We start from the raw sequence: 230,686 nt of genomic DNA, 5'->3' as shown, positions 1-230,686 counted from the left end.
CTGGTGCATGCGGCCGGCGAACGCGCGCCGGCGGTGGAGGCGCTGTTGCGCTGGCACCGCCCCGGCCACGGCCATTGCAATCCGGCCGAGTTCATCCCCATCGCCGAGGAATGCGGCGAGATCGTGCGCCTGGGCGACTGGGTGATCAACGAGGCCTGCCGCCAGGCCGCGGCCTGGGACGCGGCGGGGCTGAGCTTCGACCGCGTATCGGTGAACGTGTCGGCGATGCAGCTGCGCGACCGCGGCTTCGCCGAGCGGGTGATCGAGCTGTGCCAGCGCAACGGCTGGTCGCCGAAGCGGCTGGAACTGGAGCTGACCGAATCGGCGCTGATCCGCGACAGCGAATCGCTGCGCCGCTGCTTCGAACTGTTCGAGCAGGAAGGCGTGCTGCTGGCGGTGGACGACTTCGGCACCGGCTTCTCCAACCTGCATTACCTCAACCGCTTCCCGGTGCAGCGGCTGAAGATCGACCGCAGCTTCGTGCAGGACATGCTCAACGACAGCGGCACCGCCAAGGTCACCCAGGCGATCGTGCAGCTGGGCCACGCGCTGGGCATGCAGGTGGTGGCCGAGGGCGTGGAGACGCTGCAGGAAGAGGCGCTGCTGCGCGAGCAGGGCTGCGACGAGATCCAGGGCTACCTGCACTCGCGGCCGTTGCCGCCGCGCGAGCTGGCGGCCTGGCTGCGCGCGCGCCACGCCGAGCTGCCGGCGACGCAGCCGCGGCTGGTGCTTGCTGGTCAGTGAACGCGCGGTGCCGCTGCCCGCGAGGCGCTGTTGCGGCGCCGCAGTTGCTGGCTATACTTCGCGCCCATCGTACCCGGCCAGAGGCCACTTCCTTGGACAGTCATCCTAGACCGACGCTGCAGCTGTCGAGCTGACAGGACCGCCAAGGTCTGGGTTCGTCCCGGATGGGTCCCGTCCGCTCAGGACGGGATCGTTCGCCACCGCCGCAGCGGCGCTGGCAAGAGATTCCCCGCAGTACGCAAGCCCGATCCGCGAGGACCTTCGAGCGTAGCCCCTGGCGTTTCCGCATCCGGAGCCGCCCATGCGTCTGTTGCCATCGTTGTCGCCATGCGCCGTGTAGGCGCTGCCGCTCGCCCGTGCGCAGGCCGCGACCAGTGCATGGTCCCTGGCGGCGCACGCTGCCGCACCTCGACCCGGACTGCGCGCCGCCATGCCGCAGTGCCGGCGGCACGCATGCCGGCCTGGGCCGGTGGCACGCCGCCGACGGCGACCGGACCTGGTTGGGGCGGCGATGCCGCGAAGGCGCGTGGAGCGTGGCCGCGGCCGACGCGCATGCGGCGATCCGCAGCACGGCCGGTGGTGGCCGCCTGGCCGCGCGCCGCGGCGCGAACGTGGCGCAGTACCGGCTGACGCCTGGCTTGAATATTTCCTCGCCACACTGAGCGGTCCTCCCGCGCTTCCCGCCATTCCTTGCCACCCCTGCGGCGCGCTCGTTGCCGCCGCCCCGCCGGAACCTTCCCATGGTGCTATCCCCCCGCGAGCGCAACGCGCCCGGCACTGTCGCCGCACGCCCCGGCGTGCTGCCCAATTTCCACGACCTGGCGGTGTTCGCCTTGCTGCTGGCGCTGGGCGTGCTGCTGCTGCACGGCGCCGCCGACATGCGCGCGCCGCTGCCGCCGGCGGGCACCGCGGCGGTCTCGCTGGACCTGCGCCAGTTGCCCGAATACGGCCTGCGCACCACCTTGCGCATGTTCGCGGCGATGGCCGCCTCGCTGCTGTTCACCTTCGTCGTGGCGACGCTGGCGGCCAAGAGCCGCCGCGCCGAGCGGCTGATCGTGCCGGCGCTGGACATCCTGCAGTCGGTGCCGGTGCTGGGTTTTCTGACCTTCACCGTGACCTTCTTCCTGGGCCTGTTTCCCGGCCGCCAGATCGGCGCGGAGCTGGCCTCGATCTTCGCCATCTTCACCAGCCAAGCCTGGAACATGGCGTACTCGTTCTACCAGTCGCTGCGCAACGTGCCGCGCGACCTGGACGAGGTCACCCGCGGCTTCGGCCTGTCCTCGTGGCAGCGCTTCTGGCGGCTGGAAGCGCCGTATGCGACGCCGGCGCTGATCTGGAACATGATGATGTCGATGTCCGGCGGCTGGTTCTTCGTGGTCGCCTCCGAGGCGATCACGGTCGGCGACCACACCCTGGAACTGCCCGGCATCGGCTCCTACCTGGCGCTGGCGATCGCGCAGCGCGACTTCGCCGCGGTCGGCTGGGCGGTGCTGGCGATGGGCGTGCTGATCGTGCTGTACGACCAGTTGCTGTTCCGTCCCATCGTCGCCTGGTCGGACAAGTTCCGCGCCGAACTCACCGCCTCGCAGGACAAGCCGCAGTCGTGGCTCTACGACCTGCTGCGGCGCACCCGCCTGGCCAAGCGCCTGGTCGCGCCGCTGGCCTGGGTCTGGCAGCGCGCGTTGCTGCTGCGCTGGGCGCCGCGGCGCTCGCGTGCGCCGGCAGCGGCGCTGCAGGGCGACGGCGGCAACGTCTGGGGCGACCGGCTGTGGAGCGCGGCGCTGGCGATCGCGGCGCTGGCCGCGGCCTGGTTCGCGTTCGACTACGGGCGCCGGCACCTGGGCCTGCACGACCTGGCCGAGGCGTTCGGCGGCGGCCTGGCCACGCTGGCGCGGGTGGTGGTGCTGATCGCGCTGGCCAGCGTGGTGTGGGTGCCGATCGGCGTGTGGATCGGGCTGCGCCCCAAGGTCGCGCAGCGGGTGCAGCCGCTGGCGCAGTTCCTGGCCGCGTTCCCGGCCAACGTGCTGTTCCCGTTCGCGGTGCTGGCGATCGTCGCCACCGGCGCCAACCCCGACATCTGGCTGTCGCCGCTGATGGTGCTGGGCACGCAGTGGTACATCCTGTTCAACGTGATCGCCGGCGCCAGCGCGTTTCCCACCGACTTGCGCGAGGCGGCCACGGTCTACCGGCTGCGCTCGTGGACCTGGTGGCGGCGGGTGATCCTGCCGGGCATCTTCCCGTACTACATCACCGGCGCGCTGACCGCCTCGGGCGGTTCCTGGAACGCCAGCATCGTCGCCGAACTGGCCAGCTGGGGCGACACCCAGGTGCAGGCCTACGGGCTGGGTTCCTACATCGCCCGCGCCACCGCCGCCGGCGACGGCGCGCGGGTGCTGCTCGGGGTGGCGGTGATGTCGCTGTTCGTGACCTTCTTCAACCGTGCGGTGTGGCGGCGCCTGTACGCCTTCGCCGAACGCCGCCTGCGCTTCGACTGACGACCACTGGAGAGACGAGCATGACCTTTTCCGCAAGCGCGCCCGAGCGCGCCCCGCTGGTCCGCGTGCACGGCGTGCGCAAGAGCTACGACAAGGGCGGTGCGACGCCGCTGGTGGTGCTGGACGATGTCGACCTGACCCTGCATTCGGGCCAGATCGTCGGCCTGCTCGGGCGCTCCGGCTCTGGCAAGTCCACGTTGCTGCGCGCCATCGCCGGGCTGCTGCAGCCCAGCGCCGGCAGCATCGTGTTCCGCGACGCCACGCCGACCCAGGCGATCGACGACATCGCCATGGTGTTCCAGAGCTTCGCCCTGTTCCCGTGGCTGACCGTGCTGCAGAACGTGGAAGTCGGCCTGGAAGCGCGCGGCGTGGCCGCCGACGAACGCCGCCGGCGCGCGCTGGCGGCGATCGACCTGATCGGCCTGGACGGCTACGAAGGTGCCTATCCGAAGGAGCTGTCCGGCGGCATGCGCCAGCGCGTCGGCCTGGCCCGCGCGCTGGTGGTGCGGCCCAAGCTGCTGCTGATGGACGAGCCGTTCTCGGCGCTGGACGTGCTGACCGCCGAGACCCTGCGCACCGACCTGCTCGACCTGTGGTCGGAAGGGCGCATGCCGATCGAGTCGATCCTGATGGTCACCCACAACATCGAGGAAGCGGTGCTGATGTGCGACCGCATCGTGATCTTCGGCGCCAATCCGGGCCGGGTGATCGGCGAGATCCAGGTCACCCTGCCGCAGCCGCGCAACCGCCTGGCGCCGGCGTTCCGCGCCCTGGTCGACGACATCTACGCGCGCATGACCGCCAGCCCGCAGCGGCCGCAGGCGCGCGAGGGCGTGTTCCCCGGCAGCGGCATCGCGATGGTGCTGCCGCGGGTGTCGAGCAACCTGCTGGCCGGCCTGGTCGAGGCGGTGGCGGCCGAGCCCTACCACGGCCGCGCCGACCTGCCGCCGCTGGCCGCCAGCCTGCAGCTGGAGGTGGACGAACTGTTCCCGATCGCCGAAACCCTGCAGTTGCTGCGCTTGGCGGTGTTCGAGCAGGGCGACCTGCAGCTGACCCCGGCCGGCCAGCGTTTCGCCGAACTCGGCACCGACGCGCGCAAGCAGATGTTCGCCCAGCACCTGGCCACCTACGTGCCGCTGGCCGCGCACATCCGCCGCGTGCTCGACGAACGCCCGACCCACCACGCCCCGGCGCGGCGCTTCCGCGACGAGCTGGAAGACCACATGTCCGAGGACTACGCGGCCGAAACCGTGCAGGCGGTGATCAGCTGGGCGCGCTACGCCGAATACTTCGCCTACGACAAGCAGGCGGATCTGTTCTCGCTGGAGAACCCCAGCTAGCGCGTTTTCGGTGCAGATGTTTGCCGTTGACGCAGTACTGTGGGAGCGACTTCAGTCGCTCCCACAACGCTTCGCTGTGATCTCAGTTAGAGGCATGCCGAGGAGCCCGCGGACCAGCAGCCGTGGCGATACCGCGATGCACTGGCGGCAGAGTGCGATCCGCCGGCGCAGACGGCCGCGACCGCGCAGCGCGATTCAGTCGCTGTCGGAAAGCGCCGCGTAGCCGGGCAGCGGTGGCGGCGTGCCGGCCGCGGCGATGGCGGTGCCGTTCAGGCCCATGTCCCAGGCCAGGCCGGCCCAGACCGGATCGGCGATGCTGGCGGACGCCGCCTGTCCAGACCCGCCGAGCAGCTGCCGCAGTTCGTCCTGCGCCAGCATTTCCAGCTGCCGCAGCGCGCTGCCCGGTCGGCGCCGCGCCGCGACGGGCGTGGCGCCAGCGGCCACACCCGCAGCCGGGTGCGCGGGCAGGGCATCGTGCGCGGAGGTCAGGTCGTCGCAGGACATGGCCTCGACTCGGGAGTGGGACTGAAAGGGCATCGACTCGGCCAAACGGGGAAGTGCAGGAACGACAAGCCCCGGACGAGGCCGGGGACTGGTCGTTTCATGATGCGGCAGGGAACATGACGCCGGTCAGAACAGTTCGACGGTGCCGGCGCCCATGCTCTGCTGCGCCACCGGCTTATGCGGCGGACGCTCCCACTCCACGCGCATCTCGCGCAGGCGGTTGCCGACCCGTTGCAGCGCATCGACCAGTTCGCTGTCGAACACGCCGCCGTTGCGATGCAACAGTTCCTGCAGGGCCACGGCCTCGCGGTTGATCGCGGTCAGGCGGTCCAGGTGGGTATGCACGCCGCCCAGGGCCTGGGTCGCGATGTCCTCGAACTGCAGGGCGCGCACCGCTTCGGCGACGCTGCTGTCGATGGCGCGGCCGCATTCGGAGATCTCGCGCATGCCTTCGCCCAGCGAATTGTTGATCGCCGCCACGTTGTCCAGCATCGACGCGGCCTCGGCGCGCGCCTCGCGGGAGCGGTCCATGTCGCGCGAGGCCATGTGCGAGACCGTCTCGCGGACCTTGGCGATGGCGTCCTTGGAGCTGTGCGCCAGCTTGCGGATCTGCTCGTTGAAGGTGGTCGAGCGTTCGGACAGGTTGCGCACCTCGTCGGCCACGACCGCGAAGCCGCGGCCCGCCTCGCCGGCACGCGCCGCTTCGATCGCCGCGTTCAGCGCCAGCAGATTGGTCTGGTCGGCGATCGACTTGACGTCCTCCAGCAGCGCGAAGATGCCGTCCAGGTGCTGCGACATGTCGTCGATGTAGTGCACCGTGGCGCTGCTCTGGCCGCTGACCTGTTCCAGCGCCTCGACCAATTGCTCCATGCGCTGGCTGGCGTGCTGGGCGAAGCGCGCCACGTCGACCCCGGCACCGCCGTCGTCGCCGGCGCGGTCCACGATCCGGGCCAGCGCCACGCTCTGCTGCCGCGACTTGCGGTTCATCGCCTCGAAGCTGCCGCCCAGGCCGCTGACCGCCTGGCGGATCAGTTCGCGGGCCCGTTCGATCTCGCTGCGCGAGCCGTCGATCTCGTTGCCGACGAAGCTGCGCAGCTCGGTCAGCAGCTGATCCTGCTCGCGCATGATCTTGGACTGCTCCGGCGAGCGCCGGCTCTGGCTGTAGGCCGTCCAGGCGGCGAAGCCCAGCCAACTCAGCGTCATCGTGGTGAGGATGGCCCAACGGACCGGGGCCGGCCAGTCGAAACCGGCGGCGATGGGGAACAGCAGCGTCAGGGCGAGCGGGGCGGCCAGACGGATCAGGAGGCGTGAGTACATGGACGTTCTCGGCAGATTCACGATTGCTGTATCGGCCGTACCCCCTCGGTCTTTAGGCGCGAGGTGGCGCCGATCGCATCCATGCGCCGAAACGTGCCCTGCATCGCGGCACGGCGCCAGGCCGCCCCGCCGCCGCCCGGTTCAGCGCAGCGCGCGGTCCACCGCCTCGAGCATGCGCCGCTTGGCCAGCAGGAAATCCCACAGGCTGCCGCCCATCTGCCGCCACAGCACCGCCGAGCGCACCGCCGCCAGCAGCAGCGCGCGGATCTCCGCCACCACCCCGGCCTGGCCCAGGTAGTGCGGGTTGCCCTGCACCATGACCCGCGGGCGCAGGTGGCTGATGGTATCGGCATACAGCTGGCCCAGCGCGCCGATCACCGCCGGGTGCGCGCTGTCGGCGTGTTCGTCCAGCAGCGGGGCGATCCGGGCGATGCCGGCGGTGACCTTGGCGCTGGTCTCGGTGTCGCGCACGAAGCGCCGCTCCAGCTGCAGCACCGCCAGCGCCAGCCGCGGCAGCACCTCGTCCTGGCCCTGGTTGCGGAAATAGTTGTGCAGCAGGCGCAGCCCCGGCGCGACGTCGCCGACCCGGCCGTAGACCGCCTCGGGGGTGTCGGCGTCGGTGCGGAACACGCTGTCGAGCAGGGTCCGCACCAGCGACGCCTCGGACTGCCCGGTCTCGGCGATGCGCCGCACCTGCTGCAGGGCCTGGGCGACGCCGGCCAGCGCCAGCACGCGCGCGTCCATGGAATCGGTCATCGGGTGGTTTCCTCTAGTGAAGCGGGGCGCTGCGCCAGGCGGCGCTGCAGCGGGGCATCGGTGGTGGCGATCACGGCGCCGCCCAGGCACTCGTCGCCCCGGTACAGCACCAGCGACTGGCCGGGGGTGACGGCGCGCTGCGGGCGGGCGAAGCGCACCGCCAGGGTGCCGTCGTCGCCGACCTCGACCGTGCACGGCTCGTCGGCCTGGCGGTAGCGGGTCTGCGCGGTGCAGTCGAAGCGCCGCGCCGGCGCCGACCCGGCGATCCAGTGCGCGGCTTCGGACTGCAGCTGCGTGGACATCAGATGGGGGCTGTCGCGGTCCTGGTCCACGTACAGCACGTTGCGCGCCACGTCCTTGCCGACCACGTACCACGGCGCCGCCGCGCGGCCGCGCACGCCGCCGATGTTCAGGCCCTCGCGCTGGCCCAGGGTGAAGTAGAACACCCCCGGATGTTCGGCCACCACCTGCTCGTGCGGGTCGCGGATCTCGCCGCGCCGCGCCGGCAGGTAGCGGCCGAGGAACTCGCGGAAGTCGCGCTCGCCGATGAAGCAGATGCCGGTCGAGTCCTTCTTGGCGTGGGTGGGCAGGCCGGCCTCGCGGGCGATGCGCCGCACCTGCTCCTTGGGCAGCTCGCCGACCGGGAACAGGGTCGCGGCCAGCTGCGCCTGGCCCAGCTGGTGCAGGAAATAGCTCTGGTCCTTGTTGCGGTCCACCCCGCGCAGCAGCCGCCAGCGGCCGTCGGCGAAGGCCACGCGGGCGTAGTGGCCGGTGGCGATGCGCTCGGCGCCGAGCGCGCGCGCCGCGTCCAGGAAATGCTTGAACTTGACCTCGCGGTTGCACAGCACGTCCGGGTTCGGGGTGCGCCCGGCCGCGTACTCGGCCAGGAAATGGGCGAACACGCCTTGCCAGTATTCCTGCGAGAAATCGCGGAAGTGGAACGGCATGCCGAGCAGGCCGCACACCGCCACCGCGTCGCGGCGGTCGTCCTCGGCGCGGCAATCATTGCTGCCGTCGTCGGCCCAGTTCTGCATGAACAGGCCGGCCACGTCGGCGCCCTGCTGCACCAGCTGCCAAGCCGCCACCGACGAGTCGACCCCGCCGGAGACGCCGACCATGATCCGCGCGCCGTTCATGCCAGCTGCCGCACCAGGTCCAGCGGGTAGCGCTTGCCGGCCAGGAAATCGGCGACCACCTGCCACACCAGCGGGCTGCGCCAGCGCGGCGCGGCGGCCTGCAGCTCGGCCGGTGTCATCCACAGGGCGCGCACGATGCCGTCGTCCAGCGGCCGCTGCGGGTCGTGCGCGAGCGGCTCGGCGGCGAAGGCGAAGCGCAGGTAGTGGCGGCCGTTGTCGGCCTTCCACTGGTAGGCGCCGACGAACGCGGTCAGCCGCACCTGCCAGCCGGTCTCCTCCAGCGTCTCGCGCAGCGCCGCCTGCAGCAGGCTCTCGTCCGGCTCCAGGTGCCCGGCCGGCTGGTTCAGCACCAGCGCGCCGGCGATGGATTCCTCCACCTGCAGCAGGCGGCCGTCGCGCACCACCACCGTGGCCACGGTCACGTCGGGCTGCCAGGGGCCGGGGGGCAGCGCCATCAGAACGCGTCCTTGCCGGCGTTGAGTTCGGCGTCCATCGCATCGGCGCCGCGCGCCGCCGCTTCCAGCGCCTCGCGCAAGGCGGTGTCGTCGGCATCGGCGGCGAGCTTGACCACGAACACCGCGGTGCCGCCCTGGCGCACCCAGCCGCCGAGGATGTCGGCCTGCGCGTCTTCCAGCAGGCGGTTGGCGACCGCGGCGGGCAGGGTGTCGCCCTTGGCCTGGTAGGCCGGCGACCAGATTTCGCGGATGCGGTGGCTGCCGAAGGTCTCCACCGGCGAGCGCACGTAGATCAGCTGCTGGCGCTCGCGGCCCTGCTCGCGCAGCCCGAACAGCAGCTGGTAGTCGCCGTCGGCATCGGCCTGGACGTCGTAGCCCATCGCCTTCAGGCGCGTGCCCAGTGCCTGGTCCGGCGCGGCCATGGCCGGCGCGGCGGCGCCTGCCAGCAGCGCGGCGAGCAGGGCGGCCGTGCGGAAATTCGTCGAATGCATGCGTTGCGCCATCAAAGAAGGGGAATTGTGCGGGCAGGATCGGCGATCGTCCAATCCTGGCCGACAGCCGCCGTATATAATCGGCGCATGCCTCGCAAGAATTCTTCAGACCACGACCACGGCGTAATGGTGGAGACCGGCAAGCCGGAGATCGCCCGCCCGCCGATGTACCAAGTGCTGTTGCTGAACGACGACTACACCCCGATGGACTTCGTGGTGACCGTGCTGCAGCAGTTTTTCTCGCTGGACCTGGAGCGGGCCACGCAGGTGATGCTGCACGTGCATACCCGTGGCCGCGGCGTCTGCGGGGTCTATACCCGCGAGGTGGCTGAATCCAAGGTAGCTCAGGTGAACGAGTTTTCCCGGATGAACCAGCATCCCCTGTTGTGCACGATGGAAAAAGCCTGATATTGGTACGCGTCGGTCACCGGTTTGCCCGGACTAACGCGGTCTGAACACACTGATCCGATAGGGTTGTGGAAATTCGCAACTCCAGCCGCATATTGTTGGCAACAGACGTCGGAGTGAACCATGTTCAGCAAAGATCTCGAGCAAACCATCGGCCAGTGCTACAAGCGCGCCCGGGAAGCCCGTCACGAGTTCATGACGGTCGAACACCTGTTGTTGGCATTGCTCGACAATCCCTCGGCGCAGGCCGTGCTCAAGGCTTGCGGCGCTGATGCCGAGCGCCTGCGCGGCGAGCTGGAGCAGGCGATCGAGGCCTCGGTGTCGCGCCTGGCCGAGGACGACGGCCGCGACACGCAACCCACGCTGGGCTTCCAGCGGGTGCTGCAGCGCGCGGTCTACCACGTGCAGTCCTCGGGCAAGAAGGAAGTCACCGGCGCCAACGTGCTGGTCGCGATCTTCGGCGAAAAGGACTCGCATGCGGTGTATTTCCTGAACCAGCAGGACATCACCCGCCTGGACATCGTCAACTACCTGTCGCACGGCATCGCCAAGCTGGGCGAGGAGGGCGAGAGCCCGGCGCCGTCCGACGGCGACGCCAAGGGCGAGCCCGGCGAGGGCGAGCCCAAGGGCGACGCGCTGGCCGAGTACGCCAGCAATCTGAACGAGCAGGCGCGCAACGGCCGCATCGACCCGCTGGTCGGCCGCGCCGACGAGATCGAGCGCACCATCCAGGTGCTGTGCCGCCGGCGCAAGAACAACCCGCTGTACGTGGGCGAGGCCGGCGTCGGCAAGACCGCGATCGCCGAGGGCCTGGCCAAGCGCATCGTCGAGGGCAGCGTGCCCGAGGTGCTGGCCGACGCGGTCATCTACTCGCTGGACCTGGGCGCGCTGGTCGCCGGCACCAAGTACCGCGGCGACTTCGAGAAGCGCCTGAAGGGCGTGCTGACCTCGCTGAAGAAGGTGCCCAACGCGGTGCTGTTCATCGACGAGATCCACACCATCATCGGCGCCGGCTCGGCGTCCGGCGGCACCATGGACGCCTCCAACCTGATCAAGCCGGCGCTGGCTTCGGGCGAGCTGCGCTGCATCGGCTCGACCACGTTCCAGGAATACCGCGGCATCTTCGAGAAGGACCGCGCGCTGGCGCGGCGTTTCCAGAAGATCGACATCGTCGAGCCGACCGTGGGCGAGACCTTCGAGATCCTGCAGGGGCTCAAGCCCAAGTACGAGGCGCACCACGGCGTGACCTACGCCGACGACGCGCTGCAGGCGGCGGTGGACCTGTCGGTGAAGCACATCGGCGACCGCCTGCTGCCGGACAAGGCGATCGACGTGATGGACGAGGCCGGCGCGCGCCAGCGGCTGTTGCCGGAAGGCGTGCGCAAGGAACTGATCGACATCGAGGAGATCGAGACCATCGTGGCAAAGATGGCGCGGATCCCGGCCAAGCAGGTCAGCGCCACCGACAAGGACGTGCTGCAGCACCTGGAGCGCAACCTGAAGATGGTGATCTTCGGCCAGGATCCGGCGATCGAGACGCTGGCCTCGTCGATCAAGCTGGCGCGCTCGGGCCTGGCCAATCCGGAGAAGCCGATCGGCAACTTCCTGTTCGCCGGCCCCACCGGCGTCGGCAAGACCGAGGTGACCAAGCAGCTGGCGCTGCAGCTGGGCATCGAGCTGGTGCGCTTCGACATGTCCGAGTACATGGAGCCGCATTCGATCAGTCGCCTGATCGGTGCGCCCCCGGGCTACGTCGGCTTCGACCAGGGCGGCCTGCTGACCGAGAAGATCGTCAAGACCCCGCACTGCGTGCTGCTGCTGGACGAGGTCGAGAAGGCGCATCCGGACATCTTCAACATCCTGTTGCAGGTCATGGACCGCGGCGTGCTGACCGACACCAACGGGCGCGAGGCCAATTTCAAGAATGTGATCCTGGTGATGACCACCAATGCCGGCGCCACCCAGGCCTCGCGGCGCTCGATCGGCTTCACCCAGCAGGACCACTCCACCGACGCGATGGAGATCATCCGCCGCAGCTTCACCCCGGAGTTCCGCAACCGCCTGGACGCGGTGGTGCAGTTCCAGCCGCTGGCGTTCAGCCACATCCTGCGCGTGGTCGACAAGTTCATCATCGAACTGGAGATGCTGCTGCAGGAGAAGCACGTGTCGCTGTCGGCCACCCCGACCGCGCGCGACTGGCTGGCCCAGCACGGCTTCGACCCGCTGATGGGCGCGCGGCCGATGGCGCGGGTGATCCAGGACAAGGTCAAGCGCCCGCTGGCCGACGAACTGCTGTTCGGCAAGCTGGTCGGCGGCGGCCGCGTCACCATCGACGTGCGCGACGGCGAGCTGGTGGTGGAGACCCAGGCCGAGCCGGAGCGGCTGCTGCCGGCGACCGTCGAGTAGAACGCCAGGCACGACAAAAGGCGGCTGCAGCACCTGCAGTCGCCTTGCGATGTCACCGATCAGACGAAAAGGCGGCCGATGGCCGCCTTTTTCATCACCGCCGCGTGGCGGTCACTTCATGCGGTAGGTGATGCGACCCTTGGTCAGGTCGTACGGGGTCATTTCGACCTTCACCCGGTCGCCGGTCAGGATGCGGATGTAGTTCTTGCGCATGCGGCCGGAGATGTGAGCGATGATCTCGTGCCCGTTTTCCAGCTTGACCCGGAAGGTGGTATTGGGCAACGTCTCGCTGACGGTGCCTTCGAATTCGATGGAGTCGTCTTTCGACATGTATTCCTGTGCGATTTCGCGTGCGGCCAAAGGCCTTAAGAGCGGGGATTTTACTCGCCTCGGCCGCAGCATGCAAAGTTTGCGTTAATGCCCCGGCGGCGGCGCCAGTTCTGAGGCCGCCAGCTCGCCGAAACGCGGCGTCCACGGGCCGGGCGGGGCGGGGTCGGCGACCAGCGCGGCGATCGCCTCCAGGAACGCGACCCGCGGCCAGCGCTCGGCGCCGAGGCGCAGCAGGTGGTCGTTCTCGACCTGGGCGTCGATCAGCGGCCAGCCCCATTCGCGCAGGCGCCAGGCCAGCGCCGCCAGCGCCACCTTGGAGCCGCCGCTGCGTGCGCTGAACATGCTTTCGCCGAAGAACATGCGCCCGCGCGCCACGCCGTAGATGCCGCCGACCAGGTCCTCGCCGTCGAACACTTCCACCGAGTGCGCGTGTCCGGCGCGGTGCAGGGCGAGGTAGGCGGCCTGCATCTCGGCCGTGATCCAGGTGCCGTCCTGGCCTGGGCGCGGCGTCCGCGCGCAGGCCGCGATCACCTCGGCGAACGCGGTATCGGCGCGGACCCGCCACGGCGAGCGGCGCAGCGAACGGCGGAAACGCGAGGACAACCGCACCCCGTCGCTGCGGAACATGGTGCGCGGGTCCGGGCTCCACCACAGGATCGGCTGGTCGTCCGAATACCAGGGGAAGATGCCGTGCGCGTAGGCGTTGAGCAGCCGCGTGGGCGACAGGTCGCCGCCGACCGCGAGCAGCCCGTCCGGTTCGCGCAAGGCCTGCTCGGCAGGCGGGAACGGCGCATCGGCGGCCGCGGCCAGCCGCCAGGGAAGGCGCAATCCGCTCATCGGTCGGTACAAGGTGGAGCCCGGCGGCCGGGCGTGGCGCTGCGCTCGCGATGCCGGCGGCCGAGATGCTGGGCGTGTGGCATGGCTGGCCGATCCGATCGCGTTCGCACGATCTTACACCGGCGCGGCCGCAGCCGGCCGCGTCGGCTCAGGCCGCGGCCCTGTGCCGGCACCAGTCGGCGTAGTGGTCGAGCAGGGTCTGCTCGACCGGGCGGTAGTGCACGCCGAGTTCCTGGATGGAGCGCCGGTTGTCCAGGGTGAAGCGGATGCCGAGATGGTTGCGGATGTATTTTGGGGTCAGCCCGAACAGGGGGCCGATCAGCCGCAGCACGGGGTCGGGGATCCGCAGCCGCGGCAGCAGGTAGGGGCGCCGGTGCACCTTGCGCAGGGTTCGCGCGATCTCCATGAACGCGACCATGTCCGCCGACGCGACGATGTAGCGGCCGCGGGCCGCCGCCAGCTTGGCCGCGGCGATGTGCGCGCTGGCGACCTCGCGCACGTCCACCGTGGCGAAACTCAGGTCAGGCAGGCCGTAGAAGAACAGGCCGCGCATCAGTTCGTCGAGCAGGAACAGGCTGCCCGAGTCGGACCCCGCGGCCGGCGACGGGCCGAGGACCAGTCCGGGGTTGATGCAGACCAGGTCCCAGCGCTGCTGCGCGCGGCACAGCGCCCAGGCTTCCTGCTCGGCCACCACCTTCGAATAATGGTAAGGATTGTGCTCCAGGCTGCTGGTGGTATTGAAGAATTCCTCCGACAGCATCTGCCCGGGCATGGCCAGCACGTCGCTGTAGTCGCCGAAGATCGCGCCGATGGTGGAGGTGAGCACCACGCGTTGCACGCTCGGCGTGGCGTCGACCGCGGCGAGCACGTTCCGCACCCCCTGCAGCGCCGGCTCCAGCAGCTGGGCGCGGCCATCCTTGATCTTTTCCGGCATCAGGAACGGCGAGGCGACGTGGTGGACCACGCTGCAGCCCTGCATCGCCGCGGCGAAGGAGCCGGGCACCAGCAGGTCGGCCTCGAACAGCGTCAATCGGCCCGGATGTTCCGCCTGCAGTTGCAATAGCGGGCGGATCTTCGGCGAGACGCGCGTGCTGCGCACCGTGGCATGCACGCTGTCGCCGACCTCCAGCAACTGCTTGATCAGTTGGCAGGCGACATAGCCGCTGCCGCCGGTGACCAGGACGGTTTGCTTCATATGGACGGATCCGCGCAGGAAGGCTGTGCGATTAGATAGTCAAAACTATCTTAATTGCAATATGCGCCGGTGACCGCCGATCCGCGCGGGCAGCGCTTGCCCCGGCTGGGCAGGCGCAGGCCACACCGCTGCGCTTTGCGGTGGCGGTGGTGCGGAGACGGGGCAGGGGCTGCACGCCCCCGCGGCGGGTTCACTCCGCGCGGAACGGCGAGTGGGCGAGCAGCGCCTGCGCATGGCGGCGCACCGCCGCGGTCTCCTCGGCGCACCAGTCCGCCAGCGGCGCGCGGAAGCCGGGGTCGGCGATCCAGTGGCGGCTGCGCACCAGCCGCGGCAGGAAGCCGCGGGCGATCTTGTGCTCGCCCTGCGCGCCGGGTTCGAAGCGGGTCAGGCCTTCGCGCAGGCAGTAGTCGATGCCCTGGTAGTAGCAGGTCTCGAAATGCAGGCCGGGCAGGCTGTCGCCGCCCCAGTAGCGGCCGTACAGGGTGTCGCCGCCGCGCAGGCAGAGTGCGCCGGCGATCGGCTGGTCGTCGAGCACAGCAAGGAATATCAGTAAGTTGCGAGGCATTTCTCGTGCAAGATGCGAGAAGAATGCCGCCGTCAGTGCCGGCGAGTTGCCGTAGTCGTCGAAGGTGCGCAGGTAGAAGCCGTACATCGCCTGCAGATCGGCCGCGCTGGCCTCGTCGCCGTGCACGACGCGGAAGCCGATGCCGGCGCGCTGCACCTTGGCCCGCTCCTGGCGGATGTTCTTGCGCCGCTTGTGGTCCATCGCCGCCAGGTAGGCGTCGAAATCGGCCCAGCCGGCGTCGTTGTGCCACTGGTACTGCACGTCGCTGCGCGGCAGCCAATCGTCGCCGAACGCGGCATCTTCGTCGGCGGTGTGGAAGTTCACGTGCGCCGAGGACAGGCCGCTGGCGCCGGTCAGCGCCTGCATCGCCGCCAGCAGCGCCTGGCGCCCGGCGCCGTCGCGCGCCAGCAGCCGCGGCCCGGTCACCGGCGAATACGGCACCGCGCACAGCCATTTCGGGAAGTAGTCCTGGCCGTAGCGCGCGTAGGCGTGCGCCCAGGCGTGGTCGAACACGAACTCGCCGTGCGAGTTGGTCTTCAGGTAGCCCGGCGCGGCGGCGACCAGCGCCTCGCCGTCCCACAGGGTCAGGTGCAGCGGCGTCCAGCCCCAGTCCGGGCGCAGGCAGCCATGCCGTTCCAGGCCGGACAGGAAGGCGTGGGCGACGAACGGGTTGCGGCGGCCGTGCAGGGCATCCCAGTCGTCTGCGGCAACCTCGTCGAGCCGCTGCAGCCAGCGTACCTGGGTCATCGCCGGGCTGGTTCGGGACGGGTCGGCGCGGTGAACGAGAGCGGCAGGACGACCGCGGCGAGTGCCGGGTCGGCGCAGTCGAGTCCGATCCTGGGCAACTGCGCCAGGCGCGCCGTCACCCGGGCCATGCCGGCGGCACGCTGCGGCGGCACCGCAGCCTGCGCTGCGCTCGATTCGAACGAGCCCAGGCAGGGCCGGTAAAGAAAGCGCAACTGGGCGCTGTCGGTCGCGTTGGCGCCGAGTTCGCTGGAGAACGTGCTCATCGCGCCGCGCAACAGCGCCGATGCCAGGGCAATGTGCTGCTGCGCCGCCTCGGGCTGCACGGCGGCCTCGGCCTTCGCGCCTGCCGGCGCCTGCGACGGGCGCGCCGCCAGCAAGCGCTGCACTTCGTCGGCGCCGCCCGGAAGCTCGCCCAGCGCGACCAGGGCCGCAAGCGTGTCGGCGGCATCGGCGGCGCCGCCGTCCGCGTCCTCGCGCAACCAGCCCAGGGCGCGCTCGCGGCGCTGCGGGGCTGTCGGAATGCCAGCCAGCAGGCACTCGCCGAGAAAGCGGGTGAACACGGCCCGCGCGCCGGCATCGCCAGCGATCGCCTCGGCCGTGATGCGGTCGCCGGTATCGCGCACGGACTTGCTCATCGACCTCATCAGCAGCTTGATGCTGTCGTCGGCCCCGGTGCCCAGCAAGCCGCCGGCCATCGTCGCGGCCAGCGCATCGACCTGTTCCGGGGACATGCAGAACGCCATGTGCGCCGCTTCCACCGAACCGATGGTCAGCGGCGGCGCCACGGGCTGGGCATGCAGCGTGCCCGCCGCCGCGAGCAGGCAGGCGAGCGCAACGCCACGTCGGCAGCGCTCGGCGGCCCTGGCGCCGGATTCGGTCAAGCGCCCTTGTCCAGATAGCGTTCGGCGTCCAGCGCGGCCATGCAGCCGAAGCCGGCCGAGGTGATCGCCTGGCGGTAGTGCTGGTCGGCCACGTCGCCGGCGGCGAACACGCCGGCGACCGAGGTCTCGGTGGCCGCGCCGCCGAGGCCGGAGCGGATCTCCAGGTAGCCGTTGTTCATCGCCAGCTGGCCGTCGAACAGCTGCGTGTTCGGGTGGTGGCCGATGGCGACGAAGAAGCCGTGGGCGACGATCTCGCGGGTGCTGCCGTCCTGGGTCGACTTGACCCGCACCCCGGTGACGCCGGCCTCGTTGCCCAGCACCTCGTCGATGGCGTGGTGCCAGACGGTCTCGATCTTGCCGGCTTCGACCTTGGCGAACAGCTTGTCCTGCATGATCTTCTCCGCGCGCAAGGTGTCGCGGCGGTGCACCAGGTAGACCTTGCGGGCGATGTTGGACAGGTACAGCGCCTCTTCCACCGCGGTGTTGCCGCCGCCGACCACGACCACGTCCTGGTCCTTGTAGAAGAAGCCGTCGCAAGTGGCGCAGGCGGACACGCCGCGGCCCTTGAACGCCTCTTCCGAGGGGATGCCCAGGTACTTGGCGGTGGCGCCGGTGGCGATGATCAGCGCGTCGCAGGTGTACTCGGCGCTGTCGCCGCTGAGCCGGAACGGGCGCTGCGACAGGTCGGCGGTGTGGATGTGGTCGAAGATCACCTCGGTGTCGAAGCGCTCGGCATGCGCCTGCATCCGCGCCATCAGGTCCGGCCCCATCAGGCCGTGGGCGTCGCCGGGCCAGTTGTCGACCTCGGTGGTGGTCATCAGCTGGCCGCCCTGCTGCAGGCCGGTGATCACCACCGGCTTGAGATTGGCGCGTGCGGCGTAGACCGCGGCGGTCCAGCCGGCCGGGCCGGAGCCCAGGATCAGCAGGCGGGAATGCTTGGCGGAATTGGCGGCAGAAGAGCTCATGTATACTCGCGAAGAGGTTGAAATGGCGGCGGATTCGCGACATTGCGCGGTCTCCGGCGAAGTCGCATAGAGTGGCGGCCGGCCTGGGATGAATCAAGCCGCGTTGCGAGAACGCTGCGGCCTGCGGCCGACGCGCCGCCTTGCCAACGCCGCGTGTGCATGCCGCCGCGTGGCGCCGGCAGGTCGCGCAAGAGGGGCGGTACGATTCAGGTTCCGACTGCTGAAATGCCAGGCCGATTCGTTTATTATCAATCACTAACGGTGTATTTCTAAGGTCTGGTCATAGCGTGGCGAAGCAGGTTCCGGAACGCGGCAAATCCCAGGGCGCCAATGCGGCCGCACGCAAGCAGGCCGCCGCCGCCAATCCGCGCCGGCAGAAGCTGTGGCGCGACCTGGCGCTGATCGCGATCGCGCCGCTGCTGCTGTACCTGCTGGCCAGCCTGGCCACCTATTCGGCGACCGATCCGGGCTGGTCGCATACCGGCAGCGTGGTCGCGCCGGTGCACAACATGGGCGGCAAGTTCGGCGCCTGGATCGCCGACGTGCTGCTGCAGCTGTTCGGCTACGTGGCGTTCCTGCTGCCGGTGGTGATCGGCGCGGTGTCCTGGATCGCGCTGTTCGGCATGGACAGCGATGGCGACGGCGAGGCCGACCTGGGCCCGGCGCTGCGCCTGGTCGGCATCGTCGGTTTCCTGATCGCCGGCACCGGGCTGCTGCACCTGCGCCTGTTCAGCGGCGACGTGGCCGGTGCCGGCGGCATCCTCGGCAAGCTGGTCGGCAGCTCGCTGACCGCCGGCTTCGGCGCGCTGGGCAGCAACCTGTTCGTGCTGGTGCTGCTGCTGGTGTCGATCACCCTGGCCACCGGCCTGTCCTGGTTCGCGGTGATGGAGCGCATCGGCCGCGCGGTGATGACCCTGCCGACGCTGGCGCGGCGCGGCAGCCAGCAGGCCAACGAATGGCAGCAGACCCGCGCCATGCGCGAGGAACGCGAGGAAGTGCGCAAGGTCGACGCGGTGCAGCGCGCCAAGCGCGAGCCGGTCAAGATCGAGCCGCCGCCGGCGCCGGTGGTGGAGAAGAGCGAGCGCGCCAAGCGCGAGCAGCAGATCCCGCTGTTCCACGGCACCGGCGGCGACCAGTCCGGGGTGCCGCCGCTGGCGCTGCTCGACGATCCCAAGCCGCAGGTCAAGGGCTATTCCGAGGAAACCCTGGAGACCCTGTCGCGGCAGATCGAGTTCAAGCTCAAGGACTTCCGCATCGAGGCGCAGGTGGTCGGCGCCTATCCGGGGCCGGTCATCACCCGCTTCGAGATCGAGCCGGCGCCGGGCATCAAGGTCAGCCAGATCAGTTCGCTGGACAAGGACATCGCGCGCGGGCTGTCGGTGAAGTCGGTGCGCGTGGTCGACGTGATCCCGGGCAAGTCGGTGGTCGGCCTGGAGATCCCCAACGTCAGCCGCGAGATGATCTATCTCAGCGAGCTGCTGCGCTCCAAGGAATACGACAAGTCGCCCAGCCCGCTGACCCTGGCGCTGGGCAAGGACATCGCCGGCCGCCCGACCGTGGCCGACCTGGCGCGCATGCCGCACCTGCTGGTCGCCGGCACCACCGGCTCGGGCAAGTCGGTGGCGGTCAACGCGATGGTGCTGAGCCTGCTGTACAAGGCCTCGGCCAAGGAACTGCGGATGCTGATGATCGACCCGAAGATGCTCGAGCTGAGCGTCTACCAGGGCATCCCGCACCTGCTGGCGCCGGTGGTCACCGACATGAAGGAGGCCGCCAACGGCCTGCGCTGGTGCGTGGCGGAGATGGAGCGCCGCTACAAGCTGATGAGCACGGTCGGGGTGCGCAACCTGGCCGGCTTCAACAAGAAGGTCAAGGACGCGCAGGACGCCGGGCAGCCGATGATGGACCCGCTGTTCAAGCCCAACCCGGACCTGGCCGAGGCGCCGCGGCCGCTGGACACGCTGCCGTTCATCGTCATCTTCATCGACGAATTCGCCGACATGATGATGATCGTCGGCAAGAAGGTCGAAGAACTGATCGCGCGCCTGGCGCAGAAGGCGCGCGCCGCCGGCATCCACCTGATCCTGGCCACCCAGCGCCCGTCGGTGGACGTGATCACCGGCCTGATCAAGGCCAACATCCCGACCCGCATCGCCTTCCAGGTCAGCTCCAAGATCGACTCGCGCACCATCCTCGACCAGTCCGGCGCCGAGACCCTGCTCGGCCACGGCGACATGCTGTACCTGCCGCCGGGCACGGCGATGCCCGACCGCGTGCACGGCGCCTTCGTCAGCGACGAGGAAGTGCACCGCGTGGTCGAGCACCTCAAGGCCAGCGGCCCGGCCGACTACATCGAGGGCGTGCTCGACGAGGTACAGACCATGGGCGACGGCACCGTGGTCGGCGCCACCGGCCTGCCGGAGAGCGGCGGCGGGGGCGGGGACGAGTCCGATCCGCTGTACGACGAGGCCCTGCGCATCGTCACCGAGACCCGCCGCGCGTCGATCTCCGGCGTGCAGCGGCGGCTGAAGATCGGCTACAACCGCGCCGCGCGGCTGATCGAGGCGATGGAAGCGGCCGGCGTGGTCAGTCCGCCCGAACACAACGGCGATCGCAGCGTGCTGGCGCCGCCGCCGCCGAAGTGAGGCGCGCGACGCGGCCCGCATCCCGGTTCCCGGCCCCCGGGACCGCCCGGCGCAGCGCTGCATGCGATGCTGGCGGCCGTTCCCGTCCGCTGCCGTTGCCGATGTCCCCGACCGCCCGCATCCTGCGCCTGCTGCTGTGTACCGTCCTGGCCGCGGCCGGGACCGCCGCGGCGCAGCCGCCGGCTGCCGCTGCAACCACAGCGGCCAGTCCGGCCGCGGCCGCGCCCGAAGTCGCCAATAACTACAGCTACGTGCGCTACCGCGCCGACTACGAGGTGCGCGAGGACGCCAGCAGCGTGGAGACCGACGAGTACGAACTGCTGCTGAAGACCAAGGCCGGCGTGGACAAGTTCAGCCAGGTGCGGCTGAGCTACAGCGAGAAGCTGGAGACGCTGGAGGTGCTGGCCGCCTACGCGATCACCCCGGACGGGCTGCGCCACGACGTGCCGGCCGACAAGATCTACACCCAGGAAAGCTATTCCAGCGCCTCGGCGGCGATGTACGCCGACCGCAAGGTCAAGGTGGTGGTGTTCCCGAACCTGATGCCGGGCACGCGGCTGGTGTACCGGGTGCGCCGCACCCAGACCGTGCCGTACTTCCCCGGCTACTTCAGCCTGTGGGAGACCTTCAGCGTGTTCTCCCAGTACGACGACGCCACGGTGACCCTGGTCGCGCCGCGGCGCATGCCGATGCACCTGTACACGCGCGGCGTGGACGGCGGCAACAAGCCGAAGATCGACGGCGAGCAGGCGCGCTGGGAATGGCGCTACCAGCGCCGCGAGCCGATGAAGAGCCAGAACTGGGCGGCGGCGACCTGGGAATTCAGCCCGACCATCATGGCCAGCAGCTTCCGCCGCTGGTCGCAGATGGGCCAGGCCTACCAGCGCAGCAGCGGCGTCGCCGCGCAGGTCACGCCGAAGGTGCGCGCGCGCGCCGAGCAGATCACCGCCGGCATCGGCGACCGCCGCGCGCAGGCCGCCGCGCTGTACGAGTGGGTGGCGCGCAACATCCGCTACGTCGCGGTGTACCTGGGCAACGGCGGGCTGGAGCCGAACAGCGCCGACAGCATCCTCGACAACCACTACGGCGACTGCAAGGACCACACCGTGGTGCTGGAGGCGCTGCTGGCCGCCAAGGGCATCGCCAGCACGCCGGTGCTGATCGGCGCCGAAGGCGGGCCGACCCTGCCCGAGGTGCCGGTGCTCGGCCGCTTCAACCACGCCATCACCTATCTGCCCGAGTTCAAGCTGTACGTGGACTCGACCAATCCCTACGCGCGCTTCGGCCAACTGCCGGCCGGCGATCTCGGCGTGCCGGTGCTGCATACGCTGGACGGCACCGTGGCCCGCACCCCGCCCAACGACGCGCGGGTCAACCTGTACCAGGCCGAGGCCGACTACCGCTTCGCCGCCGACGGCAGCCTGGGCGGCACGACCAGGCTGGACAGCGGCCAGATCGGCGAGATCGGCCTGCGCACCATGTTCGTGCAGCTCAATACGCAGAACCGCACCCGCATCGAGGAATCGATCCTGGCCGCGTCCGGCTTCGACGGCAGCGGCGAGCTGGAGCTGCAGGGCGCGCCGCAGGACCTGAGCCGGCCGTTCGGCTATGCCTACCGGTTCCGCGCCAGCGACTACGTCGACTTCGGCGTGGTCGGCGGCATGACCCTGCCGCAGATGCCCGGCGCCGATTCGGTGCGCGGGGTCTACGCCACCACTTCGGCCGAGCGCAACCTGACCCCGTTCTACTGCAACGACAACGCGCGCAGCGAGACCTACCGGCTGACCTTCCCGGACAGCGTGCCGATCATCGCGATTCCCGCCGACACCCGCTTCCGCAACGCCGCCGGCGAATACGCCGCGACCTGGGCGCGCGACGGGCAGACCGTGACCGCCACGCACACGCTGCACCGGCGCGCGGTGCACGGGCCCGAGGCGCTGTGCCAGCCGCAGGACTACGCGGCGTTCCGCGAGCTGTACCAGCAGGTGCGGCGCGGCTTCCGCGGGCAGATCCTGTACGGCGACCTCGGCCGCATGCAGACCGGGCAGTGAGCCTGCCCACGTCTGATCGCCTATTCAGCTTCGCCGCGGCACACTTCCCACACTCCATCCGGAACTCCATCCGCATGCTTCGCACACTCCGCTATACCGTCCTCGCCAGCGCGCTGCTGGCCGGCAGCGCCTTCGCCGGCGCGCGCGACGACCTCAACACCTTCACCCGCGGGCTCAAGGGCCTGGACGGCCAGTTCGCGCAGAAGGTCTACGACGGCAAGGGCGCGTTGAAGGAAACCGCCAGCGGCCGCGTCGCGCTGTCGGCGCCGCGCCTGTTCCGCTGGGAATACCGCAAGCCCTACACGCAGCTGATCGTCGCCGACGGCGCCAAGGTCTGGGTCTACGATCCGGACCTGAAGCAGGCCACGGTGCGCACCCAGGGCGCGGAGGAGCAGAACAGCCCGCTGACCGCGCTGATCGACCCGGGCAAGCTGGACCGCCAGTACGACGTCAGCGAAGAGGCGGTGGCGCGAGACGGCCTGCAGTGGCTGTCGATGACGCCGAAGGTGGACACCGAGGCCAGCTTCCAGATCGCCAAGCTCGGCTTCGATGCCGGCGGCCTGGCGCGAATGGAAGTGGTCGACGCGGTCGGCCAGCGCACCGAGATCAGCTTCAGCGGCTGGAAGCGCAATCCGGCCTTCGCCGCGGGCACCTTCCGCTACGTGCCGGACAAGGACGTGGACGTGGTCGGCGACCGCTGAGGCGCGAGCCGAGGCATGCTCGTCGGCATGTGAACACAGGCGGCGAGCAGCGCCACCGAACCCGTCCATCCGCCGGCGGCGGTCTCCACCGGCATCGCCGCCGCGGCCGGCACGACCGCCGCCCAGGTCCGGCATGCGTTGCGCCCATGGCGTTCGCCGAGCAAGCCGTCAGCGCCGGTGACCGCGTCCGGTGCGTTGCGGCGGCGCTCGCAGGGCAGGGCGGCGCCGGCCCGCAACGCGCGGCCTGCGCAGGCCGGCGATAGAATACGCAGGTGGCCAAACGCAGACTCCTCGCCCCCGATACCCCCGACCTGCTCAGCGTCGATCGCGATGCGATGCGGCCGCTGGCCGAGCGCATGCGCCCGCGCACGCTCGACGAGATGGTCGGGCAGAAACGCCTGCTCGCGCCGGCCAGCGCGCTGCGCCGCGCGGTCGAGTCCGGGCGCGTGCACTCGATGATCCTGTGGGGGCCGCCAGGCTGCGGCAAGACCACGCTGGCCTTGTTGCTGGCGCAGTACGCCGAGGCCGAGTTCAAGGCGATCTCGGCGGTGCTGTCCGGCCTGCCGGAGGTGCGGCTGGTGCTGGCCGAGGCCGCGCAGCGCTTCGCCGACGGGCGCCGCACGGTGCTGTTCGTCGACGAGGTGCACCGCTTCAACAAGGCGCAGCAGGACGCGTTCCTGCCGCACATCGAGCGCGGCACCATCCTGTTCGTCGGCGCCACCACCGAGAACCCGTCGTTCGAGCTGAACTCGGCGCTGCTGTCGCGCTGCCGCGTGCACGTGCTGGAATCGGTGTCGCCGCAGGACATCGTCGAGGCCTTGCAGCGCGCGTTGCACGACAGCGAGCGCGGCCTGGGCGAGGAGGCGATCCGGGTCTCGGACGCGGCGCTGCTGGAGATCGCCAGCGCCGCCGACGGCGACGTGCGGCGTGCGCTGACCCTGCTGGAGATCGCCGCGGAGCTGGCCCAGGACGAGGGCGGCGAGATCACCCCGCAGACCCTGCTGCAGGTGCTGGCCGACCGCACCCGCCGTTTCGACAAGGGCGGCGAGCAGTTCTACGACCAGATCTCGGCGCTGCACAAGTCGGTGCGCAGCTCCAATCCGGATGCGGCGCTGTACTGGCTCACGCGCATGCTCGACGGCGGCTGCGACCCGTCCTACCTGGCGCGGCGCCTGACCCGCATGGCGATCGAGGACATCGGCCTGGCCGACCCGCGCGCGCAGCAGATGGCGCTGGAAGCCTGGGACATCTACGAGCGGCTGGGCAGCCCGGAAGGCGAGCTGGCCTTCGCGCAACTGGTGCTGTACCTGGCCAGCACCGCCAAGTCCAACGCCGGCTACGCTGCCTTCAACCAGGCCAAGGCCGAGGTGCGCGAGAGCGGCACCCAGGACGTGCCGCTGCACCTGCGCAACGCGCCGACCAAGCTGATGAAGACCCTCGGCTACGGCGAGCACTACCAGTACGACCACGATGCCGAGGGCGGCATCGCCCTGGACCAGACCGGGTTTCCGGATGCGATGGGCGAACGCGTGTACTACCGACCGGTGGAGCGCGGGCTGGAGATCAAGCTCAAGGACAAGCTCGACCGGCTGCGCGCCGCGCGCGCGCAGGCGCGGGCTGACAAGGCCAAGCCGCCGCGCTCATAATCGGCGGCAAGGAGATGGCATTCCTCCTCGAACCGCCCGCAGCACCTGCGCGCTGATGATGCCTGCCCAACCCCCGCCGGGGCGGCAGGCCTGCGCCCCGGCATCGCCCTTTCAGGAGACCACGATGCCGACATCCGTTTTCGCCTTTTCATGCCGTACCGCCGCCGCGTCCCGGAGCGGCGCATGAACGTCGCCCTGTGGTGGCAGCAGTTGCTGCTGGCGATGGCCGGCGGCGCGCTCGGCTCCGGGTTGCGCTTCGCCGTCGGCAGCGCGCTGCTGCAGCGCTACGGCGCCGGCTTTCCGTGGGGCACGCTGGCGGTGAACCTGGCCGGCGCCTTCGTCGGCGGCTTCCTGATGGTCTGGATCGAAGGCAAGGGCGCCAGCGCGCCGTACTGGCGGGCGCTGCTGATCGTCGGCCTGATCGGCGGGCTGACCACGTTCTCCTCGCTGATGATGGAAAGCCTGGTGTTCCTGCGCGGCGGGCGCGGCGGCATGGTGCCGCTGTACCTGGCGATCACCCTGGCCGCGGGCTTGCTGCTGGTGTTCGCCGGCGCCCGCGTGGCGACGGAACTGCGTGCGCCGGTGGCCAGCGCCGGCGAATGAGCGCACCGGTTCGGCGCGCCGGGGGCCGTCTCAGGACAGCAGCGCGGCGGCCAGGCCCAGCGGCGGTGCGGCCAGCGCCAGCGGCACGATGGCGCGCGGCCGGTACGGCAGCAGTCCGTAGGTCAGCAGCGCGGCGCTGGCGCTGAGCGTGCCCAGCCACAGCACCGGCCCGATGCTCCAGCCCAGCGCGGCCACGCAGCAGGCGAACGCCGCGGCCAGCAGCAGCCAGCCGGCGATGCGCAGCTGGCGCATCCGCGCCGGCGCGGCGCGCTGCGCGCCATACAGCTCCAGCTGATGCTTCTCCATCGCCAGGCACAGCGCGACGAAGCCGGAGAAGGCCAGGCCCAGGCCGAGCAGGTTCATGGCGCCTCCAGTGCCGCAGCCGGGACCGGCTGCGCCGACGCCGCGCGTTCGCGGGCGCGGCGTTCGGCCGCCGACAGCAGCGGCTGCCAGCGCTGCATGCGCCGCGCGGCGACCGCCAGCACGCAGCCCAGCCCGAGGCAGACCAGGTCCACGCCGGCCAGCGCCCAGTCGCCGGCGGGGAGGCTGTTGCCCAGATGCGCGTCGGTGGTCAATGCGTTGAGCAACGGCAGCAGTGCGAACAGGGCCGCGCCCAGGTACAGCTGCCAGGCCCACATCGCACGCCTGGGCCAGACGAAGGCGGCCAGCAGCGCGCTCGCCCAGGCCAGGAAGAACACGGCCGCTTCCTGATCCGGGCGCTCGGCCGCATGCAGCGGCAGCAGCCGGTTGCCCCAGAAATAGGCGGCGAAGGTGATCGGCAACCCGGCCACTGCGCCGATGTTCAGCGCGTCGACCAGGCGCAGGCCGACGCCGATCCTGCCGGCCTTGGCGTGCTTGGGCCGTTCCTTGACCGCCCACAGGATCACCCCGCTGGCCACCATCAGGCAGCCGAGCAGGCCGGAACCGAAGAACAGCCAGCGCAGGCCGGACCCGGCGAAGTGCGCCAGGTGCAGGCCGTACAGCGTGCTGCGGGTCTGCGCGGCGGCGCCGGCGCGGCCGCTGCGCGCCAGGATCTCGCCGCTGCCGGCGTCCAGCAGCAACGACGGCGGGTCGTAGGCCAGGCGCCGGCCCTCGCCCTGGCGGATCTCGATCACCGCGGCGGCGTCGCCCGGGTTGTACAGCGAGAACCCGGCGATCGGCGCCTGCGCGCCCCATTCGGCCCGCGCCACGTCCAGCAGGCGCGCGATCGGCAGGCGTTGGCCCGGCTGGCCGCTGGCCTCGCGGGTGTTTTCCGGCTGCTGGAACGCTTCGGCGTAGAACGCGGCTTCGGCATCCGGATAGGCGACCTTGATGCCCCACGGCAGGTACATCAGCATCAGCGTGACCAGCCCGGTGTAGGTGATCATCGCGTGGTAGGGCAGGGCCAGCACCGCGCTGACGTTGTGGAAGTCCAGCCACGAGCGCTGGCCCTTGGCCGGGCGGAAGGTGAAGAAGTCCTTGAAGATCTTCTTGTGGGTGATGACCCCGCTGATGATCGCCACCAGCATGAACATCGCGCAGAAGCCGACGATGTAGCGCGCCCACATGACCGGGATGTAGTGCAGGTCGAAGTGCAGGCGATAGAAGAAGTCGCCGCCGCGGGTGTCGCGCGCGCTGCTGGCCTGGCCGCTGAGCGGGTCCAGCAAGGCGTCGCCGAACATCTGCTTGCGGCTCTGCTTGCTGCCGTCGGCTGGCGGCGGATTGCGCCAGAACAGCTGGGTGAACGAGGAGCGTGCGCCCGGCAGCGACACCGTCCATTGCGGCGACTGCGGCGCTTGCCGCTCCAGCAACGCGACCGCGCGCGCGGCCACGGCGTCCGTGCCCAGCTGCGCGCGCGGCAGTTCCGGGCGCATCCAGCGGCTGATCTCGTTGCGGAAATAGCTGGCGGTGCCGGCCATGAAGATCAGCAGCAGCACCCAGCCGACCAGCAGGCCGGTCCAGGTATGCAGCCAGGCCATCGATTGGCGGAAGCCCTGCTTCATGGCGCGTGCTGCTGCAGCCAGGCGATGGCCAGGGCCATCGGCATCAGCAAGGCGAGGATGCCGAGCCAGGCGCGGGTGGCGCTGCGCGCGGCGAAGACCCACAACGCGGTGCAGGCGCAGACCAGGATGCCCAGCATCATGCCGCTCAGCACCGCCTGCGCGCGCAGCGACGGCCACAGCAGCGGCAGCAGCGCGGATGTGGCCGCGGCCAGCGCATAGCCGCCGAGGATCGCCGCCAGGCTGCGCGACAGCACGCCCAGCCAGGGCGGCAAGGGCCGGCGCGGTGCGGCGGCGGGCGTGTCTGCGGCGCGGGGATCGCGCAAGGGCGCTGGCGGAACTGGATGCATGGAAGCCCGTCGGGAAAAGGCACCGGCTTGGCATCAGGCTAGGCGGAGCGTGGCGGCAGCGAGGCATGCCGAACGCGTTAATGATACGCATTCCTATCTTTGCCGCGCAACGCCTGGCGTGACTGGCGGTCGCGGGCGCCGCTGCGGGGACACATGGTCTGCAAAGCCTGAGGCGACCGATTTGACGGCGACTCAAGGCGCCGTGGACCTGCCATGCAGGGCGGGACGAAATGGCCGCACCAGGCCCACCGGGCAGAACCTGGCCGCTCGGCTTGCGCCGCATCGGCTTCGCTTCGCGCTTCGGCGGGAGCGCGTGCTTGCGGCGCGTCGCTCCGGATCTCACGGCGCAATCGCGCAGCCTGGGCGCAGGCCCAACGCTCAGTCGATCGCATCCAGCTCACCCCGGCAGTCCAGCCAGTCGCAGGCGCCGCACCAGGCCGATGCCGTCGCTTGTGGCAACATGCGGCGGGCATCCACGTTGCAGTCCCGCGCCGGATGCGCGAGCGGCGGATGCGGCAAGGACTGCGGAGACGCGATAGATGAAGATCCTGATCGTCGATGATTACCGCACGATGCGGCGTGTCATCCAGAACCTGTTGACCCGGCTCGGCTACGACGACGTGGCCGAGGCCGCCGACGGCGCGTCGGCGCTGGCTGCGCTGCGTGCGGACAAAGTCGGCCTGGTCCTGTGCGACTGGAACATGCAACCGATGACCGGCTTGCAGGTGCTGCGCGAAATCCGCAAGGACCGTGCGATCGCCGGCACGCGGTTCATCATGGTCATTGCCGACGACAGGCGCGACGACATCACCGCGCTCAAGGAGGCGGGGGCGGACGGCTACATCGTCAAGCCCTTCAATGCCGAGTCGCTGCAGAACAAGATCAGGGCCGTGCTCTGACCGGTTTTCGGCGAAGCGCCGGCTGAGACCGTCGCGGCTTCGCGTTCAGCGCGTCGCGGCGGGCGCTGGCGCTGCGGCCATCGCCTCGGCGGCGGCGATCTTCTGCGCCACCGCCTCGCGCAGCGGGGATGCGTCGGGCAGCAGGCCCTGCAGGCGCCGCCAGTGCGCCGCGGCGTTGGCGTAACGGTGCTGCTGGAACTCGCCGATCCCCAGCATCCACAGGGCGCGCTGGTTGTCCGGCTGCTGCGCGAGGATGCGTTCGAGCATGCCGTGCGCGGCCGCGCCGACGGCGAAGTCGCGCTGCTGCGCCATGTCCGCCTCGACCCAGCCGAGCATCGCCTCGCTGTCGTCCGGGGCGATCCGCAACGCCTGCGCGTAGGCGTCGCGCGCGTCGGCGCTGCGTTTGGCCTGTGCGGCGGCCACCGCCTGGTCCATCCATCGCTGCAGCGCCCGCTGCGTCGCGTCCGGGTCGGACGCGGGCGCGGCTTGCACGGGGACGCCGGCAAGCGCGGCGGGATCGCCGACCAGCAGATACAGGCCGGCGCTCGCCAGCGGCAGGGTCGCGGCCACCAGTACCGCGGCGGCGCGGCGCAGCATGCGGGCGCCGGGCCGCCGGCGCAGCAGCGGCCGCAGCAAGGCGCCCAAGGCGATGCCGACCATTCCCGTGGCGGCAATGCAGAAGCCGGCCGTCACCATTGTTCTTCCGTCTCCGTCTCCGCGGGCGCGCCAGCCCGGCGCCGCTGCCGCAGCGTGGCCACGACCATGGCCGCACCGCCGAGCAGGAACAGCAGCGGACCGAACCACAGCAGCCAGGTGCCGGGCGCGAGCGGCGGGTCGTAGAGCACGAACCGGGAATAGCGATCGACCATGTACTGCTTGATCTGCGCGTCGCTGCGGCCGGCCTGCAGCTGCGCGAACACCTGATGGCGCAGGTCGCGCGCCAGCGTGGCATTGGAGTCGGCCAGGTTCTCGTTCTGGCAGACCAGGCAGCGCAACTGCGCGGTCAGGCGCTGGAAGCGCAGCTCCTGTTGCCGGTCCTGGAACGGCAGCGGGTCCACCGCCTGCGCCGCCGCCGGCAGCGCGGGAACGAGCAGCAGCCACGCCAGCAGCAGCCACGGCCTGCGCCGCTGCCGGCTGCGCCAGCCACCTGGAGCCGGCCCGCTCATCGCGGCGCTGCGCCCAGCGCGGCGATCGCCGGACGCAGTTCGTCGGCGATCACCGCGGGGGTCAGCACGCCGACGTGCTTGTAGCGGATCACGCCCTGGGCATCGATCAGGAAGGTTTCCGGGGCGCCGTAGACGCCGAAGTCGATCGCGCGCTGTCCATCCTGGTCGACCACCACCAGCGCGTACGGATTGCCGCGCTGCGCCAGCCAGGCGCGGGCGTCGCGCGGGTCGTCCTTGTAGGCGTAGCCGACCAGGGCGACGCCGAGGTCGCCGGCGTGCGCCAGCAGCACCGGGTGTTCCTCGCCGCAGGCCAGGCACCAGCTGCCGAACACGTTGAGCAGGTAGGGGCGGCCGCGCAGCTCGGCGCTGCCGGTGTGCTGTTCGGGCTGGTCCAGGCGCGGCAGCGAGAACGCCGGCGCCGGTTTGCCGATCAGCGGCGAGGGCACCTCGCGCGGGTCATGCGCGCGGCTCCAGTGGATGCCGAAGCCGAACAGCGCGGCCAGCAGCAGGAAGCCGAACAGCGGCAGCAGCCGGCTCATGCCGATGCCACCGATGGGGCGGGCGCGGCAAGGCCTGGGCCGTGCGCGACCGCCGCGTGCGGCGCACGCAGGCGCCGTGCGCAGGCGCTGACGAAGCCGCCGAGCATCATCAACAGGCCGCCCAGCCAGATCCAGCGGATGAAGGGCTTGTAGTACAGGCGCAGGGTCCAGGCGTTCTCGATGTGCTGGTCGTCGAGCGGCTCGCCCAGTGCGACGTACAGGTCGCGGGTCGCACCGGCGTCGATCGCCGCCTCGGTCTGGATCCGTTCGCTGGAGTACAGGCGCTTCTGCGGATGCAGCACCGCCACCGCCGCGCCGTCGCGGCTCACCGTCAGCGTGCCTTGCTCGGCCTTCCAGTTGGGGCCGTCGAGCATGCGCACGCCGTCGAAGCGGAACGCGTAACCGCCGATGGTCGCGCTTTGCCCCGGCGCCAGGCGCACGTCGCGCTCGACCGACAGGCTGTCCGACAGCAGCACCCCGGCCACGAACACCGCCACGCCGGCGTGCGCCAGCAGCATGCCGGCCAGCTCCGCCGGGAAGCGGCGGCCGCGCGGCGCTTCGCGCCAGCGCTTGTACGCGTACAGCGCGGTGCCGACGCCGATCCAGGCCGCGGCGGCGACGCCGGCCACCGCGCGTGCCGTGCCGTCGGTCAGCCCCCATGCGACCAGCGCGCAGGCCAGCGCGGCCAGGCCGGCACGTGCGGCCACCGCCTGCAGCGCGCCGGCGTCGGTGCGGCCCCAGCGCAGATACGGGCCGAACGGCAGCAGCAGCACCACCGGCAACATCAACAGCGGGAACAGCAGGCCGAAGTAGGGCGGACCGACCGAGACCTTGCCCAGCTGCAGTGCATCGCCGAGCAGCGGGAACAGCGTGCCCAGCAGCACCATCGCCGCGGCCACGGTCAGCATCAGGTTGCCGACCAGGATCGCGGTTTCCCGCGACAGGGCGGCGAACGGCTTGCCGGCGGCCAGCCGCGGCGCGCGCAGCGCGTACAGCAGCAGCGCGCCGCCGACCGCCACGATCAGGAAGCCGAGGATGTACAGGCCGCGGCGCGGGTCGGCGGCGAAGGCGTGCACCGAGGTCAGCACGCCCGAGCGCACCAGGAAGGTGCCGAGCAGCGACAGCGAGAACGCCAGGATCGACAGCAGCAAGGTCCAGGCGCCCAGCGCGCCGCGTTTTTCGGTGACCGCCTGGGTGTGGATCAGCGCCGCGCCGACCAGCCAGGGCATGAAGCTGGCGTTCTCCACCGGATCCCAGAACCACCAGCCGCCCCAGCCCAGTTCGGCGTAGGCCCACCAGCTGCCGGCGACGATGCCGGCGGTCAGGAAGCCCCAGGCGACGTTGGTCCATGGCCGTGCCCAGCGTACCCAGGCCTGCTGCTGTTCGCCGCCGAGCAGGGCGGCCACGGCGAAGGCGAAGGCGACCGAGAAGCCGACGTAGCCGGTGTAGAGCACCGGCGGGTGCAACACCATGCCGGGGTCCTGCAGCACCGGGTTGAGTTCGTTGCCGTCCAGCGGCATCGGCGACAGCCGCGCGAACGGGTTGGAGGTGAACAGCACGAAGGCCAGGAACCCGGCCGCGACCAGGCCGAGCACGCCGAGCACGCGCGCGGCGAACGCCTCCGGCAGCTGCGCGCTGGTGCGCGCCAGCAGCACCGTCCACAGGTTGAGGATGGCGATCCACAGCAGCAGCGAGCCTTCGTGCGCGCCCCATACCGCGGCCAGCCGGTAATGCCAGGGCTGCGCCAGGTTGGCGTTGGCGGCCACGTAGCGCACCGAGAAATCCAGGCGCAGCAGCGCATAGGCGAGCAGGGCGAAGGCCAGCCAGGCGAACAGCGCCTGCGCGTAGGCGGCCGGCCGCGCCACCGCCATCAGCGCGCGATCGCCGCGCCAGGCGCCGAGCAGCGGCAGCACGCCCTGCGCCAGCGCCAGCAGCAGGGCCAGGATCAGCGCGAGCTGGGCCAGTTCGGGGATCATCGCGGCGGCAGCGCCGATGGCGGCCGGTGCAGGGCGGCGCGCGGGTACGGCATGCGGCTCACGGCGTCGCCGACCTGGAGACGGTCGCGGCGGCGGCCGTGCGGGCGTGGTGGGCCTGCGCCATCGCGTCCTTCAGCTCCTGCGGCATGTAGGTCTCGTCGTGCTTGGCCAGCACCTCGGTGGCGACGAACTCGGCACCGCGCAGCGAACCGGTGGCGATCACCGCCTGGTTGTCGCGGAACAGGTCGGGCAGGATGCCGCTGTAGGCGACCGCGGTGGCGCCGGCCTTGTCGATCACGGTGAACTCCACCCGCAGCGAATCGGCGCTGCGCCGGATCGAGCCGGCCTTGACCATGCCGCCGAGGCGGAACACGCGGTAGCCGTCGGCCTGGCCGGCCTGCACCTGGCTGGGGGTGAACAGGTAACTGATGTTGTGCTGCAGGGCCAGCACGAACAGGCCGGTGGCGAGCGCGGCGGCGCCCAGCAGCAGCAACACCAGCAGCAGGCGGCGCTTACGGGTGGGGTTCATCGGCGCTACCGGGCAAGCGGGAAGAGGCGCCGCGCTGGCGCCGCGCCTGTTCGCGCAGCAACTGCGCGCGCGTGTCGGCGAGCAGGCGGCGCTGCCGCCAGCGCGGCAGCAGCGTGTCCAGCAGCAACACCAGCAGGAACAGCGCATAGGCGGTCCACACGTAGGCCGCGTAGCCGCCCATCGCCCAGAAGCCGCTCATGCCGCGCGCTCCGCCGCCACGCGCGCATCCGGCAGCGGCGCCGGCGCGTGTGCGGCCAGTGCGATCGCGCGCACCCAGCCCTTGCCGCGCTCCAGCGCCAGCAGGTCGCTGCGCATGCGCCCGAGCAGGCTGGCCAGGTAGTAGCACTTGCTGGCCAGCACCGCGGTCAGCAGCGGCCACAGCATCGCCAGCGGCATCTTCGACGGGCCCAGCACGCGCACCGTGGAGCCCTGGTGCAGGGTGTTCCACCAGACCACGGAGAAATGCACGATCGGCAGGTTGATCAGCCCGACCAGCGCCAGCAGCGCGGCGGCGCGCGCGCCCTGGCGCGGATCCTCGATCGCGCGGTACAGGCCGATCACGCCCAGGTACAGGAACAGCAGCACCAGTTCCGAGGTCAGCCGCGCGTCCCAGGTCCACCAGGTGCCCCACATCGGCTTGCCCCACAGCGAGCCGGTGCACAGGGTGATGAAGGTGAACGCCGCGCCGATCGAGGCGGAGGCCATGCATGCCACTTCCGCCAGCTTCAATCGCCAGACCAGGGCGACGAAGCCGGCCGCGCCCATCGCGGCATAGACGAACAGGCTCATCCAGGCGCTGGGCACGTGGATGAAGATGATCCGGTAGGCGTCGTGTTGCTGGTAGTCCGGTGGCGCCAGCACCAGGCCGCCGTAGAACGCCACCGCGCCGAGCAGCAGCGCCGCGCCCAGCGCCCACGGGCGCACCGCGCCGGCGACGCGGTAGAACGTCGGCGGCGAGCCGAGCCGGTGCAGCCACTGCGGAATCCACTTGCCCATGGCCGCGACGCTCAGCGCGAGGTGGTGGCGGTGCGCGGCAGCGCCTGCACCGCGGCGGCGGCATCGACCTGCAACAGGCCGTCGCGTTGCCGGCTGGTCCGCTGCAGCAGCTCGTGCACGCTGCGCGCGTCCAGCTGCGGCGCCAGCGACAGCAGCAGCGCGACCACGCCGCTGACGTGGGCGGTGGCCATCGACGAGCCGGAGGTGAAGTCGTAGCCGCCGTTGGGCTGGGTGGTGAGGATGTCCTCGCCCGGCGCGCTGAGCACGCCTGGCGGCGACGGCGTGGCGCTGCTGCTCCTGACCACGATCACGCCCGGGGTGCCGTCGGGAAAGCCGTCCAGGCGGCCGTCCGGCGGCATCGCCGCGACCACGATGCGGCCCTGCCGCAGCAACTGCTCGAGCAGCTTGCGCAGCAGCGGATCGGCCGGGCCGCCCAGGCTCAGGTTGACGATGCGCGTGCGGGTGTCGCCGATCGCGACCAGCGCCTTGGCCAGGGTGAAGGAGTTGCAGCCGGCGCCGGCGCCGGCGCGCTGCGGATACCAGCAGGCCTTGTACACGTCGAGCATGGCCTTGGGCGCCATGCCGACGATGCCCAGGTGGTTGTTGCTGCCGGCGGCGATGATGCCGGCGACTTCGGTGCCGTGGTGATCGCGGTTGAACGCGGCCGGGTCGGCGGCGACCAGGTCGCGCACGTCGCGCAGGCGGCCCTGCAGGTCCGGGTGCGCGGTGTCCACGCCGGTATCGACGATCGCCACGCCCACGCCCTGGCCCTGGCTCAGCACCTGCGCGGTGGCCGCGTTGGTCGCCGCGAAGCCACGCTGCATGTCCACGTAGGGATCGTTGTAGCGCAGCGCCTGCGCGGGTTTGGCCGGCGGCGCCGGGTCGGCGTAGGTGGCGAAGTCCTGCAGCGGCTGCGACAGGGCCACGCGCTCGTCCTTGGCCAGCGCCGCGAGCAGCGCGTCGCGCTCCACGCCCGGCGCCGGTTCCAGTACCACGCAGTACAGGCCCAGCGGCTTGATCGGCCAGCCGGTGACCTGGCGCAGGCCGTAGCGGCGGGTCAGCGCGTCCAGCGTGTCCGCGGCCTGGGTGCCGGCGCCGTAGTACCGGGACGAGGCATAGCCGATCAGGTTGGAACCGGCGTGGCGGCCCGGCGCGGCCATCGGGTTGGCCACCGCGAGCACGATCTGGCGCTGGCTGTCCAAGGCCGGCGAGGCGTCGGCGGTCGGCGTCCTCGCGCTTGCCGCGGCCGTGGCGGCAGGCGCATCGACCGCGTTGCGCGCGCCATGGGCGCAGGCGCCGAGCGCCAGGCAGGCCAGGAGCAGGCAGGCGCGAGACAGGCTCATGGTGCGGAAATCGGCTCCGCCAGGCGGATGCCGGGCGTCGCACGCAGCTGCTGCACGCTGCGCTGCGGCTGCCCCGGCGAGCCGGCCTGGACCGGCACCACGGTGTAGGCGCCGGCGCCGTTGGGGCCGCCGACCACGCGCAGCTGCAGCTTGCGCAGCACCGCGTCCCACTCGGCCAGGGTCATGTGCGCATCCGGCACCACGCGGATCGCGTCGGCCGCCAGCGGCTGCGCGGTGTCGCTGAGGGTGCGGTAGGCCACGGCCTGGTCGCTGGCGGACAGCCTGACCCCGAGCACGCCCAGCCCGACCGCCTGCACCAGCGCCGCGGCGACCAGCGCCCGCGTGGTCCAGCTGGCGCGGGCGCGCGCCGGCAGCCGCTGCGGCTCGGGCGCGTCGAGGCGGCCGAGCAGGCGTTGCAGCCCGGCCTCGGCATCCACCGGCACGTCGCTGGGCAGCGACATCGCCAGGCGCAGCCGGCTCTGCTGGGCGAACTCGGCGCTGCAGAAGCTGCACTTGGCCAGGTGCGCGATCAGCCAGTCGTGCTGTTCGTCCGTGGCGCTGGCCTGCAGCACCCACGGCATCAGTTCCCAGGCATGCGAGCACTCGTTGCCCGGCTCGTTGAAGCCTGTCTTCATGACACGCTCTCCGTCAGAGGGGAGGCGCCGCCGGCCAATCCCGGCAGCACGTTGCGCAGCTTGACCCGCGCATGGAACAGCCGCGCCTTGATGGTGCCCACCGGGCACTGCATGATCGCCGCGACTTCTTCCAGCTTGTGGCCCAGGCCGTAGACCAGCTCGACCACCAGGCGCTGGTCGGCCGACAGCCGCTCCAGGCCCTTGCCGAGCCAGTCGCGCAGCTCGCGGTCCTCGTCCGGGTCGGCGGCGGAGGAGAAATGCTCTTCGGCGGTCACCCCGTCCTCGATCGCCTCGTCGCTGTGGTGGCGGATCGCCTTGAGTCCGCAGCGGTAGGCGATGCCCATGATCCAGGTCGAGACCTGCGAGTCGCCGCGGAAATCGCCGGCCTTCTGCCAGGCGATCCAGAAGCAGTCGTTGATCGCCTCCTCGATGATGTCCGGGCGCCGGGTCAGCCGCGACAGGAACCGGCACAGGCGCCCGTGGTAGTTGCGGTACAGGGTCGCCAGCGCGTCGCGGTCGCCGCCGGCCATGCGCCGGAGCAGCATGCGGTCGGTGGCATCGCCGAGTGGATCGGTGTCGGTCATGGTGGGCAGGTCTGGCAACGGGCACCGGTATGTGCCGGGTCGGCACGGAAAGGTTGCGGTCGGGTCAGAAGGCGCGCGACAACGTGACCACCCACGGCCAGATCCCGCCGCCGCGGCTGGCGTAGATGCTGCGCGCGTCGCTGAACACGCGGTCGATCTCCACGTTCCAGGCGCCGGCATTCCACATCAGCCCGGCGTGGCCGTAGCTGTAGTGATCGGCGTAATCGTCCAGGCCGTACAGGGCCGCCGGCGCCTGGCTGATGCCGACCCCGGCCGACAGCGACAGGTGCCCAGGCAGCGGCTGGTGCACGGTGAGGTCGGCGGCGCCGTACCAGCGGCCGCGGTAGCTGTCGGGCAGCTCGAACGCGGCCAGCGACACGCTCAGCCGGTCCCGGTACGACCAGCCGATGCTGGCCTCGTTGCGGTTGAACAGGCGGTTGATGCGGTTGCCGGGGTAGTCGTAGCGCAGCAGCCCGACCTGCATCTGCCAGCTGTCGGACAGGGTCCAACTGCGCGACAGTTCGACCGTGGTCAGCAGTTGCTGGCCCGGCGCGTCCAGCGCCGTGCTGGCGGAGGCGCCCAGCGACCAGCCCGGCGCGGGCAGCCAGTAGCCGGCGACCTGCAGCGACGGGGTGTCGGCGGTGACGGCGATGCCGCGATCGACCAGTTGCGAACTGAGCCCGACCGCGCCGCCGAACTTGGCCGCCAGCGCCGTGCCCGGCAGGCACAGCGCCACGGCCAGCGCCAGCGCGCCGCGTCGGCGTCGCGCGGCGCCCTGCGCCAGGTGACCCGCGGCCGTGGTCATGCCGGTCAGGAGGCCCACGCCTGGCGACGCCAGCGGCCGCCGCCCAGGGCGATCGGGGACAGGGAGCCGGCGGCGGAAGGGCGGTTGTGCACGGTCGCTCGATGGTCGCGGGTCGGATCGCAAGGGGCGCTCGGGGGCTGCACGGCGGCAACGCCGCAGGGCCCGCCCCGTGGCGGGCCGCCATTATCGGCATTGCCGCCTGGCGGCGACACGGCGCACCCCCGGCCCCGGACGCTGGGTTCAGTTTCGACTATGCCGGGGTCGGGTGCCGACTTCAATGCAGGGTATTGAGATAGGCGATGAGGTCCTCGAGCTGCTTGCTGTCGTCGAGCCCGTCGTACTTCATGTTGGCGCCGGGAATGCCCTTGGACGCAGGCTGCGCCAGGTAGCTGCGCAGCTTGTCGTCGCTCCAGGTCCACTGGGTCTTCTTCATCGCGTCGGAATAGCGGTAGTCCGGCACGCTGCCGGCGCTGCGCCCGACCACGCCGAACAGGGTCGGGCCCTTCTTGTTCTTGCCCGGCGCCGCGCTATGGCATTCGGCGCATTCGGTGGCGAACACGCCGGCGCCGGGCAGGCCGCCGCCGGCATGCGCGGCCGGGGCGAGGGCGACGCCGAACGGCAGCAGGCCGGCCATCAGGGTGCACCACAGGGGAAATGGGTTGGCTGGTTTCATGACGATCCGTGCGTGGGGGAAAAGCGGGTTCAGAAGGCGAGGCTCAGCGCCAGCGAGAACTGGTTCAGGTCGTGCGGACGGGTGACCGGCAGCGCGCCGAACACATTGCCGGTGGTGCCGTTGAACTTGCTGAAACGGAACCAGGTCGCGGACAGGCGCAGGTTGGCGATCGAGGTGAACGAGTCGTCCTTGCCGAACGGCGCCCAGGAGGCGCTGATCAGGTTGCTGGTGGTGTCGGGCGTGCCGTACGGGCTGTAGCGGAACGGGTCGGCCGAACCGGTATTGATGAAGTGCGCCAGCAGCAGGCCGTAGCTCTGCTTGTAGGTGTAGCTGAGATTGATCGACTGGTCGCGGATGCTGCCGCGGCGCAGCCCGGCCACGCTGGGGTCGGCCGGGTCGATCGCCGCGCTGCCGTAGCGGCGGCGCTCGTAGATGTTGAGGTAGCCGAGCTTGAGGATGTGCTCGCGGGTGCCGAGGAACTGGTAGTTCAGGTCGTAGCCCAGGTCGGTGAAGTCGTCGCGCGGGCCGGTGCTGCGCGGCAGCTGGCGGCGCGTGCTCAGCGCGACCACGCCGGCGGAGAAGAACTGCTTCTTCATGTCCTTCATGTAGCTCAGGCGCAGGTAGCCGGTGTCGCTGAGCTTGCCCGGGTCGCCGCCGACCGCGTAGCCGAGGTCGTCCTGGGTGGAGACCGGCAGCGCGTTGTAGGTGCCGATCTCGCCGTACCAGTTGCGGTCGTAGACGCCGTAGACGCTGGTGCCGATCACCCGGTTGGACAGCGAGGACTGGTTGAGCAGGGTGGTGGAGCCGGCGTAGGCCGAGGCCGGCCCCAGGCCGGAGGCATTGGGCAGCACCCCGATCGGATCCTGGCTGCCCGGATTGTTGTTGACGCTGACCCCGAGCAGCGCGTCCTTGCCGCCGAGCTTGAAGGTCTTGGCGACGAAGCGCAGGTCCACGTTGTCCAGCTTGGTGGTGAACTTGTCCTTGCCGTTGTTGGTGCTGGAGACCTTGATGTAGCCGCCGACGTTGTCGCTGACCCGGCCGGCCAGGTACAGGTCGGCCTCGCTGAGCTGGTTGTTGGTCTTGCCGCGCACCGGCACGCTGCGGGTGCCGGTGAGCTGCGCCGAGGCGGGGATCTTGGTGCCGTTGCCGTCGCTGTCGGTGTAGCCGTTGAGCTTGAAGCGCATGCCGTACGGGGTCAGCGCCGGGCCGTAGGCGCCGATGTGGCAGTCCGCGCAGGAGGAGCCGGTCTGCCGCGCGAACGCCGGCACCGCCGCGGCGCGCGGACTGGCCAGCAGCAACAGCGAGCCGAGCGTGGACCACAGCAGGACCTGGTCGGCACCACGCAGCCTGCCGGCGCGGAAGAAGGAAGAAGGAGACGGTGCGGTCTGCATGCGGTTGGTCCTTGAACGGGTCGGCGCGATGGCGGACGAGGGAAGGGCGGAGGCGCGGCTCAGCCGCGGCGGAAGCGCAGCATTCGCCGCAGCAGGTCGTCGCGGCGCACGAAGTGGTGCCACAGCGCGGCGCCGATATGCAGCACGATCAATCCGAGCAGCGCCCAGGCGGCATACACGTGCCAGGCGCCGAGCGTGTCGGCGAGATCCGGATCGGGGGCGACCAGCTCCGGCAGCGTGGCGGCGAACAGATGCACCGGCTTGCCCATGGACTGACTCAGCGCCCAGCCCAGCACCGGCAGGGTCAGCAGCAGCGCGTACATCGCCACGTGGGTGAGTCCGGCGAGCGCGCGCAGCAGCGGCGAGGGCGCGTCGGGGTCGTGGCGTTTGCCCAGGCGCAGGCGCAACGCCACGCGCAGGAAGAACAGGCCGAGCACGAACAGGCCGAAGTGCCGATGTCCCTCCAGCAACCACTGGCGCACGGCGCGGCCGTCGACTTCTTCGCGCAGCAGGATCAACCCCGCCGCCAGCACCAGGCACAGCACGGTGAGCCAGTGCAGCCACACCATCGGCCGCGGCAGCGTGGCGTCGGCGGAGCTGCGCGGCGGATGCGCGGGCGCCTCGGAGCGAGTGGTGCCGTCGTCGGCCTGGGTGGAGGAAGTCATGGTGGCGTGCCCTGTCCAGATGGTGGCGATGGAATGCGCGCTGCCGGTCGCGGCGTCGTGCTGCGCCACTGCCGGTCGGCGTAACGCCGGCACAGTGGTGGTCGCAGATGGGTGCCGGGCGCGCGGCAAAAGGTTGCGTGGGGGTTGCGGCGGATCGCGCCGCTGCGCTGCCGGCAACCTGGCGCAACCTTTCCGCGGCCCGGCGGCACTCAGCCTGGTAACTCCGCGTCGGAGTCCGTGTCGGGCACACTCATGGCAATCGAACGAATCCAGTTGCGTACGCACGGCGACGAACGCGGCTTGCTGGTCGCCCTGGAACAGCAGCGCGATGTGCCGTTCGACATCCGCCGCGTCTACTACCTGTTCGCGACCAAGAACGGCGTGCACCGCGGGCAGCACGCGCACCGCCATCTCAACCAGCTGGCCGTGGCCCTGCATGGTTCGGTGTCGTTCCTGCTCGACGACGGCAGCGGGCCGCTGCAGGTGGTGCTGGACGATCCCTGCCAGGGCCTGCTGCTCGGCAGCATGGTGTGGCGCGACCTGTACGATTTCAGCGCCGACTGCGTGCTGATGGTGCTGGCCGACCAGGCCTACGATCCGGCCGACTACATCCTCGACTACGACGAGTTCCTGCGCGAAACGGCCGGCGTGCGCCGGCAGGAGGCGTAGGCGCATGGCACGGCCCCTGGTGATCATCGGCGCGGGCGAACTGGCGCAGATCGCCTGCGAGTACTTCAGCCACGACAGCGACTACGAGGTACTGGCGTTCAGCGCCGAACGCGACTACATCGCCGCGCCGACCCTGGCCGAGCGGCCGGTGGTGGCGTACGAAGACCTGGAACGGCTGTACCCGCCAGGCGAGGTCGAGGCGTTCGTGGCGATTCCCGCCAGCGGCCTCAACCGCCTGCGCACGCGGTTCTTCCTCGACGCCAAGCGCCGCGGCTATCGCCTGGCCAGCTACGTCAGTTCGCGCGCCTTCGTCTGGCGCAATGCGCAGCTGGGCGAGAACTGCTTCGTGTTCGAAGGCAACGTGGTGCAGCCGTTCACCCGCATCGGCGACAACTGCATCCTGTGGAGCGGCAACCACGTCGGCCACCGCACGGTGATCCACGACCACGTGTTCGTCGCCTCGCATGCGGTGATTTCCGGTTACTGCGAGATCGGCCAGGGCAGTTTCATCGGGGTCAATGCCACCTTCAGCGACGGGGTCAAGGTCGCCGCGGACAACGTGATCGGCGCCGGCGCGCTGGTCACCCGCGACACCGAGCCGGGCCGGGTCTACGTCGGTTCCCCGGCGCGGGCGGTGGCGGGCAGGTCCAGCTTCGACGTGACCCTCTGAGACGCGCATGTTCGATTGGCACAAACGCGGCCTGGTGTTCGCGACCGCACGCGACGGGGTCGGCGGCTGGATGCGGCATTCGGCGCTGACGCCGACGCCGCACCGCCTGGATGCCGAGCTGATCCGCGTCTACGCCGGCTTCCGCGACGACGCCGGGGTCAGCCGCATCGGCTACGTCGACGTGCGCGGCGACGATCCGACCCAGGTGCTGCGGGTCAGCGCCGCGCCGGTGCTGGACATCGGCCGCGACGGCTGCTTCGACGACAACGGCATGATCCTCGGCGACGTGGTCGCCGCGGCGGACGGGCTGTACATGTTCTACGTCGGCTTCCAGCGCGTGGCCAAGGCCAAGTTCCTGGCCTTCACCGGACTGGCGGTGTCCCGCGACGGCGGCGAGACGTTCCAGCGGCGCCAGGACACGCCGCTGCTGGATCGCGCGCCCGGCCGCAGCACCATCGCCGCGGTGCATGCGGCGCGCTACGAGCAAGGACGCTGGCGGCTGTGGTACGCGGTGGGCGACGACTGGGAACACATCGACGGCACGCCGTTCCCGCGCTATCACATCCGCTGCGCCGAGACCGGCGACCTGCAGGCGATCCCGCGCCAGGACACGGTCTGCCTGCTGCCGCAGGGCAGCGAATACCGGATCGGCCGCCCGCGCGTCTATCGCCACGACGGCGGCTACCTGATGTATTTCACCCGCGGCAACCGCGACGGCGCGTATTTCCCCGGCGTGGCGCGCAGCGACGACGGCCGCCACTGGCGGCGCTGCGACGATGCCCTCGGCCTGGCGCTGTCGCCCGGCGGCTGGGACGCGCGCACGCTGTGCTATCCGGCGCTGATCCGGCACCGCGACAACCTGCTGATGTTCTACAACGGCAACGACATGGGCCGCGACGGTTTCGGCGTGGCGGTGGCGCCGCTTGCGCAGGGCGCGGGCGAGGGCAGCGGGCATGTTTTCGGTTAGGCCCTACACGGCCGCCGATGCGCCGGCCTGGGACGCGTTGATCGCCGACTCCAGGAACGGCAACCTGCTGCACCGGCGCGGCTACATGGACTACCACGCCGAGCGCTTCGTCGATGCCTCGCTGCTGGTCGAACGCGGCGGCGCACCGGTGGCGGTGTTCCCGGCCAATCGCGAAGGCACGCGCGTGGTCAGCCATGCCGGGCTGAGCTATGCGGGACTGCTGTCCGCACATGGCCTCCGCGCGGCGGCGACGCTGGACGTGTTCGAGCGGATCGCCGCGCACTACCGCGCCGAGGGCGTGCACGAACTGCTGTACAAGGCGGTGCCGCACCTGTTCCATGCCACGCCGGCGGAAGAGGATCTCTACGCGCTGCATCGGCTCGGCGCGCGGCTGCAGCGCCGCGACCTGTCCTCGGCCATCGCCCTGCGCGAGCCGCTGCGCTTCGCCGCCGAGCGGCGGCGCTCGATCGGCAAGGCGCGCAAGGCCGGCCTGCGCGTGCAGCGCAGCGACGATCCGGCGCCCTTGCATGCGTTGCTGGTCGAGGTGCTGCAGCGCCACGGCGCCACCCCGACCCACAGCCTGGACGAACTGCGCCTGCTGCGCGCGCGGTTCCCCGAACAGATCGTGCTGCACGAGGTCCGCGACGGCGACACGCTGCTGGCCGGCACCGTGCTGTACGACTTCGGCCGGGTGGTGCATACCCAGTACCTGGCCTGCTCCGAGCAGGGCCGCCGGGTGGACGCGCTGAGCCTGCTGCTGGCCGAGCTGATCGAACAGGTCTACGCGCAACGCGACTATTTCAGCCTGGGCATCTCCACCGAGCAGCAGGGCCGCGTGCTCAACGACGGCCTGGTCACGCAGAAGGAGCGCTTCGGCGCCCGCGCCGTGGTCCACGACTTCTACGCCTGGGATCTGCGATGAGCGTGCCGTTCCTGGACCTGCGCGCGATCAACGCGCGCTACGCCGACGAACTGAAGGCGGCGGCGGCGCGGGTGATCGACTCGGGCTGGTACGTGCTGGGCGAGGAACTGGCGGCGTTCGAGCGCGAGTTCGCCGCCTATTGCGGCACCGCTCATGCCATCGGCGTGGGCAACGGCATGGACGCGCTGAGCCTGATCCTGCGCGGCTACCGCGAACTCGGCCGGCTGCGCGAGGGCGACGAGGTGATCGTGCCGGGCAACACCTTCATCGCCAGCTTCCTGGCGATCAGCGAGAACCGGCTGCAGCCGGTGCCGGTGGAGCCGGACCCGATCAGCTTCAACCTGGATCCGGCCTGCGTGGAGCGCGCGATCGGGCCGCGCACGCGGGCGATCATGGCGGTGCACCTGTACGGGCAGCTGGCCGACATGGCGGCGCTGCGGGCGCTGGCGCGGCAGTACGGTCTGCTGTTGATCGAGGATGCGGCGCAGGCGCATGGCGCGCGCCTGCACGGGCGCCATGCCGGCAGCTTCGGCGATGCCGCCGGCTTCAGCTTCTTTCCCGGCAAGAACCTGGGCGCGCTGGGCGACGGCGGCGCGGTGACGACCGACGACGCCGAACTGGCGGCGCGTATCCGGATGCTGCGCAACTACGGGTCGGACATCAAGTACCGGCATCTGGTGCAAGGCGTGAACTCGCGCCTGGACGAGATGCAGGCGGCGCTGCTGCGGGTCAAGCTGAACCACCTGGATGCCGACATCGCCCGGCGCCGCGAGGTGGCGCAGCGCTATCGCGCGCGCATCGTGCATCCGCAGATCCGGTTGCCGCAGGTGGCCGACGAAGCGCGCCATGCCTGGCACCTGTTCGTGGTGCGCTGCGCCCGGCGCGACGCGCTGCAGCGCCACCTGCTGGCCAGCGGCATCCACTGCCTGGTGCACTATCCGCTGCCGCCGCACCGGCAGCCGGCCTATGCCGGGCTGAGCGGACTGCGCCTGCCGCTGTGCGAGCAGTTGCACCGCGAGGTGCTGAGCCTGCCGATCGGGCCGACCCTGGACGCGGACGCGGTGGAGCAGGTGATCGCGGCCTGCCTGGAATTCGAGGCGGTGGCGGCATGAGCGTGCTGCGCAGCGGCCTGTACAGCGGCGCGGCCACCGCGGCCAAGCTGCTGGCCGCGCTGCTGGTGCTGAAGCTGGTGGCGGTCTACGCCGGACCGGCCGGGGTCGCGCGGCTCGGCCAGTTCACCAGCCTGATGTCGCTGCTGGCGGTGCTGGCCGGCGGCGGCATCGGCGCGGGCATCGTCAAGTACGTGGCCGAATACCGCGACGATGCGCAGCAGCTGGCGCGGCTGCTGGGCGCGGCGCTGGGCTACGCCTGCTGCGCCGCCTGCGCGATGGGCGTGGTGGCGTTGCTGTTCAGCCGGCAGATCGCGCAGCGCCTGCTCGGCGATCCGCAGTACCAGAGCCTGATCTGCGTGCTGGCCGTGGCCCAGCTCGGCGTCGCCCTGGCCAACTACATCCTGGCCGTGGTCAACGGCTTCATGGACGTGCGCCGGCTGGCCTTCATCCAGGTCGCCGGCTCGGTGCTCAGCGCGATCGTGGTGCTGTGGCTGGCGCGCTGGCTGCAGCTGTACGGCGCGCTGCTGGGCCTGGTCGCCGGGCAGGTGCTGTGGCTGTGCGCCGGCCTGCCGGCGCTGCGGCGCAGCCCGTACTTCCGCCGCGACATGCTGCGCATCCGCTTCGACGCGGAGATGACCCGGCGCCTGGCCGCGTTCTCGGTGATGACGCTGACCTCGGCGCTGCTGCCGCTGCTGGTCAACATCGGCGTGCGCGACCATCTGGCCGCGCGCTTCGGCTGGCAGCAGGTCGGCTACTGGCAGGCGGTGAGCAAGGTCTCCGACGCGTATCTGCTGTTCTTCACCACGGCGATCAACGTCTACTACCTGCCCAAGCTGGCCGCGCTGCGCGGCCGCGCCGGGCTGCTGCTGGAGCTGCGCACCGCCTACCGCTACGTGCTGCCGGCGGTGATCGTGGCCGCCGCGGCGATCTACCTGTGCCGCGACTGGCTCACCCGGCTGCTGTTCGCCGCCGACTTCGCCGCCGCCGCGCCGCTGTACGCGCCGCAGCTGGTCGGCGACGTGATCAAGATCGCCTCGTTCGTGCTGTCCTACCTGATGCTGGCCAAGGCGATGACGCGGCTGTTCGTGGTCTCCGAATGCGTGTTCGCCGCCAGCTATCTGGGGCTGGTGTACCTGTTCACCGCGCGCATGGGCCTGATCGGGGCCGCCTACGCGTTCGCCGTCAACTATGCGCTGTACCTGGCGTTCAACGTCGTGGTGGTGCGGCGCTATCTGGGAGGGTTGCGCTGATGGACGAATGCGGAGTTCGCGAGGACGCGCCGCTGGTATCGGTGCTGGTGCCGGCGTTCAACCACGAGCGCTTCGTGCAGCGCTGCCTGGACAGCGTGCTGGAGGATCCGTATCCGAACAAGGAGATCGTGATCGTCGACGACGGCTCCAGCGACGCCACCGCCGCGCGCATCGCCGAGTGGATCGCGCTGCATGGCCACCGCGTGCCGGTGCGGTTCTGGCAGCGCGAGAACCTCGGCATCGCCGCCACGTTGAACCACCTGGTGGCGATGGCCAGCGGCGAGTTCCTGCGCCTGGGCGCCAGCGACGACTACCTGCTGCCCGGCGGGCTGGGCGCGCAGGTGGCCTACCTGCGCGCATCGCCGGGCAAGACGGCGGTGATCGGCGATGCGATCGTGGTCGATGCGGACGGGCGCCTGCTGCACCAGAGCAGCATGCGCGACCTGCACGGCGTGGACAAACGCCTGTACCTGAGCGATGCCGGCATCCGCCGCGCGGTGATCCGCCACTGGGCGGTGAGCGGGGCGGTGGCCCTGGTCCGGCGCAGCGCGCTGCAGGCGCGCGTGGCCTGGGACGAAGCGCTGCACATCGAGGACTGGGACTTCTTCCTGCGCCTGGTCGCGCGCGATGCGCTCGGCTTCATCGACGTCGGCGTCTGCGCCTACCGGCTGCACGGCGCCAACGCCAGCCGCACCCGGCACCTGCCCAGCCGCCTGGCCAATCTGGCCGAGTCGCGGCGGGTGGCGCTGCGCCGCGCCGCGCTGTTCGATGCGCCGTGCCGTACCTTGCTGTACGCGCAGGCGCACTACATCGCCGCCAAGATCGCCTTCCTGCGGCGGCAACCGCTGGCGCTGGGCGGCCACCTGCTGGCGCACGCCGGGCTGTCGCTGCTGGCGCGGCTGCAGTCCGCGGCGCCAGCGCCGTTGCCGGAGCGCGCATGAACCGCCTGCTGCGCCTGCCGTCGGCCTATTTCGGTTTGCCGCTGCTGTTCAGTTGCGCGCTGACCCTGCTCAGCTTCGACCTGCCGCCCGGTTATGCGGCCGGCATCGCCTGGCTGGCCGCGGCGGCCGCGGCGACCTTGCTGCTGGACGCGCTGCACGGCATCCGCCTGCCGTCGCTGTCCGCGTTTCGCGCGCGCCGCTACGCCGGCACACGCGAGGCCTTCGTCGCGCTGTGCCTGGCTGCGCTGGTCGGCGTGTTCTGCGTGCTGGATCTGGCGCTGTTCCCGATCCCGCTGTTCACCAACCCGTCCGCGTACGCCGACCTGAGCCCGCTGCATGCGCACGTGCGCCACCTGTCCAACATGTGCTGGATCCTGCCGCCGATCGCGCTGCTGTGCGTGCGCGACAGGGCGCTGCGCAACGCCATGATCGTGGCCGGCTTCGTGTTCCCGGTGCTGGTGATCGACCGCAACCGCATCTTCGCCGCGTTGTTCAGTTTCGGCCTGCTCCTGCTGCTGCGCCGCGACCCGGCGCGGCCGCTGCCGTGGAAGGCGGTCGTGGCCTTGCTGTGCGCCGGCGGCGCGGTGTTCTCGCTGCTGGGCAGCCTGCGCTCGGGCTCGCTGGACTCGGTGACGCTGCCTTTCAGCGACCTGTACCGCGCCGCGCCGCAGGGCATCAAGTGGCTGTTGCTGTACATCGGCGCCGGCCCGTACAACTTCGGCGCGATGCTGGCCAAGGACTATGTCAACGCCAGCTTCCTGGTCAACCAGCTGGTGCCGTTGAGCGGCTCGATCGCCACCGCCGGCACCGGCATCCCGCTGGATGCGCCGAACATCAACGTCGGCACCGAGTTCTTCCCGTTCCTGCTCGCCGGCGGCGCCGGTGCCGCGCTGGCGGCGATGCTGGCGCTGTACGCGGCGCTGCTGTGGAGCGTGCGCCTGCTCGGCGGCACGGTGTCGCTGTTCAACCTGCTGGTGTTCCTGCGCATCGCCTACGCCTGCCTGATGTCGCCGTTCGCGCCGCAGGCCTTCACCTGGACCAACGCCGGCTTCATCGCGCTGTGCCTGGTCCTGCACGCCTGCAGCGCGCTGCTGCCGAACCGTCGCGCTGCCATGGCGGCGGCGCCGGGCAGGGCGGGGCAGGCGCTGCCGCCACCCCTTTCCCCGAGAAGCGCCTTGCCATGAAAGAAGACGAAATCTACCTGATCGACCTGTGGCGGATCCTGCGCCGCGAGTGGACCTGGTGCGTGCTGCCGCTGCTCGCCGTGCTCGCGCTGGGGTTCGCCTTCCTGCAGGGCGCCACCCGCCAGTGGCAGGCCACCGCATGGGTGCAGGTCGGCGAGTTCGGCCCGACCCCGGCCGGGCGCGACCCCAAGCTGGAGCCGTTCCAGCGCGTGATCGAGCGGATCAAGACGCGGTTGTTCCAGGACCAGGTGCTGCAGAGCCTGGGCCTGCCGTTGAACGGGCGCGCGGCCGCGCTGTACCGCAGCAGCCTGAAGCTGGACCCGGATCCCTACGCCAACCTGATCGAGTTGAGCCTGCGCGCCGACTCGGCGCAGCAGGCGCGCGCCCTGGCCACGGCGACCACGCTGCAGCTGCAGGCGCTGCATCGCCGGATCCAGGCCGCGCCGATGCAGCAGGCGCGCGAACGCCTGCAGGACATCGGCAGCGAGCTCGCCGCGGCGCAGGCCGAGCGCGCGCAGTTGCTGCAGCAACAGGGCGAGGGCAGGGGCAGCGTCGAGCAGCAACTGCTCGGCAACATGCTGCTGTCGGAGAAGAACGCGACCATCCGCGGGCTGAAGTCCGAGCGCGACGACCTGCTGACCCGGCTGGGCGCGCGCTACACCTACGACACCTCCGCGCCTTGGACCGCCTACGTGCCCGAGCGTCCCGCATTCCCGAATCCGGTGCTGGTGCTGGCGGTGGCGCTGATGCTGGGCACCGGCCTTGGCGTGTTCGCCGCGATCGTGCGCAACGCGCTGCGACGCCGGCGAACCGCGCGCGCGGCGCAGCCCGCGCCGGCCGGCATCGGCGCATAGGCGCAAGCTCGCGCGGCGGCACGCGCGGCGATTCAACCAAATGCGCCCGCGCCCGCACTCACTGTGCGTACCGTGCGATCCGCGCTTGCGGCCGGCACGGCGGTTCCCGACGACGACGGCAGGCGAGTGGAGAGTGGATGTGACTGCGAATGGCAAGCCCGGCGCCGCTGCGCGCGCGGCGACGATCGATCCGGCGCAGCTGCTGGAGACCCAGCGCGCCTTCGATAGCGTCGCCGCCGACTACGACGGCCCGCGCGGCAACAACGAGCTGATCCAGCGCATGCGCGGCACCCTGTGGGACACGGTGGCCGCGCAGTTGCCGGCCGGCGCGCGGCTGATCGACCTGGGCTGCGGCACCGGCCTGGATGCCCACGAATTCGCGCGGCGTGGCTATCGCGTGCTGGCCACCGACTGGTCGCCGCAGATGGTGGCGCGCACCCGGCAGCGGGCGCAGGACCCGGCATTGGAGGGGCGGCTCAGCGCGGCGCATGTCGGCATCCAGCAACTGGATCGCATCGACGGCGAGTTCGACGGCATGTATTCCAACTTCGGCCCGCTCAACTGCGCCCCGGACCTGCCGGCGGTCGCCGCCGAATGCGCGCGCCTGCTGCGCCGCGACGGGCGCCTGGTGTTCTCGGTGATCGGGCGCCTGTGCCCGTGGGAACTGGGCCATTACGCGTTGCGCGGACGCTTCCGCCGCGCCGCGGTGCGTGGCGCGCGCGGGGTCACCGCGGTGGGCATGAACGGGCACACCATCTGGACTTGGTACTACCTGCCGCGCGAGTTCTACCGCGCCTTTTCCGCGCACTTCGAACTGGAATCCTATCGCGCGCTCAGCCTGTGCCTGCCGCCGCCGTATCTGGTCGAGCACTATCGCCGCCACCCGCGCTGGGGCGAGCGCCTGGGCCGGCTGGACGACCGCATCGGCGGCTGGCCGCTGCTGCGCGACATGGGCGATCACTTCCTGATCGTGATGCGCAAGCGCTGACCGATGCGCGCCGCTGCCGCTCCTATCGACACCTACCTGCGCGGCGCACGCATCGCCAGCCCCGCCGGCGCCGTGCGCGCATCGCTGACCTTGCGCGGCGGCCGCATCGCCGCAGCGCCGGCCGCGGCCGCGTACCGGGTCGCGTTGCACGGGCACCTGGTATTTCCGGGACTGATCAATGCGCACGAGCACCTGCAGGTCAATGCGGTGCCGCCGCTGCCGCAGACCGCACCGTTCGCCAACAGCTATGCCTGGATCGAGGCGTTCGCCGCGCATTTCCACGATCCGGCGGTCGCCGCCGCGCTGCAACGGCCCAAGCCGCTGCGCCTGCGCCACGGCGCGCTGAAGAACCTGCTCGCCGGCGTCACCTGCGTGGCGCACCACGATCCATGGCATGCCGCGCTGGATGCGGCCGACTTCCCGGTCGCGCTGCTGCGCGAGTTCGGCTGGAGCTACGCCCTGCACGGACCCGACTACGGCCCGCCGCCGGCGCAGAGCTTCGCCGCGACCGCCGCCGATCGCCCGTGGATGATCCACCTGGCCGAGGGTACCGATGCGCTCGCCGCCGGCGAGCTGGCCGAACTGGAGCGGCGCGGCTGCCTGGCCGGCAACAGCGTGCTGATCCACGGCGTCGGCCTGGGCGATGCCGATATCGAGCGCGTGCTCGCCTGCGGCGCCGCCGTGGTGTGGTGCCCGTCGAGCAACCTGGCCTTGCTCGGGCGCACCCTGGATCCACGCCGGCTGCATGCGGCCGGGCGCCTGGCGCTGGGCAGCGATTCGCGCCTGAGCGGCGCGCGCGACCTGCTCGAGGAACTGCGCGTGGCCGCCGGCAACGGCCTCGACGCCGCGCAGGCGCTGGCGCTGGCGACCACCGCGGCGGCGCGCATCCTGCGCCTGCACGGACGCGGCAGTCTTGCGCCCGGCGCCGCCGCGGACCTGGTGATCGTCGGCGACCGCGGCGGCGATCCGGCGCACAGCCTGGTCGGCCTGGCGCGCAGCGAACTGCGCGCGGTGGTGCGCGATGGGCGCCCGCGGATCGCCGATCCCGACTTCGCCGGCTGGTTCGCCGCGGCCGGCGTGGCCGCGGTGCCGGCGACGCTGGACGGCGTGCCGAAGCTGCTGGCCGCCGAGCTGGCCGACCCGGCGCTGCTCGCGCTCGAACCCGGTCTGCAGCTGCAAGGCGACGCGCCGCGCGCGACCGGGCCGTCCGCCATGCAGGCGCGCCGCGCATGAACGCCGTACCGATCCTGGATCCGTTCGACGCCTATGCGCTGTGGGCGGCGAGCTATCCGGCGCATGCGCACAATCCGGTGATGCAGGCCGAACAGCGCGCCATGCTGGCGCTGCTGCCGCCCACGCTGCGCGGACAGCGTGTGCTCGATGCCGGCTGCGGCAGCGGGCGCTATCTGTTGCATGCGCTGCAGCGTGGCGCCGCGCATGCCACCGGCGTGGACCTGTCGCCGCAGATGCTGCGCCGCGCCGCGCAGGAACTGGACGCGGCCGGCGGCGGCAATCGTTACACGTTGCGCGAGGGCAGCCTGGAGGCGTTGCCGGTGGCCGATGCCGCCGCCGACCTGAGCATCTGCGCGCTGGCGGTCGGGCACCTGCCGCAGTTGCGGCCGGCGCTGGCCGAGCTGCACCGCGCCACCCGTCCGGGCGGCAGCGTGCTGTGCAGCGACGTGCACCCGATCGGCCACGCGCTCGGCTGGCGCCGCGACTTCAAGGCCGATGGCCAGCGCTACGCGGTGCGTCACACCCAGCATCTGTACAGCCACTGGCATGCGGCCTGCGCCGCGCTCGGGCTGGCGATCGAGGCGGTGCACGAACCGATGCTCGATCCCGCCGACATTCCCGCCGGCGCGCACTTCGATCCTGCCGCGCTGCAGGTTCCGGTGGCGCTGGTGTTCCGGCTGCGGCGCCTGCCGTGAGCCTCGCCCTGCAACCTGCCGCCATGTCTTCCACACCGAATACGCTGCTGGTCAACCCGACCATCACCTCGCGCGGCAACGCCCGCTTCCCGCTGGCGCTGCTGAACCTGGCGGCCGCGCTGGACCGCAGCGGCGACAGCCGCATCATCGACGGCAACGTCGACCGCGGCTTCATCGACAGCGCCCTGCAGGCGCTGCAGGAACAGCGCTACGACGCGGTCGGGATCAGCGTCATGGGCGGGCCGCAGATCGCGCCGTCGATCGCGCTGTCCACGGCGATCCGCGAACGCTTCCCGGCGATGCCGATCGTGTGGGGCGGCTATTTCCCCACGCTGTACACCGAGACCGCGCTGAGCGCGCCGTACGTGGACTACGCGATCCGCGCGCAGGGCGAGGACACCCTGCCGGAACTGGTCGCGGCCTTGCGCGGCGAGGGGCCCGGCCTGGCGCAGATCGACGGCCTGTCGTGGAAACAGGACGGCGCGATCGTGCACAACCGCAACCGCGGCTTCAGCCGTGGCGACGCCCTGCCGGCGCTGTCGTACGCCAAGCTCGGCGACCCGCGCCGCTACCTGGGCCGCAGCTTCCTCGGCCGCCGCACCGCCTCGCACCAGGCCGCGCTCGGTTGCCGTTTCCGCTGCACCTTCTGCGGCGTGGCGGCGATGTTCGGCGGCGCCACCGCGCTGCCCACCGCGGCGCGGCTGGAACGCGAACTGCGCTATCTGAAAGAAGAGCTGGGCGCCGATTCGATCCAGTTCTTCGACCACAACTTCTTCGACCGCGAGGCGGAGATGATCCCGCTGCTGGAGGTCATGGCCAAGCTGGAGATGCCGTGGTGGTGCTATGCGCGCGCCGACGCGCTGCTCAACCTGTCCGAGAGCACCTGGAAGCTGGTGCGCAAGAGCCGGCTGCGCATGGCCTACATCGGCGCCGAGTCGCCGAGCGGGGCGATGCTGAAGGAGATCCGCAAGGGCACGCGCCCGGACCAGACCCTGGAAGTGGCCGAGCTGTGCCGGCGCAACGGGGTGATCCCGGAGCTGTCGTTCATGGTCGCGCCGCCGCAGGACACCGTGCACGCGACCGAGCAGACCTTCGAGTTCATCCGCGAACTGAAGCGGATCAATCCGCAGTCGGAAATCATCGTCTACGTGTACACGCCGCTGCCGGAGGCCAGCCGCCACGAGAAGGACCGCGGCAGGCGCGCGTCGATGCCGCTGCTGGACCGGCACGGCGAACCGGTGGTGTTCCCGAACACGCCCGAGGAATGGACCCAGCCGCAGTGGGTGGACTACGCCTGCCATGCCGATGCGCCCTGGCTCGACGACGCGCTGCGCCGGCGCATCCGCGATTTCGTCACCGTGCTGGGCTGCCGCTATCCCACCGCGCAGGACCTGCGCTCGCCGCGCTGGGCCAAGCGCGGCCTCAGTGCGATGGCGGCGTGGCGCTACCGCTACCGGCGCTACGACCGGCCGTGGGAACTGAACCTGGCCAACTGGCTGGTGCGCCTGCGCCGGCCGCAGGTCTCGGGCATCTAGGCGTGTCGCATCCTGGCCGGAAACCCATGCACGTCGCGCAGATCAATTTCGTCCCGACCCCGCCGGGACTGGCGCCGGCGCAGGTGTTCGCGCACTGGCCGACCCTGGCCGACATCTCCGAAGCGGTGGCCGGCAGCGGCACCCGCGTCTCGGTGATCCAGGCCGCGGACACACCGGAGCAGTTGCTGCGCAACGGCGTGGAGTACCACTTCGCCGATCCCGGCAACGCCGGCACCAGCAGCCGCGCGCGGCGCATCGCCGGCATCGTGCATGCGATCGGCGCCGACGTGGTGCACGTACACGGCCTGGAGTTCGCGCGCGAGGCCTGCGCGATGGCGCGGCAGCTGCCGCAGGTGCCGATCCTGCTGCAGGACCACGCCAATCGCCCGCCGCGCTGGTGGCGCCGCTCGCAGTGGCGGCAGTGGTACGCGGCCGCCTCCGGGATCGCCTTCACCTCGCTGGAACTGGCACGCGCGTTCGTGCATGCCGGGCTGTTCGCGCCGTCCACGCGCCTGTTCGCGATCCCCGAGTCCAGCTGCCGTTTCACCCCCGGCGACCGCGCCCAGGCGCGGCGCGAGAGCGGCCTGCACGGCGCGCCCTGCGTGCTGTGGGTCGGCCACCTGAGCGCCGGCAAGGACCCGTTGACCGTGCTCGAGGGCGTGGCCCGCGCCGCCGCGCGGCTGCCCGGGCTGCAGCTGTTCTGCGCGTTCGGCAGCGCGCCGTTGCTGGAGGCGGTGCAGGAGCGGGTGCAGCGCGATCCGCGCCTGCGCGGGCGCGTGCACCTGCTGGGCAAGGTGCCGCATGCGCAGATCCAGACGCTGATGCGCGCGGCGGACCTGTTCGTGTCCGCCAGCCTGGCCGAGAGCTGCGGCTACGCGGCGCTGGAGGCGTTCGCCTGCGGCACGCTGCCGGTGCTGACCGACATCCCGTCGTTCCGTGCGCTCACCGACTGCGGCCGCGTCGGCGAACTGTGGCCGTGCGGCGATGCCGGCCTGCTCGCCGAGGCGCTGGTGCACGCCGCCGCCGAGCGGCCGTCGCCGGCGCTGGTACGCGCCCATTTCGATGCCCAGCTGTCGTTCGCGGCGGTCGGCCGGCGCTGGTCGCGCGCCTATGCGCAACTGCTGGAGCAACCCGCGCGGAGCGGGGCATGAAGCTGGCCCTGGTGGTGCCCGGCGGCGTCGATCGCAGCGGCGAGTACCGGGTGATCCCGGTGCTGCTGACCCTGATCGAACGCCTGGCGCGCACGCACGAGGTGCATGTGTTCGTGCTGCACCAGGAGCCTGCGCCGGCTTGCTGGGAGTTGCTCGGCGCACGCATCCACAACATCGGCGAGCGCCGCACCCGCCTGCGCGCGGTCGCCGCGATCCGCGCCGAGCATCGCCAGGCGCCGTTCGACCTGGTGCAATCGATCTTCTCCGGCCACTGCAGCCTGATCGCGGTGGCCGCCGCGCGCCTGCTGCGGCGGCCGAGCCTGGTGCACATCGCCGGCGGCGAACTGGTCGCGCTGCATGCCATCGGCTACGGCGGGCGGCGCAAATGGCAGGGGCGGCTGCGCGAGGCGCTGGTCCTGCGGCTGGCGGATGCGGTGACCGCGGCCAGCGCGCCGATCGTCGAGGCGCTGCAGGCGCTGGGCATCGGCGCCGAACGCGTTCCGCTGGGCGTGGACCTGCGCGCCTGGCCGCAGCGCGCGCCGCGCCGGCGCGATGGCGGCACGGCGCGCCTGCTGCACGTGGCCAGCCTCAACCGGGTCAAGGACCAGCCGACGCTGCTGCGCGCACTGGCGGCGCTGGCGCGGGCCGGGGTGGCGTTCCGCATCGACATCGTCGGCGTGGACACGCTCGATGGGCAGATGCAGCGCCTGGCCGCCCAGCTCGGCCTCTCGCAGCAGATCCGCTTCCTCGGCTTCAAGACCCAGCGCGAACTGCGCCCGCTGGTGGAAGCCGCCGATCTGCTGGTGCTGTCGTCGCTGCACGAGGCCGGGCCGATGGTGTTGCTGGAAGCGGCGGTGGCCGGCGTGCCCACCGTCGGCACCGGGGTAGGGCACCTGCTGGAATGGGCGCCGTCGGCGGCGCTGGCGGTGCCCACCGGCGACTGGGCCGGCCTGGCCGAGGCCCTGCGCCAGGTCCTGGCCGACGACGAACTGCGCCTGCGCCTGGCCTGGTCCGCGCAATGCCGTGCGGTGCGCGAGGATGCCGAGCACACGGTGCGCAGCTTCGGCGCGATCTACCGACGGCTGTGCGCGGCGCGTGCATGAGCACGCGTTTTCCCTGTAGGAGCGGCTTCAGCCGCGACGGGCATTACCGAGATGCCTGTCGCGGCTGAAGCCGCTCCTACAGGGGATTTGTGCGCGGACCCGTGACCTAACGCGCCGCCGCATACCCATGCAAGGCACTGCGCACCGCATACAGCGTGTCCATCCGCGGCACCGGTCGCAGCAGGCGCAACAACACGCGCCGCCTTTGCGGCAGCGACACCCAGGATTGGCCTTGCAGCCACAGCTGGGTGCGGATCATGTCGGCACGCTCCTGCCGGCTCTCCGGCGAGGGCTGCAAGCGCTGCCGCAGATAGCGCACGACCTCGCCGAACGAGCGCGCCCATTCGATCCCGGGCAGCGCCGGCAGCCACAGCTGCGAGCACGAGGCCCGGGTCAGGTCGAGCCGCCGCGCCACCAGGCGCAGCAGCGGCGGGCAGTGCGCGCGCAGCCGCGCCAGCACCGCCTTCGGGATCGCGGTGCGGTAGTAGCGCAGCACCAGCTGCAGCGGCGGCAGCGCCCACCACGGCGCGCCATCGGCGTCGTCGCACAGCACCTGCCAGTCCTTCACGCTCATCCGCGTGGCCAGCAGCGAGATGTCGTGCAGATGCATCAAGCGCAGGCTGCGGCTGCAGATGCCGCCGGCCGCGTGCAGCAGCAGGTGGCTCATCAGCGCGCCGTTGGACGGATACGGATGCAGCCCTGGGCGACTGTCGCGCGGAAACACCCGCTCGCTGATGTCGACCGTGGCCAGCGGCAGCCGTTCCTGGATGCGCAGGTGCAGTTCGATGTTGATCGGCGTATCGCGATGCTCGCCGAGGCTGGCGACCGGCTGCGCGTGCAGCGTGCGGAAGGTCTGGTGCTTCCATTGCACGAACTCGGCCTCGTAGCCGAGTTCCTGCAGCAATGCACTGGCCCGTTCGGCGTCGTCGGCGCGCACCAGCAGGTCGATGTCGGCCATCGGCCGGTCGCCCGCCAGGTACAGGCCCTGCGCGTGCAGCGCCGCGCCCTTCAGCGGCACGATGGCCACGCCGGCCGCCTGCGCCAGCGCATCGATCCGCTCGAGCAACGCGGCGATGCGCCGATAGCGGTGCGCGACATGCGCGCGTTGCTCGGCCAGGAATCCGCTCCAGTCGCGATCGGGCCACAGCGACAGCCGGCTCAGCAAGGGGCCGATGCCGTGCGCGGCGGTCGCCGCCGCGGCCAGCTGCCATTGCAGCCGGTCCCACTGCGGCATGGCATTGCCCGGCCGCGCCAGCTCCTGCGCCAGGGTTTCGGTCGCCAGGCGCAGGCCGGCGCCGACCCGCTTCAACGGCGGCTGCGGCGCATGCTCGGAGGGGAGATCGGTGGAGCGGGGCGCATGCAGCTGCTGCGTGGCGTGCGGCGTCATTGGCGTTGCACCAGCGGGATGCGGCGGGCGGAGGCGCTGGCGGCGGCCGGCAGCGCGGCGTCGGTGCGGTGCGCGCCTTCGCTGGCGATCAGCGCCTGCCACTGCGCGTCCAGTGCGGCCCAGTCCTGCGCATGCTCGTGCGGCGCACGCGTGGCCTCGCCGCGCTGCAGGTCCACCTGCCGGTGCAGCAGATCGCGCACCCGCCGGTAGAACTCCGAATCGTAGGCGCCATGGAACATCATCGCCAGGTCGTCGCTGTCCTGCCAATGGGTCTTGCGGCCGAGCTGGTTCTTCACCTGCTGGTAGAACTTGGTGCCCGGCAGCGGATACGACACGCTGACGCCGATGTCGTCCGGACGCGCCCGCGCCACCAGCGCGCGGGTGGCGAGGATGTCGTCCAGCTGCTCGTCCAGGTAGCCGAGCTGCAGGAAGAAGCCGACGCGGATGCCGTGCGCGCCCAGCCGCTGGCGTGCGGCGATCACGTCCTCCACCGCGGTGCCCTTGGTCATCTTGTCGAGGATGCGCTGGCTGCCGCTCTCCGCGCCGATCCACGCTTCCGCGCAGCCGGCGCGGGCCAGCGCGGCGGCCATGCGCTCGCTGCCGAGGTCGGCGCGGGTCTGGATGGTGAACGGAATCGAACCATCGGCCGCGGCCAGCACCGCGGCGAATTCTTCCACCCATTCGATATGGAAGCCAAAGATGTCGTCGGCCATCCAGATGTGGTCCGGGGCGAAGGAACGCTTGAGATGGATCATTTCCGCGGCCACCTCCGGCGCGCTGCGGCGCTTGTAGTGGTTGCCCCAGATCGGCTTGGCGCACCAGTTGCAGCGGAACGGGCAGCCGCGCGAGGCCGCCATGTTCAGGCTGAAATAGCCGTGGCGCTGCAGCCACAGGTCGCGGTAGCGCTCGATCTCCACCAGGTCCCACGCGGCCAGGCCGGACAGCCGCGGATCCGGCGGCCGCGCGCCGATCTGCGCGCGCCTGAGCTGCGGCGCGGCGGCGGTGGCGACGTCGGCCACGTCCGCCACCCACGCCGCCGCCTCGATGTCCGGCGATTGCTGCAGCCGCGCGACCAGTTCCAGCAGCGCGGCGATGCCTTCGCCGATCAGCACCGCGTGCGCGCCGGCGGCCAGGAACGCCTCGGGATGGTCGGACGCATCGGAGCCGGCCACGATCACCCGGCTGCCGCAGGCGCGCGCCTCGGCGATCATCCGGCACGCGGCCTCGCGCATCCGGCTCAGGCACATCTTGGTCAGGAAATTGAAGTTGTCCTCGTAGAACACCACCAGGTCCGGCTGCGCCGCGCGGACCGAGGCCTGGTAGTCCTCCACGCCGTCGGCCAGCATCGCGTCGAACAGCACCACCTCGTGCCCGTGCCGGCGCAGCAGCGTGGCCACCTGCAGCGTCGCCAGCGGCGGATACGGCTTGCCGCGTTCCCACTGCTTGGGGTCGTAGCGCAGGAAGTAGGAATGGCTGACCTGGATCTTTGGCATCGGCGGAAGGGTCTCGTTCGGCGCCGGCGACGGATGCCGCGGCGCATGCAGCAGTGGCCGCGCGCAGGTGGCCGTGCCGTAAGTGCCGCCGGCGTGCGCTTTGGTTGTGGCCCATGCGCATGCGTGCCGCCGGCGGCACCGCGCGCACGCGCCGCGCAACCTTTTCCTGCGCTGCGCGCACTCACGCTGCATCGACCAGACGGATCACGCCATGCAGCTCTCGACCGTGCGCACGCAACGCTGGGAGCCTGCCGCCGACACCGGCGCGAGCAGCGCCGCCGACGATCCCTTCCACGACCGGCTGCGGCGCGCGCATTCGCTCGGCAAGCAGCTGCTCGGCGGCCACTTCCACTTCGAGAGCAACAGCGAAGCCTTGCTGCATTTGGTCGAAGCGGCCTTCGGCGAGGTGCCGCCGCACCGACTGCCCGGCGCCGCGCGGTTCCGGATCGAACTGAACCTGGTCGCGCGCCGCGACGCGCCCTATCTGCTTTCGCTCGCGCCGCCGCCGGTGCGCACCCATTCGGGCGCCGGCGTGCTGTGCGGCGTCATCGACGCCGACAATTACCTGGTGCTGATGCCGGACCAGGGCAGGGCGCTGCTGGTGGTGTCCGAGGACATGCTCGCCCATCCCTACCATGTGCGCTACGAACTGATCGAGTTCGCGGTGTTCGTGCTGGCGACGCGCACCATGGGCCTGGTGCCGTTGCACGGCGCCTGCGTTGGCGCCGACGGGCGCGGGGTGCTGTTGCTCGGCGCCAGCGGTGCGGGCAAGTCCACGCTGGCCCTGCACAGCCTGCTGCGCGGTCTGGAATTCCTCGCCGAGGATGCGATCTTCGTCGATCCGCAGCGCATGCTCGCCACCGGCATCGGCAACTTCCTGCACCTGCGGCCGGACCTGTTGCGGCTGGTGGACGAGGACACCCGCGCCTGGATCGCGGCCGCGCCGACCATCCATCGCCGCAGCGGCGTGGCCAAGCACGAGGTCGATATCCGCCATGGCCGCGCGCGCCTCGCGCCGGCGCCGCTGCGACTGGTCGGCGCGGTGTTCGTCTCCGCCACGGCGGCCGCGGATCCGCGGCAGCTGCTGCGGCCGCTCGGCGAGCGCGAGGTGCTCGAGCGGCTGAGCGCCGACCAGCCGTACGCCGCCGCGCAACCGGGATGGGCGCTGTTCGCGCGCCAGCTGCAGCGGCTGGGCGTCCACGAACTGCAGCGCGGCGCGGATCCGGGCGCCTCGGTCGACGCCGTGCTGCAGTTGCTGCGATGAGCACGGCGGCGCACCCCACGCCGCCCATGCGCGAGCCGAGGCGCAAAGGCGAGGGCAGGCGCCGCGCCGCACTGGAGCGGCGCGCCAGCGGAGCCGTGAGGCAGCCGCAGCCAGCCAGGCCATCCAGCGGACAGTCGTCCCTCCCAGGCCGCCACCGATGAGCGCGCGCGACGCCGCCGCGCCCGATCCCGCGCGCCATCTGCTGCGCGCGTTCGTCGCCACGCTGGAACGCGGCGAACGGGTACGCATCGGCATCTACGTCGTGCTGTCGCTGATCGCCGCGCTGGCCGGTGCCGTCGCCACCGTGGCCCTGGTCCCGCTGGTCCAGCCCGGCCACGCGCCGATCCTCGGCGGCCATGCGCTGGCGCTGCCCGACGGCGTCATCGCCCAGACCGCGGTCTTCGTCGTCGCCAGCGCCGGCTTCGCCCTGCTGCGCTGGGCGACCGCGCGGCTGGCCGCAGGCCTGGCCAGCCGGCATGCGCTGGGCCTGCGCCGCCACGTGCATGCGCGCCTGATCGACGCGCCGCTGCCGGCGCTGGCCGATGCCAGCTCGGCGGAAATCGCCAACGTGCTCACCTACAACATCGAGATCATCGTCCAGGGCTTCAGCGCCTTGCTGCAACTGCTGGTGGCGGCGATCACCGCGGGCGTGAGCCTGGGCATCGCCTTCCTGGTGTCGCCGGCGCTGATGCTGGCGCTGCCGCCGCTGCTGGGGCTGGCGGTGCTGGCCTTCCGCATCTCCGGCCACGAGCAGGCGCGGGTGAGCCGCCAGTACGTCGCCGACATGACCCGCCTGTTCTGGCTCAGCGAGGACTTCCCGCGGCGCCTGCGCCACGTGCGTTCGTTCGAACGCGAGGACCTGGAGAAACGCGGCTACGACGCGATCTCCAGCCGGCTCGGCCACGGCTACTGGCGGCAGCAGGCGCTGGTCGCCTCGGGCCGGCTGCTGCTGGAACTCAGCGCTGTCGCCGCCATCGCCGCGATCATGCTGCTGGCCGGCCTGTGGCACGGCATCGACCGCGGCGCGCTGATCACCGTGGGCCTGCTGCTGGGGCGGTTGCTGCCGTATCTGGTCTCGACCCGGCAGAGCTTCCAGCAACTGCGCTCGGCGGCGCCGGCGCTGGAGCTGTGGCAACGCTATGTCGGCATGGGCGCGGAGCGCGGCGCACCGGCAGCGCCGCCGCCGGCCACGGCCATGCCCGGTGCGTTGCGGATCCACCGCATCGGCCTGGCGCCGCCGCTGGCCGCGGTCGCGATCGGCGAACTGATCCTGGCGCCGGGCAGCATGACCTTGATCTGCGGGCACTCCGGCGCCGGCAAGAGCAGCCTGATGGACGTGCTCGCCGGCATGGTCGCACCGCGCGTCTTCGCCGCGCAGTGCGAGGGGCGCCCGCTGGATTTCGCCGCGTACCGCGCCGCGATCCGGCCCGGCGCCTATGTCGGCCAGAGCGTGCGTCCGTGGCAGCACAGCGTGCGCGAATGCCTGGCCTGGGCCGAGCCGGGCGCCAGCGAAGCGGCGATGTGGCAGGCGCTGCGCGACGTCGGCCTGGCCGCACGCCTGCAGGCCGGCGCGCAGGGCCTGGACACCACCTTGAACAGCGCCTCGGCCAAGCTTTCCGGCGGCGAGCTGCAGCGCCTGCTGCTGGCGCAGGTGATCCTCAGGCAACCCCGGATCGCCTTGCTCGACGAGGCCACCAGCGCGCTCGATGCCGCCTCGGAACAGCACGTGCTGTCGGCGCTGCGCCAGCGCCTGCCGCGGACCGCACTGGTCGTCGTGTCGCACCGGACCAGCCTGTCCAGCGTGGCCGATCGCTGCCTGCACCTCGCGCGCGCGCCGTCCGCGCCGATCCCGATGGCGCAGCGGGCGCACTGACCAATGCGCATCCGGCGTGCGCTGCGATAGCGAAACGACGCCAAAGGCGCTCGCCCGTGTTGCCGCCCTGGGCAGAACAGACTAACGTCCATGGCCTCGACCGCGCCGCGCGCCCGTCGCGCGCCGAGCCACCGCCATGCGCAGCGCACCGCCGCGTCCTGGGTGCCGACGCAAGGCCGGGACAGGGGAGACAGACAGGCGGTCAGGAGCTGCGTTCTGAACAACACGATGACCAGCAGTGCCCGCGAGTTGTTGAAATGGATCGCCGTGATCCTGATGACCGGCGATCACGTGGCGAAAGTCCTCGACGACGGCTACATCCCGGTCGTGTCCGAGCTCGGCCGCGTCGCCTTCCCGCTGTTCGCCATGGTCCTGGCCTACAACCTGGCCCAGCCGGGCGCCGACGTCCTCAAGTCGGTGCGCCGGCTGCTGCTGTGGGGCATCGTCGCGCAGCCGGTGCATGGACTCGCGTTCGGCTACTGGGTGCCGTTCAACGTCTTGCTGAGCTTTGCCCTGGCCGCGGCCGTCATCTGGAGCGTGCAGCAACGTCAATGGACCTTGCTCGGCATGTGCGTCCTGGTGGCGCCACTCCTGGTGGACTACAGCTGGGCCGGGCTGGCGCTGGTGCTGGCGTCCTGGTGGCTGTTCCTTCCGCAGGCCGCAGCTCAGCAGACGGCAGATGCCGCGCCGCCGACGCCGGGTCGTTTCGATCGTTGGGGCATGTTCCGCCCGTGGCGCATCGTCCTGCTCGCGCTCTCGTTCGGACTGCTGTGCTGGTACAACGGCAACGGCTGGGCGCTGCTGGCGATCCCGCTGCTGGCGGTGCTGGCGCGCCGCCATTTTCCGATCCCACGCACGCGCTGGGCGTTCTATCTCTATTACGTCGGGCATCTTGCGCTGCTGGCATCGCTGCGGGGTTAGCCGCCGCCGCGTTGATTCCCTGCTGGAATCAGGTCATGGACATTGGTCGTTTCACGCGGGCGCAACGTTCTCCTAAGTTGCCAACTAACTAGTCAGTTAGGGGGCAGGGCAACGATGAAACGGAGGATCGCGACGGGGGCGGACCGGGGCCGGGATCGGCATGGCGGGCGGACGACCGGCAGGCTGGCGGCCTGCATCGGGCTGGCGCTGCTGCAGGCCGGCGTCGCGGCGTCGGCCCAGGCGCAGCAGGCCACCGAGGCGGGCACCGAGGCGACCCAGCTGGATGCGGTGATCGTCACCTCGCGCAAGCGCAGCGAGCCGCTGCAGTCGGTGCCCGACGCGGTGACCGTGTTCACCGCCAGGACCATCGAACAGGCCGGCATCGAGAAGGTCTCCGATTTCCTGCAGCTGACCCCCAATGCCACGATCCGCGACGACTACCGCGCCGGCGTGTCGTACATCACCTTGCGCGGCATCTCCACCGGCGACATGGGCTGGGCGCCCGTCACCTACCTCATCGATGGGGTGCCGGCCGGCAGCAACGACCTGATCAACCTCGGGGCCTTGGTCGGCATCGAGCGCATCGAGGTGCTGAAGGGGCCGCAGAGCGCGCTGTACGGCTCCGGCGCCATCGCCGGCGCGATCAACATCATCACCCGCGCCCCGGACGACCACTTCCGCGCCCAGGGACGCCTGTCCTACGGCAACGGCGACGAGCGCAAGGCGGTGGTCTCGCTGTCCGGCCCGGTATCCGAGCAGATTTCCTACCGGGTCGACGCCTATCACCGCGACAGCGATGGACTGATCAAGAGCAGCGACGGGCGGCCGGTGGACTTCGACCGCACCACCGACATCCGCGGCAAGCTGCACTTCGATCTGGAGCCGGTCAAGATCGACGTCAGCCTGCATGGGGTGAGGAGCAATGCCGGCGCCGCGACCCAGCAATTCCTTGCCAGCGCCGAGGCGATCGACCGCTACGACGACACCCGCGTGGAACGTGGCTATGTCGGACACCAAACGCGGCGTGCGCTGGAAGCGTCGGTGAAACTGGACTGGGACCTGGGGTTCGCGAATCTGACCTCGATCACCGCGCACAGCCGGCTGGACCAGGACATGATCGGCACCGCGTCCTGGCAGAAACCGCCGGCCACCGGCCTGTGCGGCGCCGTCGGCGGCGCCGGCGAGCCGTTCGACTGCCTGCAGGACATCAGCGACGACTTCCGCGTCACCAGCCAGGACCTGCGCCTGACCTCGCGCAGCGACCAGCGCCTTCGCTGGCTGGTCGGCGGTTCCTACCTGCGCCGGCGAGCGCTGGACACGATGCTGATCGGCGGCGCCGAGTCGGTTTCCGGCGAGAACGCCAGCTTCTCCTCGCTGGTGGCCGATCGCATCGACCTGCGCCGCGATCGCATCTACGGCATCTACGGCCAGCTCAACTACGACGTGACCGCGGCGCTGGAAGCCACGTTCGCGCTGCGCTACGACCGCAACGACTACAGCACCACGCGCTACACCGACTACAGCCTCGCGCAGATCTGGCCAACCGACGATGGCCAGCTGCGCCAGGACGCGCGCGCCACCGCCTGGCAACCGAAATACCAGTTGTCCTACCACTGGACGCCGCAACTGATGACCTATGCCAGCGTCGCCCGCGGCTTCCGTTCCGGCTACTTCAACAGCGGCACCCTGACCGCGCCGGAAAAGACCTGGAACTACGAGCTGGGCGCCAAGAGCACGCTGCTGGACGGCCGCGCGCAACTGGATGCGGCGCTGTTTCACATCGACTACTCCGACCAGCAGTACACCAGCATCATCGCCACGCCGCCGTACCGCGCCACCACCAACATCCCCAGCACCAACATCGATGGCCTGGAACTGGAAGGCGCGCTGCGGCTGGGCCGCTACTGGCAGGCCAGCAGCGGCCTGGGCCTGCTGCGCGCGCGCAACGATGGCGGCTACGACGCGCCCTACACGCCGCGCTACACGTTCAACGCCTCGCTCGGCTATCAGCGGCCGCTGCCCGGCGACGGCTGGCTGCTGGACGGGCGCCTGGACTACCGCGTGCAGGGCAGCCAGTACCTGGGATTGGGCGAGCAGTACCGGATCGGCAGCAAGGACTACCTCAATCTGCGCCTGGGCATCGGCAAGCCCGGCTGGCAGGTGGCGCTGTACGCGAAGAACCTCACCGACACGCGCCAGGCCTACAAGGTCGACAACGTCGGCTTCGGCTACATCCGGGTGCTCAACACGCCGCGCAGCTATGGCGTGGAATTCTCGTTCGACTACTGACCTGCCCATGCCCACCACGCCGGATCCACAGACCGCCTCCACCCGCGACAACCTGCGCCGCGCCGCATTGGACCTGTTCGCCAGCCACGGCTATCACCGTACCCGCATCGCCGAGATCGTCCAACGCTGCGGCCTGACCCAAGCGGCGTTCTACTGGCATTTCGACAGCAAGCTGAGCCTGGCCCTGGACCTGATCGCCGAAGGCCGCGCGGCGATGCTGGCCACGCTGCGCCGCGGCTATCGCGAGCGCATCGATTCGGTGCAGGACATGGTCGACAACTCGCAGCGCTGGATCGTCGACCTGCTGCAGTTCGCCCTGGACAATCGCCAGTTCATGGCGATCCTGCTGGCGCGCGGGCACGGCGCCGACGTGCAGGTGGACCGCGCCATCGGCGAGACCCGCGCGGCCATTTACGACGCCCTGCACGCCAACATCGCGCGGGCGGTGGAACTGGGCATGCTCCCGGCGACCGCCATCGACCTGCGCGCCGGCTTCGTGCACCGGCTGATCGAGGGCAGCATCGAGTGGTGGCTGTTCGGTCACGACTACGACCTGGCGCACCGGCCGCAGGTCGATGCGGCGACGCTCGCCGCGCAGCTGGTCCGCTTCGAGTTCTTCGGCCTCAGCGGCGACCCGGCCGCGGCGCGGGTGCGGTCGTGAGCGCGGCTCCGCGCTGGGACGTCGGTATCGACGTCGGCGGCACCTTCACCGATCTGGTGGCGCTGGCCGGGGACGGCCGGCGGCTGAGCACCAAGGCCGCATCCACCGCCGATCCGTCCGAGGGCGTGCTGGATGTGCTGCAACGCGCCGCCGCGCAGCTGCAGCTGCCGCTGTCGGCGTTCCTGGCGCAGGTTGGCACGCTCGTGCACGGCACCACCGTGGCCACCAACGCGTTGCTCGAATACCGCGGCGCCAAGGTCGGACTGATCACCACCGAAGGCTTCCGCGACGAACTGGAATTCCGCCGTTCGTACAAGGAGAGCACCTTCGACCCGCGCTTGCCGCCGCCGCCGCCGATTTGCCCGCGCCGCTACCGCATCGGCGTGCCGGAACGGCTCAGTCATCAGGGCGAGGTGCTGGTGCCGCTGGATGAGGCGGCGGTCCGTGCGGCGCTGCGCATGTTCCGCGCCGAAGGCGTGGAGGCGGTGGCCGTGTGCTTTCTTTTCAGTTTCGTCGACGACCGCCACGAGCGCCGCGTCGCCGAACTGATCGCGCAGGAGCTGCCGCATGCGCACGTGTCGCTGTCGTGCGAGGTGCTGCCGGAAATCCGCGAGTTCGAGCGCGTGTCCACCACCGTGGTCAACGCCTACACCGGGCCGCTGATCGCCGGCTACCTGCAGCGCCTGCGCGAGCGGCTGGCCGCCGCCGGCTTCGGCGGCGAACTGCTGGTGATGCAATCGCATGGCGGCGTGCTGGGGCCGCAGCAGAGTGCGCGGCTGGCGGTGGGCACGCTGCTGTCCGGCCCTGCCGGCGGCGTCACCGCCGCGGCGTGGACCGGCGCCCGCGCCGGCTACCCGAACCTGCTCAGCGTGGACATGGGCGGCACCAGCTACGACATCGCCCTGATCGAGCAGCTGACCCCGGGCACCACCACCGAGAGCTGGATCGGGCGCTATCGGATCGCCCGGCCGATGCTCGACATCCATACCATCGGCGCCGGCGGCGGAAGCCTGGCCTGGATCGACGATGGCGGCGCGCTGCGGGTGGGCCCGCGCAGCGCCGGTTCGCTCCCGGGACCGGCCTGCTACGGCCGTGGCGGCGAACAGCCGACGGTCACCGACGCCAACCTGTTGCTCGGCTATCTCAATCCGGACTACTTCCTCGGTGGCGAGATGCGGCTGGACCGCGCCGCCGCCGCCGAGGCGGTGCACCGTCACATCGCCGGGCCGCTGCAGATGACGGTGGAGGAGGCGGCGCTGGCGATCATCGAGATCGTCAATCACAACCTGGCCGACGCCAGCCATTTCGTCACCACCCAACGCGGCCACGATCCGCAGGAGTTCGCGCTGTTGGCGGTGGGCGGCGCCGGCGCCCTGCATGCCGGGCGCCAGGCGCAGTTGCTGGGCATCGGCACGGTGATCGTGCCGGCCAGCGGCCCGGTGTTCTGTGCGCTCGGCGATACCCTGGCGAACCTGCAGGTGAGCGTGTCGCGCAGCTTCCACGCGACCTTGCCCGGGCTGGATCTGGCCGCGCTGAACCAGGCCTTCGACGCGCTGGAAGCGCGGGCGCGCAGCCTGCTCGGCGGCGCTGCCGGCGCCGCCGCCAGCGAGGTGCGACGGCGGCTGGATCTGCGCTACCAGGGCGAGGTCCACGAAACGCAGGTGGCGCTGGCCACGCGCACCCGGCGCATCACCGGGCTCAACCTGGAGGCGGCGCTGCGCGACTTCCACGCGCTGCACGAACGCCTGTACGCGCATCGCGATCCGGCGCAGCCGGTCGAACTGCTGACGCTGCGGCTGGACCTGATCGGGCTGCGGCAGCCGCCGGAACAGACGCCCGGCCGTTTCGGCGAGGAGGATCCGGTATCGGCGCTGAAGGGGCAACGGCGCCTGCTGTTCGCCTCCGGCGCTGCGTCGGTGCCGGTCTATGCCGGCGACCGCCTGCAGCCTGGCCATTTCATCGCCGGGCCGGCGGTGATCGAGCAATGGGGCACCACGATCGTGGTGTACCCGCGGCAGGAGGCGCTGATCGACGCTTGGGGCAACTGCATCATCGAGCTGGCTGCGGACGCGGCCGGGATGGTGGCGGCGTGATCGGCGCGCAGATCCTCTACGACCGCCTGACGGCGGTCTGCCGCCAGGCCGGTGCGCGCCTGCTGCGGCACAGCCGCGCGCCGTTGCTGTTCGACGAACGCGACTATGCGTGCGGCCTGCTCGACGCGCAGCACCGGTTGCTGGCGCAGGTGCAGGGCCAGCCGACCCATCTTGCCGCGCTGCACGACAGTGCCACGGCGGCAGTGCAGCATTTCGCCTTCGACATCGCCGATGGCGACCTGTTGCTGGTGGGCGATGCGCATGCCGGTGGCAGCTTCGGCCATGTGCTGAGCATGGTGCTGCCGGTGTTCGACCCCAGCGCCGCGGCGCAGGAGCGGGCGGTGTTCTTCGTGGTGGTGCGCGCGGCCGTGGCCGACCTGGGGGGCGAGCGCCCCGGACCGCTGCAGCCGCAGGCGCGCGACATCTGGCAGGAGGGCTTCCGGCTGACCCCCGTCAAGCTGCATGCGTCAGGGCGGCTGCGCCGCGACACATTGCGCCTGCTGCTGCGCAACAGCCGCTGCGGCAATGCAGTGCAGGCGCAGTTGCAGGAGATGGAAAGCGTCGCCCGCCACGCCGCCGCGCAGGTGCAGCGGCTGCTCGCGCAGTGCGGCCTTGCAGCGCTGCAGCAGGCGGTGGAACTGCGACTCGCCTACGGCCGGCGCCGCCTGCAGCAGCGCCTGCACCCTCTGCGCGGACGCCACGGCGCGGCGCGGCAGCACTTCGACGCGCTCGGCTGTAGCGCCTGCATCGTGCTGACGCTGCGGGTGGACGACGACGGCATCGTCGCCGACTTCAGCGGAAGTTCGCCGTGCGTGCCGGTGCCGTTGAACTGCACGCCGGCGCTGACCGCCGCGATGACCGCCAGCGCCGTGTTCGGCGAGTTGCTGGAGCAGGACGGTCTGGACCAGAGCCTGCTGGATGCGTTGCGCCTGGTCGTGCCGCCGGGACTGGTCGCCGCGTCGGCACCGGCGCCGGTCAGCCTGTCCGGCATCTACACCGGGCCGCTGCTGGCGGCAACGGTGGCCGCGGCCTGGCGGCAGTTGCAGCACGATGAGACCGTACCGGTCCTGCCGCTGGCCGCGCCGCAACCGCAGGCCTGGCTTTCGGCACCGCTGGGCCGCTGCAGCGAGGACGTGCCGCAGCTGCTGGCGCCGGGATTCGCCCGTGCCGGCTGGGGCCCGACCGCACTCGCCGGCACGCGCCGCCTGGCATCGGCCGAGTTGCTCGAGCGCGACGCCGCGCTGCGGCTGCAGCGGCGCGAATACGACGCTGACGGCGCCATGCGGGTGGAATTGCGCAACCTCGGTCCGACCCGCGAGGCCACGCTGCTGGCGCTGGATCCGCACGCCTTGGCCGACGCGCCGACGGCGCTGTGGCTGGACCGCGACGCGGTCGCGCAGTGGCACTGCGGCCGCTTCGACAGCGGCCAGCAATTGCGATTCCGCTATCCGCCGGTAGCGCAGGAGAGCGCGCATGTCTGAGCGCGACCTGATCCTGGCCAAGATCGTCGCGGGGTCGCTGGAAAGCGCCGCGCGCGAGATGAGCGCCGTGGTCACCCGCACCGCGCGTTCGCCGCTGTTCAACGAAGCGCACGACTTCACCACGGGCATCTTCGACCTGGACGCCGGCGGGCACGCGCGCCTGATCGCGCAGGCGCCGGGCTGCACGCTGCACCTGTACGCGATCTGCCCGGCGGTGCAGGCGGCCCTGGCCGCGTTCGGCAACGACCTGCACCCGGGCGATGTGATCCTGGCCAGCGATCCTTACGACGGCGGTACCCACATCCCCGATCACGTCCTGATCGCCCCTGTGTTCGTGCGCGGACGGCCGCGCTATTTCCCGGTGGTGCGCGCGCACCTGGCCGACGTTGGCGGGCCGGTGCCCGGCGGCTACAACCCGCGTGCCCGCGACATCTGGCAGGACGGCGTGGTGATGCCGCCGATCAAGCTGTACGAGCGCGGCCGCCGTCGCGACGACCTGTACCACCTGGTCTTGGCCAACAACCGCCTGCCGCACTGGCTGGAAGGCGACCTGGCGGCGATGCGCGGCGCCTGTGCGGTGGCCGAACGCCGCATCCACGCCCTGTTGCGCCGGCACGGCGAGACCGTGACCGCCGCGGCGATCGAGCACAATCTGGACTACACCGAGCGCCGGGTCCGCGCCGAAATCGGCCGCTGGCAGGATGGCAGCTACAGCGCAGAGACCTTCGCCGACCACGACTACCACGGCCACCTGGACATCCGCGTGCGCTGCACCGCGACGGTCCACGGCAGCGATCTGTCGATCGACTTCGCCGGCACCTCCGCGCAGGTCGACGGCTTCATCAACAGCCCGCTGGCCAATACCCTGTCGTTCGTATTCGTCGCCATCACCAGTTGCTGCGACGAGGACATCCCGATCAACGAAGGCTATATGCGGCCGTTGCGGGTCACCGCGCCCAGCGGCAGCCTGGTCAATCCGCAGCATCCGCGCCCGGTCGGCAACTGCACCTGCATCAGCGGCGCGGAGATCGCCGAGTCGGTGCTGCTGGCGCTGGCGCAATGCGCGCCGCAGCGGGTGGGGGTCAACTGCCACAAGCTGCCGCTGTGCTACACCAGCGGCGAGTACGCCGATGGCAGCGGCTGGGTCAACCTGAACTTCTTCGGCTACACCGGCGGCGCCGGCGCCGCCTACGGGACCGACGGCTGGGGCCTGTACCCGCCATTGATGACCGGGGTGATCCTTCCATCGATCGAGGTCAGCGAGCGCCAGTATCCGCTGCGGATCGTGCGCCACGAATACATCGCCGACTGTACCGGCGCCGGCCGCTGGCGCGGCGCGCCGGGCGTGGAGACGCTGATCGAATACCAGACGCCGACCCGCAACCAGGTGCTGATGGCTGGCGTGCGCCATCCCAGCCGTGGCTTCTGCGGCGGCGGCGACGGCGCACCCAACCAGCTCGCGTTGATCGCGCCCGGGCAGGCGCCGCAGCGCTTCGAACAGGCCGCCTACGACCATGCCTTGCCGGCCGGTTCGCGCCTGCACTTCATCCGTGGCGGTGGCGGAGGCTGGGGCGATCCCCGGCAGCGTCCGCGCGCGGACGTGCTGGCCGATGTCCGCGATGGCTATCTCACCGCGGCGGCGGCGTGGCACGACTATGGCCAGGCGGTGGAGGAGGGGAGATGAGCCAGGACGCGTTTCTTGCCGATTGGCATCGGTGGCGCGAGCGCCGCGAGTTGAGCCTGCGCCAGCCGGACGGATGGCTGAGTCTTGTGGGGTTGCTGTGGCTGCAGGTGGGGCGCTGGCGCATCGGCCACGCGCCCGGCAACGACCTGCGGTTGCCGGACGGACCACCTTGGCTGGGCGAGATCGAACTGGACGCGGAAGGCAAGGTGCGGTTCCACGCGCAGGTGGCCGGCGCGGCACGCATCGACGGCACCGCTGCCGCGACCGCGATCTTGCGCGCCGACGACGATCTGCAGCCTTCGCGGATCGACGTCGGCCGATTGCGGTTGCAACTGCTGCGGCGTGGCGACGCACTGGCATTGCGCGTGCGCGATCCACAGGCCGAAGCGCTGCGCCGTTTCGCCGGCCTGACGTATTTCGACCCGCAGCCGCACTGGCAACGCATCGCGCGCTGGGAGACCTTCCCGGCATCGCGTGCACTGCGCCAGCACGGCAGCGACGGGCGGGAACGGACTGCGCCGTTGCATGGTTGCGCGCATTTCGAGCTGGAGGGGCACCGCTACCGGCTGCTGCCGTTCGAACAAAGCGACCGCCACCTGTCGTTCGCCTTCGCCGACGCCAGCAATGGCGATCGAACCTACGCAGCTGGCCGCTTCCTGCATACGGACGCCCCCCGCGACGGCCGCGTCGTGCTGGACTTCAACCGCGCGATCAATCCGCCGTGTGCGTTCAGCGCCTTCGCCACCTGTCCGCTGCCACCGCAGGAAAACCGCCTGCACAGCGCGGTGACCGCGGGCGAATTGGCCTACCCAGCACAAGGTGCCGCACATGTCTGAATCGCCGCGTTCGACGCTGCCCGACGACCACATCGCCAGCCCGGTTCCTGCCACCGAGCGGCGCTCGTTCCTGGGCCTGATGTTCACCACCAGCTCCTGGATCCTGTCGATGTCCTCGATGTGGACCGGGAGCTTGCTGGGGCAGGGCATGCCCCTGCCGCGCGCACTGCTCGCGATAGTGCTCGGCATGGCCATCCTGGCCGGCTACGGTGGCCTGCAGGGATGGTTGGGCGGGCGCTACGGCGTGTCCACCGTGGTGCTGGCGCGCGAGGCGTTCGGCAGCGCCGGCGCACGACTGCTGGGCGGCGTGCTCGCACTGACCTTGGGCATCGGCTGGTTCGGCTGGCAATTGGCCTTCTTCGCCGACACCTTGCACGCCATGTTTCCCGCCGCGGCCTGGGCCAGCGTGACCGCGGCCAGCCTGTGGGGCGGTGCGCTGATGATCGTCACCGCCCTGTTTGGGTATCGCGCACTGGCCTCGCTGAGCGTCGTTGCCTTGCCGCTGAAGGCGGGCCTGGTGCTCTGGGGATTGTCGCTGGCGGCGCGCCATGCAGGTGCCGGCGGCGGCATCGCGCATCCGCCATTGGCGCTCTTTGAAGGCGTGGCGCTGGTCGTGGGCAACGCCGCGATCGGTGCGGTGATCTTCCCCGACCTGACCCGCTATGCACGCAGCCCGCTGCAGGGCGCGCTGGCGTCGGCCAGCGGCTACTTCCTTGGCGGCCTGGTATCCCTGTCTGCCGGCGCGATGTTCGTCCAGGTCGCCGGCGCTGCCGGCGGCACGCTACCGGCCGCGATGGCGGCGGCCGGCATGGGCACCGCCGGCTTTCTGATCCTGCTGTTCGCGCAGTGGACCACCAATACCAGCAATCTCTACAGCGGCACCCTCGGCCTGGCCGGCGTGCTACGGCTGCCGTCCGCACTGTCGTGTATCGGCATGGGCGTGCTCGGCATCTGCATCGCGCTCTCCGGCGATCAGCAGCGCTTCGTCCCGTTCTTGACCGCCTTGGGCCACTATGTGCCGCCGATCGCCGGCGTGATGCTGGCCGACCACTGGATTGGCAAGCGGCTGCTGCGCGGCAGAGCCTATCGCGTCGACGCCGACGCGCCGGTCGCACGCATCGGCTGGGGCGCGCTGGCGACGGTGTTGCTGGCCGGTGGGCTGGCATCGCAGTGGCACTGGGGCATCGCGCCACTCAACGCCGTCGTGCTGGGATTTGTCTTGCAAGCCGGCCTGCAGGTGCTGCAGGTGAGACAGGAAGGCAAGGTATTAGCGTCATCAACTGGCAATCCCGACCCATCAGAAGGCCAGTGACTGCCTGGAGCAGCCGAAGTGCAAGGGCCTGAGCAGCAAGGGAAAAATGGGGGCATGGACGATAGGTCGCGTCCGTGCCTCACCCCATCGGCTTGATTTTTACATAATATACATTATGCGAAATAATGTTCTGGGCGGCGCGGGTCCGGGCGCGCTGGATCTGGCTGTGAATCAAGTCTTGCTTGCCAAGACGCTCACCCCGCGAAACGGAACTCGCAGCATGAGCGACAGCTACAACATCGACCGGCGGCCACCATGCTGGGCTGCCGGCCAACCCTGCCCGAACCCCAGCGCCCAGGCGCACGCACGGTACGTGAGGGTCGGCAGGGAATCGTTACGTACAGGGCCAAAAGCCACCTAAGCGATTGAAACGCAATGATAATCACCTTGTCCCGGTAGCGGATCTCCCCATCTATGGGGCGTGCTCAAGGACTTTGGCGGTATAGCTCAGCGGCGCTACTTCCCTTTCAAGATCCAAGTGGTAATCGCCGAAGCGATTGATGTGGCTGGTCCGATAAGGCGACAGGCCGGCCAGGATCTCGGGCGTCAGTTCAATCCCCTCCTTCCGCATCTCAGCCAAGGTCCGGCTCATGCCTTCTACGTTGTGGAGGATGATCATGTTGGCGACCAGCTGGCTGTACTTGATGATCTTGCGCTGCTCGTGTTGGACGTTCTCAGCAATGATCCCCTGGCTGCCAAAGAACACCCATTTTACGAAGCCGTTGTACTCCTCGCTCTTGTTGGTCGCAGCATGGATCGTTTTCCGAATCTCGTTGTCATCGATGTAGCGCAGCAAGAACAGCGTTCGGACGGCCTTGCCAAGTTCCCGGAAGGCGAAGTACAGCTTGTTCTTCCGGCTGTAGGTGCCCAGCCGGCGCAGGATCGAGGACGCGGTGATCTTCCCCAAACGGATTGAGATCACGACCCGCAGCATGTCGTGGAGATGGGTCGCGATCAGTTGCCAGTCGATGCTGTCTCCGAACAATGCCTGGATGTTCTTATAGGTTCTGCCAGGTTCGGGCCGGAAGAATGTCAGATCCTTGATGTTTCGTATCCTGGGCATCAGCTGGATGCCCAGCATGTGGGCCAAACCGAAGACCGGGTAGCTTTGGGCCTGCGTGTCGCCATGGACGATCTCAGGCTGGATGTCGGAAGTGTTGGCCAGCAGGCCGTCGAGGATGTAGATGCCCTCGTGCACGCCACAGGGAATGAAGTGGCTGAACAGTGCCACGTATTTGTCGGACACGTGGTAGTAGCCAATGCCGCCGTAGCCGCCGTAGCGGATGTGGTACTCCGACAACAGGTTGTCCTCGTAGACGCTCCATTTGGTGCCATCTGCGGAGGCGCTCTTCCCGCTGCCCCAATAGCCCGGCAGGTCGAATTTGTTGTAGGTATTGATGACCTCCACGATGGCCTTCTCAAGCACATCCTCGGTCACGTATTTCAGGTTCAGCCAAGCAACCTGGCGCCGGCTGAAGCCCTTGATCGACCGCGCCGTCTGCGTCGGCCCCAGGTTGCAGCCATAGCAAAACAGCGTGGTGATCACCCGTCGAGGGAGATCTTCAACCTGGCTCTCGGTGCCGGCGATCGGACGGAAGAATCGGTGCAGATCCAGCCATCGGCTGGCGTCGATCAGGACATCGACGATGCTGGATTCCGGGAGCCGTTCGGCGATGAGGCGATCCACGGTGGTAATCGCGCTGGAGACTTCGGCGCGTTGCCCCTTCCGCAGCACCAGGCGCCCCTCCAGGATGTCCGCATGCACGTTCTCCGGGAAACGCGCGTCGACCTCGTCGGCCAGGGAGGTCAATTGTGCGCGTAACCCTGCCACGAACGACTCGGCGTCGGTGGGCAGGCCTGACACCTGACCATAGGCTTCCAGCTCCTGGGCCAAGGTGGCTTCATCGACCAGCTGCTCGCGGTAGTCATCAAACCGTTCGCTGCTGGGAATGAAGAGATCTCCGGACTTCAGCTCGTCTTTGACCTGCACCAGCACGGCCAGCTCGAAGTACTTACGGTGCATCCAGCCGGCGCCTGCCGCGCTGGCCCGCTTGCCAAACACGTGCTGACGCCAGAGCTTGGACATCCAGTCAAAATCCTTCTCCGGGTCCAGGCCGAGGGAAGCAACCTCGATCAACTCACGCCGTTGGTTGCGCAGTGACAGCACGGCCGCGATCAACGGCTCCATGCCGGCGTCGTGGCTGGTTGCCCGTAGATTCATCAGCTCCAGCCCATTGAACAGCAGCGGCCTGACCGCGCCGTAGGGCTGCAGCATGAAAGGCAGGTAGTTTTTCCCTGCATAGGCCATATGTTCTTCGCATTCGGCCAGCAAGGTCGATACTTCCGCTTCCAGGCTGTTGTCGATGGCATCCACGCGCTGACTATCGCTGCCGTCGAGCTGATAGGCCTGCAGGATTTCCTTGAGCTGGCCGATGAGGAAGTCGGCCCGCTTGGCATGTTCGAGCTGGTAGGCCAGCAGCTTCTGCTGGGCCGTGTTCTCCAGCCCGCGCACCTGCTTGATGAACAACTCGGCTGCATCATCCAGCGTCTTGGCATGCTGGGCGCGAATGAAGATGGTGGCCAGCGCATAGCGCTTGTCCGGAGCCAATTCGGCCAGCTCGCTGGCGTCATAGGCCCGAGCCATTGCACGGAATTGCTTGAGCTTGGGCACCGGCACATCGATGGGAGGCAGCTGGTCGGCCAGCTGCTGCAGCATGCGGATGTGCTGCAGATAAAAACGAACTTCCTTGTTGGTCGGCCGGCCAGGCTCGCGCTTGAGTGAGTGCCAGCCAGTAAATCTGGAGCCTTCCGGTGCGCGCAGCAATTCGTCAATGAGCGTGCGCGTTGCGGGCGTCAGCGCGTGACTGATGCTGCGGTAGTACCCCAGATTGACCCTCTCACGCGCGCCAATGGCGGCCAGCTCCAGGGTGCGGAAGCCTGGCAGTTCGTAGCGGTGGTGCACCAGCTCTTCGAGCAGGACGTTCACGATGTCCGGGATGGTGTGCTTGGTCTGGGCTGCTCCGGTGGCCACCGTGTCCAGCCAGGCCAAGCCTGATTTGTCCAAGGGACGTACCCCAATGAACTTCCGAAGCTGCGGCATATGCCGGCGCTGGCTGCCGGAGGCGTCGTAGCGTTCGAGCTGGTCGGTGTCCAATACGCGCCCGAGTCGGGCGGCCTTGGCGATGTGCTTCCGGATCCGCTCGGGCACTTCGGCCAACACCGTGAAGTAACCCAGGCGCTGGAAGAGCTTGAGATGAATCAGTACCGCCAGCTGCGGTCCCGGCTGGGTGGTCAGCTGCTTGGCGAATGCAATCTCAGCGGCGGTCGGAGTGTAGATCTCCTCCAGTTCCTTGGCGGTGGGATCAGGCTTCAGTCGCGGGTAGGCGGTCTCGTGAAGGGTAGCCATTGGATCCGAAGGTTATGAGGGGATCAATCCCAGTGCCGGCCATCGTCTGTATTGAGAGACGCTTCCAGGAAACACTGGTGCGTATCGGCCATGCGGTGCATGTCATCGAGCAACGTGGCCAGGATTTCATCCAGATCCCGGTCGGGATCGGTGGGAGCTGTCAACCGGTACTCGCTGCTGGCGGTGTTCAGCCGCACAGCCTGGAACGGGGCCAAGCAGATCTCTTCGATTCGCCCCCGGGCCTTGGCCGCGCCGCGGCCGGCGCGGGCAAACGGGGTCAGCACCATGCGCAGGCGCAGCTGCAGGGCAGATTTTCCCTCGGGCGCCGGCAGCGCCATCGTCGGAGCTGGCGAGGTTGGGCTGGGCAGGCTCGCTTCAATGCGATCCCGGGCGAACGGGTCACGCCCGTCCAGATAACGCATGGCCGACTGCACATCGCGCCAGCCCACGTACTCCATCAGCGCCTTCATGTCCCAGCCTTGGTCGTTGGCCCAGCTGGCAAAGCCGCGGCGCAGCGAATGGCTGCTGTGGAGCCCAGCATCGGCAAAACCAGCACTGGCCAGCAACTCACGCAGCAGGCGCACCAAGCTGTTGGGATGCAGGCCTTCGGCGCTCACCTGGCCCCATTGGCTGACCGCCCGAAATACCGGCCCTTCTTGCAGGCCGGCCGCCTGCAGCCACACCTGGGTCGCCTCCACCGGACACAATCGCGACAACGCCGGCACCTTGTAGGTGACGCCGGCCGCCTGCCGATCGCCCTTGCTGCGCGGAAGGAAGCAGGTCATCCCCTGTCCCGGCACCAGCGTGAGATGGGCCACGTCCAGACGCAGCAGTTCATCGCCGCGGAAGCCACGCCAGAATCCGAGCAGCACCAACGCTCGGTCCCGTTGGTGGCGCAGCGCCGCCGCTCCGTCGCCCCGCGCCTGTGCCGCAGCGATCGCTGCAGCCAACCAGTCATCGAGTTCGACCAGCCGCCGAATCTGGAGCGGCGCGGCTTGCTTGACCTGGCCCGGGTGCAGGGTTTTGATGCCTTTGAGCACCTTGCGCACCAGCGGCGACCGGGTCGGGTCGACAAAGCCGTGGTCGCGGTGCCAGGAGGCAATGGCGGCCAGCCGGTGGCGAAGGGTGCTGGTGGCCAAGGTCTGCGCATAGGCGGCCAGGTACCGCGCCACGCTGTCAGGTGTGGCTGGGAGGTGGCCTTGCCACTCAACCTCAAAGTGCCGCAGCGCCGACGCATAGCTGCGCACCGTGTTCTGGCGCGTGGCCGCATCGAGGTAGCGGTCCAGTTCGGTCACTGGCGCGTGGCCTCCACCGAGGCCGGCTGTCGCAGCGTTGACAGGATGGTGCATTCTGCCCGCTGACCGCCGTGGCAACTGGCAATCACCCGTTCCAGCTCGCTGGCCATGCGCTGAAGGTCAGCCATGCGCGCCCGCACGTCGGTCAGATGGCTGCGGGCCAGCCGATCCACGTCCCCGCACGAAAGCTCCTCATCGCCGGCCAGCTGCAGCAGGCTGCGGACCTCTTCCAGACTGAAACCCAGATCCCGGCCACGCGCAATGAAGCGCAGCCGCTCGATGTCGGCCGGGCCATAGACCCGGTACCCATTGCCTGAGCGCCCAGGGCGCGGCAATAGGCCGATCCGCTCGTAATAGCGGATGGTCTCCAGATGGCACCCGCTGGCGTCGGCAGCCTCACTGATTTTCATTCGTAGTACGCTTGACTCCGTAGTAGCTACGGACTTTACCCTCACCGGCTGTGTCATGCCAGCGGCCCGCCCGGGCCCGGCTTCCCTGCGAATGGAGATGTTCCGATGAGTGATTGCGGCTGCCACCACGAGGCTAAGAACGCGCAGGAGCGGCGCGTCCTCTGGATCGCCCTGGCGTTGAACGCGGCGATGGCCGTGATCGGCGGCATCGCCGGCTGGGTTGCTCATTCCACTGGCCTACTGGCCGACGCTCTGGACATGCTGTCCGATGCCACCGCCTATGCCATTGGCTTGGTCGCTATCGGGCGCACGGCGCGCTTCAAGGCCAATGCCGCGTGGGTCAGCGGCAGCGTGCTGCTTGTGCTGGGTGTGGGCGTGTTGGTCGAGGTCGGCCGCCGCGTAATGTTCGGTGCCGAGCCGGTCAGCGGCTGGATGATTGGCACCGCCCTGCTGTCGCTGGTGGTAAACGTGACGGTACTGCGCATGCTGGCGCCGCTGAAGTCCGGCGAGGTGCATCTGCGGGCGACCTGGCTGTTCACCCGGGCTGATGTGGTCGCCAATGTTGGCGTAATCCTGGCGGGCCTCCTGGTGTGGTGGCTGGCCAGCCCGTACCCAGATTTCGTGATCGGCGCCCTGATCGGCCTGTATGTGATCAAGGAAGCCTTCGAGATCTTGGGTGATGCCCGCCGGGCACGTGCCGACGCGCGCAAGACGGCTGCATGACCAGGCTTGGCCGGCTGGGTTCTGGCCTGCGCTGGCTCCTGCTGGCGCACTTGGCCGTGGGCCTGGTGGCGCAGCCGGTGCTGGCACTGGTCGGCGAGCTGCATGCCCAGACCCATCTGGCCGCTGCCGACCGTGGCCCGGCAGTGGCGCCACCAGCTGCCGAGCGTGGCGTAGACGTCGCCCTGCATCGGCTTCAGCAGCTGGTGCTGTGTTGCAGCCAAGCCGCGCCGGCCCCTGAGATCCTGCTGGCCGTGGCGGACATCGGCCGGTATTTGCACGCGCTGGACGCCGATACGCCCCGGTATCCGCCCGCGCACCTGATCGCGCCGTTCCGACCGCCGATCGCAGGGTGAGGTCGGCTGGCATGCGCCGGCGCCCTGTCGATATCGAGAACCTTCGGAGTACTTCCATGCATGTGCGATTGGCGGCTATAGCCGCATGGCTGCTGTTGGGCGGCGCGGTGACGACGCCGGCGGCGGCGGCCGAATTGATGACTTTGGACGACGCGTTCGCGCGTGTGGCCCAAACCCACCCCGAGCTGCGCCTGGTCGATGCGCGGGCCACCGTGCTCGCTGCCGAGCGCGATCAGGCCATGCAGCGCCCACCGTGGACGGTCGGTGCCGAGGTCGAAAATGCATTGGGCACGGGCGTGGCCCGTGGTCTGGACAGCGCCGAGCTGACCTTGAGCCTGAGCTCGGTCCTGGAGCGCGGCGGCAAGCTCGATGCGCGCCGAACCCTGGCCCAAAGCCGGATTGATGCGCTGGCCGTGCACCGGGAGACCGGCCGGCTGGACCTGCTCGCCGAGACGGCGCAGCGCTATCTGGCCGTCGTTGGCGCCGACCGTCAACGCCGGCTGGCGGACGTGGATGTCGGCCAGCGCCAGCGGACCGTGGCGGCCGCCCGGCAGCGCCTGCAGGCCGGTGCTTCGCCCGAATCGGTGGTACTCACCGCGCAGGCAGCGCTGGCGCGGGCCGAGCTGACCCGTGATCGGGCCGATCAGCAGCGAATCGCCGCTCGTCAGCATCTGGCCGCACTGTGGGGCGAACGTGCTCCCAGCTTCGAGGTGGCCGCGGCCGATCCCAGGGTCTTGCCGGCGATCGCGTCCATGCAGACGTTGGCCGAGGAGCTGGAGCGGACTCCGGAACTGGCGCAGTTTGCCGACGCCCGTCGGATCGCGCAGGCACGACTGCAGCTGGCGCGTTCGGCGGCCTCGTCGGACCTGTCCTGGCAGCTCGGTGTGCGCCGCCTGCAGGAGTCCGACGACACCGCGCTGGTGGCCAGCCTGTCCATGCCGCTGGGCAGCCGCAGCCGCGCACAGCCGGAGATTCGCGCCGGCGAAGCCGAGCTGGAGGTCCTGACGATCGAGCGCGAGGCCAAGGGCCTGTCGCTGTACTCCACGCTGGTCGAGGCCCATGGCCGTTACACCGTGGCGCAGGCCGAAGTGGCGCGGCTGCAAGGAGACGTACTGCCGAAGCTGGCCCGGGCCGAGCAGGCTGCCGAGCGCGCCTATCGCGCCGGCGCGATCAGCTATCTGGAATGGGCACAGCTGCAGTCCGAACGCACGGCCATGGCCCAGCAGCAGCTGGACGTGGCGCTCGATGCGCAGCGCGCCCTGATCGAAATTCAACGACTGACCGGCCAGGCGCTTGTCACGCCGCCGGCGGCCGCTTCCACCGGAGAGACCCCATGAATCGCTTTTCCTGGACCGCACTGGGCATGGCCCTGATGCTGGCCGCCTGCAACGCGTCGACCCCCAACGAAGCCTCCGAGGGCGGCGCCGCCGCTGAGGGCGAAGAGCACGGCGAGCACGAGGAAGCGCCGCTGGAAACCAAGATTGCCGCCAAAGCTGCGCAGGCGGCGGGTATCCAGGTCGCGCCGGCGGGTCCAGGTGAGATTGCTGACGAGCATGAGGTGCAAGGGCTGCTGACCCCGATCGATGGGCGCATCGCGCAGGTCACTGCACGCTTCCCCGGACCGGTCCGTTCTGTGCGAGCGGGCGTGGGTGATCAGGTGCGTGCCGGCCAGGCACTGGCCACCGTGGAGAGCAACCTGAGCCTGACTACCTACACCGTCACCGCGCCGATCAGTGGCGTGGTCATGGCGCGTACGGCCGCTGTGGGCATGGCAGCCGCTGAGGGCGCGCCGCTGTTCGAGGTCGCCGACCTGTCCTCGCTGTGGGTGGACCTGCACATCTTCGGCGCCGACGCCCAGCACATCGGTGCCGGCGTACCGGTGACGGTCACCCGCTTGAGCGATGACGTCACGGCGCAAACCACGCTGGAGCGCGTCCTGCCCGGCACCGCCACCGCCAGCCAAAGCACCATTGCGCGCGCCACCGTGGCCAACACCGATGGCCTGTGGCGGCCGGGTTCGGCGGTCAAGGCGCGGGTCACGGTGGATCGCCAATCGGCGGCGCTGGTGGTGCCGATCACTGCGCTGCAGACCGCAGAGGACCAGGACGTGGTCTACGTGCAGCAGGGCGAGACCTACCACACCCGGCCGGTGAAGCTGGGGCGCCGCGACGCCGAACGCGCCGAAGTGCTGGAAGGGCTCAAGGCCGGTGAACAGGTGGTGGTGGCTCAGAGCTTCCTGATCAAGGCCGACATCGAAAAGTCCACCGTGGAAGAGGAATGAGGCCCGCCATGCTCGAACGCCTCATTGGGCTGTCCATCCGCCACCGCTGGTTGACGCTGGTGCTCACCGCTGCGCTGGTTGCGCTGGGCGTGTGGAGCTACCGTCACCTCTCCATCGACGCCACGCCGGACATCACCAATGTCCAGGTCCAGATCAACACCCAGGCCCCTGGCTACTCGCCGCTGGAGGCCGAGCAACGGGTGACCTTCGCCATCGAAACGGCCATGGCCGGCCTGCCCAAGCTGGACTACAGCCGCTCGCTGTCACGCTACGGGCTTTCGCAGGTCACCGTCGTCTTCAAGGACGGCACCGACCTGTACTTTGCCCGCCAGCAGGTCGCCGAGCGCCTGCAGCAGATCGCCTCCCAGCTTCCCGAAGGGTTGGACCCGGAAATGGGGCCCATCTCCACCGGCCTGGGCGAGATCTTCATGTATACCGTGGAGGCCGAGCCCAACGCTCGCAAGCCCGACGGCACGCCGTACACGGCCACGGACCTGCGCACCCTGCAGGACTGGGTGATCCGGCCGCAGCTGCGCACTACCGCTGGCGTCACCGAGGTCAACACCATCGGCGGCTTTGAGCGGCAGATCCACATCACCCCCGACCCGGCCCAGCTGGTGGCGCTGGGATTCACGTTGAACGACGTGGTCGCCGCGGTCATGCGCAATAACCAGAACATCGGCGCCGGCTACATCGAACGCAACGGCCAGCAGTTCCTGGTGCGCGTGCCCGGCCAGCTGGCCAATCTGGAGGCGATCGGCAACATCGTGCTGGACCGGCGCGATGGCGTGCCGATTCGGGTGCGCGACGTCGCTAGCGTGGGCGAAGGCAAGGAGCTGCGCACGGGCGCGGCCACCCAGAATGGCCACGAGGTCGTGGTCGGTACCGCCTTCATGTTGTTCGGCGCCAACAGCCGGGAAGTCTCCCAGGCGGCCGCGGCCAAGCTGGACGCCGCCAACGCCAGCTTGCCCCCGGGCGTGCATGCCAAGGCCGTCTATGACCGCACCGCGCTGGTGGACCGCACCATCGGCACGGTATCCAAGAACCTGATCGAGGGCGCGCTGCTGGTGGTGGTGGTGCTGTTCCTGCTGTTGGGCAATGTGCGCGCCTCGTTGATCACCGCGGCGGTGATCCCGTTGGCGATGCTGTTCACCATCATCGGTATGGTGCGTGGCGGCGTATCGGGCAACCTGATGAGTCTGGGTGCGCTGGACTTCGGCCTGATCGTGGACGGGGCGGTGATCATCATCGAGAACTGTCTGCGCCGGTTCGGGGAGGCGCAGCACGCGCTGGGCCGCCAGCTCAACGATGAAGAGCGCTATGACCTGACCGCCTCGGCCACCGCCGAGGTGATCCGTCCCAGCCTGTTTGGCCTGGGCATCATCGCGGCGGTCTACCTGCCGATTTTCGCGCTGTCCGGGGTGGAAGGAAAAATGTTCCACCCGATGGCGATCACGGTGGTGCTGGCCCTGACCGGTGCCATGGTGTTGTCGCTGACCTTCGTGCCGGCAGCGATCGCCACCTTCCTGCGCGGCCGCGTGGCTGAGCACGACAACCGCCTGATGCGCTGGTCGCGCGCCCGCTACACCCCGCTGTTGGATTGGGCGCTGCGGCGCCGTGTCGTGGTGCTGGCAGGCGCGGCCGTGCTGGTGGTGGGCTGTGGCGTGCTGGCCACCCGCTTGGGCTCGGAGTTCGTGCCGAGCCTGGATGAGGGCGACATCACCTTGCAGCCCATGCGTATTCCCGGCACCAGCTTGGAGCAGTCGGTGGCCATGCAGGAAACGCTGGAGAAGCGCTTGGCCCAGTTCCCGGAAGTGGCCAACATCTTCTCCAAAATCGGCACCGCCGAGGTGGCCACCGACCCGATGCCGCCGTCGATGGCCGACACCTTCCTGATGCTCAAGCCCCGCGACCAGTGGCCCGACCCGCGCAAGCCCAAGGCCGAGTTGGTGGAAGAGCTGGAGGCGGCTGCCAAGGAAATTCCGGGCAGCAATTACGAGTTCACCCAGCCCATCCAGATGCGCACCAACGAGCTAATCTCCGGCGTCCGCTCGGACGTGGCGGTCAAGGTTTACGGTGACAACCTCGACCAGCTGACCCGTCTGGCCAGCCGGGTCGAGCGGGTCATGCGCAGCGTCCCCGGCGCCGAGGACGTCAAGGCCGAGCAGGTCTCCGGCCTGCCATTGCTCACCATCACGCCAGATCCGGCGGCATTGGCACGGTATGGCCTGAATCCGGGCGACGTGCAGGAAACGGTGGCCACCGCCATTGGGGGCAGTGTCGCCGGCCAGCTGATCGAGGGCGACCGCCGCTTCGACTTGGTCGTGCGCCTGCCCGAATCGCAGCGCCAAGACCCGGCTGTACTGGCAGATCTGCCCATTCCACTGCCGGAAAGCGCCAGCGTGGACGAGTCCAGCCGCCTGGCCACCGGCGCCAATGGTGGCCCTCGTACGGTGCCGCTGCGGGAAGTGGCGAAGATCCAGGTGGAACGCGGGCCCAATCAGATCAATCGCGAAAACGGTAAGCGGCGCGTGGTGATCACCGCCAACGTACGCGAGCGCGATCTGGGTGGGTTCGTCGGCGAGCTGCGCACGCGCATCGGCCAGGATGTCACGCTTCCTGAGGGCTACTGGATCGACTACGGCGGCACATTCGAGCAGCTGATCTCGGCCACCCAACGCCTGGGGGTGGTCGTTCCGGTGACACTGGCGTTGATCTTCGCCCTGCTGTTCATGGCCTTCGGTTCGGCCAAGGATGCGACCATCGTGTTCAGTGGTGTGCCACTGGCGCTGACCGGCGGTGTGCTGGCACTGGCTCTGCGCGGGATTCCCCTGTCGATCTCGGCCGGCGTGGGCTTCATCGCACTGTCGGGCGTGGCCGTACTCAACGGCCTGGTCATGATCGCCTTCATCCGCCGTCTGCGCGAACAGGGCGATCTTCTGGACGACGCTGTCCGGGACGGCGCCCTTGGACGCCTGCGGCCGGTGCTGATGACCGCCCTGGTGGCCTCGCTCGGGTTCCTGCCCATGGCCTTGAATGTCGGCGCCGGCTCGGAGGTGCAGCGCCCGCTGGCCACTGTCGTCATCGGGGGGATTGTGTCATCCACCGCATTGACCTTGTTGGTGCTGCCGGTGCTCTATCGTTGGCTGCATCGCGACCGAGCTCCCCGCGGCGATCGCACTGCCTTGGAGTCCTCGAAATCATGAACGAGATCAACCTGGAACAGGTCCGCGCGGCGATGTTTACCGACCCGGGTGTGAAGGCGGTAGACGACCTACGCCTGGTCCCCGGCAAAGAAGATGGCCGTGCGATCGCGGCCACCATCACCGTCGCTGCCCCCTCAGTTGACTTGGACTTGGTGCACGCGGTGACCGCCCGCGTGCTGGCCGACCAATTCGGCATCGATCAGGTCATGCTGTGCTTCAACGATCCGGGTCCGGTGCCGCCGCCCCCCACCGCGGCACCCTTGAAGAAGATGTGATGGCCTGCGGCCCTGTGCGCCGACAGGGTCATTGAGCGAGCGGCAGCCAAATCCAGAGAGCGACGAGCGTGGCCAACAGGACCGGGGGCGTGAGGATTAGCCCTACCTTCATGTACTGTCCCCACGTGATCCGTTGGCCCTTGCCGGCGAGGACGTGCAGCCACAGCAGGGTCGCGAGCGACCCAATCGGAGTGAGCTTGGGGCCAAGGTCGTTGCCCACGACGTTGGCATAGATCATCAATTCGCGGGTGGCGGCCGGAAGATAGGCCCCATCGATGGCGAGCGCGCCCACCAGCGTCGCCGGCATGTTGTTCATGATCGAAGCGAGGCCCGCCACTGCGAAGCCGGTACCGATCGTGGCCACAAAGGTTCCCTGCGCCGCCAGCCACTCAAGCACCGCACTTGCCGCCTTTGTCAGCCAGGCGTTGCCAAGCCCATAAACCACCAGATACATGCCAACCGAGAACAGCACGATCTGCCAGGGCGCACCGCGCAGAATCTTGGTCAGGGCCATGGTTGCGCCTCGGCCGCCTGTCGCCCAGCGACCTGCAATTGCCATCAGCACCAGCGCAGCCACACCCGTCACCAAGGCGATCGGGACGCCTAGCGGCCCGGTTACGAAGTAGGCAACGAGCAGCAATGCGAGCAGGGGCAAACCGGCGCGGAAGACAGCCTTGTCGCGGATCGCTTGATGCGGCGCTTCAAGATCGTGGACCGGGTAGGTGCGAGGAATGTCGCGGCGGAACCAGAGCCACAGAACGATCAGCGTGGCGCCGACCGACACCAAATTCACCGGCACCATGACCGCTGCGTAGCGCCCGAACGAGACGTCAAAGAAGTTCGCGGTGACGATGTTGACCAAGTTCGAGACAACGAGCGGCAGGCTGGCCGTATCAGCGATGAAACCGCATGCCACAGTGAACGCCAGCGCACTCGCAGGCGGGAAGTTCAAGCGCAACAGAATGGCAAGGACAATCGGCGTCAGCAGGAGAGCCGCGCCATCGTTGGCGAACACTGCCGCGATCGCAGCGCCCAGCAAGACAATCAGCGGAAAGAGTTTCCGACCACTGCCGCCGCCCCAGCGGGCCACGTGCAACGCCGCCCATGCGAAGAAGCCGGCCGCGTCGAGGATGAGCGAGATGATGATGAGTGCGACGAAGGTGAACGTCGCATCCCAGACAATCCCCCACACCGTGGCGACGTCACCCCACCCGACGACGCCGGTGGCCAATGCTACAGCGGCGCCGGCCAGTGCCGACCAACCGATACCGAACCCGCGCGGCTGCCAGATGACGAATATAAGAGTGACGATGAAAATCGCGAGGGCAAGCATGCAGCGCTCCGACAGGGGTTAGATGGAGCGCTGATTCACGCGCTTGGACAGTTCTTCGGCGCTCTCAACACGTTCGGAATAGCGATCGGTCAGGTACGCTGAGCGACCACGCACCAGCCAGGTGAACTTCACCAACTCCTCGCATACGTCAGCAACGCGCTGATAGTACGCAGACGGCTTCATGCGCCCGGCCTCATCAAATTCCTGGAATGCCTTGGCCACCGAGGACTGGTTCGGGATGGTGACCATGCGCATCCAACGGCCGAGTACGCGCAGCTGGTTTACTGCGTTGAAGCTCTGCGAGCCACCAGACACCTGCATCACCGCCAAGGTTTTGCCTTGTGTCGGGCGCTTGGCCCCGTCGGCCAGAGGAATCCAGTCGATCTGCGCCTTCATGATCCCGGTCATGGCACCGTGGCGTTCGGGGCTGACCCAGACCATGCCTTCGGACCAGTACGCAAGTTCGCGAAGCTCACTCACCTTCGGATGATCCGGGGTGGCTCCGTCAGGCAGTGGCAAATCATGCGGATCGAAGATTCGCACGTCACAGCCGTACCAGCGCAAGAGTCGGCCGGCTTCCTCTGCCAGCAGCCGGGAATAAGAGCGTTCCCGCAGCGAGCCATAGAGGATGAGGATCCGCGGTGGGTGCCTTGGGTCGCCGGGCCCAGCTAGTGCGTCAACGTCGATCGGTGCAAGTTGTGCTGCGTCGATGCTCGGCAGATCTACGGCAATGCGATCAATCACGTCGACGCCCCGGCTGCGGTCACGATTTCGCCGTCTTCCTTGGTGAAGGAGGACACCGGGTTGTCCAGCAGCGCGAGCACCTTTTCGGACGGTCGGCACAGCGCCACGCCCCGGTCGGAAACAACGATGGGACGGTTGATCAGGATCGGGTGCGCCATCATCGCGTCCACCAGTTGTTCGTTGGTGAGCGCGAGATTATCCAAGCCCAGCTCCGCGTACGGTGTTCCCTTCTGGCGCAGGAGCTCACGAGGGGACATGCCCATCGCGGCGAGCAGCTCGACCAGCTTCTCGCGCGTGGGCGGCGCCTGCAGGTACTCGATGACCACCGGGTCTTCACCTGACTGGCGCATCATTTCCAGGGTATTCCGAGACGTGCCGCAGGCCGGGTTATGGTAGATCGTCAGCGTCATGATGATCCCTCAAGCCACGTCGGGTCGGGGCGACGTGGCGCCCTCGAACTGCCCGATGTCGCCTACCTGCGCCGTCAAGGTCGCCCGCGACAGCGTGTGGATCGGTAGCGCGACGAACGCCTTGATGCGGTTCTCCATGTACGCCAGCGCCTGCCGGAAGGCAGCGCGCTGCCACATGTCCCCGCGCGTTTCGTGGCTAGGGTCCTCGATGCCCCAGTGCCCGGTAACCGGCTGTCCTGGCCAGAACGGGCAGGCCTCGCCGGCGGCTTGGTCGCAGACGGTGAACACGAAATCCATGCGCGGGGCATCCGGCACTCCGAACTCGTCCCATGCCTTGGAGCGCAGGCCCTCGACTGGGTAGTCGGCCTGACGCAGCGTCTCGATTGCCAGAGGGTGGACCTCCCCCTTGGGGTGGCTGCCCGCGGAGAACGCATTGAAACGGCCATCGCCGATCTTGCGAAGGACGCTCTCGGCCAGGATCGAGCGGGCTGAATTACCGGTGCATAGGAACAGGACGTTAAAGGGCTGAGGAAAGCTCATGCGCAGGTCTCCACGGTACAAGGAATGACGAGGTTATTGAGGGGGCCGCAGATGTCCGGATTTCCGGAACAGCAGTCCTCGGTGAGAAATTCAAGAAGCTGACGCATGTCCTCGTAGCTGGCGGCGTACAGGACACGCCGCCCGTCGCGCCAAGAGCGCAGAAGGCTCGCCCGCTCCAGGGTCGCAAGGTGAAAGCTCATACGCGGTGGCGGAATCGCGAGCGCTTCGGCAATTTCACCCGAGGGCATTCCGTTGGGACCAGCGCGCACCAGCATCCTGAATGCGGCCAGACGGTCGGAGTGAGCAAGAGCAGACAGCGCTGAGACGGCAGAGGCATCGTTCATTCGCCGATTCTACAACGATCCTTGTAGGATGCAATCATGTGGGTGTTGCCGCCTATCAAGCCAATTATTTCTGGGCCCGGGAACCGCCAATGCCAAGAATTCCAACGCTTCTCTATGTGCTTGCGCTGGCAGGGACATAGAGCTGATGCCCCGGCAGCGTACACACGCCGGCGTACACAAATGCCACGCTTTGCCGTGCCCGGGTAAAGGCCACGTAGTATTTCGGTGGCGCAGTGATACGCGCCGCATCTGCGGTGCGCAGGTACTGCGTCAACGGCCCGTTGGGGAAGATTAGGACCCGGGGATAGGTGCGGCCCTTGCACTGCCCGAAGTTCACCGCAGGAAGTCCGTCGCAGGCTTGCCGCCGGTCATGCCGAAGCACGGTGGGGGCAAACTCCTGCATGTACGCAGCAACGTCCCCGGGAGCGACGAGGTAGATGCCGTCGTGCCCCGTGACCTCGCCATTGCCTGATTCGGTGCGGGGCATCTGCGGATAGAGCGTGTCGGCCATATCGCACAGGGCTTGGACGCAGCGCAGACTGATGAGACGGTGGTCGAGCTGGCATAAGCCGTCCGACTCCCAGATCTGGAACAACGCCGCCAGGTTCGGCCCGCGATATTGACTGTGCCTTTGCGCATAGTTCGTGGCATACGTAGCTTGGCGCGTATCACCTACCAACGTAATGGCGATAGCGCTCTTCAGCAGCAGCTCGACCAGATCCAGATCGTAGCCGGCGAGGTCCTGGACCTCGTCGATGTAAAGCTCGTCGTACATGGCCGCCAAGCGCGCCATCACTTGACCTTGGGTCAGCTCATCGCAGCGCACAGCAAAGTCGGCCGCCCGGTCGGAGTACATCCGGTTACCGGCCAAATAGTGTCGCGCGACCTGGGTGCGCGGGGCCCGGTTGTTGGTGAGACCTTCCACGAACAGGATGGTCTCGACCCGAGGCTCGGCGCAAAGTGCCGCCTGGTACGGACGGATGCACTCTCGGAGCAGGAAGCCATACCAGCTATGCAACGTGACATGCGCGGGGACCGCGCCGGCGTGGACCTCAAACGAGCGCCGGATCTCTTCTAGATTTTCCAACGTGTAGGTGACAATCGCGATGCGGCGCCCAGGTCGCTCCAAGGCCTGCCGGACCAGTAGCGTGGTTTTGCCCGAGCCTGCCGCTGAGAGCAGTACCCGGTTAGGCGATGGCACGCTGGACATAGTCCGGGAACCTGATCGAGTGAGGGCTGTTGAAGATCGCCAGGGCCGTATCGGTCTTATGGCCTTTCATGTACTTGAGCAGCGCCACCTCATCGGCGAAGGTCTTTCCCAGCACGGTGTTGAGCTCAGCCAGCGAATTGGCTTTGATCAGTTGCTCTTCCAGCGATGGGGCACTTTCGTCGGAGTCGTAGTAGATCGCGGTGAGGTGCTCTGCATAGCGTTCCTGCACAACGGCGATGTCGCCATCGTTGTCGGTGATCACCTTGGCCTGAATCTTCAGCCGATCCGCGATCTGCAAGAAGCGTTTGAATGCCAGCGATTTGACCGAGATGATGTCCACGCCATGGGCCATCGGCGCCACGCCGTGGTGGTCGCTGTAAGCACGCTGCACGATCAGCTCATCGGACGGTCCTTCCACAAGGATCGCCTGTTTGGCCAGGATCAGCCGCAGCGTGTCGTGACCAGGCAGCTTCATGAAATAGTCGTGGGTGTCGCTCGGCAGCTGGTCCAGCTTCATCTGGCCCTGCGCACTGAACAGGATCACGTTGTCCACGCCCAGCTTGTTCAACACGAAGCTACTGTGGGTGGCGATGATCACCTGTTGGGCGGTGGAGAGGGCTGCAATCTTGTCGATCAGCTGGGTCATGCTGGAGAAGGACAGATGATTCTCCGGCTCCTCGATCAGCAGCACGTGGGCCGCGCCCGCCGCGTGCATCGCCAGCTTCATCTTCACGGCGCTCTGTTCACCCTTGCCGGCCTGGGTGAAAGGTAGCTCATCCAAGTACGGTGACAAGCTGGTTTCCCACGTCGAACGCGGCGATGTGTCCACACCCACCGTCAGTGCTCGGTGGCTGATGTCCCCGGTGTGCTCGGTCAGGTAGGCATTGATGGCCGCAACATCCGCTTCTTCGGAAAAACTCTGCCGCATGCGGCGGAAGCTCAGCGACAGCGAGACGCGTTGGGCAGGCGTCAATGCCTGCTCGATGATGCCGGCGATATAGCGATCGGCACCGGACAAGGTCTTGATGCCGTGCGTGTCGATGATGGTCGAGTCGAACGGAATACTGCGGGCGGTGACGCCATTGTTGGCGAAGGAGTACCAGCGCACCGTGTAGTACTCCACCGGCAGGCTGACCGCGCCCTGGTGCTGCTGCAGGTAGGCGCTGAACTCATCGCGGTAGTCGTCGTTGAGCTCAACCAGCAACCGGATGCCGGCGGTGTCTTGGCGCAGCGAGTTGTTGGTGCCGCGCAACGAGGCCAGCGCGGCGTCGCCGCCCATATAGGCTTCGATGGAGATCCGCGGCGGCGATGCCGGCGTCCCTGCAGCAAGCGTCGCCAAGTACTCTCGCACCGTGGGCTGGTGAAACAGGTGAGGCGTTAGCTCGTAGGCAAGGTTGCGCCCATGCAACTGCCCGGTGACCACCGCGTGGATGGCCTCCAGCAGGGTGGACTTGCCCACCTCGTTGTCGCCCACCACCAAGTTCATGTGGGCGTTGAGCGGCAGGTCCAGATGCCGAAACGACTTGAAGTTGTCGATGACGATACGTTCGATCGGCATGCACAGTCCTTTGATGACCAACGGGCTCGGTGGCGGAGCCTGGCCGCACCCTGGCTGGCCTCCTTTCCGCTCTGGGCCATACTACCCAGCGATCGCCGGCCTTGGGCGGTTTCGTACTATTTGGGGCGCTAGGAAGGGCAAGAATCGGCCTTACGCGGGATAATTCAATATTATCCCGCTTGATGTTTGGGTCGCTGGCTCGGCCTTCTTTGGCGTTGAGTAGTACGTAATTACATGGTATGTAATACATTACGAAATAACCGGAGAGGACGCATGGCTCGGTCTGGCTTGTACAAAAGCGATGTGCAACGTGCCCGGGACAGCCTCCGGGCCGAAGGCAAGAACCCCTCGGTAGACGCCGTCCGCGTGGCGCTGGGCAACACGGGGTCCAAAACCACCATCCACCGCTACCTGAAGGAGCTGGAAGAGGAGGACGGGCAAGGCGTAGGCGCCAAGATTGCCGTCAGCGACGCCCTGCAGGACCTGGTGGCTCGTCTGGCCGAGCGGCTGCACGCCGAGGCCGAAACCGTGGTCGCTCAAGCGCAAGAGCGGTTCCAGGCCGAGCTGCACGAGCGCACCCAAGCCTTGGAGCAGGCCCGGCAGGACACCGGCAATCTCAGCGCGCAGCTTCAGCGCACCGAGACGCTGCTACAGACAGAACGCCAGGCGAGTGAAGTGGCCAGGGGCGAAGTGGCCAGCCGCACCACCGAACTGGCCCAGCTGGAGGAGCGCATTGCCGGCCTCACGGCGCGGCTGGCAGAGCACGAAAGCCACGCGCGCTCCCTGGAGCAGAAGCATGAGCATGCCAGGGAAGCCCTTGAGCACTACCGCACATCGGTCAAAGACCAGCGCGAGCAGGAGCAACGCCGGCACGAGCACCAAGTGCAGGAACTACAGGTCGGCCTGCGCCAGGCCAACGAGGCATTGACCGCCAAGAACCATGATCTTGTGCAGCTCAACCGGGAAAACGGCCAGTGGCTGGAGCGTCATACTCGACTGGAAAAGGAGGTGGCGCAGCTGCGTCAGACCATCCAGACGCAACAGGGCGAGCTCGATACGCTGCGCCTGACGGCGGCCGAACACCAGGCGGTGCAGGTGCGCTGGGGCCAAGACGCTCAGAGTTTGGACACCGCTCGGCAAGACCTCGCACAAGCCAGAACCGAGCTGGCCCAGGAGCGCGAACGACGCGAGCAGGCCGAGGCGGAAACGCTGCGCGCAACCGTGCGCCTGAGCACCTTGGAGCCGCTGTTGGCCCAGCTACAGCCGGCCAGTGCCGGCGGCAAAGGCGCCAAGCGGATCTCATCGGAAGAGACGCCGGCGCCATAGCCTGCGAAGAGAACACCCGGCGCAACGATCACAAGGAGCTTTGGCATGAGCGGAATAACCACCACACCCCCGGAAATCACCCGTGCCGTGCGGCGCCTGACCGAATCCGTCGTGCGCGGCGCAGAGCCGGTCTATCTTGATGTACAGCCGGAAGCCGACGCGATCGTGCACGAGTGCTTTCCCAACGTGCAGGCCAAGGTCGCGCGCGACGGTGGTCAGATGCTGTGCGGGTGGCAGCTGTGGGAATGGCCGCACGTGCTGGTTGAGGCAGAATTCCATGCCGTGTGGGTCAGTCCCGCAGGGGAAATGGTCGACATCACGCCAAAGCCTGAAGGTGAGACACGCATTCTCTTTGTGCCGGATCCGCGAAGACGCTACGAGGGCCTGGCCATCGACAACGTCCGCATGCCATTACGCGATGACCTGCTGATCAAGCACTTCATCCAGATGTCCGAAGCGATTGTCCAGGTGATGAACCGCGGCGAGCGATCATCCCAGTATGGCGAGGTCAGCGTGCCCGCCAATGAAATCCAGCCTCTTCTGCAGGCCAGAGACTTTCTGGGCCAGTCACTCGGTGCGGGATTGCGCGAGCATGCACCGTGCCTGTGCGGCAGCGGCAGCAAGTACAAGCGCTGTCATGGCGCGCAAGTAGAAGCATTCTTCCGTCGTTGACGGTGGTGCCCCTGGTCGGAATCGAACCGACGTGTACGCGCTTATCTGGCGCGTGCTCTCACCGGGGTATAAGGCCGGCGCTCTGACCAACATGAGCAACAGGGGCGTGATCGATCGATGCGATCACGCCGGTATTCGAGGGTCGAGCTGGCACAGGCGGTTCATGGGGCAAGCATACCGGGGATGGACGCCATGCCGCTATCCCCGGGCGCGGCGATAGGAGTGGGCCCACGCCGGAGCAGGGATGCGGTCGGTGGCCACCAGCCAAGCCATCCGCAAGGCCTGCGCGTCCACCAAGGCATGGTGGCGCCTGGCCCTATGTTCCGGATGGGCCGCGAACCAATCTTCCACCAGCAATCCCGGAAGGCCTTCCTTGGACATGCGCGTCATGACCGGGGCCGGCCGGGGGCCGCACGCAGCAACCTGGGCATCAGGGAGCTCAAACCCATCCAAGGCATACCGCAGCAGCTGAAGGTCGTTCGGGAAATCCGCCATCACCGCCGGCGCGTCGGCCTCGCTGAGGAAGGCGCGCAGCTCGGTCGTCAGGGCGGCATCCGGCAGGGCTGCGTCGCCGCGGTCTAGCAGCGGGTAGACGCTTTGACGAACGAAGTCGGTGGGAGCCTCGGGCAGGCTGGCTCGCTCAGCGTAGAAAAGGCGGTCTCCACCTTCGTTCACCAGCGCCAGACTCACCAGCTCGCTGCCCGTTACATCGGCCCACTCGGTGTCCAAGAAGTAGTACGTGGTGGCCATGATTGAATGGTGCCACAGCTTCCCGGGGAGGGCCGAGCCTGGACGTGCGGCCGAGGGTAGAATTCAGCGATCCATCAATCGGTTAGCGAAGATCTGGCCGTGTTCGTAACGATTCCCTGCCAACCCTCTACGTCATCAACAACCGCGTGGACCTGCACGGCCCTTGGGCTGGCTGGCGACTGGCCGACCGGGATTTGGTAGCGCCTTCTGGAGAACGCATCCCCGAACGCCGGCTGCGCGGCCTGCTGTGGCGAGCAGACGCTACCGACTTACGTGACGCAGCACGAAACCGAAACCGTCGATGGTGAAGGTCGTTGTTGTGCATCTAGCTAGATCGCAGGTTCAGAGCGTCGCATAGCGCGAGAAATTCAGTGAACCAGCCCTTCCCTCGTAGTTGAGGGTTCACCGAGATGCTACTCAAGGTGAGTACGCGGACGTCTTTCCATAGCCGGCAAGATGGTGATGAGCGCGCTTGATCCACTAGCCGCAATTCAATGCTGGGAATCTTATTCAACTGTGCATTGCGCATCATGGACGTTGCTCCTTTTGCTGATTGTCCGTCTATGACCGGCCTCGTTTGAGAAATTAGGAGTGGTTGCAACTGTGCCGTGCCGGGGCGCTTTTCTCACGCTGGTGGTGGTTTGCGTCGGGACTTGGTCTTGACTTTAGAGGATGCCGCATTCGGGACTAGTGCGGCACATGCCTGCTAGGGCAGATCGCTCAAACGTTCCAGTTGGTCGGCGCGGACGTGCGCCAGCGCGGTCTGGATCGCCAGTTCGCGCAACGCCTCGGCGGCGCCCTACTCTGCTGATAACTTACTTGTTATAAGTGATGATTATCGTCAGTACATACGCCATTTCATAGCGTATATTGTATAATATGAAGTGAAATTCTACCCCCGCGGCCTTGCTAGCGACAACTGCCCATCTGGAATTGCCGGAACAACTGGCCAAGCAAGCAAGCAAGCCGCCGACGCCGTGCGCGAACTGCTGGCCGAGTCGGCTGCCGCTAACACCACCCGCAGGTACAACTCGGGGCAAGGCCGCCTGTGGAGCTGCTTGTCGCGATCGGCTGCGGCGACCTCGTTAAAGAACTCGAACAAGGTCTTGTTGTTGTTGACTTCGAAGGCACCGAGCTGAGCGCGACTATTCTTCCGATCGAGGTTTACAATCGACATTCAGGCGCGGCCGTAACGATAATGGCCCTTGATGGTTGAGGCGAGGAAACTTCCCTTCGACGAGGCTTGGTCGAAGGCTTGCGCAATATGCGCTGGCACCTCGTAATAATGATAGCGGATGCTGTTGAGGAACTCGACCTCTAGCAGGAGCTGTTCCTCATCGTAACGGATCGCCGCGATGTTCGAGGAGGTGAAGGGCGCGAAATCTTGCCATGCCATGGGCGGTTATTCCTTCTTTGGAGGGGGGGATACGGGGTTCTGCTGCAGCCAGTTCTCGACGAAATAGCGATAGTCCGCGGCAATATGGGTCCGAAGGTTCCAGCCACCAGGGGTCATCGATTCGTCAGGCGCGGCTTCGTCGCAAATGAGCGGATCCTGGCTGTCGGGGCGACGGTCCCGAGGCGGTGCTTGGATCATCGTGCGCATTGGCAAGCGGACCGCTTCGCCGAGGATGATCGCCTCTCCGGTGCGAAGCACCGGGAGCATGCTGGTCAGGCCCTCGAGATTATCCGAAAGCGCGCTCGTCACATGCGAGCGATCCGTTGCATTGCTCAACCGCATCGCGAAGAATGTCCCGCATTGTGACAGGATCGTCGGGTTGATCTCTGCGGGGCGCTGGCTAACGATCATCGCGCCAATCCCATATTTGCGCCCTTCCTTGACGATGCGCTGAGTCGCGATCGAGGCTGCGCTGCTGCCATTGTCGCCAAGGTAGCTGTGCGCTTCCTCCATCACGACGAGCAGCGGGCGTTCGCGCCCGCCCTCCGAGAGGTTACGCGCCCAGAAAAGTCCATCGTAAAGAACGCGCAATATGTTGCCGATGATGTCGTTCGTCACCGTCGAGGGAATACCCGACAGATCGAGGATAGTGATCGGCTTGTCGCTACCGAGCCATTGCCCGACGAGATCGGCGAGCGTCTTGGTCGTCTTGCCATGGGGGTCAGGATGCCAGTCGCCGGGCTTCAACAGGAAGTCGTAGCGAGCGACACGAAGCCGGGCGCCGAGCGCCTCAAGCGGCCCCCGGATGTTGAGAACGTCCGGGAGCCAATTGATCTTCTCCGGATCAGAGGCGACATTCTTTACCTTGCGAAAGCGCGGTGGGACCGCGGCCTGCGCATCCCCCACGATCTTTGTGCCGGAAGCATCGCATTCATAGGCCCAGGTCGCCTGATCTAACGGGTTCGCGCCGCCAGCGCTGAGATAGGTTCCGAACTCGCGGCAATATAGGTCATGCCAAAGCTTGTTGAGCGAGAAAGGTATCGGACTATCGGCGGTGATGCTTGCGGGATCGACACCGGTGATCGGCTGCGCCGTCAGGCTTGCGATCTTGGCCTCGAGTATTTGCTCGAGGATGACGTTGCGTGCTTTTCCATCGGGCGGGAGGCTTCCGAACGTCACCCGCATGAGCTCGTCGAAGCTCAGGGCCCAGAATGGAATGCACAGCCGGTGTTCGTTGATGTTGCGGACATCCGGGGTGATCTTGAAAATGTTCGCGCGGTCGCTAAGCGCCTTGGCATATTCCCCGTGAAGGTCGAGGACGACTATGCGCGCGGAGGGAAAGCGACTCTCATCAGACAGGACATTAAGAAGTCCGGCGACCGTCGTCGACTTGCCAGAGCCGGTCGTTCCCACGACAGCGCTGTGGCGGGTTACGAGCTTGTTCACGTCGACCAGCGCGTTGATCGACTCGCTTCCTGCCACATGGCCGACGCGGACCAGATGGTTTTGCTCATCCGATCGTCCGTAGATCGCCTGAAGGTCGGCCTCGGAGACAAGATGAACCTCATCCTCGAATGTCGGATATTGCGATATGCCGCGCTGGAACCGTCCTGTCCTGTAGCCCTCGCCGACCAGCTGGACCGTCATCCAGCGCAGCCCATTGGGCATCGAAAGTGCGGCCTTCTCTGGAACCGCGCTCGCCCCGACCTGCGAAACGATCCCATAGAGGTCGACATACCCAATCGGGATTTTAACGAAGCTGCCGATCTGGCCAATCTTGTGGCCTTGGCCGTGGACAAAGCTCAGGCCCGAGAAGCGGTCCGACGTCAAGGTGACGCTGACCGACGTCCCGCTAACGTCCTGGACCGTGCCGATGACGGTCGCCCGATCAGCTAGGTCAGACCGGATCATTGTTCGTCCCGTCGCCGGAGAGACCACGAAGCAGCGCGCCGAGTGCAGCAAAGTCGCCGAGTCGCACAGTGACCTTGTCGCCGTCCTTCACGAGGATACTGGGCGGCAACACAAGGTCATCTGCCCCGTCGCCTGTCCAGTCACCCGGCGTGCGGCCGATGATCGCCTTGTCGAACCCCAGCAGGCTCAGATTCGGGGTCGCCAGCGCACACTGGCGCGCGAGCTTGTAGCTCTCTGTTTCTAGCTCGCCATGGACAAAGGCAAAGACATGAGCAGTCGGGTTCGCCTCAAGGCTGCGGCATATGACGTCGTTGATATGCTCGTCTGCGAAGGAATAGCCGCAGATGAAGAGTAGCGACGACGGCGCGAGGAGGAAGGCCTTCAAGCGATCAAGCATCGCGAGATAGGGCATCTTGCGGCTCTGATCATATTTGAGATGCGACGGGTAGATCAGATAGCTCTGCTTATCGGTCTTCTGATCGGTTCGAACGACGTCCGTCTCGTTCTCCAGGCGCCAGTTGAGTGAGCCATGGATTTTCCATAGCCGAGTCCATCGCGGTGGCAATAAGCCCTCATCCTCAACAGCGCCGAGGTCGAAGAAAGCCTTCCGGGCGCCGATGAAGCCGTCGAAATAGGGTGCTGAACTTTCCTCAAGGGCCTGCTCCATAAGCAAGTCGTAATTGGTTGTAAAGAGATGGACGGGCCGCTCACGGCGGATCGAGCGACTCCAGATCGCAAGATTGTGATAGGGGCTGTCCTTTGTCGGAAGCGTGCGGGTGACCTCCTCGGAGATTACATCACAGACCTCGGTATCGAGTACTTTGAGCTCGGCTGCTGTAAGACCGCGCACATCTCCGATGCCAGCCACGCTCGCGAACACGCGGATGCGGCTAAGGATGAGCTCGATATTGCTGCTGTTGCCGCCATCCTCTTTCACGATCTGAACGATCTTGTCCCAACTTTTGGGCTTTGCGGGGTCCCCGCTCGACAGGGCCTTGGCGATCACCTTCGTCAATCCGGCCACATCCCAGATCAATGGATCGGTGATAGTCTTTCCATCCGCCTCTCGCTCATTGACGCGGATCGACAGGGGGCATCCTGCGCCGAGAAAGAAGCCGATAGGCTTACGGTTCTGCGACAGCGCCTGCTGAATGAAACTAATCTGTCGAACCGGATCATGTTTGTGCATCTCGCCCCCTAGAGTGCATTAGTGAAACATCACCTTTTTTTGAGCAAAATAAGATAAACCTGGATACATTGAAACCTGGCCCGACCCAACCTGATCAGAACTTTACCGATCACGTGTTAGCGAACGAGGTATTCCGTCCGCGCGCCTTGTGTGATGACCAATGCTGGGGTGCGTCGTCGTTGCTATGAATGAAGCGAGAATGACAGGTTATGGCCGACAGATCCCCTCCCCTACCCGCGATAAATTTGCCTAATCCCCCGCCCTGCGCAATGTCCGCTCTCGGCCAGTAGCGGACACGTCGTCCGACGGCGGCATCCTCCTCAGCCTGGCAGCACGGCCAGGCGAGGTCATGTTGGGTTTGTGGGCTAGGAGCAAATCGGCACGCTCCCAACCTGCAGCGGCGCTTCCTCGCCGGCGGCAGGCCCAAATAGCTGCCGGATCAGTTCGCCCCACTCCTGAGTGTCTTCCATGTAGGCCGTGACACCGTGTTGGTGTCGATTGCCGTTGCTCGGCTTCGGGAAGTCGACAACGACCACAGGCGATGGCTGCCCGGGTCGCTCTAGCGCTGTCCTGACCTCGCTGCATGCACTCTTTGGCTGAGTTGCCATGCACGTAACGCCGAACTGTTCGCATCCGACAAAGTGCTTCGTCGTAGCTGAATCCTGCGCACTCGTCCCTAGGACCAGGCGTTTTGGAATCACCCCAACCAAACCTGAGCCCGCCTGCTTGTTCTGGGTGAATCGATCAAACGCAATCGTTGGTTGCGCAGGAACCAGCATCGCTACACGGAGATCTGCAATTCTGGAGGGGATGGCGTACTCACCCTCCGTCTGCCCCGCCCGCTCGCGGATCTGTTTGCTCCAACTCTTATCACTGAAGTCCTGGAAGCTCGCACCACCATTGCCGAGAGCGTTGACAACGACGTAGGCCCCAGAGCTATGCGTGAATATCCGTAGTTTGGTGTTCGGATCCAGCTGATTCAGTATGCGCCGAAGCGATTGTCCGACGTGAGGGCCGTTGTACTGAGCCTCCCCCCAGATACCAATTCCCGTCCTGTTGGACAGCCCGTCCCAGTACATTCGCACTACATGTGTTTTGGGGCGCGCTTGCTGGATGTAATCCTGGAATGGATCCAGCCACTTGTTGGCCTTTTCGAAATTGTTGTTGAAGCCATGCACTACCAAAAGCACATCGCTGGCTCCCTCGTGATTGAACTGATCGGCGGCCCGACGCACTAGCGCACGCTGTACCAAGTCCCAGTCGCTATCGAAGTTCCCGGTCGGCTTCACTTCGGTAATTCGGAGAAGTTTTTGCCAATCAGAAGATTGCCGGCGCGCCTGCCGCCGAAAATGCGCCTCCAGACTTGCTTCCTTGAACTTGCGTCCCCATACGCCCCACTTGCTGACATACACGTCGCCAGGCGGGTAGAGATCTCCGCGTCGGTCCATGAAGAACGCAGACTGCTCAGTGCGTCGCTCTTCTTGTGTGTAAACAATATTACGCAAGGTGCTGCAGCCAATAGTCAGCGACGCGGCAATCAGAACCAGGCACAGCCTTTGGATCCGAGACATGACGACCCCCTGAGGTCAGCTCCGATGCAATACAGTTCGTAGTCTGGCGCATTGGAAACAAGAATAGACTGCGCCAGTCTCAGAATAATACAAGGCGCTCGATTGGGCGATAGGCGAAGTGCTGCACACAGATAGCAGCGCTATCTTCCGGTAGGCGTAAATCGGCTTCCGGCCAAGAGCGGGCATATGCCCTACCCCCGACAAACCTCCTTAATCACTAAATTTCTATCCAATTAAGCAACATGCGAACTTTTAATCAACACGATTCGGTGCCAAGACCATCATTCCAGAGCGAAGCTCGAGCAAAGGTTGACTTAGCAGTCAACCGTTATTTAGAAGTGAGCGCAAGCCTCTTCCCCAAGGCTCGCCTGGCTACAGATTGGTGGAATCGTCATCCCGAATGGCGCCCCCTTGGATGTGCTAAAAAACCACGAACCCAACTTGTCTGCAACGGAAATAGTTCACAGCCCCGCCGTCTGCGCTGGTAGACAGAACTTCTCCGCGCACCTCCATGCTACCGAGACGCCATGGCTATAGAACCGAACAGCCTGATCCCCCAGGAACTTTTGAAGGAACTGGTTGCGGTCGGCGACACTCGCCGCTACGCCTCCGGGGAAGTCCTGGTTTCCGAGGGCGACATGGCCGATGCGGTGTACATCCTGGTCAGCGGCAAGCTCAAGGTGTTCACGTGCGACAGCAGGGGGCGCGAGCTGGTTTACAACGTCATGCGGCCGGGCGAATTCTTCGGGGAGATGTTGCTCGACGGTGGCCGGCGATCCGCCTCGGTCAAGAGCACGGAACCATCCGAATGCGTCGTCGTCGCGTTTGCCGAGTTTCGCGAGTTCATGGAGAAGAACGCGGCGTTCGCCGAGTTCCTGATCGTGACCTTGATCAGGCGCCTTCGCCATGCGACCAGCCAGGCGCGCAGCCTTGCGCTCAGTGGCGTGTACGAACGGCTGGTGGATCTGATGAATGCGGAGGCCGTCGAACAGGATGGCCAGCGCATCATTCCTGCTGCATTGACCCAGCGAGAAATGTCCGCTCGGGTCGGCGCGACGCGCGAGATGGTCAACCACGTCATTCGCGATCTGCTGCGGGGCGGTTTCATCGCCAAGAATGGAGGCTCACGGTTGGTCTTGGTCAAGCCTCTTCCCGGGAAGTGGTAGTCACTCCATCCAATCGATGAATCAAGACGCTGCAGGCGTTTTTTCGCACCGCCAAAGAAACGGGAGGCCGTTTGGCAAAAACGGCCTTTGCTCATGGCGATCCGCACGCTCCAACACAATCCCCACGAAGCCTTAACCCGCGCTCCCTATGCTACCGACGCGCCGGACGACGCCTGCCACGCCCTCACGCGGATGCGTGGCGCGCGGACCACGTCGCCGGACGCTCACGGACATCGACATTGCAAAGGAGACTCTATGAAGAAGCTGCACGTTCTCATGTTCGCCGGATGCCTGCTGGGCATGAGCTCGCCGGCATTCGCCGAGGTCGTCAACCTGACCAACAGCGCCGATGGCGCCAATCGCGATGCCGGCATCGCCGCGGTGAAGAAGAAGCTGCAGGAGGCCTGCACGTCGCGCAAGGGCACGCCGGATCTCGACTCGTTCGAGGTGGTGTTCGAGAAGACCAGCCAGAACCCGGATGTCCCCAAGCCCTACTACGTGGATGGCAAGCTCAAGTGCAATCTGCCGTAAGGCTGACGCCGGCGCTGCGCCATTCCGCGCCTTGAATCCCATCGCCGAACAACGCCGCGCTCCCGCGGGGCGTTGTTTTTCGGCGTGCCGCGCGCCGCGATTGCCCGCTCGGAATGCACAAGGCAGCGACACGCCGGGACCAGCCCAGCCCCCTCCTTCACCCGTCGCCCGCTGCTGATATAGTCCGGCCAGCACGATGGGCACGGTGCCCATCCACGAATCACAGGGAGTTGTCATGGGTCTCGTCCAGGCGGTGTCAGGTGCGGTCGGCGGCGTTCTCGCCGATCAGTGGAAGGACTTCTACACCGTGCCGGCGGGCCTGCCGCCGACGGCGGCGCTGTTCGCCGCGGTGCCGCACGGCAGCAACGCCGGGCGTGGTTCCAACACCGGCGCCTCCTCGAACATCATCAGCAACGGGTCGAAGATCGTCGTTCCCGAAGGCTACGGGCTGCTGCTGGTACAGGATGGCGCGATCACCGGCTTCGTCGCCGAGCCGGGCGGCTACGAATGGCGGTCCGACGATCCGAATTCGCAGTCGATCTTCGCCGGCGACGGCCTGGTCTCGCCGCTCATCCGCCAGAGCTGGGAGCGTTTCAAGTTCGGCGGCCAGCCGGGTTCGCAGCAGGCCGCGTTCTTCGTCTCGCTGAAGGAGCTGCCCGACAACCGCTTCGGCACGCAGTCCGAGATCTACTGGGACGACGGTTTCCTCGGCACGCAGGTCGGCGCGGTGACGCGCGGCTCCTATACGCTGAAGATCGTCGACCCGATCCTGTTCGTGAAGAACTTCGTGCCGGCCCGCTACCTGCAACCGGGCCAGGTGTTCGACTTCACCGACCTCGACAACGCCGCCGCCAATCAGTTGTTCAACGAGGTGGTGGGTTCGCTGGCGCCGGCCTTCAGCCTGTACACGAACGACCCGGGCAAGGGCAATCGCATCACCAAGCTGCAGCAGGATTCGCTCGGCTTCGCCAGGAGCCTGTCCGATGCGGTCGAGCAGGCGTACCAGTGGCGTTCCGACCGCGGCCTGGCCATCGTCAAGACCGCGATCGTGTCGATCGAGTACGACGCGAACACGCGGGAACTGCTCAAGACCGTGCAGCGCGCCGATGCGCTGGCCGGCGCGCGCGGCAACTCCAACTTGCAGGCGAGTGTGGCCCAGGGCATCCAGTCGGCGGGCGAGCACGGCGGCGCCGCCGGCCTGGTCGGGGTGGGCATGGCCACCGGCCTGGTCGGTGGGGTCGGCGGCCTGCAGCAGCCGGTCGCGCCCGCCGCGCCGGCGGCCGACGATCCGGTCGCCAAGCTGAAGAAGGCCAAGGAGATGCTGGACCTGGGCCTGATCACCCAGAGCGACTACGACGCGGCCAAGGCCAAGGCGCTGGGCCTGTAGGACGTCGGGCGCCGCGATCATGTCCGACTCCAGAACCCCGCCGCCCTTGCCGCCGGTGCCGCCGCCGTTGCCGGCGGCGCCCGTCGCCGGCCCGGGATCGCCCCGGGATGTGCCGCCCTTGCCGGGCAGTTTTCCGCTCGACCCCGCCACCCTGCCCGCGCCGATCCGCGACGAGTTGCAGGCCCGCGACCCGCTCGCCATCGACACCGCCGCCGACGAGTTGAAGGACGGCCTCAACCGCTGCCCGAAATGCGGCGCCACCGACATCCGCCCCAAGCTCGGTACCGACCTGCTGGTCTGCCAGTACTGTCGCAACGAATGGCACGGCACGCGGGTCGAGGAGGTGTTCGGGTTCGGCCAGGGCATCGGCGAGCTGCGTGGCACGGTGATCGCTTCGGGCGCGCGCGACATCGCCGCGGACGCCGCCAGCCTGATGAGCTTCAAGTGCAGCGGCTGCGGCGCCGAGGTCACGATCAACACCGAGAGCACGATGACCGCCCGCTGCCACTGGTGCCGCCATGTATTCGGCGTCAACGAGCAGGTGGCCAACGGCGCGGTGCCCGACGCGGTGCTGCCGTTCCACATCAGGAAGGAGGATGCGGTCGCGCGCATCCGCCAGTTCGTGGACAAGCGCCGCCTGTTCGCGCTGAAGGCCTTCAAGGAGCAGTTCACGCCCGAGAACGTGGCCGGGGTCTACCTGCCCTACATGATCGTCGACGGCAACGTCAGCGCCAGCGTGGCCGGCAAGGGCGAGATCAAGACCCGCGAATACACGCGCGGCACCGACAAGAACAAGAAGACCTACTACGACGCCGACGTGTACCAGGTGGAACGGCACGTGGACTTCACCGTGGACGACCTGCCGCTGGAATCGTCCTCCGAGCGCGGCAACCTGGATACGCAGGCCAATACCAACAACATCATCAACACGATCCTGCCGTTCGACACCAAGAACGCGGTGCAGTGGAACGCGTCGTACCTGGCCGGCTTCACCTCGGAAAAGCGCAACCGCGACGTCGAGCACCTGCGACCGCGGCTGGAGGACCAGTTGCTGTCGATCGCCCGCGCCCAGGTCGAAGACTCCGTGGACCGCTACGACCGCGGCGTGCGCTGGGAGCAGGAGCGGCTGGAGGTCCATGGCACGCGCTGGGTGTCGATGTACCTGCCGGTGTGGCTGTACTCGTACCACCAGCCCGGCCGCAACGGCGGCATGCTGCACTACATCGCGGTGAACGGCCGCACCGGCGAGACCATGGGCAGCGTGCCGGTACAGCAGTGGAAACTGCTGCTGGCCGCGCTCGCCGCCGGCACCGTCCTCGAAGCCCTCGCCCTCTGGATCGTGGTGGCCACCTCATGAGCGACGACGCTGGACTCTGGTTGCTGCTGGCCGGCCCGGTGGGCGCGACCGCGCTGTACTGGACCCTGTACCGGTATTACCGCAACACCGACAAGTCGCACGCCTTCGAACGGGAGACCAGCGTCGAGGCCAAGCCGGTGACCGGCTCGGATCGCAAGGTCGATACGGTGACCGGCACCCAGGAGCGGCGCATCCGCGGCGACAACGTGCGCGAGTATCGCGCGCGGGTACAGCGGGACACCGGCTGAGGCACGTTGCAGATCCATGCCGCGCCCGGCGCCGGACCTGGAGCGGCGGGCACGACGGTGCGGACAGGCGATGCATCGCTGTAACTCGATGATCCATCCATGACGCGATTGTTCCGCGCCTGTCAGGTCGCGCACCCGATCCTACCGTTCGGCGCCTTTGCGCAATCGCCGTTGCAGCCCCGCGATCTGCTTCGGGCTGAACTCCTTGGCATGGCGCCGGAGCAACTCGAGGATCGCCGCATGCGCCTCGCTGGTGCGGCGCTGCAGTTCCTCTGCCGCGGCTCGCTCGATCGCCAGCCACTGTGAGCGGGTAGTGCCGGTGGGGCCTACATGACGTTTGGCAGTCAATGCATCTGTCCGGTTGGAAACCTGCGTTGGGCCGATCTGGCCGGCCAGGCGCCAGTCTACCGCTACTGCGCCAGCGCCGAGCCGTCTCCGGACGCCGGCATCGCGCGCCCTCCGCTTCACCGGTCATGGGCGGGTCCGAAAGCGGTGCAAGCTGCCCTCCCCTGCGTTGCCGCCGCGCGGCGAGCGCCGAAGCTGCCGCGCGGTTCGTTCCAACCTACGTGCTCATTTCCGCACGCGTGGCAGATACACGAGCGCAGGCGCATCGGCCACGAACGTATCGAGGACGCCGTCCGCGACCTTGACCGGACCCGCAAAGCGGGTCGCGCCGGGAATCGACTGGATCGCGCTGGCCTTGGCGGCGAGCCGCTTGGCCTCTTCGAAATCGCGCAGCGCCGCCTGCTCGCTGGCCAGCGCCGCCGTCACGCCATCGACGCTGAGACGCAAGGAACGCCCCCACAGTTGCGTCGCGTCCAGCCACGGCCCGGCTTCGGCCACGAAGCCCTGGGTGGCGGCACCGGCGCGGATCCGCTCCGGCGCCGCGGCAAGCGCATCGGCCGCCTTGCCCAGCGCATCGAGTGCGGTCTTGCTGGCCGCTGGGTCGCCGGCGGCGACCGCGTCACGCACATCGTCGATCAGCGACTTGAGTCGGGGCGCCTGCGGCTGCCAGGGAAGATGGCCGAACGTCGGCGCCAGGTGCTGCGTGTCGAAGAAGGTCAGCAAGGCCTGGGTCACGACAGGATCATCCCCGGCAAGATCGCGTGCGGCGGCGCGCCAGGTCCGCTGCGCATCGTAGCCACGGTCGTTCCAGGCGAACGCCAGCAATCCCGCCACCGCCGGCCTGCTGGCGACTTCCTGGTTCATCGGATTGGCGACGATCCCGCTCAGTTCCTCCGCCAGCCCGGCCTGGCGGCGATCGTAGGGCGCCATCAGCAAGCGCCCGGTCGTCTCGGCGAAGTCGTTGACCGGGTAGTTGTCCCACAGCAGCGTCTTGCGGCCGAACGCCTTGGTCGCGCTCTTCGCATCCAGGACCGAGATCGAGGACGGCACCACGTCGGTACCCGTCCACTGCACCACGACGCGCGGATCCAGCGCCTGCCGCAGCGCCGCCTTGTACGGCGATTCGGTGACGTTGAAATACTCGGTCGGCACCATGATCAGCGACCCGTGGCCCGCCGCGGCGATATCCGCCTGCACCGCATTGAGCAGCTTCGCCTGCGCGGCCGCGGCGGCGCTTTCGCCCGCGGCACCGAACGCCGCCTCGTCGCCCTTGCAGTTCCATTTGGTGTATTCGATGTCGTCGAACGCGACGTAGAAGCTGCGCACGCCGCGTCCGCGCAGCGCCGCGAACTTGCGCCGGATGGCGTCCAGGTCGGCCGGGTCGCTGTAGCAGACCGAGGGGCCGGGCGAGATCGCATAGACGAAATTGACGTGCTCGCGGTTGGCGACCGCGACCACCTTGCCCAGCGCGTCGAGCGTGTCGGCCGGATACGGATCGCGCCAGCGGTCGCGCGCGTACACGTCGTCCTTCGGGCTGTAGATGTAGGTGTTGGCCTTGAAGCGCGCCAGGAACGCGATATGCGCCGCGCGCTCGGCCATGCTCCACGGCTTGCCGTAGAAACCCTCGATGGTGCCGCGGACCGGCATCGCCGGATAGTCGGCGACCGCCACGGACGCCACGCGTCCGCGCGCGACGATCTGCCGGAACGTCTGCGCCGCGTGGTACAGGCCGTCGCTGTCCTTGCCGGCGAGGACGATCAGCGCCCCCTTGCCGCTGGCGACGCTGCCCAGCGCATAGCCTTCCTTGCGCTCCGGCAAGGCGGCGCCGGTGCGTGCCAGCGCCTTGCGCACCGGCGCGGCGTCGCCGCTGCCGAGCACCACATACACGGCATCCAGTTGCCTGGGCACGGCCGTCGCGACGCGGATCTGTTCGACGCCGGCTTTCGTCAAGGCATCGCGCACCAGCGTCTCGGCCGCTGGGTCGGTGCCTTCCGGCCGCACCAGCACCACCGAGGCACCTAGCGCGAAATCCGCTCCGGTCATGCGCACCGACGCCGGGGCGGGAAAGATGGCGGGCGCGGTAGCGGCGATCGCCGGGCTTCCGGCAAGCAGCGCGAGCGCGAGTACCGCCTTGGCCAGGACGGCGTCAGCGCAGAACGGTCGGGATTTCCGCATCGAACGACTCCATGCCACGAATTGGTATTTGAGTGATTCCTGAATGGTATCTACCAATGGCGGCGAAGTCGAGGTGCGGCATTCCTGTCGGCCTCTACCCTTTTCTCGCGGAATGCTTCCTGTCTTGAATCCGATGACCCACGGCAACTGGTCCTGCGCCGACGTGGCTAAGCGCGGTTGCCGAACTGCGCGTCGACCGCGGCGGAAAGGCGCTCCAGCCCGTCCAGCAGGACGTCTTCCTCGATCGTCAAGGGAGGGATGAGCTTGACGACATTTTCGTCCGGTCCGCATAGCTCGACGATCAGCCCCTTTTCGAACGCTGCCTGGGAGACGCTGTCGGCGATACGTCTGTCCTGGAAGACCAGGCCCTGCAACATGCCGATCCCGCGCACTTCGGAGATGTGCTCGGGAGCGGAGGCTTGCATGGACTGCAGCGCCTCGGCCATCAGCCGCGATCTGTATTCGATCGCATTGCAGAACCTGTGGTCCTCCCAGTATTCCAGCACCGCCGTGGCGGCAACGAACGCAAGATTGTTGCCGCGGAAGGTTCCGTTGTGTTCGCCTGGCTCCCAGCGATCCAGGCCGGGTTTCATCAGAACCAGGGACATCGGCAGGCCATAGCCGGAGATGGATTTCGACAGGCAGACGATGTCGGGATAGATTCCGGCCCGCTCGAAACTGAAAAACGCGCCAGTGCGGCCGCAACCCGCCTGGATGTCATCCACGATCAGCACGATGTCGTGCTTCTTGGCCAGCTCGGCCAGGCGTGCGAGCCATGCGGAGGATGCGACATTGATGCCACCCTCTGCCTGCACCGTCTCGACGATGAACGCTGCTGGAAGGTCGATGCCGGACCCGCTGCGCAGAAGCAGCGCCTCGACGACGTCCAGCGAGTCGATGTCCTTGCCCAGGAAGCCGTCGTAAGGCATGCGCACGACGTCGTGCAGCGAAACGCCAGCCGCCGCGCGCTTGGACGCTCTCGCCGATGCGGCGAGCGAGGCCAGGGTCATGCCATGGAATGCGTTGGTGAAGGCGACGACGTTGCGCCGCCCGGTTACCTTGCGTGCGAGCTTCAGCGCCGCCTCGACCGCATTGGTCCCGGTCGGCCCGGTGAACTGCAACCGGTAGTCGTAGCCTCTCGGCGACAGGACGACGCGTTTGAACTCCTGCAAGAAGTCACGCTTCGCAAGCGTGTGCAGGTCGAGCGCCTGGATGACGCCGTCGTTCGTCAGGTATTCGATCAATCTGTCGCGCACGACGGGATTGTTGTGCCCGTAGTTGAGCGAGCCGGCCGCGGCGAGGAAGTCGATGTACTTGCGCCCGTTCTCGTCCTGCAGAACGGCATTCCTTGCCGTGGAGAAAACCGCGGGGAATCGCCTGCAATAGCTTCTGACGCCCGATTCGACCTCGGCGAACACCTGGAAGGAGTCTTGGATGGCTGGGGTTCCATCAAGCTCGACGACTGCGCATACCGACATTGAACGCTCCTTGATTCAATTGGATTGATCCCGCGCGGCCTGCATGGAACGCCCCGGCATTGCGCGAGCAGCTCTTCTCGGCGGAAAGCCGATCCATCTCAGAACTCAAGTTCTCGGCTGCAAAAAAGACGTTCGCCGGGAATGCCTGCCTGCTTGCACTTGTCCAGGAACATGTCCGATTCGACCAGCTGAATGCTGTCCGGCTCGTATTTCAGGCCCATCATGTACTGCAGCCATGGCTCCTGCCCCATCGCATAGATGAATACCCTTGGCGGCTTCACCTCGCTCAGTACGTTCCACGCACGTTCGCAATTGGCGCCGGAGAGGCGCCTGGATTCGTTGTTCTTGCGGCTGACCGGCTTTCCGAGCAGCGGCTCGTACAGCCAGGCAAGCGGCGCGCCATGGCACTCCATGCCAAGGAACAGCGCGTCGATCTTCCCTACCCTGCGCATCATCCGTTGGTAGAGCATGCCGTCGACGCCATCGGAGTCGATCAGGAACATGAGCTTGCGCCCCTTCAGCGTCAGTGCGATGGCATGCTTGCTGTAGATGCTCAGGTCGGCATGCTCTCCGGTGAACGGCAGGCTGAGAATCTCCCCTTCGGGAACCTCGACGCGCTCGAATGCGTCCAGCACTTCCACGTCGTCGAACCCCAGGGACTGCAGCATCAACTTCATCGACGGATCGGCGACGTTGCCGCTGTTGTTCGCCGGCACGATCACCTTGCCGATCCGATGCCGGAGCTGGATCAGCATCTCTGCGCAGAAGTGATCCTGATGGGAGTGGGTCAGGACCACATAGTCGATGAAGTCGGGGAGATCGTTGTAGGTGAATCGTCCATCGCCCTTGGTCTCGAATGCCACCATCGGATCGAACAGGATCGATGTCTGTTCGGTCTGGAACAGCACGCAGGCATGGCCGAAGTAGCGCATGCGGATCCCGGCGCCCGCATAGCCATTGACCCCGTTCGTCACCGGCGGCGTCGTGGTGAAGAATTCGGCGAACGCCGGGGCGGCATCGGCGGCCACCCCGAACAGATCCGCAATCTCCTGGAAGGGCCTGGCCTTCGTGCGCATGCCCGCGAGCGCGTCCATCCTCTTGTCGGAGAACTGCATGTCGAAACGGAAGGAATCCTTGCTGTCCAGGCGCGGCGTGCTCATGAAGAAATGCCGCTCCTGTTCGCCGGTCAGCTGCAGGAAAATTTCCTGCTTCCCGCTCATGCCTTCATCGTAGACGAGGTCTTCGAAAAGCCGGATGCTCGGATGGTCGTTCGTGTCGTACAGGCACTCGACCAGGCCGCGCAACGATTGTGGGAGCTTGGAATAGAAGCCATTCAGGGAAAACCCGTTGGCCTCGGCCTGAAGCGTGGCGCTGAAATTCTTCAGGTCCTCGGCAAAGGTCAACACCGGGGCGTATCGATCCTGGGTTTCCGCTATCAGCTGTTCGACGGCAGGCACATCCTCCAGCGCAAGGCTGACGAAAGGGCCCCCGTACATCTTCGGGTCGCTGCTCGCCGCCAGGTGCGCCGCCGGATTCGTCACGAAAGACTGCATCAGTGGCAAGAGCCGGAACTTGAGGTTCATCGCCAGTTGCACCGGGGCGATCAGATATGGCCATGCATACCAGCCGCAGACGAGCGGCTCGATCTTCGTCCCGGATTTCAGAAAAACGGCATCGTTCGGATGCATTGAATGTCCTTATAAGGTGTTTGCTTCTGGAGATGCGAAGGAGTCGATGGACGTGCAGCTGGCGCCGCCAGCCACCCCGGTCCGCACGATCTGCTCAGGTCGAAGAAAGATAGGCGAGCGTCTTGCGCTCGCCCTTGAACGACTCGCGGCCATGCATCATCAGGACGTTGTCGATCATCAGCAGGTCGTTCCGCTGCCAATCGAACAGCAATTTGTTGTGGTTGAGGATCCGGCGCACTTCCGCAAGCACCTCCTCCTCCATCGCTTCGCCGTCGCCGTACTCGCATTCGTGCGGCAGGTTGCCCTTCCCTACCATCTGCTCGAACATGCCGCGGATGGCTGGGTTCAATGCCGACGAATGCCATTGCTCGGCCTGGTTGAACCAGACTTCCTCGCCCGTGCGCGGATGCGTGGTGAACGCCTCGCAGCGGGTGGAGACGCGCAGCATGCCATTGGCCGACCATGTGCAGACAGAGCCTTGCTCGGCGGCGATCTTTTCCACCTGGGCACGATCTTCGGTCTGGTAGGTCGCCTGCCAGCTCTTCCCGAACGGAATGCTGGGCTGGAAGTTGCGGATGTAGTTGATCTTCTTTTCCCGAAACTTGCTGGCTATTTCCTGGGGCAGCGCACGCAGGATGTCGCGACTGCTGGCGAGCGAGGTCTGCCCGCCCGATGTGGCGGGAACGAGGCTGTAGAAGAACAGCCGCGTCGGCCAGCTCGGCAGGTAGGACATCTCGTTGTGCATCGATATCACTTCGGTCGCCGGGTACTCCGTCGAGGTGAAGACATCGGCCACTACGCGATTGCGTGGCGAATCGCCGCCGACGTAGCCGAACGGCTTGCCACCCAGGCGTTCCGCGCAATTGTGGAAATCCTGCGCACCATTCAGCTCGAATCCCCGGAAGAGAATCCCGCCGTGCCGCAACAGCAGCTCCTCTACCCTGGAATTCTCGCTCGCCAAGTAGCCGTGCAGTGCATCGAGGCTGGCATCCGCTTCTGGCGTGACGACGACCGGATGATGATCCGATGTCGAGAACAGTGAACTCACTTTCATAAAACCGATCTCCATGCGGTGTGATTCGGGTGCTGGTCTTTCCGATCCAGACGATCTGATCGAATGTGTTCTGCGGCTCGATGCGCTAGATGAAGCTCGGCCGGCTTGATGCGCTGGAATTTGCGCTGCGAGTCGCGTCCTCCATCCCCAGGCTGCGGACGCAGCGTTGTTCCAGGAGCTCTTCCAGTTCGATATTGAGCTGATCGAGCACGGCCGCGCGATGGGTGTTGATGAAAAAATGCCCTTCGTCGAACCATGTCGTGCGACAGCTGGCGGAAGTCTCCTTGCTCCATCCTTCCACCTGGCCCGCGCCCTTGTTGTCGTCCTGCTTTCCGGCATAGACGCTGATCGGGACCTGCAGCAGCGGCCCGGACCGGTACGCGTAGTTCTCGGCCAGGGCGAAGTCGGCGCGAATTGCCGGCAGCATCAGCGTCATCAGTTCGCTGCTTTCCAGCACTTCGGCGGGCGTGCCGTTGTAGCCGCGCAGCTCTTCGATGAAGGCAGCGTCGGGAAGGCGCTGCAATTGCCTGGACGGGCTGCGGAATTGCGGTGCCTGGCAGCCGGACATGAACAAGCATTGCGGACCCGCGACGCCATGCAGCCGCAGATAGCGCGCGAGTTCGAAGGCGATCAGCGCCCCGACGCTATGGCCGAAGAACGCAAAGGGAAGGTTGCTGTGCTGCGTGACCGCCGGCGCCATCGATTTCAGCAGTGTCTGCATCGAGGCGATCGGTGGTTCGGCGATGCGCGCACCACGCCCAGGCAGCTGCAGGGCGCAGATCTCCACGGACGGATGCAACGCAGCGCGCCAGGAAGCGAAATTGAAGGCGCTTCCGCCCGCGTATGCAAAGCAGAACAGCCGCATGCGCGGTGGCTGGGCGGTCATTCTGATGAGCCAGGGATTCCAATGCATGTCGTGAAGCTCCTTAAGGAACGATCTCTAGCACTGCAAGCTGGGCGTGGGCGTCATTGGGTTTCGACGGCACCTTGCCAGGTTGCAGGAATTCCACGATCGCCTCGGCGATGCGCTGCACGTTGGGCTCGGCCATCAAGCCGTAGTGATCCGTATCGAGATGCCGAGTTGCGGTGCCGCTTGTCCATGGCTCGGCGGCATGCGGACCCTGGTTCGCCGATGCCGATACCGCGTGTCTTGTTGCCCAGAACGTCTGCACGGGTGCCTGCACCGGACTCGGCCGGTAGCCTGCCAGCAATCGCAGATGCCGGTGCGTGATGGGGACTTGCGACCTGAAGTGCCCGAACGTCTCGGCGTTGAACCCGGGCTTCAGCCACTGCCTCAGATACGGTTCCGCTTCCAGGAATTCCATTTGCAGCAGCTCCTTCACCGACCTTGGCCCGAGCGTCATGCGCCCGCTTCCGTTTTCCTTCTGGGAGAACCCGTTGCCGCGCAACTCCACCAACGCGGCCTTGAGCATCAGCTCGTCTTCATCCATTCCAGCATCGTCGAAGTTCGATCGGGAATCAATCAGGCCGAGATACTCGATCTCGTCGCCATTCTCGATCATGTGTGCCGCCACCGCCGAGGCGATGACGCCGCCCGTGGACCACCCGAGCAGGCGATACGGTCCGATTGCCTGAGCCGCATGGATGGCGCTTGCGTAAGCGCTCGCCATGTCCGCTATCGCCTCGAATCGGTGTGGCAGCCCGATCGCGTCCGGAGCCTGGATGCCATAGACCGGAAGCTGCGGTGCCAGTTGTCGCGCCAATGCCCGATAGAAAGAGACATGCCCGCCTACCGGGTGGAAACAGAACAGGGGCCTGTCCTCGCCTTGGGTTTGCAGTGGCACGACCAGCGATTGCGAATGGCGGCCCGTCTCGACCATCGAGGCAAGGCCCGTCAGACTGGATGTCGAGAATATCGCGGCTATCGGCACCTCTGCTCCCAAGCGCATCCGCAGTGCATGCATCAGCTTGATCGCAAGCAGCGAATGCCCGCCCAGTTCGAAGAAGTGATCGTGGCGCCCCACCCGCTCCAAGCCCAGCAGTTCCTGCCAGATCGCCGCGATCGCCTGCTCGATCTCGCCCACCGGGGCTTCGTAACTGCGACTGGCCACCGCCGCCTGGTCCGGCGCCGGCAATGCCTTGCGATCCAGCTTGCCGCTGGGCGTCAGCGGCAAGGCCGGCAATGCCACGAACGCGTTCGGCACCATGTGCTCCGGCAGGGCTTGCAGGAGCGCTTCGCGCAGTGCCGCCACCGACAGCTCGGTCTCTTCTTCGGCCGTCACATACGCGACGAGCCGCTTGTCGCCCGGCACGTCCTCGCGCGCCAGCACCACGGCCTCGCGCACGCCCGTGCACGCCGCCAACCTCGCTTCGATCTCCCCCAGCTCGATCCGGAATCCGCGCACCTTCACCTGGAAGTCGTTGCGCCCCAGGTACTCGATGGTGCCGTCCGGCAACCAGCGACCGAGATCGCCGGTCCGGTACATCCTGGCAGCAGGATCCTCCACGAACGGATCGTCGACGAAGCGCTCCAGGGTCAAACCGGGCTGGTTCAGATATCCGCGCGCCACGCCGGCGCCTCCGATATGCAGTTCCCCCGCCACCCCGATCGGCACCGGTTGTCCTTGCGCATCCAGGATATAGACCCGTGCATTCGCAATCGGTCCGCCTATGTGCGGGCGTTCTCCAGCATCATTGACGGCGGCAAGGGTGCTGTCGACCGTGCATTCCGTCGGGCCATACACATTGAAGATCCGTAGCGTCGCTGACCGGCTCAGCTTCGTCCACATGCCTGGCGCAATGGCTTCGCCGCCAACCAACACGGCTTTCAATGAGGCGATGGGGCTTTCCAGCAAACCGGCATCCAGCAGGAATCCCAGTTGCGCCGGCGTGCAGTCGAGGGCTCCGATACGGTGCTGGCTCAGGAACTGCAGCAGCGCGCCGGCATCGATCCGGACGGCTTCCGGGATCACCACGACGCAGCGCCCGGACAAGAGTTGGGTCAATGCTTGAACCGATGCGTCGAACGACAACGATGCGTTCAACGCGACACGCTCGTCGCCGGGCAACCCGCCGAAGACCGAGTGCTCCAGTTCTGCACACAGGTTGACCACGGAAGCGTGCTCGATCATCACCCCCTTCGGCTGCCCGGTCGAACCGGAGGTGTAGATCACGTAGGCCAGGTGCCGCGATGTGAGTCCAGCGATGACCGGATCGTGCGTCGGTTGCTGAAGTAGTGCCGCGTCCGTGTCCATCGCCACCACTGCTAGCCCTGCATCGGCGGTATGGAGATCCTTCACCGTGCCGGCCAATTGCGCCTGGGTGAGCAGCGCCACCGGCGCACTGTCGGCCAGCATGTAGGCAAGCCGTTCGGCCGGATACGCCGGATCCAGCGGCACGTAGGCGCCGCCCGCCTTGAGGATGCCCAGCAACCCCACCACCATGTCCACGCTGCGCGGCATGCAGATCGCCACGCGATCGTCGGGCCGTACGCCAAGTTCAATCAGCCGATGTGCCAGTTGATTGGCACGGTCGTTCAACGCGCCGTAGCTCAACTGCTGGTCGCCGCACTCCAGTGCGATCGCCTGTGGCTGCCGTGTCGCCTGCGCCTGGAACAGCGTGTGGATCGGCACCTCCGGATATGCGGCCTGCGTCGCATTGAACCCGTGCAGCACCTGCGCACGCTCGTCGGCGGACAACAACGGCAGCCGGCTGACCGGCAGCGCCGTCTCGGCCATCATCGCCGCCAGCAACGTCTGCCAATGCCCCAGCAGCCGTTCCATGCTCGCGCGCTCGAACAGGTCGGCCGCATAGACCAGCGCACCCGACAACCCGTCGGGCGTCTCGCTCAGCGACAGCGACAGGTCGAACTGGGCACTGGGCGTGCCCGTCTCTACCGGCGCCAGCGCCAGGCCCGGCAGCTGCAGGGCGCCCTCGCTGGGCGTGTTGTTCAAGCTCAGCATCGCCTGGAACACCGGGCTGTGGCTGAGGCTGCGTGCCGGCTGCACCGCTTCGACCACCTGCTCGAACGGCAGGTCCTGGTGCGCATACGCGCCCAGCGTCGTCGTGCGGACCTGCGCCAACAGCTCGGTCACGGTCGGGTCGGCGCGCAGGTCCACGTGCAAGGCCAGCGTGTTGACGAAGAAGCCGATCAGTGGCTCGATCTCGGCCCGCTGCCGGTTCGCCACCGGGCTGCCGATCACCACCTGCCCCTGCCCGCTCAGCCGCGCCAGCAGCGCCGACCAGCTGGCCAGCAAGGTCATGAACAGCGTCGTGCCGTGCTGTTTGGACAACGAACGGACGGCACCGACCAACTCCGCCGGCAAGCGCGCAGGCACACTGCCACCGCGATAACTCATCGTCATCGGCCGAGGCCGGTCGGTCGGGAGTTCCAGCAGCGCCGGGGCCTCGCCCAGCTGCGCCTTCCAGAATGCCAGCTGTTCTTCCAGCACGGTGCCCTGCAGCCAACGCCGCTGCCAGGCGGCGTAGTCCGCGTACTGCACCGGCAACGCCGGCAAGGGGTCGGGCGCCCCCTCCCGGAAGGCGGTGTACAGCGCGCTGACTTCACGCACAAGTACCCCGATCGACCAGCCGTCGGAGACGATGTGGTGCTGGGTCACCAGTAGCACGTGTTCCTGTTCGGACAGTTGCAACAGCCGGCCGCGGATCAACGGGCCGCGTTCCAGATCGAACGCCGCCCGGGCTTCGGCGCTACTCAGCTCGGCGATGGCCGCTTCCTGTGCAGGAGCATCCAGCTCGCGCAGGTCATGCGTGGCTAGCGCGAACCCGATATTGGCCGGTGCGATCACCTGCTGCGGTTCACCCTCCACGCTGACGAACGTCGTGCGCAGGCTCTCGTGCCGTGCCACGGCCCGGTCCAGGCTGGCCTGCAAGGCCGCACGATCCAAGTCACCGCTCAGCCGCAGCGCCGCCGGGATGTGGTACGCCGCGCCTGCGGCATGGTCCAGCTGGTCCAGGAACCACAGCCGCTGCTGCGCCCACGACAGCGGCAACGCGCCGGTGCGGTCCACCGGCACGATCGCCTCCTGCACCGTGGCCGCGGCAGCGGAGACGCTCCTGGCCAGCGACGCCAGCACTGGCTGCGCGAACACCTCGCGCAAGGCCAGCTCCACGCCCAGCGTCGCACGCACGCGCGTCACCAGCCGCACCGCCAGCAACGAGTGCCCGCCCAGCTCGAAGAAGTGGTCGTGCCGCCCGACTCGTTCCAGGCCCAGCAGCTCCTGCCAGATCGTTGCGAGCGCCTGCTCCACCTCACCGACTGGGGCTTCGTAACTGCGGCTGGCCACCGCCGCCTGGTCCGGCGCCGGCAACGCCTTGCGGTCCAGCTTGCCGTTCGGCGTCAGCGGCAAGGCCGCCAGCGTCACGAACGCGCTCGGGACCATGTACTCCGGCAGCACCTGCAACAGCGCTTCGCGCAGCGCCATGGCCGACGGTTCGGCGCCTTCTTCAGCCACGACATAGGCCACGAGCCGCTTGTCGCCCGGCACGTCCTCGCGTGCCAGCACCACCGCCTCGCGCACGCCTGCGCATGCCGCCAACCGCGCCTCGATCTCGCCCAGCTCGATCCGGAACCCGCGCACCTTCACCTGGAAATCGTTGCGCCCCAGGTACTCGAGCGTGCCGTCCGGCAACCAACGACCGAGGTCCCCCGTCCGGTACATCCGGGCCATGGCGTCGCTGGCGAACGGATCGGCCAGGAACCGCTCGGCGGTCAGGTCTGGACGGTTCAAGTAGCCGCGCGCCACGCCAGCACCAGCGATGTGGATCTCCCCCGCCACCCCGATCGGCACCGGCTCGCCCTGCGCACCGAGCACGTACACCTGCGTGTTGGCGATCGGCCGGCCGATATGGCCCACGAACCCGTCCGCCCGCGTCATCGCCGTCCAGGTCGAGTACGTCGTCGTCTCCGACGGACCGTACAGGTTCGCCACTACCTGCGCCTGGCTTGCCGCGAACACCCGCTCCACCAGCGCCCGCTTCAGCGGCTCGCCGGCCAGGTTCACCGTCGTCACCGACGCCGGCAACCCGTCGCCGTCCAGCACCGCCGCGATCGCCGAGGGCACCGTGTTGACCAGCGTCGTCCCGGCCAGCGCTGCGCCGGCCGACACCAGGTCCGGAACCAGCCGCACCGTGCGGCCCGTGCTCAACGGCACGAACAGTTCGAACACCGCCAGGTCGAAGTTGATCGAGGTCGACAGCAGCGTCGTCGCCAGCTGCTCGGCCGAGAAGCTCGCCTGCGCCCACGCCACCAGGTTGGCTGCGTTGGCGTGCTCGATCATCACCCCCTTCGGCTTCCCGGTCGAACCGGAGGTGTAGATCACGTAGGCCAGGTGCCGCGATGTGAGTCCAGCGATGACAGGATCGTGCGCTGGCTGCGCAGCCAACGTCTCGTCCAGCATCACCAGCGCTACCTTCGACACGTCCGCTACGTTGGCGTGTACGCCCACCACCGTCTCAGCCAATTGCGCCTGGGTCAGCAGCGCCACCGGCGCACTGTCGGACAGCATGTAGGCCAGCCGTTCGGCCGGATACGCCGGATCCAGCGGCACGTAGGCGCCGCCCGCCTTGAGGATGCCCAGCAGCCCCACCACCATGTCCACACTGCGTGGCATGCAGATCGCCACGCGGTCGTCGGGCCGCACACCCAACGCGATCAGCCGGTGCGCCAGCTGGTTGGCACGGGCGTTCAACGCGCCGTAGCTCAGCCGCTGGTCGCCGCACTCCAGTGCAATTGCCTGTGGCTGTTGCGCGGCCTGCGCCTGGAACAGCGCGTGGATCGGGGTGTCCTGCGGGTAGTCCATGCTGGTCGCGTTGAACCCGTGCAGCACCTGCGCACGCTCGTCGGCGGACAACAACGGCAGCCGGCTGACCGGCAGCGCCGTCTCGGCCATCATCGCCGCCAGCAACGTCTGCCAATGCCCCAGCAGCCGTTCCATGCTCGCGCGCTCGAACAGGTCGGCCGCATAGACCAGCGCACCCGACAACCCGTCGGGCGTCTCGCTCAGCGACAGCGACAGGTCGAACTGGGCACTGGGCGTGCCCGTCTCTACCGGCGCCAGCGCCAGGCCCGGCAGCTGCAGGGCGCCCTCGCTGGGCGTGTTGTTCAAGCTCAGCATCGCCTGGAACACCGGGCTGTGGCTGAGGCTGCGTGCCGGCTGCACCGCTTCGACCACCTGCTCGAACGGCAGGTCCTGGTGCGCATACGCGCCCAGCGTCGTCGTGCGGACCTGCGCCAACAGCTCGGCCACGCTGGGATCGGCCCGCAGGTCCACATACAAGGCCAGCGTGTTGACGAAGAAGCCGATCAGCGGCTCGATCTCGGCCCGCTGCCGGTTCGCCACCGGGCTGCCGATCACCACCTGCGCCTGCCCGCTCAACCGCGACAGCAGCGCCGACCAGCTCGCCAGCAAGGTCATGAACAGCGTCGTGCCGTGCTGCTGCGACAGGCGCTGCAGGTGCTCGCTCAGCGCCTGCGGCACGCGCACCGCGATACGCGCGCCGCGATAACTCTGGACGGCCGGCCGAGGCCGGTCGGTCGGCAATTCCAGCAACGCCGGCGCCTCGCCCAGCTGTGTCTTCCAGAACGCCAGCTGCTCCCGCAGCGCGGCGCCCTGCAGCCAACGCCGCTGCCAGGCGGCGTAGTCCGCGTACTGCACCGGCAACGCCGGCAATGGGTCGGGCGCACCTTCCCGGAAGGCGGTGTACAGCGCGCTGACCTCGCGCACCAACACCCCGATCGACCAGCCGTCGGAGACGATATGGTGCTGGGTGACCAGCAACACGTGTTCGCTCTCGGAGAGTTGCAGCAAGCGGCCACGGATCAGTGGCCCTTGCGCCAGGTCGAACGGCGCACGCGCTTCAGCGCTGCTCAGCTCGGCGATGGCCGCTTCCTGCGCAGGAGCATCCAGCTCGCGCAGGTCATGCGTGGCTAGCGCGAACCCGACATCGGCCGCGGCGATCACCTGCTGCGGTTCACCCTCGACGCTGACAAACGTCGTACGCAGGCTCTCGTGCCGCGCCACGACCCGGTCCAGGCTGGCCTGCAAGGCCGTACGATCCAAGTCACCGCTCAGCCGCAGCGCCGCCGGGATGTGGTACGCCGCGCCTGCGGCATGGTCCAGCTGGTCCAGGAACCACAGCCGCTGCTGCGCCCACGACAGCGGCAACGCGCCGGTGCGGTCCACCGGCACGATCGCCTCCTGCACCGTGGCCGCGGCAGCGGAGACGCTCCTGGCCAGCGACGCCAGTACCGGCTGCGCGAACACCTCGCGCAAGGCCAGCTCCACGCCCAGCGTCGCACGCACGCGCGTCACCAGCCGCACCGCCAGCAACGAGTGCCCGCCCAGCTCGAAGAAGTGGTCGTGCCGCCCGACTCGTTCCAGGCCCAGCAGCTCCTGCCAGATCGTTGCGAGCGCCTGCTCCACCTCACCGACTGGGGCTTCATAAATGCGGCTGGCGACCGCCGCCTGGTCCGGCGCCGGCAGCGCCTTGCGGTCCAGCTTGCCGTTCGGCGTCAGCGGCAAGACCGCCAGCGTCACGAACGCGCTCGGGACCATGTACTCCGGCAGCACCTGCAACAGCGCTTCGCGCAGCGCCATGGCCGACGGTTCGGCGCCTTCTTCAGCCACGACATAGGCCACGAGCCGCTTGTCGCCCGGCACATCCTCGCGCGCCAGCACCACCGCCTCGCGCACGCCTGCACATGCCGCCAGCCTGGCCTCGATCTCGCCCAGCTCGATCCGGAACCCGCGCACCTTCACCTGGAAGTCGTTGCGGCCCAGGTACTCGAGCGTGCCGTCGGGCAACCAGCGGCCAAGATCGCCCGTACGGTACATGCGCGCGTTCGCGTCTTCCACGAACGGATCGGCCAGGAACCGCTCGGCGGTCATGTCTGGACGGTTCAAATAGCCACGCGCCACGCCAGCACCAGCGATGTGGATCTCCCCCGCCACCCCGATCGGCACCGGCTCGCCCTGCGCACCGAGCACGTACACCTGCGTGTTGGCGATCGGCCGGCCGATATGGCCCACGAACCCGTCCGCCCGCGTCATCGCCGTCCAGGTCGAGTACGTCGTCGTCTCCGACGGACCGTACAGGTTCGCCACTACCTGCGCCTGGCTTGCCGCGAACACCCGCTCCACCAGCGCCCGCTTCAGCGGCTCGCCGGCCAGGTTCACCGTCGTCACCGACGCCGGCAACCCGTCGCCGTCCAGCACCGCCGCGATCGCCGAGGGCACCGTGTTGACCAGCGTCGTCCCGGCCAGCGCTGCGCCGGCCGACACCAGGTCCGGAACCAGCCGCACCGTGCGGCCCGTGCTCAACGGCACGAACAGTTCGAACACCGCCAGGTCGAAGTTGATCGAGGTCGACAGCAGCGTCGTCGCCAGCTGCTCGGCCGAGAAGCTCGCCTGCGCCCACGCCACCAGGTTGGCTGCGTTGGCGTGCTCGATCATCACCCCCTTCGGCTTCCCGGTCGAACCGGAGGTGTAGATCACGTAGGCCAGGTGCCGCGATGTGAGTCCAGCGATGACAGGATCGTGCGCTGGCTGCGCAGCCAACGTCTCGTCCAGCATCACCAGCGCTACCTTCGACACGTCCGCTACGTTGGCGTGTACGCCCACCACCGTCTCAGCCAATTGCGCCTGGGTCAGCAGCGCCACCGGCGCACTGTCGGACAGCATGTAGGCCAGCCGTTCGGCCGGATACGCCGGATCCAGCGGCACGTAGGCGCCGCCCGCCTTGAGGATGCCCAGCAGCCCCACCACCATGTCCACACTGCGTGGCATGCAGATCGCCACGCGGTCGTCGGGCCGCACACCCAACGCGATCAGCCGGTGCGCCAGCTGGTTGGCACGGGCGTTCAACGCGCCGTAGCTCAGCCGCTGGTCGCCGCACTCCAGTGCGATCGCCTGCGGCTGCTGCGCCGCCTGCACCTCGAACAGCGCGTGGATCGGAACCTCCAGATATGCCGCCTGCGTCGCGTTGAACCCGACAAGCACCTGCTCGCGCTCATCGGCGGACAACAACGGCAGCCGGCTGACCGGCAGCGCCGTCTCGGCCACCATCGCCGCCAGCAACGTCTGCCAATGTCCCAGCAGCCGTTCCATGCTCGCGCGCTCGAACAGGTCGGCCGCGTACACCAGCGCGCCCACCAGCCCGTCCGGCGTCTCGCTCAGCGACAGCGACAGGTCGAACTGGGCGCTGGGCGTGCCCGTCTCCACCGGCGCCAGTACCAGGCCTGGCAGCTGCAGAGCCCCCTCGCTGGGCGTGTTGTTCAAGCTCAGCATCGCCTGGAACACCGGGCTGTGACTGAGACTGCGCGCCGGCTGCACCGCTTCGACCACCTGCTCGAACGGCAGGTCCTGGTGCGCATACGCGCCCAGCGTCGTCGTCCTGACCTGCGCCAGCAGCTCGGCCACGCTGGGATCGGCGCGCAGGTCCACGTGCAAGGCCAGCGTGTTGACGAAGAAGCCGATCAGCGGCTCGATCTCGGCCCGCTGCCGGTTCGCCACCGGGCTGCCGATCACCACCTGCCCCTGTCCGCTCAGCCGCGCCAGCAATGCCGACCAGCTGGCCAGCAAGGTCATGAACAACGTCGTGCCGTGCTGCTGCGACAGGCGCTGCAACTGCTCGCTCAGCGCCTGCGGCACGCGCACCGCGATACGCGCGCCGCGATAACTCTGGACGGCCGGCCGTGGCCGGTCGGTCGGCAGTTCCAGCAGCGCCGGCGCATCGTGCAGCTGCGTTTTCCAGAACGCCAATTGGTCTTCCAGCGCGGCGCCCTGCAGCCAACGCCGCTGCCAGGTGGCGTAGTCCGCGTACTGCACCGGCAGCGCCGGCAATGGGTCGGACGCCCCGTCCCGGAAGGCGGTGTACAGCGCGCTGACTTCCTTCACCAGCAACCCGATCGACCAGCCGTCGGAGACGATATGGTGCTGGGTCACCAACAGCACGTGCTCACTCTCGGAGAGTTGCAGCAAGCGACCACGGATCAGTGGCCCTTGCGCCAGGTCGAACGGCGCACGCGCTTCAGCACGACTCAGCTTGGCGATGGCCGCTTCCTGCGCAGGAGTATCCAGCTCGCGCAGGTCGTGCTCGGCCAAGGCAAAACCACTGTCCGCCGGTGCGATGACCTGCTGCGGTTCACCCTCCACGCTGACGAACGTCGTGCGCAGGCTCTCGTGCCGCGCCACGACCCGGTCCAGGCTGGCCTGTAAGGCCGTACGATCCAAGTCACCGCTCAGCCGCAGCGCCGCCGGGATGTGGTACGCCGCGCCTGCGGCATGGTCCAGCTGGTCCAGGAACCACAGCCGCTGTTGCGCCCACGACAGTGGCAGCACGCCGGTACGGTCCACCGGCACGATCGCCTCCTGCACCGTGGCCGCGGCAGCGGAGACAGTCTTGGCCAGCAACGCCAGCACTGGCTGTGCGAACACCTCGCGCAAGGCCAGCTCCACGCCCAGCGTCGCGCGCACGCGCGTCACCAGCCGCACCGCCAGCAGCGAGTGCCCGCCCAGCTCGAAGAAGTGGTCGTGCCGACCGACCTGCGCCAGGCCCAGCAACTCGTGCCAGATCGTTGCGAGCGCCTGCTCCACCTCGCCCACTGGCGCTTCATAACTGCGGCTAGCGACCGCCGCCTGGTCCGGCGCTGGCAGCGCCTTGCGGTCCAGCTTGCCGTTCGGCGTTAGCGGCAAGACCGCCAGCGTCACGAACGCGCTCGGAACCATGTACTCCGGCAAGACCTGCGACAGCGCCTCGCGCAACGCAGCAACCGCCAACACATGGCCGTCCTGCGGCACCACGTAGGCCACGAGTCGCTTGTCACCCGGCACGTCCTCGCGCGCCAGCACCACCGCCTCGCGCACGCCTGCGCATGCCGCCAACCGGGCCTCGATCTCGCCCAGCTCGATCCGGAACCCGCGCACCTTCACCTGGAAATCGTTGCGGCCCAGGTACTCGAGCGTGCCGTCCGGCCGCCACCGGCACAGATCGCCGGTGCGGTACATCCGGGCACCGGGATCCTTCGCGAAGCGGTCGCCAGGGAAGCGCTCCGCCGTCAATTCCGGCCTGTGCAAGTAGCCGCGTGCCACGCCAGCGCCGCCGATATGCAGCTCCCCCGCGACCCCGATCGGCATCGGCTCGCCTCGCGCATCGAGCACATAGACCTGCGCGTTGGCGATCGGCCGGCCGATCGGGATGCTGTGCATTCCCTCCGACACCGAGGCGACGCGATAGGTGGTCGCGAACGTCGTGGCTTCGGTTGGGCCATAGCAATTCAGCAGGTGCGCAGGAGGCGAAGGACCTTGCAGGGCCCGGGCAACGCTGCGTGGATCCAGTACGTCGCCGCCGATCAACAGATACTTCAGGCCCGCGAACGACAGGCCGAATGCATTCACGTATTCGTTGAACAGCCCGACCGTCAGCAGCAGCAATGTCGCCTGTCCCTCGCGCAGCGCTTCGCCGAGCGCCTGTGGGTCCATGAGCACCGGCTGGGGGATCACCAGCAAGCGCGCTCCATTGAGCAAGGCGCCCCAGATCTCCCATGTCGACGCGTCGAATGCCGGGTTGGAGCAATGGCCCACGCAATCGCTCGGCACGATCGGCACATCCGGGTTGTCGATGGTCAGGTGCACCACATTGCGGTGCTCGACCATCACCCCCTTCGGCTTGCCTGTGGATCCGGAGGTGTAGATCACGTAGGCCAGGTGACGCGAGGTCAACCCATCCACCACCGGATCGGAGGCGTGCCGAGGCACCGACGAGGACTCGATCTGGTCGAACACGAGCAACGGACACGCGGCCGTACCCAGTACCGGCATGGCGTCGCGCAGCGCCGCATCGGTCAACAATGCGGCCGGCCGGATGTCTTCCAGCATGTACGCCAGGCGGTCGGACGGGAGCGCGGGGTCCAGCGGAACGTAGGCGCCGCCGGCCTTCAGCACGCCGAGCATGCCTGCTGCCAGCGCGATGCCGCGCTGCGCACAGAGAACGACACGATCGTCGGGTCCGACGCCCAGTTCGATCAAGCGATGCGCGATCAGGTTCGCGCGGCGGTTAAGTTCGCCGTAGCTCAGGCCCGTGCCTTCGCATTCGAGTGCGATCGCATGCGGTTGCCGCGCCGCATGCGCTTCGAACAATGCATGGACCAAGGCCTCCTGCGGATAGGGCGCGCGGGTCGCATTGAAGCCGGCCACTACCTGCTCGCGCTCGGCGGCAGTCAGCAACGGCAGACGCGTCACCGGTTGCGCATCGTCGGCGACCATCGCCTCGAGCAGCGTCACCCAATGCCCGAGCATCCGCTCGATGGTGCTGCCGTCGAAAAGATCGGTGGCATAGATCGCCCCGCCCACCAGCCCGTCGGCGCTGTCGGCCAGCGACAGGGCGAGATCGAACTGCGCGGTTTGTTGCACCGTCTCCACGGTCGCCAGGGTCAGATCCGGCAATGGCGCCGTCCCCTCTCCCCCCGGCGTATTGTTCAGGACCAGGAGCACCTGGAACACCGGGCTGTGGCTGAAGCTGCGCGCCGGCTGCACCGCTTCGACCACCTGCTCGAACGGCAGGTCCTGGTGCGCATACGCGCCCAGCGTCGTCGCCCTGACCTGCGCCAGCAGCTCGGCGACGGTCGGGTCGGCGCCCAGGTCCACGCGCAAGGCCAGCGTGTTGACGAAGAAACCCACCAGCGGCTCGATCTCGGCCCGCTGCCGGTTCGCCACCGGGCTGCCGATCACCAGGTCGGTCTGCCCGCTCAGCCGCGACAGCAGCACCGACCAGCCAGCGAGCAGCGTCATGAACAGCGTGGTGCCGTGACGCTGCGACAAGGCGCGCAACTTGTCGCTCAATCCGCGCGACAAGCGCAGCGAACTGCGATCGCCGCGATAGCTCTGCACGGCGGGGCGTGGCCGGTCGGTCGGCAGCTCCAGCAACGCCGGCGCGCCGGACAGCTGCTTGCGCCAGAAGTCGATCTGCCCTTGCAGCACCTCGCCCTGCAGCCATTGCCGTTGCCAGGCCGCGTAGTCGGCATACTGGATCGGCAGCGGCGGCAACGGGTCCGACCGGCCCTGGCTGAAAGCGGCATAAAGGGCGCCGACTTCCTTCACCAGCACGCCGATCGACCAGCCGTCGGAGACGATGTGGTGCTGGGTCACCAGCAACACATGTTCGCGCTCGGACAACACCAGCAAGCGGCCACGGATCAGCGGCCCTTGCGCGAGGTCGAACGGCGCGCGCGCTTCGCGCAAGCTCAGCTCGGCCACCGCCGATTCCTGCGCCGTGGCATCCAGGCCACGCAGGTCGTGCTCGGTCAGCGCGAAACCGCTGTCCGCCGCGGCGATCGCCTGCCGCGGTTCGCCCTCCACGCTGACGAAGGTCGTGCGCAGGTTCTCGTGCCGCGCCACGATTCGATCCAGGCTCGCTTGCAAGGCGGCACGATCCAGGGCGCCGCTCAAGCGCAGCGCAGCCGGGATGTGATAAGCAGCGCCCGCGGCATGGTCCAACTGGTCCAGGAACCACAGCCGCTGTTGCGCCCACGACAGCGGCAGCACGCCGCCGCGATCCACCGGCCGGATCGGCGAGGTCGCGACGTAGTGCGGTGCCAGCTTCGCCCGGGCCAGCTTCAGCAGGCGTTCCTTCTCCGCAATGGAAAGATTCTTCAGCGCAGTGCGTTCCATCTCTTGACCTTGTTTGCAGGTGTCCTTGCGAATTCCGATGCAGACCCTTCCAAGCGCCGCGCCATCCGGCACTGTGCGAACCACCCGGCCGCCGATCGCGGACGACGAGAGGACCGCAAGATCACGCTCTGGCTGCGCCGCCGGCCAGCCGCCCGCGCGGACGGCTGGCGGCGCAGGCAGGGGTAGGCAGCGTCAGCGCGAAGCGGGTTCATCGGCTGGCTTTCACTGCGCGGCCGGCGTTTCGTCGATGGATGCCAGCATGCTCAGCAGATCCGACTCGTCGAATTGGGCGAACTGGCGTTCGACCATGATGGCGGCCAACGTCGACAGCTGTGGCGAAACGAAAACGTCACGCAGGTCCATCTCCACCTGCAAGGCCTCCTTGAGCCGAACCACGACCCGCACCGCAAGCAGCGAATGCCCGCCGAGTTCGAAGAAGTGGTCGTGGCGGCCGACCCGCTCCACTCCCAGCAACTCCTGCCATATCGCGGCGATGGCTTGCTCGGCCTCGCCGATCGGCGCTTCGTATGGGCGGCTGGCGACCGCGGCCTGGTCGGGTTCCGGCAGCGCCTTGCGGTCCAGCTTGCCGTTCGGCGTCAGCGGAAACGACGCCAAGGTCACGAACGCGGCAGGCACCATGTACTCGGGCAATTCGCGCAGCAGGCTTTCGCGCAGTTCCGCGAACGAGAGTTCGCTGCCGGCACGCGGCACCAGGTAGGCGACCAGCCGCTTTTCGCCGGTGGCGTCCTCGCGCGCGAGCACCGCAGCGTCGCGCACCCCTGCGCAGGCCGCCAGCTTCGTCTCGATCTCGCCGAGCTCGATGCGGAAGCCACGGATCTTCACCTGGAAATCGTTGCGGCCCAGGTACTCGATCGTGCCGTCCGGCAACCAGCGGCCGAGATCGCCGGTCCTGTACATCCTGGCATCGGCGTCATCGGCAGCATTGGCAAAAGGATCGGCGAGGAAGCGCTCTTCGGTCAGCTCCGGACGGTTCAGGTAGCCGCGTGCCACGCCGACCCCGCCGATATAGAGCTCGCCTGGCGCGCCGATCGGGACCGGTTGCCGCTGCGCATCGAGGATGTAGATGCGGACGTTGGCCAGCGGCCGGCCGATCTGTGGCCGATCCGCGCTGCCGTTGATGAGCGCCAGCGAACTGTCCACCGTGCATTCGGTGGGGCCATAGACGTTGAAGAACCGCGTCGCCTCCGAGCCGCGCAAGCGCCGCCACATGCCCACAGCGATCGGTTCGCCGCCGATCAAGACCGCCTTGGCACGGTATGCCGTGGTTTCCAGCAGGCCTTCGGCCAGCATGGACTCCAGTTGCGCCGGGGTGCAATCGAAGGCATCGATCCGATGCCGGCTCAGGAAATCCAGCAGCACGCGCGCGTCCGCACGCACGTCCTGCGGGATCAGCACGACGCAGCGGCCGGACAACAGCTGCAACAGCGACTTGACCGATGCATCGAACGACAGCGAGGCATTCAATCCGACCCGGTCGTGCGCGGACAGCCCGGAAAAGATCGAGCGCTCCAGCTCCATCTGCAGGTTCATGACGGACGCGTGCTCGACCATCACGCCCTTGGGTTGTCCGGTCGAACCGGAGGTGTAGATCACGTAGGCCAGGTGCCGCGGAGTCAGCCCCTGTACCTGCGGGTCCAGCGCATGCCCAGGCGGCGCCGCAGCGACGTCGCTGTCGAGCGCGAGCAAGGGAACGTCCAACGAGCGCAGCAACGGCAGCCGCGCCTGCAGCGCCGATTGACTCAGAACCGCAACCGGTGCGCTGTCGGCGAGCATGTAGGCCAGGCGCTCGGCGGGATGCAGCGGATCCAGCGGCACATAGGCGCCGCCTGCCTTCATGATTCCCAGCACGCCGGCGAAGACCGCCAGGCTGCGTTCGACGAAGATCGCCACGCGATCGTCCGGCTTCACTCCGAGCTCGATCAGGCGGTGCGCCACCTGGTTCGCCTGGCGATTCAATTCGGCATAGCTCAGGTGCTGGCCGGCGAATTCCACCGCGATCGCATCCGGCTGCCGTGCAGCGCATGCTTCGAAGGCCGCGTGGACCAGTTGCCCCTGACGGACGTACGCCGGGGCGGCGTTGAACTGGCCGAGCAGTTGCTCCTGCTCTACCGGCGTCAGCAGAGGCAGGCTGCCGACCGCCCTCGCATCGTCCGCCACCATCGCCTCCAGCAGCGTCACCCAGTGGCCGAGCATGCGTTGCATGGTGCTGCGGTCGAACAGGTCGGTGGCGTACACCACGCCTCCGACCAGGCCTTCCGCGGTGTCCACCATCGACAGGGAAAGATCGAAGCGCGCGGTGCGTTGCGTTCCTTCGACCGCGGACAGCGTCAGGTCCGGCAGGCGATCCAGGCCGTCGTCGCCGGGCGTATTGTTCAGGCTCAGCGCCGCCTGGAATACCGCGTTGTGGCTCAGGCTGCGCTCCGGCTGCAACGCCTCGACCACCTGCTCGAACGGCAGATCCTGGTGCGCGTAGGCATCGAGCGTGGTCGTCCTGACCTGCGCCAACAGCTCGGCCACGCTCGGATCCGCGCCCAGATCGATGCGAAACGCCAGGGTGTTGACGAAGAAGCCGATCAGCGGCTCGATCTCGGCGCGTTGCCGGTTCGCCACCGGGCTGCCGATCACCACCTGGTCCTGGCCGCTCAGGCGCGACAGCAGGACCGCCCACCCAGCCAGCAAGACCATGAACAAGGTGACGCCATGGCGCTGCGCCAAGTCGTGCAGACCGATGCTGAGTTCGTGCGGCACGCGCGCCGGCACGCTGTCGCCGGCGTAGCTCATCACCGCCGGACGCGGCCGGTCGGTCGGCAGTTCCAGCAGCGCCGGTGTCCCCGACAGATGCCGGCGCCAGAAATCGATCTGCTCCTGCAGCACCTCGCCCTGCAGCCACTGCCGTTGCCACGCCGCGTAGTCGGCATACTGGATCGGCAGCGGCGGCAGCGGATCGGCCAGGCCCTGGTGGAAGGCGGTGTACAAGGCGCTGAACTCGCGCACCAGCACCCCGATCGACCAGCCGTCGGAGACGATGTGGTGCTGGGTCACCAGCAGCGCATGTTCCTGTTCGGCGAGTACCAGCAGGCGGCCGCGGACCAGCGGACCGCGCGCCAGGTCGAACGGCGCGCGCGCTTCGCCCAGGCTCAGTTCGGCGATCGCGGCTTCCTGCGCGTCGGCCTGCAGATGGCGCAGGTCGTGCTCGATCAGCTGGAAGCCAATGTCCGCCGGGGCGATCACCTGGCGCGGTTCGCCCTCCACGCTGACGAAGGTGGTGCGCAGGTTCTCGTGCCGCGCCACGATCCGGTCCAGGCTCGCTTGCAAGGCCGCGCGGTCCAGGGTTCCGCTGAAACGCAGGGCTGCGGGGATGTGGTAGGCCGCGCCTGCCGCATGGTCCAACTGGTCCAGGAACCACAGCCGCTGCTGCGCCCACGACAGCGGCAGCGCGCCGCTGCGGTCGACCGGCACGATCGCCGCTTGCGACGATGCCGAGGCGGCCGCGACGATTTCCGCCAGCAATGCCGGCGTCGGTTGCGCGAACACTTCGCGCAGCGTCACGTCCACGCCCAGCGTCGCGCGCAGCCGCGTCACCAGCCGTACCGCCAACAGCGAGTGACCGCCCAGTTCGAAGAAGTGGTCGTGGCGCCCCACCCGCTCCAGGCCCAGCAGGTCCTGCCAGATCGCCGCGATCGCCTGCTCGAGCTCGCCGACCGGCGCCTCGTAGGCGTGGCTGGCCACCGCGGCCTGGTCCGGCGCCGGCAGGGCCTTGCGGTCCAGCTTGCCGTTGGGCGTCAGCGGCAGCGCGGCCAGCGTCACGAACGCGCTCGGCACCATGTATTCGGGCAGGCTGCGCAACAGGCTGTTGCGCAGCGCGCCTACCTGCACCTCGTCGTCTTCCTCGGGCACCAAGTAGGCCACCAGGCGCGTATCGCCGGACGCGTCCGCCTGGGCGACCACCACCGCCTCGTGCACGCCTGCGCACGCGGCCAGCTTGGCCTCGATCTCGCCCAGTTCGATACGGAAACCCCGGATCTTGACCTGGAAATCGTTGCGCCCCAGGAACTGCAGATTGCCGTCCGGCAACCAGCGGCCCAGGTCGCCAGTCCGGTACATGCGGGCATCGGGATCGACGCCGAACGGATCCGGCAGGAACCGTTCGGCGGTCAGCTCCGGACGATTCAGATATCCGCACGCCACGCCCGCGCCGCCGATGTGGATCTCGCCGGCGACGCCGACCGGCACCGGCATGCCGCTCGTGCCCAGGAGGTAGAGGCGCGTGTTGGCGATCGGGCGGCCGACCGGCACGCTCTCGCGCAGCGCGTCCTCGCCCTGGCCATCGCTGAAGAAGGTCGTGCAGCCCACGGTCGCTTCCGTCGGGCCGTACTCGTTGACCACGATGGCATGCGGAAGCACGCGTTCGCGAAACCGGCGCAGCGTGCGCACGCTCAGCTGCTCGCCGCCGACCACCAGGCGATGCGGCGTGGCCACGGGCGGCGCATCCATCAGGCTGGCCAGCACGTCCAGGTGGACGGGCGTCAGCTTGAACAGCCAAGGATCGGGGAGCATGCAGTAGCGCAGTGCCTCCGCCAGGCATTGCTGACTGTCCTCAGGCAGCAGCACGACCGGCTTTCCGGCCAACCACGGCGCCAATAGCGTGGTCACCGTCGCATCGAAACCCAACGGCGTGGCGACCACGGCGCCGCGCACGTCGTCGTGCAGATAGGCCGCATGCGCATGCGCGAGATAGTTCGCCACGCTGCGATGCGGCACCATGACGCCCTTCGGCTGGCCGGTCGAACCGGAGGTGTAGATCACGTAGGCGAGATGATCCGCGCTCAGGCCGATGGCCGCCGGATCCGGATCGTGCTCCGGTTGGCGTGCGATCGCCGCCTCGTCGTCCACCACCACGACCCGCAGCAGGCTCAGCGCCGGCAGGTTGTCCTCGAGCGCGGAGACGGTCAGCAATGCCAGTGGCGGATCGCTGCTCAGGATGCCGGCCAGGCGCTCGGCCGGATAGCCGGGATCCAGCGGCACATAGGCGCCGCCCGCCTTCAGGACGGCCAGCAGCGCCACCACCATGTCGATACCGCGTTCCATGCAGATCGCGACCCGCGCATCCGGCTTCACGCCCAGCGATCGCAGATGGTGCGCCAACTGGTTGGCGCGCCGGTTCAACGCGTCATAGCTGAGCTGCTGTTCGCCGAACACCAGGGCGGGCGCGTGCGCATTCCGCTGCACCTGCGCCTGGAACAGTTCGTGGACCAGGCGGCGCTGCGGAAACGCTGCCGGACTTCCGCTGCTGGCGGTCAGTATCTGCTCCCGCTCGGTCTGCGGCAGCACCGGCAGGCGCCGGATCGGCATCGACGGCGCGTCTGCGAGCGCGTCCACCAGGGCGAGCATCGCCGTCTCGAAGTAGCGGATGAGCCGGTCGCCGTCGATGTCCTGCACGCACAGCAGGGACAGGCCCAAGGCCTGGCCCCAGTCTTCCACCGACATCGTCAGCGGATAGCTGCCATGCGTCTTGCTTCTGGCGAGCATGCGTACGCCTTCCCAGCCCGCGGCGTCGAACGCCGTGCTCTGGGTGCTGCCGCTCCCCTGGTTGTAGCGATAGTTGAGCAGCGCCGTGAACAACGGCAGCTGCGGCGGCACCCGGCTGAAGCGCTGCGCCAGCGCCAGCGGCGCCTGTTCGTGCGCGAGCAGTTCGGTCAGGCGCGCATAGGCTTCGCGGACGGCCTCGGCGACCGTCATCGGCGCCAGCCGCATCCGGATCGGCAGCGAATTGATGAACATGCCCACCACCCGGTCGGCGGCCTCGGAACCTTGCATCCGCCCGGACAGCACGGTTCCGAACACGACATCGTCGCTTCCGCTGCACTCGGCCAGGACTTGCGCCCATGCCACGTGGAACAGGACCGCCGGCGTCACCCCGAGCCCGCGCGCGGTGTCGCGGATGCGCTGCGACAGCGCATCGTCGAACTGCAGGCTGCTTTCGCGTTGCGCCAGGCCATGCTCGCGTGCGGTCAGGATGCCGAACGGCGCGGTCGGCTCCTCGACATCGCCGAGTTGCTCGCGGAAATAGGCCTCGTGCTCCGTGTCCGGGACGGCATGGGTCTGCGCGATGAAATTGCGATACGGCATCGGCGTGGGCAGGCGCTCGCCGTTGCCCTGCAGCAACTGCCGCACCTCGGAGAAGATCAGGTCCAGGCCGATGTGGTCGCAGACCATGTGGTGGCTCAGCAACGCCACCAGCCATTCGTCCGCCTGCGCATCGTGCATGACATAGGCGCCGAGCATCGGCGACTGCCGCAGGTCGAGCCGCAGCCGCTGCGGATCGGTCTGCGCGATGAGCTGCGGCAGCGCCGGCTCGCCGGCGGCCGCGGCCAGTTCCACGATGCGCAGCGGCGCGCGCCGATGCACCACCTGCACCGGCTGCGGCAAGTCTTCCCAGAACACCGCGGTGCGCAGGATGTCGTGGCGATCGATCACCGTCTGCAGCAGTTCGAGGAACCCGCGCATCCGCGGCTCGCCGTCGAACGCCAGCGTCAAACGCAACTGGTAGGTATCGCCCTCGCCGCCGAGCAGGTGATGGAACAGGATGCCTTCCTGCAGAGGCGCCAACGGATAGATATCCTGGATGTTCGACGCCCCGCCCGGCACGCCGGCGACGATGCCGTCGATGGCGTCCTGGCTCAGCTCCACCAGAGGCAGCAATGCCGGAGTGAGCCGGGTGGTCTGCGGGGTGATCGGATTCGCTGCCACCTGCACGCGCCCGCCGCCCGCCGCGCCGCTGCTCAGCCGCGCCGCCAGCGCACCCAGCGTGGGGGCGTCGAATACGGTACGCACCTGCACTTCCAGTCCCGCTTGGTGCAGGCGTTCGATCAGGCTGATCACCAGCAGGGAATGTCCGCCCAATTCGAAGAAATGGTCGTGGCGGCCGACCCGCTCCAGGCCCAGCAGCTCCTGCCAGACCGCGGCGATCGTCTGCTCCACCTCTCCCGCTGGCGCCTCGTAGTTGCGGCTGGCGACCGCGGTCTGGTCGGGCGCCGGCAACGCCTTGCGATCGAGCTTGCCGTTCGGCGTGAGCGGCAGCACCGCCAGATGCACGAACGCGCTCGGGATCATGTAGTCCGGCAAATCGTGCAGCAGCTGCTCGCGCAGCGCCAGCGCGGTCGGATCCGCGCCATCCCGTGGCACGACGTAGGCCACCAGCACCTTGCCGCCGGCCGCAGCGTCCCGGTCGATCACCGCCGCGTCGCGCACGCCGGCGCATGCCACCAGTTTCGCCTCGATTTCGCCCAGTTCGATGCGGAAACCGCGGATCTTCACCTGGAAATCGTTGCGGCCCAGGTATTCGATCGTCCCGTCGGGCAACCAGCGTCCCAAGTCGCCGGTTCTGTACATCCGTGCATCGGCCGCGTTCGCGAACGGGTCCGGCAGAAAGCGGTCTGCGGTCAGGTCAGGTCGATTCAGGTAGCCACGCGCAACGCCGGCACCGCCGATATGGATCTCTCCAACGACCCCAAGCGGAACCGGTTCGCCATCTCGCCCGAGGAGATAGACCGTGGTGTTGGCAATCGGCCGGCCGATCGGAACCGGACCCTGTCGCTCCTGTGGCGTGCAGCGGTAGGCAGTCGCCCATACCGTGGCCTCGGTCGGGCCGTAGGCATTGAACAGGCGGTTCCCGCCCGCCCACTGGCAGGCTTTCGGGGGGAACGCCTCACCCGCGACCACGATCGTCATTCCCGCGTCGGCGAGATCCTCGGCGGCGAACGCCATCAATGCCGACGGCGGCAGGGTGGCGTGGGTGATGCGCCGCCGGCGCAGGCTATCCAGCAATGCGGCGCCTGGACGCAACGCATCGCGCGCCGCCAGGTGCAGGCAGGCGCCAGCGGACAGCGCCATCACCATCTCGAAGATGCTGGCATCGAAGCTGAAAGACGCGAATTGCAGGACCTGGCTGTGCGCGCCGACCTCGAACATCGCGGCCTGTGCCGCCGCCATGTTGCACAGGCTGCGGTGCTCCACCATCACGCCCTTCGGTTGCCCGGTCGAACCGGAGGTGTAGATGACGTAAGCCAGATGGCGCGGATCGAGCACGGGCGTGCCGGCATCGAGATCGCCTTGCGGCTGTTGCGCGATCAGTGCGGCATCGTCGCCGTCCGCGTCCAGGACCAGGGTCCGCAGCAGGCTCACTGCAGGCAGCTCATCGACGAGCGCTGCCTGCGTGAGCAGTGCCACCGGCGCACTGTCGCTCAGCATGTAGGCCAGCCGCTCCGTCGGGTACGCCGGATCCAGAGGGACATAGGCGCCACCGGCCTTCAGCGTGCCGAGCACGCCGACGACCATCTCGATGCTGCGCTCCATGCAGATCGCGACCCGATCGTCGGGCCGGACCCCCAAGGTCCTCAGCAGGTGCGCCAGTTGATTGGCGCGGCGGTTCAGCGAGTCGTAGCTCAGGCGCAGTCCGTCGAAGTCCAGGGCAATCGCCTCTGGATGGCTGGCCGCCTGCGCTTCGAACAGCGTATGGATCAGGGTCTGCTGCGGAAACGTCGCTGTCGCGGTTGCATTGAACGCCGTTAGCAGCTGCTGGCGCTCGCGGGCATCCAGCAGCGGCAGGCAGCCGACCGATTGCGTGTCGTCGGCGGCCATGGCCGTGAGCAGCGTCACCCAGTGGCCGAGCATCCGCTCCACCGTGGCGCGGTCGAACAGGTCGGTCGCGTAGATCGCGCTGCCGGACAGGCCATCTTCCGCATCGGCCAGCGACAGCGCGATGTCGAACTGCGCGCTATGCCGCACGGTCTGCATCGCGGACAACGCCAAGCCGGGAAGGTGCAGATCGCTGCCGCGCGGGGTGTTGTTCAAGGCCAGCATGGCCTGGAACACGGGGCTGTGGCCCAGGCTGCGCTCGGGTTGCAGCGCCTCCACCACCTGCTCGAACGGCAGGTCCCGGTGCGCGTATGCGCCCAGCGTCGTCGCCTTGACCTGCGCCAGCAGCGCGGCGACGCCCGGATCGGCGCTCAGGTCCACGCGCAATGCCAGCGTATTGACGAAGAAGCCGATCAAGGGCTCCACTTCCGAGCGCTGCCGGTTCGCCACCGGACTGCCGATCACCACGTCGTCCTGTCCGCTGAGCCGCGACAGCAACGCCGACCATCCCGCCAGCAGCGTCATGAACAAGGTCACGCCGTGACGCTGCGCCAGCGCACGCAACGCCGCCGTCAGTTCGGCGCTCAGATGCACCTCCATGCGATCGCCGTTGTAGCTCTGCACCGGCGGGCGCGGCCGATCGGTCGGCAGGGCCAGCAGTGCCGGGGCGCCGCTCAGATGCTTCTTCCAGAACTCGATCTGCTGTTGCAGCGTGTCGCCCTGCAGCCACTGTCGCTGCCATGCCGCATAGTCCGCGTACTGGATCGGCAGCGGCGGCAGCGGATCGGGCTGGCCCTGGCTGAAGGCCGCGTACAGCGCGCTGACTTCCTGCACCAGGACGCCGATCGACCAGCCGTCGCAGATGATGTGGTGCTGGGTCACCAGCAAGGCGTGCTCGTCTTCGTCCAGGCGCAGCAGGCGGCCACGGATCAGCGGTCCGCTCGCCAGGTCGAAGGGGGCAAGCGCCTCCTCGCTGCCCAGTCGCGCAACCTCAGCCTGTCGCGCGGCGGTGTCCAGGGCACGGAGGTCGTGCTCGAACAGCGCGAAACCACTGTCTTCCGGCGCGATCACCTGGCGTGGCGTGCCGTCCACGCTGACGAACGTGGTGCGCAGGCTTTCGTGCCGTGCCACGATCCGGTCCAGACTCGCTCGCAACGCCGCGGGATTCAACTCGCCGCGCAAGCGCAGCGCGGTCGGCATGTGGTAGGCGGCACCCGCGGCGTGATCGAGCTGGTCCAGGAACCACAGCCGTTGCTGTGCCCATGACAGCGGCAGGTCCGCACGGCGGTCGACCGGCTGGATCGGTGCCGCCGATGCCGGACTCTGCGGTGCGTCGCCGCGCTGCCGAAGCTGCTGTAGCGCAACCGCGCGCCGCAATTGTTGCAAGGTCTGGCTTTGATCAGCGCTCATGGTCGACACCGTTGGCTAGCAGGGCGAGGAGTTCTTCCTCGGATAGATCGCTCAATCCGTCCTCGACCGCTGCGACGTCCGATGTCGAGAAGAGCTTCAGCTGTTCATTGACGACCATCTCGGCGAGTGACGAGAAGACCGGTTGCTCGAATAGGACCCGCAAAGGCACGTCCACCTGCAGGCGTTCGCGGATCCGGATCACCAGCTGCATCACCAGCAGCGAGTGCCCGCCCAGCTCGAAGAAGTTGTCCTGGCGTCCCACCTGCTCCAGGCCCAGCAACTCCTGCCAGATCGCCGCGATCGCCTGTTCCACCTCGCCCACCGGCGCCTCGTAGGCGCGGCTGGCCACCGCCGCCTGGCCCGGCGCCGGCAACGCCTTGCGGTCCAGCTTGCCGTTCGGCGTCAGCGGCAGCGCCTCCAGCGTCACGAACGCGCTGGGCACCATGTACTCCGGCAAGACCTGCGCCAGCGCCTCGCGCAGCGCCGTCGCCGACAGCTCGGCCCCTTCCGCCGCCACCAGGTACGCCACCAGCCGCTGGTCGCCCGGCACGTCCTCGCGCGCCAGCACCACCGCCTCGCGCACGCCCGTGCATGCCGCCAACCGGGCCTCGATCTCGCCCAGCTCGATCCGGAACCCGCGCACCTTCACCTGGAAGTCGTTGCGCCCCAGGTACTCGAGGGTGCCGTCCGCCCGCCAGCGGCCCAGGTCGCCGGTCCGGTACATCCGCGCTTCCGCCTCGCCCGCGAACGGGTCGGCCAGGAACCGCTGTGCGGTCAGCTCCGGCCGGTGCAGATAGCCGCGCGCCACGCCCACCCCGCCGATGTGGATCTCCCCCGCCACCCCGATCGGCACCGGCTGCCCTTGCCCGTCCAGCAGATAGATCCGCGCATTGGCGATCGGCTTGCCGATCGCCGGCCCGCCCGCCGACACCGCCACGTCCTCGATCGTCGCATCCACCGTGCACTCGGTCGGGCCGTACATGTTGTGGAAGCCCACCACCGAGGAGGCCCGCAACCGCTCCCACAGGTTCGGCCCGATCGCCTCGCCGCCCAGCAGCACGCTGCGCGGACGCTGCCCGCCCGGCGCCAGCAGCCCCGCCGCCAGCCACGCCTCCAGCTGCGAGGGCGTGCTGTCCACCGCATCGATCCGCTGCTGTTCCAGGAACGCCACCAGCGCTGCGGCATTGGCCCGCAGCGCCTGCGGGATCAGCACCAGGCAATGCCCGGACAGCAGCTGCAGCAGCCCCTTCAGCGACATGTCGAAGGAGAACGCCGCGTTCAGCGCCACCCGTGCATTGGCGGGGCAATGGCGGTGCGTGGTCTGCGTCATCACCTGCCAGAAGTTCACCGCCGAGCGGTGCTCGACCATCACCCCCTTGGGCTGGCCGGTCGAACCGGAGGTGTAGATCACGTACGCCAGGTGCCGCGAGCTCAGCCCGGGGACCACCGGGTCGTGCGCCGGTGCGGCGCCGTCGTGCGCCAGGTCGTCCAGCACCAGCAGCGGCGCGGCCGCTGTGGCCAGCATCGGCAGCTGCGTGCGCAGCGCAGCCTGGGTGACCACCGCCATCGGCGCGCTGTCGGCCAGCATGTAGGCCAGCCGCTCGGCCGGATAGGCCGGATCCAGCGGCACATAGGCGCCGCCGGCCTTGAGGATGCCGAGCAGGCCGACCACCATCTCGACGCTGCGCTCGGTGCACAGCGCGACCCGGTCGTCGGGCTTGACGCCCAGGCCGATCAGCCGGTGGGCGAGCCGGTTCGCGCGACGGTTCAGCTCGGCATAGCTCAGCGCCTGTCCGTCGTACTCCACCGCCGGCGCGTCCGGCTGCCGCGCCGCCTGCGCCTCGAACAGCCCATGGATCAGCGCCTGCTGCGGATACGCCGCCTGCGTGGCGTTGAAACCATGCAGCACCTGCGTGCGCTCGGCGGAAGACAACAGCGGCAGACGGCTCACCGTCTGCGCGTCGTCGGCCACCATCGCTTCGAGCAAGGTCGACCAGTGTCCCGCGATCCGCTGCACGGTCTCGTGCTCGAACAAGTCCGAGGAATAGACGAGGCTGCCGGTCAATCCCGCAGGCATGTCGGTCAGGGACAGGGACAGATCGACACGTGCGGTCCGCTGTTCGGTGTCGATGCTGTCGAGGGTCAGGCCCGGCAGATCCAGTTCGCCACCGTTGGGCGCATTGTTCAGATTCAACCAGGCTTGGAACACGGGGTTGTAGCTCAGATTGCGCTCGGGCTGCAGCGCTTCCACCACCTGCTCGAACGGCAGGTCCTGGTGCGCGTAGGCCTCCAGCGTCGTTGCCCTGACCTGCGCCAGCAGTTCGGCCACGCTGGGGTCGGCACGCAGGTCCACCCGCAGCGCCAGGGTGTTGACGAAAAAGCCGATCAAGGACTCGATCTCTGCGCGTGGGCGATTGGCCACCGGACTGCCGACGACGATCTCGTCCTGTCCGCTCAAGCGCGCCAACAACATCGCCCACGCCGCGTGCAGCGTCATGTACAAGGTGACGTTGTGCCGTTGCGACAGCGACCGCAGCGCCGCGCTCAGTTCGGCGCCCAACCGCACCGGCACGCGGTCGCCGCGATAGCTCTGCACCGCCGGGCGTGGCCGATCGGTCGGCAATTCCAGCAGCGCCGGGGCACCGGCCAGATGCGTGCGCCAGAAGTCCAGTTGCGTTTGCAACACTTCGCCCTGCAGCCATTGCCGCTGCCAGGCGGCATAGTCGGCATACTGGATCGGCAGCGGCGGCAACGGATCGGGTTCGCCTTGGCTGAAGGCGGCGTACAGCGTCGCCACTTCGCGCACCAGGATGCCGATCGACCAGCCGTCGGAGATGATGTGATGCTGGGTCACCAGCAGCACGTGCTCCCGCTCGGCCAATACCAGCAAATAGCCACGGATCAGGGGGCCGCGCGCCAGGTCGAACGGCGCTCGAGCCGCAGTGACGCTCAGTTCGTCGAGTGCCGCCTGCTGCGCCGCACTGTCCAGGGCGCGCAGATCGTGCTCGGTCAGCGCAAAGCCGCTGTCCGCCGCCGCGATGACCTGGCGCGGCTCACCCTCGCCGCTGACGAACGTGGTACGCAGGCTTTCGTGCCGCGCCACGATCCGGTCGAGGCTTGCCTGCAACGCGGCCCGGTCCAGGACTCCGCTCAAGCGCAGCGCGGCGAGGATATGGTAGGACGCACTCGCAGCGTGATCGAGCTGGTCCAGGAACCACAACCGCTGCTGCGCCCACGACAACGGCAAAGCCTCGCCGCGTGGCACCGGAAGGATCGCCCCCTGCGAGGACGCGGCCGCGCTGGACACCGTACGGGCCAGCATCGCCAGCGTCGGCTGTGCGAACACCTCGCGCAGCGCGACGTCCACGCCCAGCGCCACGCGCAGGTGCGTCACCAGCCGTACCGCCAGCAGCGAGTGGCCGCCCAACTCGAAGAAATGGTCGTGGCGCCCCACCCGCGCCAGGCCCAGCAGGTCCTGCCAGATCGCGGCGATCGCCTGCTCCACCTCGCCCACCGGCGCTTCGTAGGCACGGCTGGCGACCGCCGCCTGGTCCGGCGCCGGCAGCGCCTGGCGATCCAGCTTGCCGTTGGGCGTGAGCGGCAGCGCCTCCAGCGTCACGAACGCGCTGGGCACCATGTAGTCCGGCAACGCGAGCGACAACGACACACGCAACGCAGCGGCCGACAACTCGGTTCCCGGCTGCGGCACCACGTAGGCCAGCAGCCGCCTGTCGCCGCTTGTGTCCTCGCGCGCGATCACCACGGCCTTGTGCACGCCGGCGCATGCCGCCAGCCTGGCCTCGATTTCGCCCAGCTCGATGCGGAAACCGCGGATCTTCACCTGCAGGTCGTTGCGCCCCAGGTATTCGAGCGTGCCGTCCGGCAACCAGCGGCCCAGGTCGCCGGTCCGGTACATCCGCGCATCGGGGTCGGCCGCGAACGGGTCGGCGAGAAATCGCTGTGCGGTCAGCTCCGGCAGGTTCAGATAGCCGCGCGCCACGCCTGGCCCGGCGATATGGATTTCCCCCGCCACCCCGACCGGCGCCGGTTCGCCATGCTGTCCCAGCACGTACACCTGCGTGTTGGCGATCGGCCGGCCGATCGGGATGCTGCGCGTCGCGTCCGGCAACGATTCGATCTGGAATGTGGTCGCGAATGTCGTCGTTTCGGTCGGACCATAACCATTGAGCAGGTGCCGGGGCGGCAAGGCGCCGTTGAGGACGCGCGCAACGCTGCGCGGATCCAGCACGTCGCCGCCGACCAGCAGGTATTTCAAGCCGGCGAAGGCCAGGCCCAGGATGTTCACGTACTCGTTGAACAGACCTGCGGTCATCCATAGCGCCGTGGCCTTGCCCTCGACCAGGGCGTGATTCAGCGCCTGCGGATCGAGCACCACCGATTGCGGCACGACCAGCAACCGCGCGCCGTTGAGCAAGGCTCCCCAGATCTCCCAGGTGGACGCATCGAACGCCGGATTGGCGCAATGACCGACGCAATCGTCTGCGCCGAGCGGGGCATAGGAATCGTTGACGACCAACCGCACCACGCTGCGGTGCTCGACCATCACCCCCTTGGGCCGGCCGGTCGAACCGGAGGTGTAGATCACGTACGCCAGGTGACGCGACGTCAGGCCTGCGACCTCCGGATCGGGCGCATCCCTGGTCAGCGCCTGGGACTCGATCTCCTCGAGTGCGAGGATCCTGCCTTGCAGCGAATCCTGCGCCGGGATGCTGTCGCGCAACGCCGATTGCACCAGGACCGCCACCGGGGCGATGTCGGCCAGCAGATAGGCCAGGCGCTCCGCCGGATAGGCCGGATCCAGCGGCACGTAGGCCCCGCCGGCCTTGAGGATGCCGAGCAGCCCGACCACCATGTCGATGCTGCGCTCCATGCAGATCGCGACGCGATCGTCGGGCTTGACCCCCTGCGCGATCAGCCGGTGCGCCACGCGGTTCGCACGACGATTCAACTCGGCGTAGCTCAGCCGCTGCTCTGCGCATTCCAGGGCGACCGCATCCGGGTGCCGCGCCGCCTGCGCTTCGAACAGGGCATGGATCGGCTGGTCTTGCGGATAGTCTGCCTGCGTGGCGTTGAAGCCGAACAGCACTTGCTCGCGTTCCTCCGCCGACAGCACGTCCAGGCGCTGGAGCGCGCATTGCGGATCTTCCGCCAGGGCCAGGACCAGGGCGGCGATGGCCCGTTCCATGTACCCCATTACCCGCGCGCTTTCGATGCCTGGCGCCGACCAGATCGCCAGCCCGAATCCCTGGCCCAGGTCGTCCACCGATACCGTCAGCGGATAGTTGGTCCGCGCGAATCCATCCACGACCCAGACGCCTTCCCAGGCAGACACCTTCGCCGCCACCTCGTCGGGTTCGCTGACCTCGTGGCTGTGGCGGTAGTTGAGCAGGGTCGTGAACAGCGGCAACGGCGGCTGGATGCCGCTGCAACGTTGCGCCAGCGCCAGCGGCGTCTGCTCGTGGGGCAGCAGCGCCCCCAGGCGCCGATAGGTCTCCTGGACCGCCTCGGCCGCCCCCAATCCGGCCAACTGCAGCCGGATCGGCAGGGTGTTGATGAACATCCCCACCACCTGCTCGGTGCTTTCCGTCTCCTGCAAGCGCCCGGACAGCACCGTGCCGAACACAACGTCGTCGCGCCCGCTGCACTGCGCCAGCACCTGCGCCCAGGCCAGGTGGAACAGCACCGCCGGCGTCACCCCCTGCTGCCGCGCCGCCTCGCGGATCCGCTGCGCCAGCGCCTCGTCCAGACGCAGACGCGCCTCCTCCACCTCGCCGCCGCTGTCCGCCTGCACGTCCAGCACCCCGAATGGTGCCGTCGGTTCGTCCACCTCGCCCAACTGCTCACGGAAATACGCCTCGTGCTCGGCCTCGGAGACCGCCAGCGTGCGCGCGATGAAATCGCGATACGGCATCGGCGCCGGCAGCGTGGCTTGCTTGCCCTGCAGCAGCGCCTGGATCTCCGACAGGATCAGGTCCTGGGCGATGTGGTCGCAGACGATGTGGTGGTTCAGCAAGGCCAGCAGCCAGTCGCCCGTCGCCGGGTCGCGCGCCACGTAGGCGGCCAGGATCGGCGCCTGCCGCAGGTCCAGCCGCATCCGCCGTGGATCGGTATGCGCCAGCAGCTGCGCCTGCGCCGGCGTCTCCGCCGACAGCGTCAACTCGTGGACCGGCAGCGACGCACGGCGCTGGACCACCTGCACCGGCTTGCTCAACTCTTCCCAGTGCACCGCGCTGCGCAGGATGTCGTGGCGATCGATCACCCGCTGCAATGCGTCCAGGAACGCGTCCAGTCGCTCGCGGCCATCGAAAGCCACCACGGTGCACAGCAGGTAGGTGTCGCCGCCGTTCTCGCTTTCCAGCAGGTGGTGGAACAGGATGCCCTCCTGCAAGGGCGCCAACGGATAGATGTCCTGGATGTTGGGAACGCCGCCGGGCACGCTGTCCACGATGCGGTCGATCTCCGCCTGGGTCAGGGTCGCCAGCGGCAATAGCTCGGGAGTAATTGCCGAGGTCGCCGGCGTGATCGGATTCGGCGGCACGGCGCTGCGCCGAAGCGCGGGCGCCGCCAGCACGAGTTGTTCCGCCAATGCGCCCAGTGTCGGGGCCATGAACACGCTGCGCACGTCCGCGCTCAGCCCGCGTTGGCGCAGCTGCTCGATCAGGCCGATCACCAGCAGCGAGTGCCCGCCCAGTTCGAAGAAGTTGTCCTGGCGTCCCACCTGCTCCAGGCCCAGCAACTCCTGCCAGATCGCCGCGATCGCCTGCTCCACCTCGCCCACCGGCGCCTCGTAGGCACGACTGGCCACCGCCGCCTGGCCCGGTGCCGGCAACGCCTTGCGGTCCAGCTTGCCGTTCGGCGTCAGCGGCAGCGCCTCCAGCGTCACGAACGCGCTTGGCACCATGTACTCCGGCAAGGCCTGCGCCAGCGCCTCGCGCAGCGCCGTCGCCGACAGCTCGGCCCCTTCCGCCGCCACCAGGTACGCCACCAGCCGCTGGTCGCCCGGCACGTCCTCGCGCGCCAGCACCACCGCCTCGCGCACGCCCGTGCATGCCGCCAACCGGGCCTCGATCTCGCCCAGCTCGATCCGGAACCCGCGCACCTTCACCTGGAAGTCGTTGCGCCCCAGGTACTCGAGCGTGCCGTCCGCCCGCCAGCGGCCCAGGTCGCCGGTCCGGTACATCCGCGCCTGCGCCTCGCCCGCGAACGGGTCGGCCAGGAACCGCTGTGCGGTCAGCTCCGGCCGGTGCAGATAGCCGCGCGCCACGCCCACCCCGCCGATGTGGATCTCCCCCGCCACCCCGATCGGCACCGGCTGCCCGTGCCCGTCCAGCAGATAGATCCGCGCATTGGCGATCGGCTTGCCGATCGCCGGCCCGCCCGCCGACACCGCCACGTCCTCGATCGTCGCATCCACCGTGCACTCGGTCGGGCCGTACATATTGTGGAAGCCCACCACCGAGGAGGCCCGCAACCGCTCCCACAGGTTCGGCCCGATCGCCTCGCCGCCCAGCAGCACGCTGCGCGGACGCTGCCCGCCCGGCGCCAGCAGCCCCGCCGCCAGCCACGCCTCCAGCTGCGAGGGCGTGCTGTCCACCGCATCGATCCGCTGCTGTTCCAGGAACGCCACCAGCGCCGCGGCATTGGCCCGCAGCGCCTGCGGGATCAGCACCAGGCAATGCCCGGACAACAGCTGCAGCAGCCCCTTCAGCGACATGTCGAAGGAGAACGCCGCGTTCAGCGCCACCCGTGCATTGGCGGGGCAATGGCGGTGCGTGGTCTGCGTCATCACCTGCCAGAAGTTCACCGCCGAGCGGTGCTCGACCATCACCCCCTTGGGCTGCCCGGTCGAACCGGAGGTGTAGATCACGTAGGCCAGGTGCCGCGAGCTCAGCCCGGGGACCACCGGGTCGTGCGCCGGTGCGGCGCCGTCGTGCGCCAGGTCGTCCAGCACCAGCAGCGGCGCGGCCGGCGTGGCCAGCATCGGCAGCTGCGTGCGCAGCGCAGCCTGGGTGACCACCGCCATCGGCGCGCTGTCGGCCAGCATGTAGGCCAGCCGCTCGGCCGGATAGGCCGGATCCAGCGGCACATAGGCGCCGCCGGCCTTGAGGATGCCGAGCAGGCCGACCACCATCTCGACGCTGCGCTCGGTGCACAGCGCGACCCGGTCGTCGGGCTTGACGCCCAGGCCGATCAGCCGGTGGGCGAGCCGGTTGGCGCGCCGGTTCAGCTCGGCGTAGCTCAGCGCCTGTCCGTCGTACTCCACCGCCGGCGCGTCCGGCTGCCGCGCCGCCTGCGCCTCGAACAGCCCATGGATCAGCGCCTGCTGCGGATACGCCGCCTGCGTGGCGTTGAAACCGTGCAGCACCTGCGTGCGCTCGGCGGAAGACAACAGCGGCAGACGGCTCACCGTCTGCGCGTCGTCGGCCACCATCGCTTTCAGGACGGCCACGAGATACGCATTGAACCTGGAAATCGTTTCACGATCGAACAGGCTCGTGGAATAGATGAACTTGCCCGTCAACCCTTTGCCCGAGTCGATGAACGACAGGTCCAGATCGAAGTGAGCGCTGTTGTAGGCCGTATCGACCTTTTCCGCGGTAAGCCCGGGCAGATGCAATGCCTCCTCGCCAACGGCATTGTTCATGCTCAGCAGCACCTGGAATACCGGGCTGTAGCTCAGATTGCGCTCGGGCTGCAGGGCTTCCACCACCTGCTCGAACGGCAGGTCCTGGTGCGCGTAGGCCTCCAGCGTCGTCGCCCTGACCTGCGCCAGCAGTTCGGCCACGCTGGGGTCGGCGCGCAGGTCCACCCGCAGCGCCAGCGTGTTGACGAAGAAACCCACCAACGGTTCGATCTCCGCACGCGAACGATTGGCCACCGGGCTGCCGATGACGATGTCGTCCTGTCCGCTCAGCCGCGACAGCAGCACCGACCAGGCCGCCAGCAGGGTCATGAACAAGGTCGTGCCATGACGCTGCGACAGCGAACGCAGGCCAGCGCTCAGTTCCGCGGTCAAGCTGACGTCGATGCCATCGCCTGCGTAGTTTTGCAGCGCAGGGCGTGGCCGATCGGTCGGCAGTTCCAGCAGTGCCGGAGCGCCGCTCAGATGCTTCTTCCAGAAATCGATCTGCTGTTGCAGCGTGTCACCCTGCAACCACTGCCGCTGCCAGGCGGCATAGTCGGCATACTGGATCTGCAGCGGTGGCAACGGGTCCGGCCTGCCTTGGCAGAATGCGCTGTACAACGCGCCGACTTCGCGTACCAGCACGGCGGTCGACCAGCCGTCGGAGATGATGTGGTGCTGCGTCACCAGCAAGACGTGCTCGCGATCGGACAGCGACAACAGGTGGCCGCGATACAAAGGGCCGTTCAACAAATCGAAGGGCGCTTGCGCCTCGCGTGCGATCAATTCGTCCAGCGCCGCCTTCTGCGCGACAGGATCGAGCGCGCCCAGGTCCTGTTCGATCAAGGCGAACCCGCGGTCCGCCGCCGCGATGACCTGGCGCGGTTCGCCCTCGGCGCTGACGAACATGGTGCGCAGACTCTCGTGCCGCGCCACGATACGGTCCAGGGTCGACCGCAGCGCTGTTACGTCAAGGTTTCCGATCAGCCGCAACGCGGCTTGCAAATGGTAGGCGGCGCCAGCGGCATGATCGAGCTGGTCCAGGAACCACAACCGCTGCTGTGCCCACGACAAGGGCAAGGCCAGGCTGCGGTCCGCACGCGGAATGCCTTGCTTCCTGCTTTCCTCGGCATGCAGCGCGATGCGCTGCCTCATCCGGTTCTGGATGATGGTCTGTTTCAGCGCTTCCAGCGCAGCATTGTTCTTATTCATTTATCGATTCTCGATCCAGCATCTCGCGAAGCTCTTCCTCGGAAAGCGAATCCAGCTCACGCTGCATGAGTTCAAGCTCATCGCCCAGAAAGACCGCCTTCTGCAGCTCGTCGACGGCAGCAGCCAACTCCAGGAGCGTCGGTTTCTCGAACAGCGCTCTCAGCACGACGTCGACCTGGAATTGCTCGCGGATCCGGATCACCAGCTGCATCACCAGCAGCGAGTGCCCGCCCAGCTCGAAGAAGTTGTCCTGGCGTCCCACCTGCTCCAGGCCCAGCAACTCCTGCCAGATCGCCGCGATCGCCTGCTCCACCTCGCCCACCGGCGCCTCGTAGGCGCGGCTGGCCACCGCCGCCTGGCCCGGTGCCGGCAACGCCTTGCGGTCCAGCTTGCCGTTCGGCGTCAGCGGCAGCGCCTCCAGCGTCACGAACGCGCTGGGCACCATGTACTCCGGCAAGGCCTGCGACAGCGCCTCGCGCAGCGCCGTCGCCGACAGCTCGGCCCCTTCCGCCGCCACCAGGTACGCCACCAGCCGCTGGTCGCCCGGCACGTCCTCGCGCGCCAGCACCACCGCCTCGCGCACGCCCGCGCATGCGCTCAGCCGGGCCTCGATCTCGCCCAGCTCGATCCGGAACCCGCGCACCTTCACCTGGAAGTCGTTGCGCCCCAGGTACTCGAGCGTGCCGTCCGCCCGCCAGCGGCCCAGGTCGCCGGTCCGGTACATCCGCGCCTGCGCCTCGCCCGCGAACGGGTCGGCCAGGAACCGCTGTGCGGTCAGCTCCGGCCGGTGCAGATAGCCGCGCGCCACGCCCACCCCGCCGATGTGGATCTCCCCCGCCACCCCGATCGGCACCGGCTGCCCTTGCCCGTCCAGCAGATAGATCCGCGCGTTGGCGATCGGCTTGCCGATCGCCGGCCCGCCCGCCGACACCGCCACGTCCTCGATCGTCGCATCCACCGTGCACTCGGTCGGGCCGTACATGTTGTGGAAGCCCACCACCGAGGAGGCCCGCAACCGCTCCCACAGGTTCGGCCCGATCGCCTCGCCGCCCAGCAGCACGCTGCGCGGACGCTGCCCGCCCGGCGCCAGCAGCCCCGCCGCCAGCCACGCCTCCAGCTGCGAGGGCGTGCTGTCCACCGCATCGATCCGCTGCTGTTCCAGGAACGCCACCAGCGCTGCGGCATTGGCCCGCAGCGCCTGCGGGATCAGCACCAGGCAATGCCCGGACAGCAGCTGCAGCAGCCCCTTCAGCGACATGTCGAAGGAGAACGCCGCGTTCAGCGCCACCCGTGCATTGGCGGGGCAATGGCGGTGCGTGGTCTGCGTCATCACCTGCCAGAAGTTCACCGCCGAGCGGTGCTCGACCATCACCCCCTTGGGCTGGCCGGTCGAACCGGAGGTGTAGATCACGTACGCCAGGTGCCGCGAGCTCAGCCCGGGAACCACCGGGTCGTGCGCCGGTGCGGCGCTGTCATGCGCCAGGTCGTCCAGCACCAGCAGCGGCGCGGCTGCTGTGGCCAGCATCGGCAGCTGCGCGTGCAGCGCGGCCTGGCTGACCACCGCCATCGGCGCGCTGTCGGCCAGCATGTAGGCCAGCCGCTCGGCCGGATAGGCCGGATCCAGCGGCACATAGGCGCCGCCGGCCTTGAGGATGCCGAGCAGGCCGACCACCATCTCGACGCTGCGCTCGGTGCACAGCGCGACCCGGTCGTCGGGCTTGACGCCCAGGCCGATCAGCCGGTGGGCGAGCCGGTTGGCGCGGCGGTTCAGCTCGGCATAGCTCAGCGCCTGTCCGTCGTACTCCACCGCCGGCGCGTCCGGCTGCCGCGCCGCCTGCGCCTCGAACAGCCCATGGATCAACGCTTGTTGCGGATACGCCGCCTGCGTGGCGTTGAAACCGTGCAGCACCTGCGTGCGCTCGGCGGCCGGCAGGGTCTGCAGCTGGCGCACCGGCGATGCCGGCCGTTCTTCAAGCGCGGCAACCAATGCCTGGATGGAGGTCCCCAGGTACTGGACTACGCGCCCCGGATCGATTTTCGCGCCGCATTGAACGACCAGTGCGAAGCCTTGCCCGAAGTCATCGACGGACATGGTCAGGGGGTAGTTGGTACGGATCTCGTCGCTGACCACCCGTACGCCTACCCAGGCCTTGGCTTCCGGGCTGTCGTAGTCGTAGTTGTGCCGGTAGTTGAGCAACGCGGTGAACAGCGGCAGCGGCAACTGGATGCCACTGCACCGCTGTGCCACCGCCAGCGGCATCTGCTCGTGGGGCAGCAGTGCGCTCAGGCGCCGATAGGTCTCCTGGACCGCCTCGGCCGCCCCCAATCCGGCCAGCTGCAGCCGGATCGGCAGGGTGTTGATGAACATCCCCACTACATGCTCGGTGCTCTCCGTCTCCTGCATGCGTCCGGACAGCACCGTGCCGAACACCACGTCGTCGCGCCCGCTGCACTGCGCCAGCACCTGCGCCCAGGCCAGGTGGAACAGCACCGCCGGCGTCACCCCCTGCTGCCGCGCCGCTTCGCGGATCCGCTGCGCCAGCGCCTCGTCCAGCCGCAGACGCGCCTCCTCCACCTCGCCGCTGCTCTCCGCCTGTACGTCCAGCACCCCGAATGGCGCCGTCGGTTCGTCCACCTCGCCCAACTGCTCACGGAAATACGCCTCGTGCTCGGCGTCGGAGACCGCCGACATGCGTGCGATGAAATCGCGATACGGCATCGGCGCCGGCAGCGTGGCTTGCTTGCCCTGCAGCAGCGCCTGGATCTCCGACAGGATCAGGTCCTGGGCGATGTGATCGCAGACGATGTGATGGTTCAGCAAGGCCAGCAGCCATTCGCCCGTCGCCGGGTCGCGCGCCACGTAGGCGGCCAGGATCGGGGCCTGCCGCAAATCCAGCCGCATCCGCCGTGGATCGGTATGCGCCAGCAGCTGCGCCTGCGCCGGCGTCTCCGCCGACAGCGTCAACTCGTGGACCGGCAGCGACGCACGGCGCTGGACCACCTGCACCGGCTTGTTCAGTTCTTCCCAGTGCACCGCGCTGCGCAGGATGTCGTGGCGATCAATCACCCGCTGCAATGCGCCCAGGAACGCGTCCAGCCGCTCGCGGCCATCGAAGGCCACCATCGTGCACAGCAGATAGATGTCGCCGCCGTTCTCGCTTTCCAGCAGGTGGTGGAACAGGATGCCTTCCTGCAAGGGCGCCAACGGATAGATATCCTGGATGTTGGGAACGCCGCCGGGCACGCTGTCCACGACGCGGTCGATCTCCGCCTGGGTCAGGGTCGCCAGCGGCAACAGCTCGGGGGTGATCGCGATAGTCGCCGGCGTGATCGGGTTCGGCGGGACCGCGCCGCGTTTGATCGCCGGCGCTGCCAGCGCCAGATGCGCCGCCAGCGCGCTCAGCGTCGGGGCCATGAACACGCTGCGCACGTCCGCGCTCAGCCCGCGTTGGCGCAGCTGCTCGATCAGGCCGATCACCAGCAGCGAGTGCCCACCCAGCTCGAAGAAGTTGTCGTGGCGTCCGGCCCGCTCCAGGCCCAGCAACTCCTGCCAGATCGCCTCGATCGCCTGCTCCACCTCGCCCACCGGCGCCTCGTAGGCGCGACTGGCGACCGCTGTCTGGTCTGGCGCCGGCAACGCCTTGCGGTCCAGCTTGCCGTTCGGCGTCAGCGGCAAGGCCTGCAGCGTCACGAACGCGCTGGGTACCATGTATTCCGGAAGATCCCGCAACAACTCTTCGCGCAGGGCGGTCGCCGCAAGATCCACGCCCTCCTGCGGCACCACATAAGCGATGAGCCGCTTTTCGTCGGATGCCGCCTTCTGCGCGATCACCACCGCTTCGCGCACGCCGGCACACGCTGCCAGCTTGACCTCGATTTCCCCCAACTCGATGCGGAACCCACGCACCTTCACCTGGAAATCGTTGCGTCCCAGGAATTCGATGTGCCCGCCATCGCGGTAGCGCGCGCGATCTCCGCTCTTGTACATGCGCGCGCCTGGCGCGGCGCTGAAAGGATCACGCAGGAAGCGTTCGGCCGTCAGCTCGTCCCTGTTGAGATAGCCGCGGGTGACGCCGTCGCCGCCGATGTAGATCTCGCCGGCGACGCCCAGCGGAACAGGCTGCAGCTTTGCGTCCAGAATATAGATCTGGGTATTGGCCAATGGACGCCCGATCGTCACGCTAGCCATCGTCTCGTTCAGCGCGTCGTATTGCACGTATGCGGCGGTACAGGTGACGGTGGTTTCCGTCGGCCCATAGGTGTTGATGAGTTTGAGCGATGCCGGGCGCAACGCATCCCACGCCTGCAGCTTCTGGGTGGACAGTGCGTCGCCGGTGACGTTGAGCAGCCGCAGGTTCTTCAGTTCCCGCTGCGCCTTGCCCGGATCGCGCTGCCATTCCGTGACCAGCGTGTGCCAATGCGCCGCGGTGATATGGACCACGGTGAGCGGCAAGGCCGCATCCGCGTTGGCGGCGCCGAAGATGCGGCTGGTCGGCACCAGGGTGGCGCCGCCGCACAGGGCCGGAAACATTTCCTCCACCGATACGTCGAAATTCAACGAGTTCTGCTGCAGCACGATATCGGTCGGCACAATGCCGAACAGGCTCACCGCATCGAACACGTAATTGACCAGGCCACGATGTTCGACCATCACGCCCTTGGGCAGACCAGTGGTGCCGGAGGTATAGATCACGTAGGCGAGGTGGTTCGGCGCAAGATCGGCCACGACCGGATCGTGTTCCGGCTGCAGGGCCAGCGTCTCGTCCTGGTCCAGCGTCAGCACCGGAATCCGCGCAGCGTCGGCGCTGCAGCGCTGCGCGATGCCGCCGAGGTTGGATTGTGTCAGCAGCACGATGGGGCGGCTGTCGTCCAACATGTAGGCCAGGCGTTCGGGCGGGTACGCAGGGTCCAGCGGCACATAGGCGCCGCCGGCCTTGAGGATGCCAAGCACCCCGATCACCATCCATGCATTGCGCTCGGCACAGATCGCGACCCGGGTATCGGGTTTGACGCCGAGTTCGATCAGGCGATGGGCCAACCGATTCGCGCACCGATTCAACTCGCCATAGCTCAGCGGCTGCCCTTCGAACAGCACCGCGATGGCATTGGGATGGGCCGCGGCCTGCGTCTCGAACAACGCATGGATGCACCGATCGTGCGGGTAAGGCCTTTCGGTCTCGTTGAACTCCACCAGCAACTGATGAAGCTCGGCATCGGTCAGCAACGGCAGTTCGCTTACCCGCAGCTGCGAATCGGAAACCAGCGCCCGCAGCAGGATGTCGAAGTGCCCGGCCAATCGCTCGATCCGCGCCCGATCGAACAGATCGGTCGCATATTTCAGGACCCCGCGAATGGCATCGCCTTCCTCCAGCAGCGCCAAGGACAGATCGAACTGCGACGTAGGGCTTTGTGTCTCCTGCGCTGTCAGCGTCAGCCCCGGCAGGCAGAAATCGCTCTGTGGCGTGTTCTGCAGATCCAACGACACCTGGAACAGGGGGCTGTGGCTCAGGCTGCGTTCGGGCTGCAACGCCTCGACCACCTGTTCGAACGGGAGGTCCTGGTGCGCATACGCCCCCAGCGTCGTCGCCCTGACCTGCGCCATCAGCTCGGCGACGGTCGGGTCCGCGTTCAGGTCCACCCGCAAGGCCAACGTGTTGACGAAGAAACCCACCAGCGGCTCGATCTCGGCGCGCTGCCGGTTCGCCACCGGGGTGCCGATCACGAGGTCGTCCTGGCCGCTCAATCGCGACAGCAGTGCCGACCACCCCGTCAACAACGTCATGAACAAGGTGGTGCCATGGCGTTGCGAGAAATCGCGCAATGCAGCGACAAACTCGCCGGATAGGCGTATCTCGACATCGTCGCCTGCATAGCTCTGCACCGCCGGCCGCGGCCGATCGGCCGGCAACTCCAACAATGCCGGCGCGCCGCGCAGATGTTCCTTCCAGAAGGCGAGCTGTTCCTGCAGCACCGCGCCCTGCAACCAGCGCCGCTGCCATGCGGCGTAGTCCGCGTACTGCACCGGCAATGCCGGCAATGGGTCGGGTTGGCCCTGGCTGAAGGCGGTGTACAACGCACTGATCTCGCCTACCAGCACCCCGATCGACCAACCGTCGGAGATGATGTGGTGCTGGTTCACCAGCAGCACATGGTCCCGTTCGGAGAGCTGCAACAGCCGGCCGCGGATCAAGGGACCGTGTGCCAGGTCGAATGGCGCGCGCGCTTCGGTGACGCTCAGCTCGGTCACTGCCGCTTCCTGCGCGACGACATCCAGCCCGCGCAGATCGTGCATGGCCAGGGCGAACCCGATGTCCGCCGCGGCGATCACTTGTTGCGGCTCGCCCTGGACGCTGGCGAAGGCGGTGCGCAGGCTCTCGTGCCGCGCCACGATCCGGTCCAGGCTCGCCTGCAGCGCAATCTGGTCCAGGGTGCCGCTCAACCGCAGCGCCACCGGGATGTGGTACGCCGCGCCTGCGGCAGGGTCCAGTTGGTCCAGGAACCACAGGCGTTGCTGCGCCCACGACAGCGGCAGCACCCCTGCGCGGTCCACTGGCACGATCGCTTCCTGTACCGTCCTCGCTGCCGCTGAGGCCGCGTGCGCCAGCCGCGCCAGCACGGGCTGCGCGAACACCTCGCGCAATGCGACTTCCACGCCCAGCGCCGCACGCAGGCGCGTCACCAGCCGCACCGCCAGCAGCGAGTGCCCACCCAGTTCGAAGAAGTGGTCGTGCCGACCGACTCGTTCCAGGCCCAGCAACTCCTGCCAGATCGTTGCCAGTGCCTGCTCCATCTCGCCGACCGGCGCTTCGTAACTGCGGCTGGCGACCGCCGCCTGGTCCGGCGCCGGCAATGCCTTGCGGTCCAGCTTGCCGTTCGGCGTCAGCGGCATGGCCGCCAGCGTCACGAACGCACTCGGCACCATGTACTCCGGCAAGGCCTGCGACAGCGCCTCGCGCAGCGCGGCGACCGCCGGCGCATGCTCGTCCATCGGCACGATGTACGCCACCAGCCGCCTGTCGCCCGGCATGTCCTCGCGCGCCAGCGCCACCGCCTCGCGCACGCCGGCGCAGGCGGCCAACCTGGCCTCGATCTCGCCCAGCTCGATCCGGAAGCCGCGTATCTTCACCTGGAAGTCGTTGCGCCCCAGGTATTCGATGGTGCCGTCCGGCAACCAGCGGCCAAGGTCGCCGGTGCGGTACATGCGGGCCGTTGGATCGCCGGCGAACGGGTCGGTCAGGAACCGCTCCGCGGTCAGCTCGGGCCGATGCAGGTAGCCCCGCGCCACGCTGACGCCGCCGATGTGGATGTCGCCGGCCACACCTACCGGTACCGGTTCGCCGTGCGCATCCAGGAGGTAGATCTGCGCGTTGTCGATCGGCCGACCGATCGGCGGCAGTGCAGGCCAATCCGAGGGCGTGCCGACCAGGCTCAGCGCGGTGACCACATGGGTCTCGGTCGGGCCGTAATGGTTGTGCAACCTGCAGGTCGGGTTTCTTTCGAAAAACGCCTTGATCACGGGATTCGCAAACAGCTGTTCACCGGCCGTCACCACGTTGCGCAGCGCCGGCAAGGTGGTACCAGCATGCTGCGCAGCCGCTGCGAGCCCTTGCAGCGCGACGAAGGGCAGGAAGATCCGCTGCACCTGCTGCGCATCGAGGAAGCGCAGCAGTTCGAAAGGATCCTGCCGGACCGCATCGTCCACCAGGAGCAAGCACCCGCCCGAACCCCAGGTATAGAAGATCTCTTGGAAAGCGACGTCGAAGCCGAGTGCGGAGAACTGCAAGACCCGCTCGGATACGGCAGCGCCAGCACCGGGCCTGTTCTGCCAAGCCAGCAGGTTGCGCAACGCCCGGTGCGGCATCGCAACGCCCTTGGGCTGGCCGGTCGAGCCTGAGGTGTAGATGACATAAGCCAGGTGGCGGGAACTCAGCCCATCCGGCTCGGGATCGTGTTCCGGCTGTCCCGCCAGTTCCTCGAGGCCCTCTTCGTCCAGGTACAGGCGTGGCACCGACGCCGATGCGGTCGGCAGCGCCAACGACCGTTGCGTTAATACGACGGACGGTGCGCTGTCTTGCAGCAGATAGGCAAGGCGTTCGGCGGGATAGGCCGGATCCAGCGGCACGTAGGCGCCGCCGGCCTTGAGGACGCCGAGCAATGCGACGACCATCTCCACGCTGCGCTGCATGCAGATCGCGACGCGGTGGTCGGGCTGTACGCCGAGTGCGATCAGGCGATGCGCGAGCCGGTTGGCGCGCCGGTTCAATTCGCCATAGCGCAGCCGCTGGCCGTCATGTTCCACCGCGATGGCATCAGGCTGCTGCGCCGCTTGTGCCTCGAACACCGTGTGCACCACCTGCTGGTGCGGGTAGTCCGCCTGCGTCGCGTTGAATCCGGCCAGTACGTTCCTGCGCTCTGCTTCCGACAACAATGGCAGGCGACTCACCGTCTGGCCGTCATCGGCCACCATCGCCGCCAGCAACGTCGTCCAACAGCCTAGCATCCTCTCCACGGTTTCGCGGTCGAAGAGATCCGTGGCGTAGGTCACTTCTCCCAGCAGCCCTTCCGGCACTTCGCTCAAGGACAAGGCCACATCGAACTGCGCGGTCTTCTGCGTGTTTTCGAGCACCGACAAGGCCAGCCCTGGCAGATCCAGTCCGCTACCTGCAGGCGTATTGTTCAACCCCAGCATCGCCTGGAACACCGGGCTGTAGCTGAGGCTGCGTTCTGGCTGCAGCGCCTCGACCACCTGCTCGAACGGCAGGTCCTGGTGCGCGTACGCCGCGAGCGTCGTCGCTCTCACCTGCGCCAGCAACTCGGCGACGGTCGGGTCAGCCCCCACGTCAACGCGCAAGGCCAGCGTGTTGACGAAGAAACCCACCAGCGGCTCGATCTCGGACCGTTGCCGGTTCGCCACCGGGCTGCCGATCACGACCTCGTCCTGGCCACTGAACCGCGCCAGCAGTACCGACCAGCTGGCCAGCAAGGTCATGAACAAGGTGGTGCCGTGATGCTGCGACGCTGCGCGCAGCGCCGCCGTGAGTTCAGCGGTCACGTGGACCGGGATGCGCTCGCCCGCATAGCGCTGCACCGCTGGCCGCGGCCGATCGGTCGGCAATTCCAGCAATGCCGGCGCGCCGCGCAACTGGTCGCGCCAGAAGCCGATCTGCTCCTGCAGCACCTCGCCTTGCAGCCACTGCCGCTGCCATACCGCGTAGTCCGCGTACTGCACCGGCAACGCGGGCAACGGGTCGGGCGCACCTTCGCGGAAGGCGGCATAGAGAGCCCCGACTTCGTGCACCAATACCCCGATCGACCAACCGTCGGAGACGATATGATGCTGTGTCACCAACAGCACGTGTTCGTGCTCGGAGAGTTGCAGCAAGCGGCCGCGGATCAAGGGGCCACGCGCCAGGTCGAACGGCGCCCGCGCTTCGGCGGCACTGAACTCGGCCACCGCCACTTCCTGCGCAGTGGCATCCAGCTCGCGCAGATCGTGCGTGGCCATGGCGAACCCGGCGTTGGCCGGTGCGATCCGCTGCTGCGGTTCGCCCTCGACACTGACGAAGGTCGTACGCAGGCTTTCGTGCCGCGCCACGATCCGGTCCAGACCCGCCTGCAGCGCAGCGCGGTCCAGCGTGCCGCTCAACCGCAGCGCCGTCGGGATGTGGTAGGCCGCGCCCGCCGCATGGTCGAGCTGGTCCAGGAACCACAACCGTTGCTGTGCCCACGACAGCGGCAGCGTGCCGGCACGATCCGCCGGCAGGATCGCACCTTGCGACGACGGGCTCGCCGTGGAGACGCTCTTCGCCAGCAGTGCCAACGTCGGAGCGACGAACACGCTCCGCACTGCTAGCTCCACGCCCAGCGTCGCACGCACGCGCGTCGCCAGCCGCACCGCCAGCAACGAGTGCCCGCCCAGCTCGAAGAAGTGGTCGTGCCGCCCCACCCGTTCCAGGCCCAGCAGCTCCTGCCAGATCGCGGCAAGCGTCTGCTCGGTCTCGCCCATCGGTGCCTCGTACGCGCGGCTGGCCAGCGCTGCCCGGTCTGGCGCCGGCAGCGCCTGCCGGTCCAGCTTGCCGTTTGGCGTCAACGGCAGTGCTGGCAGGACGATGAACGCGCTGGGAACCATGTAGTCGGGCAATGCGCGCTGCAGCGACTCGCGTAGTACCGATACCGACACCGGCTCTTCCGCCTGGGAGACGACATAGGCGACGAGACGCTTGTCCTGCATTGCGTCCTCGCGCGCGATCACGACCGCCTCGCGTACCCCGGTGCACGCTGCCAACCGCGCCTCGATCTCGCCCAGCTCGATCCGAAATCCGCGCACCTTCACCTGGAAGTCGTTGCGCCCCAGGTACTCGAGCGTGCCGTCCGGCAACCAACGACCCAGATCGCCAGTGCGGTACATCCGAGCGTTCGCGTCTTCCACGAACGGATCGGCCAGGAACCGCTCGGCGGTCAGGTCGGGCCGGTTCAAGTAACCGCGTGCGACCCCGGCACCACCGATATGGATTTCTCCTGCCACCCCCACCGGTACTGGTTCGCCATGGCGGCCAAGGACATAGACCTGCGTATTCGCGATCGGCTGGCCGATGGGCACCGAGTCCCGCGCCTGACCCGGTCGCGACCGGTACATCGTCGCCCATACGGTGGCCTCGGTGGGGCCGTATTCGTTGTACAGCACCAGCTCCGGAACGAACCGTTCGGCCATCTTTTGGAGAGCGGGAGGGCAGACTTCACCCGCCACGATGACCTCTTTGAGGCTTCTTTCGTCGCCCCGCTTCAGTCCTTCGAGTACCAATCGCGCGAGCGAAGGGACACAGAGCAACGTGGTTATGCGGCGCCGTTCGATGTCCTCCGCAATGGCATCGGGATCTTGCCAGGCATCGCCATCCGATACGATCAGCGTCCCGCCTGTGAGCAGGGTGCCGAATATGCCGGCGACCGAACTGTCGAACGCAATGGACGACAACAGAAGGAAACGTTCGTATCTCGAATACGCACTTGCTCTGGCAAGAGTCGAAGAAACCAGATGCCTGTGCTCGATCATCACCCCCTTCGGCTTCCCGGTCGAACCGGAGGTGTAGATCACGTAGGCCAGGTGCCGTGCGCTCAGCCCAGCGATGACGGGATCCTGCGCTGGCTGTGCGGCCAACGTGGCATCGTCATCCAAGGCCACTACGGCCAACGCGGCCTCGGCGGAATGAAGTCTGCGGACCGTCTCTACCAGCGCCGCCTGGGCCAGCAACGCCACCGGCGCACTGTCGGCCAGCATGTAGGCCAGCCGTTCGGCCGGATACGCCGGATCCAGCGGCACGTAGGCGCCGCCCGCCTTGAGGATGCCCAGCAACCCCACCACCATGTCCACGCTGCGCGGCATGCAGATCGCCACGCGGTCGTCGGGTCGCACGCCCAACGCGATCAGCCGGTGCGCCAGCTGGTTGGCACGGGCGTTCAACTCGCCGTAGCTCAACTGCTGGTCGCCGCACTCCAGTGCGATCGCCTGCGGATGCTGCGCCGCCTGCGCCTGGAACAGCGTGTGGATCGGAACCTCCGGATATGCCGCCTGCGTCGCATTGAACCCATGCAGCACCTGCTCGCGCTCATCGGAGGACAGCAACGGCAGCCGACTGACCGGTAGCGTGGTCTCGGCCACCATCGCCGCCAGCAACGTCTGCCAATGCCCCAGCAGCCGTTCCATGCTCGCGCGATCGAACAGGTCGGCCGCATACACCAGCGCACCCGACAACCCATCGGGCGTCTCGCTCAGCGACAACGACAGGTCGAACTGGGCGCTGGGCGTGCCCGTCTCCACCGGCGCCAGGGCCAGGCCTGGCAACTGCAGAGCCCCCTCGCTGGGCGTGTTGTTCAAGCTCAGCATCGCCTGGAACACCGGGCTGTGGCTGAGACTGCGCGCCGGCTGCACCGCTTCGACCACCTGCTCGAACGGCAGGTCCTGGTGCGCATACGCGCCCAGCGTCGTCGTCCTGACCTGCGCCAACAGCTCAGCCACGGTCGGGTCGGCGCGCAGGTCCACGTGCAAGGCCAGCGTGTTGACGAAGAAGCCGATCAGCGGCTCGATCTCGGCCCGCTGCCGGTTCGCCACCGGACTACCCATCACCACCTGCCACTGCCCGCTCAGCCGCGACAGCAGCGCCGACCAGCTGGCCAGCAAGGTCATGAACAGCGTCGTGCCGTGCTGCTGCGACAGCGAACGGACGGCACCGACCAACTCCGCCGGCAAGCGCACGGACACATTGCCACCGCGATAACTCATCGTCATCGGTCGGGGCCGGTCGGTCGGGAGTTCCAGCAGGGCCGGCGCCTCGCCCAGCTGCGCCTTCCAGAACGCCAGCTGGTCTTCCAGCGCGGCTCCCTGCAGCCAACGCCGCTGCCAGGCGGCGTAGTCCGCGTACTGCACCGGCAACGCCGGCAATGGGTCGGGCGCACCTTCCCGGAAGGCGGTGTACAGCGCGCTGACCTCGCGCACCAACACCCCGATCGACCAGCCGTCGGAGACGATATGGTGCTGGGTCACCAGCAGCACGTGCTCACTCTCGGAGAGTTGCAGCAAGCGACCACGGATCAGTGGCCCTTGCGCCAGGTCGAACGGCGCACGCGCTTCAGCACGACTCAGCTTGGCGATGGCCGCTTCCTGCGCAGGAGCATCCAGCTCGCGCAGGTCATGCGTGGCTAGCGCGAACCCGATATTGGCCGGTGCGATGACCTGCTGCGGTTCACCCTCCACGCTGACGAACGTCGTACGCAGGCTCTCGTGCCGCGCCACGACCCGGTCCAGGCTGGCCTGCAAGGCCGTACGATCCAAGTCACCGCTCAGCCGCAGCGCCGCCGGGATGTGGTACGCCGCGCCTGCGGCATGGTCCAACTGGTCCAGGAACCACAGCCGCTGCTGCGCCCAGGACAGCGGCAACGCGTCGGTACGGTCCACCGGCACGATCGCCTCCTGCACCGTGGCCGCCGCGGCGGAGACGCTCCTGGCCAACGACGCCAGTACCGGCTGCGCGAACACCTCGCGCAAGGCCAGCTCCACGCCCAGCGTCGCACGCACGCGCGTCACCAGCCGCACCGCCAGCAGCGAGTGCCCGCCCAGCTCGAAGAAGTGGTCGTGCCGCCCCACCTGCGCCAGGCCCAGCAACTCCTGCCAGATCGTTGCGAGCGTCTGCTCCACCTCGCCCACCGGGGCTTCGTAACTGCGGCTGGCGACCGCCGCCTGGTCTGGCGCCGGCAGCGCCTTGCGGTCCAGCTTGCCGTTCGGCGTCAGCGGCAAGGCCGCCAGCGTCACGAACGCGCTCGGGACCATGTACTCCGGCAGCACCTGCAACAGCGCTTCGCGAAGCGCCATGGCCGACGGTTCGGCGCCTTCTTCAGCCACGACATAGGCCACGAGCCGCTTGTCACCCGGCACGTCCTCGCGCGCCAGCACCACCGCCTCGCGCACGCCTGCGCATGCCGCCAACCGGGCCTCGATCTCGCCCAGCTCGATCCGGAACCCGCGCACCTTCACCTGGAAGTCGTTGCGGCCCAGGTACTCGATCGTGCCGTCGGGCAACCAACGACCCAGATCGCCGGTGCGGTACATCCGGGCCATGGCGTCGCTGGTGAACGGATCGGCCAGGAACCGCTCAGCGGTCAGCTCGGGACGGTTCAAATAGCCACGCGCCACGCCGGCGCCACCGATGTGGATCTCCCCCGCCACCCCGATCGGCACCGGCTCGCCCTGCACACCGAGCACGTACACCTGCGTGTTGGCGATCGGCCGGCCGATATGGCCCACGAACCCGTCCGCCCGCGTCATCGCCGTCCAGGTCGAGTACGTCGTCGTCTCCGACGGACCATACAGGTTCGCCACCACCTGCGTCTGGCTTGCCGCGAACACCCGCTCCACCAGCGCCCGCTTCAGCGGCTCGCCGGCCAGGTTCACCGTCGTCACCGACGCCGGCAGCCCGTCGCCGTCCAGCACCGCCGCGATCGCCGAGGGCACCGTGTTGACCAGCGTCGTCCCGGCCAGCGCTGCGCCGGCCGACACCAGATCTGCCACCAGTCGCACCGTGCGGCCCGTGCTCAACGGCACGAACAGCTCGAACACCGCCAGGTCGAAGTTGATCGAGGTCGACAGCAGCGTCGTCGCCAGCTGCTCGGCCGAGAAGCTCGCCTGCGCCCACGCCACCAGGTTGGCCGCGTTGGCGTGTTCGATCATCACCCCCTTCGGCTTCCCGGTCGAACCGGAGGTGTAGATCACGTAGGCCAGGTGCCGCGATGTGAGTCCAGCGATGACCGGATCGTGCGTCGGTTGCTGAAGTAGTGCCGCGTCCGTGTCCATCGCCACCACTGCTAGCCCTGCATCGGCGGTATGGAGATCCTTCACAGTGCCGGCCAATTGCGCCTGGGTCAGCAGCGCCACCGGCGCACTGTCGGACAGCATGTAGGCCAGTCGTTCGGCCGGATACGCCGGATCCAGCGGCACGTAGGCACCGCCGGCCTTGAGGATGCCCAGCAGCCCCACCACCATGTCCACGCTGCGCGGCATGCAGATCGCCACGCGATCGTCGGGCCGTACGCCAAGTTCGATCAACCGGTGCGCCAGTTGGTTGGCACGGGCGTTCAACTCGCCGTAGCTCAACTGCTGGTCGCCGCACTCCAGTGCAATTGCCTGTGGCTGTTGCGCGGCCTGCGTCTGGAACAGCGCGTGGATCGGGGTGTCCTGCGGGTAGTCCATGCTGGTCGCATTGAACCCGTGCAGCACCTGCGCACGCTCGTCGGCGGACAACAACGGCAGCCGGCTGACCGGTAGCGTGGTCTCGGCCACCATCGCCGCCAGCAACGTCTGCCAATGCCCCAGCAGCCGTTCCATGCTCGCGCGCTCGAACAGGTCGGCCGCATAGACCAGCGCACCCGACAACCCGTCGGGCGTCTCGCTCAGCGACAGCGACAGGTCGAACTGGGCACTGGGCGTGCCCGTCTCTACCGGCGCCAGCGCCAGGCCTGGCAGCTGCAGAGCCCCCTCGCTGGGCGTGTTGTTCAAGCTCAGCATCGCCTGGAACACCGGACTGTGGCTGAGGCTGCGCGCGGGCTGCACCGCTTCGACCACCTGCTCGAACGGCAGGTCCTGGTGCGCATACGCGCCCAGCGTCGTCGTCCTGACCTGCGCCAACAGCTCGGCCACGCTGGGGTCGGCCCGCAGGTCCACGTGCAAGGCTAGTGTGTTGACGAAGAAGCCGATCAGCGGCTCGATCTCGGCCCGCTGCCGGTTCGCCACCGGGCTGCCGATCACCACCTGCGCCTGCCCGCTCAACCGCGCCAGCAGCGCCGACCAGCTGGCCAGCAAGGTCATGAACAGCGTCGTGCCGTGCTGCTGCGACAGCGAACGGACGGCACCGACCAACTCCGCCGGCAAGCACACGGACACATTGCCACCGCGATAACTCATCGTCATCGGTCGTGGCCGGTCGGTCGGCAGTTCCAGCAGCGCCGGCGCATCGTGTAGCTGCGTTTTCCAGAACGCCAATTGGTCTTCCAGCGGGGCACCTTGCAGCCAACGTCGCTGCCAGGCGGCATAGTCCGCGTACTGCACCGGCAACGCCGGCAAGGGGTCGGACGCACTGTCCCGGAATGCGCTGTACAGCGCGCTGACCTCTCGCACCAACACCCCGATCGACCAGCCGTCGGAGACGATGTGGTGTTGGGTCACCAACAGCACGTGCTCGCTCTCGGAGAGTTGCAGCAAGCGGCCACGGATCAGTGGCCCTTGCGCCAGGTCGAACGGCGCACGCGCTTCAGCACGACTCAGCTTGGCGATGGCCGCTTCCTGCGCAGGAGTATCCAGCTCGCGCAGGTCGTGCTCGGCCAAGGCAAAACCACTGTCCGCCGGTGCGATGACCTGCTGCGGTTCACCCTCCACGCTGACGAACGTCGTGCGCAGGCTCTCGTGCCGCGCCACGACCCGGTCCAGGCTGGCCTGTAAGGCCGTACGATCCAAGTCACCGCTCAGCCGCAGCGCCGCCGGGATGTGGTACGCCGCGCCTGCGGCATGGTCCAGCTGGTCCAGGAACCACAGCCGCTGTTGCGCCCACGACAGTGGCAGCACGCCGGTACGGTCCACCGGCACGATCGCCTCCTGCACCGTGGCCGCGGCAGCGGAGACAGTCTTGGCCAGCAACGCCAGCACTGGCTGTGCGAACACCTCGCGCAAGGCCAGCTCCACGCCCAGCGTCGCGCGCACGCGCGTCACCAGCCGCACCGCCAGCAGCGAGTGCCCGCCCAGCTCGAAGAAGTGGTCGTGCCGACCGACCTGCGCCAGGCCCAGCAACTCCTGCCAGATCGTTGCGAGCGTCTGCTCCACCTCGCCGACTGGGGCTTCGTAGCTGCGGCTGGCGACCGCCGCCTGATCCGGTGCCGGCAGCGCCTTGCGGTCCAGCTTGCCGTTCGGCGTCAGCGGCAAGGCCGCCAGCGTCACGAACGCGCTCGGGACCATGTACTCCGGCAGCACCTGCGACAGTGCTTCGCGCAGCGCGGCAACTGCCAGCGCATGCCCGTCCGTCGGCACGATGTACGCGACCAGCCGCTTGTCGCCCGGCACGTCCTCGCGTGCCAGCACCACCGCCTCGCGCACGCCTGCGCATGCCGCCAACCGGGCCTCGATCTCGCCCAGCTCGATGCGGAACCCGCGCACCTTCACCTGGAAGTCGTTGCGCCCCAGGTACTCGAGCGTGCCGTCCGGCAACCAACGACCGAGGTCGCCCGTGCGATACATCCGGGCCATGGCGTCGCTGGTGAACGGATCGGCCAGGAACCGCTCGGCGGTCAGGTCTGGACGGTTCAAGTAGCCGCGCGCCACGCCGGCACCGCCGATGTGGATCTCCCCCGCCACCCCGATCGGCACCGGCTCGCCCTGCACATCGAGCACGTACACCTGCGTGTTGGCGATCGGCCGGCCGATATGGCCCACGAACCCGTCCGCCCGCGTCATCGCCGTCCAGGTCGAGTACGTCGTCGTCTCCGACGGACCGTACAGGTTCGCCACCACCTGCGCCTGGCTTGCCGCGAACACCCGCTCCACCAGCGCACGCTTCAGCGGCTCGCCAGCCAGGTTCACCGTCGTCACCGACGCCGGCAGCCCGTTGCCGTCCAGCACCGCCGCGATCGCCGAGGGCACCGTGTTGACCAGCGTCGTCCCGGCCAGCGCTGCGCCGGCCGACACCAGGTCCGCCACCAGTCGCACCGTGCGGCCCGTGCTCAACGGCACGAACAGCTCGAACACCGCCAGGTCGAAGTTGATCGAGGTCGACAGCAGCGTCGTCGCCAGCTGCTCGGCCGAGAAGCTCGCCTGCGCCCACGCCACCAGGTTGGCCGCGTTGGCGTGCTCGATCATCACCCCCTTCGGCCGCCCGGTCGAACCGGAGGTATAGATCACGTAGGCCAGGTGCCGGGCGGTCAGCCCGGCGATGGTCGGATCGTGTGCAGGTTGCGCGACCAGTGTGGCGTCATCATCCAGTGCCACCACGGCCAGCGCAGTCTCGGCGGACTGGAGCCCGCGGACTGTCTCCACCAGTGCTGCTTGCGTCAGCAGCGCCACCGGCGCGCTGTCGGCCAGCATGTAGGCCAGCCGCTCGGCCGGATACGCCGGATCCAGCGGCACGTAGGCGCCGCCGGCCTTGAGGATGCCCAGCAACCCCACCACCATGTCCACGCTGCGCGGCATGCAGATCGCCACGCGGTCATCGGGCCGTACGCCAAGTTCGATCAACCGGTGCGCCAGTTGGTTGGCACGGGCGTTCAACTCGCCGTAGCTCACCTGTTGGTCGCCGCACTCCAGTGCGATCACCTGCGGCTGCTGCGCTGCCTGCGCCTGGAACAGCATGTGGATCGGCACCTCCGGATACGCCGCCTGCGTCGCATTGAACCCGTGCAGCACCAGCTCGCGTTCCGCTTCCGGCAGCAGCGGCAAGCGCGCAACCAGCTGCGTATCGTCGGCCACAAGCCCATGCAGCAAAGTGAGCCAAGACAGGCCAAGGCGCTCGATTGTCTGGCGTTCGAACAGCGCCTGGTCGAACTTGAAGGCGCACCGCACGCCCTCTTCCAATTCGATCGTCTCGAGCAGCAGGGGAATGGCGTCGTTGGCACCGCTGCGATACGCGGGATAGGAGGCCAACGCCACGCCGCCCCACGCCACATGGCCACCGGCCGTGGTTCCGTCCCACAAGCTACGCAGGCCGCCGCCATGCCTGGCGTTCTGGAACACGAACATGGTCTGGTAGAAAGGATGCTGCCCTGCAACGCGCAAGGGGTGCAAATCTTCGACCAGTAGCGCGAAGGGGTAGTCCTGGTTCTTCATCCCGCGCAATGCGGTGTTGCGCACCATGCGCAGCACGTCCGCAACGCTCGCGTCATCCTCGAACGAGGTTCGCAGCACGACAGGATTGACGAAGTCGCCCACCACGCCGTCCCATTCGGAACGGCTGCGACCCGGCATCGGCGAGCCGACCGAGATGTCGTCCTGACCGGTATGGCGATGCAACAGGATCTTGTAGGCAGCCAGCAGCGTCGTGTAAAGCGTGCCCGCATGGCGCCTGCCCAGCGCATGCAGGCCAAGACTCAACGCATGCGGGATCGTCAATACGATCTCGCTAAACTGGCCCGAGGCTGCTGCCGATGGCCGATCCGCCGGAAGCTGCAGGCTCTCCGCAGCACCGCGCAGGGCGTCTTTCCAATAAGCGCGCTGCGCCTGCGCTACAGGGCTCTGCAACCACTGCTCCTGCCAGCGGATATAGCCCTCGTAGCTGGCCGCGGAGTCGGAGTCCTCCCACTCGGCAGCCTCCCCACCAAGCAGCTCGCCCAGCTCTTCCAGCAAGCGCCAATAGGACCAGCCATCGACAGCGATATGATCGAACGCCAACAGCAGGACCTGCGTGCCGTCCCCGCGGCGATACAGGCCGGCACGGATCGGCGGCTGCCGGAAAAGATCGAAGGCCTGCGCGGCATCGTTCCGCACGCGCTGCAACAGCGCCTCATCGTCGAGCGCGTCGGTATCGTCAAGGATCAGCGGCACGTCTGCGGACTGCGCCACTGATTGCTCGACTTCCCCGGCATCCTCTCGAAAGCGGACGCGCAACATCGGATGGCGTAGCGCAAGCCGCCGAAGCGCGTGCGACAGATCGTCCGCCGCAAGTTGGCCGTGGACGACTGCAGAGAAGGCATTGTTGTGGCCACCCTGCGAGTCGGGATTGAGCCGATACAGGAACCAACGACTGCGTTGCGCAGCCGACAGCGGCATCCACGGCCCGGACTGCGCATCGTGCTTCATGCGTCGATCCTGCGATCATGGCCCAGCCGCACCGATTCGGCGTCAAGCACACCGAAATGCGCGTCCAGGAACTGCGCCAGTTCGTGGATGCTGGGATGATCGAACAGCCATTCAAGATCGACCTCGATGCCCAGCGACTCTTCGAGCTTGCGCGTCAGGCGCAAACCGATCAACGAATCGACGCCCTGCTCGGCAAAGGTCTGCGTCGCTGAGATACGCGCCGCATCGACGTCCATCAGTTCCGACAATGCATCCTTCAGCCACAGCTCGCGCGCGCTCATCAATCACAGCTCCTCAACCTTGAGAAAAAACGCCAAAGCCACCTAACGACGTGACAAACAGCAAATCCTTTGAGACGCACTCGCATGACCGCGCGACGAGCGGTCGATCAGCTGCCGATATCAATGCGACGCGGCACGCTCCAACCCGCCGGACAGGTAGTCCATCCGGCACTGCATCCGCCGTACCTTGCCGCTCGACGTGCGCGGCAACGCGCCAGGTTTGATCAGCACGATGTCCGCCACAGGCAAGCCGTATTCGGCATTGACCGATGCGCGCATCGAACCGAGCACGGCCGGCCAGTCAGGATGGCGTCGCAACCATTCGCGCTTGAGTTCGAACACCACCACCAGCCGTTCGCCGTCTTCGTCGCTTATGCCGAACGCGGCGCCGCCGGCTTGCCGCAAGGCTTCGTGGCTTTGCTCGCACCTGTCTTCGATATCTTGCGGCGCGTACTTCCGGCCGTTGACGATGATCAGGTCCTTGAGTCGCCCGGTCACGTACAGTTGGCCGTCGAGCATGAAGCCGAGATCTCCGGTACGCAGGTGGGCGGGGCCGGAACCGTCGATCTGCGCCTGGAAAACGCGTTGGCTCAACTCCGGCCGCATCCAGTAGCCATGTGCGACGCTGCGACCTCTGACCCAGATCTCTCCGCTTTGCCCCTCCGCCACTCTCGACAACGTTTCAGGGTCCACGATCTCGACGTGGGTGTCGCGCCACGGCGATCCGCAGCCGATGACTTCCGCACCAGCATGCCGATGCATCGCCGGCGCAGAGCCGACCTGCACGCCGGTGACCAACAACGTCGATTCCGCCATGCCATAGCACGGGTAGAACGCCTCCGCGCGGAAGCCATGCGCAGCGAATCGTTGCGTGAATCGGTCGATGACCGCGGCACGAATGGGCTCGGCTCCGCAGAATGCGACACGCCATGACGACAGATCGACCCCCGCGATGGCTGCATCCCTTACCGTGCGCGCGGCCAGATCGTACATGAAGTTCGGCCCGCCGCTGACGGTAATACGAAACTCGGAGATGATTTGCAACCAGCGCTCCGGATACTGCACGAATTCGGTAGGGGACAGGAAGCTCGCCGAGCATCCGGAATACATGAATTGCAGAACCCCGCCGACGAGTCCCATGTCGTGAAACAACGGCAGCGCAGTAAATAAGCGCGACTCTTCCGTGATTTGCATCCCATCTTGAATCGCTGCGCAATTGTCTACGAGATTTCCGTGGGTAACGACGACGCCTTTCGGATCTCCGGTCGAGCCGGAGGTATATTGAAGAAAAGCGGGCGTCGATGCCTCCACATGCGCCGGCTCCCATTGTGCAGCGCACACAGAGTCTGCGAACGTTTCCACGCGCTCACGCATGTCGATTCTGAGCAATGCCTCGGCCCCCAACGCCAATTCCGCCTGCACGAGCTCGTCGGAATCGAAGATGATCGCATGCGCACCGGCATCTTGGACGATGAGTTGTAGACGATTTTGCGAATTTTGCCGTCGCGGCGGAGACGCGGGCACAGCGACGACGCCCGCTAGCAGGCACGCATAGAACGCGACAACGAAGTTCTGTTGCGACTTGCACACCAGCACGGCCCGTTGCTGTTCCAGTCCCTGGGCTTGCAGCCGTTGCGCCCAGGCCGCAGCGCGCTCCCACAGAACACCAAACGTCATAACGTCATGAGCAAGCGTAGGGCCCCTGAAAAAGCGGCAAGCGACGCCATCCGAGTTCAGCTGCGTGCGTTGGAGCACGATCTCGGGAAAACTCTGCACGGCCACCCTCTCCTTGAGTAAGCTTCATTCTCCTGACGCATCTTGAGCCAACAGGCATCGGACAAGCAGCAGCAATGGCTGCAACGCTAGGTCCGAACGGGCTGAAGACGTCTTCCCCGGTGCTGGCCTGCAGAACATCGAGAGGCCAGCCCATCACTCCGATTTACTTTTCCATCGATATCTTGATTAGTCAAGCCCGGTCCGTGTATATATCCGCGACGGAATTACAGGGACGAACCGGAAAATGCCATGCTCTGCGCGTCGCTCTTCGAAACGGGCTTTTGACTGGACGAACCATCCGGGCGGGCATGGCGCCGGGACCGCGTTGCTGCCGGGCTCGCGTGCTGAAGCCGATGACCGTTTCATGACGTCGCATGCCGAACCGGAATTCGTTCTCCGCATGGCGTTCCTTGCCCGCAATCGGGATTCCCGACAGGCCCGCGGCATCGCGCGCATCGACGCGCCCTCGACCAGCGCCGTCTGATGACGCCGCGATCGTTTCCTCTGGCGAAGCGCCTGCTCGCGCTCGTCGTGCTGCCGCTGCTGCTCGGCGCGGCATGGCTGTTCTTTTCGCTGCAGGCGAGCCTGCCTGCCGATGGCACACTGCATCTGAAGAAGGGAGTCTCCGCGCCCGTGACGATCGCGCGCGACGCCAACGGCGTACCGCACATACGGGCCGACAGCGACGCCGATGCGTTCTTTGCTGTTGGCTATGTGCATGCGCAGGATCGGCTGTGGCAACTGGAGTTGCAACGACGCATGGCACGCGGCCGTCTTAGCGAGATGTTCGGCAAGGCCAGCATCGAGACGGATGTGTGGTTCCGCACTTTGGGCCTCTACGATTCTGCGAAGTCGGCCTGGCCCGCGCTCAGCCCGGAAGCGCAGCGATCGCTGACCGCGTATTCGGCCGGGATCAACGCCTGGATAGCCGAAAAGCACCCGCTGCCGGCAGAATTCCGGATGCTCGGCATCACTCCCGAGCCTTGGACCGAACTGGATTCGCTGGCCTGGATCAAGGTATTCGCGCTTGACCTGGGCGGGAACTTCCGCCGCGAAATCGATCGCTACATCGCCAGCCAGTCGCTGACGGATGCGCAACTCGCGGCCTTCTTCCCGTCCTATCCAGCCGACGCGCCAACGACGGTCGCCGCCGCCGCGGCCACCCGTCGCGATTCGCAGCACCTGATGGCCCTCGCCGCTTTCCAGCGGCGGCTGGAAAGTGCCTACGCGCTCGGCGGGCGCAACGTCGGCAGCAATGCCTGGGTCGTCGCCGGCCAGCATTCCAAGGGCGGCATGGCCTTGCTCGCGAACGATCCGCACCTGGGCCTGCAGATTCCTTCGCTCTGGTACGCGATCAGCGTCGACGCGCCAGCTTACAAGGTGTCGGGCATGAGCCTGGTCGGCCTGCCTGTAGCCGTTCTCGGACGCAATGCGCATATCGCGTGGGGCGGCACCAACATGATGGCCGACGCGCAGGATCTGTTCTTCGAACGACCCGATCAGGCCGGTGAACGCTACGAAGTCGACGGCGAATGGAGGCCCTTCCGGACGCGTACCGAGACGCTGCAGGTCCGCGCCGATTTTCCGCAGCAATTGCGCAAGCAATACGCGCCGGTGACACTGAAGGTTCGCGAGACCCGGCATGGCCCGATCATCAGCGACTACTACGGCGTGTTCGATCAGCCCGTCGCGCTACGCTGGACCGCGCTCGACCCGGGCGATACCAGCTACGAGGCTTTTTTCCGGCTGAACTACGCCACCGACTGGGAAAGCTTCAAGGCCGCCCTCGCACATCATGTCGCGCCGGCGATGAACATCCTCTACATCGATCGCAGCGGCAACATCGGCTATCTTGGCGCAGGACGCATTCCCATCCGCAAGCAGGGCCAGGGGACCCTGCCCTCGCCCGGCTGGGATGGCTCCCATGACTGGTCTGGGCATGTACCCGAAGCGGCGTGGCCGCAAAGCTACAATCCGCCCTCCGGGTACATCGTCAATGCCAACAACAAGGTCACCAGCGACGACTATCCCTATCTGATCTCGCACGACTGGGCGTCTCCGTCGCGCGCGCGCCGCATCGAGCAATTGCTGCGGCAGCGCATCGACACGGGGCAGCTCCTGACGGTCGGCGACATGCAGCGGATCCAGGCCGACACCACCGACCTGGAGGCGGCTGCGCTGATGGCGGAGCTGAAGCAACGCCTGCCACAAGGGGAGCATGGCGCCCAGGCCGCGACCTATCTGAAGACATGGAACGGCGACATGCGTGCGGACAGCCAGGCCGCGGCGATCTTCACCGTGTGGATGCGGCACTTTCGCCAGCGCGTCTTCGGCGAGAAACTGCATGGTGCGTGGAACAACCCGCAGGCATCGAAGATCCTGCGGGGCATGCAAGGCGATGTGTCTCTGGCGTATCTGCGCGAGATGCTGCACGGCAACGATCCCGTCTGGTGCGACGACAGCGCGACCCCTGCGCGCGAGACCTGCGATGCCGACCTGGCCGCTGCGCAGAACAGCGCCCTGTGGGAGTTGTACAAGCTGAAGGGAGATTGGAGCATGGCCAGCTGGCGCTGGGGCGGAATCCAGAACACGGTATACGCGCATATTCCATTCAGCCAATGGAAGCCGTTGGACAAGGTGTTCGAGCGCCGCATCGGGAACGGCGGCTCGGAAAACACGATCAATGTCGCCGCTTCGGATTTCGCCGGAGCCGACGGCTACCTGCAAAAGTTCGGCGCAGGGTTCAGGCAGGTCGTCGCCTTGCGTGGCGCCCATGCCGAGCACTACTACATGAACTCGACAGGCCAGTCCGGCAACGCGCTGAGTCCGCACTACGACGACATGGTCGAGCCGTTCCGCGACGTGCACTACCGCGTATTGGATAGCACCTTCGACAAGGGTCGAACTTCCGCCGCGCCCTGAGTCGGTACGACAGGAACGTTGGATACTCCCAGGAGCCGCGAGATGAACATGTTTGCCGAGTTTTCCCGCAAGGCGCCCAACAAGGTATTCCTTTCGATCGTGCTCGGCGGTCTCTCGGGCGTTTGCTATTCGTTGCTGATCCCTTTGATCCTGAGCGTGCTCAAGCCGGGCGACGCTCGCCTGGACGAAATCGCAACCGCGCCTACCCGAGTGTTCTCGTTGGAGATCGCCAACGCGCCGTTTGCGCTGATCTTCATCACGGTATGCTTGTTCATCCTCGTCAGCAGGACCCTGTCGCAGGTGATGCTGAGCCGAGTCGCGATCGATGTGGCGTCGCAACTGCGCACTGGCCTGTATCGGCAGATCGCCAGCGCTCCGCTTTCCGCGCTAGAGCGTATCGGCTCCGCACGCCTGCTCACCGCCCTGACCACAGACGTTCCGCGCATCGTGCTAGGCGCGCGCATGCTGCCTGACCTGCTCATCAACATGGTCACCTTGATCGGCATGCTCGGTTTCCTGTTGATCCTCAATTCCGACGTCTTCTGGTTCGTCCTCGGATGCATCGCTTTCGGCGTGCTGACCTATCAGGTGCCGATGATGATCGGGCGCCGTTACTTCATCCGCGCACGCCGCGGGTTCGATGGCCTGCAGGAATCGATCAACGGCCTGTTGCGCGGCATCAAGGAACTCAAGCTCAACGACGGCAAGCGCGAGGCCTATTTCCAATCGGTGCTGATGTCCTACGAGAACGAGGTGCAGCGCAACGAGAAGGCCGGCCACACCATCGTGCGCACCGCCAGCAACTACGGCGATCTGCTCAGCTTTTTCGTGATCGGCTCGATCATCTTCGTCTTCGTCAACTATCGCGTGGTCAGCAACCAGGAACTGGTCGGCGTCATCATGGCCTTGTTGTACGTGACCGGCCCGGTTTCGATCATTCTCAACTACGTCCCCCAACTCGCCATCTCGCGCGTGTCGATGCAGCGTGTGGCCAAGCTGTTCGCCGAGATCCCCAGCGAAGACATCGCCCCGCGGCAGGAGGCGCCGCTGGCTTGGGAACGCGTGCGATTCGAAGCTGTCCGCTATCACTACGACGGCGCCGGCAACGGCTTCGAGGTCGGGCCCTTGGACCTGGAGTTCTGCAAGGGCGAGATCACGTTCATCGTCGGCGGCAACGGCTCGGGAAAATCGACACTCGGCAAGCTGTTGACCCTGCACTACCGCGCCGACGGCGGAGTCATCTATTTCGGCGACCAGGCCATCACCAGCACTTCGATCGGCACCTACCGCCAGGCCATCGGCGCGATCTATTCCGACTACCACCTCTTCGATCAGATTCTGGGCGTGACCGACGAAGGCCTCGCGGCGATGGTCGATCACTATCTGCATGCGCTCCAGCTGGACGGCAAGGTGAAGTACCAGCAGGGCAAGTTCTCGACCTTGTCGCTGTCGGATGGGCAGCGGCGGCGCATGGCGCTGCTCGCGGCGATGATAGACGACAAGGAACTGTACCTGTTCGACGAATGGGCCGCCGATCAGGATCCGACCTTCAAGGCGGTGTTCTACGACGAGATACTCCCGTCACTGAAAGCGAAGGGCAAGGCGGTTGTGGTCATCACTCACGACGACCGCTATTTCCATCTTGCCGACCAGGTCGTCATGCTCGGCGAAGGGATCGTCACCCGCGTGGATCGGCAATGCGGTCAAGCTGCGGGCCGACCGACGTCGCAAGCCGATTCGCTGGCGAATGCAGTGGATGGGCCGGCCACGTTGAAAGCGGTCTAGGGCCGGCCCCAGCACCAGGGCGCACGCAAAACACGGTCCAGGGCCAGGTCTGCGGCAGCCGGTTAAGGCCGCGCCCGGGCCTGCTGCTCAGTTCGGCCCGGGCACTGCCTCATGCGATATAGGCTGCGTCCCTTGAGAAGCGGAGGTGTTGAAGCGCATCGATCAGCCCATCGCTGGCTGTCCGAGCGCAGGCCTGGACGGCCCTGGCCGCTTCGACCGCAAGCTCAGATCGAACGCGTTGCCGCTGCAGGCGGGATCGACGCCGCATGCCGCGCCGGCGCAAGTACCGCCAACTGGCCCAACAGCCACAGCACGATCGCGCCGATCGGCAAATAGACCAGCGGAAGCCGCGGCAATTCGTACTTGCTCATCAGCAGCTGATTGATGGCGTAGGCCAGAAACATTCCGAGCACGATGCCGACCGTGGCGAGCAGGAAATTCTCGGTCTGGAAGTAGCGCAGGATCTGGGTGCGGGTCGCACCAAGGGCGCGCCTGACGCCGATCTGCCGGGTACGCTGCTGGACCCAGAAGCTGGCCAGGCCGACGATGCCAAGCGCCGTGATCACCAGCAACGCGACGCAGACGATGACCAACAACCAGGCCATTTCGCGATCCTGCTGGTAGTAGCTGTCCCGCATTTCCTGCACGGTATCCTGCTTGAGGATGATCCGGTTCGGATCGATGCGCTTCAAGGTATCCACTGCACGCTTCAGCACCTCGGCGCGGCGCGACGAATCGGCGACGCGCAGCAAGTACGTCGGGAAGCCTCCCTCCACCGGCAGCAGGATGGCGTACTCGTAGGAAGACGGGTCGTTGAATCCGTGGGGTTGCACCAGATGCTCGACGACGCCGACGACCTTGATCGGCGCATCGTTCCAGGCATAGAAGGATTTGCCGAGGGGATCCTGCTCGGGAAACAGCTTGTTGGCCATGGCCCGAGTGATGATGGCCGAAGGGATCCCGACGTTGCTGTTGGGTGCGTCGAGCGCCGCCCAGTCGATGAATTCGTCGTCCAGGAAACGGCGACCCGCAACCAGGTTCAATCCCATCGCATCAAGCAACTGCTTGTCGCCGATATAGTAGGCGGTCTCGAACAGCGGGGATTGATCCGGCGTCAGCTTGACGTCCAGGCTCCTGCCCAGCAGCCCGAGTGGCACCGAGTTGGAAACCGCCGCGACCTTGACCCCGGGCAGTGCGCGTAGCCCTGCCAGATCCTCCTTGGCTCGCGCGGCAGCCTGGTCGTCGTTGCCGCTCTTGGCCAACTGGATGCGCACGAGTTCGCTTTCCGCCAGGCCGGTAGCGCGATCCATCAGATGCAGGCGACTGTGGATCAGGAACACCGCGTTGCAGAGGATGGCGCAACTGACGGCGATCTCCAGCACGATCAGCAGCGCAGCCGTCTTGTGCCGGCGCAGTGCGGAGAAGATGGGGCGGATGTCCATGGCGTTCCCTCGGTGATGGCTCATTCCCCCAGGTTGCCGGGGGAGATTGGTCATGTAGCGTCGCGTATCTCGTCGACGCGATCCTGCAGCTGGCAGCTAGTCCGTCTTGAGCTGGATGGCTGGAGCAACCTGGCATGCGCGGAACGCGGGCAGCAGCCCAGCGAGAACGCTGGCGCCGACTGCGAGCACGAAGGTGACGATCAGCATGGCGGGATCCAGCTGCGCCAGTTCCGCGTAGCTGGCCGAACGCTGGCGCACCGCCCACAGACCCAGCAGCGCGAATCCCAGCCCCAGCACACCGCCGGCTAGCCCGATGACACCGGCCTCGACCAGATACTGCGCAAAGATCGCGCGATGCGAGGCGCCGAGCGCGCGCCGCACGCCGATCTCGCTGGAACGGCGCAGAAACTTCGCCAGCAACAGGCCGCTGGTATTGAGCAGGCATACGACCAGGAATCCGAACGCCAACCAAACCTGCAGGCGCACGTCGCTCGGCACCACCTTCTTGTAGTCCAGCCACTCCATCAGGCTGCGCAGGCGGACGTTGGTCGGTCGCTGGAAGCGGCCGGCGGCGCGCTGCTGGTTGGAATAGTTGGTGAGGTATTGCCGATAGGCCGCCACTTTCTCCGGCGTGTCGAGCTGGACCCAGTATTGCAGCCAGGCGCATGGTGCGTTGACCCCGGTGGTGCCATCGGGATCTTCTTCCATGTCGTCGTCGCCCCAGCAGTGCATGCGGCCCGACGCGTCCATCTTGAGGTCGCGCGACGTCGAGAACGGAACGAACACCTGCTCGATCTCGCCGTAGAGGCTGCCATACGGATCGTAGAACTTCGGAATCGGGCGCCAGTCGTCGAGGACGCCAACGATGCGGAATTCGTTCTGGCTCAGCCACAACGATTTGCCCACGCTGTTTTCTCCGCCGAAGAGCTTGTCGTTGAGCGCCTTTGCGATCACCACGATGCGGCTGCGGCCGTCGTCCTCGGCCTTGCCCCAGGCATTGCCGTACAGGAAAGGCGTGGCGAACATCGGAAAGAAGTCGCCGGACGTGTAGCGAGCATCGACCGAAAACGAGCCGAGTTCGGCACGCTCCGGCCTCACCACCACGCTACCGCGCTTCATCACCGCCTGGCGGTCGCCACGGCGCTGGCGCAGCAGCGTTTCCGCGTCGTACCGCGTCATCTGGTCTTCGGGTTCCTCGCCCGGCGTGAAATTCTCCATGTCGCCCGGGTCCAGTTGCGGATAGAACAGCGTTTGGCTTCGGCCCGGCAAGGGATCCCCGGACAAGATATAGAACACCGTCAACGTCGTCATGCTGGCGCCGATACCAAGCGCGATCGCCAGCACCATCAGTGCGGTCAGCATTCGGTTGCGCTTGAAGCTGCGCAGCGCCAGGTCGAAGTAGTATCCGAACATGTGTTCTCTCTTTGCGCTATCCGTAGAGGCGGAGCCGGTTGTGCAGCGCCGTGGCAATCCAATGAAGGGGTACCGGCAGTCGCCGCGCTATGTGGGCACTTGGCCTTGCGTCGCGGGCCCCTGGCGGCCAGGCTTGTCCGACATGTCCGTGGCGATGCCGTCGACGATGTGGACGTTGCGCGGCGCGCGGGCGGCAAGCTCGGAATCGTGCGTCACCATGATGACGGTCGTACCCTGCGCGTTGATCTGCTCGATCAGCTCCAGGATGCTTTGCGCCATTTGCGTATCGAGGTTGCCGGTGGGCTCGTCGGCCAACAGCAGGCCTGGACTGCCCGCCAACGCACGGGCGATTGCCGCGCGTTGCTGCTGGCCGCCGGACAGCTCGGCGGGATAATGATGCATACGCGAGGCCAGTCCGACCTGGTCGAGGGCCGCCTCGATGCGCAGCTTGCGTTCCTTGGCCCCCATGCCGCGGTAGCGCAGCGGCACGTCGCAGTTGTCGAACAGGTCCAGATCGGCGATCAGGTTGAAGCCCTGGAAGATGAACCCGATTTTCTCGTTGCGCAGCTTGCTGCGCTGGCTGTCGGACATGCCCTTCACGTCGACGCCATCCAATCTGAACTCGCCTCCGCCGAACGTTTCCAGTAGACCGGCGATGTTGAGAAACGTCGTCTTGCCGGAACCGGAAGGACCCGTGACAGCGACGAACTCGCCTTTCCTGACATGCAAGTCGAGCAAGCGCAATGCATGCGTCTCGACCATCTCCGTGCGATAGACCTTGCTGACCTGGCGCATCTCAAGCATATGGAGTCCTATCTGTGGACGGAAACAAGACGTTCAGGCGCGGAACGACGCACTAGGCGACAGTTTCCGCAAGACCCCGCGGACGGACCGATGGCGGTTCCAGCTGCCGACGCTGAGGACCGGGCATGCATCGGACACCGCGCGGTCTCGCTAGCAGGCGGACAGCTGCAGGTAGCGCCCGGCAAGCTCGATCGACGACCACTGCCGACGAGCTGCGGAAAACGGCGTTCATCGGCAGCAACTGCGTCTTGCCAAGTTTTAAGTTCCGGCACGAACGTGGCGGCGATCCCGATTGCGTCCGCACCGGACGCGATGCCGTCCGCGAGATCGCGGTGTCTATGCAGACCGCCGAATCCTGGCCGATCGCATGCCAGGCCCATTGCGGCGCCGATCATCCGGCCGTGGCCGGCACGCCCAACCGGATATCGAAAACTGACACGTCGCGGATGCGGCTTTGGTCGTCCATGCGTATGCCGTCGTTGCGTTGGATTGTCGGACCGATATTAAGCAATATTCATGCCCGCAACAGGTAGACGATTTGAAAGGTGGGATACGCCTCCGAAGTGTCCGGCCGGACACTTCGAGTGTCCGGCCGGACACTTTCCGGACACTTGTGGGGTGCGATGGAATGCCTGCGACCGCCACGTCCCAGCCAGCCGATTGCGACTAAACCGCCCGCGGCAACCGTACCCGCGCGCACAACCCGCCGCCCTCGCGGTTAGCGAACTCCAGCGCGCCGCCGTGCGCATGGCAGATCGCCGCGGCGATCGACAGGCCCAGGCCGCTGCCGCCCGAGTGCCGCGCACGCGAGTCCTCGGCCCGCCAGAAGCGGTCGACCATCCGCGACAACAGTTCGGGCGCCACGCCCGGGCCGCGATCGCTGACGCAGATCAGCACGTCGCTGGAGCCGGTGCTCGCCTCGACCAGCAGGCTCTTGCCAACTGCGGCATAGCGCAGCGCGTTGTCGATCAGCACCGACAGCACCTGGCCGATACGGTCGCGGTCGGCACTGATCGTCAATGGGCCCGACACCCGCAGTTGCACATCCATCTGCGCCGCCTGCAACGGCTGCGCCAGCCAGGCCAGGCGTTCGCGGATCAGCACGTCGATCGGGAAGGTATGCGGCTCCAGCATCAATTGATTGGCACGGGCCATCGACAGCAGGTGCAGGTCGCCGACCAGGCGATTGATCTGTTCCAGCTGGCGGTGGACCATCTGCAACTGTTCGTCGCTGCACGGGAACACCTGGTCCAGCATGCCCTGCACCCGGCCCATCGCCGCGTTCAGCGGGGTGCGCAGTTCGTGCGCCAGCATCGCGCTGGAATCGCGCACTTCGCGCTCGTATTGCTGCAGCTGCGCGGTCATGCCGTTGAAGTCCATCGCGAAGCTGGCCAGTTCGTCCGGGGCGCTGGGAATCACCTTGGCGCGCGCCGAGAAGTCGCCGTCGCTGATCCGCCGGGCCGCCTCCGCCACGTTGGAGAACTGCCGCGACAAGGGCCGCGATGCGAGCAGTCCGCACACCACGATGACCGGGATCGAGGAGATCACCAACACCGCCAGCAGCAGCCAGTCGCGGCTGGCCAATCCAGGCAGGAAGTCGGCGACGTCGTAGTAGCGCGCAAACAGCTGCCACAGGCGCTGCTCGTTGCTGTGCGGGTCCTGGCGCAGCTCCATCATCTCCTGGCGCGCCGCCGGCGGCAGCTTGTGCAGGGTCACGATGTCCCAGATCGCGAAGCGCAACCACATGGCGAACACGATCGCCAGCACGGTGACCACCGCCAGCGCGCTCATGCGCAGGCCGACCCATTGCCACAGCGGCGCGTGCGCGGTGCGGCGGGCGAACGGCCATTTCATCGGAAGCGATAACCGATCGCGCGCACCGTCACCAGCACGTCGGTGATGCGCTCGGCTTCCAGCTTCTTGCGCAGGTTGTGCACGTGGGCGTCCACCACCCGCTCCAGCGCGTCGCTCTCCGGCAGGCAGATTTCCAGCAGTTCGCTGCGCGTATACGCCTTGAACGGCGTGCGCAGCAGGGTGGCCAGGATATTGAACTCGGTTGGGGTCAGGTCCAGCGGCACTTCGTTGCCGTCGCGGTCCTGCACCGTGGCCAGGACCGCACTGGTGTCGACGGTGAGCCGCTCGTACTTCAGCGGTTCCTCGGTCGCCCTGGCCGGCCCGGCGCGGCGCAGCACCGCATAGACGCGGGCAACCACTTCCTTGGGGCTGTAGGGCTTGACCACGTAGTCGTCGGCACCGTAGCGCAACGCGCCGAGCTTTTCCGGCTCGTCGCCCATCGCGGTCACCATGATCACCGGGGTGTCGCTGCTGCGGCGGATCGTCGACAGCACTTCGGTGCCGCTCAGCCTGGGCAGCATCACGTCCAGCAGCACCAGGTCCGGCTTCCACTGCGCATGCAGCTGGATCGCGCGCTCGCCGTCGCCGGCGAGCGCGACCTCGAATCCGTCCCGGCGCAGATAGGCCTCCAGGATGCTGGCGCTGTCGGCGTCGTCCTCGACGACAAGAATCTTCTTGGAACTCATGCCCTGTGCAGCCCTTGTCGCGCGTCTTGACGAAATCTTGAAGATTCCTAGAAACCAGCTTGAACTCGCTGGCCGACTCTATCACTCGAGATTGGCCACCCGACTGACCATTATGATTCTATCGTCCGCAAGCAAGGGTTCGCATCGCCCCTGCCTTCTCCTGGCCGCATTGGCCGTGCTGCTGGGCGGCTGTTCGCTGGCGCCGGTCTACCAGCGTCCGCAGGCGACCGTGCCAGGCACGCTGGGCGGCGAATCCGCAGCGCCGACGCCGCAGGCAGCGGCCGCCACGGCCGCGCTGTCGGAGCAGGAACGGCAGTTCCTGCACGAGTTTTCGCCGAACCGCGACCTGGCGCCGCTGCTGCGCCAGGCGCTGGCGCACAACCCGGACTTCCGCAGCACGGTCCTGCAGGTGCAGCAGGCGCGCGCGCAATACCGGATCGAGCGGGCGCAGCAGCTGCCGCAGATCGGGATCAATGCACAGCAGACCCGGCAGAGTTACGACGCTCCGCAACAGCAGGAACGCTACGGCCAGAAGCTGGTCACTGCCGCGGTGGGCATCGACGATTTCGAGCTGGATCTGTTCGGCAGGCTGGCCTCGCTGTCCGCGGCCGCACAGCAGCGCTACCTGGCCTCCAGCGCCGGCCAGCAGGCCGCGCGCGGCGCACTGGTCGCCGAGGTGTTGCGTACCTATACGTTGGAACGCGCCGCCGCGCAGGCGCAGGCGCGCTTCCAGGCCATCGCCGACGCCAGCAGCGCATTGCTGGCGTTCGCCGACGACCAGCACGATGTCGGGCTGATCTCCACCGACGCGCTCGACCGCCAGCGTCATCAGACCGACCAAGCCCGGGTCCGCGCCTTGCAGGCAGCCAGCGACCACGCCGCCGCGCGCCGCGCCCTGCAACTGGTCGCCGGTTACGACGCCGCGGCCAGCGCCGGCGATCTCGAGGAGTTGCTGCCGGCCGATGCCGGCAGCATGGCCCTGCGCGACCTGGACTCGGCGGTGCTGCTGCAACGGCCGGACATCCAGCAGGCCGAGGCCGAGCTGCGCGCACGCAATGCCGATATCGGCGCCGCGCGTGCCGCGTTCTTCCCCTCGATCCGCCTGAGCACCTCGCTGGGGACCGCCAGCGACGTGCTCAGCGGCCTGTTCGACGCCGGCAGCCGCACCTGGAGTTTCGTTCCGCAGCTGACCATGCCGATCTTCGACTACGGCCGCAATCGCGCCAACCTGGACATCGCGCAGCTGCGCGAGCAGGCCGGCGTCGCCGACTATGAGAAGGCGATCGAGTCCGCGTTCCGCGAGGTCGCCGACGCGCTCGATGCCGGCCCGGCCTTGCAACAGCGCGAACAACGCGAACGGGCCAACCGCGAACGCGAACGGCAACGCATCGAACGCATGGACCGGCGCGTGGCGCAAGGCCTGCAGGATCGCCCGGCGCTGCTAGGCGAACGCATCGCCGCCGAACAGGCCGCGCTGGACCACCTGCAGGCCCGCCAGGAGCTGATCCTCAACCGCATCGCGCTGTTCCGCGCGTTCTATGGCGTGCAGTTGCCGCACGCGTCCTGATCCACCCCACTCCGAAAGAGGCTTACCATGAAAACTCTCGCGTTGATTCCCATCCTGGCCTGCGCCCTGTCGCCTTTGGCCGCCGATGCCGCCGATGCGGACGCGTCCGGCTTCCGTTTGTTCGGCCATCAGACCGAACTCAGCATAGGCGCCGCCGCAGTGGAGGCGCCGCGCTACCTGGGTTCCAAGGATGAACGCACGCTGTTCGCTCCGGTGCTGATTGCGCAGAGTGGCATCGTGTTCTTCGACAGCGTGCGCGGCCTGGGCGTGCAGTTCCAGACCGATGGCGGTTTCTACGTCAGCCAGTCCTTCGGCTACGACCTGGGTCGCCTGGACCGCGACAGCAGCTGGCGCCCGGGTTCGAAGACCTTGGCCGGCATGGGCACCGTGCCAGGCTCGGTGACCAGCCGCACCATGATCGCGCAGCAGTTTACGCCCTACTTCACCCTGACCGCCGAAGCGGAATTCGCGTTGAAGGACGGCGCACGGCGCAACAACTTCCGTGCCGGCCCCAAGTTCACCTTGCTGCAGAGCGACAAGGACACGGTGACTATGAACCTGGATGCGCACTGGGGCGACCGGCGCTACAACCAGGCCTACTTCGGCGTGACCGATGCGCAGAGCGCACGCAGTGGGTACGCCGTGTCCAAGCAGGATTCCGGCGTGTATGCGTATTCCGTCAGCGCCAACTGGGATCACGCCCTGTCCAAACACTGGAGCACGTCGCTGACGGTCAGCGGCATGCGTTTCGCCGACGACGTCGAGGACAGCCCGATCGTGAAGCGTCGCGCTTTCGCAAGCGCCATCGGCGCCGTGACCTACAACTTCTGACGGCAACACAGAGCAGCCCCCATGAAACCGAGTCTTGCGATCTTCTTCTCCGTCTGCATGCCGCTGGCTGCAGCGTCGCTGGCCGCATGCAGCCGCGAGGCGCCACCACCGCCGGAGGCGCCGCGGGCTGTGAAGCTCGAGTCCGTCGGCGTTGCCGATGGCAGCGACGCCGTCCGCTTCGTGGCCCAGGTGCGCCAGGAACAGCGCGCCGAACTCGGCTTCGAGGGTGGCGGCCGCATCGCCTCGATCGAGGTCGATGTCGGCGACCGCGTGCGCCAGGGGCAGATCCTGGCGCGGCTGGATCCGGAGCCGACCCGCCTGCGTGCCGAGCAGGCCGAGGCCAACGTGCGCATAGCGGCGGCCGACCTGCAACAGCAGCAGACCCAGCTCGCCCAGCAGCAGGCCATGTTCGAGGACGGTGCCGCGTCGGCGACGACCCTGACCGCCGCCAAGGCCACGTTCGCCAGCGCACAGGCGCGCCTGCGCAGCGCGCAGTCGGACCTGGCGCTGGCGCACCGCGGCCTGCGCCAGGCCGATCTGCGCGCGCCGTTCGACGGCAGCGTCGTGGCCCGGCTGCAACAGCCCGACGCCAATGTCGCGGCCGGCCAGCCGGTGCTGCAGGTGGAAGGCCGGGGGCGGACCCAGGTGACGGTCGCGCTGCCGGCGGCGGTGGCGGCCTCGCTGCGTCCCGGCCAGGCAGCGGCGGCGTATCGGGCCAGTGCGCCCGAGCAAGCGTTGCCGTTGCAGTTGCGCAGCGTTTCCGATCGCCTCGACGGCGGCGCCACGGTCCAGGCGCTGTTCGACAGCGCCGCGGGCGATGGCGCCGGCTTGCGCAGCGGCGAGAACCTGCTGCTGGCCCTGCCCCGCGACGAGGCGCCGCCGTTGAGCGTGCCGCTGAGCGCACTGGTGCCGAGCATGGGCAACGGCAAGCCGATGGTGTTCGTCTACCAGGACGGCAACGCCACCGTGCGCCGCCGCCAGATCGTGGCCGGGAACGCCGAAGGCGGCCGCGTGCAGGTCCGCCAGGGACTCGATGCGGGCGAACGCGTCGTCGCCGCCGGTGCGGCCTTCCTCAGCGACGGACAGCACGTCGTTCCCTACCTCCCCGATACCCGCCTGACCGGCAACGCCACGCCATGAACCTGACCCGCGCCACCCTCGCTTCGAGCCGCCTCGCGCTGTTCGCCGCCGCACTGATCCTGATCGGCGGCATCGTCACCTTCCTCGGTTTTCCTTCGCAGGAGGAACCCAGCGTCACCGTGCGCGATGCGGTGGTGCAGGTCGCGTTCCCGGGCATGCCCAGCGAGCGCGTCGAGAACATGATCGCGCGCCCGGTGGAGGAACACCTGCGCGAGCTCACCGGGATCAAGAAGATCGTCACCACGGTGCGGCCCGGCAGCGCGATCGTGCAGCTGACCGCGCGCGACGACGTCGCCGATCTGCCCGCGCTGTGGCAACGGGTGCGCAACAAGGCCGCCGATGCGGGCGCGGAGTTGCCGCCGGGGACGCAGGGGCCGTTCGTCGACGACGACTTCGGCCGCGTCGCCATCGCCTCGATCGCGGTCACCGCACCGGGCTTCGGCACCAGCGAGATGCGCGCGCCGCTGCGGCAGATGCGCGAACAGCTGTACACCGTGCCCGGCGTGGAGCGCGTCACCTTCCACGGGCTGCGCGAGGACCGCATCTACATCGCCTTCGAGCGCACCCGGCTGAGCGAGGCCGGCCTGACCCCCAGCGCGGTGGCGCAACAGCTGCGCACGCAGAACGTGGTCGCCAGCGGCGGCCGGATCGCCGCGTCCGGCCTGGCGATGTCCGTCACCACCTCCGGCGAGATCCGCACGCTGGACGAACTGCGCAATACCCCGATCTCGGCGCCCGGCGGCGACGGCGCGCGCCAGATCCCGCTGTCGCAGCTGGCGCGCATCGAGCTGATGCCGGCCGATCCGCCGGAGAGCGCCGCCATCTACCAGGGCCAACCGGCGGTGGTGGTCGCGGTGTCGATGGCGCCCGGCTACAACATCGCGCAGGTCGGCCAGGCGCTGCGGCAGAAGCTCGGCGAGACCGCACGGACGCTGCCGGTCGGCTTTTCCCAGCACGTGGTCACGTTCCAGGCCGACGTGGTCGAGCGTGAGATGAGCAAGATGCACCACGTCATGGGCGAGACCGTGCTCATCGTGATGGCGGTGGTGATGCTGTTCCTGGGCTGGCGCACCGGCCTGATCGTCGGCGCGATCGTGCCGCTGACCATTCTCGGCACGCTGATCGTGATGCGGGCGCTGGACGTGGAACTGCAGACCGTCTCCATCGCCGCGATCATCCTGGCGCTCGGGCTGCTGGTGGACAACGGCATCGTCATTGCCGAAGACATCGAGCGCCGCCTGGCCGCCGGCGAGGAACGCCGGCAGGCCTGCGAGGCGGCCGGGCGTACCCTGGCGCTGCCGTTGCTGACCTCCTCGCTGGTCATCGTGCTCGCGTTCTCGCCCTTCTTCTTCGGCCAGACCAGCACCAACGAATACATGCGCTCGCTGGCGATCGTGCTGGCGGTGACCCTGCTCGGCTCGTGGCTGCTCAGCGTCACCGTGACCCCGCTGCTGTGCATGTACTTCGCGCGTGCGCACGGCGCTGCGCATGCCGATGGCGCGGACCACTACGACTCCAGGCTGTACCGCGGCTACCGGCGCGTCATCGAAACCCTGCTCGGGCACAAGGCGCTGTTCCTCGGCAGCATGCTGCTGCTGTTGGCCGGAGCGGCCACCATCCTCGGTTCGATCCCCTACAGCTTCCTGCCCAAGTCCGACCGCCTGCAGTTCCAGATGCCGGTGACCCTGCAGCCGGGCAGCGATTCGCGCGAAACGTTGCGGACGGTGCAGTCGATCAGCCGCTGGCTGGCCGATCGCAAGCACACCGAGATCGTCGACAGCATCGGCTACGTGGCCGATGGCGGACCGCGAATCGTGCTGGGCCTGAATCCGCCGCAGGCCGCCCCCAACATCGCCTACTTCACCGTCAGCGTTCGCCCAGGGACGGATATCGACGCCCTGATTGCCCACGTTCGCGAGCACATACGCAAGAACTATCCGGGCGTGCGCGCGGAGCCCAAGCGCTTTTCGTTGGGGTCGACCGAGTCCGGCGTGGCGGTCTACCGGGTGGTCGGTCCGGACGAAGGCCAGTTGCGCCGCATCGCCGGCGGGATCGCCCAGGCGCTGCGGCAGCTGCCCGGTACCGTCGACGTCAGCGACGACTGGGAAATCCGCATTCCCCGCTACGAGGTCCGGGTCGACCAGGTCAAGGCGCGCCGCGCCGGGCTGAGCAGCGACGACATCGCCCAGGCCCTGCAGCTGCGCTACAGCGGCATCGACGCCTCGGTGATCCGCGACGACAGCGTCAACGTGCCGATCGTGCTGCGTGGCGGCGCCGACGAACGCGCCGAGGCCAGCGATCCGGGCAGCACCCTGCTCTATCCGCAGGCCGGCGGCGCCGCCGTGCCGTTGTCGGCGATCGCGGATATTGCGTTATCGTCCGAACCGTCGGCGATCCAGCGCCGCAACCTGAGCCGCGCCATCACCGTGACCGGCCGCAATCCGGCCATGACCACCGACGAAGTCATCGCCGCCGTGGCCGACAAGGTCGCCGCGCTGCGCCTGCCGCCCGGCTACCGCATCGAGATGGGCGGCGAGCTAGAGGACTCGGCCGAGGCCAACCAGGCCTTGCTGCAGTACATGCCGCATGCGCTTGGCGCGATCCTGCTGTTGTTCATCTGGCAATTCAACTCGTTCCGCAAGCTGTTCATCGTCGTCGCCAGCATTCCGTTCGTGCTGATCGGCGCGGCGCTCGCGCTGCTCGTCACCGGCTATCCGTTCGGCTTCATGGCCACCTTCGGCCTGCTCGCGCTGGCCGGCATCATCGTCAACAACGCGGTGCTGCTGCTGGAGCGCATCGATGCCGAGCTGGCCGATGGCCTGGACCGGCGCGAGGCGGTGGTCGCCGCGGCGGTCAAGCGCCTGCGTCCGATCGTGATGACCAAGCTGACCTGCATCGTCGGCCTGATCCCGCTGATGCTGTTCGCCGGGCCGTTGTGGACCGGCATGGCGATCACCATGATCGGCGGCCTGGCGCTGGGCACGCTGGTCACGCTCGGGGTGATCCCGGTGCTGTACGACCTGCTGTTCTCGCTGCGCAACGGCCGCAGCGCGCTGCAGGCGGCCGCGGCGTGAGCGGCCGGCGCAGCCGCGGCCTGGCCTGGCGCATGCTCGCCGTGCTGTGCCTGGCGCTGGGCGCCAGCGGCTGTGCGATGGTCACGCTGAAACCGGTGAGCGCGGCGGAGTACATCCAGGCCAAGCGCGGCGACCCGCTCAGCAGCGGCCACCTCAGCACCCCGGCGATCGAGACGCTCGCGGTGATCGGCCTGAGCGAGAGCGCATGCAGCATCCAGACCCGGCAGTGCGCCGAGCAGCTGCTCGACAACGACGGCGTGGTCCAGGAGCGCAAGCTGGCGACCGTCGCCGAGCTGTGGCTGCAGGCCTCGCTGCAATTGGCCAAGCGCCAGCCGCGCAGCGACGCCGCCCTGGGCGCCTGGCTGGAGACCGCGCGTTACGCCTATGCCTACCTGTTCTTCAGCGACCGCGCGCCCAGCGAGCGCGCCTTCGAGGACCGCCAGACCCAGGTTCGCGACTACTACAACTACGCGGTGCAGCAGGCGGTATCGGCGCTGTTCGTGCGCTTCCAGCAGCAGGGCCAGCAGGCCGACAGCGCGGCGGAATTGTCGGCCCTGCCCGGCTGGAGGATCGTCCTGGACGTGAGCCAGTTGGGCGCATTGCAGGACATGCCGATGCCGGACGCGATGCTGCCGGCCAGCGGCCTGCGCTTCACCGGGCTGCGCAGCGTCTACCGGCGCGACGGGTTCGGTTCGGAGATGGTCGCGGTGCTGCCGAACGCGACGTCGCTGCACAACGCGGCGAGCGAAGCGGACCAGGCGAGCCCGGCCTACAGCGAAATGCCGACGCCGAGCCTGACCGTGTTGCTGCGCTTCGATGGCCACACCCTGGCCGAGGTGCTGGCCAGTCGGGCCGTGCGGGTGGAAGCCTACGACCCGTACCTGAGCGCCCATGCCACGCTGGGCGGCTACACGGTGCCGCTGGCCGGCAACTTCAGCGCCGGCCATGGCGTGTGGATGGCGCGCTCCGGTTTCGCCGAGCAATCGCTGCGGACGCTGTTCGGCATGGCCCACGGCATCGACCGGCCGCACATCTTCCTGACCCAGCCCTACGATCCCAACCGCCGGGTGCTGGTGCTGCTGCACGGCCTGGCCAGCAGTCCCGAGGCCTGGGTGAACCTGGCCAACGAACTGCTCGGCGACGAACAGCTGCGCGCCCGCTACCAGATCTGGCTGGTCTACTACCCGACCAATCTGCCGATCGCCTACAACCACCTCGAGATCCGCAAGGGCCTGCAGCAGGCGCTGGACCATTTCGATCCGCAACGGCGCAGCGCCTCGGCGCACGACATGCTGCTGGTCGGGCACAGCATGGGCGGCGTGCTGGCGCGCTTGATGGTGTCCTCCAGCGACGGCGACCGGCTCTGGCAGCGCCTGTTCGGCAACAGCACGCTCCCCGCGCCGGCGCTGCAGACGCTGCAAGGCAAACTGTCGCCGATGCTGCATTTCGAGCCGATGCCGGAAGTCTCCGAGGCGATCTTCCTCGCCTCGCCGCATCGCGGGACGCCGCAGGCGACCGGCATGCTCGGCAGCCTGGTGGGGCGCCTGATCGGCATACCGGCACGCATTCTCGACCAGTTCAAGGACATCACCAGCACCGGCCTGGTCGGCAAGCTGCCGACCAGCATGGACAACCTCAACGACCGCGACGACTTCGTGCAGGCCGCGGCGGATCTGCGGATCTCGCCGAAGGTGCGCTACCACTCGATCATCGCCCGCCGCGATGCGCGGGTGCCGTTGGCGCAATCCGACGACGGCGTCGTGCCCTACTGGAGCGCGCATCTGGCCGGGGCGGCGTCGGAGACCGTGGTGACCTCCGGGCACAGCGTGCAGGAAACCCCGCAAGCCATCCTGGAGATCCGCAAGCTGCTGCGCTGAACCGCGCAGCGGCACGCGAGCGCGCCGCGCGGCTGCGCTCGCCGGCCGGCCGGCCGCGCCTGAGAAAAACGCAGACAAAAAAACACCCGGCAGTGCCGGGTGTCTTCGTATGGAATGGCGTCCCCACGGGGATTCGAACCCCGGTCGCCACCGTGAAAGGGTGATGTCCTAGGCCTCTAGACGATGGGGACGCTGATGGTGTTGCCGCTTTGCGGACAGGCCTATGTCCGAAAACTTGGTGGAGCCAGCCGGGATCGAACCGGCGACCTCTTGCATGCCATGCAAGCGCTCTCCCAGCTGAGCTATGGCCCCACGTGTACTGGCAGAAGCGGAATCTTACCCGATTCCTGCGGGATGTACAAATCCCGCACAAAAAAAGTCCGGCAGTGCCGGACTTCAGATTTGCTGCGAATAAAATGGCGTCCCCACGGGGATTCGAACCCCGGTCGCCACCGTGAAAGGGTGATGTCCTAGGCCTCTAGACGATGGGGACGCTGATAACGATGTAGCTTTTGCGGACAGGCCTAGTGCCCGAAAAAGTTGGTGGAGCCAGCCGGGATCGAACCGGCGACCTCTTGCATGCCATGCAAGCGCTCTCCCAGCTGAGCTATGGCCCCACGTGTGCTGCGAGGAGCGGAATATTAGCGATGGCATCCGGTCCGCGCAAGCGTTTTTTGAAGTTTTTTAACGCGACGCACAACGGGATTTCCGCCATCGGCGGTCGCGGCCGCAATCGCGTGCACCCAACGCATCGACACGTTGCGCTTCCATCGCAAGAAAACCAGGCGCCGCCCACGCGCTTCGACCAATCGGCCAGGCGGAAAACGAATGCCGCATCGCGCGTCACGCGCTTCTCCATATATATGGCGCGTCGTTGCTGCCGGCTTCCCACAGGCGTTGACGCACCTGGCGCTTGGGCCGAGCGGATGCCGACACGCCACGCGCGCGCATCTGCGGCAGTCGGCGCGCGCTGCCGCCCTGCTCGACCGCTTGGTGATCTTCATTCGATGCACTGCGGTCCGGATCGGGCGCGACATCCGTCAGTGTGTCGGGGGGAGAGGTGGTCGTGGCCGAGCGCTGCGGTGCGGCCGCAGGTCCGTGCGGGCCTGCGGGACCGGACCAGCGCGCAAAAAACAAACGGCAGCCGAAGCTGCCGTAGGTCCTGGTGCCGAAGGTGGGACTCGAACCCACACGCTTTTAAGGGCGGCGGATTTTGAGTCCGCTGCGTCTACCGATTCCGCCACTTCGGCGCGGCCGCGAAGTATAGCCGAGCGCACGCGCCTGCGACAGGGGTAAACCCTTCATGTTCGCTGGGATCGCGATCTAACCGGGGCCCTTGCGGCTGCCGCTATACTTTCCGTTCCCAAACCTTAACGAGCAAGCGATGTCGGCATTGCGGGGCCTGCGTATCCTGGTGGTCGAGAATGACGAAATGAACGCCACGCTGCTGGAACTGCAGCTTGCCCAAGCCGGTGCCGAGGTGATCGGCCCTGCCGAGTCGGTACGGCAGGCGCTGGCGCTGATCGAACAGGAGCGCCCCGACCGGGCGGTGCTCGATTTCCGCCTGGCCGCGGGCGAGACCAGCGAAGCGGTCGCGCGGATGCTCACCGAACAGGCGATCCCGTATGTGCTGGCCACCGGCGTCGCCGCCGAGTCGCTTCCTGCCGGCTTCGCCGCCGGCGTGGTCCTGACCAAGCCGTACCTGTCGGAACAGCTGATCAAGGCGCTGGGCGATGCTCACGCGAAAATGACCGCCCGGCCTTGACAATCCCGATCGGGAGCCTGCCCCGCAGGGATCGATTCAAGGGACATCGCCATCAACGCTCACGACTGCTCGCCTCCTCCTGTCTGGCTGCCCGCCAACAGCGTTACGGCAGAGTTGCTGCGCGCCAAGGATTGGTCGGGCCATGAACTGGGCCCGCTGCGGGAATGGCCGCAGAGTCTGCGCTCGGCATTGTCGATCTGCCTGAGCTCGCGTTTCCCGATGGTGATCCGCTGGGGACCGCGGATGATCAACCTGTACAACGACGCCTACATCCCGATCCTGGGGATGCGCCACCCCTTCGCGTTCGGGCGTGCGGTGGCCGAGGTGTGGCCGGACGTCTGGCCGACGGTGTCGGCGCAGGCCGAACAGGTGCTGGCGACCGGCGAGCCGACCTGGAACGAGCACGTGCCGTTCGTGATGATGCGCAACGGCTACGAGGAAGAGGTCTATTTCACCTTTTCCTACAGCCCGGTCTTCGACGACCACGGCGGCATCGGCGGCGTGCTGTGCGTGTGTACCGAGGACACGGCACGGATCAAGCTGGAACGCGAACGCGATGGCTTGCTGCGGGCGCTGGACGCGCAGCGGGCGCAGATGGCCGACGCGTTCGAGCAGTCGCCGGCGGCGCTGGCGATCCTGCGTGGCCCGGACTACGTGGTCGAGAGCGTCAACCGGCGCTACCAGCAACTGGTCGGGCCGCGCGAGGTGGTCGGCAAGCCGCTGGCCGAGGCGATCCCGGAGATCCAGCAGCAGGGTTTCATCCGCCTGCTCGACAACGTACGCGCCAGCGGCCTGCCCTTCACCGGCGAATCGATGACCTTCAACCTGCGCCGCACGCCGCACGAGACGGTCTCCGAAACCACGCTGGAATGCGTGTACCAGCCGATGCGCGACGCCGAAGGCAAGGTCACCGGCGTGCTGGTCCACGGCATCGACCGCACCGAGCAGACCCGCGCGCAGGCCCACGACAGCTTCCTGCTGATGCTGGAGGACGCGCTGCAGAACCTGGACAGCGCCGAGGCCATCTGCGAGACCGGCGCCGAACTGCTCGGCCGGCACCTGCAGGCGAACCGCTGCGCGTATGCGATCGTCGATGCCGACGAAGACGCCTTCGACGTGCGCGCCGACTATGTCGACGGCACCGCGCACCTGACCGGGCGCGCGCGCTTCAGCGAGTTCGGCAGCGACCTGCTGGAATGCATGCGCGAGAACCGGCCGTGGGTGGTGCAGGACACCGAGGCGTATGCGCCGCCGCTGCATGTCGACGACCCCGGCTACCGGCGTCTGGGCATGCGCGCGATGCTGAGCGCGCCGTTGCACAAGGCCGGCCGCCTGGTCGCCGTGGTCGGCGTGCACCAGCTGCAGCCGCGGGTGTGGACGTCGGCGGAGATCGAACTGGTGCGGCTGGTCGCGGCGCGCTGCTGGGAATCGATGGAGCGCGCCGGCGCGCAATCGGACCTGGCGCGCAGCGAGGCGCGCCTGCGCGAGCTGGCCGATGCGATGCCGCAGATCGTGTTCACCGCCACGCCCGACGGCGAGGTCGACTACTTCAACCGGCGCTGGTACGAATACACCGGCCTGCCGGCCGGCGAATCCGGCTACGCCAGCTGGCGCAAGGTGCATACCGAGGACGGCCTGGCGCGGGCGATGCAGGCCTGGCCGCACGCCGTGCGCAGCGGCGAACCCTACGAGATCGAGTACCCGCTGCGCCGCCACGACGGCAGCTATCGCTGGCACCTGGGCCGCGCGCTGCCGATCCGCGATGGCGACGGCGCGATCGTGCGCTGGATCGGCACCAATACCGACATCCACGATCGCCGCGTGGTCGAGCAGCGGCTGCAGGAAAGCGAACTGCGCTTCCGCAACCTGTGCGACAACGCGCCGGTGCTGATCTGGATGGGCAATGCCGACGGCGATTGCGAATACGTCAGCCGCCAGTGGTACCTGTTCACCGGGCAGACCGAACAGGAGGCGATGGGATCCGGCTGGATGGAGAAGATCCATCCCGACGACGCCGCCGCGGTCGGGCGCACGATGGCCCGCGCCGCCGCCGACCGCCGCGCGTTCGCCATCGAATACCGACTGCGCCGCCACGACGGCGAGTACCGCTGGTGCGTGGACACCGCCTCGCCGCGCTTCAGCGCGTCGGGCCAGTTCCTCGGCTTCATCGGCTCGCTGCTGGATATCGCCGAACGCAAGCGCATCGAGAACGCCACCGTCGCCGAACGCGCGGCGCTGGAAATGATCACCACCGGCAAGCCGTTGAGCGCGGTGCTGGAATCGATCGCACGCGGCATCGAGGCGCAGAGCGACGTGGGCCTGCGCTGCACTATCATGCTGGTCGACGAACACCGCCAGTGCCTGCTGGAAGGCGCCGCGCCGAGCATGCCCGCGTCGTTCCGCAAGGTGGTGCACCGCCTGCCGATCGGCGAGCGCAGCGGCTGTTGCGGCCGCGCCGCGTTCCTGCGCCGGCAGGTGCTGTGCAGCGACGTGCGGGTGGACCCGAACTGGCAGGACTACCTGGTCGCGGCCGCCGAGGCGGACATCGTGTCCTGCTGCTCCACGCCGATCCTGGCCAGCGACGGCCAGGTGCTGGGGGTGGTCGCGCTGTACTACCCGTTCGTGCACTACCCGACCGTGCACGAGCAGGACCTGGCGCGCTCGGCCTCGCACCTGGCCGGCATCATCATCGAGCGCCGCGAAACCGACCAGCGCCTGCAGCAGCTGCTGGCCGCCGAGCAGAGCGCGCGCGGCGAGGCCGAGCGCGCCAGCCGCATGAAGGACGAATTCCTGGCCACGCTGAGCCACGAGCTGCGCACCCCGCTCAACGCGATCCTGGGCTGGTCGCGGCTGATGCAGGGCGATGCGGTGCGCGAGAAGGACCTGGCCAGGGGCCTGGAAGTGATCGAGCGCAGCGCCCATGCGCAGGCGCAGATCATCGACGACCTGCTGGACATGAGCGCGATCCTGTCCGGCAAGGTGCGCCTGGACCCCACCGAGCTGGATCTGTGCGCGCTGCTCGGCGAAGCGCTCGATGCGGCGCGGCCCGGCGCCGAGGGCAAGGGCATCGACATCGTCCTGCAGCCGTGCGACGACAGCCCCGCCCTGCCCTATCTCGGCGACGCGGTGCGCCTGCGCCAGGTGCTGACCAACCTGATCGGCAATGCGATCAAGTTCACCCCCAGCGCGGGCAAGATCACGGTGACCCTGGACAGCAGCAGCACCCATCTGCGCATCTGCGTCAGCGACAGCGGCGTCGGCATCGATCCGGCATTCCTGCCGCACGTGTTCGACCGTTTTCGCCAGGCCGACGCCAGCAGCACGCGCAGCGCCGGCGGACTCGGCCTGGGTCTGGCGATCGCCAAGCAACTGGCGGAAATGCACCACGGGCAGTTGTCGGTCAGCAGCGACGGCATCGGCCTGGGCGCCACCTTCACCCTGTTGCTGCCGCGCAACGATCTGCAAGGCATGGGCCCGGCGCGGCGCAACGACGGTGCGGCGATCGCCGCGGCCGCGCTGCAACGTGGCGGGGTCCGCCTGAACGGGGTGCGCGTGCTGGTCGTCGACGACGACATGGACTCGCGCGGCGTGACCCAACGCTTCCTGCAGGAAGCCGGCGCGGTGGTCGAGGCCGCGGTCTCCGCCGACGATGCCGAGTCGCTGCTGCGCGAGCGACCTTACGACCTGCTGGTCAGCGACGTGGGCATGCCGCGCCGCGACGGGCACAGCCTGATCCGCAGCGTGCGCGCGCGCGGCGCCGGCGCGGTCAGCCGCATTCCGGCGATCGCGCTGACCGCATACGTGCGCGGCGAGGATCGCTCGCTGGCGCTGGAGGCCGGCTTCAACGCGCATCTGGGCAAGCCGGTGGACCCGACCAAGCTGATCGCACTGGCCGCCTCGCTGACCCAGCCGCAGGTCGCCGCCGAACCGGATCCAAACGCCACCGCCGAGCCGGCCTGAGCCGACATCGCGCCGCGGGGTGGGATGCGTGCCGCGGCCAGGCCGGCGGCACGCCCAGGACTCAGTTGCGCTTGGCGCGGGCGAACGCGTCGGCCAGGGCGCTGTTCAGCGGCGGCGCCGCCGGCGTGCGCGGCTTGCCGTTGCCGCCACCGTTGCCGCCATTGCCACCACGCGCATCGCGCTCGCGGCGCGGCGCGCCCGGCGCCGGACGCGCGCCGCCATCGCGCTCGCCGGCGCGTGCCGATGCCGGTGCCGGCGTGTCGTCCAGGCGCCGGGTCAACGCGATGCGCTTGCGCGCCACGTCCACTTCCAGCACCTTGACCTTGACGATGTCGCCGGCCTTGACCACGTCGCGCGGATCCTTGACGTAGCTGTCGGACAAGGCCGAGATGTGCACCAGCCCGTCCTGGTGCACGCCGATGTCGACGAAGGCGCCGAACGCGGCGACATTGCTGACCACGCCTTCCAGCACCATGCCCGGCTTGAGGTCCTTGATGTCCTCCACCCCGTCGGCGAAGCGCGCGGCCTTGAATTCCGGGCGCGGATCGCGGCCCGGCTTCTCCAGTTCCTTGAGGATGTCGCGCACGGTCGGCACGCCGAACTTCTCGTCGGTGAACTGGTCCGGCTTGAGCGCGCGCAGGAAACCGCCGTCGCCGATCAGCGCCTTGATCGGCTTGCCGGTGGCGCCGACGATGCGCTCCACCACCGGATACGCTTCCGGGTGCACCGACGAAGCGTCCAGCGGCTCGTCGCCGTCGGCGATGCGCAGGAAGCCAGCGCATTGCTCGAAGGTCTTGTCGCCCAGCCGCGGCACCTTCAGCAAATCCTTGCGGCGCTTGAACGGGCCGTTGTCGTCGCGGTGGCGCACGATGTTCTCGGCCACGCTGGCCGACAGCCCGGACACGCGCGACAACAATGCCGCCGAGGCGGTGTTGACGTGGACGCCGACCGCGTTGACGCAGTCCTCCACGCGCGCGTCCAGCGCCCGCGCCAGCCGGTACTGGTCCACGTCGTGCTGGTACTGGCCCACGCCGATCGCGTTTGGCTCGATCTTGACCAGCTCCGCCAGCGGGTCCTGCAGGCGCCGCGCGATCGACACCGCGCCGCGCAGCGACACGTCCAGCTGCGGGAACTCCTTGGCCGCGAATTCGGACGCCGAATACACCGACGCGCCGGCCTCGCTGACCACGATCTTCTCCAGCTTCAGCTGCGGGTTCTGCTTGATCAGGTCGGCGGCCAGCTTGTCGGTCTCGCGGCTGGCGGTGCCGTTGCCGATCGCGATCAGTTCCACGCCATGCTGTGTGCACAGCTGCCGCAGCGTGTGCAGCGACTGGTCCCACTGCCTGCGCGGCTCGTGCGGATAGATGGTGTCGGTGGCGAGCAGCTTGCCGGTGGCGTCGACCACCGCGATCTTGCAACCGGTGCGGATGCCCGGATCCAGGCCCAGAGTCACCCGCGCGCCGGCCGGCGCGGCCAGCATCAGGTCCTGCAGGTTGTCGCCGAACACCGCGATCGCCTCGGCTTCGGCCTTCTCGCGCGCCTGGTTGAACAGGTCCAGCAGCAGGTGCATGTGCAGCTTGGCGCGCCAGGTCAGGCGGCATGCGTCGAGCAGCCAGCGATCGCCGGGACGGCCCTGGTTGGCGATGCCGGCGCGCAGCGCGACGCGGCCCTCGGCGTACTGGTGGCCGGCCTCGGCATCGCTGCCCGGGTCCAGCTCCAGGTACACGATCTCTTCGCGGCGCGCGCGGAACAGCGCCAGCAAGCGGTGCGAGGGAATCTTGGCCAGCGCCTCGGCATGGTCGAAGTAGTCGCGGTACTTGGCGCCCTCCTGCTCCTTGCCTTCGGCCACGCGCGCACGGATCACGCCGACGTCGCCGAGCCAGCCGCGCAGTTCGCCGACCAGCGCCGCGTCTTCGCCCCAGCGCTCCATCAGGATCGCGCGCGCGCCTTCCAGCGCCGCCTTGACGTCGGCCACGCCCATGTCGGCATCGACGAAGCCGGCGGCGAAACTGTCCGGTGTCAGCGACGGATCGGCCAGCAGGCCATCGGCCAGCGGCTCCAGGCCGGCTTCGCGCGCGATCTGCGCACGCGTGCGGCGCTTGGGCTTGTACGGCAGGTACAGGTCTTCCAGCCGCGACTTGGTATCGGCGGCGACGATCTCCGCGCGCAGTTCGGCGCTGAGCTTGCCCTGTTCGTCGATGCTGGCCAGCACCGCGGCGCGGCGGTCTTCCAGCTCGCGCAAATAGGTCAGGCGGGTTTCCAGGTTGCGCAGCTGGGTGTCGTCGAGGCCGCCGGTGACTTCCTTGCGGTAGCGCGCGATGAACGGGACGCTGGCGCCTTCGTCGAGCAAGGCGATGGCGGCGCGGGCCTGTGCCGGCTGCGCGCCGATCTCGGCGGCGATGGTATTGGCGATCTGCTGGGCGAGCTGAGTGTCGTGCATTGCGTCCGGCCGGAGCCGCCTTGCGGAAAACCGCCATTTTCGCAGCGCCCGCGCCATCGGGGAACCCGTTGACAGGGGCGCGCCGACCTGTCGGCATCGGCGCACGCCGCAGGCCGGGTGGTCGGGATCAGCTCACCCCGGTGGGGCCGTCCAGCACCATGCGTACCTTGCGGGTCAGCTCCTGGCGGTTGTACGGCTTGGACAACACGTCGAACTCGGTGCCGCCGGCGTCGGTGCGCTCGAGCGAGGACTCGGCGTAGCCGGTGGTCAGCAGCACCTTGAGCTTGGGCCGGCGCCGCCGCGCCTCGCGCGCCAGCATCACCCCGTTGAGTCCGCCGGGCATGATCAGGTCCGAATACAGCAGGTCCACGTGCAGGCCGTCGTCGAGCAGCTGCAACGCCTCGCGCGCATTGTGCGCCACGTGGGTGACGTAACCCTGGTCGTCCAGGAACAGCCGCGCCAGTTCGGCGATGTCCGGCCGGTCCTCCACGATCAGGATCGTCTCGTCGCCCTGCCGGTCGAACACGCGGCGCGAGCGCGAATCGCGCGGCGACATGTTCTCGACGTTGTCGTCGATCGGGAAGTACAGCCGCACCGTGGTGCCGTGGCCCTCTTCCGAATACAGCCGCACCGCGCCGCCGGACTGCTTGGCGAAGCCGTACACCATCGACAGGCCCAGGCCGGTGCCCTTGCCCTCCTCCTTGGTGGTGAAGAACGGATCCAGCACCCGTGCCAGCACCTCCGGCGGCATGCCGCTGCCGTTGTCGGTGACCGACACGCAGACGTAGTGGCCGGGCAGCAGGTTGTCGTAGGTGGTGGGCTCGTCGGCGCGGATCGAGACGTTGCGGGTCTGGATCACCAGGCGCGGCGCGGACTGCTCGGCCATCGCATCGCGTGCATTGATCAGGATGTTCAGCAGCGCCACCTCAGCCTGGGTCGGATCGATCCGGCAGTTGTGCAGGTCGGCCGCCAGGTCCAGCGAGAACGCGATGCCGTCGCCCAGCGTGCGCTCGGCCACGTCGCTCATGCCGGCGACCAGCGCGTTGAGGTTGAGCACGCGCCCTTCCAGCTTCTGCTTGCGCGCGAACGCCAGCAACTGCTGGGTCAGCCGCGCCGCCTGGCCGGCGGCGTCGCGCGCGCGCTCCACGCTCTTGCGCAGCCGCGACGGGTCCGGCGACTCGCGCTCCAGGCCGTGCTCGATCAATTCCAGATAGCCGGACATGACCTGCAGCAGGTTGTTGAAGTCGTGCGCGATGCCGCCGGTCAGCTGGCCCAGCGCCTCCATCTTCTGCGCCTGGCGCAACGCGTCCTCGGTGTCGCGGCGGCGGCTGACGTCCAGTTGCGAGCCGAAGTAATAGACCAGCTCGCCGTGCTCGTTGTAGACCGGCGAGATGAACAGCGCGTTCCAGAAACTGGAGCCATCCTTGCGGTAATTGAGGATCTCCACGGCCACGTCGTTGCGCGCGGCGATCGCCTCGCGCACGCTGTCCACGGTATCGCGATCGGTGTCGGGTCCCTGCAGGAAGCGGCAGTTGTTGCCGAGCAGTTCTTCGCTGCTGTAGCCGGTCATCTCCAGGAACGCGCGGTTGACGAACACGATCGGATTGTCCGCCTGCCGCGGATCGGTGACGATCATCGGCATGCGCGTGGTTTCCACGGCGGCGAAGAAGATGTCGCTGCGGTGGTCGGACAGATCGGCGGTGGTGCTTTCGTGGACGGTGACGCGCGGCAGGTTACGGGAATCGGGTGCGGGCATGGGCGAAGGCAGATCGATGCGAACCGCTGCTGGCCCGGCTAGGCGGGCGACCACACCGGGGTTCGCATGCCGGCGTCAACGCGAATAGTACCTGTGCAGCCGTTCCACCACGATCTCCTCCTGCAGCGATTCCAGCGCCATGATCCGGACCCGCCGATCGCTCAGCGCAAGCACGCGCTCGACGTAGATTTCCGGCCCGGTGTCGGTCTGCTTCATCGACTTGCTGAAGCCATAGGGCATCACGCCCTTCTCGCCATCCTTGCTGCCACCGATGTACAGAACGACCGACATGACGCTTCCTCTGCTGGGAATTCGTGGAACTGGCGCGCAGCCTACACAGCGCGTCGTGAGGGATCTCTCCACGCAGGTTAATCGCGGCTGTTTGCCCGCAAATGACTTACTTCGAACTCACGCCGGCTTAACCGAAATTAGGCATTAGTCGCGCACTCCTCATCGCTGCGAACACGCATGGATCTCAAGAGCGGCTACCCTTTCTGGTCGGTGCGCAACGGCCTGATGCACAGCTTCCCGCAACTGCGCGGCGACCTGCGCTGCGACGTGGCGATCGTCGGCGGCGGCATCACCGCCGCCTTGATCGCCGACGAACTGGTCGCGCATGGCCACGACGTCGCGGTGCTGGAACAACGCGACATCGGCTGGGGCAGCACCGCGGCCAGCACCGCGCTGCTGCAGTACGAGATCGACACGCACATGCTCGACCTGGCCAAGCGCTACGGCGAAGACAGCGCCGCCCTCGCCTACCGTTCCTGCGCGCAGGCGCTGGAACAGCTGCGTGCGCTGGTGCGGCCGCTGCGCGACGTCGACTTCGGCTGGAACGACAGCCTGTACTACGCCAGCCGCCGTCGCCATGTGCGCGTGCTGCAGCAGGAACTGCAATTGCGCGCGCGCCACGGGCTGGACGTGGAATGGCTGGATGCGCAGGCGCTGCGTGCCGGCTACGGGGTGCAGGCGCATGGCGCGATCCTCAGCCACCAGGCCGCGCGGGTCGATCCCTATCGCCTGACCTATCGCCTGCTCGGGCGCGCGCACAGGCGCGGCGCCGGCGTCTACGACCGCACCCGCATCGCGCACATCGCGGTCAACGGCCGCGGCGCCACGCTGCGCACCGAGCAGGGCGTGCAGGTGCGCGCCGGTCACGTGGTGATGGCCGCCGGCTATGCCAGCCAGGACTGGCTGGACCGGCGCGTGGCCAAGAACCGCAGCAGCTACGCCTTCGTCAGCGATCCGCTGGACGACGCCCAGCTCGGCGCGCTGAAGGACACCATGGTGTGGGAAAGCGCGCGCCCCTATCTGTACCTGCGCAGCACCGGCAACGGACGCATCGTCGCCGGCGGCGAGGACGACAGCGTGGACATTCCGTCGCGCCGCGATGCGCGCGTGGACAGCAAGGCGCGCACGCTGTGCCGCAAGATCGCCAAGGCGCTGCCGGGCCTGGAACTGCAGCCGACCTTCGCCTGGGGCGGCACCTTCGCCGAGACCGACGACGGCCTGCCGTTCTTCGGCCCGCACCCGCAGCACGGGCCGCGCATGCAGTTCGCGATGGCCTATGGCGGCAACGGCATCACCTACAGCATGCTGGGCGCAGGCCTGTTGCGCGCGCAGATCGAACGCCGCGCGCATCCGCTCAAGCACCTGTTCGGTTTCGCCCGGCTGGACTGAGCGTCAGCGCCGTCCCGGCCACCAGCCGTGGCCGTGCAAGGCGTAGCGGTCGGCGGCACGCTCGAACGGGTTGCGCACGCCGACCCCGCCGCAGGCGAAGTACACCGGCAGGAACACCGGGCCGAGCAGCAGGTATTGCAGCACGTGGGCGCGCTCGTGGTCGCCCAGGCGCACGTTCGGATGCCGGCAGCGGCCGGCGGCATGTTCGTAGGTGGCGCAGGCCACGTCCAGGTCGTCGGCGCTGACCAGGATCACGTTGCCGAGCGTCAACGCCCCGCGCGGCCCCCAGGGGAAGCGGTCGAACACCAGCGCCAGCTCGCGCCGGCTGATCCGCGCGCGCGCGCCGAACGGCATGGCGGCGACTCCGGCGATCAGGCCGAGCAGCGTATTGGGCGAGGTCCACAGCGCGCCGAGCGCGAAACCGGACACACGCAGCGCGGCCAGCGCCGGCCGCGTCAATCGGCTTCGTTGGGAATCAGCAGCCACAGGATCAGGTAGACCAGCATGCCGGGGAACGCGGCCGAGGCGATCGAGCCGACCACGTACACCACGCGCAGCAGCGTCGCGCTCCAGCCGAAGCGGTGCGCGATGCCGCCGATCACGCCGGCGATCATGCGGTCGTTGAGCGAGCGCGACAATGTGCGGGTGGGCTGGGACATGGCGGCGGCTCCTGCGGCGAAGGCGCGCTCAGTCTGGGCGCGGCGCCGCGGACGCGGCGTGACGGCGCAGCGCGGCCAGTTGCTGCGCGAACCAGGCCGCCGCGTCCTGCTCCGGCTGGCCCGGGCAGGCCACCCGGTAGGCCTGGCCGCTGGTGCTGCTGCGGCTGGCGCCGCGCTCGATGAACTGCTCGGCGCTGGCGGCCAGGTCGCGCTTGCGCAGGTAGTCGTACTTGCGCTGCAGATGCGCCTTGGCCTCGGCCGCCGGATACCAGCTGCCGTTGCGCTGGAACCGGCACGGCGAGGCCTGCAGCGCCGCCAGCAGCGCCTGGATCTCGCGCTCGGCGGCCGGCGGCGGCGCGGCGACGGCGGCCATCGCGCAGGCACAGGCCAGGCCCGACGCGATCAGCCGCACGCCGAGCCGGCGCGAGGATGGCAGCGCACGCTGCATCAGGCGCTCATTGCCCGCCATCGCGCTCGGCCAGCCAGCGGTGCAGCGCCGCCGGCACCTCGCGCTGCGCGCGGCCGGACACGTAGATGCCGATATGCCCGCCGCGGAAACTGAGCTCGGCGTAGTCGTCGCTGCCGACCAGCCCGCGCAGCGCCCGCGAGGCGTCCGGCGGCACCAGGTGGTCCTGTTCGGCGTAGATGTTGAGCACCGGCATGCTCACCCGCGCCAGGTCCACGGCGTGTTCGCCGATGCGCGCGCGGCCGTGCACCAGCGCGTTGTCCTGGTAGAACTGCTTGACGAATTCGCGGAACGTCTCGCCGGCCAGGTCGGGCGAATCGAAGATCCATTTCTCCATGCGCAGGAAGTCTTCCAGCGCACGCGGATCGTCGAGGATGTCCAGCAGCCCCACGTATTTCTGCAGGTTCAGCCGGAACGGCTTGAGCATCAGGTAGCTGGCGTTCATCAGGTCGGCCGGCACGTTGCCCAGCGTGTCCACGAACAGGTCCACGTCCACCTGTCGCGCCCAGTTGGACAGCATGTTGTCCGGGGTATGGAAATCCACCGGCGTCACCATCGTCACCAGGTTGCGCACCTTGGCCGGCTGCAGCGCCGCATAGCACAGCGAGAAGGTGCCGCCCTGGCAGATGCCGAGCACGTTGATCGGCGCCGCGGCCGCGCCGCGCAGGTGATCGACCGCGCCGTCGATGTAGCGCAGCAGATAGTCTTCCAGGGTCAGGTAGCGCTCGGAACGGTCGGGATAGCCCCAGTCCAGCACATACACGTCCTCGCCCAGCGCCAGCAGGCCCTGCACCAGCGAACGGTCGGCCTGCAGGTCGACCATGTACGGGCGGTTGACCAGCGCATAGACGATCAGCAGCGGCACCTTCGCGGTGGGCGGCTGGTTGCCGACGAAGCGGTACAGCACCACCTTGCCGTCGCGCCACACTTCCTGCCGCTCGGTAACGCCGTACTGCACCTCGTCCAGCCCGGGCAGCACGCGCAGCCCTTCCATGAGCTTGCGCTGCAGCTCCAGGGTTTCCTGCAGCAGGTCGTCGCTGCTGAAGCTCAACGGCCCTTTCATGCGCGGCTCCGGCGCGGTGCCGCAGCCGGCTTGGCGCGGGTCGGCTTGGCGGCGGGCCTGGAGGCTGCGGCCGCCCTGGGCCTGGGCTTGGCGGTTGATCCGGGCTTGGCGGTTGGCTTGGGCTTGGAAGCGGCACGCGCGGCGGACCGCTTCGCCGCGCCGGCAGCAGGCGCAGGCTTGGGCGCCGCAGCCGGCGCAGGCCTGGACCGCGCCGTCGGACGCGTCGCGGTCGTGCCGCTCGCAGTGGCCTGTGGCTTTTCAGCAGGCGCCGCGGCAGGGGCTGTTGCCCGCTCCAGGCGCCGCAGCCGCCGCTCCAGGTCGGCGATATGCCGATGCGCCGCATCCAGTTCGGTGCGGGTCGGCAGGCCCAACTGCTCGCTCAGCTGCTCGGTCTCGCGCTGCAGCAGCGCGCGCAGGCGCATCTGCGCATTGGCGAAGCCGGCATACACCTGGCGGAACTCTTCCGACAGCGCCGAGGCCGCATAGGCCTCTTCGGCGGCGTCGATCCACAGGTCGAACATCGCCCGCGCATTGGTCAGCTGGCTGCCGGGATCCTCGTGCTCGCGCAGCTTGGCCTCGAACACGCCGAAGGCGCGGTCGATCGCGCCCTGCAACTGACCCAGGTAGGCCTGCAGCTGCGCCTGGTAGTCCTGCTGGGCCTTGGCCAGGGCGCGCCAGCGCGCATGGTGGTTACGGCCCGGACCGAAGCCGGGCATCTGCAGCCACGGCCCGCTGTCGCGCTGCCAGCCCTGCAGCCAGTGCGCCGCCTGCTGCAGCCAGGGATCCACGCCGGCCTGGCCGACGCCGCGCGCGGTGCCGAGCAGCCACTGCAGCATCTGCTCGCGCTGGCCCTGCACCTGCTGCTTCCAGGCATCGGCCACGTCCGCACTGCTGGCATCGCGGCCGGCGAACTGCGCGGCCACCTGCTGCATCGCGCCGAACCAGTCGCCGGCCTGCTGCTGCAGCCGCGACACCGCGTCCTCGGCCTGCGCCCCGGTGCCGCGCGGCAGCCACTGCGCCCAGGTCTCGATCGCCTCGCGCCAGCCGCCGCTGCCGGCGCCCTCGGCGGGCGGCGGCGCAGGCGCGGCGCCGCCCTGGCGCAACGCCTCGCTCCAGGCGCTCCAGTATTGCCGCGCCAGTGCCTCGAAATCGCCGGCACCGTCGCCGCCGCTAGCCTTCATCGCCACCCTCCCAGGTCAGGCCGGAATGATAGCAACTGCACCCGCTCAGGGCTTGGGAATGCGCAGGGTCTTGCTGATCATCAGCGAACCGGACAGGGCGAACAGCAGCACCAGCGGATGCAGCAGCCACGGCCCCAGCCGCCATTCGCCCCACCACAGCGCGTCGCCGAGATGGCCCAGGTGCGCGGCCACCGCGAGCACGATCACCAGCGCCAGGCTGCTCGGGATCGGCGTGCCTTCGAAATACGGCACCTTGTCGCCATCGCCGGCCAGTTGCTCGGCGGTGACGTTGTAGCGCGCCAGGCGGCTGACCCCGCAGCACACGAAGAAGCTCAGCACCAGCCAGTCCCAACCGCCCTGCATGCCGCAGGCGTAGGCCAGCGCGGCCGGGGCGACGCCGAAGGAGATCACGTCGGCCAGCGAATCCAGCTCGCGCCCGAGCGTGGAGGAGGACTTGCGCCAGCGCGCCACGCGCCCGTCCAGCGCATCGAACACGAACGCCAGCGGGATCAGCGCCATGCCGATCAGCAGGTCGCTGCGCCGCCCGTCCTGCAGGAAGCGCATCGCCGCGAACACCGCGCCGGTGCCGCAGAAGGCGTTGGCCAGGGTGAACCAGTCGGCCAACTGGAATTCGCGCAGCATCGAGAAGTGGCGTTTCATCGGCATAGCGTGACGGGTCCGGCGTGAGAAGGGTGCGACCGGCACAGGGTAGCGTGGCACCGGCGCACTGGCGAGAACCGCCGCCATGGCGTGGTCGCGCGGCGCTGCTACGCTGCGCACTTTCCCCCGACAGGTGCCTTCCATGCAGACCGTCCTGATCACCGGCGCCGCCAGCGGCATCGGCGCCGGCATCGCCGGCGAACTGGCCGCCGGCGGCCGCCACATCGTCGTCAGCGACCTGGATGCCGATGCCGCGGCCGCCGTGGCCGCGCAGCTGCGCGAGGCCGGCGGCTCGGCCGAGGCGGTGGCGCTGGATGTGGCCAGCGAGGCCAGCATCGGCGCGGCGCTGGCCGCGCTGTCGCGGCCGGTGGACGTGCTGGTCAACAACGCCGGGCTGCAGCACGTGGCGCCGCTGCAGGAGTTCCCGATGGCCAGGTGGAGCCTGCTGGTGGAGGTGATGCTGACCGGCGTGGCGCGGCTGACCCAGGCCGTGCTGCCTGGGATGCGCGAGCGCGGCTTCGGCCGCATCGTCAACATCGGCAGCATCCACTCGCTGGTGGCCAGCCCGTACAAGAGCGCCTACGTCGCCGCCAAGCACGGCCTGGTCGGATTCTCCAAGGCGATCGCGCTGGAGACCGCCGATGCCGACATCACCATCAACACGCTGTGCCCCAGCTACGTGAAGACGCCGCTGGTGGACAGGCAGATCGCCGACCAGGCGCGCACCCGCCGCATTTCCGAGGCCGACGTGATCGCGCAGGTGATGCTCAAGCCGATGCCCAAGGGCGTGTTCATCGACTACGACGAGCTGGCCGGCTGCGTCGCGTTCCTGGCCTCGCCGGCGGCGCGCAACATCACCGCGCAGACCATCGCCATCGACGGCGGCTGGACCGCGCAGTAGCGGCGCGGCGCGCTTCGGCAAGGCGGACGCTGGCCGCGGCGGCAATCGGCGCTGGCGAATTTTTCGCCAATGCCGCCGCAGGCGTTGCGCCGCAACGCGGCGCCGCGCTTATCCACAGACTTTGGCCGATTCCATCCACACCCGCTGTGGAGAAGCCCGGCACGGCCTGGTGAAATTTTCGCCACCCGGCAAAATCGGGCAGCGATTTCAGCGACTTGCCATGCTTGCCCACAGGCTTGTGCAGGATCGATCCACAGCCGCTGTGGACAAGCCAGGCGCCGCGGCGCGCGGGCGCGACGGCGCTCAGACCCGCGAATAGCGCCACGACAGCATGCGCCCGTCGCGGTACGGCATCACCCCGTGGAACGGACGCGGATCGCCGTCGAACACCAGTGGCAGGAAGTGGCGGTCGCCCTCCCACAACGGCAGCGACGCCATGTCCGCCACCGGCACCCAGGCCAGCGTGCCCTCGGCGTTCTCGGTGAACGGTTCGCCGCTGTAGGCGTCGATCAGGAACAGGAAGCCCAGCCAGTCCTCGCCATGCTTGCCGAAGCCGGGCCAGCTGATCGTGCCGCGCAGTTGCAGCGCGTCGCACTCGATGCCGGCTTCCTCGCGAATTTCGCGGCGCATGCCGTCCAGCACGTCCTCGTCGGCCTCGACCTTGCCGCCCAGGCCGTTGTACTTGCCCAGGTGGTGATCGCCGGGACGCGCATTGCGGTGGATCAGCAGCACCTTGGAACGGTCGGGCGACAGCACATAGCCCAGCGTGGCGACGATCGGGGTATAGGGCATGCGGCAGGCGGGCGAGTCGGCGGGCGCGCAGTATGCCGCATCCGCCGCGGCGACAAGCGCTACGGGGCCGGCGTCGCCGCGTCCTGCGCCGGGCGCTGCAGCGGCGCGGCCGGCTTCAGCGTGGCCACGCCATGGCCACGCTCGGCCAGGTATTCCAGCCACTTGCTGAGGAAGGTGTTCATGCGCATGCGGTGGCTGATCAGCTCCGCCGGCGGCGGATACAGCCCCATCACGTCCTGCCAGCGGCGGCCGACGTAGCAATGCGTGGTCTCGGCCTGGCGCGCGTCGCGGTACAGGCGCACGTAGGCCGACGGGTCCGGCTCGCCGGTGAGCGGATCGCACAGGTCGTAGGTGAGGCGCAGTTCCACCGTGTAGCGGTGGTGCTCGATCACGTCCAGGCGCAGGTCCAGGCCGTCGCCGACCGAGGACAGGTAGCTGCCCACCGCCAGGTCCGACGGCACGAACAGGCGATTCAGGTGCACGAAGTTCTCGGCGTACAGCCCCATCAGCCAGCCGAATCGGCTGAGCCGGGGGATGCGTTCGCTGCGGGTCAGGGCGTGCTGCATGGAGCCGATGCTACACGCTGCGACGCCGCGGCGGCAGCATTGACGGATCGCCCGCGGCGGCCTACCTTGGAAGTCTCGGCACGCTGGCGGCAAGCGCCCGCCTCGCCCGCGGCCCACTTGGCCGGCAGGCGCCGCACCCGCCCCTTCAGAACATCTCGCGCTGCAGCCCCAGCGTCGCCAGCACCTTGCTGGAAATCTCCTCGATCGAGGTATGCGTGGTGCTCTGGGTCGGGATCCGCTCCATCCTGAACATGGTCTCGGCCGCGGACACCTCGCGCCGGCAGGTCTCCAGGTTGGAATAGCGCGAATTCGGCCGCCGTTCCTGGCGGATCTGCTGCAGCCGGTCCGGATCGATGGTCAGCCCGAACAGCTTGCTGCGGTAGGGACGCAGCCGCGGCGGCAGCCGGTCGTGCTCCAGGTCCTCCTCGGTCAGCGGATAGTTGGCCGCGCGCACGCCGTAATGCAGCGCCAGGTAGATGCAGGTCGGCGTCTTGCCGGCGCGCGAGACGGCGACCAGGATCAGGTCGGCCTCGTCGTAGTTGATCGCGATGCCGTCGTCGTGGGTCAGCGCGAAGTTCATCGCGTTGATGCGGCGGTGGTAGGTCTCGAAATCGACCAGGCCGTGCGCCTGCCCCACGCGCGAATGCCGCGGCGCGTTCAATTCGCGCTCCAGCGGCTCGATGAACGGCGCGAACACGTCGAGCATCAAGGCGCCGCTCTCCGACAGCAGCATGCTCAGCTGCGGATCCACGCAGGAGTTGACCACGATCGGCCGCACCTGGTACCGCTCGCCGGCGGCATGGATGCGCTGCGCCGCCTCGCGCGCTTTTTCCGGATCGTCTACGAACGACATGCGGTCGGTGACGAAGCTGAAACCGCTGAACTGGGTGAGCAGGCTATGCCCAATGGTTTCAGCGGTGATACCGGTTCCATCGGAGACGTAGAACACCGGTCGGATCGTCGACATTGCCTGGATTCTCCTTGCTGAAACCCAACGGATACGCCCGATCGAGCTTGTGCCGACTCGGGTGCGCACTGCATGATATCGGCTTCTTCCCCCACGGACGCGGCCACTCAGCCCGCCTCGGGCGATGGCCCAACGGAGCATCGCGCTTGAACGAGAACATCCTTTGGTTGCATGAGTTGCGCCTGACCGACCTGGCCCGCGTCGGTGGCAAGAACTCCTCCCTCGGCGAAATGATCGGCAACCTGGCAGGACTCGGCGTCTCGGTGCCCGGCGGCTTCGCCACCACCGCCGAAGCGTTCAAGGCGTTCGTCGCCCACAACAATCTCTACCAGCGCATCTTCGACAAGCTGGCAACGCTGGACGTGGAAGACGTCGGCGCGCTGACCGCGGCCGGCAAGGAAATCCGCGGCTGGGTCACCGATGCGCCGCTGCAGCCGGAGCTGGACCAGGCCATCCGCGACGCCTACGCGCAGCTGTGCGCCGAGAACGGCGGCGGCGAGATCGCCGTGGCGGTGCGCTCCTCGGCCACCGCCGAAGACCTGCCCGACGCCAGCTTCGCCGGCCAGCAGGAGACCTTCCTCAACGTGACCGGCGCCGACGACGTGCTGCACAAGGTCAAGGAAGTCTTCGCCAGCCTGTACAACGACCGCGCCATCGCCTACCGCGTGCACCACGGCTTCAAGCACGAGGACGTGTTCCTGTCGGCCGGCGTGCAGCTGATGGTGCGCTCCGGCGTCGGCGCTTCCGGCGTGCTGTTCACGCTCGACACCGAATCCGGTTTCCGCGACGTGGTGTTCGTTACCTCGAGCTTCGGCCTCGGCGAAATGGTCGTGCAGGGCGCGGTCAATCCCGACGAGTTCTACGTCTACAAGCCCACGCTCAATGCCGGCAAGCCGGCGATCCTGCGCCGTTCGCTGGGCAGCAAGTTGATCCGCATGGTGTATTCGGACGTGCCCGGCGAGCGCGTGCGCATCGAGGACACCCCGGCCGAACTGCGCAACACCTTCTCGATCAGCGACGAGGACGTGCAGGAACTGTCCAAGCAGGCGCTGGTGATCGAGAAGCATTACCAGCGGCCGATGGACATCGAGTGGGCGAAGGACGGCGTCAGCGGCAAGCTGTTCATCGTGCAGGCGCGTCCGGAAACGGTGAAGTCGCGCGGCCATGCCACCCAGATCGAGCGGTTCGCGCTGGAAAAGCGCGGCAGCGTGATCGCCGAAGGCCGCGCCATCGGCCAGAAGATCGGCGCCGGCGTCGCCCGCGTGGTGCGCAGCCTGGACGACATGAGCCGGGTGCAGCCCGGCGACGTGCTGGTCGCGGACATGACCGACCCGGACTGGGAGCCGGTGATGAAGCGCGCGTCGGCGATCGTCACCAACCGCGGTGGCCGCACCTGCCACGCGGCGATCATCGCCCGCGAGCTGGGCGTGCCGGCCGTGGTCGGCACCGGCAACGCGATGGAATTGATCGAGGACGGGCGCGAGGTGACGGTCAGCTGCGCCGAGGGCGACACCGGCTTCATCTACGCCGACCTGCTGCCGTTCGAGCGCACCACCACCGACCTGGGCAACATGCCGCCGGCGCCGCTGAAGATCATGATGAACGTGGCCAACCCGGAGCGCGCGTTCGACTTCGGCCAGTTGCCCAACGCCGGCATCGGCCTGGCGCGGCTGGAGATGATCATTGCCGCGCACATCGGCGTCCACCCCAACGCGCTGCTGGAATACGCCAAGCAGGACGCGGCGACCAAAAAGAAGATCGACGAGAAGATCGCCGGCTACGCCGACCCGGTCAGCTTCTACATCAACCGCCTGGCCGAAGGCATCGCCACGCTGACCGCGTCGGTGGCGCCGAACCCGGTGATCGTGCGCCTGTCGGACTTCAAGTCTAACGAGTACGCCAACCTGATCGGCGGCATCAACTACGAGCCGCACGAAGAGAACCCGATGATCGGCTTCCGCGGCGCCAGCCGCTATGTCGACCCGAGCTTCTCGGCCGCGTTCGCGCTGGAGTGCAAGGCGGTGCTCAAGGTCCGCAACGAGATGGGCCTGGACAACATGTGGGTGATGATCCCGTTCGTGCGCACCCTGGAGGAAGGCCGCAAGGTCGTCGAGGTGCTGGAGAAGAACGGGCTCAAGCAGGGCGAGAACGGCCTGAAGATCATCATGATGTGCGAGCTGCCGTCCAATGCGCTGCTGGCCGACGAGTTCCTGGAGATCTTCGACGGCTTCTCGATCGGCTCCAACGACCTGACCCAGCTGACTCTGGGCCTGGATCGCGATTCGTCGATCGTGGCGCACCTGTTCGACGAGCGCAACGCCGCGGTCAAGAAGCTGCTGTCGATGGCGATCAAGGCCGCGCGCGCTAAGGGCAAGTACGTGGGCATCTGCGGCCAGGGCCCGTCGGACCATCCTGACCTGGCCGAATGGCTGATGCAGGAAGGCATCGAGTCGGTGTCGCTGAATCCCGACACCGTGGTCGATACCTGGCTGCGCCTGGCCAAGCTGAAAGCCGCCAGCTGATGGGCACGGCAGCGATGTTGCTGGCGGCGGTCGCGGCGGCGACCTCCGCCGCACCGGCGGCGCGGACACAGCAGCCGTTCAACTGGAGAGACCTGGATTGGGCGCAGTACGCGCTCAACTGGGGCGTGGCGCTGGTCATCCTGGTGCTGGGGATGTGGATCGCCAAGCGCCTGAGTTTGTGGCTGCAGCGCGCGCTGCTGCGCGCCCGGGTGGAGACCACGCTCAGCAATTTCCTGCGCAACGTCGCCTATGCGTTGCTGCTGGTGCTGGTGTTCGTCACCGCGCTGCAGAAGATCGGCGTGCCGCCGACCTCGCTGTTCGCGGTGCTCGGCGCGGCCGGCCTGGCGGTCGGCCTGGCGCTGAAGGATTCGCTGTCCAACATCGCCTCCGGGGTGATGCTGATCGTGCTGCGGCCGATGCGCGATGGCGACCACGTGGTGGTCGCCGGACAGGAAGGCATCGTCGACGAGATCCGGATCTTCCAGACCCGCATCCGCTCCTTCGACGAGCGCATGATCACCCTGCCCAACAGCACCATCACCACCGCGCCGATCGTCAACTACAGCACCCTGCCCAACCGGCGCCTGGAGATCACCGTCGGCGTCGGCTACGGCGACGACCTGAAGAAGGCCCAGCAGTTGTTGCTGCAGATCGCCCAGGACAATCCGAACATCCTGCAGACGCCGGCGCCGTTCGTGCAGGTCACCAACCTGGGCGAGAGCACGGTGGACCTGATGCTGTTCGCCTACGCCAGGAACGGCGATTTCGGCGCGGCCAAGAGCTCCACGCTGGAGAACATCCGCAACCAGTTGCTGGAGAACGGGCTCAGCATTCCCTATCCGCAGCGCGACCTGCACGTGTACCACCACGATGCCGACGGCCGTCCGATCGCCGAGCTGTTGCTGAAGGGCGTGACCGACGACGGCGAGACCAAGCAGGGTCCGCCGCTGGCGCGCTGACCCGGGCCCGGGCCATTGCCCAAGGCCGTGCCGGACAGGCGCGGCCTTCCTGCTGCAAGGCGCGACTCAGCGCGCGCCGCCGCCCTGCCCGCCCAGCGTGCCCATGAACGGGCGGTAGTAGCGCAGTTCGTCGATCGAATCGTGCACGTCGCTGAGCGCGGTGTGCGAGGAGGTCTTGTTCAGTCCGGACGCGACCGCCGGCGCCCAGCGCCGCGCCAGTTCCTTCAGCGTGGACACGTCCAGGTTGCGGTAGTGGAAGAAGCGCTCCAGCCGCGGCATCTGCCGGTGCAGGAAGCGCCGGTCCTGGCAGATCGAGTTGCCGCACATCGGCGAGGCGCCGGGCTTGCACCACTGCGCCAGGAACGCCACGGTCTGCGCCTCGGCCTGGCCCAGGGTCACCTGGCTGTCGAGCACGCGCCGCCACAGCCCGGAATGGCGGTGCTGGTTGCGATTCCACTCGTCCATCGCCTCCAGCGTCTGCAACGGATGCGCGATGGCGAATTCCGGGCCCTCGGCCAGCACGTTGAGCTGGCTGTCGGTGACCACCGTGGCGATCTCGATGATCGAGTCCTTGTCCGTGTCCAGGCCGGTCATTTCCAGATCGATCCAGATCAGACGATCGTTGTCCACGTGCGGTTCCGCCATATCACCATCCAGTCGTTCGCGGCGGCATTGCCGGCGCGGGGGTTTCGTATCGGTCTTGCATGATACCGCGCGTGATGCAGCGGGTTCACGTGCAGCGGCGGCCGCGCCGCCGCGCTCATCCGCCCAGCGGCGGCCGGCCGCGCTTGGCGCGGAAATAGTTGGTCAGGCGCAGCCCGGCCGGCGCCGCCAGCACGCCGCCGCGCACCTGCACGCGGTGGTTGTGGCGCGGATCGGCGAGCAGGTCGAACACGCTGCCGCAGGCGCCGGTCTTCGGATCGGCGGCGGCATAGACCAACTGCGCCACGCGCGCATGCACCACCGCCATCGCGCACATCGCGCACGGCTCCAGGGTCACGTACAGGGTGCTGCCGACCAGGCGGTGGTTGCCGAGCCGGCGCCCGGCCTGGCGCAGCGCCACGATCTCGGCGTGCGCGCTGGGATCGTGCTCGGCGATGTTGAGGTTCCAGCCCTCGCCCAGCACCTCGTCCTGCGCCGAGACCAGCACCGCGCCGACCGGGATCTCGTCGAACTCGCGTTCGGCGCGGTCGGCCAGGGCCAGCGCATGCAGCATCCAGCGCTCGTCGCGCGCCGCCGCCTCGCCGCCGCTCATCGCGCCGCGGCGTGCTTGCGCACGAATTCGGCGAACACCGCCAGCGTGGCTTCGCTGACATGGTGTTCGATGCCCTCGGCATCGCGCCGCGCGATGTCCGGATCGATGCCCAGCGCCAGCAGGAACTGCTCCACGGTCTGGTGCCGCTGCCGGCTGGCCGCCGCCAATGCCTCGCCATCGGCGGTCAGGAACACGCCGCGATACGGCCGCTGGATCACCCAGCCGCCCTTGACCAGCCGCTTGAGCATCTTCGCCACGGTCGGCTGGGCCACGCCCAGGCGCGCGGCGATGTCCACCTGCCGCGCCTCGCCGCCGTCGGCCAGCAGGTCGGAAATCAGCTCCACATAGTCCTCGATCAGCTCCAGCCGGTGCGCCTCGCGCACCTGGCGGAAGCTCTCGACCTGCACTTCGGCGTCGAGCAGCGCCGCCCCTGGCGCCGTCAACTTCCTGCTTTTCTGCATCGCAACGCCCTTGTCCGGTGCCGGCGAGTGCCGGCCGCTGCCTATTCTGGCCGAAATCGCGCCTATCGCAGCGATTCGATTTGCCAATGCTAAAGATAATAGCAAGTGCTATATACTCGGTCGTGCTCCTTCCACGCCCGCTTCCGCCATGGCCGATCCCCTGCCCCTGCCCAATTCCAACGCCGCCTGGCCGCAGGCCGACGATTCCCCGCGGCGCAGCCTGGGCCGCATGAACGCCAGCGTCGCCGTGCCCGGCAAGGGGCTCGGCTGGCGCCGCTTCCTGGCCTTCCTCGGGCCGGGCTACATGGTCTCGGTCGGCTACATGGACCCGGGCAACTGGGCCACCGACATCGCCGGCGGCTCGCACTTCGGCTACCTGTTGCTGTCGGTGATCCTGCTGTCGAACCTGATGGCGATCGTGCTGCAGGGATTGGCGGCGCGGCTGGGCATCGCCACCGGCCGCGACCTGGCGCAGGCCTGCCGCGAGCACTATTCCAAGCCGGTCAACTTCCTGCTGTGGCTGGCCTGCGAGGCGGCGATCGTGGCCTGCGACCTGGCCGAGGTGATCGGCACCGCGATCGCGCTGAAGCTGCTGTTCGGCATCCCGCTGACTCTGGGCGCGATCATCACCGCGATCGACGCGCTGCTGGTGCTGTACCTGATGCGGCGCGGCTTCCGCACCCTGGAGGCGTTCGTGATCGCGCTGCTGCTGGTGATCTTCGCCTGCTTCGTGGTGCAGATCGTGCTGGCCGCGCCGCCGCTGCGCGAGGTGCTGGCCGGCTTCATCCCGCGCGCCGAGGTGGTGACCAACCCGGCCGCGCTGTACCTGGCGATCGGCATCATCGGCGCCACGGTGATGCCGCACAACCTGTACCTGCATTCGTCGATCGTGCAGACCCGCGCCTACGAACGCAGCGACGACGGCCGCCGTTCGGCGCTGCGCTGGGCGCTGACCGACAGCACCATCGCGCTGAGCCTGGCGCTGTTCGTCAACGCCGCGATCCTGGTGCTGGCCGCGGCGGTGTTCCACGCGCACGGCCGCACCGACGTGGAGGAGATCGAGCAGGCCTACGAACTGCTGGCGCCGATGCTCGGCGTCGGCCTGGCCTCGACCCTGTTCGCGGTGGCGCTGCTGGCCTCGGGCATCAATTCCACGGTGACCGCGACGCTGGCCGGGCAGATCGTGATGGAAGGCTTCCTGCACCTGCGCATCCCGGCCTGGGCGCGGCGCCTGTTGACCCGTGGCCTGGCGATCGTGCCGGTGGTGGTGGTGACCTGGCTGTACGGCGAGCAAGGCACCGCCAAGCTGCTGGTGCTGAGCCAGGTGCTGCTGTCGATGCAGCTGCCGTTCGCGGTGATCCCGCTGGTGCGCTTCGTCGCCGACAAACGCAAGATGGGCGCACTGGTCGCGCCGCGCTGGCTGGTCTGGCTGTCGTGGACGATCGCCGGGTTGATCGTGGTGCTGAACGTGAAGCTGCTCGGCGACATGCTGTGGCGTTGAAGCAACGCATGGAAGCGCACACCGCGCTCGCATGGCGGCCACGCACAGCGGCGACGCGGCCCTGCGGCGCGCCCGCTCAGGAGTACACGGAAGCCGCTTCCGGCCTGCCGGGCGCGCCGGTGGCGCGCACCTGCTGCAGCGCGGCGGCCAGTTCGTCCAGCCGGTAGGGCTTGGACAGGATCTGCACGCCTTCGGCCTCGGCGGCGGATCTGGCCGCTTCCGCATAGCCGCTGGTCAGCAGGATCGGCAGCGCCTTGCGCCGCACGCGGATCTCGCGGACCAGCTCCAGGCCGTTCATGCCGCCGGGCATCATGATGTCGGAGAACACGATGTCCACCACGCGCTCGTTGGCCAACGCGCCCAGCGCCGCGGCCGCGCTGGCCACGCGGGTGACCTGGTAGCCCAACTGGCGCAGCATTTCGCCGACCAGGGCGGCCACTTCGTCGTCGTCCTCCACCAGCAATACGTAGCCGGCATCGCCCGCGGAGCGGCGCGCCACCTGCACGTCCACCAGGTGCCGCTCGTCCGGCGCCGGCGCGCGGAACGAGCGCGGCAACAGCAGGTGGATCGCGGTGCCCTGCCCCAGATCGCTGTCGATGTGGATGCTGCCGCCGGATTGCTGCACGAAGCCGTGCACCTGCGCCAGGCCCAGGCCCGAACCCTTGCCGATGTCCTTGGTGGTGTAGAACGGCTCGAACACCCGCGCCTTCACCTCCGGCGCCATGCCGGTGCCGGTGTCGATGATCGACAGGCGGATGAAATCCGGATCGGTCTTGCCGACGCCGGCCACGTTCTGCGCCCGCACCACGATGGTGCCGCCATTGGGCATCGCGTCGCGCGCATTGACCGTGAGGTTGAGCACCACCAGCTCCAGTTCGCCCGGATCCACTTCGATCGGCCACAGGCCCTCGGCGAAATCGAAATCCACGTGCACGTCGCCGCGCAGGCTGCGGTCCAGCAGTTCGCGCATGCCGCCGATCTGCCGGGTCAGGTCGACCGGCTCCGGCTTGAGCTCCTGCCGCCGCGAAAACGCCAGCAACTGCCGGGTCAGCCCCGCGCCGCGCTGCGCGGCCTTCTGCATGCCGTCCATCAGCCGCTTGCGCACGGCCGGATCGGTCTGCATGTCGAGCATCGCCAACCCGCCGGAAATCACCATCAGCAGGTTGTTGAAATCGTGCGCGACGCCACCGGTCAATTGTCCGATCGCCTCGATCTTCTGCGCCTGGCGCAGGGTTTCCTCGACCCGGGCGCGCTCGTCCATCTGCGTGCGCAACAGGCGGTTGGCCTCTTCCAGCTCGCAGGTGCGCGCCACCACCTGCGCTTCCAGCTGCTGCGCCGCCGAGGCCTGCGCCCGCAGCAGCGAGCGCACTTCGTACTGGCGCGCACGCGCGCGCAGCGCAGCCTTGATGGTGCTGGTGAAGGTGATGGTCTGCACCGGCCGCTCGAGCAGCGCCACGTTGCGCAACGACGCCACCAGGTTGCGGCGCCAGGCGACTACGGGCGGCTGCTCCTGATGGCTGGTCAGCACCACGAACGGCAGGTCGGACCATGCCGGCTGGGCGTCGGCCCAGGCGTACAGCGCCGCCGCATCCTTGCCGAACAGGCCTTCCTCGGCGATGAACACCGCGGCGGCGCCGATGTCCAGCTCGCGCACCAGCGTGTCCAGGTCGCCGCAGTGGCAGGCCACCACGCCGCCACGCCGCAGCAATTCCACCGAGGCCCCGCTGTCGCGCCCGATCGGGGCGTAGACGAGGACCCGGTTTTCGCCCGCGTTACTGCTGCTCATGCGCGGCCGACTCCATGAATGGCAGGTCGGTTCCGCTGTAGCGTGGCGTGCCGCTGAAGATGCCGCTGAATTGCTTGATCGGCGAACCGATGTCCAGGCCTTTGCCGCTGAGCCGGAACTCGCGGATTGTGGTTTCGTGGCTGCCGCTGCGCTTCTTCACCACCGACAGCGCCCGGCGCACCGTGCCGTCGACCTCGAAGTAACGCAGCATCAGCACCGAATCGCTCAGGTAGCTCAGGTCCAGCGGCGTTTCCATCGGGCCGACCAGGCCGTGCTGCGCCAGCACCAGGATGGTCAGCACGCCTTGCTGGCCCAGGTAGCTGAGCAGTTCGTGCATCTGCAGGATCAGGAAACGCTCGTCCGGCATCGCATTGAGATAGCCGTTGAGGCTGTCGATGACGATGACCCGTGCCCCGTCCACTTCCACGCTGCGGCGCACGTTGGCGGCGAACTGGCCCGGCGACATCTCCGCCGGATCGATCTGCTGGAAGCGGATCAGTCCCGCGTCGAGTTTTTCCTCGAGCGGCAGGCCCAGCGTGCGTGCGCGCGCCTCCACCGTGCTGCGCCCCTCGTCGAAGGCGAAGAACACGCTGTGTTCGCCACGCTCGGCCGCGGCGATGGCATAGGTCAGCGCCAGCGAGGACTTGCCCACGCCGGCCGCGCCCAGCAGCAATGCATTGGTGCCGCGCTCCAGCCCGCCGCCCAGCAGCCGGTCCAGTTCGTCGTTGCCGCTGGGGGCGATTTCGGCGATGTGGTGGTGCTTGTACTCGGCCGCGACCAGGCGCGGATAGATCTCCAGCCCGCCCTTCTCGATGGTGAAGTCGTGGTAGCCGCCGCGGAACTGGATGCCGCGCATCTTGATCACGCGCAGGCGCCGACGTTCGGCGCCGTAGTCGATGGCCAACTGTTCCAGCAACACCACGCCATGGGTGATGGAATGCAGCTGCAGGTCGTTCTCCTGCGAGGACAGGTCGTCGAGCATGATGACCGTGCACTGCCGGCTGGCGAAGAAATGCTTCAGCGCCAGCACCTGGCGGCGGTAGCGCAGCGGACTCTGCGCCAGCAGGCGCAGTTCGGAGAGACTGTCCAGCACCACGCGCGAAGGGTTGAGCTGCTCGACCTTGTCGAAGATCAGCTTGGTGGTCTCGGTCAGTTCCAGTTCCGCCGGATGGAACACGGTGAGCTCGCGTTCCGGGTCCAATGCGGTTTCCGGCGGCACCAGTTCGAACACGTCGACCTGGTTCATGCTCCAGCCATGGCGGGTGGCCACCAGGCGCAGTTCGCGCTGGGTCTCGGACAAGGTGATGTAGAGCACCCGCTCGCCGTGCCGCGCGCCTTCCAGAAGGAACTGCAGGGCGATGGTGGTCTTGCCGGTGCCGGGGCGGCCCTCGTACAGGTAGAGGCGATTGGGGTCGACGCCACCGCCGAGGATATTGTCCAACCCCGCACTGCCGGTCGAGATGCGCGGCGGGTCGTCGCCATTCACGTGATCGGGCTGCCGGTGGGGGGTCATGGTCGTCCTTTGGTTGCGGTTGGATGGAAGACGCCGGTCTCCCGCCGCCGCTGCGGGCCACGCGCAGCGGCTCGGACCGAGCCCACCTTCGCCGACACGCCTTGCCCGGATGCCGCGCGCGACGCTCGCCGGGAGCACACGCCTTGCCAACGGCTCATAGACACAACCACACTACGTTCGGCAAAGTGATTTTTCTGTGTAGGACAGCACCGAGCCGAATGGCCTGCCGCCAACGCGCCGGATCGCCGTGCACACGCCAATAGCGCCAGGCGCAGGCCACGCAGGCCGCTTGCGCGTTCGCGCCCTGTCTGCGGCAGCGAAGTCCGCTTCGACGCGGCCTGCTGGTCGGTCGGTCGAAGCGCACGAGCCATCGGCACCGACGGCTCGCGCGCGCCCCCGCAAAGCGCCGCTGGCCGCCAGCGGCACGCACCATGAAAAGCGTCACGCTCGCCAGGCCGTTGCGCTAAGGTTCGCGCAGGGGGAGCGCACATGAAGAAACTGGAACATTCGATGTCGGCGAGGCGCGACTTCCGCCTCTATCTGGTCTTGCTGTTGGGCGCAGTCTTCATGGTCGCAGGACTCCGGCTCGATCCGGCCCGCAACTGCGACGCCAGCGGCCGCGAATGCGCGCCCTGGCTGGTACCCGTCGCCTTCGGCAGCGGTGTGCTGGCGGTCGTGGCGAGCCTGGCGCTGTGGGTGCGCAACAGGAAATGGGGCAGCCGGCTCGACCTCGCGCAGCGCCGCCTGCTGTGGTGGGACAGCTCGGTGTCGAGCGCCACGCATGGCATCGCGCTCGACGATGTGGCCAGGATCACGGTGCAGCGCCCCAGCGATAGCAACGAACGCATCGTCTTCCACGACCGCGCCGGCGCGCCGCTCCGTTTCCCGGCCGAACTGGCGCTGCCTTACGCGACCGAGCGGTGGGCACGCGACCTGGTGGTCCATTTTCCGCACATCGTGGTGGACGTGGAAGCGCCGTAATGGTGCAGACGCCGTGGGGCTTCGGCACGGCCGGCCGCGCAGGCGCTGGTCACGCGCCGACAGCGGACTCCACCGCACGAACACATCGCGCCGCCGAATCGCCAGTTCTCCCGCTCCAGCGAAAATACCGCATGCGCGCGCCACAGGGCCCGCAACAAAAAACCCGCCGGATGGCGGATCTTTCGCGGCAGGCAGGGGCGCCTCGATGTCTTCGATGGGACTGTCTGCACCCGCCGGGGAAACTCGACCTGAAGCCGGCGCCGGGACCTGTCAGGGCTTCACGAACCGATAGGCGAAGCGATCGGTCTTGCCCTTGATCGAGGGATCGAACACCTTGATCGAGTGCGGATCGTCGCTGTCCGCGAGCAGGACGCTTTCCGCCTCCAGGACGAAACCGGCCGCTTCCACCTCCTCGCGAACGGAGACCGGCTCGATCCGATGCAGCGACTGGGCGTCGTTCGTGCCCACGCCGACGGCGGCGGCGTGGTCCACGATGACGTAGAACCCGCCCGGCTTCAGCCGCTCGAAGACCGCTCGATTGAAGTGGGCGGGCGTCGCACCCCTGGCCTGGGCCAGCGCGGTGTGGAGATCGTGATAGAACAGGTGCAGCCACAGGACATCCGCTGGTTGCATGGCCTCCGGCATCGCCACCAGGTCCGCCGAAACGGCTTCGACGTTCTCTCGGCCCGGCGCCTTCGCAAGCGTCCGCATGCGGCCGACCGGATCGTTCTTGAAGTGGGCCACTTCGGCCGGCACGAAACTGTAGACCCGTCCTTCGGGTCCCACGATGTCGGAGAAGAGACTGGTCCAGTCGCCGTCGCCTGGGTAAACGTCGATGACGGTGGAGCCCGCATCGACGCGTGCGAACCGGATCAACGCGGATAGCTTGGATTGGTCGTACATCGGGATCTCCGTTGCGGTTAGGGGGGTTGAAGAGTGCGCGGCGTGCGAGGGAAATCCAAGGCTGATCTGCCGCCTGCCCCGCCCCGATGGCCGCAAATGGCGAGCGCTACGCCAACCCGGCAGCGCCCATCTGCGAGGCCCGCGCCAGCGCCTGCGTGTCGACGTACTCCCGGATGCTCGTCAGTCGGCCGTCCCGGACCGTGATGGCGAAAACCCAATCGTCCTCGAACGTCCTGTCCGTGGCCTTGATCCTGCCCCAAGCGGAGCCGACCATCAGAACCCGGTCGCCCTGCGCCACAAACTCGGGAGGGCCTCGGAAATGGGTCTCCACCGTTTCGGAAGCCTTCCGAAGAAGGTCCCGCAGTCCCGCGTGCCCACGGTGCGTACCGGCCAGCGGCCAGTCCTCGCCGGGAATGATCCACTCGATATCTTCGGCACACAGCGCCAGCAGGCCTTGTCTGTCACCGCGACCGGTCGCTGCGAAGAAATCCTTCACAACCTGGATGTTCTCTTCGGTGCTCATCGCAATCTCTCCGTTTCCCTTGCATCGGATGTCCGGTCTATCGGATACGTTGTGGACCTGCCGGTGAGAACGTGGTGTCGACGATTCAGCCGATCTCGACGTTCATGGCGATGTTCCAGGAGCCTGCGCCGTTCTTGGCCAGGCCGATCATCATCAGGCCGAGTGCCTCCAGCGTCTGGGCCATGTTCAGGCCGCCGACATCCAACGGACGCAGCCCGAGGCTTTCGAGGAACGTCGAGACACGCGCTTTCGCCTGCGCATCGTCGGCTGCGATGAACGCGTCGAGGCGTCCGCCCTTGGCGAGCACGTGACCGAAGATGGTGTTGAACGCCTTCACGACGTGAGCGCCCGCGGGAAGGCGTTTTGCAGTCTCCTGCGCACCGGAACTGCTGGCAGGAGTGACGAGGCCCGTCATATCGGCGTTGACCGGGTTGGCGAGGTCGATGATCACCTTGCCGTCGAGGGCGTCGCCGAAGTCGGCGACCACCGCGGCCACACTGCCGTAAGGCACCGCGAGGATGACGATGTCGCCCGCCGGCGCAGCCCCATACGTCCCCGTGGTCGCTCCGGCCGCGAGCTTGCCGACCAGTGCCTGCGCCTTTGCGGCGTCGCGGTTGATCACCTCCACGGTGTGTCCGGCATTGGCGATACGGCCCGCAACCGCCGTGGCCATGGTTCCGGAGCCGATGATGCTGACAGTGCTCATGTAAGGTTTCCTTTTGGAGTTGAGTGATCCTCGCAATCTCTACGAGACATCCCCCGGTTGATGTCGCTTGCGTGCAAGGCCGCGCGCGTCATTCGTCATGCCAATTCCAGATCGGCAGTGTCCTGCCCGAACAGTTCACGGCATCGCGATGTCACTATCGACCAGGCCGATCACGGCCCGGCATTCGCCTCAGCCGAACTCAGCCAGCGGGGAAGTAATGGCCGTTGTCCAGATCTGCGAGCAGGCCGGGCTGAGTGGGTTCCCAGCCGAGGGTCTGGCGGGTGATGGCATTGGACGCGGCGACGTCCAGCTTCACCAGATTGGCGAGGAACCCGAAAAAGCCCGGCAGCATCAGCTCATCCACGGGAATCGGCACGGCCGGCAGGTTCAAGCGGCTGCCGATGGCTTCGGCGATTTCGCGGAACGCGATGGCCTGGTCGGCAACCGCATGCCAGTTCCTGCCGGCGGGGCTCTTTTCCAGCGCCAGACGGAACACGGCGGCAAGGTCGCGGGCGTGCACGGCCGACCAGTTGTTCTTGCCGTCGCCGGGATAGCCGACGACGCCCTTCTCCTTCGCAAGCCCGATCAGGATCGGGAGGAAACCGGCATTGTCGCTCGTGCTGTGCATGATCGTCGGAATCCGTACGACCGAAGAGCGCACGCCTTGCTCGGCGAGTCCAAGCACGGTCGTTTCGACGATGTTGCGAACTCGCAAGGTGCCCTTGAACTTCTCGCCGCCAGAGAGAGTGGGATCCTCCTCGGTGGCTGGACGGCCAAGATGTTCCCAACCCGGCGAGCCGATGCTCCCCGAGGTGACCAGCGGCTTTCCGGTCCCTTTCAGAGCCTCACCGTATGCGAGCATGATCCTTTGCTCCGCGGCTGCCACCGCGTCGAGGCCTCCGGTGGGAAGCAGGTCTTGCCGGTGCGCGACGTGGATGACGCCGTCGGCGTCTGCGGCCGCCGCCTTTAGCCCGTCGAGATCGTCGAGGTCGCCGCGACGCACCTTGGCGCCAAGTGCGGACACCGCTTCCGCAGCCTTGTCCGACCGGGCGAGCGCAGTAACCTCGTGGCCGGCTGCGATGAGGTCGGAAATGATGTACGGACCGGAATGGCCGGTCCCGCCGGTAACGAAGACGTGCATGATGCTGTTCCTTGTGGGTGATGGAATGCGAGAAGGGATGGCGCCTGTCCTCAGTCGAGGAGGCTGACGCCGATCGAGAAGTCGGTGTGTTTGACGGAGTGGGCGAGGAGCCCGAGCGACAGCAGGCAGGCGTGCTCAAGCGCCAGCGCCATGGACAGCGGTCCGGTATCCATCGGACGCAACCCGAGGCTCTCGATGAACGACGAGACGCGCGCCTTCGCCTGCGCGTCGTCCCCGGCGATGAACACGTCCAAGCGACGGCCATCGACTGAACCCGCCGCCAGCACATGGGAAAACAGGGTGTTGAACGCCTTGACGACAACGGCGTCCGAAGGCGCGGCACTCACGGTCTCCCGCGCGCCGAAACTGTCCGTGGGGGTCACGAAGCTGTTGAGGTCGGAGCCGACGGGGTTGGTGATGTCGACGAGGAGCTTGCCTGCCAGCGCTTCGCCGTACCGCTGCAACACGTCGAGAACGGCGCCGTATGGGACCGCCAGGATGACGATGTCGCCGGCCGGGGCGGCAGCGAACGTCCCCGTCGTCGCGCCGGCTCCAAGCTGCCCGGCCAGCGCCAGTGCCTTCGCCGCTTCGCGACTCGTCACCTCAGCGGTATGCCCGGCCGTGACAGCCAGGCCGCCGATCGCAGCGGCCATGTCGCCCGATCCGATGATGCTGATGACGCTCATGTGCAATCCCTTCGTGCGTGGGTGGCGCTCGTACTCTCCAAACCGTACGGGCTGCTGTACCATATGGATCAGTGATCCAAATATATGGATCACTGATCCACATGTCAAGGGATGCCCCATGCGAGCGGACGCAAAAAAGAATTACAGCCACATCCTCATCGTCGCGCGCGAGGTCATCACCGAGCACGGCGCCGACGCGTCGATGCGCGATATCGCCCGTCGGGCCGGTGTCGGGCTGGCCACGCTGCTTCGCCATTTCCCGACGCGGGAAGCCTTGTTCGAAGCGTTGCTGTGTACGAATCTGGACGAACTGACGCAGAAGGCAGCCGAACTCGAAACATCGAATTCACCTGCCGAAGCGCTCGTGTCCTGGTTTCGCGAATGGATGGCCTTCGCCCAAAGCTACAGGGGCGTTGTCGCCCTGATGGCGACCGCCCACGCGAACCCGGATTCCGCGCTTTATGCTTCATGCGCAGCAGTGCACTCGGCGAGTGCGCGCCTATTGCTTCGTGCTCAGGCCAACGGTACGGCGCGCACCGACATGACTGGTGACGACCTGTTCGGCCTGATGGCGGCGCTCGGCTGGCTCGTCGACCTGCCCTCGTTCGCGCCACGGGCGGATCATCTCTCGCGCCTTGTGGCGAGCGCCATCCTGACAAGTCGGTCGAGCAACGATGTCGAGAAGCCAGCGCGCTGAATCAGATCGGCGCTCGGCTCCTTCGAGCGTGTCGTCAGCTGGCGCATGGCCCACGCGATCCTCGAGCGCTGAGCACTTGGGATCGCGATGTACGAATATCTGAACGCCACGACGCGCTGCCACGTGGCATACGGCGCCTCGGCCGATGGGCCTGTCATGGCCTGATCCGCAGCGGCCGAAACCCGGGACATCATCGGCGGCTTTCGCCGCACATCTTCTGCCGCAGGAGATGCCGATCTTGGGCGAATCCTTTGAAGGCCGGGCGCCGTGCACTGCGAGCACAAGGCCGGCGGATTCGAAACCGGCTCGGCTCCTGCCCGAGAAGCCGGCGCAGATTTCCGACCGGGATGGGCAGCTCAACAAGCGCGATCTTTTGCGCCGTGCAGGGAAAGCTCCGATCAGTCGGATCTTATTGGGATCCAGGTCGGCCTCGGAAGGCGACGCAGGCGGCAATGTCGCTCCCCTTCCCCGTTTGTTGAATCGAGTCGCCCTCTGCGCCAGCGCGAACGGGTGCCGCCCCTAAAGTTACGTCCGCGCCGGCCGCTGTTCAATTAGCGTCGCATAGCCCTTCCCATCCGGGAGGAGCGGAGAGCGTCCCATCATGCATGAACTGCTGCAAAGCCCGACAGCGCATCTCGCATTCGGCGCGATGGCGTCCATCGCTGCGATGTTGATGCCAACGCGGTGTGTGGCAGCGGACGTGGCTGCGGAACCGACGGAAGGCAATTGGCTGGTCCGTGCGATGGCGCTGGAAGTCGTTGCCGTCAATCTCGACTCGAAGATCTCCTACATCGGCGGTGAGATCACCACGCCCAGCGCGCTGGTGCCAGGCCTGGACGTGAGCTACTTCATCACCGATCACTGGTCGGTCGAGGTCCAAGGCGGAGTTTTCGCGCGGGATTATCGCATCGTGAAGTCGCGCATCGGTGACTTCGACGTTGGCACCATCGAGAGCGGCACCGTCTCGCTAACCGTCCAGTACCATTTTCGCCCCCATGACCGGCTCAGTCCTTATCTGGGGTTGGGCGTCAACCACGCATGGGAGCACGAGGTCAAACCCGCGGCGGGGATTCCCGTCTTCCACGTCCAAGACATCTCCAGCGCAATACTGAACCTGGGGTTCGATTATCGAATGGCGAAACACTGGTTCTTCAGCGCGAGCCTGCGCTACGTGATCAGCCCAGCCTACCGCTTCGAGGGATATGGCATCAACGCCACTGTCGATCTGGACACCGTGGCGATGGCAGCCGGCGTGGGCTACCGGTTTTGACGCGTACCAACTCCTCGGCCGCAATCCCGGGGTTCGGCCTTTAGGCCTGTTCCGCAGAGAAGTCCGTCGTCATGCTCGACATCGAAACACTCTACTTCAGCAGCACGATGGGCCGTGCCGCCTTCCTGATGATCTTCGTGGTCACGGCATTGGGGCGGCCCAAAGAGCGTTATCTGTATCACTGGATTGCCGCGCTGCTGACCTCCACCGCGGGGTCGCTGCTGAGTTTCGGATACCAGGACAGCCCGCTTCTGCCACCGCTGATCGCACTGGCGGTCTACATCTTGTTCCTCTCCAGCCTGGCCGCATCATGGAGCGGGATAAGGCTGTTCTACGGGCGGACGGTGCCCGTTCGCGCGCTCCCCCTGCTGATCTTGCTGCCCAGCGTGCTCTATACCGTCACCGCCGTTGCGGGTGTGAGCGAACGGATAACGCTGCCTTTCATCTACCTGGTCGCTGCCTTGCAGGCAGTCATGGTGCTCTACGAAATCCTGACGGCCCCCGACCGACGCCTGCTCTCGCAATATGTGGTTGCGTTGGCCTTCGGTTTCTACTTTCTGGCGCTGATCGTGCCGGCCTTCCTGATCCCATTGGGCCTGATGCCAGCGGACATCACCAAGAGCGGGCGCGTCCCACTGATATTCGATCAAGTCAGCAGTATCCTGGTCTACTTCGGCTACATCGCCATGGCCGGCGAGCGCGCCAATCTGGGCTTGCAGCAACAGGCCGAGAGCGATCCGTTGACCAATCTGGCCAATCGACGTGGCGGCCGCCGGTACCTGGAGCGGCTCCACTCGCGCACAGTGTCGGGGGAGCCGTGCAGCGTCCTGGTCGGCGACATCGATCACTTCAAGCGCATCAACGACAGCCTGGGGCATGAGGCCGGCGATGCCGTGCTGATTGCGCTTGCGGAACGCCTGACCACCGACCTGCGCAAGCGTGACAAGGCGGTCCGCTGGGGCGGCGAGGAATTTCTGATCATCATGCCCAATACCGGCATCGACGAAGCGGAAAGATCGGCGGAGCGTCTGCGATCGCGAGTCGAGGCACAGCCTTTCGCGGTCGACGAACAGCGTTTTACGATCACGCTCAGCCTGGGTGTTGCCGAAATGGATGCGGCCGACCCCAGCTTCGAGGCAGCCGTCTTGCGCGCCGACATGGCGCTGTATCGGGCCAAACGAGACGGACGCAATCGGGTCTGCCGGTCTGGCGCTGCATCCAGTTGAGGGCAGCGCGTCCGTGGCGAGAAGCTGCGTCAAGTCTCGTGGCGCCTCAGCTTTTTCGACTCGAGTGCCCCAGAAAAGACCCCGTATCACTCCCACTCGATCATAAATAGTCAAAAAACAACCATATAAATCAACGCCTTACCAAAGGCATCTCTATAAGTGCCATGAACAATACCACGCTCAGCTCCACAGCACTTGGATGACGCCAAGGCTTCAGGGCAACCTCGCAGCGCCCTGACGCTGCCGAAGGCTGTCCGCCCAGGCCGCCAAGGTATCAATCTCCGCTGTCAGTGTCTCTGGCCTCGGCAGCGGGCGGTTCAACGCAGCGGCGGCGCTGTGCAGCAGCTCGGAACAGCGGCCAAAGCCGTCACGCATGGCCTCGCAGTCGGGAACCGTGATCGCGGTCAGCTTGACCAAGCCAGGCGTCTTCACTTCGTTGGACAGCCGCCGGATGACGTGCCCGACAGCTTCTTCAACCGCGATCTCCCACGTATCGCGCAACGTCGCGGCGATGGATTTGACGGACTTTCGCCACTCGTCTTGATTGCCTTGCTCGAAATGGTAGCGTTCACCGGCAAGCTGATTGCTCAGACTTGTGGTGATGTCACTGACCCGACGCGCTTTGAATGGCGGCTCGCTGCGGCAGAAGCCTGCCTTGTCAGCACCTCGGCTGATGGAGCTAATCGCAACCGGCGGCTTTGGCTGCGCATCGTCAGCCGCGCGGTTCAGCTCGAACAGAAACGCAAGATCATGGGTGAAGACGATGACCTGGCGATGAGCGGCCTCAGCAACCAGGCGTTTAGCTACGGCCTCCCGGTGCATGTGGTCGAGCGAGGAAACGGGATCGTCAAAGACGATGCCAGACTTGTTTTCGGTGGTGGCGAGTTCGGCCATGAACGCGGCCAAGGCAACACAGCGATGCTCGCCCTCGCTCAAAACCTGTCCCACCGCAGCCGTGGGCTTCCGTGTAAGTGCGACCTTGAAGCGAGGGATGCCCTGAACGCTGTTTTGCTGTCGAAGCTCCACAGCGAGGCCAGCAATCTCGAAGCTCGCCACCTCGCGAGCAAATTGCGCGCGTAGCGCGTCCGTCACCAAAGCCTGAGCGATCTCGGTGCTCTTGGTGGTGACGCGGTTGGTAGCAGTGTCCCGCTGGGCCGTCTCAAGCAGTGCGATTTTCTTCTGTCGTTCGATTTCGGCGAGAACATCGGCTTTGATGCCACCAAGCCATTGCCGATCCACAAGCTCGGCCTTTTCGGTAAGCAAGGCGGCGCGAGCTGGAGAGCCAGCCTCCGCGGCAAGGGCGTTCGCCCGAGTCTCGATGCCCGCTGCTTGATCGACCAGTGCCTGACGCGAATATTCCGTAACGGGCACGTCAATAGCGGCGCTTGGATTTGCGTGGCGTCGCCTGATCTGGCGATGACGCCACAGGGCGCGAAGGGTCGCGCCCCTGATCTCCATCGCCAAGGCATCCTGGCGCAGTTCGTCGCGGACGGTTGCCACAATGTTCGCCAGCTCGGCCAACGAAACAGCCTCACCCTTGAACGTTGCCAGCGCCCTGTCGTATGCGACGCGCGCAGCGTCGGCACGTTGCTGGCTGTCGTCGCGCACAAAAGCCTCGAAGCGATTGAGCCGATCAGCGGCGACGGGCGTCAATTCCTGCTGGCAAAGCACGCATACGCTGCCGGGGTCTGTGACGGGGAATCGCCGTTCGGGATAGGCTTCCGCGTCAGAAAATGCTCGGGCACTGGCCCATAGCGCCTGCCAAACCTCCGACCCAATCTGCGGCAACGGTTCGTCGCGGAAAAGCGCACTGGAAGCAGCTTCTGCCGCCCGGCGTGCGGCATCGCTATCAACGGCAAGGCGGCGCAGGTTATTGGCGGAATCGTCGCTGATTGAAGCAAATAGCCGATCCAGGCGCGCAATGTGCCCGTCAACCTTGGCCTTCATCGCCGCAAGCTGACGCGCCGCGCGAGCCGGATCACCTGCCAGGTCCGCCGTGAGCTGCGCCAATCGGTCTTGCTCTGCTTGCGTGAGCGCTGCCAACGCTTCGACCGTCGCCGGCGCAGTGTTGGCGGTGATTCGGGCCATGAGCTTGCCGACCGCTGTGTCCCGGCTGCATGCCGGGGTCCTGATCGCTTCGGGCGTTTGCGCCTTTATCTGCGCGATCTCGGCTGCCAGCTTATCCTTGACCGACTTGCAGAGCTGCGCCAGCGCACCTAGCAGCTTGAGCGGAAACGGCGTGTAAGCCACGTCATTCGTATCGTCCACGTGGACGTTCGCGGTACGGGAATCGAACACGCTGATGCCTGAAAGCGCGTTGTCGGCAGCCTGACCAAGCTGCCAAGCGCAAGTGCGGTTCTGGCCGCTGATCGCGTATTCAATAGTGGCGCTCGGCGTGCCTGGCGCAGCGTCATAGATGTCGGGGGCGATTTCCTCGGCTCGGCCAGACATACGGGCGCGACATACCTTCTTGAGAATCCGCGCGTAGCCGGATTTTCCCGATCCGTTGTCGCCATAGATGATCGTCAAACCGACGCGGTGGAGTGTCAGCCGTTGGTCGGGAGCCAGGGCGTTGACATGCCGGACTCCATGCACCTGCCGCAGATAGACTTCCCCCTGATCGCGGTTCGGGCCGCGAAGGTGCCCAGCTTCCAGCGGGACCGCCGGATTGTCGCCCTTGCAGATGGAAGCCAGCTCGTCGATCTCGGCCGGCTCCAGAGCCGCTTGCGTTGCAAGTCGGCGCAGTGCGTCGCGCTGCCAGCCGGGACTATCAGCAGACCACGCAAGGATGTTGGCGAGCGCCTCTGCTTCCGTCGTCATAGACCTTTGCCTCGCGGTTCGCACTCGCTAGCTGTGCCAGTGCTCGCCAAGCGCCTGCTCACGGCTTCCGACAGCGTCTCACCAGGCCGCCAGCCGAACAGCTCGGAGATGCTTGCGGTCCTCGCGTGGCCAGGCGGTTCGAATTCGTAGCCGGCCGCGATCAATTCGGCCTCGACTTCCTCGGTGATGAAGAACGGCTCAGCCTGTTCTTCCTGATGAGTCTTCGTCATGCTGCTTCCTCCTGGCGTTCATCCTGGCCTACGGCCAGGGCTATTCATGCATTTGCACTGCCCTATGCCTTCACCAGCTTCGCAGCCTTGGGATCGTAGATGTAGCCGGTGATGCTGCCATCCTTGATGCGCGCGACGGCCTCGTCGATAACGAACAGCGGAACAAGAAACCACTCCTCGGGCTGCACGGGGTGACCGAAGCGGTCATTGATAGTGATGTTCAACCGTGCGGTCGCGAACAGCCTGTGGAACAGGTTCTCCATCCGAATGCGATTGATCCCCGCGAGCTTGTAGGTCGCAACGACCTCGACCTTTGCCAGCAGATATGTCGCTTCGTTCTCGGCGTTGGCGATGCGCGTTTCAACCCTGCCGCCCGTCACGCCCATCTTGTGGATGATGTCGCGGTGCTGGGCGACGTAGGGATGATCGGACAGGGAGCGCAGGACGTAGATCGTGCCGCTTTCCACATCATCCGCCTCAAGCTCGCCGCCAAAGGAGAGTTGCCCGCTCTCGGGCGAGGCCAGCCGCCGCGCGGCAGGGTCGTTGTAGAACGCACGCTGGAGCGAGCGCAGCAGCAAATTGCTTTCGGTGCCGTTGGAGAAGATGAGGCGCAGGCGGCGGTCCACCTCCCCGGCGGTGGTTTTCAACGGCTCGCCGACCTCGGCAACGTAGAGAGTAAGGCCATCGAGAACGAAAAAGTCCCCGGCTTCAATCGCACGGCGACCCGCTTCGATGGGCTGGGACTGGCGCATACCGGTCTTGACTTCCGCTTGCACGCGCTCGAACAAGGGCCGGAAGGTTTCGAAGTCCTCGCAGGGCTTGCGATCCGCGACCTCCTCGGCGGCGCGCTTTTCGGCGCTGGTACGGACATGGCGCAAGACCGTGATGTCGTCCGCGCCGGCAACATCCGCTAGTTCGGCAGCCAGGTCGTCGATGTCGATAGTTTCGTCCGCTGAAGCGGCAACGGTCGATGCCCCAGCAAGCAAGCCCTGATGGTCCAGCGGCTCAATCAAGGTGCGGCAATCCGGTAGCGCGCGTAGACGGTCGAGCCGCACGGCATATAGGCGCTCGAATATGTCGCGGTCTTCGCCATGCTGAGGCGCACGCCCGTGCTGCTCTGTGAAGCGTTGGATTTCCTCGAAGCCGGCAATGACACGCTCCTCGCTGGCTGGGCGGCCATTTTTCTTCTCAGGCGGCGCGAACTCGGCCAGCTCTGCCGCCAGGTCGTCAAGATCGGAGTTACTCATAGCGTCCCTCCGCCCTGAACCGCATGAAGGCGGCCGCACCTTCGGCAAGGTGCTTTTCCCAGGCGTCCTGCGAGGTAACCGATGGAGCCCTCCCACGTTCGCGTTTGAACTCAACCGCGCGCTTGGCGATCACTTTGGCATCTTCAGGCGTGATAGAGGTGCGTTTGGCCGAGATGGCCGCCGCGACCTGCTTCAAGCTGTCCTCGCTCATTGTCTTGGCGAGGATGGCATAGGCTTCGCCAAAGGGGTTGATGCGGTCGATGAGGTCAATGTCCAGCTCGCGCACGTCCATCGCAAAGCGGCGCACGCCATCGATCAGGGCGGTGTTGGGCGATCCGTCGCTCTCGCCTTCGGTGACAAGCCGCTTGGCCTGCTGCGTAAGGTTGAGGGCGGCGATGGCGTGCTGGCGTACCGCCTCCTGATCTTCAGCGTCAAGCTCGGGATATTTGTCCTTGATGATCTTGCCCATGCGAACCTGCGTGAGCTCCTCGGGAACCAGCTCTTCGTCGAACAAGCCACGCTCGATGGTGTGCTTGTCCTGCACGAAAGCCGCGATCACTTCGTTCAAGTCTTCCTGGCAGATGCGCGCTGCCTCTTTGCTCTTGGGTTCGGCGAGGCCCTTGATCTCGATCTGGTAGGCCCCTGTCTGCTCATTGACACCGATGTTGCAGCGGTCCGGGTCATAGCCACCCTCGCCATAATTAAAGCCTGGCGTCGGGCCGCTGTCGGGATTCTTGGGCTTGAACTCGAAGCGCGGAGCGAGAACCTGCTCCATCAGCAGACTCGCCGCGATGGCCTTCAACGTATCGTTAATGGCCTCGGTGACCGCTTCCTCGGTCGCGTCCGGCTCGGCGATAAGGTTGGTGAACCTCGCGCGAGTCTTTCCAGGCGCATCTCGGGTGGCACGACCAATGATCTGAACGATCTCGGTCAAGCTGGCACGGTAGCCCACGGTCAGCGCGTGTTCGCACCAAATCCAGTCGAAGCCTTCCTTCGCCATACCCAGCGCGATGATGATGTCCACATGGTCGCGATTGTTCTTCTGAGCCGGGTCTTTCAACGCGGCGGACACTCGGTCGCGCTTCGAGGCATCGTCATCGACCAGATCAGCGATGCGCAACACGCGGTCATCGGGGAGCTTAACGAGCTGGAACCCTGTGGTGGCGTCGATGCCATGCCACTCCCCCAGCGCCTCGATGATGTGCTCCACCTCGCGCATTTTGTCCTTCGTGCTTTCGCGCGAATTGACGTTGGGGATGTGGATGATGGTCTTCTCAACAGGGTCGAGGACATTGAGAATGTCATCGACATAAGGCCCGCTGTAGAAGAAATAGCCGATGTCGAGTTGCTTGAGGTACTCGTAGCCGTTGAGCTGTTCGTAGTAGGTGTAGGTAACGGTATCGAATTTCGACTCGTCGTGCGGAGCGAGGACGGCCTCCGCGTCGCCCCGGAAGTAGGAGCCGGTCATGGCGACGATGTGCGTCTTGTCTCGCGCGATGAACTGGCCCAGGTGCGTGCCCAGCTTGTTGTCGGGGTTGGCCGAAACGTGATGAAACTCATCGACGGCGATCAGACGGTCGTCGAACGCCTCGATGCCATAGGCATCGACCGCGAATCGGAAAGTGGCGTGCGTGCAGACCAGCACCTTGTCGTCGCCTTCGAGGAACGCGCCGAGGGACTTGACCTTACCGCCGTTGTCGTTGCCTGGCGCATTGCACAAGTTCCACTTTGGCTCGACGTGCCAATCAGCCCAGAAGCCGTACTTTGACAGCGGCTCATCGTTGAAGCTGGCCCCGATGGACTTCTCGGGCACGACGATGATGGCTTGCCTCAAGCCCTGGTTCTGCAATTTGTCGAGCGCCACGAACATCAGGGCGCGACTCTTACCCGAAGCGGGCGGCGACTTGATGAGCAGGTACTGCTCGCCCCGCTTGTCATAGGCCCGCTCCTGCATCGGACGCATACCGAGCGCATTAGCCTTGGTTGATGCACCGTTACGCGCATACGTAACAGATACGGAGGGGACGCTCCGAGGTTTGATGTTGTTCATGAGGAAGGTCTCGCTTCGGTGCTGCGTTGTGCCGGCTTTGCTGTCATGTGATATGGCCATAACGCCTGCCGCTGTTCATGACACGAACCTCCGCCAGACGGTCACCGAAAGATGTTTCGAAATCGTCCGCCTCCAATGCCTGTTGATTTGCACCGAACCCTGAGCCGGGTTTTGCACTGAAAAGTGAGCCACCCCAGATGAGGTGCAGCTTAGCTTAGTTAGCGCTGGATACTGGGCGATGGCGCTCCTTCCTGATGTCTTGATGATGGCGATAGCGATAGCTGTCGTTGCCTGTCTCGATGATGTGGCAGCGATGCGTGATGCGATCGAGCAGGGCCGTCGTCATCTTGGCGTCGCCGAAGACATTGGGCCATTCGGCGAAGCTCAGGTTGGTCGTGATGGCGAGACTGGTGTGCTCGTAGAGCTTGCTGATGAGGTGAAACAGCAAGGTGCCGCCGGCCTGCGAAAACGGCACATAGCCCAGCTCATCGAGAATGACGAGATCGACATGGGCCAGCCGATTCGCAAGCAGACCTTGCTTGCCGGCGGCTTTCTCCTGTTCCAGTGCGTTGACGAGCTCGATGGTCGAGAAGAAGCGAACATAGCGGCGCAGATGCCGCACCGCTTGTACGCCGAGCGCGGTAGCCAGATGGGTCTTACCAGTGCCAGGCCCGCCAACGAAAACCAGATTGTGCCGCTCGTTCATGAAGTCACCGCGGTGCAGTTGGCGCACGAGCGCTTCATCGACAGCCGACTGAGAAAAGTCGAAATTGCTGAGATCTCGGTAGTGCGGAAAGCGCGCGCACTTGAGCTGATACGTGATCGAGCGGACATCGCGCTCAGCGACCTCGGCCTTGAGGAGCAGATCCATCAGCGGCAGAACCTCGTGATAACGAGGACCACCTTGCTGAGCCAGCTCCTGCAGGGTCTGCGCCATGCCGTGCAAGCGAAGATGCTTGAGCGTGACGATCAGTGCGTCATGCGACATGGTTCACCTCGCGCAGCTCGTCGTAGCGTGCGACGTTGGCACGTGGCTCATCCTTCAGCTGCAGCAGCGGCGGTGCATCCAGCGGAGCGGGAGGCGCTTCGCCGAGCAGGCGGCTGAGCAGATTGAGGATGTGTGCTTTGGAGGCGACGCCGGCTTCCAGCGCGAGCTCGACAGCGGTCAACACAGACTGCTCGTCGTACTGCAACACCAGCGACAGGATCTCAACCATCTCCCGATCGCCGCCGGAACGCTGCAGCAGGATGCCTTGCAGTGCACGGAAACCATCCGGCATGGTTTTGAACGGTGCGCCGTTGCGCAGTGCGCCCGGTTTTCGCTGCACAGCGCCAAGATAGTGGTGCCAATCAAAGATCG

At 67.8% G+C, this 230,686-nt stretch carries 159 protein-coding genes, 6 tRNA genes, 2 pseudogenes and 1 riboswitch (2 of these 168 cut by a window edge); of the genes and pseudogenes, 69 read left to right on the top strand and 98 right to left on the bottom strand.

The window, feature by feature from the left end; genetic code table 11:
• The 4 genes from AB3X10_RS11815 to AB3X10_RS11800 form a co-directional block, all read left to right on the top strand.
• Window positions 1-744, top strand: partial view of an EAL and GGDEF domain-containing protein gene (locus tag AB3X10_RS11815; RefSeq protein WP_369975196.1) — the 3' portion only. 2,046 nt of this gene lie to the left of the window's left edge; only the last 744 of its 2,790 coding nucleotides appear in the window; the start codon falls outside the window, past its left edge; it ends in the stop codon at window positions 742-744.
• A 533-nt stretch (window positions 745-1,277) separates the two neighbouring features.
• The gene (locus AB3X10_RS11810) at window positions 1,278-1,406 is read left to right on the top strand and encodes a hypothetical protein (protein ID WP_369975194.1); all 129 of its coding nucleotides are present in this window, start codon (window positions 1,278-1,280) and stop codon (window positions 1,404-1,406) included.
• A 78-nt stretch (window positions 1,407-1,484) separates the two neighbouring features.
• Window positions 1,485-3,239, top strand: a complete 1,755-nt coding sequence (locus AB3X10_RS11805; RefSeq protein WP_369975193.1) for an ABC transporter permease — start codon at window positions 1,485-1,487, stop codon at window positions 3,237-3,239.
• Window positions 3,240-3,259: 20 nt separating this feature from the next.
• Complete coding sequence (locus AB3X10_RS11800; protein ID WP_369975191.1) at window positions 3,260-4,579, top strand: AAA-associated domain-containing protein; 1,320 nt, start codon at window positions 3,260-3,262, stop codon at window positions 4,577-4,579.
• Window positions 4,580-4,774: 195 nt separating this feature from the next.
• Here AB3X10_RS11800 and AB3X10_RS11795 read toward each other — a convergent pair whose 3' ends face one another.
• The 6 genes from AB3X10_RS11795 to AB3X10_RS11770 all read right to left on the bottom strand — a co-directional run bounded on the left by AB3X10_RS11795 (window position 4,775) and on the right by AB3X10_RS11770 (window position 9,250).
• On the bottom strand, window positions 4,775-5,083 hold the full coding sequence (locus tag AB3X10_RS11795; protein WP_369975190.1) for a hypothetical protein: 309 nt from the start codon (window positions 5,081-5,083) through the stop codon (window positions 4,775-4,777).
• Window positions 5,084-5,209: 126 nt separating this feature from the next.
• Window positions 5,210-6,400, bottom strand: coding sequence for a methyl-accepting chemotaxis protein (locus AB3X10_RS11790; protein WP_145708264.1), 1,191 nt, complete (start codon window positions 6,398-6,400; stop codon window positions 5,210-5,212).
• Window positions 6,401-6,541: 141 nt separating this feature from the next.
• A complete protein-coding gene (hflD, locus tag AB3X10_RS11785) occupies window positions 6,542-7,156 on the bottom strand; it encodes a high frequency lysogenization protein HflD (RefSeq protein WP_145708267.1) in 615 nt (204 codons plus the stop codon).
• Window positions 7,153-8,292: a tRNA 2-thiouridine(34) synthase MnmA gene (gene mnmA / locus AB3X10_RS11780; protein WP_369975188.1), complete on the bottom strand. Its 1,140-nt coding sequence runs from the start codon at window positions 8,290-8,292 to the stop codon at window positions 7,153-7,155. Before mnmA ends, hflD begins: the two co-directional genes overlap by 4 nt.
• Window positions 8,289-8,747: an NUDIX hydrolase gene (locus tag AB3X10_RS11775; RefSeq protein WP_369975186.1), complete on the bottom strand. Its 459-nt coding sequence runs from the start codon at window positions 8,745-8,747 to the stop codon at window positions 8,289-8,291. The genes mnmA and AB3X10_RS11775 overlap by 4 nt, the downstream gene beginning before the upstream one ends.
• Window positions 8,747-9,250: a hypothetical protein gene (locus tag AB3X10_RS11770; protein ID WP_369975184.1), complete on the bottom strand. Its 504-nt coding sequence runs from the start codon at window positions 9,248-9,250 to the stop codon at window positions 8,747-8,749. Before AB3X10_RS11770 ends, AB3X10_RS11775 begins: the two co-directional genes overlap by 1 nt.
• A gap of 75 nt (window positions 9,251-9,325) precedes the next feature.
• Here AB3X10_RS11770 and clpS point away from each other — a divergent pair, with 75 nt between their 5' ends.
• Both clpS and clpA read left to right on the top strand, forming a co-directional pair.
• Window positions 9,326-9,646, top strand: a complete 321-nt coding sequence (gene clpS / locus AB3X10_RS11765) for an ATP-dependent Clp protease adapter ClpS (RefSeq protein ID WP_369975182.1) — start codon at window positions 9,326-9,328, stop codon at window positions 9,644-9,646.
• 123 nt (window positions 9,647-9,769) lie between these two features.
• The gene (clpA, locus tag AB3X10_RS11760) at window positions 9,770-12,052 is read left to right on the top strand and encodes an ATP-dependent Clp protease ATP-binding subunit ClpA (RefSeq protein ID WP_369975181.1); all 2,283 of its coding nucleotides are present in this window, start codon (window positions 9,770-9,772) and stop codon (window positions 12,050-12,052) included.
• 111 nt (window positions 12,053-12,163) lie between these two features.
• On the opposite strand, the gene infA is transcribed toward clpA, so the two are convergent.
• The 6 genes from infA to trxB all read right to left on the bottom strand — a co-directional run bounded on the left by infA (window position 12,164) and on the right by trxB (window position 17,572).
• Entirely contained in the window at window positions 12,164-12,382 is a 219-nt protein-coding gene (infA, locus tag AB3X10_RS11755; protein WP_004425677.1) for a translation initiation factor IF-1, read from the bottom strand.
• A gap of 84 nt (window positions 12,383-12,466) precedes the next feature.
• On the bottom strand, window positions 12,467-13,219 hold the full coding sequence (gene aat, locus AB3X10_RS11750) for a leucyl/phenylalanyl-tRNA--protein transferase (protein WP_369975179.1): 753 nt from the start codon (window positions 13,217-13,219) through the stop codon (window positions 12,467-12,469).
• Between the two features lie 148 nt (window positions 13,220-13,367).
• Entirely contained in the window at window positions 13,368-14,414 is a 1,047-nt protein-coding gene (locus AB3X10_RS11745; protein WP_369975178.1) for an NAD-dependent epimerase/dehydratase family protein, read from the bottom strand.
• A gap of 190 nt (window positions 14,415-14,604) precedes the next feature.
• On the bottom strand, window positions 14,605-15,726 hold the full coding sequence (locus AB3X10_RS11740) for a GNAT family N-acetyltransferase (protein ID WP_369975176.1): 1,122 nt from the start codon (window positions 15,724-15,726) through the stop codon (window positions 14,605-14,607).
• Complete coding sequence (locus AB3X10_RS11735) at window positions 15,723-16,607, bottom strand: hypothetical protein (RefSeq protein WP_369975175.1); 885 nt, start codon at window positions 16,605-16,607, stop codon at window positions 15,723-15,725. The genes AB3X10_RS11740 and AB3X10_RS11735 overlap by 4 nt, the downstream gene beginning before the upstream one ends.
• On the bottom strand, window positions 16,604-17,572 hold the full coding sequence (trxB, locus tag AB3X10_RS11730; RefSeq protein WP_369975174.1) for a thioredoxin-disulfide reductase: 969 nt from the start codon (window positions 17,570-17,572) through the stop codon (window positions 16,604-16,606). Before trxB ends, AB3X10_RS11735 begins: the two co-directional genes overlap by 4 nt.
• A 287-nt stretch (window positions 17,573-17,859) precedes the next feature.
• On the opposite strand from trxB, the gene AB3X10_RS11725 reads away from it, so the two are divergent.
• From AB3X10_RS11725 to crcB, 5 genes are all read left to right on the top strand, one after another.
• Window positions 17,860-20,217 carry a DNA translocase FtsK gene (locus AB3X10_RS11725; RefSeq protein ID WP_369975173.1) on the top strand — a complete coding sequence of 786 codons (2,358 nt, stop codon included), beginning with the start codon at window positions 17,860-17,862 and terminating at the stop codon, window positions 20,215-20,217.
• A gap of 101 nt (window positions 20,218-20,318) precedes the next feature.
• Window positions 20,319-22,268, top strand: coding sequence for a DUF3857 domain-containing transglutaminase family protein (locus AB3X10_RS11720; protein WP_369975172.1), 1,950 nt, complete (start codon window positions 20,319-20,321; stop codon window positions 22,266-22,268).
• A 74-nt stretch (window positions 22,269-22,342) separates the two neighbouring features.
• The gene (lolA, locus tag AB3X10_RS11715; protein ID WP_369975171.1) at window positions 22,343-22,969 is read left to right on the top strand and encodes an outer membrane lipoprotein chaperone LolA; all 627 of its coding nucleotides are present in this window, start codon (window positions 22,343-22,345) and stop codon (window positions 22,967-22,969) included.
• A gap of 335 nt (window positions 22,970-23,304) precedes the next feature.
• The gene (locus AB3X10_RS11710) at window positions 23,305-24,615 is read left to right on the top strand and encodes a replication-associated recombination protein A (RefSeq protein WP_369981794.1); all 1,311 of its coding nucleotides are present in this window, start codon (window positions 23,305-23,307) and stop codon (window positions 24,613-24,615) included.
• A 1-nt stretch (window position 24,616) separates the two neighbouring features.
• A riboswitch (Fluoride riboswitch) is annotated at window positions 24,617-24,687 on the top strand.
• A 111-nt stretch (window positions 24,688-24,798) separates the two neighbouring features.
• Window positions 24,799-25,218 carry a fluoride efflux transporter CrcB gene (gene crcB / locus AB3X10_RS11705; RefSeq protein ID WP_369975170.1) on the top strand — a complete coding sequence of 140 codons (420 nt, stop codon included), beginning with the start codon at window positions 24,799-24,801 and terminating at the stop codon, window positions 25,216-25,218.
• A gap of 30 nt (window positions 25,219-25,248) precedes the next feature.
• Here the strand turns inward: crcB and AB3X10_RS11700 are convergent, their stop codons facing one another.
• The 3 genes from AB3X10_RS11700 to AB3X10_RS11690 are packed head-to-tail and all read right to left on the bottom strand — an operon-like array spanning window position 25,249 to window position 27,547.
• Complete coding sequence (locus AB3X10_RS11700; RefSeq protein ID WP_369975169.1) at window positions 25,249-25,581, bottom strand: DUF3325 domain-containing protein; 333 nt, start codon at window positions 25,579-25,581, stop codon at window positions 25,249-25,251.
• Window positions 25,578-27,200: a PepSY-associated TM helix domain-containing protein gene (locus AB3X10_RS11695; RefSeq protein WP_369975167.1), complete on the bottom strand. Its 1,623-nt coding sequence runs from the start codon at window positions 27,198-27,200 to the stop codon at window positions 25,578-25,580. The genes AB3X10_RS11700 and AB3X10_RS11695 overlap by 4 nt, the downstream gene beginning before the upstream one ends.
• Window positions 27,197-27,547, bottom strand: a complete 351-nt coding sequence (locus AB3X10_RS11690; RefSeq protein ID WP_369975166.1) for a DUF3649 domain-containing protein — start codon at window positions 27,545-27,547, stop codon at window positions 27,197-27,199. The genes AB3X10_RS11695 and AB3X10_RS11690 overlap by 4 nt, the downstream gene beginning before the upstream one ends.
• Window positions 27,548-28,086: 539 nt before the next feature.
• On the opposite strand from AB3X10_RS11690, the gene AB3X10_RS11685 reads away from it, so the two are divergent.
• Window positions 28,087-28,446, top strand: coding sequence for a response regulator (locus AB3X10_RS11685; protein ID WP_369975164.1), 360 nt, complete (start codon window positions 28,087-28,089; stop codon window positions 28,444-28,446).
• A 45-nt stretch (window positions 28,447-28,491) separates the two neighbouring features.
• Here the strand turns inward: AB3X10_RS11685 and AB3X10_RS11680 are convergent, their stop codons facing one another.
• From AB3X10_RS11680 to AB3X10_RS11615, 14 genes are all read right to left on the bottom strand, one after another.
• Window positions 28,492-29,142, bottom strand: a complete 651-nt coding sequence (locus AB3X10_RS11680; RefSeq protein WP_369975163.1) for a tetratricopeptide repeat protein — start codon at window positions 29,140-29,142, stop codon at window positions 28,492-28,494.
• Entirely contained in the window at window positions 29,136-29,612 is a 477-nt protein-coding gene (locus AB3X10_RS11675; RefSeq protein WP_369975162.1) for a cytochrome c-type biogenesis protein, read from the bottom strand. The genes AB3X10_RS11680 and AB3X10_RS11675 overlap by 7 nt, the downstream gene beginning before the upstream one ends.
• A complete protein-coding gene (locus AB3X10_RS11670) occupies window positions 29,609-30,151 on the bottom strand; it encodes a DsbE family thiol:disulfide interchange protein (protein ID WP_369975160.1) in 543 nt (180 codons plus the stop codon). The genes AB3X10_RS11675 and AB3X10_RS11670 overlap by 4 nt, the downstream gene beginning before the upstream one ends.
• Window positions 30,148-32,127 carry a heme lyase CcmF/NrfE family subunit gene (locus AB3X10_RS11665; RefSeq protein ID WP_369975159.1) on the bottom strand — a complete coding sequence of 660 codons (1,980 nt, stop codon included), beginning with the start codon at window positions 32,125-32,127 and terminating at the stop codon, window positions 30,148-30,150. The genes AB3X10_RS11670 and AB3X10_RS11665 overlap by 4 nt, the downstream gene beginning before the upstream one ends.
• Before the next feature lie 58 nt (window positions 32,128-32,185).
• Window positions 32,186-32,656 (bottom strand): cytochrome c maturation protein CcmE, encoded by a 471-nt coding sequence (ccmE, locus tag AB3X10_RS11660; RefSeq protein ID WP_369975158.1) that lies wholly within the window; start codon window positions 32,654-32,656, stop codon window positions 32,186-32,188.
• A complete protein-coding gene (ccmD, locus tag AB3X10_RS11655; protein WP_369975156.1) occupies window positions 32,640-32,855 on the bottom strand; it encodes a heme exporter protein CcmD in 216 nt (71 codons plus the stop codon). Before ccmD ends, ccmE begins: the two co-directional genes overlap by 17 nt.
• A complete protein-coding gene (locus AB3X10_RS11650) occupies window positions 32,852-33,652 on the bottom strand; it encodes a heme ABC transporter permease (protein ID WP_369975155.1) in 801 nt (266 codons plus the stop codon). The genes ccmD and AB3X10_RS11650 overlap by 4 nt, the downstream gene beginning before the upstream one ends.
• Before the next feature lie 11 nt (window positions 33,653-33,663).
• Window positions 33,664-34,995 (bottom strand): S8 family serine peptidase, encoded by a 1,332-nt coding sequence (locus AB3X10_RS11645; RefSeq protein WP_369975154.1) that lies wholly within the window; start codon window positions 34,993-34,995, stop codon window positions 33,664-33,666.
• The gene (locus AB3X10_RS11640; protein WP_369975153.1) at window positions 34,992-35,630 is read right to left on the bottom strand and encodes a zf-HC2 domain-containing protein; all 639 of its coding nucleotides are present in this window, start codon (window positions 35,628-35,630) and stop codon (window positions 34,992-34,994) included. Before AB3X10_RS11640 ends, AB3X10_RS11645 begins: the two co-directional genes overlap by 4 nt.
• Entirely contained in the window at window positions 35,627-36,214 is a 588-nt protein-coding gene (locus AB3X10_RS11635) for an RNA polymerase sigma factor (protein WP_145708342.1), read from the bottom strand. The genes AB3X10_RS11640 and AB3X10_RS11635 overlap by 4 nt, the downstream gene beginning before the upstream one ends.
• A 64-nt stretch (window positions 36,215-36,278) precedes the next feature.
• Window positions 36,279-37,037 carry a hypothetical protein gene (locus AB3X10_RS11630; RefSeq protein ID WP_369975152.1) on the bottom strand — a complete coding sequence of 253 codons (759 nt, stop codon included), beginning with the start codon at window positions 37,035-37,037 and terminating at the stop codon, window positions 36,279-36,281.
• A gap of 256 nt (window positions 37,038-37,293) precedes the next feature.
• Entirely contained in the window at window positions 37,294-37,692 is a 399-nt protein-coding gene (locus AB3X10_RS11625) for a c-type cytochrome (protein ID WP_369975151.1), read from the bottom strand.
• A gap of 29 nt (window positions 37,693-37,721) precedes the next feature.
• The gene (locus AB3X10_RS11620; protein WP_369975150.1) at window positions 37,722-39,083 is read right to left on the bottom strand and encodes a cytochrome C; all 1,362 of its coding nucleotides are present in this window, start codon (window positions 39,081-39,083) and stop codon (window positions 37,722-37,724) included.
• Window positions 39,084-39,142: 59 nt separating this feature from the next.
• Entirely contained in the window at window positions 39,143-39,652 is a 510-nt protein-coding gene (locus AB3X10_RS11615; RefSeq protein ID WP_369981792.1) for a cytochrome b, read from the bottom strand.
• 348 nt (window positions 39,653-40,000) lie between these two features.
• Here AB3X10_RS11615 and AB3X10_RS11610 point away from each other — a divergent pair, with 348 nt between their 5' ends.
• From AB3X10_RS11610 to AB3X10_RS11540, 15 genes are all read left to right on the top strand, one after another.
• Complete coding sequence (locus tag AB3X10_RS11610; RefSeq protein WP_369975148.1) at window positions 40,001-40,417, top strand: sugar 3,4-ketoisomerase; 417 nt, start codon at window positions 40,001-40,003, stop codon at window positions 40,415-40,417.
• A gap of 4 nt (window positions 40,418-40,421) precedes the next feature.
• Window positions 40,422-41,087: an acetyltransferase gene (locus AB3X10_RS11605; RefSeq protein ID WP_369975147.1), complete on the top strand. Its 666-nt coding sequence runs from the start codon at window positions 40,422-40,424 to the stop codon at window positions 41,085-41,087.
• A 7-nt stretch (window positions 41,088-41,094) separates the two neighbouring features.
• Window positions 41,095-42,054 (top strand): hypothetical protein, encoded by a 960-nt coding sequence (locus AB3X10_RS11600; protein WP_369975146.1) that lies wholly within the window; start codon window positions 41,095-41,097, stop codon window positions 42,052-42,054.
• Complete coding sequence (locus AB3X10_RS11595) at window positions 42,041-42,976, top strand: GNAT family N-acetyltransferase (RefSeq protein ID WP_369975145.1); 936 nt, start codon at window positions 42,041-42,043, stop codon at window positions 42,974-42,976. Before AB3X10_RS11600 ends, AB3X10_RS11595 begins: the two co-directional genes overlap by 14 nt.
• Entirely contained in the window at window positions 42,973-44,088 is a 1,116-nt protein-coding gene (locus tag AB3X10_RS11590; RefSeq protein ID WP_369975144.1) for a DegT/DnrJ/EryC1/StrS family aminotransferase, read from the top strand. The genes AB3X10_RS11595 and AB3X10_RS11590 overlap by 4 nt, the downstream gene beginning before the upstream one ends.
• A complete protein-coding gene (locus tag AB3X10_RS11585; protein WP_369975143.1) occupies window positions 44,085-45,338 on the top strand; it encodes an O-antigen translocase in 1,254 nt (417 codons plus the stop codon). Before AB3X10_RS11590 ends, AB3X10_RS11585 begins: the two co-directional genes overlap by 4 nt.
• Complete coding sequence (locus AB3X10_RS11580; RefSeq protein WP_369981790.1) at window positions 45,335-46,279, top strand: glycosyltransferase; 945 nt, start codon at window positions 45,335-45,337, stop codon at window positions 46,277-46,279. Before AB3X10_RS11585 ends, AB3X10_RS11580 begins: the two co-directional genes overlap by 4 nt.
• Window positions 46,276-47,463 carry a hypothetical protein gene (locus AB3X10_RS11575; protein WP_369975141.1) on the top strand — a complete coding sequence of 396 codons (1,188 nt, stop codon included), beginning with the start codon at window positions 46,276-46,278 and terminating at the stop codon, window positions 47,461-47,463. Before AB3X10_RS11580 ends, AB3X10_RS11575 begins: the two co-directional genes overlap by 4 nt.
• A complete protein-coding gene (locus AB3X10_RS11570) occupies window positions 47,460-48,317 on the top strand; it encodes a Wzz/FepE/Etk N-terminal domain-containing protein (protein ID WP_369975140.1) in 858 nt (285 codons plus the stop codon). Before AB3X10_RS11575 ends, AB3X10_RS11570 begins: the two co-directional genes overlap by 4 nt.
• Before the next feature lie 139 nt (window positions 48,318-48,456).
• Window positions 48,457-49,305: a class I SAM-dependent methyltransferase gene (locus tag AB3X10_RS11565; protein WP_369981788.1), complete on the top strand. Its 849-nt coding sequence runs from the start codon at window positions 48,457-48,459 to the stop codon at window positions 49,303-49,305.
• A 3-nt stretch (window positions 49,306-49,308) separates the two neighbouring features.
• Entirely contained in the window at window positions 49,309-50,538 is a 1,230-nt protein-coding gene (locus AB3X10_RS11560) for an amidohydrolase family protein (protein ID WP_369975139.1), read from the top strand.
• On the top strand, window positions 50,535-51,233 hold the full coding sequence (locus AB3X10_RS11555; RefSeq protein WP_369975138.1) for a class I SAM-dependent methyltransferase: 699 nt from the start codon (window positions 50,535-50,537) through the stop codon (window positions 51,231-51,233). The genes AB3X10_RS11560 and AB3X10_RS11555 overlap by 4 nt, the downstream gene beginning before the upstream one ends.
• Window positions 51,234-51,256: 23 nt before the next feature.
• A complete protein-coding gene (locus AB3X10_RS11550; RefSeq protein ID WP_369981586.1) occupies window positions 51,257-52,768 on the top strand; it encodes a B12-binding domain-containing radical SAM protein in 1,512 nt (503 codons plus the stop codon).
• Between the two features lie 26 nt (window positions 52,769-52,794).
• Window positions 52,795-53,919, top strand: coding sequence for a glycosyltransferase family 4 protein (locus AB3X10_RS11545; protein ID WP_369981584.1), 1,125 nt, complete (start codon window positions 52,795-52,797; stop codon window positions 53,917-53,919).
• Window positions 53,916-55,022: a glycosyltransferase family 4 protein gene (locus AB3X10_RS11540; protein WP_369981582.1), complete on the top strand. Its 1,107-nt coding sequence runs from the start codon at window positions 53,916-53,918 to the stop codon at window positions 55,020-55,022. Before AB3X10_RS11545 ends, AB3X10_RS11540 begins: the two co-directional genes overlap by 4 nt.
• Window positions 55,023-55,128: 106 nt before the next feature.
• On the opposite strand, the gene AB3X10_RS11535 is transcribed toward AB3X10_RS11540, so the two are convergent.
• Window positions 55,129-56,409 carry a nucleotidyltransferase family protein gene (locus tag AB3X10_RS11535; RefSeq protein ID WP_369981580.1) on the bottom strand — a complete coding sequence of 427 codons (1,281 nt, stop codon included), beginning with the start codon at window positions 56,407-56,409 and terminating at the stop codon, window positions 55,129-55,131.
• Complete coding sequence (locus AB3X10_RS11530; RefSeq protein ID WP_369981578.1) at window positions 56,406-57,902, bottom strand: B12-binding domain-containing radical SAM protein; 1,497 nt, start codon at window positions 57,900-57,902, stop codon at window positions 56,406-56,408. Before AB3X10_RS11530 ends, AB3X10_RS11535 begins: the two co-directional genes overlap by 4 nt.
• Window positions 57,903-58,113: 211 nt before the next feature.
• On the opposite strand from AB3X10_RS11530, the gene AB3X10_RS11525 reads away from it, so the two are divergent.
• The 10 genes from AB3X10_RS11525 (at window position 58,114) to AB3X10_RS11480 (ending at window position 72,316) form a co-directional block, all read left to right on the top strand.
• Window positions 58,114-59,166 carry a serine kinase gene (locus AB3X10_RS11525; RefSeq protein ID WP_369981576.1) on the top strand — a complete coding sequence of 351 codons (1,053 nt, stop codon included), beginning with the start codon at window positions 58,114-58,116 and terminating at the stop codon, window positions 59,164-59,166.
• A gap of 157 nt (window positions 59,167-59,323) precedes the next feature.
• Window positions 59,324-61,039: an ATP-binding cassette domain-containing protein gene (locus AB3X10_RS11520; RefSeq protein WP_369981574.1), complete on the top strand. Its 1,716-nt coding sequence runs from the start codon at window positions 59,324-59,326 to the stop codon at window positions 61,037-61,039.
• 228 nt (window positions 61,040-61,267) lie between these two features.
• The gene (locus AB3X10_RS11515) at window positions 61,268-61,960 is read left to right on the top strand and encodes a TraX family protein (protein WP_369981786.1); all 693 of its coding nucleotides are present in this window, start codon (window positions 61,268-61,270) and stop codon (window positions 61,958-61,960) included.
• 114 nt (window positions 61,961-62,074) lie between these two features.
• Window positions 62,075-64,249 (top strand): TonB-dependent receptor, encoded by a 2,175-nt coding sequence (locus AB3X10_RS11510; RefSeq protein WP_369981573.1) that lies wholly within the window; start codon window positions 62,075-62,077, stop codon window positions 64,247-64,249.
• Window positions 64,250-64,256: 7 nt separating this feature from the next.
• On the top strand, window positions 64,257-64,910 hold the full coding sequence (locus AB3X10_RS11505; protein WP_369981571.1) for a TetR/AcrR family transcriptional regulator: 654 nt from the start codon (window positions 64,257-64,259) through the stop codon (window positions 64,908-64,910).
• The gene (locus tag AB3X10_RS11500; protein ID WP_369981569.1) at window positions 64,907-67,003 is read left to right on the top strand and encodes a hydantoinase/oxoprolinase family protein; all 2,097 of its coding nucleotides are present in this window, start codon (window positions 64,907-64,909) and stop codon (window positions 67,001-67,003) included. Before AB3X10_RS11505 ends, AB3X10_RS11500 begins: the two co-directional genes overlap by 4 nt.
• Window positions 67,000-68,484 (top strand): hydantoinase B/oxoprolinase family protein, encoded by a 1,485-nt coding sequence (locus AB3X10_RS11495; RefSeq protein WP_369981567.1) that lies wholly within the window; start codon window positions 67,000-67,002, stop codon window positions 68,482-68,484. Before AB3X10_RS11500 ends, AB3X10_RS11495 begins: the two co-directional genes overlap by 4 nt.
• Window positions 68,477-70,168, top strand: a complete 1,692-nt coding sequence (locus AB3X10_RS11490; RefSeq protein ID WP_369981565.1) for a hydantoinase B/oxoprolinase family protein — start codon at window positions 68,477-68,479, stop codon at window positions 70,166-70,168. The genes AB3X10_RS11495 and AB3X10_RS11490 overlap by 8 nt, the downstream gene beginning before the upstream one ends.
• Entirely contained in the window at window positions 70,165-71,004 is an 840-nt protein-coding gene (locus AB3X10_RS11485; RefSeq protein ID WP_369981563.1) for a DUF1684 domain-containing protein, read from the top strand. The genes AB3X10_RS11490 and AB3X10_RS11485 overlap by 4 nt, the downstream gene beginning before the upstream one ends.
• Complete coding sequence (locus AB3X10_RS11480; protein WP_369981561.1) at window positions 70,997-72,316, top strand: cytosine permease; 1,320 nt, start codon at window positions 70,997-70,999, stop codon at window positions 72,314-72,316. The genes AB3X10_RS11485 and AB3X10_RS11480 overlap by 8 nt, the downstream gene beginning before the upstream one ends.
• A gap of 412 nt (window positions 72,317-72,728) precedes the next feature.
• On the opposite strand, the gene AB3X10_RS11475 is transcribed toward AB3X10_RS11480, so the two are convergent.
• From AB3X10_RS11475 to AB3X10_RS11465, 3 genes are read right to left on the bottom strand one after another with little or no spacing between them, the layout of a single operon-like run.
• The gene (locus tag AB3X10_RS11475; protein ID WP_057681762.1) at window positions 72,729-75,722 is read right to left on the bottom strand and encodes a Tn3 family transposase; all 2,994 of its coding nucleotides are present in this window, start codon (window positions 75,720-75,722) and stop codon (window positions 72,729-72,731) included.
• Between the two features lie 23 nt (window positions 75,723-75,745).
• Window positions 75,746-77,017: a site-specific integrase gene (locus AB3X10_RS11470; RefSeq protein ID WP_081029750.1), complete on the bottom strand. Its 1,272-nt coding sequence runs from the start codon at window positions 77,015-77,017 to the stop codon at window positions 75,746-75,748.
• Window positions 77,014-77,427, bottom strand: coding sequence for a MerR family transcriptional regulator (locus AB3X10_RS11465; RefSeq protein ID WP_014159616.1), 414 nt, complete (start codon window positions 77,425-77,427; stop codon window positions 77,014-77,016). The genes AB3X10_RS11470 and AB3X10_RS11465 overlap by 4 nt, the downstream gene beginning before the upstream one ends.
• A 105-nt stretch (window positions 77,428-77,532) precedes the next feature.
• Here AB3X10_RS11465 and AB3X10_RS11460 point away from each other — a divergent pair, with 105 nt between their 5' ends.
• Genes AB3X10_RS11460 through AB3X10_RS11435 form a run of 6 tightly spaced genes read left to right on the top strand, consistent with a single transcriptional unit; the run spans window position 77,533 to window position 84,265 of the window.
• Window positions 77,533-78,150, top strand: a complete 618-nt coding sequence (locus AB3X10_RS11460; RefSeq protein WP_057681761.1) for a cation transporter — start codon at window positions 77,533-77,535, stop codon at window positions 78,148-78,150.
• The gene (locus AB3X10_RS11455) at window positions 78,147-78,503 is read left to right on the top strand and encodes a hypothetical protein (RefSeq protein ID WP_057681760.1); all 357 of its coding nucleotides are present in this window, start codon (window positions 78,147-78,149) and stop codon (window positions 78,501-78,503) included. The genes AB3X10_RS11460 and AB3X10_RS11455 overlap by 4 nt, the downstream gene beginning before the upstream one ends.
• A gap of 56 nt (window positions 78,504-78,559) precedes the next feature.
• A complete protein-coding gene (locus AB3X10_RS11450; protein WP_101364858.1) occupies window positions 78,560-79,840 on the top strand; it encodes a TolC family protein in 1,281 nt (426 codons plus the stop codon).
• Entirely contained in the window at window positions 79,837-80,784 is a 948-nt protein-coding gene (locus tag AB3X10_RS11445; protein ID WP_081029748.1) for an efflux RND transporter periplasmic adaptor subunit, read from the top strand. Before AB3X10_RS11450 ends, AB3X10_RS11445 begins: the two co-directional genes overlap by 4 nt.
• 8 nt (window positions 80,785-80,792) lie before the next feature.
• Complete coding sequence (locus tag AB3X10_RS11440) at window positions 80,793-83,990, top strand: efflux RND transporter permease subunit (protein ID WP_101364859.1); 3,198 nt, start codon at window positions 80,793-80,795, stop codon at window positions 83,988-83,990.
• A complete protein-coding gene (locus AB3X10_RS11435; RefSeq protein WP_005996620.1) occupies window positions 83,987-84,265 on the top strand; it encodes a hypothetical protein in 279 nt (92 codons plus the stop codon). The genes AB3X10_RS11440 and AB3X10_RS11435 overlap by 4 nt, the downstream gene beginning before the upstream one ends.
• Before the next feature lie 28 nt (window positions 84,266-84,293).
• On the opposite strand, the gene AB3X10_RS11430 is transcribed toward AB3X10_RS11435, so the two are convergent.
• The 7 genes from AB3X10_RS11430 to AB3X10_RS11400 form a co-directional block, all read right to left on the bottom strand.
• Window positions 84,294-85,598, bottom strand: a complete 1,305-nt coding sequence (locus tag AB3X10_RS11430) for an arsenic transporter (RefSeq protein ID WP_057681757.1) — start codon at window positions 85,596-85,598, stop codon at window positions 84,294-84,296.
• 18 nt (window positions 85,599-85,616) lie between these two features.
• The gene (arsH, locus tag AB3X10_RS11425) at window positions 85,617-86,342 is read right to left on the bottom strand and encodes an arsenical resistance protein ArsH (protein ID WP_057681756.1); all 726 of its coding nucleotides are present in this window, start codon (window positions 86,340-86,342) and stop codon (window positions 85,617-85,619) included.
• Window positions 86,339-86,752 carry an arsenate reductase (glutaredoxin) gene (gene arsC, locus AB3X10_RS11420; RefSeq protein ID WP_081029746.1) on the bottom strand — a complete coding sequence of 138 codons (414 nt, stop codon included), beginning with the start codon at window positions 86,750-86,752 and terminating at the stop codon, window positions 86,339-86,341. Before arsC ends, arsH begins: the two co-directional genes overlap by 4 nt.
• A 9-nt stretch (window positions 86,753-86,761) precedes the next feature.
• Window positions 86,762-87,292, bottom strand: a complete 531-nt coding sequence (locus tag AB3X10_RS11415; RefSeq protein ID WP_057681754.1) for an arsenate reductase ArsC — start codon at window positions 87,290-87,292, stop codon at window positions 86,762-86,764.
• Complete coding sequence (locus AB3X10_RS11410) at window positions 87,289-87,636, bottom strand: ArsR/SmtB family transcription factor (RefSeq protein WP_057681753.1); 348 nt, start codon at window positions 87,634-87,636, stop codon at window positions 87,289-87,291. The genes AB3X10_RS11415 and AB3X10_RS11410 overlap by 4 nt, the downstream gene beginning before the upstream one ends.
• Before the next feature lie 112 nt (window positions 87,637-87,748).
• Window positions 87,749-88,846 carry a UvrD-helicase domain-containing protein gene (locus tag AB3X10_RS11405; protein ID WP_057681752.1) on the bottom strand — a complete coding sequence of 366 codons (1,098 nt, stop codon included), beginning with the start codon at window positions 88,844-88,846 and terminating at the stop codon, window positions 87,749-87,751.
• Window positions 88,824-90,404: an ATP-dependent nuclease gene (locus AB3X10_RS11400; RefSeq protein WP_057681751.1), complete on the bottom strand. Its 1,581-nt coding sequence runs from the start codon at window positions 90,402-90,404 to the stop codon at window positions 88,824-88,826. The genes AB3X10_RS11405 and AB3X10_RS11400 overlap by 23 nt, the downstream gene beginning before the upstream one ends.
• Window positions 90,405-90,677: 273 nt before the next feature.
• On the opposite strand from AB3X10_RS11400, the gene AB3X10_RS11395 reads away from it, so the two are divergent.
• Together AB3X10_RS11395 and AB3X10_RS11390 are read left to right on the top strand one after the other, a co-directional pair.
• Window positions 90,678-91,730: a DNA-binding protein gene (locus AB3X10_RS11395; protein ID WP_057681750.1), complete on the top strand. Its 1,053-nt coding sequence runs from the start codon at window positions 90,678-90,680 to the stop codon at window positions 91,728-91,730.
• Between the two features lie 45 nt (window positions 91,731-91,775).
• Window positions 91,776-92,402, top strand: a complete 627-nt coding sequence (locus tag AB3X10_RS11390) for an SEC-C domain-containing protein (protein ID WP_081029745.1) — start codon at window positions 91,776-91,778, stop codon at window positions 92,400-92,402.
• Between the two features lie 3 nt (window positions 92,403-92,405).
• Here AB3X10_RS11390 and AB3X10_RS11385 read toward each other — a convergent pair.
• From AB3X10_RS11385 to AB3X10_RS11360, 6 genes are all read right to left on the bottom strand, one after another.
• A tRNA-Ile gene (locus AB3X10_RS11385) sits at window positions 92,406-92,508 on the bottom strand.
• A 92-nt stretch (window positions 92,509-92,600) separates the two neighbouring features.
• A complete protein-coding gene (locus AB3X10_RS11380; RefSeq protein ID WP_057681749.1) occupies window positions 92,601-93,152 on the bottom strand; it encodes a 3'-5' exoribonuclease in 552 nt (183 codons plus the stop codon).
• 1,177 nt (window positions 93,153-94,329) lie between these two features.
• Window positions 94,330-94,548: a KTSC domain-containing protein gene (locus tag AB3X10_RS11375; RefSeq protein WP_369981550.1), complete on the bottom strand. Its 219-nt coding sequence runs from the start codon at window positions 94,546-94,548 to the stop codon at window positions 94,330-94,332.
• 6 nt (window positions 94,549-94,554) lie between these two features.
• Window positions 94,555-96,459: an ATP-binding protein gene (locus AB3X10_RS11370; protein ID WP_369981548.1), complete on the bottom strand. Its 1,905-nt coding sequence runs from the start codon at window positions 96,457-96,459 to the stop codon at window positions 94,555-94,557.
• Window positions 96,446-97,648 (bottom strand): SIR2 family NAD-dependent protein deacylase, encoded by a 1,203-nt coding sequence (locus AB3X10_RS11365; protein WP_369981546.1) that lies wholly within the window; start codon window positions 97,646-97,648, stop codon window positions 96,446-96,448. Before AB3X10_RS11365 ends, AB3X10_RS11370 begins: the two co-directional genes overlap by 14 nt.
• Window positions 97,649-98,013: 365 nt before the next feature.
• Complete coding sequence (locus tag AB3X10_RS11360) at window positions 98,014-99,219, bottom strand: alpha/beta hydrolase (RefSeq protein ID WP_369981544.1); 1,206 nt, start codon at window positions 99,217-99,219, stop codon at window positions 98,014-98,016.
• Window positions 99,220-99,746: 527 nt separating this feature from the next.
• On the opposite strand from AB3X10_RS11360, the gene AB3X10_RS11355 reads away from it, so the two are divergent.
• From AB3X10_RS11355 to AB3X10_RS11330, 6 genes are all read left to right on the top strand, one after another.
• Window positions 99,747-100,385: a Crp/Fnr family transcriptional regulator gene (locus AB3X10_RS11355; protein ID WP_369981542.1), complete on the top strand. Its 639-nt coding sequence runs from the start codon at window positions 99,747-99,749 to the stop codon at window positions 100,383-100,385.
• Window positions 100,386-100,640: 255 nt separating this feature from the next.
• Window positions 100,641-100,916, top strand: a complete 276-nt coding sequence (locus tag AB3X10_RS11350) for a hypothetical protein (protein WP_369981540.1) — start codon at window positions 100,641-100,643, stop codon at window positions 100,914-100,916.
• 235 nt (window positions 100,917-101,151) lie between these two features.
• Complete coding sequence (locus AB3X10_RS11345; RefSeq protein WP_369981538.1) at window positions 101,152-102,303, top strand: SPFH domain-containing protein; 1,152 nt, start codon at window positions 101,152-101,154, stop codon at window positions 102,301-102,303.
• 19 nt (window positions 102,304-102,322) lie between these two features.
• The gene (locus tag AB3X10_RS11340) at window positions 102,323-103,660 is read left to right on the top strand and encodes a TFIIB-type zinc ribbon-containing protein (RefSeq protein WP_369981536.1); all 1,338 of its coding nucleotides are present in this window, start codon (window positions 102,323-102,325) and stop codon (window positions 103,658-103,660) included.
• Entirely contained in the window at window positions 103,657-103,908 is a 252-nt protein-coding gene (locus AB3X10_RS11335; RefSeq protein ID WP_369981534.1) for a hypothetical protein, read from the top strand. The genes AB3X10_RS11340 and AB3X10_RS11335 overlap by 4 nt, the downstream gene beginning before the upstream one ends.
• Window positions 103,909-104,007: 99 nt before the next feature.
• Window positions 104,008-104,214 (top strand): hypothetical protein, encoded by a 207-nt coding sequence (locus tag AB3X10_RS11330; RefSeq protein ID WP_369981532.1) that lies wholly within the window; start codon window positions 104,008-104,010, stop codon window positions 104,212-104,214.
• A 264-nt stretch (window positions 104,215-104,478) separates the two neighbouring features.
• Here AB3X10_RS11330 and AB3X10_RS11325 read toward each other — a convergent pair whose 3' ends face one another.
• The 13 genes and pseudogenes from AB3X10_RS11325 to AB3X10_RS11275 form a co-directional block, all read right to left on the bottom strand.
• On the bottom strand, window positions 104,479-106,428 hold the full coding sequence (locus AB3X10_RS11325) for a beta-N-acetylhexosaminidase family protein (protein ID WP_369981784.1): 1,950 nt from the start codon (window positions 106,426-106,428) through the stop codon (window positions 104,479-104,481).
• Between the two features lie 167 nt (window positions 106,429-106,595).
• Entirely contained in the window at window positions 106,596-107,906 is a 1,311-nt protein-coding gene (gene ectB / locus AB3X10_RS11320; RefSeq protein ID WP_369981530.1) for a diaminobutyrate--2-oxoglutarate transaminase, read from the bottom strand.
• 98 nt (window positions 107,907-108,004) lie between these two features.
• On the bottom strand, window positions 108,005-109,594 hold the full coding sequence (locus AB3X10_RS11315) for an MBL fold metallo-hydrolase (protein WP_369981527.1): 1,590 nt from the start codon (window positions 109,592-109,594) through the stop codon (window positions 108,005-108,007).
• Window positions 109,595-109,688: 94 nt separating this feature from the next.
• The gene (locus AB3X10_RS11310) at window positions 109,689-110,663 is read right to left on the bottom strand and encodes a TauD/TfdA family dioxygenase (protein ID WP_369981525.1); all 975 of its coding nucleotides are present in this window, start codon (window positions 110,661-110,663) and stop codon (window positions 109,689-109,691) included.
• Between the two features lie 70 nt (window positions 110,664-110,733).
• Window positions 110,734-111,561 (bottom strand): thioesterase II family protein, encoded by an 828-nt coding sequence (locus tag AB3X10_RS11305; RefSeq protein WP_369981523.1) that lies wholly within the window; start codon window positions 111,559-111,561, stop codon window positions 110,734-110,736.
• A 13-nt stretch (window positions 111,562-111,574) separates the two neighbouring features.
• A complete protein-coding gene (locus AB3X10_RS11300; protein ID WP_369981521.1) occupies window positions 111,575-125,296 on the bottom strand; it encodes an amino acid adenylation domain-containing protein in 13,722 nt (4,573 codons plus the stop codon).
• A 222-nt stretch (window positions 125,297-125,518) separates the two neighbouring features.
• Entirely contained in the window at window positions 125,519-135,364 is a 9,846-nt protein-coding gene (locus AB3X10_RS11295; protein ID WP_369981519.1) for an amino acid adenylation domain-containing protein, read from the bottom strand.
• A complete protein-coding gene (locus AB3X10_RS11290) occupies window positions 135,354-142,154 on the bottom strand; it encodes an amino acid adenylation domain-containing protein (RefSeq protein ID WP_420018515.1) in 6,801 nt (2,266 codons plus the stop codon). Before AB3X10_RS11290 ends, AB3X10_RS11295 begins: the two co-directional genes overlap by 11 nt.
• Before the next feature lie 87 nt (window positions 142,155-142,241).
• Window positions 142,242-143,648: pseudogene (locus AB3X10_RS23245) on the bottom strand (amino acid adenylation domain-containing protein); the annotation flags it as partial.
• A 111-nt stretch (window positions 143,649-143,759) separates the two neighbouring features.
• Window positions 143,760-145,163 (bottom strand): annotated as a pseudogene (locus AB3X10_RS23240) (condensation domain-containing protein); the annotation flags it as partial.
• A 49-nt stretch (window positions 145,164-145,212) separates the two neighbouring features.
• Complete coding sequence (locus AB3X10_RS11285) at window positions 145,213-164,541, bottom strand: non-ribosomal peptide synthase/polyketide synthase (RefSeq protein ID WP_369981515.1); 19,329 nt, start codon at window positions 164,539-164,541, stop codon at window positions 145,213-145,215.
• Complete coding sequence (locus AB3X10_RS11280) at window positions 164,538-164,822, bottom strand: acyl carrier protein (protein WP_369981513.1); 285 nt, start codon at window positions 164,820-164,822, stop codon at window positions 164,538-164,540. The genes AB3X10_RS11285 and AB3X10_RS11280 overlap by 4 nt, the downstream gene beginning before the upstream one ends.
• A 120-nt stretch (window positions 164,823-164,942) precedes the next feature.
• Complete coding sequence (locus tag AB3X10_RS11275; RefSeq protein WP_369981511.1) at window positions 164,943-166,598, bottom strand: fatty acyl-AMP ligase; 1,656 nt, start codon at window positions 166,596-166,598, stop codon at window positions 164,943-164,945.
• Window positions 166,599-167,081: 483 nt separating this feature from the next.
• On the opposite strand from AB3X10_RS11275, the gene AB3X10_RS11270 reads away from it, so the two are divergent.
• On the top strand, window positions 167,082-169,520 hold the full coding sequence (locus AB3X10_RS11270; RefSeq protein WP_369981509.1) for a penicillin acylase family protein: 2,439 nt from the start codon (window positions 167,082-167,084) through the stop codon (window positions 169,518-169,520).
• Window positions 169,521-169,562: 42 nt separating this feature from the next.
• Entirely contained in the window at window positions 169,563-171,305 is a 1,743-nt protein-coding gene (locus AB3X10_RS11265) for a cyclic peptide export ABC transporter (RefSeq protein ID WP_369981507.1), read from the top strand.
• 224 nt (window positions 171,306-171,529) lie between these two features.
• Here the strand turns inward: AB3X10_RS11265 and AB3X10_RS11260 are convergent, their stop codons facing one another.
• The 5 genes from AB3X10_RS11260 to AB3X10_RS11240 form a co-directional block, all read right to left on the bottom strand.
• A complete protein-coding gene (locus AB3X10_RS11260) occupies window positions 171,530-172,747 on the bottom strand; it encodes an ABC transporter permease (protein ID WP_369981506.1) in 1,218 nt (405 codons plus the stop codon).
• Window positions 172,748-172,843: 96 nt separating this feature from the next.
• Window positions 172,844-174,160 (bottom strand): ABC transporter permease, encoded by a 1,317-nt coding sequence (locus tag AB3X10_RS11255; RefSeq protein ID WP_369981504.1) that lies wholly within the window; start codon window positions 174,158-174,160, stop codon window positions 172,844-172,846.
• Window positions 174,161-174,247: 87 nt separating this feature from the next.
• Window positions 174,248-174,964 carry an ABC transporter ATP-binding protein gene (locus tag AB3X10_RS11250; protein WP_369981502.1) on the bottom strand — a complete coding sequence of 239 codons (717 nt, stop codon included), beginning with the start codon at window positions 174,962-174,964 and terminating at the stop codon, window positions 174,248-174,250.
• Between the two features lie 666 nt (window positions 174,965-175,630).
• Window positions 175,631-176,818, bottom strand: coding sequence for a sensor histidine kinase (locus AB3X10_RS11245; protein WP_369981500.1), 1,188 nt, complete (start codon window positions 176,816-176,818; stop codon window positions 175,631-175,633).
• Complete coding sequence (locus AB3X10_RS11240; RefSeq protein ID WP_369981498.1) at window positions 176,815-177,504, bottom strand: response regulator; 690 nt, start codon at window positions 177,502-177,504, stop codon at window positions 176,815-176,817. The genes AB3X10_RS11245 and AB3X10_RS11240 overlap by 4 nt, the downstream gene beginning before the upstream one ends.
• Window positions 177,505-177,679: 175 nt before the next feature.
• On the opposite strand from AB3X10_RS11240, the gene AB3X10_RS11235 reads away from it, so the two are divergent.
• Genes AB3X10_RS11235 through AB3X10_RS11215 form a run of 5 tightly spaced genes read left to right on the top strand, consistent with a single transcriptional unit; the run spans window position 177,680 to window position 185,993 of the window.
• On the top strand, window positions 177,680-179,071 hold the full coding sequence (locus AB3X10_RS11235) for an efflux transporter outer membrane subunit (protein WP_369981496.1): 1,392 nt from the start codon (window positions 177,680-177,682) through the stop codon (window positions 179,069-179,071).
• 27 nt (window positions 179,072-179,098) lie between these two features.
• Complete coding sequence (locus AB3X10_RS11230; protein WP_369981494.1) at window positions 179,099-179,902, top strand: MipA/OmpV family protein; 804 nt, start codon at window positions 179,099-179,101, stop codon at window positions 179,900-179,902.
• A 21-nt stretch (window positions 179,903-179,923) separates the two neighbouring features.
• Window positions 179,924-181,042 (top strand): efflux RND transporter periplasmic adaptor subunit, encoded by a 1,119-nt coding sequence (locus tag AB3X10_RS11225; RefSeq protein ID WP_369981492.1) that lies wholly within the window; start codon window positions 179,924-179,926, stop codon window positions 181,040-181,042.
• Window positions 181,039-184,116 (top strand): efflux RND transporter permease subunit, encoded by a 3,078-nt coding sequence (locus AB3X10_RS11220; protein WP_369981490.1) that lies wholly within the window; start codon window positions 181,039-181,041, stop codon window positions 184,114-184,116. Before AB3X10_RS11225 ends, AB3X10_RS11220 begins: the two co-directional genes overlap by 4 nt.
• Window positions 184,117-184,148: 32 nt before the next feature.
• Entirely contained in the window at window positions 184,149-185,993 is a 1,845-nt protein-coding gene (locus tag AB3X10_RS11215) for an esterase/lipase family protein (protein WP_369981782.1), read from the top strand.
• Between the two features lie 115 nt (window positions 185,994-186,108).
• On the opposite strand, the gene AB3X10_RS11210 is transcribed toward AB3X10_RS11215, so the two are convergent.
• From AB3X10_RS11210 to AB3X10_RS11190, 5 genes are all read right to left on the bottom strand, one after another.
• Window positions 186,109-186,184, bottom strand: a tRNA-Glu gene (locus AB3X10_RS11210).
• 45 nt (window positions 186,185-186,229) lie between these two features.
• Window positions 186,230-186,305: transfer RNA gene (locus AB3X10_RS11205), tRNA-Ala, on the bottom strand.
• Window positions 186,306-186,410: 105 nt separating this feature from the next.
• Window positions 186,411-186,486, bottom strand: a tRNA-Glu gene (locus tag AB3X10_RS11200).
• 48 nt (window positions 186,487-186,534) lie between these two features.
• A tRNA-Ala gene (locus tag AB3X10_RS11195) sits at window positions 186,535-186,610 on the bottom strand.
• 546 nt (window positions 186,611-187,156) lie between these two features.
• A tRNA-Leu gene (locus tag AB3X10_RS11190) sits at window positions 187,157-187,243 on the bottom strand.
• 134 nt (window positions 187,244-187,377) lie between these two features.
• On the opposite strand from AB3X10_RS11190, the gene AB3X10_RS11185 reads away from it, so the two are divergent.
• Complete coding sequence (locus AB3X10_RS11185) at window positions 187,378-187,758, top strand: response regulator (RefSeq protein ID WP_145706501.1); 381 nt, start codon at window positions 187,378-187,380, stop codon at window positions 187,756-187,758.
• Window positions 187,759-187,947: 189 nt separating this feature from the next.
• Window positions 187,948-191,718, top strand: a complete 3,771-nt coding sequence (locus AB3X10_RS11180; RefSeq protein WP_369981488.1) for a PAS domain-containing protein — start codon at window positions 187,948-187,950, stop codon at window positions 191,716-191,718.
• 61 nt (window positions 191,719-191,779) lie between these two features.
• On the opposite strand, the gene AB3X10_RS11175 is transcribed toward AB3X10_RS11180, so the two are convergent.
• From AB3X10_RS11175 to AB3X10_RS11165, 3 genes are all read right to left on the bottom strand, one after another.
• Window positions 191,780-194,158: a Tex family protein gene (locus AB3X10_RS11175; RefSeq protein ID WP_369981486.1), complete on the bottom strand. Its 2,379-nt coding sequence runs from the start codon at window positions 194,156-194,158 to the stop codon at window positions 191,780-191,782.
• A gap of 127 nt (window positions 194,159-194,285) precedes the next feature.
• Entirely contained in the window at window positions 194,286-195,914 is a 1,629-nt protein-coding gene (locus tag AB3X10_RS11170; protein ID WP_369981485.1) for a hybrid sensor histidine kinase/response regulator, read from the bottom strand.
• A gap of 75 nt (window positions 195,915-195,989) precedes the next feature.
• On the bottom strand, window positions 195,990-196,205 hold the full coding sequence (locus tag AB3X10_RS11165) for a hypothetical protein (RefSeq protein WP_369981482.1): 216 nt from the start codon (window positions 196,203-196,205) through the stop codon (window positions 195,990-195,992).
• Window positions 196,206-196,382: 177 nt separating this feature from the next.
• Here AB3X10_RS11165 and AB3X10_RS11160 point away from each other — a divergent pair, with 177 nt between their 5' ends.
• Window positions 196,383-197,594, top strand: a complete 1,212-nt coding sequence (locus tag AB3X10_RS11160) for an NAD(P)/FAD-dependent oxidoreductase (RefSeq protein WP_369981480.1) — start codon at window positions 196,383-196,385, stop codon at window positions 197,592-197,594.
• A 3-nt stretch (window positions 197,595-197,597) separates the two neighbouring features.
• On the opposite strand, the gene AB3X10_RS11155 is transcribed toward AB3X10_RS11160, so the two are convergent.
• The 6 genes from AB3X10_RS11155 to AB3X10_RS11130 all read right to left on the bottom strand — a co-directional run bounded on the left by AB3X10_RS11155 (window position 197,598) and on the right by AB3X10_RS11130 (window position 201,623).
• Window positions 197,598-198,053 carry a hypothetical protein gene (locus AB3X10_RS11155; protein ID WP_369981478.1) on the bottom strand — a complete coding sequence of 152 codons (456 nt, stop codon included), beginning with the start codon at window positions 198,051-198,053 and terminating at the stop codon, window positions 197,598-197,600.
• Window positions 198,050-198,253, bottom strand: a complete 204-nt coding sequence (locus AB3X10_RS11150; protein ID WP_369981476.1) for a PspC domain-containing protein — start codon at window positions 198,251-198,253, stop codon at window positions 198,050-198,052. The genes AB3X10_RS11155 and AB3X10_RS11150 overlap by 4 nt, the downstream gene beginning before the upstream one ends.
• A 28-nt stretch (window positions 198,254-198,281) precedes the next feature.
• The gene (locus tag AB3X10_RS11145) at window positions 198,282-198,626 is read right to left on the bottom strand and encodes a DUF5329 domain-containing protein (RefSeq protein WP_369981780.1); all 345 of its coding nucleotides are present in this window, start codon (window positions 198,624-198,626) and stop codon (window positions 198,282-198,284) included.
• A gap of 82 nt (window positions 198,627-198,708) precedes the next feature.
• On the bottom strand, window positions 198,709-199,782 hold the full coding sequence (locus AB3X10_RS11140; RefSeq protein WP_369981474.1) for a class III poly(R)-hydroxyalkanoic acid synthase subunit PhaC: 1,074 nt from the start codon (window positions 199,780-199,782) through the stop codon (window positions 198,709-198,711).
• Window positions 199,779-200,963: a class III poly(R)-hydroxyalkanoic acid synthase subunit PhaE gene (gene phaE / locus AB3X10_RS11135; RefSeq protein WP_369981472.1), complete on the bottom strand. Its 1,185-nt coding sequence runs from the start codon at window positions 200,961-200,963 to the stop codon at window positions 199,779-199,781. The genes AB3X10_RS11140 and phaE overlap by 4 nt, the downstream gene beginning before the upstream one ends.
• 45 nt (window positions 200,964-201,008) lie before the next feature.
• Window positions 201,009-201,623, bottom strand: a complete 615-nt coding sequence (locus AB3X10_RS11130) for a CDP-alcohol phosphatidyltransferase family protein (RefSeq protein WP_369981470.1) — start codon at window positions 201,621-201,623, stop codon at window positions 201,009-201,011.
• Between the two features lie 142 nt (window positions 201,624-201,765).
• Between AB3X10_RS11130 and AB3X10_RS11125 the strand changes: the two genes are divergently transcribed.
• The gene (locus AB3X10_RS11125) at window positions 201,766-202,524 is read left to right on the top strand and encodes a 3-hydroxybutyrate dehydrogenase (protein ID WP_369981469.1); all 759 of its coding nucleotides are present in this window, start codon (window positions 201,766-201,768) and stop codon (window positions 202,522-202,524) included.
• A gap of 303 nt (window positions 202,525-202,827) precedes the next feature.
• On the opposite strand, the gene AB3X10_RS11120 is transcribed toward AB3X10_RS11125, so the two are convergent.
• The 3 genes from AB3X10_RS11120 to AB3X10_RS11110 all read right to left on the bottom strand — a co-directional run bounded on the left by AB3X10_RS11120 (window position 202,828) and on the right by AB3X10_RS11110 (window position 204,849).
• The gene (locus tag AB3X10_RS11120; protein ID WP_145706479.1) at window positions 202,828-203,316 is read right to left on the bottom strand and encodes an NUDIX hydrolase; all 489 of its coding nucleotides are present in this window, start codon (window positions 203,314-203,316) and stop codon (window positions 202,828-202,830) included.
• A gap of 59 nt (window positions 203,317-203,375) precedes the next feature.
• The gene (locus AB3X10_RS11115) at window positions 203,376-203,882 is read right to left on the bottom strand and encodes a DUF1249 domain-containing protein (RefSeq protein ID WP_369981468.1); all 507 of its coding nucleotides are present in this window, start codon (window positions 203,880-203,882) and stop codon (window positions 203,376-203,378) included.
• Between the two features lie 145 nt (window positions 203,883-204,027).
• Window positions 204,028-204,849, bottom strand: coding sequence for a pyruvate, water dikinase regulatory protein (locus AB3X10_RS11110; protein WP_369981467.1), 822 nt, complete (start codon window positions 204,847-204,849; stop codon window positions 204,028-204,030).
• A gap of 146 nt (window positions 204,850-204,995) precedes the next feature.
• Here AB3X10_RS11110 and ppsA point away from each other — a divergent pair, with 146 nt between their 5' ends.
• Together ppsA and AB3X10_RS11100 are read left to right on the top strand one after the other, a co-directional pair.
• A complete protein-coding gene (gene ppsA, locus AB3X10_RS11105) occupies window positions 204,996-207,371 on the top strand; it encodes a phosphoenolpyruvate synthase (RefSeq protein WP_369981465.1) in 2,376 nt (791 codons plus the stop codon).
• Window positions 207,371-208,330 carry a mechanosensitive ion channel family protein gene (locus AB3X10_RS11100; RefSeq protein ID WP_369981463.1) on the top strand — a complete coding sequence of 320 codons (960 nt, stop codon included), beginning with the start codon at window positions 207,371-207,373 and terminating at the stop codon, window positions 208,328-208,330. The genes ppsA and AB3X10_RS11100 overlap by 1 nt, the downstream gene beginning before the upstream one ends.
• A gap of 66 nt (window positions 208,331-208,396) precedes the next feature.
• Here AB3X10_RS11100 and orn read toward each other — a convergent pair whose 3' ends face one another.
• From orn to mntR, 3 genes are all read right to left on the bottom strand, one after another.
• Window positions 208,397-208,975, bottom strand: a complete 579-nt coding sequence (orn, locus tag AB3X10_RS11095) for an oligoribonuclease (RefSeq protein ID WP_369981461.1) — start codon at window positions 208,973-208,975, stop codon at window positions 208,397-208,399.
• Between the two features lie 115 nt (window positions 208,976-209,090).
• Window positions 209,091-209,585 (bottom strand): tRNA adenosine(34) deaminase TadA, encoded by a 495-nt coding sequence (tadA, locus tag AB3X10_RS11090; RefSeq protein WP_369981459.1) that lies wholly within the window; start codon window positions 209,583-209,585, stop codon window positions 209,091-209,093.
• On the bottom strand, window positions 209,582-210,046 hold the full coding sequence (gene mntR, locus AB3X10_RS11085) for a manganese-binding transcriptional regulator MntR (RefSeq protein ID WP_369981457.1): 465 nt from the start codon (window positions 210,044-210,046) through the stop codon (window positions 209,582-209,584). Before mntR ends, tadA begins: the two co-directional genes overlap by 4 nt.
• A gap of 229 nt (window positions 210,047-210,275) precedes the next feature.
• Here mntR and AB3X10_RS11080 point away from each other — a divergent pair, with 229 nt between their 5' ends.
• On the top strand, window positions 210,276-211,547 hold the full coding sequence (locus AB3X10_RS11080; RefSeq protein ID WP_369981778.1) for an Nramp family divalent metal transporter: 1,272 nt from the start codon (window positions 210,276-210,278) through the stop codon (window positions 211,545-211,547).
• Window positions 211,548-211,623: 76 nt separating this feature from the next.
• Here the strand turns inward: AB3X10_RS11080 and AB3X10_RS11075 are convergent, their stop codons facing one another.
• Both AB3X10_RS11075 and AB3X10_RS11070 read right to left on the bottom strand, forming a co-directional pair.
• A complete protein-coding gene (locus AB3X10_RS11075) occupies window positions 211,624-213,333 on the bottom strand; it encodes a response regulator (RefSeq protein ID WP_369981455.1) in 1,710 nt (569 codons plus the stop codon).
• Window positions 213,320-214,846: an ATPase domain-containing protein gene (locus AB3X10_RS11070; protein ID WP_369981453.1), complete on the bottom strand. Its 1,527-nt coding sequence runs from the start codon at window positions 214,844-214,846 to the stop codon at window positions 213,320-213,322. Before AB3X10_RS11070 ends, AB3X10_RS11075 begins: the two co-directional genes overlap by 14 nt.
• A 489-nt stretch (window positions 214,847-215,335) precedes the next feature.
• Here AB3X10_RS11070 and AB3X10_RS11065 point away from each other — a divergent pair, with 489 nt between their 5' ends.
• The gene (locus AB3X10_RS11065; protein WP_369981451.1) at window positions 215,336-215,827 is read left to right on the top strand and encodes a hypothetical protein; all 492 of its coding nucleotides are present in this window, start codon (window positions 215,336-215,338) and stop codon (window positions 215,825-215,827) included.
• Between the two features lie 270 nt (window positions 215,828-216,097).
• Here AB3X10_RS11065 and AB3X10_RS11060 read toward each other — a convergent pair whose 3' ends face one another.
• The 5 genes from AB3X10_RS11060 to AB3X10_RS11040 form a co-directional block, all read right to left on the bottom strand.
• Window positions 216,098-216,730 carry a methyltransferase gene (locus AB3X10_RS11060; RefSeq protein WP_369981449.1) on the bottom strand — a complete coding sequence of 211 codons (633 nt, stop codon included), beginning with the start codon at window positions 216,728-216,730 and terminating at the stop codon, window positions 216,098-216,100.
• Between the two features lie 106 nt (window positions 216,731-216,836).
• Window positions 216,837-217,253 (bottom strand): nuclear transport factor 2 family protein, encoded by a 417-nt coding sequence (locus AB3X10_RS11055; protein ID WP_369981447.1) that lies wholly within the window; start codon window positions 217,251-217,253, stop codon window positions 216,837-216,839.
• A gap of 85 nt (window positions 217,254-217,338) precedes the next feature.
• Window positions 217,339-217,959, bottom strand: a complete 621-nt coding sequence (locus AB3X10_RS11050) for an NADPH-dependent F420 reductase (RefSeq protein WP_369981445.1) — start codon at window positions 217,957-217,959, stop codon at window positions 217,339-217,341.
• A gap of 199 nt (window positions 217,960-218,158) precedes the next feature.
• Complete coding sequence (locus tag AB3X10_RS11045; protein ID WP_369981443.1) at window positions 218,159-219,100, bottom strand: SDR family oxidoreductase; 942 nt, start codon at window positions 219,098-219,100, stop codon at window positions 218,159-218,161.
• A gap of 50 nt (window positions 219,101-219,150) precedes the next feature.
• Window positions 219,151-219,786 carry an NADPH-dependent F420 reductase gene (locus AB3X10_RS11040; protein ID WP_369981441.1) on the bottom strand — a complete coding sequence of 212 codons (636 nt, stop codon included), beginning with the start codon at window positions 219,784-219,786 and terminating at the stop codon, window positions 219,151-219,153.
• A gap of 118 nt (window positions 219,787-219,904) precedes the next feature.
• Here AB3X10_RS11040 and AB3X10_RS11035 point away from each other — a divergent pair, with 118 nt between their 5' ends.
• The 3 genes from AB3X10_RS11035 to AB3X10_RS11025 all read left to right on the top strand — a co-directional run bounded on the left by AB3X10_RS11035 (window position 219,905) and on the right by AB3X10_RS11025 (window position 222,979).
• Entirely contained in the window at window positions 219,905-220,483 is a 579-nt protein-coding gene (locus AB3X10_RS11035; protein ID WP_369981439.1) for a TetR/AcrR family transcriptional regulator, read from the top strand.
• A 601-nt stretch (window positions 220,484-221,084) separates the two neighbouring features.
• On the top strand, window positions 221,085-221,753 hold the full coding sequence (locus AB3X10_RS11030; RefSeq protein WP_369981437.1) for an OmpW/AlkL family protein: 669 nt from the start codon (window positions 221,085-221,087) through the stop codon (window positions 221,751-221,753).
• 71 nt (window positions 221,754-221,824) lie between these two features.
• Window positions 221,825-222,979, top strand: a complete 1,155-nt coding sequence (locus AB3X10_RS11025) for a GGDEF domain-containing protein (RefSeq protein ID WP_369981435.1) — start codon at window positions 221,825-221,827, stop codon at window positions 222,977-222,979.
• A gap of 213 nt (window positions 222,980-223,192) precedes the next feature.
• Here the strand turns inward: AB3X10_RS11025 and AB3X10_RS11020 are convergent, their stop codons facing one another.
• From AB3X10_RS11020 to istA, 6 genes are all read right to left on the bottom strand, one after another.
• Window positions 223,193-225,799 (bottom strand): AAA family ATPase, encoded by a 2,607-nt coding sequence (locus tag AB3X10_RS11020; RefSeq protein WP_011666579.1) that lies wholly within the window; start codon window positions 225,797-225,799, stop codon window positions 223,193-223,195.
• Complete coding sequence (locus AB3X10_RS11015) at window positions 225,796-226,029, bottom strand: hypothetical protein (RefSeq protein WP_016254284.1); 234 nt, start codon at window positions 226,027-226,029, stop codon at window positions 225,796-225,798. Before AB3X10_RS11015 ends, AB3X10_RS11020 begins: the two co-directional genes overlap by 4 nt.
• A 62-nt stretch (window positions 226,030-226,091) precedes the next feature.
• Complete coding sequence (locus AB3X10_RS11010; RefSeq protein ID WP_011666578.1) at window positions 226,092-227,276, bottom strand: GIY-YIG nuclease family protein; 1,185 nt, start codon at window positions 227,274-227,276, stop codon at window positions 226,092-226,094.
• Window positions 227,269-229,326, bottom strand: a complete 2,058-nt coding sequence (locus AB3X10_RS11005; protein WP_016254285.1) for a DEAD/DEAH box helicase — start codon at window positions 229,324-229,326, stop codon at window positions 227,269-227,271. Before AB3X10_RS11005 ends, AB3X10_RS11010 begins: the two co-directional genes overlap by 8 nt.
• A gap of 214 nt (window positions 229,327-229,540) precedes the next feature.
• Window positions 229,541-230,314, bottom strand: a complete 774-nt coding sequence (gene istB, locus AB3X10_RS11000) for an IS21-like element helper ATPase IstB (RefSeq protein ID WP_369981432.1) — start codon at window positions 230,312-230,314, stop codon at window positions 229,541-229,543.
• On the bottom strand, window positions 230,304-230,686 hold the 3' end of the coding sequence (gene istA / locus AB3X10_RS10995) for an IS21 family transposase (RefSeq protein WP_369981430.1). 1,129 nt of this gene lie beyond the right edge of the window; the window shows 383 of its 1,512 coding nt (coding positions 1,130-1,512); its start codon lies beyond the right edge, outside the window; its stop codon occupies window positions 230,304-230,306. Before istA ends, istB begins: the two co-directional genes overlap by 11 nt.

Origin of the sequence: Xanthomonas sp. DAR 80977 (genome assembly GCF_041240605.1) — a bacterium.
GTDB lineage: Bacteria > Pseudomonadota > Gammaproteobacteria > Xanthomonadales > Xanthomonadaceae > Xanthomonas_A > Xanthomonas_A bundabergensis.
The sequence above is the reverse complement of the archived record's forward strand: the minus strand, read 5'-3'. Positions and strand labels throughout refer to the sequence as shown.

Excerpts from the sequence above, each read along its gene's own strand:
- AB3X10_RS11805 (WP_369975193.1), top strand. The coding sequence starts at position 1,485 with ATGGTGCTATCCCCCCGCGAGCGCAACGCGCCCGGCACTGTCGCCGCA.
- AB3X10_RS11800 (WP_369975191.1), top strand. The coding sequence starts at position 3,260 with ATGACCTTTTCCGCAAGCGCGCCCGAGCGCGCCCCGCTGGTCCGCGTG.
- AB3X10_RS11795 (WP_369975190.1), bottom strand. The coding sequence starts at position 5,083 with ATGTCCTGCGACGACCTGACCTCCGCGCACGATGCCCTGCCCGCGCAC.
- AB3X10_RS11790 (WP_145708264.1), bottom strand. The coding sequence starts at position 6,400 with ATGTACTCACGCCTCCTGATCCGTCTGGCCGCCCCGCTCGCCCTGACG.
- hflD (WP_145708267.1), bottom strand. The coding sequence starts at position 7,156 with ATGACCGATTCCATGGACGCGCGCGTGCTGGCGCTGGCCGGCGTCGCC.
- mnmA (WP_369975188.1), bottom strand. The coding sequence starts at position 8,292 with ATGAACGGCGCGCGGATCATGGTCGGCGTCTCCGGCGGGGTCGACTCG.
- AB3X10_RS11775 (WP_369975186.1), bottom strand. The coding sequence starts at position 8,747 with ATGGCGCTGCCCCCCGGCCCCTGGCAGCCCGACGTGACCGTGGCCACG.
- AB3X10_RS11770 (WP_369975184.1), bottom strand. The coding sequence starts at position 9,250 with ATGGCGCAACGCATGCATTCGACGAATTTCCGCACGGCCGCCCTGCTC.
- clpS (WP_369975182.1), top strand. The coding sequence starts at position 9,326 with ATGCCTCGCAAGAATTCTTCAGACCACGACCACGGCGTAATGGTGGAG.
- clpA (WP_369975181.1), top strand. The coding sequence starts at position 9,770 with ATGTTCAGCAAAGATCTCGAGCAAACCATCGGCCAGTGCTACAAGCGC.
- infA (WP_004425677.1), bottom strand. The coding sequence starts at position 12,382 with ATGTCGAAAGACGACTCCATCGAATTCGAAGGCACCGTCAGCGAGACG.
- aat (WP_369975179.1), bottom strand. The coding sequence starts at position 13,219 with ATGAGCGGATTGCGCCTTCCCTGGCGGCTGGCCGCGGCCGCCGATGCG.
- AB3X10_RS11745 (WP_369975178.1), bottom strand. The coding sequence starts at position 14,414 with ATGAAGCAAACCGTCCTGGTCACCGGCGGCAGCGGCTATGTCGCCTGC.
- AB3X10_RS11740 (WP_369975176.1), bottom strand. The coding sequence starts at position 15,726 with ATGACCCAGGTACGCTGGCTGCAGCGGCTCGACGAGGTTGCCGCAGAC.
- trxB (WP_369975174.1), bottom strand. The coding sequence starts at position 17,572 with ATGAGCTCTTCTGCCGCCAATTCCGCCAAGCATTCCCGCCTGCTGATC.
- AB3X10_RS11720 (WP_369975172.1), top strand. The coding sequence starts at position 20,319 with ATGTCCCCGACCGCCCGCATCCTGCGCCTGCTGCTGTGTACCGTCCTG.
- lolA (WP_369975171.1), top strand. The coding sequence starts at position 22,343 with ATGCTTCGCACACTCCGCTATACCGTCCTCGCCAGCGCGCTGCTGGCC.
- AB3X10_RS11710 (WP_369981794.1), top strand. The coding sequence starts at position 23,305 with ATGCGGCCGCTGGCCGAGCGCATGCGCCCGCGCACGCTCGACGAGATG.
- crcB (WP_369975170.1), top strand. The coding sequence starts at position 24,799 with ATGAACGTCGCCCTGTGGTGGCAGCAGTTGCTGCTGGCGATGGCCGGC.
- AB3X10_RS11700 (WP_369975169.1), bottom strand. The coding sequence starts at position 25,581 with ATGAACCTGCTCGGCCTGGGCCTGGCCTTCTCCGGCTTCGTCGCGCTG.
- AB3X10_RS11695 (WP_369975167.1), bottom strand. The coding sequence starts at position 27,200 with ATGAAGCAGGGCTTCCGCCAATCGATGGCCTGGCTGCATACCTGGACC.
- AB3X10_RS11690 (WP_369975166.1), bottom strand. The coding sequence starts at position 27,547 with ATGCATCCAGTTCCGCCAGCGCCCTTGCGCGATCCCCGCGCCGCAGAC.
- AB3X10_RS11685 (WP_369975164.1), top strand. The coding sequence starts at position 28,087 with ATGAAGATCCTGATCGTCGATGATTACCGCACGATGCGGCGTGTCATC.
- AB3X10_RS11680 (WP_369975163.1), bottom strand. The coding sequence starts at position 29,142 with ATGGTGACGGCCGGCTTCTGCATTGCCGCCACGGGAATGGTCGGCATC.
- AB3X10_RS11675 (WP_369975162.1), bottom strand. The coding sequence starts at position 29,612 with ATGAGCGGGCCGGCTCCAGGTGGCTGGCGCAGCCGGCAGCGGCGCAGG.
- AB3X10_RS11670 (WP_369975160.1), bottom strand. The coding sequence starts at position 30,151 with ATGAGCCGGCTGCTGCCGCTGTTCGGCTTCCTGCTGCTGGCCGCGCTG.
- AB3X10_RS11665 (WP_369975159.1), bottom strand. The coding sequence starts at position 32,127 with ATGATCCCCGAACTGGCCCAGCTCGCGCTGATCCTGGCCCTGCTGCTG.
- ccmE (WP_369975158.1), bottom strand. The coding sequence starts at position 32,656 with ATGAACCCCACCCGTAAGCGCCGCCTGCTGCTGGTGTTGCTGCTGCTG.
- ccmD (WP_369975156.1), bottom strand. The coding sequence starts at position 32,855 with ATGAGCGGCTTCTGGGCGATGGGCGGCTACGCGGCCTACGTGTGGACC.
- AB3X10_RS11650 (WP_369975155.1), bottom strand. The coding sequence starts at position 33,652 with ATGGGCAAGTGGATTCCGCAGTGGCTGCACCGGCTCGGCTCGCCGCCG.
- AB3X10_RS11645 (WP_369975154.1), bottom strand. The coding sequence starts at position 34,995 with ATGAGCCTGTCTCGCGCCTGCCTGCTCCTGGCCTGCCTGGCGCTCGGC.
- AB3X10_RS11640 (WP_369975153.1), bottom strand. The coding sequence starts at position 35,630 with ATGAAGACAGGCTTCAACGAGCCGGGCAACGAGTGCTCGCATGCCTGG.
- AB3X10_RS11635 (WP_145708342.1), bottom strand. The coding sequence starts at position 36,214 with ATGACCGACACCGATCCACTCGGCGATGCCACCGACCGCATGCTGCTC.
- AB3X10_RS11625 (WP_369975151.1), bottom strand. The coding sequence starts at position 37,692 with ATGAAACCAGCCAACCCATTTCCCCTGTGGTGCACCCTGATGGCCGGC.
- AB3X10_RS11620 (WP_369975150.1), bottom strand. The coding sequence starts at position 39,083 with ATGCAGACCGCACCGTCTCCTTCTTCCTTCTTCCGCGCCGGCAGGCTG.
- AB3X10_RS11615 (WP_369981792.1), bottom strand. The coding sequence starts at position 39,652 with ATGGTGTGGCTGCACTGGCTCACCGTGCTGTGCCTGGTGCTGGCGGCG.
- AB3X10_RS11610 (WP_369975148.1), top strand. The coding sequence starts at position 40,001 with ATGGCAATCGAACGAATCCAGTTGCGTACGCACGGCGACGAACGCGGC.
- AB3X10_RS11605 (WP_369975147.1), top strand. The coding sequence starts at position 40,422 with ATGGCACGGCCCCTGGTGATCATCGGCGCGGGCGAACTGGCGCAGATC.
- AB3X10_RS11600 (WP_369975146.1), top strand. The coding sequence starts at position 41,095 with ATGTTCGATTGGCACAAACGCGGCCTGGTGTTCGCGACCGCACGCGAC.
- AB3X10_RS11595 (WP_369975145.1), top strand. The coding sequence starts at position 42,041 with ATGTTTTCGGTTAGGCCCTACACGGCCGCCGATGCGCCGGCCTGGGAC.
- AB3X10_RS11590 (WP_369975144.1), top strand. The coding sequence starts at position 42,973 with ATGAGCGTGCCGTTCCTGGACCTGCGCGCGATCAACGCGCGCTACGCC.
- AB3X10_RS11585 (WP_369975143.1), top strand. The coding sequence starts at position 44,085 with ATGAGCGTGCTGCGCAGCGGCCTGTACAGCGGCGCGGCCACCGCGGCC.
- AB3X10_RS11575 (WP_369975141.1), top strand. The coding sequence starts at position 46,276 with ATGAACCGCCTGCTGCGCCTGCCGTCGGCCTATTTCGGTTTGCCGCTG.
- AB3X10_RS11570 (WP_369975140.1), top strand. The coding sequence starts at position 47,460 with ATGAAAGAAGACGAAATCTACCTGATCGACCTGTGGCGGATCCTGCGC.
- AB3X10_RS11560 (WP_369975139.1), top strand. The coding sequence starts at position 49,309 with ATGCGCGCCGCTGCCGCTCCTATCGACACCTACCTGCGCGGCGCACGC.
- AB3X10_RS11555 (WP_369975138.1), top strand. The coding sequence starts at position 50,535 with ATGAACGCCGTACCGATCCTGGATCCGTTCGACGCCTATGCGCTGTGG.
- AB3X10_RS11550 (WP_369981586.1), top strand. The coding sequence starts at position 51,257 with ATGTCTTCCACACCGAATACGCTGCTGGTCAACCCGACCATCACCTCG.
- AB3X10_RS11545 (WP_369981584.1), top strand. The coding sequence starts at position 52,795 with ATGCACGTCGCGCAGATCAATTTCGTCCCGACCCCGCCGGGACTGGCG.
- AB3X10_RS11540 (WP_369981582.1), top strand. The coding sequence starts at position 53,916 with ATGAAGCTGGCCCTGGTGGTGCCCGGCGGCGTCGATCGCAGCGGCGAG.
- AB3X10_RS11535 (WP_369981580.1), bottom strand. The coding sequence starts at position 56,409 with ATGACGCCGCACGCCACGCAGCAGCTGCATGCGCCCCGCTCCACCGAT.
- AB3X10_RS11530 (WP_369981578.1), bottom strand. The coding sequence starts at position 57,902 with ATGCCAAAGATCCAGGTCAGCCATTCCTACTTCCTGCGCTACGACCCC.
- AB3X10_RS11525 (WP_369981576.1), top strand. The coding sequence starts at position 58,114 with ATGCAGCTCTCGACCGTGCGCACGCAACGCTGGGAGCCTGCCGCCGAC.
- AB3X10_RS11520 (WP_369981574.1), top strand. The coding sequence starts at position 59,324 with ATGAGCGCGCGCGACGCCGCCGCGCCCGATCCCGCGCGCCATCTGCTG.
- AB3X10_RS11515 (WP_369981786.1), top strand. The coding sequence starts at position 61,268 with ATGACCAGCAGTGCCCGCGAGTTGTTGAAATGGATCGCCGTGATCCTG.
- AB3X10_RS11510 (WP_369981573.1), top strand. The coding sequence starts at position 62,075 with ATGAAACGGAGGATCGCGACGGGGGCGGACCGGGGCCGGGATCGGCAT.
- AB3X10_RS11505 (WP_369981571.1), top strand. The coding sequence starts at position 64,257 with ATGCCCACCACGCCGGATCCACAGACCGCCTCCACCCGCGACAACCTG.
- AB3X10_RS11490 (WP_369981565.1), top strand. The coding sequence starts at position 68,477 with ATGTCTGAGCGCGACCTGATCCTGGCCAAGATCGTCGCGGGGTCGCTG.
- AB3X10_RS11485 (WP_369981563.1), top strand. The coding sequence starts at position 70,165 with ATGAGCCAGGACGCGTTTCTTGCCGATTGGCATCGGTGGCGCGAGCGC.
- AB3X10_RS11480 (WP_369981561.1), top strand. The coding sequence starts at position 70,997 with ATGTCTGAATCGCCGCGTTCGACGCTGCCCGACGACCACATCGCCAGC.
- AB3X10_RS11475 (WP_057681762.1), bottom strand. The coding sequence starts at position 75,722 with ATGGCTACCCTTCACGAGACCGCCTACCCGCGACTGAAGCCTGATCCC.
- AB3X10_RS11465 (WP_014159616.1), bottom strand. The coding sequence starts at position 77,427 with ATGAAAATCAGTGAGGCTGCCGACGCCAGCGGGTGCCATCTGGAGACC.
- AB3X10_RS11460 (WP_057681761.1), top strand. The coding sequence starts at position 77,533 with ATGAGTGATTGCGGCTGCCACCACGAGGCTAAGAACGCGCAGGAGCGG.
- AB3X10_RS11455 (WP_057681760.1), top strand. The coding sequence starts at position 78,147 with ATGACCAGGCTTGGCCGGCTGGGTTCTGGCCTGCGCTGGCTCCTGCTG.
- AB3X10_RS11450 (WP_101364858.1), top strand. The coding sequence starts at position 78,560 with ATGCATGTGCGATTGGCGGCTATAGCCGCATGGCTGCTGTTGGGCGGC.
- AB3X10_RS11445 (WP_081029748.1), top strand. The coding sequence starts at position 79,837 with ATGAATCGCTTTTCCTGGACCGCACTGGGCATGGCCCTGATGCTGGCC.
- AB3X10_RS11440 (WP_101364859.1), top strand. The coding sequence starts at position 80,793 with ATGCTCGAACGCCTCATTGGGCTGTCCATCCGCCACCGCTGGTTGACG.
- AB3X10_RS11435 (WP_005996620.1), top strand. The coding sequence starts at position 83,987 with ATGAACGAGATCAACCTGGAACAGGTCCGCGCGGCGATGTTTACCGAC.
- AB3X10_RS11430 (WP_057681757.1), bottom strand. The coding sequence starts at position 85,598 with ATGCTTGCCCTCGCGATTTTCATCGTCACTCTTATATTCGTCATCTGG.
- arsC (WP_081029746.1), bottom strand. The coding sequence starts at position 86,752 with ATGACGCTGACGATCTACCATAACCCGGCCTGCGGCACGTCTCGGAAT.
- AB3X10_RS11415 (WP_057681754.1), bottom strand. The coding sequence starts at position 87,292 with ATGAGCTTTCCTCAGCCCTTTAACGTCCTGTTCCTATGCACCGGTAAT.
- AB3X10_RS11410 (WP_057681753.1), bottom strand. The coding sequence starts at position 87,636 with ATGAACGATGCCTCTGCCGTCTCAGCGCTGTCTGCTCTTGCTCACTCC.
- AB3X10_RS11405 (WP_057681752.1), bottom strand. The coding sequence starts at position 88,846 with ATGTCCAGCGTGCCATCGCCTAACCGGGTACTGCTCTCAGCGGCAGGC.
- AB3X10_RS11400 (WP_057681751.1), bottom strand. The coding sequence starts at position 90,404 with ATGCCGATCGAACGTATCGTCATCGACAACTTCAAGTCGTTTCGGCAT.
- AB3X10_RS11395 (WP_057681750.1), top strand. The coding sequence starts at position 90,678 with ATGGCTCGGTCTGGCTTGTACAAAAGCGATGTGCAACGTGCCCGGGAC.
- AB3X10_RS11390 (WP_081029745.1), top strand. The coding sequence starts at position 91,776 with ATGAGCGGAATAACCACCACACCCCCGGAAATCACCCGTGCCGTGCGG.
- AB3X10_RS11380 (WP_057681749.1), bottom strand. The coding sequence starts at position 93,152 with ATGGCCACCACGTACTACTTCTTGGACACCGAGTGGGCCGATGTAACG.
- AB3X10_RS11375 (WP_369981550.1), bottom strand. The coding sequence starts at position 94,548 with ATGGCATGGCAAGATTTCGCGCCCTTCACCTCCTCGAACATCGCGGCG.
- AB3X10_RS11370 (WP_369981548.1), bottom strand. The coding sequence starts at position 96,459 with ATGATCCGGTCTGACCTAGCTGATCGGGCGACCGTCATCGGCACGGTC.
- AB3X10_RS11365 (WP_369981546.1), bottom strand. The coding sequence starts at position 97,648 with ATGCACAAACATGATCCGGTTCGACAGATTAGTTTCATTCAGCAGGCG.
- AB3X10_RS11360 (WP_369981544.1), bottom strand. The coding sequence starts at position 99,219 with ATGTCTCGGATCCAAAGGCTGTGCCTGGTTCTGATTGCCGCGTCGCTG.
- AB3X10_RS11355 (WP_369981542.1), top strand. The coding sequence starts at position 99,747 with ATGGCTATAGAACCGAACAGCCTGATCCCCCAGGAACTTTTGAAGGAA.
- AB3X10_RS11350 (WP_369981540.1), top strand. The coding sequence starts at position 100,641 with ATGAAGAAGCTGCACGTTCTCATGTTCGCCGGATGCCTGCTGGGCATG.
- AB3X10_RS11345 (WP_369981538.1), top strand. The coding sequence starts at position 101,152 with ATGGGTCTCGTCCAGGCGGTGTCAGGTGCGGTCGGCGGCGTTCTCGCC.
- AB3X10_RS11340 (WP_369981536.1), top strand. The coding sequence starts at position 102,323 with ATGTCCGACTCCAGAACCCCGCCGCCCTTGCCGCCGGTGCCGCCGCCG.
- AB3X10_RS11335 (WP_369981534.1), top strand. The coding sequence starts at position 103,657 with ATGAGCGACGACGCTGGACTCTGGTTGCTGCTGGCCGGCCCGGTGGGC.
- AB3X10_RS11330 (WP_369981532.1), top strand. The coding sequence starts at position 104,008 with ATGACGCGATTGTTCCGCGCCTGTCAGGTCGCGCACCCGATCCTACCG.
- AB3X10_RS11325 (WP_369981784.1), bottom strand. The coding sequence starts at position 106,428 with ATGCGGAAATCCCGACCGTTCTGCGCTGACGCCGTCCTGGCCAAGGCG.
- ectB (WP_369981530.1), bottom strand. The coding sequence starts at position 107,906 with ATGTCGGTATGCGCAGTCGTCGAGCTTGATGGAACCCCAGCCATCCAA.
- AB3X10_RS11315 (WP_369981527.1), bottom strand. The coding sequence starts at position 109,594 with ATGCATCCGAACGATGCCGTTTTTCTGAAATCCGGGACGAAGATCGAG.
- AB3X10_RS11310 (WP_369981525.1), bottom strand. The coding sequence starts at position 110,663 with ATGGAGATCGGTTTTATGAAAGTGAGTTCACTGTTCTCGACATCGGAT.
- AB3X10_RS11305 (WP_369981523.1), bottom strand. The coding sequence starts at position 111,561 with ATGCATTGGAATCCCTGGCTCATCAGAATGACCGCCCAGCCACCGCGC.
- AB3X10_RS11300 (WP_369981521.1), bottom strand. The coding sequence starts at position 125,296 with ATGGAACGCACTGCGCTGAAGAATCTTTCCATTGCGGAGAAGGAACGC.
- AB3X10_RS11295 (WP_369981519.1), bottom strand. The coding sequence starts at position 135,364 with ATGAGCGCTGATCAAAGCCAGACCTTGCAACAATTGCGGCGCGCGGTT.
- AB3X10_RS11285 (WP_369981515.1), bottom strand. The coding sequence starts at position 164,541 with ATGAAGCACGATGCGCAGTCCGGGCCGTGGATGCCGCTGTCGGCTGCG.
- AB3X10_RS11280 (WP_369981513.1), bottom strand. The coding sequence starts at position 164,822 with ATGAGCGCGCGCGAGCTGTGGCTGAAGGATGCATTGTCGGAACTGATG.
- AB3X10_RS11270 (WP_369981509.1), top strand. The coding sequence starts at position 167,082 with ATGACGCCGCGATCGTTTCCTCTGGCGAAGCGCCTGCTCGCGCTCGTC.
- AB3X10_RS11265 (WP_369981507.1), top strand. The coding sequence starts at position 169,563 with ATGAACATGTTTGCCGAGTTTTCCCGCAAGGCGCCCAACAAGGTATTC.
- AB3X10_RS11260 (WP_369981506.1), bottom strand. The coding sequence starts at position 172,747 with ATGGACATCCGCCCCATCTTCTCCGCACTGCGCCGGCACAAGACGGCT.
- AB3X10_RS11255 (WP_369981504.1), bottom strand. The coding sequence starts at position 174,160 with ATGTTCGGATACTACTTCGACCTGGCGCTGCGCAGCTTCAAGCGCAAC.
- AB3X10_RS11250 (WP_369981502.1), bottom strand. The coding sequence starts at position 174,964 with ATGCTTGAGATGCGCCAGGTCAGCAAGGTCTATCGCACGGAGATGGTC.
- AB3X10_RS11245 (WP_369981500.1), bottom strand. The coding sequence starts at position 176,818 with ATGAAATGGCCGTTCGCCCGCCGCACCGCGCACGCGCCGCTGTGGCAA.
- AB3X10_RS11240 (WP_369981498.1), bottom strand. The coding sequence starts at position 177,504 with ATGAGTTCCAAGAAGATTCTTGTCGTCGAGGACGACGCCGACAGCGCC.
- AB3X10_RS11230 (WP_369981494.1), top strand. The coding sequence starts at position 179,099 with ATGAAAACTCTCGCGTTGATTCCCATCCTGGCCTGCGCCCTGTCGCCT.
- AB3X10_RS11225 (WP_369981492.1), top strand. The coding sequence starts at position 179,924 with ATGAAACCGAGTCTTGCGATCTTCTTCTCCGTCTGCATGCCGCTGGCT.
- AB3X10_RS11220 (WP_369981490.1), top strand. The coding sequence starts at position 181,039 with ATGAACCTGACCCGCGCCACCCTCGCTTCGAGCCGCCTCGCGCTGTTC.
- AB3X10_RS11215 (WP_369981782.1), top strand. The coding sequence starts at position 184,149 with ATGCTCGCCGTGCTGTGCCTGGCGCTGGGCGCCAGCGGCTGTGCGATG.
- AB3X10_RS11185 (WP_145706501.1), top strand. The coding sequence starts at position 187,378 with ATGTCGGCATTGCGGGGCCTGCGTATCCTGGTGGTCGAGAATGACGAA.
- AB3X10_RS11175 (WP_369981486.1), bottom strand. The coding sequence starts at position 194,158 with ATGCACGACACTCAGCTCGCCCAGCAGATCGCCAATACCATCGCCGCC.
- AB3X10_RS11170 (WP_369981485.1), bottom strand. The coding sequence starts at position 195,914 with ATGCCCGCACCCGATTCCCGTAACCTGCCGCGCGTCACCGTCCACGAA.
- AB3X10_RS11165 (WP_369981482.1), bottom strand. The coding sequence starts at position 196,205 with ATGTCGGTCGTTCTGTACATCGGTGGCAGCAAGGATGGCGAGAAGGGC.
- AB3X10_RS11160 (WP_369981480.1), top strand. The coding sequence starts at position 196,383 with ATGGATCTCAAGAGCGGCTACCCTTTCTGGTCGGTGCGCAACGGCCTG.
- AB3X10_RS11150 (WP_369981476.1), bottom strand. The coding sequence starts at position 198,253 with ATGTCCCAGCCCACCCGCACATTGTCGCGCTCGCTCAACGACCGCATG.
- AB3X10_RS11145 (WP_369981780.1), bottom strand. The coding sequence starts at position 198,626 with ATGGCCGCCGTCGCCGCGCCGCCGCCGGCCGCCGAGCGCGAGATCCAG.
- AB3X10_RS11140 (WP_369981474.1), bottom strand. The coding sequence starts at position 199,782 with ATGAAAGGGCCGTTGAGCTTCAGCAGCGACGACCTGCTGCAGGAAACC.
- phaE (WP_369981472.1), bottom strand. The coding sequence starts at position 200,963 with ATGAAGGCTAGCGGCGGCGACGGTGCCGGCGATTTCGAGGCACTGGCG.
- AB3X10_RS11130 (WP_369981470.1), bottom strand. The coding sequence starts at position 201,623 with ATGAAACGCCACTTCTCGATGCTGCGCGAATTCCAGTTGGCCGACTGG.
- AB3X10_RS11125 (WP_369981469.1), top strand. The coding sequence starts at position 201,766 with ATGCAGACCGTCCTGATCACCGGCGCCGCCAGCGGCATCGGCGCCGGC.
- AB3X10_RS11120 (WP_145706479.1), bottom strand. The coding sequence starts at position 203,316 with ATGCCCTATACCCCGATCGTCGCCACGCTGGGCTATGTGCTGTCGCCC.
- AB3X10_RS11115 (WP_369981468.1), bottom strand. The coding sequence starts at position 203,882 with ATGCAGCACGCCCTGACCCGCAGCGAACGCATCCCCCGGCTCAGCCGA.
- AB3X10_RS11110 (WP_369981467.1), bottom strand. The coding sequence starts at position 204,849 with ATGTCGACGATCCGACCGGTGTTCTACGTCTCCGATGGAACCGGTATC.
- AB3X10_RS11100 (WP_369981463.1), top strand. The coding sequence starts at position 207,371 with ATGGGCACGGCAGCGATGTTGCTGGCGGCGGTCGCGGCGGCGACCTCC.
- orn (WP_369981461.1), bottom strand. The coding sequence starts at position 208,975 with ATGGCGGAACCGCACGTGGACAACGATCGTCTGATCTGGATCGATCTG.
- tadA (WP_369981459.1), bottom strand. The coding sequence starts at position 209,585 with ATGAGCGGCGGCGAGGCGGCGGCGCGCGACGAGCGCTGGATGCTGCAT.
- mntR (WP_369981457.1), bottom strand. The coding sequence starts at position 210,046 with ATGCAGAAAAGCAGGAAGTTGACGGCGCCAGGGGCGGCGCTGCTCGAC.
- AB3X10_RS11080 (WP_369981778.1), top strand. The coding sequence starts at position 210,276 with ATGAACGCCAGCGTCGCCGTGCCCGGCAAGGGGCTCGGCTGGCGCCGC.
- AB3X10_RS11075 (WP_369981455.1), bottom strand. The coding sequence starts at position 213,333 with ATGAGCAGCAGTAACGCGGGCGAAAACCGGGTCCTCGTCTACGCCCCG.
- AB3X10_RS11070 (WP_369981453.1), bottom strand. The coding sequence starts at position 214,846 with ATGACCCCCCACCGGCAGCCCGATCACGTGAATGGCGACGACCCGCCG.
- AB3X10_RS11065 (WP_369981451.1), top strand. The coding sequence starts at position 215,336 with ATGAAGAAACTGGAACATTCGATGTCGGCGAGGCGCGACTTCCGCCTC.
- AB3X10_RS11060 (WP_369981449.1), bottom strand. The coding sequence starts at position 216,730 with ATGTACGACCAATCCAAGCTATCCGCGTTGATCCGGTTCGCACGCGTC.
- AB3X10_RS11055 (WP_369981447.1), bottom strand. The coding sequence starts at position 217,253 with ATGAGCACCGAAGAGAACATCCAGGTTGTGAAGGATTTCTTCGCAGCG.
- AB3X10_RS11050 (WP_369981445.1), bottom strand. The coding sequence starts at position 217,959 with ATGAGCACTGTCAGCATCATCGGCTCCGGAACCATGGCCACGGCGGTT.
- AB3X10_RS11045 (WP_369981443.1), bottom strand. The coding sequence starts at position 219,100 with ATGCACGTCTTCGTTACCGGCGGGACCGGCCATTCCGGTCCGTACATC.
- AB3X10_RS11040 (WP_369981441.1), bottom strand. The coding sequence starts at position 219,786 with ATGAGCGTCATCAGCATCATCGGATCGGGCGACATGGCCGCTGCGATC.
- AB3X10_RS11035 (WP_369981439.1), top strand. The coding sequence starts at position 219,905 with ATGCGAGCGGACGCAAAAAAGAATTACAGCCACATCCTCATCGTCGCG.
- AB3X10_RS11030 (WP_369981437.1), top strand. The coding sequence starts at position 221,085 with ATGCATGAACTGCTGCAAAGCCCGACAGCGCATCTCGCATTCGGCGCG.
- AB3X10_RS11025 (WP_369981435.1), top strand. The coding sequence starts at position 221,825 with ATGCTCGACATCGAAACACTCTACTTCAGCAGCACGATGGGCCGTGCC.
- AB3X10_RS11020 (WP_011666579.1), bottom strand. The coding sequence starts at position 225,799 with ATGACGACGGAAGCAGAGGCGCTCGCCAACATCCTTGCGTGGTCTGCT.
- AB3X10_RS11015 (WP_016254284.1), bottom strand. The coding sequence starts at position 226,029 with ATGACGAAGACTCATCAGGAAGAACAGGCTGAGCCGTTCTTCATCACC.
- AB3X10_RS11010 (WP_011666578.1), bottom strand. The coding sequence starts at position 227,276 with ATGAGTAACTCCGATCTTGACGACCTGGCGGCAGAGCTGGCCGAGTTC.
- AB3X10_RS11005 (WP_016254285.1), bottom strand. The coding sequence starts at position 229,326 with ATGAACAACATCAAACCTCGGAGCGTCCCCTCCGTATCTGTTACGTAT.
- istB (WP_369981432.1), bottom strand. The coding sequence starts at position 230,314 with ATGTCGCATGACGCACTGATCGTCACGCTCAAGCATCTTCGCTTGCAC.